Source organism: Pseudomonas sp. WPR_5_2, from assembly GCF_003634475.1.
GTDB classification, from domain to species: domain Bacteria; phylum Pseudomonadota; class Gammaproteobacteria; order Pseudomonadales; family Pseudomonadaceae; genus Aquipseudomonas; species Aquipseudomonas izuensis.
Map to the genome: position 1 here is coordinate 1354003 of NZ_RBLA01000001.1, position 190663 is coordinate 1544665.

Below are 190663 nucleotides of genomic sequence, written 5' to 3' on the forward strand. Positions count from 1 at the left end.
GAGCGAGCCTGCTCGCGATGGTCGTTAACGATGACGCGGGGTGCCTGATTCCCCGCGGCGATCTCAGGTTTTTCGCGAGCAGGCTCGCTCCTACAGGGATCCCTGGCGGCCAGATCAAACCCTGTAGGAGCGAGCCTGCTCGCGATGGTCGTTAACGATGACGCGGGGTGCCTGATTCCCCGCGGCGATCTCAGGTTTTTCGCGAGCAGGCTCGCTCCTACAGTGAAACGCGCTCAGCCAATAAGCCCGCGCCCACGACACTCAGAGATCGATCACCAACCGCTCGCCCCGTGCCCGGGAGACGCAGAGCATCAGGGTCTGCTGGGAGGCCTTTTCTTCGTCGGACAGGTACTGGTCGAAATGCTCCACCTCGCCTTCGAGGATGGCGGTCTCGCACGTACCGCAGACGCCTTCGCGGCACAGGCAGTCAACCTGGGCGGCCTTGACGTTTTCAATGGCCTGAATGATGGTCATGCCCTCTTCCACCCGCAGTTCGCGACCGGAACGGCCCAGCACCAGGGTGAAGGCGCCACCGCTGACAGGTGCGGCTGCGAACTGTTCGAAGTGCACGCGTGCGTCGGCAATGCCGGCTTTTTTCGCGCCTTCGATGACCGCGTCGATCAGCGGTTTCGGGCCGCAGACGTAGACGTGGGCGTCATCGGCCAGGCCGGCGAACAGCGCGGCGAGGTCCAGGCGACGCTCAAGGCTGTCAATGTAGAAGCTGACGTTTTGCCGATGCGGGCCGTCGGCCAGCTCGCCTTGAAACGCACCATGCTCCGGGCTGCGGAATGCGTAGTGCAATTCGTAAGGCACGCTAGCGCCTTGCAGTTCATGGAGCTGGGACAGGAACGGCGTGATCCCGATGCCTCCGGCGATCAACACGTGGCGACCGGCCGTTGGATCGAGCGCAAACAGATTGTTCGGGGTGGAAATGGTCAGCACGCTGCCGACTTCCACTTGCTGGTGCATGAACGCAGAGCCGCCCTTGGACTGCTCTTCCAGGCGCACGCCGACCTGATAGTGACTCAGGTCTCGCGGGTCGCTCATCAGCGAGTAGGCATTGCTGAATACCTGCCCCCGGGCACCTTTCATCTGCACGATCACATGGCTGCCGCCGGTGAACGCCGGCATCGGCTGGCCATCCTCGCGTGCGAGGGTAAAACGCTTGATCTGTGGTGTTGCCTGTTCCACGGCGGACACCCGCACGCTGAACATTTCGTATGTATTGGCCATGATTCACCTCAACTGCAACACGGGGCGGCAGCGGCCGCGCCGCCCCGGTAAAACCTCGCCGGGCTCAGACCGCCAGGCAGAGGTACTTGATTTCCAGATAGTCCTCGATGCCGTACTTGGAGCCTTCGCGCCCCAGGCCGGACTGCTTGATGCCACCAAACGGCGCGACCTCGTTGGAGATCAGCCCGGTGTTGACGCCCACCATGCCGTATTCCAGACGCTCGGCGACCTTGAACACCCGGGCGATGTCGCGGCTGTAGAAATACGCCGCCAGCCCGTAGAGCGTGTCGTTGGCCAAGGCAATCACTTCGTCATCGGAGGAGAAGCGCACCAGCGCGGCGACCGGGCCGAAGATTTCGTCCTGCAACAGGTCCATGCCCGGACGGATGCCGCCGAGCACAGTCGGCTCGAAGAAGTTGCCACCCAGCGCATGAGGCTTGCCGCCCAGCAGCAGTTCGGCGCCTTTGGCGGTGGCGTCGTCGATCAGGCCCTGCACCTTGGCCACGGCCTTGTCGGTGATCAGCGGGCCGATTTGCGTGCCCTGTGCCAAGCCATGACCGACGTCGAGCTCGCGTACACGCTCGACGAAGCGAGCGGTGAAACGCTCGTAAACGGCGTCATGCACGTAGAAGCGATTGACGCAGACGCAGGTTTGCCCGGCGTTGCGGTACTTGGCCACCAGCGCGCCTTCCACCGCCGCCTCGATGTCGGCGTCCTCGAAAACAATGAACGGCGCGTTGCCGCCCAATTCCAGGGACACTTTCTTGATGGTCTCGGCACATTGGCCCATCAGCAGGCGGCCGACCGGCGTGGAGCCGGTGAAGCTGAGCTTGCGTACCAGCGGGTGGCCGGTGAGCTGGGCGCCAATGGCCGGGGCATCGCCGGTCACCACGTTGATCACGCCTGCCGGCACGCCGGCGCGCTCGGCCAGCTCGACCAGCGCCAGGGCGGAGAATGGCGTCTCGTTGGCCGGTTTGATCACCAGTGTGCAACCGGCGGCCAGGGCCGGCGCGGCTTTGCGGGTGATCATCGCGGCCGGGAAGTTCCACGGGGTAATGGCCGCACAGACGCCGATACCCTGCTTGATCACCAGCAGGCGTTTGTCCGCCGCCGGGCTCGGAATCACATCACCGTAGATGCGCTTGCCTTCCTCGGCGAACCACTCGATGAACGACGCCGCGTAACGGATTTCGCCTAACGCTTCGTGCAGCGGCTTGCCCTGCTCGAAGGTCATCAGTTGCGCCAGGTCTTGTTCGTGTTCGAGCAGCAACTCGAACCAGCGGCGCAGGATTTGCGCGCGTTCCTTGGCGGTTTTGGCCCGCCAGCCTTCCAGCGCGGCGTCGGCAGCCTCGATGGCGCGCACCGCTTCGGCGCCGCCCATCAACGGCACGTGGCCCAGGTGTTCGCCATTGGCCGGGTCGTGAACGTCCACGCTGCGGCCGTTATCGGCGTCACACCAGCGCCCGTTTATGTAGGCCTGCTGGCGGAACAGGTTGCAATCATTGAGTTTCACGCAAGGTACTCCGCGAACGGCCGCAGGCCCCTGGGGCCTGCGGCGCGTGCTTTATCAGTCGAGGTGGGACACGGCGATCAGGTTGTGGAAGTGCGCGATACCGTGCTCGCTGATACCGCTGCGCTCTTTGTCCACCATGATCCGGCCCTGGCCGCGATAGCCGCGGGACTTGAGGCCCTTCTGCACGCTTTCCACAAGGCGCAGGTCTTCCGGACGGAACACTTCGCGGTACCAGTCGATCAACTTCTGCTGTTCCTCGGTGATGTCCTTGTTGAGGAAGTAGATGTCGTAGTGCTGCAGGGTGGTCTCGGCGTCGACCGGGAACTCGTAGATCACGGTCATGAAGTTGGCGCCCGGCGGCACGTTGAACATGGTGCACGGCCAGGCCCAGAAACCGGCGAAGGACGGATCGGTGACCGACTCGTCGACCTGGAACGATTGCTCCGACGACTTGGCGATGCCGTACTGCAAAGACCAATTGCCGTGCATGGTGTGGACGTACTGGCCGACGTCCACCGAGTCGGCAAAGCTTGGGTGCGCCGGACCGCAGTGGTAGCACTCCATGTAGTTGTCGACGATGGACTTCCAGTTGGCCGGCGTATCGCTGACGAAACGTGCCGCCAGCTGCAAGTCATCAATGACACCGCAGGCGCTGCGCATACGGGCTTCCAGGCCCGGCAATTGGTCTTCGACGCTACCGGCGTCAGGGTCCATGTTGACGAAGATGAAGCCGGCATATTCCTCGACGCGCAGTTGCACCAGGCTGAAGTCGCCTTTATCGAAGGCTTCGACCTGGTCGCAGTTGCGCACGTGGGTCAGTTCGCCGTCCAGCTTGAAGGTCCAGGCGTGGTACGGGCAGGCAATCACGTTCTTGGCCTTGCCGCTGCCTTCGAGCAATTGGTGGCCACGGTGCGGGCACACGTTGTAGAAGGCGCGCAGTACGCTGTCGCGGCCACGGATCACGATGATGCTTTCACCGATCACTTCACGGGTGATGTAGGCATTGTTTTCCGCGACTTCGCTGCGGTGCCCCAGGCAGATCCAGCTCTTGGCGAAGATCTTTTCCTTCTCGTGTTCGAAGACTGACGCACTGGTGTAGAAGTTGGCAGGAATGGTGAAAGCGCGCGCAGGATCGCTGCAGAAATCAGCGGGCAAACGTTCGAAATCAGTCATGGGTGTCTCCAGGCTCTCAATGACCTGCGCTGAACGCAGGACTTTAGTTATCAGTTAACTGCAACCCGATGGTTAACAAGACAGACAAAAAAAAGCCTATCGGTCGCGCTGTCTTCGGGCAGACGGCGCGACCCCAGGATCATCAGGCCACGGCCACCGGCTCAGCGCCGTGGGTTGCCGCAGGCTTGGCCACCGGTTGCTGCGCAGCCATGGCGGCGGCTTCCTCTTCGATGCGGTGCGCCGGCACGTGGCCGTAGTCCTGCAGCATCCACTTGAAGAAGCCGTAGACCTTGACCAGCAGAATCAGGGTGAAGGGGATGGCGGTCAGCACGACGGCGGTCTTCATGGTCGACAGCGATGCCTTGGCGAACAGCATGGCCAGTGGCACCAGGGTCAGCGTGATGCACCAGAACAGGCGATGGGTCGGCGAAGGGTCGTCGCCTTCCTTCAGGTTGCGGGTACTGGTGGCTGCCACGGCGTAGGCAGCTGCGTCCATGTGCGAGGCGCAGAACACCGCCATGATGAACAGGTACACGGCGAGGAACACCTTGCCCACCGGCAGCGACATGATCAGCGCTTGCACCGCGCTTTCACCGCCTTGTTCGGTGAGGATTTTCGGCACGTCGATGGCGCCGGTGATGAACTGGTGCATGCTGAAGCTTTCCAGCGCGCCAAAGAAGAACCAGCAACCGACGCTACCGCCCATCAACAGGGCGAACACCACTTCCTTGATCTGCCGACCGCGGGAAACCCGGGTCACGAACATGGCCACGCCTGGCGCGTAGGACACCCACCAGAGCCAGTAGAACACGGTCCAGTTGCGGGTGAATTCACCATCGCCGGCCGGATCGGTGAACAGGCTCATGTGCACGTAGTTCTGGATCATCAGGCCAATGCCATTGGCGGTGTTGTTGATGGCGAACTGCGTCGGACCGACCAGCAGCACCACGGCCGCGAACAGCAGTGCGCCGTAGCAGACGATCTTGCTGAGCTTCTGCAGGCCACCGTCGATGCCGATGTAGGAACTGAGGGAGAACAGCACGGCGATCAGGCCGATCACAGTCACTTGCAGGGTAAAGGTATCGGGAATCCCGACCAGGCCGGACAGGCCACGGGTCAGGGTCGACGCGGTCAGCGCCAGGGACACGGTCAACGCGCCCATCATGGTCAGCAGGAAGATCAGGTCGACGATGCGCCCGACCGGGCCTGTGGCCTTGAAGCCAGTGACCGCTTCGATGATGGAGGCCAGGTTGAGGCCGCTCTTCTTGCGCACATGGAAGTGATACGCCATCGCCAGCGACGCCAGGGCGTAGATCGACCACGCGCTGATGCCCCAGTGGAAGAACGAGTAACTGACGCTGTATTCCAGCGCTTCACGGGATTGCGCGGCGATGTTCAGGCCCGGCGTCTGATAGTAGTAAGCCCACTCCATCACGCCCCAGTAGAGGGTGGAGGAACCCATGCCGGCGCAGATGAACATGAACACCCACGTGGCGGTGGAGTATTCCGGCTTGCCGCTGCCGAGGCGGATGTTGCCGTATTTGCTGAAGGCGATGTAGAGCACAGCCAGCGAGCTGCCGAAGATCAGCATTTGCACGGCGGTGCCGAAAGTACGGGTGGAAAATTCGAACAACTGGTTCGCTGCTTTCTCCGCTTCGGAGGGGAATGCCGCGAGTCCGATTACCGTGAGCAGTACCGCAATCAAGCTCATGGTGATCAGGAACACATCGACCTTTTTATTCTTGTGGGACATCAGGCGTCTCCTGGGACGTTTTTTTTATTTAAATCTCGCATCCGACGCAGGCAGGCGACTCGGAAGGAAAGTGCAGCGTTAATACAGGTTGACGACTTCCCTTTCGTTAACCGTTGGTTAACAGCTACCCAACGGTTAACAGTTTGCAGATATTCAGCACGCAGCGCAAGAGCAGCGTGTCGGCTGAGCGCTTGCGCCAACAGTGGCGCAAGCGCTTCAGCGATCAGCCTCCGATGATTTCGGCAATGGCCTGACCGACCGCCTGGGTGGACAGCGAGCCACCCATGTCGCGGGTCACGGTGCCGTTGGCGATCACTTGCTCGATGGCCTTGAGGATCTCGTCGTGGGCGGCGCGATAGCGATCGTCGCCCTGGCCGAGGAACTCCAGCATCAGTGCGCCGGACCAGATCATGGCAATCGGGTTGGCAATGTTCTGGCCGAAGATGTCCGGTGCCGAGCCATGCACCGGCTCGAACAGCGACGGGAACTTGCGTTCCGGATTGAGGTTGGCCGACGGCGCGATGCCGATGGTGCCGGCGCAAGCCGGGCCGAGGTCGGAGAGAATGTCACCGAACAGGTTGGACGCCACCACCACATCAAAGCGTTCCGGCTGCAACACGAAACGCGCGCACAAGATATCGATGTGCTGCTTGTCCCAGGTGATGTCCGGATAATTGGCGGCCATGGCGGCGGTGCGCTCGTCCCAGTAAGGCATGCTCACGGCCATGCCGTTGGACTTGGTGGCCGAGGTCAGGCGCTTGCGCTCACGGGTCTGTGCCAGGTCGAAGGCGTACTTGAGGATGCGGTCGACGCCACGACGGGTGAACACCGATTCCTGCAGCACGAACTCGTTCTCGGTGCCCTCGAACATGCGGCCGCCGAGCGAGGAGTACTCGCCTTCGGTGTTCTCGCGGATCACCACGAAGTCGATGTCGCCCGGCTGCTTGCCGGCCAGCGGGCACGGTACGCCGGGGAACAGGCGCACCGGACGAATGTTCACGTACTGGTCAAAGTCGCGACGGAACTTCAGCAGCGAGCCCCACAGCGAAATGTGGTCGGGCACCTTGTCTGGCCAGCCCACGGCACCGAAGTACAGGGCATCGAAGCCCTTGAGCTGGTCGAACCAGTCATCGGGCATCATCTTGCCGTGTTCCAGGTAGTAGTCGCAGCTGGCCCACTCGAAGTGTTCGAACTCCAGTGCCAGGCCGAATTTGCGGGCCGCCGCCTGGACTACGCGTAGCCCTTCCGGCAGTACTTCCAGGCCAATACCGTCACCGGCAATCGCGGCGATTCTGAATGTCTTGTTCATGCTGGCACCCTTGTTGGATCAGAGGTTGGATGTGATGCCGGGCATGCTATAAGTTGACGACGCAAGTATAATCAGCGCAACTGTTGATACTTATTATCCGAACTGTGAACAATCTACCGAACCTGGAAGACCTCAACGTCTTCGTCCATGTCGCCCGTCGCTCCAGCTTCTCCAGCGCCGCCTCCGAACTGGGCATGTCCGCCGCCTTCATCAGCAAGCGCATTCGCCTGCTCGAGCAAAACCTCGGCGTGCGCCTGCTGCATCGCACCACCCGCCGGGTGTCGGTGAGTGACGATGGCGAGCGTATCTACCAGTGGGCCTTGCGCATCCTCGACTCGGTGCAGCGCATGGGCGATGACGTCAGTACGCTGCACCGCGAGCCCAGCGGACAGCTGCGTATCGCCAGCAGCCTGGGACTGGGCCGGCGCTTCGTCGCCCCTGCCCTCTCGGAACTGGCCGAGCGCTACCCGACACTCGACATCCGCCTCGATGTACAGGACCGCCTGATCGACCTGATTGACGAAGGCTTCGACCTCGACGTGCGGGTCGGCAACGAAATCGATCCGCACCTCATCGCCAAGCCGCTGGCGCGCAATCGCCGGGTACTCTGCGCCGCGCCGGCGTATCTGGAACGGCACGGCACACCGCGCACACTGGCGGAGCTGGCCACACATGATTGCCTGGTGATCAAGGAACGCGATCACCCCTTCGGGGTCTGGCACCTGCAAGGGCCGGAGGGTGAGGAACAGGTGAAAGTGACGGGCCCCCTGTCGTCCAATCATGGTGAAGTGGTGCACCAGTGGTGCATCGATGGCAGAGGCATCTTGCTGCGCTCGTGGTGGGACGTGTACGACAGCCTGGAGGACGGGCGCCTCGTGCAGGTATTGCCCGAGTATATTCAGCCGGCTGACATCTGGGCGGTGTACACCGCACCCCTGGCCACTTCGGCCAAGGTGCGGGTGGCGGTTGAATGCCTGCGGCAATACTTCGCCGAGCGTTACAGCCTCCCGGAAACCTGAATCAGCGGCGCCTGAAATCAATCAGCGCAGCCCCCATGCGTCCTGGCGGGATCAACGTCAGCGTTAGGCCGAGCGCTTAAAGTTCGCCGCTCTCTGGAAACTCATCCCGATAACACACCGGCGAGCTGGAGCCCTGGAATCGATCCAGCTCCTCTTCCAGCCATTGGGCGAGTACAACGGCAGGGTTTTGCAGCGGGTCATCCGCTGTGAACACCAGCGTCAACATGCCTGTTTGCGCGTAGTGCAAAAGTGCCCACCAATGCGCCGGCCGGGCGGCCAGTTCCCGGCGATAGGCTTGCGTGAACCCGGCGAAATCCAACTGCCCAGCGATGAACGCCTGGTGTAAATCAGCCGAGGGCGCGACGTCGGGCAGCCAGGCATCGGAAGGCATTGATGCCTTGAGGCAATCCTGCGGCCGCTGACGGTCCACCAGAACTCGCCGCCCGTCTTCCGGCGCGACAGGGTCGCAGACACGTTTGCACTGAATCATGATCGTTCACCCTTTCCACTCGCGCGGACTGACCCCGGTTTTGCGGCGAAACGCCCGGGCCAGGGCCGAAGGACTTTCGTAGCCGACTTCTTCGGCGATCAGGGCAATCGGCTTGCCTTCGCGCAAGCGTTTCTGTGCCAGGCTGATGCGCCAGCTCACCAGGTAATCCACCGGTGCCTGGCCGACCACGCGCTTGAAGTGTTCGGCGAAACTGGCCCGGGACATGTTGGCCAGGGCCGACAGCTGCGCCACGCTCCAGGCCTTGCCCGGTGCTTCGTGCATCTGGCTCAAGGGCCGCGCCAGACGCGGGTCGGCCAGCCCGGCCATCATCCCCGGCTGTTGGTTGCGCGTGCTCAGAATGTGCCGCAGCAACAGAATCACCAGCAGTTCGAACAAACGGTCCATCACGGCTTCACGCCCACAGGTGCCATCGAACGCCTCGTTGAACAACCACTCCAGGGTGCTGGCCAGGGTCGGGATTTCATCGAGTTTCAGTATCAGATATTCCGGCAACGCCGCCGCCAGGGCATTGCCCGAGCCGCCATCGAAACTCAGCGACGCACACACTAACTGCGTGGCGGAATCTTGCGTGGCGAACAAGCGATGACGGTACGGCCGGGGGAAAAAGATCAACGTCGGCTCGGTGAGGCGCAACTCGCGCTCATCGGCCAGTTTCAGCACGACCTCGCCGGCCTGCAGCAAATGCACATGACCGCACGCCTGGCTGCCGTCGAAGGCCGTCGTGCCGCAAAACGTACCGCTGTGAAAGGTGCCGGCGTTGACGCCGAAATGCGTGAGCAAGGTGGACAAGCGATCCATGGGCAGGCTCCCGGGCGCGGTTCTGGACGATCTGTCGCATATCGTCGACGATTTGCATCCAATTGACCAGTGCACCTCACTAGCATGAGCTCCGTACCCAGCGCCTGTCGCGCTTCAAATAACGGAGAATCACCATGACCCGCATTATCCCAGTCAGCCTGGAACACACCACCGACGCCACCCGCCCTTTGCTGGAAGGTGTGCAGAAGAAAATCGGTTTCCTGCCCAACGTATTCCGGGTACTGGCCCAGGCCCCCGCCGTGCTCGCTTCTTATCTGCAAAATTCGGCGGCACTGGGCAAGACCTCCCTGAGCGCCACGGAGAAGGAAGCAATCTTCCTCGCCACTTCGCAGGTCAATGGCTGCGACTACTGCCTGGCGGCGCACACACTGTTTGCCGGCAAGGCCGGGCTGTCCAGCCAGGAGATTCTCAGCGCCCGGCAAGGCCAACTCGACGCCTATGCCCTGCTCGCCCGACAGCTCACCGAAAGCCGTGGCCACCTGAGCGGCGAGCAGATTGCCGCCGCCCGCGCCGCCGGGATCAATGACGCCAAAATCATTGAAGTGATCGCCCACGTGGCTTCGCAGACGCTGACCAACTACCTGAACAACGTCGCCCTGACCGCTGTCGATTTTCCGGCCATCGACGCTTGATCAACGCCATGTTTTCTGTAGGAGCGAGCTTGCTCGCGATGAACCCGAGAACGCCGCGCTCATCCAGTCAGCACGCGTTATCGTTTACGACCATCGCGAGCAAGCTCGCTCCTACAGGGAATGCAAAATCAAAGGAGATTGCACATGAATACCGTGACCCTGTACACCACCGACACCTGCCCTTACTGCCGCAGCGCCAAATCGCTGCTGGCCAGCAAAGGGATCGCGATGCAAGAGATCAACATTCAGCGCGAACCCGGCAAACTCGAAGAAATGCTCGACCGCAGTGGACGACGCAGCGTGCCGCAGATTTTCATCGGCGACACGCACATCGGCGGCTTCGACGACCTGGCCAAACTGGATCGCCAGGGCGGGTTGATGTCGATGCTGGCTTGAGCCGAATTCGAACCATCCACCACCCCCTGTGGGAGCGGGCTTGCCCGCTCCCACAGGGGCGCTGTGTCGAGCACAAAATCAGTGCTTCACCTTTGATTCAGGTATTGGTCTTCAGCTTGGTCCACAACCGGGTGGTCAAGCGTGCGATGGAGGCCGGCAGATCTTCCACGGTGAACAATTTGTCCATCACCGTTTTCGGCGGGTAGATCGCCAGGTCCTGTTTCACCGCCGGCACCACATAGGCATCCGCTGCGCTGTTGGGATTGGCGTAGTGGATGCTGTTGCTGATGTTGGCGATCACTTGCGGCTGCAGCAGGTAATTCATGTAGGTGTAGCCGTTCTTCTCGTGGGGTGCGCTCTTGGGCATCACCACCATGTCAAACCACAGGGTGGAGCCTTCGTCCGGGATCGAGTAGGCAATGTCGATGCCGTTTTTTGCTTCCCTGGCGCTGGCCGCCGCCTGCACGATGTCGCCGTTGAAGCCGATCACCGCGCAGACGTTGCCGTTGGCCAGGTCGCTGATGTACTTGGAGGCGTGGAAGTACTGCACGTACGGACGGATCTTCAGCAGCGCCTGTTCGGCTTTCTTGTAATCGGCAGGCTCGTGGCTGTGGGGTGGCAATCCCAGGTAGTTGAGGGTGATCGGCAGGACCTGGGTCGGGTTGTCGATGATCGCCACGCCGCATTCGCTGAGCTTCTTGATGTTGGCTTCGTCGAAAAACAGGCTCCAGGAATGAGTGACATCAGTGTTGCCGAAGATCGCCTTGATCTTCTCGACGTTGTAGCCGATGCCCGCGGTGCCCCACATGTAGGGATAGCCGTACTGGTTGCCGGGGTCGTTGACCTCGAGCTTTTTCATCAGCGCCGGGTCCAGGTTGCTCCAGTTCGGCAACTGACTCTTGTCGAGTTTCTGGATGGCGCCGGCCTTGATCAGGCGCGACAGGAAATGGTTCGACGGACTGACCACGTCATACCCGGTGTTGCCCGTCATCAACTTCGACTCCAGCACTTCGTTGCTGTCGTGGATGTCGTAAGTGGCCTTGATCCCCGTTTCCTTGGTGAAGGTGGTCAGGGTGTCGTCGGCGATGTAGCCGTTCCAGTTGGAAATGTTCACGGTTTCGTCGGCGTTAGCGGCCGCGCAACAGGTCGACAGCAAGGCCACCAGGGAAATTGTATTGACGCGCATGTTCGATCACCTTCGTGCAGAAGTGCTTTTATTGTGGGTAACAGGTGGTGTTTCAGATTTCTGATTTGGCCCGGGCCGTCTCGATGCGCATGCGCAGCATGGCACCGATATCCAGCAGGGGCTTGGGTGGCAGCCAGCCGGGCCGGGCACGCTCCATGACCGACTGCAACAGGGGCGAGCTGCCGCCCGACGCCAGTTCCGCCAGTAGCCGTCCCCACAACGTGCCGCGTGCCACACCGGAGCCATTGCAGCCGGCCACGGCAAACACGCCCTCCTCGACCTTGGCGAAATACGCTTGCCCGGAGCGTGACGCGCTGAGGTGGCCCGTCCAGGTGTACTGGATGTCCTGCTCGCCCAACATCGGAAACCGGCGCTGCAAACCCAGTACATGGTGCTGGCGCCGCACCGCCAATTCACTGAGGGACAAGTCCCGTGCACGGTATTCGGCGGTGTTGCGGATCATCACCCGCCGATCCGGCGTCAGGCGCACCGTGGCGCCCAACGGCCGGGTCGACAGCACGCCCCAGGACTTCGGCGCGCCAATGGCTTGAAACTCCTCTTCGCTGAGCGGTCGGGTGAGGCTGGCACTGAGTTCCATCGCGAAGGTGCCGCTGTCGCTGATGCCCGAACGGGGAATGAAGGCGTTCAGGCAGACCAGCACTTGCTTGGCTTCAATGCAGCCATTGATGCCGCTGGCGCGTATCCGGCCATTGCCCATGCGCTGCAAACCGATGATCTCGGTGTTTTCGAACAACCTCACCTTTTCCGGCAGTGCATCGAGCAAACCCTTCACGTACTTCGCCGGTTGCAGCAAGGCGTTGCCATTGCCGCACCAGATCGCGGCTTTGTAATGCTCGGTGCCCAACTTCTGATGCAGTTGTTCACCTTGCAGAAACTGCGCGGAGGCACCGACGGCGCGAAGCGTCTGCAACTTGGCCTCGACATCGGTCAATTTGCGCGGGTCGCTGACGGCAAAGAAGTAACCCGATTCACGGAAATCGCATTCGATGCCATGCCGGGCGATGCGCTTGCGCACTTCATCGCTGGCGGCGCGGGAAATAGACGTGTCCACCTGGAAACCGGCGAACCCTGCTTTGCCTTGCAGCTCTGCGGCAGTCGGATGTTCGTGGGCCACGACGAATCCCGAATTACGCGCCGACGCCCCTTGCGCAGCGCGTTGCCTGTCGACGACCACGATGCGCGCCTGAGGATGCATTTCCGCGAGTGAGTGCGCGGCACACAGCCCGGTGATGCCAGCGCCGATGACCAGCCAATCGGCCTGTTGCGTACCGTTCAAGGACGCGCGCAGCGGAGAATCCCCGGCCTGTGCGATCCAGCCACATTTGTTTTCCATGCATCACCTCTTCGACTATCGTTGCGCGACCGCAAATCTGTATGCACTCATCGCATGAATGTTTTGAGATGACGGCGGCCATGGCTAGAATCTAAAGGCTCTTGCTCGATACAACCAACGTTAATAAATCATCCAGGTATTCTGAAAACGCATGGATAAAATTCGCCACGTGCCCTCGCTCCAGGGGTTGCAGGCGCTGGTCGAAGTCGCCGATTCGGGCAGCTTTACCCAGGCAGCGCAAACGCTGTGCCTGACCCAAAGCGCGGTGAGCCGCAAGATTCAGCAGCTGGAAGGTCACTTCGACGTCGCCCTGTTCGTCAGGAGCAGTCGCAGCCTGCGCCTGACACCCGAAGGCGAACAGGTGCTGGCCAGCGCGCGCAACATCCTCGAGCAACTGAAAACCCTCGAAGACCGCATCGCCCCGCAGAAGCGCCCGTTCCGCATTCGCATGCACGTGTCGCTGGCGGTGCGTTGGTTGTTGCCCAAACTGAGTGATTTCTATCGCCATCACCCGGAGGTTTCACTGGCTATCGAAACCGTGGCCACGGAGGTGGTGGAACCGGCCAGCGACAGCGATGCCTACATCCTCTACTTGCCTGAGCCGTCCGGTGCCCCGGATTGCCTGACCTTGTTCGAAGAAGCGCTGGTGCCGGTGTGTGCGCCCGGCCTGGCACTGGCGTCGCTGGAAGAACTGGCACGCTTTGCCCTGCTGCATCGCTCGGCGGACAAAAATGACTGGAAGCATTGGTTGGCCGCCAACGGCGGCAAGTCCCTGGAGGACTTTCGGCACATCCCTTTCAACCTCGACGAACTGGCTCTGGATGCCGCCGCGCGGGGACTGGGCGTGGCCATGACCGACATGACCCTGGCGGGCGAGTCAATCGAACGTGGCGTGCTGCACATCCCGTTCGGCCAGCCCTTGAAGACCCGCGGGATTTACTCGCTGTGCCTGCAACCTTCAGCGGCTTCGCATCCGGCGTGCGAGTTTGTTATGCAGTGGTTTGCCCAGCAAGCAAGTTAGATCCCACAACCTATGGGAGCGAGCCTGCTCGCGAATAAGCCTGCACATGCAACATTGATGTGACTGAGACACCGCTTTCGCGAGCAGGCTCGCTCCCACAGGAGTTGCGCGTAACCTCAACACTCAGTCGTCTTCATGCAACTTGATCCCCCGCGCATGCAGCAGATGCGGCACCACCAGCACCAGCAAAGTCAGGCCCATGAAAAACGCCGAGATCGGTTGCGTGACGAAGATCATCCAGTCGCCCTGGCTGATGGACAGGGCATTGCGCAGTTGTTTCTCGGCCATCGGCCCCAGCAACATGCCCACGATCACCGGTGCCACCGGGAAGTCGAAACGCCGCATCAGCACACCGGCCCAGCCAATGGCCAACATCAACAGCAAGTCGAAGGAAGAATGGCGCATGCCGTACACGCCGATGGTGGCAAACACCAGAATCCCGGCGTTCAGATACGGCCGGGGGATTTGCAGCAGCTTGACCCATAGCCCCACCAACGGCAGGTTCAGCACCAGCAGGATGACGTTGCCGATGTACAACGAGGCCACCAGCGTCCAGACCAGATCGGCGGAGGTCTCGAAGAGCATCGGCCCCGGTTGCAGGTTGTAGTTCTGGAACGCCGCCAACAGAATTGCCGCCGTGGCCGAGGTCGGAATGCCCAGGGTCAGCAACGGCACCAACGACCCGGTCGCGCTCGCATTGTTCGCCGCTTCCGGACCGGCGACGCCTTCGATGGCGCCCACGCCTTTATTGGCGGAAAACTCTTTCGGATACCGGCTGAGCTTGCGTTCGGTGGAATAGGACAGAAACGTCGGGATCTCCGCACCACCCGCCGGAATCGAGCCAAACGGAAAGCCGATCAGCGTGCCGCGTAACCAGGCGGGCACCGACCGTTTCCAGTCGGCCCGGGTCATCCACAACGAGGTCAGGCGATGCCGGCCCTCCGCTTGTTCCTGTTGATAGAGCAGGCTGTACAGCGCCTCCCCCACCGCAAACAACCCCACCGCCACCAGTACCACTTCGATGCCGTCCACCAGTTCCGGAACGCCCAGGGTGTAGCGAGCAATCCCCGAGGTTGAGTCCAGGCCGATCATGCCGATGGTCAGGCCGACTCCCAGCGACGCGAAACCGCGCAGCATCGAGGCGCCAAGCACCGCCGACACCGTGGTGAAGGACAGCACCAGGATCGCGAAGTACTCCGCCGGCCCGAAGTTAAGCGCCAGTCGGGCCACAACGGGGGCGAACAGGGTCAGCAGGATCGTCGCGATGGTGCCCGCCACAAAGGACCCAATGGCTGCCGTTGCCAAGGCAGGCCCTGCCCGGCCATTGCGCGCCATGAGGTTGCCTTCCAGGGCCGTGACCATGGAAGACGATTCGCCCGGTGTGTTGAGCAGGATCGAAGTGGTGGAACCGCCGAACTGCGCACCGTAATAGATCCCGGCGAACATGATCAGCGCCCCGGTGGGATCGACCTTGGCGGTGATCGGCAACAGCAACGCCACCGTCAGCGCCGGCCCGATGCCCGGCAACACACCGATGGCGGTGCCCAGCAGGCAGCCAATGAAACCCCACATCAGGTTGATCGGCGTCAGCGCCGAGGAAAAACCCGCCAACAGGCTTGAGAGAATGTCCACGCAGTCGATCTCCTTCGCCCTCAGATCCAGGCGTTGACCAGCGGCGGCAGGGAAACCCCCAGCCCGGCGTTGAACAGCCAGTAGATCGGCAAGGTCAAGGCAATGCCGATGGCCAGGTCCCGCAGCGGGTAACGGCTGCCGAAGCCCCGTGCGGAAAAGGCGAACAGCAGGCCGGCGGCCAGCACGAAACCGATCAGGTTGATCAGCAACGCCACGCCCACCAACCCGCCAGTTACCCAGGCCGCGCCGGATTTTCCGCCGGGGATCGCGCCGTTGCCGCCGTCCAGTTCGCGAAAACCACCGGTGAACGCCTGGTAACTCAGCACCAGGCCCACCACGGCGAGAAACCCGGCGACAACATAGGGGTAAACAAAAGCCGGCAGAATCACGAAGCCCATCTCGGGCGGAAAGCGGTACGCCCCCACGGCCAGCACGGCGCCGAGGGCGATCAGCCCGAGGCCAATCGCCAATTGTGTCGGTACGATTGCGCGCACCCCGGCCATCTCAAAGCAGCCCGACCTTGACCAGCATCGCCCGCAGGCGCACGTGTTCTTCATCGACGAACTTGCCGAACTCCTCACCGGTCAACACGCTCGGCGTCCAGGCATTGGTTTGAATGTTGTCCTGCCAGACCTTGCTGGTGTTGGCCGCCACGACAGCGTCAGTCACTTCTTTACGCTGCTCGGGCGTCAGGTTCGCTGCGCCGTAGACACCGCGCCAGTTGCCGATGATCACGTCGTAGCCGCTTTCCTTGAGGGTCGGTGCATCGATCCCCGGAACACGCTCGGGCGCACCGATGGCCAGCACACGGATCTGGCCGTTCTTGACGTATTGACCCAGCTCGGCATAGCCCCCGGTGAGCACCTTGATCTGGCCGCCCAGGGTCTGCGCGACAATTTCACCCCCGCCACCGGTGGCGATGTAATTGACCTTGTTGACCGGGACATCGAGTTTGCCAGCCAGCTCGGCGATGCCGATGTGGTCGATCGACCCCTTGGAGCCACCACCCCAGGTGATGCCGGTCGGATTGGCCTTGAAGTCCTTGATCAGGTCATCGAAGTTTTTGTAGGGCGACTCCTTGCGCACGGCAATCACGTTGTATTCGGTGAACAATCGGGCAATCGGCGTCACGTCCTTCAGGGTAATTTGCGGTTTGTTCTGTTCGATCCCCGCGACCATGATCGCGCCGACCACCAGCAGTGCATTCGGGTCACCCTTGGTGCTGTTGGCAAATTGCGCCAGCCCCAGGGTTCCACCCGCGCCCCCCTTGTTTTCAAACGTCACGGATTTGGCCACGTTGGCTTCGATCAAGGCCTTGCCCAACACTCGCGCAGTCTGGTCATAACCGCCACCCACGGAGCCGGGGGCCATGAACTTGACGGTGTCCAGTGCAAACGCGGGGGTGGTGAGTGCGGCAGCGGTCATGCCAACGGCCAGGTAGCGACTGAAGCGGCGGAACAAAGCGGACATGGTGTATCTCCCTGGATTGTTTTTATTGGTGCCGTCTGCCTGTCGAACAGGGGCGAATCCTGTTCGACGAACATCGGCCTGCGCATAAGCGTAGGACATGACTGCGTTTGTAGGAGCCGGCTGGCTGGCGATAGCGGTGAATCAGTCAACATTCATGGCACTGACACGCCGATATCGCCGGCAAGCCGGCTCCTGCAGTTCAAGCGTTGCGGGCACATCCGACCAATAAACCCTCGATGATGCGTGTCATGGCCTAACCTCATAGGCTGGGTGACTAACAACCTGTCGGGCACGCCTATGCGCAATGCATTGAAGTGGATGATTGTCGTGGTTCTCGCGCTGTTCGGACCGAGCGACGCAATGCTGTCGGCGGCGCCGATGTCGGGTGCACCTGCCATCAGTTTTGCCCGCGCATCAGTCACTATTCCCGACAGCGATCTGCAAGACCTGCTGCTTCGGCTCAATAGCCTCAAACAGCAGGTTTCCCAAGCCAGCAATTACGGCCAATTGGAAGCCCCGCAGGATCAGGTCCAGGCGCTGATCCAGGAAATTGCCCGGTTGTCGGCACTGCTGCTGCCCGAACAGGCTCAATTGCAGTCGCAACTGAGCGTGCTGGGGCCCGCACCGCTTGGCGAGGCTGCGTTGGAGAAGTCCGACATTACCCGTCAAAGGACTGCCCTCACCGAACAGAAAAATCAGGTCGACAACAAACTCAAAACACTGGATACCCTCAAAAACAGCGCCACCGAACTGCTGGCCCAGATTGCCGTCATCCGCCGCAGCCTGCTGGAAACCGAAGTGACCCAGCAGACCCACAGCATCCTCAATCCCTGGTTCTGGGAACCGCTGTTCAATCCGCCAGAGGACGACCGCCAACGCCTTAGTGCCTTCCTCCAACAGATGGGCGCTACGCTCGACGCAGCCTGGCAACCGGGCCAGCGCTTCTACACCAGCATCCTGCTCACGCTGTCCCTGCTCCTGTGGTTTGTCGGCCACAGGCTGACCGATCGAGGGCTGACCTGGCTGTGCATTCATCGCATGCCTGAAGGTCGGCTGCGACGCAGTGCCCTCGCGCTGGCTTCGGTGCTCGCCACGGTGCTGGCAGCGTGGTTTGCCTTGCAGTTGCTGTTTTATGCCCTGACGCGACACCTGCCGTTGACGCCACAACTGGTGGGGTTTTCCCAGGATTTCGAAAAGATCGTTTATACCTGCGTGCTGATCACCGGCCTGAGCCGCGCCCTGCTGTCGACGAAACATCCTTCATGGCGGCTGCCGGCCATCGCCGATCCAGTGGCCGTGGCAATGAAACCCTTCCCGATCCGCCTGGCCTGGGCGTTGCTGATTCTGGTGGCGGCGGCGCAAATGACCAATGCCACCGGCATGAGCGCCCAGGTCGTGATCTCGGTCAGGGGGTTTGCCGCGCTGGTCATTACCCTCATGATCGGCGGACTGCTGTTGCACGTCAGCAAAACCCGCCGGGCCCTGGCCGCGACCGGGGCTGCCCCAGAAGCGGGCACGACGCTGGCTGGCGTGATCTATGCCTTCGCCAGCATCGCCGTGGTGATTTCCCTGCTCGCCTTGCTGATTGGCTACGTGTCCCTGTCGCGCTTCATCACCTACGAACTCGTCTGGTTGTTCATCATTTTTTCCGGTTTCTATTTGCTGATCCAGCTATTGAGGGACGGCTGCGAATACCTGTTCTCACCCCGGCACTCCACCGGCAAGGCCCTGAAACAGCTGCTGGGGATTGGCGATGCGCGCCTGGACCAAATCTCGACCATTTTGTCTGGCGTCGGCCGGGCGATACTGTTTCTGATTGGTTTTATCACCCTGGTGGTAGGCGGTGTTGGATCGACGCTCGGACAATTGGCCTCCAATACATTGGCTATTCTCGGCGGCGAAGGCCTGCGAAAACTCAACATCGTCCCGGGCAACCTGCTGCATGGCGTGCTCTCCCTGATCATCGGCATTTACCTGATCCGCACGCTGCGCCGCTGGCTGGACAACGAGTTCCTGCCAAAAACCGAAATGGACCCCGGCATGTGTGCCTCCCTCAGCACACTGTTTTCCAATATCGGTTACATGCTGGTCATCCTGCTTGCGCTGTCATCGCTGGGCGTCCAGTGGACCAACCTGGCCTGGATCGTCAGCGCCCTGTCCGTGGGCATCGGTTTCGGCCTGCAGGAGATCGTCAAGAACTTCGTCTCCGGCCTGATCCTGCTGACCGAGCGCCCGGTGAAGGTCGGCGACCTGATCAGCATCAGCGGCGTCGAAGGGGATATCCGGCGCATCAATGTGCGCGCCACCGAAATACAACTGGCCGACCGCTCCATCGTCATCGTGCCCAACTCGCAACTGATCTCGCAGAACCTGCGCAACGTCACCCTCGGCGGCAGCGCCCAAGGGGTGGCGACACTCGAACTGATGTTCCCGCTGGACATCGACCCGGAACAAGTGCGCAACCTGCTGTACGACACTTATATCGAGCACGAATCCATCCTTGATAAACCGCCGCCATACGTGCGTTTCAGCCAGTTGAAACCCGAAGGCATCACCTTGACCATCACCGGGTATGTCAACAGCCCGCGTAACGTCGGGGCGATCAAGAGCGAGCTGTTGTTTGAGATTCTCAAGCGGTTGGGGGCTGCTGGTATTGAACTGGCGAAACCGCCGCCTGCGGCTTGAATTAGCGGATTTGGGTTGGTGTACATATCCGTTGCTTCGGTAGTGGCGGCTAATGGTTCCGCCCTTACGGCGGGTTACTTGGAAAAGCGCCAAGTAACCAAGCGCTCTTGCCCCACCACTCGGTGCCTCGCTTAGGCTCGGCATACCCTCTCTCCGGCCAGCGTGGTTTAACGGGGCGCCCAGATCAAAAGCCAATGCGAGGCGGCCTGACAGCCGACCTGACATTGGCAAATGCCCGTCATCCCCCTGTGGGAGCGAGCCTGCTCGCGAAGGACGTCAACGATTACGCGCCCTGTCTGGATGATCTCGTTGTCTGGACGCCCATCGCGAGCAAGCATTGCTCCCACAGGGGAACGAGAACATCCATGAAATCAGGTCGGCTGTCAGGCCGCCTCGCTTTGGCTGTTGATCTGGCTTTTGATCTTCTTGCCCCATCGAGAGGCCGAGTGGAGGTTCTGCGCAGTGGGCACCTCGGCAGGGATGCCGAGGTAGCCGCGCCCGGCCAAGGATGGCCGATCGCGGCGGGCCCACGGAGCAGGACCGGAGCGAGGGAATGCCGAGCCTGGGCGAGGCACCGAACGAAAGGGGCAAGAGCGCTTGGTTACTTGGCGCTCTTCCAAGTGACTCGCCGTAAGGGCGAAACCATAAGCCGCCGTTACCCAAGAAACGGATATGTACACCTAAAGCGTGATACACACTCACGCCCCAGGTGCCTAAAGCATCAATGCGCGATGCACACCGACTTCAGCTCGGTATAAGCCTCGATCACCGCACGCCCGAACTCACGGCCCATGCCCGACTGCTTGACGCCACCGAACGGCATCGCCGGGTCGAGCAGTACGTGGGCGTTGACCCACACGGTGCCGGCTTCGATGCGCGGCACCAGATTCATGGCTTTGCTCAGGTCGTTGGTCCACAGGCTGGCGGCCAGGCCGTAGCGGTTGTCGTTGGCCAGGGCGATCACCGCGTCTTCATCGTCGAACGGCATCACACCCAGCACCGGGCCGAACACTTCTTCACGGGCCACGGCCATGCTGTGGTCGATATCGGCGAGGATCGTTGGCTGCACGAAGAAACCGTTGCCTTCCAGCAACTCACCACCGGTCACCACCCGCGCGCCTTCGCGGCGAGCCAGTTCGATGTGCTTGAGTACGCTCTGTTGTTGCTTGCGCGATACCAGCGGGTTGATCGCCGCGTCGCAGTTCATACCGGCACCGATCGGCATGGCCGATACCGCTGCTGCCAAGGCTTCGACGAACTGGTCGTGGATCGAGCGGTGCACGTAGAAACGCGACGCCGCGGCACACACCTGACCGTTGTTCAGCAGGCCGCCAAGAATCGCCCCTTGCACGGCTTTTTCGATGTCGGCATCGGCGAGCACGATCATCGGGTTCTTGCCGCCCAGCTCCAGGGAGAAGCGCGTCATGTTTTCCATGCACGCCACGCCCACGCTCTTGCCCACGGCGGTGGAACCGGTGAAGGACACTTTGCTCACCAACGGGTGCGAGGTCAGCACGCCGCCAACGGAAGCGCCGCCACCAGTGACCACGTTGAACACGCCCGCCGGAATGCCCGCTTCCAGCGCCAGTTCCGCCAGGCGCATGGCGGTCAAAGGAGTTTCCATCGCTGGCTTGATGATCACCGTGCAACCGGTGGCCAGGGCTGGCATCAGCTTCCAGGCAGCGATCAGCAGCGGGAAGTTCCACGGCACGATGCCGACCACCACGCCGACCGGCTCACGCTTGGTGAACGCGGTGAATTTGGCGCCCGGCGGCAGCGGGATCGACACGTCGAAGGTCTGGCCTTCGATCTTCGTCGCCCAGCCGGACATGTAGCGCATGAACTCCACAGTAGCGTTCAGATCCAGCGCGCGGGCCATGTTGATCGACTTGCCCTGGCTCAGGGTTTCCAGCTGCGCCAGCTCTTCGGCGTGCTCTTCCACCAGGCGGGTGAAGTTGAGCAGGATGCGCTCGCGGTCGGCCGGACGCAGCGAAGACCAGACACCGGACTTGAAGGCTTTGTGCGAGGACTGCACCGCTTGTTCGACGATTGCCAACGGCGCATCGAGGGTTTCGCACAGGGTCTGGCCGGTGGCCGGGTTGACTACGGCAATGGTCTCGCCTTCGGCAAACACCCACTGACCATCGATAAAGCAGCCGTGACGGCGTTCGAGGAAGGCAGCCACCTGGGGCAGGATTTCAACGTTGCTCATAAATCACCTCTCATTCGTTCAAATGTAGGAGCCGGCTTGCTGGCGAAGGCATCTTTAAGGACGGCGCAAGACTCAGGGCCGCCATCGCTGGCAAGCCAGCTCCTACAGGGTTCGGTAGCCAGATATCCGGCTGCTTAGTGTTGTTCTTTGAGGTAGCACACGACCGCCTGACGATCGTCGGCGGACGCCAGGCCCATGTAGGGCATGTAGGTGCCAGGCACATAGGCCTGGGGTTGGGTGATCAGTTGCTCGATGTTCTCGGCCTGCCAGTCGATGTTTTTGCTGCGCATGGCCTGGGAGTAGTTGAAGCCTTCCAGCGAACCGGACTTGCGCCCCACTACACCCGCCAGGTTCGGCCCCATCATCCCGACCGCGCTTTTTGACACCGAATGGCAGACCCCACATTCGTTGGCGAACACTTCGGCGCCACGGCTCTGGACCGGCGCGCAATCGGCAGCGACAGCGGCCTGGGCCAGGGTGAAGGACAACAATCCCATGAGGGGCAAACGCAGGGCGGTAAACATAAGGAATGACCTTGAAAATCCACGCGCTCGTCACGCAGACGAACGCCAACACAGAAAGCGCCGGGGCAACGGAACCCCGGCAGGTTGGAAAGGATTGTCGGTGGTCGGGCAAGCGCAGGGTTTGCGCTGCGTGCCAGTTGTGTTGGCGGTTCTGCCAAATCGCTTATCAACACCTGTAGGAGCGAGCTCGCTCGCGATGGGCGTCAACGATTACGCGGGCATTCAGGACACCCGTGTTTTCGTTAACGTCCATCGCGAGCAGGCTCGCTCCTACAGTTCATCGTCTGCTTCTGGAATCAAGCCATAAAACAATAGAATTTCATCGAGTTCAGCCTTTGATAATTTTGAATTATTTAGTTCATTTATTGCCGACAACAAAGATGAAATTTGCGTTCGCGACACTTCGCGCCGCGAAACCACAAAACTATCAACAGGAAGATTGAGTATCTGAAACTTGTGTGAATATAACTTCATGACAGTCCTTTCCACGCCTGTTCTGCTCAATATCAGAACAACCATGTCGAACGGGGTTTGAATCCTTGCCCGCATCCCTGCAACGTGTAGCTCCAGGCGGGCAAGCGTTGATTTCCGACTCTTCGTCGTAGTTGAAAAAGCTGTCACGCAAAAAGTCATTCATCATTGCTGAATCCCCGTCAGTCAGGAAAGTGTCGCGCCTATGGTTATTATTTTTCGCACGAAGTTACAAGCATGCATTTTCAATGCGTAGGAAACTTCGCTCAACATTAATAGAGAGTTCGCACGGAAAAACAGGAAGTACTATTTACCAAAAACCGCAACACACGTTATTTGTAGACTCAGGCAACTGTAGGAAGCAGTAGGAACTTTCCTTCGCTGTCAAAAAAACGCTTTGTTCTAACAGGCGTCCTTCTAAACAAAAAACGACGAACGGTAATTTCAACGACACCACCATTCCCCTGTAGGAGCTGCAATCCGCCGCGGCAGAGGAGCCCGTCAATAGAAGCAGCAAAAACAGCCGTGCCCTCACTTCGCCACTCAATCTGGCATGCACAACCAACTTATTGGCAAACAGGAAAAAGGCCGAAAAATCCTTGGCCCTTAGTATCTAAAAAGACCGCAACCCTGCGCCTAAGAACAAGAACGGATGTCATGCCATGCTCAAGTCTCCCTTGCTTCGACTTTCCACGCTCGCGCTGATGATCAGTGCCGGGCAGGCCGGAGCTTATGAACTGTACTCAGACAGCGACACTCACCTGAACGCCACCCTGGAAGCGGTTTTCGGCATTTTCCATAGCCAGGAAAACTACGCGTTGTCGGGTCGTCTCGATGAAGGTTCGTCGTCGTGGCGCGAGGGTTACATCAAGTACGGCCTGGCTTTCGACAAGGGCCTTGGCGGTGTCGGCACCACCTATGGCGCGGCGAATCTGCTGAGCTCCGGCACCTGGGGCGATGGCGATGCCGCCGGTTTCAGCGACGGCACGGAACGCACCACCAAGTTCGAAGATGCCTACCTCGGCTGGCGTTCGGCCGACCTGTTCCCCGTGCTGGGCAGCGACGGCATCGACTTCTCGTTCGGCCGCCAGAACATCGTGGTCGGTGACGGTTTCCTGATCGATGGCGACGCGCTGAACATCGGCAAGGGCCTGGCCGACGGCGAATTCAACCGTGGCGGCGCCTACTGGCTGGCCGCGCGCAAGGCGTTCGACGAGACCGCCGTGTTGCACATTGGCGGCAAGCAAGGCTGGCGTGGCGACCTGATGTGGCTGAAATCCGACAACCGCGCCCAGGCCAAGACCGAGATGTACGTCGGTACGCTGGAGCACGTGTCGGACATCGGCACGGTCGGCCTGACCTACATCGACACCACCGACGTTGACGAGCAATTCGCCTCGCCGATCCAGCTTGAACGCGACGGCATGAAGACCTACAGCCTGCGCGCCACCGGCAATGCCGGGGTGAAGGACCTGTTCCTCTCCGGCGAATACGCCAAGCAGGACAAACCCCACACTTCTGACGAAGACGCCTGGTACCTGGAAGCCGGCTGGACCTTCTCCGACGTGGCTTGGGCACCGTATGCCAGCTACCGCTACAGCCGTTTCTCGGAAAACTACGACACCCTGTTCTACGGTTTCAGCCGTGGTTTCGGCACCTGGTTCCAAGGTGAAGTGGCCGGCAACTATGCCGGTCCGTTCAACAGCAACGCGCGCATCCAGCAAGTCAAGTTCACCGTCACGCCGCTGGAGAATCTGACCGTCGGTGCGATGTACTTCAACTTCGACACCATCGACCGCAACCTGGGCAATGCCGACGGACACGAAACGGACCTGTACGCCGAATGGCACGTCAACGACCACCTGAGCATCATGCCGCTGATCGGCCTGTTCCAGCCGGACAAGAGCGCCGACGAGGGTGGCACGCAGTTGGGCAACAACGACAAGAACCTCTACAGCCAGGTGATTTTCGCCACGACGTTCTAAGCCCCACACAATCCCTGTAGGAGCGAGCCTGCTCGCGAAAAACGTCCAGGCAACGCGGGCATCCAGACAGCCCGCGTTATCGTTGACGTCCATCGCGAGCAGGCTCGCTCCTACAGGGGTCGGGTTCGTTTCCCAGGAAAAAGGCATTTCCCATGCAGAAAAAATTTCTGACGATCCAGAGCAAGATCGCCCTGCTCGCCGGCCTCTGCCTGTTGTTGGTGGTGGGCCTGCTGATGGGGCTGTCACTCTACCAGACCCATCAAAGCAGCCGGCAAGTGGCCCAGGCCAGCAGTGAAATGCTCGCCGATGCAGCCAGGGAACACATGCAGGCGCTGGGCAAGGTGCAGGCGATGCAGGTGCAACGCACCTTCATGCAGACCCACGAATTCGGCCAGGGGTTATCGCGATACTTACTGTATCTGCGGCAACTCCAGCACCAGGGGACGCTGACCCGCCAACAACTGCGCCAGGAGCTGAGTACCCAGCTTCATCAGGCCCTGAACGACAAGCCCGACCTGCTCGGGCTTTACGTCATTTTTGAACCTGACGCGCTGGACGGTGCCGACGCGGGTTTCGCTGACAAGGCCGATCTGGGCAGCAACGAAAAGGGACGCTTCTCGCTGTACTGGGTGCAGAGCAAACCCGGTGAACTGCAAGCGGTGATCGGCGACGAGGGTCTGCTGGCCAATACCGAGCCGGGGCCGAGTGGCGCACCCTACAATTCGTTCTACACCTGCGCCCGCGACACCCGTCAGGCCTGCGTGCTGGAACCCTACTTCGACGAGGCGTCCGGCAGTCGCAAACTGGTGACCAGCGTTGCCTTCCCGCTGCTGGAAAACGGCAAGGTCATCGCCGTGGTCGGCCTCGACATCAACCTCGCCGCATTGCAAAAGAACAGCGAAACCAGTGCCCTGAAACTATTCGATGGCCACGGCCAGATCAGCATCGTCAGCCCCCATGGCGTGATTTCGGCCGACAGTCAGGACGTCAGCCGCCTCGGTCAGCCGATGAACAGCGCAGAAGTCATGGATGCCTTGCGTCAGGGCCAACCGAAAGTCTTTGTCGACCCGCAGCAGATCAAGGTCCTCGAACCCCTGGCACCGATTGCCGGCGCCGCGCCCTGGGGTGTGCTGGTGGGCGTGCCGCAGGAGGTGCTGCTGGCACCGGTCACCACCCTGCAAAAACAACTCGATGCCCAGGGCGCGCAAAGCACCGCGCTGGCCCTGCTGCTCGGCGGCGGCTCGGCCCTGCTCGGCCTGCTGTTGATCTGGTACACCGCGCAGCGCATCACCCGGCCGCTGCAAGTGCTGACGCGGGTCATGGAGGACATCTCCCTCGGCGAAGGCGATCTGACGCGGCGCCTGCAAGTGCAGTCCCGGGATGAAATCGGTCAGTTGGCCACGGCGTTCAACCGCTTTGTCGAGCGTATCCATCAGTCGATGCGCGAGGTGTCGTCGGCGGCGCTGGGCGTCAATCAGGGCGCTCGGCGCGTGCTGGACGCGTCCAATTCGTCGCTGAGCAATTTCGACGATCAATCCACCCGCACCAACAGCGTGGCCGCCGCGATCAACCAGTTGGGCGCCGCCGCCCAGGAAATCGCCCATAACGCTTCCGATGCCTCGCACCAGGCCTCCGCCGCACGACAACAGGCCGAAGACGGTCGTCAGGTGGTGCAGCGCACGATCGAAGTGATGAACGAACTGTCGGGAAAGATCCGTACATCGTGCGCCAACATCGAAGTGCTCAACGGCAAGACCGTGAACATCGGGCAAATCCTCGAGGTGATCAAGGGCATCTCCCAGCAGACCAACCTGCTGGCGCTCAACGCCGCCATCGAAGCGGCTCGCGCCGGTGAAGCCGGACGCGGATTTGCGGTGGTGGCCGACGAGGTGCGCAGCCTCGCTGGACGCACCCAGACCTCGGCGCTGGAGATCCAGCAGATGATCGAGGAGCTGCAAGTCGGCGCCCGGGATTCGGTCACCACCATGACCGAGAGCCAACAGCACAGCGAGGAAAGCGTCACCATCGCCAACCTCGCCGGCAGCCGCCTGGGCAGCGTGACCCAGCGCATCGGCGAGATCGACAACGTCAACCAGTCCGTCGCCGCCGCCACCGAGGAACAGACCGCCGTGGTCGAAGCCCTGAACGTCGACATCACCCAAATCAACACCCTCAACCAGCAAGGCGTGGAAAACCTGCAATCGACCTTGCGTGCCTGTACCGAGCTGGAACAACAGGCGGCGCGGTTGAATCAGTTGGTGGGGAGTTTTCGCATTTAAGATGGATGTCGCCTGAGCTGCCGCCATCGCGGCGGTGCGGCGATCCGACAAGCCTTGCTCCCACAGTTGATCTGCGTCGTACACAAATCCTGTGTTCACCAAAGATCCTCTGTGGGAGCAAGGCTTGCCCGCGATGAGGCCATCACATTCAACATCAATGGTGACTGATAGCCCACTCTCACAAGGGCCTTGCTGAACCCACTGAATCTGGCACCCACAACCAACCACATGGCATGCACGCAAACATGCCCCGCCGCACCCCGCGCGTAGTATCGAGACCAGCCCCCTTCAGTGGGCGCAAGCAACGCTCAACCCTCTCCATTTCTCACTAAAACAATAAATCGGCCTTCGGGTCGCGGGAGACTTCTGTGCTCAAGAAAAGTGCGCTGGGCTGGCCAAAGATTGCCGGCCTTGGAATTGCGTTGGTGGTGGCCGGGCAGTTTTCCGGCTGGAACTTCGGGCTGGCCGCTGGTGGCTGGATGAACATGCTGATCGCCACGTTGTTGATGGCGCTGCTGTGCGGTGGCCTGGCCTTGTGCGTGGCGGAATTGTCCACGGCGTTGCCCAGTGCGGGCGGCGTGTTTGTCTATGCGCAAAGTGCCTTCGGGCCGTTTGTGGGTTATCTGGTCGGGGTGGCTTGTGCGCTGGCCTTGACCATCGGCACCGGCGCGGCGGCGACCTTCATTTGTGCCTACACCGAATCGATCTTCGGCCTCGGCGGCTGGCCGGTGAAGATCGCCCTGTTTGCGGTGATCATCGGCATTCACCTGCGCGGTGTCGGTGAGGCCATGGGCCTGACGTTCATTGCCGGGGTGATTGCCGTGGTCGCCCTGCTGACCTTCGGCGTGGCCATGGCGCCGCATGTCGAGCTGGCCAATCTGCTGGTGTTGCCAGCCAATGTCGCCACGCCTGTCAGCCTCGGTGGCATCTTCGCCTGCGTGCCGTTCGCCATCTGGCTGTTCATCACCGTCGAGCAAACCGGCTCGGCGGCGGAAGAAGCGGACAACCCTGGCCGCACCATGCCACGCGGCATTCTCGCGGCCATCGGCACCTTGTTGGTCACCGCACTGGTCGTGATGGTGTGCGCACCGGGCGCCGGTGGTGTCGACCTGGTGGGCAGCGCAGGCGACCCGCTTTACGCGGCGATGTCCAGCAAAAGTGCCTTCGGTGAAGGCTCGTGGCTGGCCAAGGTGATTGGTTGCGGCGGTGTGTTTGGCCTGATCGCCACCTTCTTCTCCCTGGTCTACGCCGCCTCCCGTCAATTGTTCGCCATGGCCCGCGACGGTCTGTTCCCGCAATGGCTGGGCAAGACCGGCAAGCGTGACACACCCTACCCGGCGCTATTGCTGATCGGCGCCATCGGCCTGCCATTGTCCACCATCGACCCGGCCACGGTGATGCTCGCGGTCGTACTGCTGCTCAACGTTTGCTACCTGTTCATCTTCGGCGCGTACCTGCGCATCAAAAGCAGTCAGCCCGACCTGCACCGTCCATTCCGTCTGATTGGCGGCAAGCTGGTCGCCTGGCTGGGCCTGGCCCTGACGCTGGTGGTGGTCGCTGCTTGCTTCCAGCTTGATCTGACCATGCTGATCGCTCTCGGCGTGACCTTCACCCTGTGCATTTTCAACTTCCTGCTGCGCACTCGCCGCGCCCCTGTCATCGAGGTTCCAGACCATGCCTGACACTCTCCTGCAACGCCGCCATCGTGTACTCGGCAGCGCCTCGCCGCTGTTCTACGACAAGCCCCTGCACCTGGTGCGCGGTGACGGCGTATGGCTGTTCGACGTCGACGGTCGCCGCTATCTGGACGTCTACAACAACGTGCCCTGCGTCGGTCACTGCAACCCGCGCGTAGTGGAGGCGATGCATCGCCAGGCCACCACCCTGAACATCCACACCCGCTACCTGGACGAGCAGGTGGTGCGCTACGCCGAGCGCCTGACCGCGACCTTCGCCCAGCCGCTGGACACCGCGATGTTCACCTGCACTGGCACCGAGGCCAATGAACTGGCGCTGCGCCTGGCGCGTTTCGCCAGCGGCGGCACCGGGATCATCGTCAGCGACTACAACTATCACGGCAACTCGGCGTCCCTGGCCGAGGTCACCACCGCCCTGCCCTCGCCGGAGCCCTTTGCCGCCCACGCCCGCGCTGTGCCGATTCCGTGCCTGTACCGCGCACCTGCCGGCACCACTGAAGCGCAACTGGCCGAGGAATACGTAGCCAATATTGCTGCCGCGATTGCCTCGATGCAGGCCCAGGGCATTCGCCCCGCAGCGCTGCTGATCGATACCCTGTTCGCCAACGAAGGCCTGCCACGGGTGCCGGCCAGTTTCGTCGCCAAGGCCGCGGAGCTGATTCGCGCGGCGGGCGGCTTGTTCATCGCCGATGAAGTGCAGTCCGGTTTCGGCCGTACCGGCGATCACCTGTGGGGGCATCAGGCCCACGGCGTGACGCCGGACATCGTCACCCTCGGCAAACCCATGGGTAACGGCTATCCATTGGCCGGGCTGATCACCCACAAGGCGCTGGTCGAATCCTTCGGCCGCAACGCCATGTACTTCAACACGTTCGGCGGCTCGCCGGTGGCGGCTGCGGTAGGCATGGCGGTGCTGGACGAGATTGAACAAAAGCAGTTGTTGCAGAACGCGCAAAGCGTCGGCGCCTATGTGCAGCAGCGACTACAAGTGCTGGCCGGCAAACACTCGATCATCGGCGATGTGCGCGGCAAGGGCCTGTTCTTTGCCATGGAGCTGGTGCGCGATCACGCGAGCAAGGAACCCGCCGGGCTGGAAGCACGCAAGGTGGTCAACGACATGCGCGAGAACGGCGTGCTGATCAGCAAGATCGGCGCCGGCGACAACATTCTCAAGCTGCGCCCGCCGCTGGTGTTCGGCCTTGAACATGCCGACCTGTTCGTCGACACACTGGACCAGGCGCTGAGCGCCATTTGAGGATCCGCCATGACTGAATTCAATACGTTGAACCATGACCAGCAGGTCGCCCATCTGCACGATCTGGCGCGCCACGCCCTGCAACACTGGGACGGCGATTTTGCCGACATCGAACTGGTCAAGTTCCGCGAGAACGCGGTGTTCTCCGCCTGGCGCCACGACGGCCAGCGTGTAGCCCTGCGCATTCACCGCAATGGCTATCACTGCGAGGCGGCATTGCGCTCCGAGCTGCTATGGATGGAGGCGCTGGAAAGCGCCGGCATTACCGTGCCGCAGATCATCCGCGCCCAGGACCAGCGCCACCTGATCGAAGTGAGCCATGCCGACATCGGCGAACGCCATGTCGACATGCTCGCCTGGCTGCCGGGCGCCACCGCCGGCACCTCCGAGGCGGGCGTGCAGGCCGACACTGAAATCGATTTCCTGTTTGCCGAAGCCGGGGCGATTGCCGCGCGCATTCACCTGCATTCGGCCCACTGGCAGCAGCCGGACGAGTTTGTCCGGCATGCCTGGGATGAGGAAGGCCTGATCGGTGCCAATCCGTTCTGGGGGCGTTTCTGGGAGCTGGAGCAGTTGAGCGACGAGCAACGGGAGCTATTGCAACAGGCTCGACGCCAAGCACGGCAGGACTTGCGTCAATACGGCCGTCACCTGGGCAACTTCGGCATGATCCACGCCGACCTGGTGCCGGAAAACCTGCTGATCGAAGGCCCGTGCCTGCGTCTGATCGACTTTGACGACGCCGGTTTCGGCTGGCACATGTTCGAGCTGGCCACGGCGCTGTACTTCTGCCTGGATGATCCGCGCTACGAGCAAATCAAGACGGCGCTGATCGAGGGGTATCATGCGGTGAAGCCGTTGACCGAGGCGGATCGGCAGACGCTGGCGCTGTTTCTGCTGTTGCGTGGCACTACCTACCTGGGCTGGATTCATACCCGCCAGGGCACGCAGACAGCGATTGAGATGGCGCCGATGTTGATTGAGCGGGCTTGTGGTTTGGCTCGGGACTATCTGCAGGTCTGATAGAAAGCTATCGCGGGCAAGCCCGCTCCCACAGTGATCAGTGTCGTACACAAATTCTGTGTTCACTGAATATCCCTGTGGGAGCGGGCTTGCCCGCGATGAGGCCAGAATATTCAACATCTATGGCGGCTGATACACCGCCATCGCGAGCAGGCTCGCTCCCACAGGATCTCAGTCGGACACAGATTTTGTGTTCACTGAAAATCTACTGTAGGAGCGAGCCTGCTCGCGATGAACGATAACGCGATCTATCAGCAGTGCGCGCCCGCATGCTCCAGGCGATGGAACAACCGGTTGAAGTACACCAGGCTGTCACGCGGCTCCCACAGTGATCAGTGTCGTACACAAATTCTGTGTTCACTGAATATCCCTGTGGGAGCGGGCTTGCCCGCGATGAGGCCAGAATATTCAACATCTATGGCGGCTGATACACCGCCATCGCGAGCAAGCTCGCTCCCACAGGATCTCAGTCGGACACAGATTTTGTGCTCACTGAAAATCTACTGTAGGAGCGAGCCTGCTCGCGATGGACGATATCGCGGTCTAATCAAGCCGCACTGGCATGTTCCAGGCGATGGAACAACCGGTTGAAGTACACCAGGCTGTCACGCGGCTCCCACAGTGATCAGTGTCGTACACAAATTCTGTGTTCACTGAATATCCCTGTGGGAGCGGGCTTGCCCGCGATGAGGCCAGAATATTCAACATCTATGGCGGCTGATACACCGCCATCGCGAGCAAGCTCGCTCCCACAGGATCTCAGTCGGACACAGATTTTGTGCTCACTGAAAATCTACTGTAGGAGCGAGCCTGCTCGCGATGGACGATATCGCGGTCTAATCAAGCCGCACTGGCATGTTCCAGGCGATGGAACAACCGGTTGAAGTACACCAGGCTGTCACGCGGTTCGCGCACGCCGACCTTTTCCAGCTCCACGAACATCACCGAATGCGACCCCACTTCCTTGCACTCGCTGATCCGCCCTTCCAGCTGCACCAGGGCGTCGCGCAGCACCGGCACGTCGGCGGCGCCGTCGTCCCACAGGTCCCAGGCGAAGCGTTCGTCCATCGGCACCTTGGTCATGCCGGCGAAGTGGCGGGCCAGTTCTTCCTGTTCGCCGCACAGTACGTTGACGCACAGCCGGCCGTTGGTGCGGAACACGTCGTGGGTGGCGCTGTTGCGGTTGACGCACACCAGCACGGTGGGCGGAGAATCGGTCACCGAGCACACAGCGCTGGCGGTGATGCCGCAGCGACCGCCAGGGCCGTTGGTGGTGATGATATTCACCGCGGCCGGCAGTTGCGCCATGGCGTTGCGAAAGTCGATTTGCTGCTGGCTCAGGTCGGCCATGTCGATGCCCCTTCCTTCAGGAGGACCGTCTGTTTGCGGTCCGTAGGTGATGGAACAAGAGTACGGCCGGACACTCGACCCAGCCATTCTGACGATCACCACAACGAGCTAGGCTTTCCGCTAGTCGACTAGGTGGTTTCTTTATCGCAAGGGCCGATGACAGTGGGTATCCTGCTATCTGGCTCCAAAAAGATGAGCCGATGCGTGCCGCGCGTTCGCGCGCGATAACAATAATTAGAAATTCTCGTGGCAGCCCCTGATGCAAACCCGCAAACCGATTGTTTACATCGTTGACGACGACAAAGACCTGCGTACTTCGCTGGCCTGGCTGCTGGAGTCTGTCAGCGTGCAGGCGCAGTGCTTTGCCGGCGCCGAAGAGTTCCTCAGCCAGTACGACCCCAAGCAACCGGCCTGCCTGGTGCTGGACGTGCGCATGCCGGAAACCAGCGGTTTCCAGTTGCAGGAGATCCTCAACCAGCGTGGCAGCACCTTGCCGACCATTTTCGTCTCGGCCCATGGCGATATTCCAATGTCGGTGACGGCGATGAAGAACGGCGCGCTGGACTTCGTCGAGAAGCCCTACAACCCGCAGCAGATGATCGACCGCATCCAGGCCGCGCTGAAGGCCGCCGTGCACGCCCAGGCCGATCAGGAGCAGCGCCAGAACCTGCAAGGCAAGCTCGCCCTGCTGACCAGCCGCGAGCGCGAGGTGCTGATGCTGGTGATCGATGGCAAGGCCAGTAAGGTGATTGCCCGGGAGCTGAACATCAGCGTGAAAACCGTTGATGTGCACCGGACCAAGATCAAGGAAAAGATGGGTGTGAGCAGCATTGCGATGCTGGTGCGAGAGGTGCTGCACTTGCCGGGCGAGGAGCCGGTGCGGCATTGAGATAGGAGCTTACATCTTCAGGGATTTTGAGGCCGCCATCGCGGGCAAGCCCGCTCCCACAGGTATTGATGGTGTTCACAAACTCTGTGTACGAAACCGATCACTGTGGGAGCGGGCTTGCCCGCGATGAGGCCAGCATGATCAACATCAATTCTGGCTATAGCGCTTGCGATAGGCACCCGGCGACACGCCAAAGCGCGATTTGAACGCCGAGGAAAAGTAGCTGGAATCGGAAAAGCCCCAGGCGTAGCACAGCGCCGACAGCTTCTGCTCGACGTCCGAGCGGCGCAGGTTTTCCGCGCAGAAGTCCAGGCGCCGATGCTTGATGTACTGCGCCACCACCAGGCCGCGCTTGGAGAACATCCGGTACAGGCCGCGCACGGAAACCCCCACTTCCCGGGCAATCAGCTCGGGACACAGGTCTTCGTCGCTGAGGTGCGCGTCGATGAACGCTATGATCTTGCGAAACTGCCGCTCGTGGACATCGCCGTTGCTGTCGCGGGCGCTGACTCCGGGCAACAGCAGGCTGGCCAGGGCGTCGAGTACCGCCTCGCTTTCCTGCATGTCCAGACCTTCCTGTTGGCGAGTCTCAAGTACCAGTCGGTTGGCCATCGCCGCCAACGGGTTACTGGCGCCGATGCGCGTGGCGCAATTGACCGCCGTGAAGTGCGAACCACGTTCCACCACCTGACGCGGAAGGATCAGCGACAGCTGACGGGAATCGTGGTTGTAGGTCATGTCGCTGGGGCGGCTGGCGTCGATCAGGGCGATGTCGCCACAACCCAGTTGCGCACGGTTGTCGCCCTGCTCCAGCTGCGAACTGCCGCGCATCTGGAACACCGCGTAATAGTGGCCATCGCTGCTGATGCTGACGTCCTTGCTGGAGCGATACAGGTGCACGTGCGCCATGTCGACCACACTGAGTTTGATCGCGCCGCTGCGAAATTCCGCCAGCTCGCCATAAAAATCGGTGTCCAGTGCACGGGCATCGAAACGCCCGCAGGCCTGGTTAACCTGGCTCAACCAACTTTCGAACGCCTCATTGCGCACCGTCGATGCTGTAATCATGTCCGCAAAGCCTCACGTGTTTTTGTTGTTATTTTCCGGCCGCTTCGTCGAGCGGCTCGCTAAAAATCATTCTTACTCCAGCCATCACCTCCCTCGATGGCCGCCGGGCGCCCATTCAACAGGCTCCGGCGTCGGCTTTCCAGCCGTATAAACGCTTAGATGTCCAATACCAGACGAGCGGAAAGTGCCCGTGAAACGCAGGCGCAGATCTGCTTGTTGGACGCCTTTTCCTTGTTCGACAAGCAGTTGTCGCGGTGCTCCGGCACGCCGTCCAGCACCTCGACGATGCAGGTGCCGCAAATGCCTTCGCGGCACTCGGTGTCAATGTCGCAACCGTGTGCCTGCAGCACGTCAACCAGACTGGAATCGGCCGGAACGTGGAGCACCACCCCGGAGCTGGCCAGTTCCACTTCGAAACTGCCGGCCGGCGCACTATTGGCCGCAGGATCCGCCGCGAAATGCTCGAGGTGAATGGCGTCGTCCGAGCGGCTGCGCGCGGCCACTTCCACCACCTTGTTCATGAATGGCGCCGGGCCACAGGTATAGACGTGGGCGGCGCTGCCGGCACGGTCCAGGCACTCGCTCAGCGCGGCGTCCAGGTCGGCAGGCTCCACGCCGTAGTGGAACGCCACGTGGTCGGCAAAATTCGTTGCCAGCAGTTCGGTGAATGCGGCGTACTCGGCCGAACGGGCGAAGTAGTGCAGGCGATAGGGCTGGCCGCTTTCCGCCAGTCGATAGGCCATGCTCAGCAACGGCGTTACGCCAATGCCGGCGGCGAACAGCACGTGTTCGGTGGCCGTGTCATCGAGGCGGAACAGGTTGCGCGGCGCGCCCATCTCCAGCTCCATGCCCTCTTCCACCTGCTCATGCAGCGCTAGCGAGCCGCCGCGCGATTGCGCTTCCTTTTTCACCGCCACCAGATAGGCACGACGATCCTGTGGCGGGCTGCACAGGGAATATTGGCGGGTCACACCGGTCGGGCCCGTGAGGTCGACGTGGGCACCCGGCTCATAGGTGTCGAGCGGCTGGCCGTCACTGCGCACGAGGCGAAAGGAGCGGATATCCAGCGCTTCGTCGACGATCCTTTCGATCTTCACCTTCATCATTGCATCACCTGAATTCTGTTGTATTTGGGTCACCTCTGTAGGAGCTGGCTTGCCAGCGAAGACGGCCTCGAGCCTTGCTTCGCCCATCCGGACGCCTTCGCCGGCAAGCCGGCTCCTACAGGTGTTGCGTCGGCTGCTTTCAGCGCATGAACAGGCCGCCATTGATGTCCAGGCACGCGCCCGTGACGGAGGTGGCGTTTTCGGCGATCAGCAGCAAGACGCTGTCGGCGATGAACGCCGGATCGCCCAAGGTGCCCGCCGGGATCATCTTCAAAATCTGCTCCAGCCGCTCCGGAGCCACGGTTTCGCGTACCACCGGCAAGTCCAGCGGCCCCGGGGAGATGCTGTTGACCGTCACGCCTTGCGACGCCAGTTCACGGGCGAAGACCTTGGTCAGGGTCGCCACGCCGCCTTTGGCCGCCGCGTAATGCGCGCCGGTGGCGGTGCCGCCGTTCTGTCCGGCCAGCGAGGCGATGTTGACGATGCGCCCGAAGCCACGCTCGGCGAAGTGCGCGCCGAACACCTGGCAGGCCACGAAGGTGCCGCGCAGGTTGATGGCCATCGACTCGTCGAACTCTTCCGGCGTGATGTCCATCAGCGCCGCGACTTTCGACACGCCGGCGTTGTTCACCAGAATGTCGGTGCCGCCCCAGTGCGCGGCGAGCAGGTCGCGGGCTCGCTGGAAGTCGGCCTTGCTGCGCACATCCAGCTCAATGGCGACCGCAGTGGCGCCGCTGCCATCCAGCTCGGCGGCCAGTTGCCGTACGCCTTCGAGGCGCACATCGGCCAGCCCGACGCGATAACCCGCCGCGTGCAGACGACGGGCGATGCACTCGCCCAGTCCCCGAGAGGCACCCGTTACAAGGGCTACTCGACTCATGATGTTGCCCTCACAAAAGGAAGCCGAGCGCGCTCAGGCTGTCGGTGGAGTTGATCAGGCGCACCACTTTGCGCTCCAGGCTCGGTACGCCATCGGTGAAGCGAATGCGGTGGTTCAGGTCGGCCACGAACGGCGTGTGCACGCCGCGCTTGTAGGCGTACAGCAACTGCGCCGAGTTGACTTCGACGATGTCGCCAGCCGCTTCCACCAGGCGGAAACGCGAGACGCTGCGGATGGTTTTCGCCGCGTCCACCGCCGACGGCGAGTAGCCGGCGGTCAGGCGTTCGATGCGCAGGTCACGCATGCGCGCGTCGTCGTAGGCGTAGTTGAGGGTGGCCTCGAAGTCTTCGGTGTCCGGGTCGATCGGCACGATGTACTTGCCGCTTTCGCTCCACAGGGTCGCCCACTCGGCGTAGTTCTTGTGGTCCAGCAGCTCGGCTTCGCGCCAGATGAATTCGATGGCCTGGGCCAGCGGGCCGGAAAAACCGTTCAGGGTGTCGTGATTGCTCATTGGCTCATCATCCTTTTCCACATGTCGTAGGCACCGCGCATACCGCCTTCGTCGGTGGCATGGCTCACCTTGTCGCCGTTCTCGGCGGTGATTTCGCGGTTCAGGCCGCGGTTAACCAGGATTGGCGCGTCGACGCCGGCGTACGAGCCGCGCTGCACGCGGTCCCAGGCCTCGGCATCGTCCGGGCTGCCGAAACCGAACGGGCCCTGGAAGTGTTCGTGAATGCGCATGCGCTCGCGGTTGGCGATTTCCGGGCCGCCGTCCATGCCGAGGGCTACGTGACGGATTTCCGTCTCGGTGACCGACACCGGACGCAGCACGCGGAAGAACGACATCGACATGGCCACGTTGGGGAACAGGTTCAGGTTGAACCCGGCGCCATGCAGCGAACGCACGATGCGGCGCACTTGATCCGCTGGCATGGTTTTCGACAGTTCTTCGGTGACGTGAGCGAAACGCTCTTGCAGTTGTTCGGTGCCGTCGTCGTGATCGAGGTCGACGTGCTCAGGCACCATCACCATCACGCTGTGGCCGTTGCCCAGGGAGTGGGTCACGGCTTGCTCGTCGGTCATGAACGAAAGCATTTCCGAGGTTTCTTCATCCACCGACGACATGAACGACTTGTGCACGATCGGGAAGTGATAACCGTCGGTGGTGTTTTCCAGCTGGATCTTCCAATTGCCCTTGAAGCTGAACTTGTGTTCGCCCTGGGTCTTGATCGGGTAACCGGCGCCCTGCTTCATGAACAGGTCCATCCAGTGCTTGGCGCCGCCGAGGAAGTCTTCCAGCGGTTCGATGTCGTCGTTGTAGCTGGCGAAGATCATGCCGGCGTAGCTTTCGACGCGCAGGCTGGTCAGTGGCAGCTCGGATTTTTCCAGGATGCCTTCATAGCCGTCCGGGTACGGCAACGCGCGCAACTTGCCGTCCAGGCCGTAGGACCAGCTGTGGTACGGGCAAGTGAAACCGGTGGCGTTGCCCTTGTGCTTTTCGCACACGGTCGCGCCACGGTGGCGGCAACGGTTTTCCAGGACGTTGATGTTGTTCTTCTTGTCGCGCACGACAATCACCGGGCGACGACCGATGGTGGCGGTCTTGAAGTCGCCGCTGTTACGCACTTCGCTTTCGTGGGCAACCCACACCCAGGTGCGGTAGAAAATCTTGTCCAGCTCGGCTTCGAACAGCGCCGGGTCGTTGTACAGCGAGACGTCGACGCGGTCGTGCTGGACCAGGTCTTCGGGGCTTTTCGACGTTGCGATCAGCTGATATTCATGAGTGCTCATGCGGTTCTCCTCATGGCTTCTTTTTATGATTTCGTTGTAGAGCCTGGGCGTCAGCCGACCATGCTCTGTTGCAGTTGCGCACCAAAGGCGCAGACCACTTCGTCCTGTCCTTTACGGCCGACGATTTGCAGGCCGACTTTCAGCCCGCCGCAATCAATTTCCACCGGCACCGTCAGCGCCGGGTGGCCGCTCAAGTTGAAGGGCCGTACCAGCGGAGTCATGCCAGCCACGGCCTTGCTTGAACTGCGGGCTTCCACCAGCGTCGGTGGCAGGCTCGGCATCGTCGGCAGCAGCAGCACTTCAAACTGCTCCAGCGCGGCATCCACCTGTTGGCTGAAGCGCGTGCGGACCTGTTCGGCTTGTGCCAATTCGGCAGCGCTGGTACGGCTGGCTGCCAACAGGCGCAGCTCGACGTCCGCACCGATCAGGCCCTGGCCGGTGAGGTGGCCGAACGCGGCCCAGTTTTCAAAGTTGATCACCGTCAGGCCAGCGACGAACGCCGCTTCGAATTCACTCAACTGCACACCAGTGCGGCGCCAGCCGGCACGATCGGCGGCAGCGCCGAGGCACGCTTGCAAATGCGCGTCGCAGGCAACGTCGAGAAAGCCGACCGAAGCGTTGTTCGACGGCAAGCCCTGAGCCTGGAAACCGGGACAGATCACTTGCATCGCAGCGATCAGGTCATTCATGTCGGCCGCAAATGGCCCCACGCAATCGAGGCTGGATTCGGCCGGATGTGCACCTACTCGGCTGACGCGACCATAGGTCGGCTTCAACCCGGCAATGCCGCAGCAGGCGGCTGGCACCCGAACAGAACCACCCGTGTCAGAACCGATGGCGATGTCCGCCAGCCCCGCCGCGACGGCGGCGGCCGAACCGCTGGACGAACCGCCAGGCACCCGATCCGGTGCCTGCGGGTTGATCGGAGTGCCGGTCCAGTCGTTGATACCGGTGACGCCAAACGCCAGTTCGTGCATGTTGGTCTTGCCGACGATTTGCCAACCCGCTGCGAGGATCGCATCGACCACCTCAGCGTTGCGCAGGGCTGGTAAAGCACGGGCAAACGCCCGGCTGCCGGATTGGGTGGCGTGACCGGCGATGTCGATGGAATCCTTGATGGCGACGCGTTTGCCGCTACCACCGAGAAGAAATTCGCTGATGAAAGTACTCATGCGCGTGCCTCCAAGGTGGAAAGTTCCGTATTGAACAAGCGTTGCGTGCGGAAATGCGCGATCAGCCACACGCCATCGACACAACGAAAATCGATGTTCAGACGGGTGCCGAACAGTTCGCTGCGTTGATCCGCGTAGGTGGAAATCTGCTGCATGATCCACTGCCCCTGCGCTGTCTCGCCGTCGACCAGGATCGACTCGCTGGTGAGGTAATGCAGGTTCAGCTGGAAGTGATCCGACGGCGGCAGATAACCGCCGACGAAAGCGGCCACGGCCTCGCGTCCACGATGCTGACCGAAGGTCTGCGCGGTCTCGCGACCCACGCCTTCCCAGATCGCATCGACGCAGAACAACTCGGCCAGTTCGCTGACGTGAGTCGGCGCTCTTGGTACGTCGCAGAGGTCCATGTAGCGCGCCATCAGGCGGCGTACTGCACTTTCCCCTTCGAGCGTCGCCAGACGCTGGAGCAAGGCCTCGTTCATGGCTTACACCTTGGCCGCGTCTGGAATGGTCAGCGGGCGGCCGATGCGCGCTTCGACCTTGGCGTAGCGCCACAGGCTGTATTCGTTCACCGGCGTAGTGCGGAACAGGTTGCAGGCGTCGATCACCGACTGGTGGCAGTCGACGTCGGCCATGATGTACACGGTCCAGGGCGAGGTGGTGGACGGGCCGACCATCAGGCGGTCGTCATCCATCGCGCCGAGCACGGTGATACCGGGCATCGCACCGAGGTCGCCCATCATTTTGCTGAAGCCTTTCCACACGCTCAGGCCTTCGCCGGTGGGCAGGTCGAAAAAGTTCTGGGTGATGCCGATGCAGAAGACGACGCGCAGTGGTTCTTGAGTGGCTTGCGACATGGAGTTGATACCTTGCAAAAGTGACGGGAATTCAGATGTAGCCAGGGAACGGCGGCACGCCGAGGAACACCGAGCCGGCGCCGTCGTACAGCCCTTCGCTGAGGAAGGCGTGCTGGGTCACTACCATCGAGTCGCGCAGGTAGCGTTGCAGCGGATGACGCAGGTAGATGGCGGTGGTCCCGGCCAGGCTGTAGGCGCTCTGCACCACGGCGGCACCGGCCTGGGACACATGGATCGCCGACAGGCGCAGCAGACTGGTTTGCTCCGGCGTCACCGGGTTGCCCGCCAGAATCGAGTTCCACACCTGTTCGGTGGTGTTGTAGAAGAAGCCACGGGCGGCGCTGAGTTTGGCTTCAGCCTTGGCGATCTCGATGCGGACGTAGGCGCGGTCGGACAACTTTGGCGCACCGGTGATGCCCCCGCCGTTGGCCATGCGGCTGACTTCGTCGAGGGCGGCGCGGGCCAGGCCGAGGTTGACCACGGCCAGCACTTGCGCGGCGTAGGCAATCGATGGGTAACGGAACAGTGGCTCGTCGATGGTCGCGGCACCGCCACGGATGAAGGTCCAGCGCTCATCGATGTGTTTGTCGGTCACGCGCAGGTCATGGCTGCCGGTGCCCTTGAGGCCGACCACGTCCCAGTTCTCGACAATCTCCACCTGATCCGGGCGGAACACCGCAGTGCGAGGCTTGCCACCCGCCGCACCGATGCCGACACCGAGCAAGTCAGCGCCTTTGCAGCCGCTGGCGAACTTCCAGGTGCCATTGACCTGCCAACCACCGTCGACGGCTTCGGCCGGTTGCAACGGGAACAGGCCACCGGCGAATACCAGATCGGGGCTGTCGGCGTAGATTTCAGCCAGGGTTTCTGGCGGCAAAGCGGCGAGATAGACACCGGCGCTGCCGAAGCTGGCGACCCAGCCGGCGGAACCGTCGGCTTCGGAGATGCGCTCGATCATGTGCAGGAATTTCGCAGGCGCCAAGGCGTCGCCGCCGTAGCATTTCGGCGTGGCGGCGCGGTAGATGCCCACCTGCTTGAAGCGCTCGATCATGTCCCGTGGCACGTGGGAGACGCTGTCGAACTCATCGCGACGTTGGCGCACTTCATCCAGCACGTGCTGGAATGCCTGGCTGTCGACGACAGGCTCGTCAACGCCGATCAGGGCGTCTTGTTGCGCAACCGCTGAACGCAGCATGGGCTTTCTCCGTTTTGCTTATTGTTAGTGGGGTGACACTGCACCGCTGTCTCTGTAGGAGCGAGCCTGCTCGCGATGGTCGTCAACGATGACGGGGGAAACCTGACACCCCGTGGCGATCTCAGGTTTATCGCGAGCAGGCTCGCTCCTACAGGGGGTCGGCGTGGCTACCCTTGCATTGGGAGCCAGTGTAAAAACCGCACCCCGGCGCAACTATTGGTGCGTGCAGCCCCCCGGCTAAAGAAAACCCCTAGGCCGCCCCCGGTTACCTCTGAGCGCATCCCCGGGCGCGAGCCGGTATAAAACGCCATACTTGCGGTTTCACCGCTCACTCCCCCCTGCCGCCAAGGGCTGCGCGATGTACTTGCCTAAACAGAACGACTTTTTCACCCTGATCGAAGCCATGCCGCTGTGCATCATTCTTCACGATGCCCATAGCAAGGAGATTCTCTGGGCCAACGCCGCCGCGCTGTCGGCACTGGGGTTTACCCTCGAAGAACTGACGCCGCTCAAAGCCCCGGACATGACCCGCGATGCGCCCAAGTACCGGCGTTCGGTGGGTTTGCGCTGGCTGGAGGGTGCCGCGCGCACGGGCCAGCGTGCCATCGAGTGGTGCTACCGCTCCAAGCAAGGGGTGGAAATTCTTTCCGAGGCGGTCGCGACGCTGGTGCACCTGGAAGGTCGCGATGTGTTGATGGTGCAGTTCCGCGACATCTCCAGGGAGGACAAGGTCAAGCGCGACCTCAAGCGCTTCGAAAGCCGGCTCAAGGCGTTCATGCAGGACCTGGCCGAAGGTGTGGCGGTATTGGGTCCCGAGGGTGAAATACGGTTTATCAGCGACTCCGGCGCGCATCTGCTCAACAGCGATGTGCACAAGCTGATCGGCAAGAATTTTCTCGACTGGTGCGACGACGCTTCACACCAGCGCCTGCTTGCGCAACTGTCCCACGAGACGCCCGAGCACCTGCCGTTCAGCGTGCACTACAAAGTGCAGCGGCGTGATGGCGAGTGGCGCTGGCATGACGCGACCTGCCGATTCATCGAAATCGAAGATGACCTGATTGGCCACTTGTTACTGTTTCGCGACGTCACCGAGCAGGTGCAAGCCGAAGAGGCACGGCGGGTCAGCGAACAAAAAATCGAATACCTGGCACGCTACAACGCCATGGGCGAAATGGCCGTGGCCATTGCTCACGAACTCAGTCAGCCGTTGGCCGCTACCCGCAATTTCATCGAAGGCGCGTTGATTCGTTTGGGTAACGCGGCCGACTCCGATCAAGGCGTCGCCTGGGGCTTGCAGAACGCGGTCCGACAGATTGAGCACGCCTCGGTGATCATCAAGAGCGTGCGCGATTACGTGGTCAAGCTGGAGCAGAGCGAAGAGTTGATCGACCTCAATGAATTGCTGCGCGAAACCCGATATTTCATCAGCCTGCGGGCCGATCCGAGCCTGATACGGGTCGAAATCGTTCCGTCACCCGAGCCGCTGCGGGTGAGCTGTGAGAAGGTGTTGATCGGCCAGGTGATCCTCAACCTGGCCTTCAATGCGATCGAAGAAATGGCTGACCTGCCCCTCGAACGCCGCGTACTGCGCATCCAGGCCAGCGCTGAAAACGGCGTGGCGCTGGTGCGTATCGAGGACCGTGGGCGTGGGATCCAGGCCGAAGCACAGGAGAAGCTGTTCGATGGTTTCTTCTCGTCCAAGGTCAGCGGCAATGGCATTGGCCTGGCGTTGTGCAAGAACATCATTGGCCGGCATCGGGGTGATATCTGGGCGCAGAACCTGGATCCGAGCGGCGCTGTATTCACCTTCTCCCTTCCCCTCTCCTGACACCCCCCCCTGTAGGAGCGAGCTTGCTCGCGATGGTCGGCAACGATGACGCTGGAAGCCTGGCACCCCGTGGCGATCTCAGGTTCATCGCGAGCAAGCTCGCTCCTACAGTTTTCCCTCGCCATTTTGCTGCGGCATGACACTGGCACAGATACACAAACACTTGGCAGGCAGGGCAATTCCCGAGTTGGACGGGCGAGGCACTATTCACTGGTCAGAATCTGCCCACTCACCCGCGATCCGCGTTACCAACAATTCAGGAAGTTCCCCTTATGCGAACAAACAGGATCTCCGTACAGTCAGTGCTAGGCCTGAGCCTGCTTGTACTTGGCTTGAACAGTGCCCGTGCGGACCTGCCCGCCGACACTATCGGCCAGACCACCTTGGCATTCCCCGCTGAACCGCACCGGGCATTCGTCGTCGATGTCGAGTTCGACAGTTTCGTCGCCGGTCGCATCACCGTGGTCGACCCTGACCAGAAACGCGTGCTGGGTATGGTGCCGACCGGTTTTGCCGCGCCTTCGGCCCTGAGCCATGACAAGAAGACCATCTACGCCGCCGACATCTGGTACTCCCGTGGCACCCGCGGTACTCGCACCGACGTGCTCACCGCGTGGGACAGCTCGACCCTGTCGCCGGCCTGGGAAGTGCTGATCCCGAACAAGCGCGCCGAGTCCCTGACCCAGCGCTACGGCCTGAAGACCAGCGGCGATGACCGTTTTGTCTACGTCTACAACTTCACCCCGTCGACTTCGGTGACCGTGGTCGATACCCAGACCAAGGCCGTTGCCACGGAAATCGCGATTCCGGGTTGCGTGCTCAACTACCCGATCGGCAAGCGCAAGTTCGCCTCGCTGTGCGGCGACGGCAGCCTGCAAGTGGTGACCCTTAACGACGAAGGCAAGGAAACCGCGCGCAGCCGCACGCCGTTCTTCGACCCGAACGCGGAAAAACTGGTGGAGCGCGCGGTCAACGTCGGCGACACCTACTACTTCACCACCACTACCGGCACCGTGCGCGCCGTGGACTTCAGCGCCGATGCGCCGAAAATCCTGCCGAGCTGGTCGCTGGTGACCGACGAAGAGAAGAAGGCCGGTTGGGCACCGGGCGGCTGGCAGCTGATGGCCGTTGCGCCGAAGCTGAACCGCTTGTACGTGCTGATGCATGACGCTCACGAACCGATGAAGTGGGAAGACCCAAGCACTTTGATCTGGGCCTTCGACCTGAAGACCGGCAAGAAAATCGCCACCCTGGAAGCCCCGGCCCCGATCTGGAGCATGCAGGCCACCGGCGACGACAAACCCCTGTTGCTGGGCGCCGATGTCGAGGGCGGTTTGCAGATCTTCGATCTCAAGACCAACCAACACACCGGCGCCATGGCCAAGGTCGCGAAAACCGCGACTCAAGTCATGAGCTACTAAACGAGATTCGGCCATGCAATCAGATCCGATCTTCATCATTGCCAGCGCCATCGCCATCGCGGTGCTGCTGGCCAGTGCCGCGACTCACAAGGTGCGGGCGCCGGCGCGCTTTCGCAAACAACTTGGCGACTATCAGTTGCTGCCCGATGCGCTGGTGCGCCCGGTCGCCCGACTGATTCCGCTGCTGGAACTGGCCATTGCCTTCGCGTTGCTGGTGCCGGTCAGCCGGCACTGGGCGGCGTTGAGCGCCGCCAGCCTGTTGGCGCTGTATGGCGCCGCCATCGGCATCAACCTGTGGCGCGGTCGTCGCGACATCGACTGTGGCTGTGCAGGTCCCGACCAGGCGCAACCGCTGCGCCCGGTCCTGCTGCTGCGCAACAGCACGCTGGTGGCACTGGCGCTGGTGGCCAGCGTAGCACCGGCTGCCCGCGACATGAGTGCGTTCGATGCCTTCGTGACCCTGGCCTCCGCCGCCGTCACATTGCTCATCTACGCCGCGGCCGATGGCCTGCTGGCGAACTCCCCTCTTCTGCTCAAATTGATTGGTAGGTAATCAAAATGGAAGGCTTGATAGTTTCCAATGTTCTGCTCTGGGTATTGCTGGTGGCCGTGGCGTTCGTCGTCATGGGCCTGGTTCGTCAGATCGGCGTGCTTCATGGTCGCCTCGCCCCCGCCGGCGCGCTGATGATGGACAAAGGCGTGGCTGTCAACGAAGCCGCACCGCAAGTAACCGCTGCCGATCGTAATGGCCGCCCGGTGAACTTCGGCTATGCCGGTGAAAAATCGCAACTGCTGTTCTTCCTCTCGCCGACCTGCCCGATCTGCAAGTCGCTGCTGCCGGCGATCAAATCCATCGCCAAGGAACAGGCCGGCACCCTCGACGTGGTGTTTGTCAGCGATGGCGACATGGACGCCCAGCAAGCGCTGATCCGCGAACACAAACTGGAAGACGCCACCTACGTGGTCGGTCCGGAAGTGGGCATGACCTACCAGATCGGCAAGCTGCCGTACGCCGCCCTGATCGACAAGTCCGGCACCCTGCGCGCCAAAGGCCTGGTGAACTCCCGCGAGCACCTGGACAGCCTGTTTGAAGTGGAACACCTCAAGCACGCTACTTTGCAGCAGTACCTCAACGCTCAGCCGCAAGAGCATAACCCTCACAACCATGACCACAGCCACGGCCATAGCCACTGATAAGGCAGGGAGACCTTCATGAAACTGCTGGATCTGTTGTTCGAGCGCTCCTCGCGCCGTGTTGCCGATACCACTTCGCGCCGCAAACTGCTGGCACGCATGGGCTCGCTGATCGTTGCCGGTGCCGCTCTTCCCGTGCTGCTGCCGCTGGACCGTACCAGCAAGGCGCTGGCCGCCACTGACCCGAAAGCCGGCGACCCAGGCGATCCGAACACCTGCGACTACTGGCGCTACTGCTCCATCGACGGCTTTCTGTGCAGCTGCTGTGGCGGTTCGGTGACCTCCTGCCCACCGGGCACCGAGGCCTCGCAAGTGACCTGGATCGGCACCTGCCGCAACCCGGCCGACGGCAAGGACTACATCATTTCGTACAACGACTGCTGCGGTAAGCAAAGCTGCGCCCAGTGCGCCTGCACCCGTAACGACAGTGAAGAACCGGCCTACCGCCCGTTCAACAACAACGATGTGAACTGGTGCCTGGCCGCCAAATCGCACATCTACCACTGCACCGTTTCGATCATTCGTGGCGTGGCGGTTTAACGCGTTACTGCCGGTTGCTTCGGTAACCGGCATTTTTTCTTTTCTGTAGGAGCGAGCTCTGCTCGCGATGGACGCAAGGGCGCCGCGCTCATTCAGACGGGCCGCGTTATCGTTGACGACCATCGCGAGCAGAGCTCGCTCCTACAAAGGATCGCCAGCAGAGGTTTATATGCGTCGGTTGCTCTTCCTCGGCCTCATCTGCGTTTTGGCCACCCCGCTCGTCCACGCCCGGGCCATCCCCAATCCCAACCAGCACCACGCACCGGGAAACGAATCGCCGCAAACACCCATCGCACAGGCCAATTACAGCGTTGGGGTGAACTACCAGTTGCAATGCGCCGGCTGTCATTTGGGCGACGGCACGGGTTCGGCCGCCAATGACACACCACGGATGAAGGGCTTTGTCGGCAACTTCCTGAAAGTCCCCGGCGGTCGCGAATTCCTCGTGCGCGTGCCAGGCATGTCGCAATCGGCGCTGAATAACGCGCAACTGGCGGACTTGCTCAACTGGCTGATGCGCGAAGACGGCATGGCGGGCGCGAGCATGCCCGAGCATTACCAGCCTTACACCGCCGAAGAGATCACGGCGTTGCGTGCCACCACCATGCTCAACCTGCCCGGCACCCGTGCCGGGTTGATCAAGGAAATGCGCGCGCAAGGCATCGCCATCGACGACGGCATGAACTACTGAACGGCCGTCAGCCTGAGTTGGCGATACGCGTGCACCAGTTGTTCAAGGCTGAAGGCGCGATTTCGTCCGCTCGGGTTGGGCAGGACCCATACGGCCGCATTGCCGAAGGTTTTTGCCTGTAACCCCCACGCCACCTCTCGCTGCCCCGAGAGCGCCGAGTACGCCGCCTTGCCGAGAAACGCGACGCAGCGTGGCGCATAACGGGTGATCTTGCGTTCGAAATCCCCCGCCACCGCGATGAATTCATGCTGTGATAGCTGATCGGCCCGCGCCGTCGGTCGCTCGACCACGGCAGTCAAGCCACATTGATATTGCAGAATTGTCCGGTCATTTTCCGGACACAGCTCGATGGGCGTAAACCCGGCCAGATGCAGGGTGCGCCAGAAGCGATTGCCACGCCCGGCAAAATGATGGCCCTGAGCGGCAGCCATCACCCCAGGATTGATGCCACAAAAAATCACCGCCAGCTGTTCGGCCAGAATGTCTTCGAGTCCTTCGCTCACATCGACCTCAGCCGCCGCAGATCACATTGACCGCATTACGCGCGAGCTCGCTCAGTTCTTCACGCGGTTTGCCCGCCCGCGCACGGATCGAAATGCTGTGCAGCAGCGATGAGGCGAGTACGGCCAGCGCGCCAACGTCGACATCACCTTTCAACTCACCGGATTCGCTGGCCGTTCGCAGGCGCACTTCCAGATCGGCGTCGAGCCGGCTGAGCCGGTCTGACAGCACCTCGCGTATCTCAGGGTCCTCGACCGCCTCGGTGGTCGCCGTGCCGATGGCGAAGCAGCCACGCGGCTGGCCTTCGCCAGAGAAGTAGATCGACAACTGCCCCTCATACAAACGTATCAATGCTTCGCGCAATGGCAGGTCGTTATCCATCAGCGCGGCCTGCATATCGGCGGCGGCGATCTCCCAGTACTGCTCGAGCGCCTTGATGTACAGCGCATGTTTGTCGCCGAAAGCGGCGTAAAGGCTGGGGCGATTCATGCCCGCAGCGGTGGCGATGCTGTCCAGGGACGCGCCGGAATAGCCGGTGCTCCAGAACACATCGAGCGCTTGCAGCAGCGCGGTTTGCGGGTCGTAGGCGCGGGGCCGGCCGCGGCCTTTGCCCTCTGTAGCTTTATTTTGTGCCATGTCGTACAAAATCCTTGTGGAAGGGTGGGTACGGGGATATTCTTACACCATCGCACAAAATTAAGGAACCAGAAGTTCCTGAATTTCACGTTTGTTGAAGCGAAGCTCGAACCGGGTATTGCGGCGACGAAACAAGCGAGGCGGAGCAACCCTCCTCACCGCGCACGGGTTTGCTTTCTCACAGCAATTATTCGTTTTGAGGTGTATTCGTCATGACCAAACAGTTCGACATCCCGGCTTCGCAGACTTTCGAGCACCCTGAGCGGATCAAGAAGCCGTTCAAGGAAAAACTGCGCCCATGGCTGATGTTCGGCGTGCCTGCCCTCGCCGCCGTTATCGGCTACACCAAATACGTGGCGGGTGAACCCTTCGTCACCACCGACAACGCCTACGCCCGGGTGGCCAAGGCCTCGATCAACGCCAGGATTTCCGGGCAGGTCGTGGACATTGCGGTCGAGGACAATCAAAAGGTGCACAAGGGCGATGTGCTGTTTCGCATCGACCCCAAGCCGTTGCAGATCGCCATTGACCGTGCCCAGGCCCAGCTCAGCGTCGCGCGGTTGCGCATCGATGGCCTCAAGGCCAGCTACCGCCAGCAACAGGCGGAATTGCAATCGGCCAAAGAGTCCGCCGACTTCGATCAAAAGGAATTCGGACGCAAGAAAGCACTGGTGGCGACCGAGTTCGTGTCCCGTGCCATTTACGAGCGCTCGGAAACCGACATGAAGATTTCCCGGCAGCGCATCGCCTCGATCGAACAACAGATCGCCAGCACCGTAGTGGCCTTGAACGGCAACCCGAACATCGAAGCCGACAGCCACCCGACGGTGCGCGAGGCCAAGGCGCAGCTGGACGAGGCGCAGTTGTACCTCTCCTACGCCACGGTTTATGCACCGGCCGACGGCACCGTCGCCAAGGTCGACGATTTGCAGGTGGGCAACTACCTCAATAACGGCGCACCCGCCTTTGCGCTGATTTCCGATCACGAAATCTGGGTCGAGGCCAACTTCCGCGAAACCCAGGTCACACACATGCGTGCGGGCCAGGAAGCGACCATCAGCATCGACACCTACCCGGATCGCGTGTTCAAGGCCCACATCACCAGCATGAGCCCCGGTGCCGGCTCGGACTTCTCCCTGCTGCCGCCGGAAAACGCCACCGGCAACTGGGTGAAAGTGGTCCAGCGGGTACCGGTGCGTCTCGAACTGGATGACATGGACCCTGCCCTGCCGCTGTTCTCAGGCACCAGCGCCACCGTGAAAGTCGACACAGGCCACCGCACGCCGTGGTGGAGTCCGCTCAAATCGCTGTTGACCGCAGGTAACTAGTGATGAACGCCAACACAACTACAGATACAGGTGCCGCAGGCTCGCTCAGGTTCGCCGTTCTGTTGGCGACCTGGATGCAGTCGGCCAACCTGCCGCTGCCGAACGCGGTACTGCGGTTGATTCAAGGCTCGCTGTCGATGACCGACGACCAGGCCGGGTGGATCTTCACCGCGTACCTGGCCGCGAGCGCCATCACCCTGCCGATTGCCCAGTGGCTTGCCGCGCGTTTTGGCTTGAAGCGGGTGTATCAAGCTGCATTGGCCTTGTTCATGCTGGGCCTGGTGCTGGCCACGGTGTCCACGACGCCGCTGGAGTTCATCGGTGCCCGCATCATTCAAGGCCTGGCCGCCGGTGTGTTGGGGCCGCTGTCGATGGGGATTGCCCTGGAGACGCTGGCACCGGAAAAACGCATGAAATTCGGCGTCACCCTGACAGCGGCGGTGCTGCTGGGCATTGCCACCGGCCCGGCCATCGGTGGCTGGATCGCCGAGCATTTCGACTGGCGACCGATCTTCTACATCAGCTTGCCGCTGTCGGCCTACATCTTCATGGTGATTGCGCTGTTGCTGGCCGAGAAGAAAGCCGACAAGGCGCCGACCTACGACTTCTTTGGCTTCACCAGTTTCACAGTGGCGATGATCAGCCTGCAAATGTTGCTCGACCGTGGCGAACGCATGAACTGGTTCGACTCGCCGGAAATCTGGATCGAAGCGCTGGCCTGTGGACTGGGGCTGTATCTGTTCTTCGTCCACGTAATGACGCGAAACGTGCATTTCTTCAACAAGAGCCTGCTGCGCGATCGCAACTACGTGCTGTCGACGCTGATCTTCTTCGCCATCGGTTTCGTGCTGCTGTCGACCATGGCCCTGACCTCGCCGATGCTCGATGAAATCCTCGGCTACCCACCTGACACCACCGGCGCCCTGACCCTGCCGCGTGGCGCGGGCATGGTGGGCGCATTCCTGCTGACGATGCGTCTGCCGGAGCGTTTCGACCGCCGGTTGTTCGTGGCCATTGGCGTCGCCCTGGTGATCTATGCCAACTGGCTGATGCTCGGTTACTCACCGTTGATGGACTGGCCGCCGGTGGCGATTGCCGGCGCGCTCCAGGGGTTCGGTATCGGCATGTCGATGGCGGCGCTGGCCAAGGTCGCGTTCAGCACCCTGGCCCCCGCCCTGCGCCCGGAAGCCACCGGCCTTTATAACCTGTTGCGTGCCTATGGCAGCACCCTGGGCGTGGCGATTGTGCAGATCTACTTCTTCAACAACACCCAGGCGATGCATCAGGCACTGGGCGCCAATATCACGCCCTATCGCGGCGCGGCGTCGATGTCCTTGCCGGCTCTGGAGGGGATCAACCATTTGGTCACCCACCAGGCCGCGTTCATCGCGGTCATCGACCAGTTCAAGATTCTGATGGTGGCGATGCTCGTCGTGAGCCCGCTGGTTCTCTTTCTTCGCAAACCCGCTGCGACTAACTAGCTTCGTGGAGTGTGCCAAATGAAATCCAGTCATCTGTTCCAAACGCCATTCCCTACCAAGCTCAGTGCCCTGTCGGTGTTTGTGTTCCTCGCTGCCTGTACCGTCGGCCCGGACTTCAAAAGCCCTGACGACAGCACGTCACAGCACTATGACCAACAGGCCGAGCAACGCCTTGGCCAAAGCGGCGAGCAGCACATCCAGTTCGGCAGGCACATCACCGGCCAGTGGTGGTCGGCGTTTCGTTCGCCCAAGCTCGATCAGGTCGTGCGCCGTGCCATCGACGGCAACCTCGAACTGGTCGCCGCCGACGCCACCATCCGCCAGGCGTCCTCCTCCGTGGCCGCAGCCGAAGGCGCGCTGTATCCGCAGGTCGATTTCGGCGCCGCCGCCGGTCGTCAGCGAACGCACAACGCCAAGGATCCTGCGATCAACAACTTCTATGCAATCGGGCCACGGGTCGGTTTCGACCTGGATGTGTTCGGCGGCAACAAACGCCAGGTCGAAGAACAGCAAGCCTTTACCGATCTGCAAAAACGCCGTTATGACGCGGCGTACCTGAAGCTGACCAGCGATGTGGCCAGCCAGGCGTTGCTGGTGGCTTCGGCCAATGCGCAGATACAGGCCGTGGACAAACTGCTGGCCAACGACAGCAAAAACCTCGAACTGGTGCGTGCCGCGCATATCAATGGCACCACCACGCAGATCGACGTGTCGTTGGCCGAAACGCGACTGGCCCAGGACCGCACCCTGTTGCCGCCACTGGCCCAGCAGCGTGATGCAGCGAGCCATGCGCTGTCGATCCTGACCGGCAAAGGTCCGGCGGACTGGATCCCCCCGCCGTTCGACTTGGCCGACTTCACCTTGCCGGCCAATGTGCCTGTTAGCCTGCCCTCGGAGATGGCCCACTCCCGGCCGGACGTGCAGCAAGCCGAGGCCGAGCTGCATATCGCCAGCGCCGCCGTGGGCGTGGCAACCGCCAATCTCTATCCGAAGGTGACGCTGTCGGCGTCGCTGCTCCAGGCCGCTTCCGGCAATGGCGGCGCGGCGCTCTGGGGCTTCGCGGCGGGGATCACCGGGCCAATCTTCAACGGCGGCACGCTCAAGGCCGAACGTCAGGCTGCCGTCGAGGGTTACAACGCAACGCTGGCCGGCTACCAGCAGACCGTCATCAGCTCGTTCGGCCAGGTCGCCGACACATTGCAGGCCATCAACCATGACGCCGAGGAATTCCGGGCTCAGGAAGACGCATTGCGCGCTGCCGAGACCAGTTCGCGCCTGAACCAGCAGGCCTATGCCCAGGGTGAAAACAGCATCCTTCAGGTGCTGGAGGCTGAACGGGCTTATCAGCAGGCGTTGCTGGGCTACATCCGGGTGAAGACCTCACGGTATCTCGACACGGTGCAGTTGTTCGTGGCGCTGGGCGGGAATTCGGTCGGGGTGTTCGATCAACAAGTGGCCAGTCGCGAAACACGCAACCCATTGTAGGAGCGAGCCTGCTCGCGATGGACTCACGAGCGCCGCGTTCTTTCAGAGAACCCGCGTCATCGTTGACGACCATCGCGAGCAGAGCTCGCTGCTACAGAGGCTTTTCAGAACCTGAGTGGAATCCAGACATGTCCTACGAACCGATCTTCGATGAACTTGCCGATACCCGATTTACGCTGAACAACGGCTCGGGGAATTTGCCCGCCGTTGGCTTCGGCACGTTGTTCGAGAATCCTGCTGTGACCACCGAGGTGGTCACCCACGCACTGCAAAACGGCTACCGTCATTTCGATTGTGCCGAGCGTTTTCGCAATGAAGAACAGGTTGGCATTGCCCTGCACGCGTTTATCGAAGCGGGCAAGGCACGGCGCGAAGAGGTGTTCATCACCACCAAACTGTGGAACACCAACCATCGTCCGGAGCGGGTGTTGCCAGCCTTCGAGGCCAGTTGCCGACGCCTCCAGGTGGATTACATCGATTGCTACCTGATCCACACTCCGTTCGCCTTTCAACCCGGAGACGATCTGTACCCCCGGGACGTGTTCGGCCATGTCCTCTATGACTCGGGCGTGACGTTGATCGAAACCTGGCGTGCACTCGAAGGCCTGGTGGATGAAGGCTGCTGCCGGTCCATCGGCTTGTCCGACATCACTCTTGAGGCGCTGAAAAACATCGTGGCCGTGGCGCGGATCAAACCTGCCGTGGTGCAAATCGAATCCCACCCTTACCTGCCGGAATGGGAACTGCTCGATTTTTGCCGGCAGCACGGAATCATCGTCGTGGCCTTTGCCCCCCTCGGGCATGGCATGGCACCGAACGTGCTGGAAGAACCGGTGATCACCGGCATCGCCCGACGCTTGCAAAAGACCCCGGCACAAGTCGCCCTGGCCTGGTCGGTGCAACGCGGCGTGGCGTTCCTCACCACCTCGGCCACCCTGAGCCACATTCAGGAAAACCGGGACATTTCGACCTTGCCCCACCGCGCCATGCAGGAGATCCGCCAGGACATCAGCACCCGGGTGCGCTTCAACTCGGTGGTTGAAACCGGTGTCCCCGTATTCATTCCCCAGCAAAAGTGATACCTGAAACCGGAGCGGCTCTTTACACAGCCGCTCTTTTTTTGGCCTGGCGAATCATTGTGCCGGCCAACCCCTTATAATTTTTGACTGACCCACTGAGGTGACACCGATGGATGTTTTCCAGACCATGCGTTTTTTCATGGCGGTCGCCCAGAGCGGCAGCTTCACGGCCGCAGCCGATCTGCTGGACACCTCCACGACCAACGTGTCCAAAGCCGTGTCGAGCCTGGAGAGCAGACTGCAGACACGCCTGATCAACCGCACGACCCGGCGCCTGGCCTTGACCGAGGCGGGTGTACGCTATTTGCAGCGTTGCGAGAAAATTCTGGAGGAGGTGCGCGAAGCGGAAGAGGAAGCGGGTACGGCGCAGGTCAACCCTGTTGGCCGCTTGAAGATTCACGCAATGTCGGCCATCGGCAATCATTACGTGATCGATGCCATCGCCAGTTACCGAGAGACGCATCCCTCGGTCTTGTTCGATTTGACCCTGACCAATCGGCTGCCCGACCTGCTGGAAGAAGGCTATGACGTGTCGATCGTATTGGCGCGAGACCTGCCCGACTCTGGATTCGTCGCCCAGCGGCTCGGCATCACCTATAGCATTCTCTGTGCTTCGCCGACGTATCTTGAGAAACGCGGAATACCCGACACGCCGGGCTCGTTGGGTGCACATGATTGCCTGAGACTGGTGAACACCGTCATGCCGGCTGAACACTGGGTGTTCGAAGGGCCCGAAGGCATGGAGACTGTCAGCACCCCGGCATCGCCATTTCACGTCAACACCGCCGATGCCATGACCACCGCCATCACCCGTGGCATGGGGGTCGGGATTCAGCCACTCGCCTCTGCCGTTGCCGGCCTCAAGGCGGGAACGTTAGTGCGGGTACTGCCCGAGTATCATTTTGAAGAGCTGAATTTGTTTGCGATCTATCCGTCACGAAAATTCGTCGATGCAAAAATAAAAACCTGGGTGGAGTTTCTCAAGGACTACATTCCCGGGTTGCTGGCTGCCGATGAAAAAATCGCTCGTTCGTCATAAACCGTTCGGGATGGAGTGTCGACCCTCCACCGTCCGCACAGCACTCAACCGTTCGAACATCCGCTGCCCAGCACCTGATACTGCAGGACATGGCGTTGACCCCGAGAGTCTTCATAAGTCATTTGCGCCGGGACCGGCCCGCATTCGTTTGGTACATCGCTGACGGTAATGACCTTCTTGATGTCCAGGTTCGAGCCGTAGGTGTAGGTCTCGATCGGTGTTTTGTTGGTGGGTGCCTTGGCCTGGCTTTCTTCGGCAAAGGCTTGTGCGCCGATACAACTGAGCGCGAGAACAATCGCAATTTTTGAAATGTTCATGGTATTCACCGTCTCGTTGGAGTTTGGGCCTTGTGAACCGCTTGCGCAGGTTCATTCGGTAGAGACGATGCTAGGGGTTTGGGTCGGGGGTAAACAGCGCCGGGCGGGATAAACACTGTTGCCAAAACAAGGAGGAATGCAAGCTTCCGATCGTGCAGATGCGCCCAGTACAGATGTGGGAGCGAGCCTGCTCGCGAAAAGGGCATGCCAGTCAACATTGATGCTGAATGACACACCGCATTCGCGAGCAGGCTCGCTCCCACAAAAGGCACCATTACAGCTTTCGATCAATAAGCCTGTGCCGCAGTAAGCGAACCCGCCTTGACCACAACCGATTCACTCCCGCGATGCTCACCCTGCCCCGCCAATCCATCCAGCGCAGGTGTCCACGCCGGCACGCTCGGCATTTCCTTGCGCAAGCTATGAATCAGTGTGTACGACATCACCAGCAGCAACATGGCAATCGGCAACCCCGCCGCAATGCTCGCCATCTGAATGGCTTTCAACCCGCCGGCCAACAACAGCCCCGCCGCAATGGCCCCCTCCAGAATGCACCACAGCAACCTGATCCAGTTCGGCGGATTGGTGCTGCCCAATGCACACAAGGTGCACAACACCTGGGTTCCGGCGTCCGCCGTGGTGACAAAGTGCACACCGAGCAGGACGCAGACCAGAATCGAGAGTGCGGCGCCAATGGCTTTGCCATCGAGCGATTGCAGCAACGTGAACATGGCAGCGGTGGTTTCTTTCTTGGTGGCGAGAAGTACCGTGCCGCCTTCGAACTTCGGCTGCTCTTGAGTCACGCCTTGAGTCGCGACGGACGCCTGGTAAGCCTGTCGGTCAAGTTGTTCATTCTTCAGCGCCGCGCCACCGAATACGGACATCCACAGAATGGTCACCAGGGTCGGCACTACCAGCGCCCCGATCACCAGTTCGCGGATGGTGCGGCCCTTGGAGATGCGCGCAATGAACAACCCCACGAAAGGCCCCCAGGTCATCCACCACGGCCAGTAGAACGCGGTCCACCAGTTTTGCCATTCGGTGTCTTTCTGCGTGTCCATCCAGAAACTCAGGCCGACGATGTTTTGCACATAGTCGCCGGTAGACTCAAACATCAGATTGAGAATGTAGCGAGTCGGACCAATGGCAAGTACCGCCAACATCAATATGAAAGACAAATACATATTGAGGGTGGAGATACGCTTCATGCCTTTCGACAGTCCGGCAAGTAGCGAGATACAGGCCACAACACTGACAAACAGAATAATCGACAACTGCAACCCGACACTCACCGGAATACCGAATACCTGATGTAACCCGGTGTTGATCTGAACAACACCCAGCCCCAAAGACTGGGAAACACCGAAGGCGGTAATAACAACACCCATGATGTCGACAACATGCCCGATCCATCCATAAATACGGTCGCCAATCAACGGATACAGCAGCGAGCGCAGTGCCAGTGGCAAGCCTTTACGGTAGGCAAAATAAGCGAGGCTCAGGCCGATCATGGAGAAGATCGCCCACGGATGCAGACCCCAATGGAACAGCGTGATACGCATGGCCAGGGTAGCGGACTCATCCGTCAAACCCTTGGAGAACGGGTTGTCGGCGTAATGCAGCATGGGTTCGGCCACCGACCAGAAAATCAGGCCGATGCCCATCCCGGCACTGAACAGCATCGCAATCCATGAGGCGAAACTGAACTCGGGCCGGTCATGTTCGGCGCCCAGTTTAAGATTGCCGAAACGGCTGATGGAGATATAAAGCAGTACACCAAGCACGCCGCTGATCAGGGCGATGTAATACCACTTGAAGTTATGCAGGATAAACACCGAAGCCATTTCAAAGGCCTTGGATGCCTGTTCATCTTTAAAGGCACAAAACAGAACAAAGGTGACCACCGCCAATATGGAAGCGACTGTCACATTCGGATTCAAGCCTTTCAACATGCCGGATTGCGCACGCATTGTTTTCCCCTTTTGTTTTTGTTTAAGGGTGTAGTTACTGTTCCGCAGGATGTTTGCCGCCGGGTATCGAATGACACCAGAGCGCTTTATCCGCAGGTTATTCCGGACTATCTCGGTTTTGGCAGCATCGCCAAGATGATTGAAACCTGACCACCGCTCAAACCATTTTTAGTCACCGACTCATGAGAAAAACGCATTAATAAAACCAGCTGCAACCTTGTAGGAGCGAACTTGCTCGCGAAAAACGCCCAGACAACGCGGTCCTACAGACAGCCCTCGTTATCGTTAACGACCATCGCGAGCAAGCTCGCTCCTACAGCTGGCCATCCCGTTGGGTGTCACCGGGTGATGAAGCGGCGCATCCTTTTGCAGGTGCTTGCCGGTGATTTTTTTCTGACCCACGAACAGCGCAAGCATCAGTGCGCTGCCGGCGTAGAAAAAGTAGAAACTCGGGGCCCCGAGATATTCCATCAGCGCACCCGCGATCAACGGCCCGATACAGGCGCCGACGCCGAAGGTGATCAACAGCATGCCGGAGAGCGATACGCGCAACGGCGGCTCCATCTTGTCATTGGCCAGTGCCACCCCTAACGGATAAAGGCAGAACTGCAGGAAGCCGATGCCCGCGCCAAACCACAGCAAGGTGGCAAACGAAGGGGCTTGATCGAACGCCAGCGGCAGGCTGACGACGATCAGCAACACTGCCACGGCGCGGATCAGGCTGGCGCGGGGCAAGCGATCCGAGAGCCAGCCCAACGGCAACTGCGCCAACAACCCGGCACCGATGGTCAATGCCATGAACTGACCGACCTGCGCCGTGCCCAGCCCCTGCTTGCTGGCATAGATCGCGGCCAGTCCGTAGAAGCTTCCATTAATCATCCCGGACACCAGTATGGTCACCAGCGACTGCGGAATCCGCCGCAGAAACAATCGCAGGTCAATGGATGCCGCCGGCACCGCCGTGGGGTGCGCGCTTCGGGTCAGCGCCACCGGCACCGAACAGAGGGCGAACACCATGGCCACCGCGAGCAGCGCACGGATGCCCAACCCTTCATCGAGACTCAAGGCCAGTTGACCGAGCATCATGCCGACGTAACTGGCAACCATGTACAACGCCAGGACACCGCCGCGCTGCTCAGTCCTGGCCCGGTCGTTGAGCCAGCTCTCGATCACCATCAACTGGCACATCATCGCCAGCCCGACCAACGCCCGCAGCACCAGCCACAACGGCAGCGACATGCTGAACTCATGGGCCAATACCGCCGCGGCAATGACGCCGGCGCAGGCCGCATAGGTTCGAATGTGCCCGACCTGCGCGATCAGGCTGCGCCCGAGCCACCCGCCCAACACCATGCCCAAGGCATTGGCGGCCATCAACGCACCGCCCGCCGTTTCTGCCGCCCCCGATCCATTGAGGCGCAGTGCCAGCCAGGTCATCAGCAAGGTCGATCCCAGCTGCATCAGCAAGCTTGCCAAATAGAGCGCGCCGAACGTCTTCGTCAGTCCAAACACGGTGCTGATTCCCAAAAATGAGGAAGCGAAACCCGAGGCGTTCAGCCTCAGGTCGTAGGTTCAGGCCAAACCGTGGAGCGCTTTCCAGTTGCCCGGATGCACCACATAGCCGAACAACGCATGCCCGCCGTACACCAACTCGGTTCCTTCGGGAATCCACAGCAACTGGCCCGGCGTGACCTGGTACAGCTCATCGCCGACCTGCAATTCAAAGCAGCCTTCGATCACGAAAATCACTTCGTCATACAGCACCGTCCAGGCCACTTGCGCGCCTTCCCAGCGGGCAAAGCCGACGCCGATGTTCGGCGAGATTTCATTGCTCAGGGCCCGGGCCACATAGGCGGCGCCGGGGGGGCCGCCGCGCAAGTTGAAGTCCAGATCCTGGTGGTCGATGCGCAGCACGCGCTTTTTTTCCGGTGCACTCATAACTCGCTCCGGCTGTTCCACGCCGCCAGGTGAATGCGCGAACGCACACCGAGGCCGAGGAACGGTTCCGGCGGATTGAGCGACGGCATGCCGGTCGCCGCGCGAATGTCGTTCAACTGCTTGGAGTCGGCGCCCACCGCAAGATCCGCCAGCAAGGTGCCGGAAATCGTGCCCCAGGCCGCACCCACGCCGTTGTCGCAGGCGGACGCATGGACGCCTGGCTCCAGCTCACCGAAGAAGTTGGTGAAGTTACGTGAGATCGCATACACCCCGCCCCAGGTATGGCTGAACGGCACGTCGGCCAGTTGCGGGAACCGCGCCTTGAAGGCCTTGCGGTGCGACGCTCGAACCTTCAAGCGCATGCCGTCGCTGGTGCTGCGACCGTACTTGGGCACGTGCTTGTAGGTGTTGCGGATAATCAGCCGACGGTCCTGGGTCATGCGCACCGTCGTACCGGCGTGGTCCGCCGGGGTGAGGCCCCAGTCCAGTTGACCGCCGTAAGTGGCCAACTCGGCATCGGTCAGCGGACGGGTCCAGCTGGCGAAGGTCATCACCGGCAGCAGGCGGTTGCGCAGGTAGCCGAACTCCTGGGTGAAAATGCTGGTGCCCAACAACAGTTGCGGAGTGCGGATCACGCCGTTGCTGCCATGCAGAATCCAGCCGCCGCGACCGTCGCGCTCCAGGCGCTGGATCGGCGACTCTTGCAGCAACTCGACGTTGCCAGGCAAAGTGCGGGCCATTCCAGTCACTAGCGCCGCCGGCTGCATCAGGTAGCAACCCGGGGTGTAAATCGCGCCGCTGTAATGTGACGTGCCCAGCACGCCGGCCAGCTCTTTGGGATCAACCCGGCGAAAGGGCTCGCCCAGATCGCTCATCAGCCGTTCGAAGTGGTCCAGGTAAGCCAGGCCGCGCGGGCCGACCGCCCCTTGGTACTTGCCGGCATGTGACCACTGGCAATCGATGTCATGGCTTTGCACCAGGCCCTGCAACTGCGAAATGGCCGCACGGTTGAGCGACAGCAAGCGTTGCTTGTGCGCCGGGTCCGGATGTTCCAGCGCGAACTTGTGCGGCAGGTCAATCACAAACCCCGAGTTGCGCCCCGAGGCGCCATGGGCGACCCGTTGCGCGTCCACCAGAATGATCCGCGCTTCGGGGTGATGCTGGGCCAGGCGACGGGCTGCGGCCAGGCCGGCAAAGCCTGCCCCCACCACCGCGTAGTCGGCCCGCTGCTCGCCGGACAAGCGCTTGCACGCCGGTTGTTCGGGCAGGGCTGCGTACCAGCCGCAGCTCGCATCGTCATACGGCAAATTGATCGAATTTTTCATGATTGCGGCCTCAGGCGACAGCCTGCTGAGCGTTCTGACAGGACTGCAGCAATGCGCTGCGTTGCGTTTGTGCGTGGCGACCCAACAGCACGAAGCCATTGAGCCTGCCCTCGGCGTCATAGAACCCGGCGCTCAACCCGTCTGGCGTCGGCGTGCAGCGCCATTGCCCTTCACTGGCTATCGCCGGCGCCAACAGGCACAGCGGCGCGGCCGGTGTTTTCACCGTGACCGGCATCAGCGGGTAATCGACGGCGGTGGGCTGGCCGAGCAGGGTTTTGCTCAGTGCCTGGATGCCTTGGTTGATCGGCGCCAGATACGGCAACAACTGGCCGTCGATCTCAATGCAATCGCCCAGTGCGTAGATACCCGACACCGAGGTTTGCAGCTGAGCATTGACTTGGATGCCTCGGCCAACCGCGAGGCCCGCGCTCTCGGCCAAACTCAAATCCGGGCGCAGCCCGACCGCCGACAACACCAGGTCGGCCGCAAGAATTTGGCCGCCCGCGAGTTTCAATTGATAGCCCTGCCCGCTCGACTCGATGGCCTCCACGGTGTTCTGCAGGTGCCACTTCACACCCAACTCACCCAGCGCGTTTTGCAGCACCTGTCCGGCCTCGATGGGCAACAAGCGCTCCATCGGCCAACGGCCCAGACCGATGACATCCACGCTGAAACCGTTGTGCGCAAGGTCATTGGCAAACTCGCAACCGATCAGGCCATCGCCGAGAATGGCCACGCGTTGCACACCGGTCAGCCGCTCACGGAACCCGTGGTAATCCTGCAGGTTGTTGACGCTGAGCATCGCGGCCGTTTCACCTTCGATGGGCAGGCGAATAGGTTGCGCACCGCTGGCGAGCACCAGTTGGCCGTACTCCATTTCACCGAAACGGGTGCGCAGGCGTCGCTTGGAACTGTCGATGCCCAGCACTTTGCAGTGGGGATAAACGCGAATGTTCAGACGCTGTTCGATGGCCAGTGGTGATTCGCCGGACAATGCCTCGGCGCTCTTGCCCTGAGACAGTCCGATTGAAAGCGCGGGCTTGGAATACAGGTGCCCGGACTCCTGGGTCAGCACGCGGATCTCGACCTCGGCATCAGCCTTGCGCAGTGCCTGGGCCAAACCATAACCGGCATAACCACTGCCGATAATGACAATCGGCCCGCGCGGCAATGCAGCGACAACAGGCACCGCCAATGGCGGCGTGCTGACCGCCACAGCCGCTTCGGCATACTCACTGATATCGAGCATCTCGAAATCAGCCTTGCCGACGTGGCATTCCGGACAGATCCAGTCTTCGGGAACATCTTCCCAGCGCGTGCCGGCGAGGATCCCGTCCTCGGGCCAGCCCAGCGCCTCGTCATAAATCAGGCCGCAGACAATGCATAGCCAAGTCTTGAACATGCTGTTCACTCCCCAGCGATCCGGATTGCCACGTTTTTGGTGCGCACGTAGCTGTACAAGGCTTCCTGCCCCTTTTCCCGGCCGAAACCTGACAACCCGACGCCGCCAAACGGTGTTTCGATGCCACCGGCGTACCATTCGTTGACGAACACCTGGCCGGCTTTCAAGCGACGCGTGCAGCGCATGGCGCGGCTGATGTCCTGGGTAAACACCCCGGCCACCAGACCGAATTCGGTGCCGTTGGCGATGGCGATAGCCTCTTCTTCCGTATCGAACGACATGATCGCCAGCACTGGGCCAAACACTTCTTCCTGAGCGATGCACATCTGCGGCGTGACATCGCGGAACACGGTCGGACGCATGAAGTGCCCGGCTCGATCCGCGAAGGCTTCGCCGCCGGTCACCGCTATCGCGCCCTCTTCGATTGCGCGGCGGCACAAGGCCTCGATGCCCGCCAGTTGCCCGGCGCTGACCACCGGTGTGAGGTCGGCGTTTTCCTGGCCAGTGCCAACGCTGAGCCCTTCGGCCATAGCCACCACCGCCTCGACCACTTCTTCATAGATCTCGCGTTGCACCAACAGCCGCGACATCGCCGAACAGACCTGCCCGGCATTGAAGAAGATGCCCGACTTGACGCTGGCCAGCAGTTGCTCACGGTCGGCATCGGCGAAGGCAATCGCCGCCGATTTGCCGCCCAATTCCATTACGCCGGGAATCGCGTGCCGGGCGGCATCGCGCAGGATGGACTGGCCTGTTGGCACGGAGCCGGTGAACACGATCTGGTCGACATCACGATGGCTGACCAGATGCGAACCGACTTCGCGACCCCGACCGCAGATCAGATTGACCGCGCCCTGAGGCAAGCCGGCATTGGCGATGGCGCGGATCAGCACGCACATGCCCAGCGGTGAAAGCTCGGGGGACTTGATGACCACCGCGTTGCCCGCCGCCAGGGCTGGCGCCAGCGAGCGGGCACAGATCGACACCGGGAAGTTCCACGGCACGATCTGTGCCGAAACGCCCATCGGGTCGTACAAGGTAAAGTCCATGTACCCGTTGCCCAGCGGGATCGAAGTGCCCTCGATCTTGTCCGCCATGCCGGCGTAATACTCGAAGTAACGCGCCGCCTCGATGAACTCGTCCTTGGCATCGCTCAGGCGCTTGCCGTTTTCCTGGCACAACACCCAGGCACCTTCATCCGCCACGGCACGAATTTCTTCGGCGATGCGCAGCAACCAGGTGACCCGCTGCGCTGGACGCACCCGAGTCAACTCGCCGCTATCGGCGCAGCGACGGGCCGCCTGCACGGCGCGCTCGGCATCGGCCACGGTGGCCTGGGCGATGGTCGCCAACGGCTCGGCGGAGCCTGGGTTGTTCACTGTCAGACGCTGGACGCTATCGCTCCATTGCCCGTCGATATAGTTGAGCCAGTGAGAGGCTATCGGATACATGGCACTTCTCCTCAGGCCGACTGGGTGGTGGCGAGCAATTGACGTGCGGCCCACTGGTGGAAGAAGTGCGTCGGGATGTCCATTTCCGGGGAGAACGCGCCGCCCTTGTAGCCTGGGGAATGGCGACCTTTCTGCATGCCTTCGACCGAACTGATGTCTTCGGCGAACACTACTTTCCAGGATTCCAGGATGGCATCGCGGCAGGCGCTGAACGCTTCGCTGCTCGCCGCTTCATCGCCGACGTAGAACAGGCGCAGGTGCTCGATGGTGCGTCCCGGCGACACGGGTTCAAGTTGCATGGCGAAGGCGTGGTCGGCCTGGATGCCGAGCAGGACATTCGGGAAAAACGCGACGTATTCGGCATTGCGCAGACGGTCCAGCGGCCAGCTCGGGAATTTCGGCAAGTGAGTGCCGGCGACGTCCGACAAGTTGTAGGCGTAGCTGCCCTGACCCGAGAAGTGCTCGCCAACGATGATGTTGTAGTGGTCTTCCAGGCGCGAATAGGAGTTCAGGCTCGGGTGCACCCATGGCAGGTGATAGGCCTCGCAGTAGTTCTCTACTGCCAGCTTCCAGTTGCACTTGATGTCCAGGGTGGTGGCGTCATGGCCCGGGCGGCGGCTCAGCAGGCTCATGCCGTCTTCGCCCAGGAACTGGCTCCAGCGCGCAGTCAGCGGCGCGAGCATGTCTTCGAGTGGCTGTGCATCGCCGGACAGATTGATGAACACCATGTCCATCCAGATCGCACTGCGAATGGCTTTCAAGCCGTGTTTCTCACAGGCGAAACGCTCGTCCTTGTGCTGATCGATACCGCCTACGTGGGGCGTACCACGCAGCCCGCCATTGAGGTCGTAGGTCCAGGAGTGGTAAGGGCAGCGAATGACGCCTTGCACCTCACCCGCCTCCTCCACCAGCTTCATGCCGCGGTGGCTGCACACGTTATGGAACACCTGAACCACGCCTTCGCGGTTGCGCATCAGCAGCAGCGGCAGGCCCATGAAGTCGACTGGCTTGACCGAGCCGGCCTTGCCCAGATCACTGGCAAAACCAACGCAAGCCCAGGTCTTACCCATGACCTGATCGCGCTCGAGTTCGAAGTAACGTTGTTCGGTGTAAAACTCGTTGCTCAGGCCGGTGGCTTCATGAATCGGATTGAGCACGGTTTCGAGGTGATGCACTGGAATTTGTTGGAGGGTGGTCATTATTGTTTTCCCCTGCTGGGCACGGTGTGGATTGTTCGGCAGGCTTGCTGGCCAGGTCCGCTGGCGGCAAGTTTCGGAAAACGGGGGGGTGTCGACAAACGATATTTCGGGAGGGATTCATGACTTTTGATCATGAATATGGACATCTGCGGCCCGCCAACCTCTAGGAGCGAGCCTGCTCGCGATGGTCGTAAACGATAACGAGTGCTGTCTGAATGACCGCGTTGTCTGAGCGTTTTTCGCGAGCAGGCTCGCTCCTACAGGGGCGGGAGTTGTTTCATTAGCCAGCTGCGGAAGCGCTTTACGCTTTGGCGCATACCGCCACGGCCCAAGGGCTCCAGCAAACAAAACTGTGCATCGGTGCGCAATACCGCATCCAGCGGCCGCACCAGCGCGCCGCTCTGCAGGTAGTCATCGACCAGATTGGACCAGGCCAGCGCAACGCCCTGCCCGCTGATGGCCGACTGGATCAGCATCGAATAACTGTTGATGTTGATCCGGCGTTTCGGCTCGACGTTTTTCAATCCCTGGCTCTGGAGCCATTCGGACCAGCCAATCCAGTCGCGCTGCGGATCGTCGAGGACGAGCCATGTGCAGGCCGCCAGGTCGGCAGGCGTCGTCAAGGCAGGATGCTTGGCCAGGTAAGTCGGGCTGCACACCGGATAGACCTCTTCGGAAAACAATGGCGTGACCTGCATTTCCCGGGGTGGCGTACTGCAGTAATACAACGCCAGATCGCAATCCAGGCGCGAGAAATCCTTGACCTGATCATGGGCGATGATGCGCAGGTCGATCTCTTCGTTTTCACGTTGAAACTCGCTGACTTTGGGCAGCAGCCAGAGTGACGCCATCGCCGTGCTAGTGGCCACCGTCACTTGCTCGGCACCCTGCCAATGACGAATCTCACCCGTCGCCTGGGCCACTTGCAGCAAGGCGGTGCGGACCGTTTCGTAATATTGACTGGCCGCCGGACTCAGGTGAATCGTGCGGGTCGTGCGCTCGAATAAAACCTTACCCAGGTAGTCTTCGAGCAGGCGTACCTGGCGGCTGATTGCACCCTGGGTCACGTTCAGCTCTTGTGCGGCCAGGGTGAAACTCAAGTGGCGCGCTGCGGCTTCGAACGCGACCAGACTGTTGAGCGGTGGCAAAGGGTGAATTTTCATGCAGGCAAGGTCACGTCGTTGTTTTGGTTTTATCGCGGGAGTTTAGTCCTTGGCGTGGGGGGTGGACAGCGCCTACTTCAGACCCGCTCAGGGATTGGGTGTATATCCATTATTTGAGTGATGGCGACTTATGGTTCTGCCCTTACGGCGGGTCACTTTTGAAAGAGCCGGAATGCCGGCCCAGCCAAAAGTAACCAAAAGGCTCTTGCCCCACCACTCGGTGCCTCGCTCAGGCTCGGCATGCCCTCTCTCCGGCCAGCGTGGTTTAACGGGGCGCCTAACAGCCGACCTGACTTTTGACCTGCCTGTGATCCCCTGTGGGAGCGAGCCTGCTCGCGATGGACGTCAACGATAACGCGCCCTATCTGAATGACCGCATTGTCTGGACGTTTTTCGCGAGCAGGCTCGCTCCCACAATGGGATCGGAAACAGGTCCGAAATCAGGTCGGCTGTCAGGCCGCCTCGCTCTGCTTTGGCTTTTGATCTTCTTGCCCCATCGAGAGGCCGAGTGGAGGTTCTGCGCAGTGGGCAAACCGGCATGGATGCCGGTTTAGCCGCGCTGGGCCAAGGATGGCCCATCGCGGCGGGCCCACGGAGCAGGACCGGAGCGAGGGAATGCCGAGCCTAGGCGAGGCACCGAACGAAAGGGGCAAGAGCGCTTGGTTACTTGGGGCCGGGCGGCGTTCCGATTTCCAAGTAACTCGCCGTAAGGGCGAAACCGCCAGTGGCCGTTACCAAAGAAACGGATATGTACACCATCCCATGCTATGCCCGAGACGCCTCTTTTAGTTTCGCCATTAACGGACTAGCCACCACCGGCGCCACCTCAGGCTTCTCCTCCACAACCACCCCATTCAACGCCTTATGCATCTTCTCCGTATCCAGCGCCCCCACCCACTTGGCAATCGCCATGGTGCCCACGCCATTGCCGATGGTATTGGTAATCGCCCGCGCCTCCGACATGAACCGGTCGACCCCCAGCAACAACACCATCCCCGCCACCGGAATCGTCCCCAGGGACGACAAGGTAGCCGCCAGAATGATGAACCCGGAACCAGTGACACCCGCCGAGCCCTTGGAGGTGAACATCAACACCGCCAGCACGATCAACTGGTCGGTCAGGGTCAGCGGCGTGTTGGTCGCCTGGGCAATGAAGATCGCGGCGATGGTGTAGTAGATCGCTTGCCCGTCCGGGTTGAAGGTCAGGCCGGAGGGAATGATCATTCCGGCGACGGGTTTGGACACGCCGGCCTTTTCCATCTTGGAAATCATCTGCGGCAGTACCGATTCCGATGAGCTGGTGCCCAGCACGGTGAACAGTTCTTCCTTGATGAACTTGAGGAATTTCCACAGGCTGAAACCGCTGTAACGGCAGATCGGGCCAAGCACGAAGATCACGAACACCGCGCAGGTCAGGTACACACAGGCCATCAGCTTGCCCAGGGAGAACAGCGAGCCGAAGCCGTATTTGCCGATGGTGAACGCAATGGCGCCGAATGCGCCGATCGGGGCCAGGCGCATGACCATGTTGACGATGCGGAACATGCCCTGCATCAGGCTGTCCAGGGTATCCACGAAGGCTTTGCCGCGTGGGCCGACGTGGGCCAGGGCAATGCCCAGCAGTATGGAGAACAACAGGATCTGCAGGACATTGCCTTTGGCGAAGGCATCGACAATGGTGTCGGGGATGATGTTCATGATGAAGTCCATGAACGAGGCATGCTTCACCGCCGAGGTGTAGGTGGCCAGGCTGGAAGTATCCAGCGTGGCGACATCGATATTCATGCCGGCGCCGGGCTTGAACACATCGACCACCACCAGGCCGACCACCAGCGCCAGGGTCGACACCACTTCGAAATACAGCAGCGCGCGAAAGCCGACCCGGCCCAGTTCCTTCATGTTTTCCATGCGCGCGATGCCCGTGACCACGGTCAGGAAGATCACCGGCGCGAGGAGCATTTTGATCAGTTTGATGAACGCATCGCCCAAGGGTTTGAGTGCAGCGCCGGTTTCGGGAACGAAGACCCCGACGATGGCGCCGAGGATCACGGCGAGGAGCACTTGTACGTAGAGTTTGCCAAATATTCTTTTCATGACAGGGCCCTGATTTTTTATTGTTGTCAGGAAATGCCCGGGGGTCGGTACGGTTGATCTGCCCCGGGCGTTGTGCCGCAGTACTACTTTGAATCAGTGAAAAAAATCAGCGGTTGATCAGCGCAATCACCGCATCGGTGATCTGCCGCGTGGTGGCGTTACCGCCCAGATCCGGAGTGTGCAAACCGCTTTCGGTCACCGCTTCGATGGCCGACATCAGGTGTTTCGCGGCCGCAGCTTCACCCAGGTGTTCAAGCATCATGGCGGCGGTCCAGAAGGTTGCGATCGGGTTGGCTACACCTTTGCCGGTGATGTCGAAAGCCGAGCCGTGGATCGGTTCGAACATCGAGGGGAATTTTCGCGAAGGGTTGAGGTTGGCGGTCGGCGCGATGCCCAGGCTCCCGGACAGCGCAGCGGCCAGGTCCGAGAGGATGTCGGCGTGCAGGTTGGTGGCGACGATCACGTCCAGGGTCGACGGTTTGAGCACCATGCGCGTGGTCACGGCGTCCACCAGTTCCTTGTCGATCTTCACGTCCGGGAAGTCCTTGGCCACTTCGTAGAAAATTTCGTCCCACAGCACCATGCCGTGACGCTGGGCGTTGGACTTGGTAACCATGGTCAGGTGTTTGCGCGGGCGGCTCTGCGCCAGCTCAAAGGCGAAGCGGTGAATGCGTTCGACCCCGGCCCGGGTGAACACCGAGACTTCAGTGGCGACTTCTTCCGGCAGGCCTCGGTGCACGCGGCCACCATTACCGGAGTATTCGCCTTCGGAGTTTTCCCGCACCACCACCCAATCGATCTGGTCACCGTTGTGCAGCGGGCTTTTCACGCCCGGCAACACCCGGGCCGGACGCACGTTGGCGTACTGGTCGAAGCCCTGGCAGATCGGCAGGCGCAGGCCCCACAGTGAAATGTGGTCCGGCACATTGAGCGCACCGACAGCGCCGAAGAAGATCGCGTCGAAGGTTTTCAGTTCTTCCAGGCCCCCCTCGGGAATGTAGTAGCCGTTTTTCAGGTAGTTGTCGGAGTTCCAGTCGAAGTGTTTGAAATCCAGTTTGAAGCCGGATTTGTTAGACAGGGCCTGCAGCACCTCGACGCCTGCGGCGATCACTTCCACGCCGATACCGTCACCTGGCACTGCTGCGATTTTGTATGCGCTCATTGGTTGGCTCCACTCTCATCGATTTCTTGTTGTTCCCGTTGAACCGGACTGTTCAGGCGGGGTGTGAGCGGAGTATATGTAGTGAACAAATAGGTGTGAGTTACTCCAAATCACTACATAAATAACTTTGAGTTACGAATGAGCCAGACCCTGGATTTGTCGTTTTTCTACCTGCTGGCGAATAAAGGCAGCCTCGCGGCGACGGCCCGGGAGCTGGGCATCACGCCACCGGCGGTGAGCAAGCGCCTGACGGCGCTGGAAGCCCGGCTGGGCATTCGCCTGGTTAACCGCACCACACGCTCGATGAGCCTGACATCCGAAGGCGAGCTGTATTTCTCCCAGGCCGCGCGCATCCTCACGCAGATCAATGAGCTTGAGCAGTTGGTCAGCAGCAGCCGCGCGACGCCCAAGGGCCTGATTCGGGTCAATGCTTCGCTCGGCTTCGGCCGCCGCCACATCGGTCCTGCCCTGGCTGCGTTTTACGCGCAGTACCCCGAGGTGGAAATTCAGTTGGAAATCAGTGACCACCCACTGGACCTGGCCACCCACGGTTTCGACCTGGGCATCCGTTTCGGTACCCTGCCGGACGCCGCTTTTCACGCACGCAAGATCGCCTCCAACCGTCGCTTGTTGTGCGCCTCGCCACTGTATCTGGACAAGTACGGCACCCCGCAGAAACTGAGCGACCTGCAAAACCACAATTGCATTTTCATCCGCCAGAACGAGTCACCCTATGGTGTCTGGAGCTTCACCAACGGCGGGCACACGGACAACATCAAGGTGCATGGCGCCCTGGGCTGCAACGATGGTGAAGTGGCCCTGAACTGGGCATTGGAGGGATTCGGGATTCTGCTGCGGGCCGAATGGGACATCGCCCGCTATGTGCGCAGCGGTCGCCTGCGCCTGGTGCTGGAAGACCAGACGCCGACCCGCGCCGACGTGTATGCGGTGTACCCGCAACAATTGCATTTATCGGCGCGGGTACGCAGCCTGATCGACTTTCTGATCGAACGCTTCAAACATATCGATAACGTTGAGGACAGCTGAAGCGTTGGCCATTTCCCTATAGGAGCTGGCTTGCCGGATCGCCGCACCGCAGCGAAGGCAAAGTGTCAATCGACATAGGTATTGGCTGACACATTGCTTTCGCTGGCAAGCCAGCTCCTACAGGGCTACCGGCCTAGTGCGCGGCTGCATTTGTCCACTGCGGCACATCGAGGGTGTTCTGGCGCTTGGCTCGCTGAGTCAACGCCACCATCGCCAGGAAGCCCAGCACAATCAGCACCGGATACGCCATCAACAGTTCGGAGAGCGAATATTTCCAGGCCAGCGGGCGTCCGACACCGAGCATGGCGGCATACATCCAGGACACCGCCGACAACGAGCCACAAAACAGCGCCAGCATCCGGGCGCTGAATCCGAGTTCGAGCAAGGAGCCTGCCTTTTGCATGGCCGGCAACACCAAGCGGTGCAGCAGAATGCCGTTGTAGGTCAGCAGCGTGACAATGATCACCTTGGCGTGAAGCTTCGGATTCATGAAGTATTCCGTGCCCTTGCCCAGGTAATCGATGCCGATAATGGCGGCACCTGTCACCCATAGACCGATCAAAGCCACCACGACAGACCGCTGAAGACTTTCCATGTGTGCATGATCATGTTCAGTGAATGCCTTGCGTTTCAACAGATCCCTGACCATTGCAATATCACTGGTTAGTACTAAACCAATTGCCACACAACAGGCGACCAAATGAACGTAAACAACGCCAAGCCGCAAAAACTCCATGAATTCTTTATTTTCGATCAGGCTCATAATTGTATTTATCGCCACGGGTATTTTCTCCACCTTATTCGATAGTACAGATCGGCCAATCAACAGAGCACTTGTTGTAAACAACCCTGCACGACCTTGCTCATACAAGAAAACCAAACAATAGGTTAATTATCGAAATCCTATTGATCCGGCAAATGAATGGATGACAGCTTAGTTAGCACCCCTCAAATTTCAGGTAAAAAATCCCCATCTGCACTCACTGCATTTGAGGTTCTGGTTCCACTTCTTTTTGCACGTCAAGAGCAAGCCAATGGGTGACCTGCTGCAGAATCTGAGGGCTGCAGGCCCGAAATGTTCATTTCTCCAGCACATCACCGACAAGCGGTCACTGGCTGGAGGGCCAATGACTGCGGCGTTAACCGGGCAACTTTCCCGTCGAGGCCCATTCCAACTGAGCTGGTTGGCTTACATGATCCTTGTCATCGCCAATTGGATCCACTAGTTGCCTCGAAGATAAATAAACACGGAAACCAGCGAACCATTGTCATTTACACCCCAAGAACTAAAACAGTCATACTATTTTTAGCGTGCCGGACACCAAATGGAACTATCTTGTATACAAGTACAGACAACATTTCGCACGACAAACAGACTTCATCATTATGAGTCCTGCAAATAACTTAAATCAGAACACGTCCAGAAATGTTCACTCCCTGACTCTTGAATGTGTCCAGGTCTTGGCGACACTGCTTTGCAGACGGGTCGCCAGGACCTTTTTTATTTCAGCTCAGGCGAGCCTGACCACGACGTTGATGTTGTTGCGCGTGGCTTTGGAGTACGGGCAGTACTTGTGTCCGGTGTCGACGAGTTTCTGTGCGGTTTCGCGATCCAGTCCCGGCAGGCTGACGTTGAGTCGCGCCTGCAGCAGGTAGCCACCTTCATTGGTGCCCAGGTCGACTTCGGTGTCGACGGCCACATCCTTGGGCAGCGCAACTTTCAGCTCTTTGGCAGCGACGCCCATCGCGCCGATGAAACAGGCTGACCAACCGGCGGCGAACAGTTGCTCCGGATTGGTACCACCACCATTGGTGCCCGGGGACGAGAGTTTGATATCCAGAATCCCATCCGAGCTTCTGGATGCGCCATCGCGGCCACCCGTGGTGTGGGTTTTGGCGGTGTACAGTACTTTGTCGAGCTGGGTCATGATGATCTCCTGATTGAAATGGGGTTTATGCACGTTCAGGTAAATCAGAAAAACGGCCTTCAGGGTTGATGCCGGACACTCAATATAGACGTCGCTGCACAACCGGGAGCTTGATCCGACAAAGGTCACCTTCCACATCCGCCGGGGAAGCCCTGTAGGAGCTGGCTGCCAGCGAAAGCGGATTATCAGTCAACATTGATGTCGATGTTGGCGCCCTCTTCGCTGGCAAGCCAGCTCCTACAGGCTTTTAAAAACCTCATTTGCGCGCCAACTTGTACTTCACACAATCGTCATAAAAACTCTCCCGAACCGCCTCTGGCTTGATCCTGGTCGGGCTGTCATAAGTCTGCTCGGTAATGCCCATGGCCATCATCCGCATCCACGACTTGGCAAACTTGTAAGAATGGATTTTCTGCCGCGCAGCATAAAGAGAAACCCCGGCTAACTTGAGTTCCTGCGCCCTGGCAGCCGTCCCCGCGCCCCAACTGCACATATAACGCTCATTGGGCATCAGCTCCCTGGCCTGGGCAGACACTGCAAAACCCGCGACACCGACCGAGATCAGTACGACCCATACATTGCGCATTAGCTTCCCACCCTAACCACCTGAAATTGAAGCGATTCTGGCGATAAGCGAGCAATCCGGGGGCCAGTATAGTGCCTTATCGGTAAAACCCTGATCCCGATCATTAAACAAGAGTCATTTTCTTGCGACATTTCCATCCTTTGCTATAGCTAACAATCTCTTCTGCCAACTAATGAGGCCACGGAATGTCAGTCGCGAAGAAAATGAGTGTAGGGCAACTGACAATGTTGACTGCCGTCAACATGTTGGGCTCAGGCATTGTGCTACTACCGACGAAACTCGCGGAAGTTGGTGCAATTTCGATTCTTTCCTGGCTGGTGACGGCCACCGGCTCCCTCGCTCTGGCCTACGCCTTTGCGCGATGCGGGATGCTCAGCCGCAAGACCGGCGGCATGGGTGGTTATGCCGAATACACGTTCGGTAAAGCAGGTAACTACATCACCAACTACACCTACGGACTCTCGCTATTGATTGCCAACGTGGCGATTAGTATTACTGCGGTGGGTTATATCCAGGTTTTATTCGGGATAAAACTTGACTCCCTGCAAGTAGGTCTGGCGACCATCGCCTTGTTATGGATCACCACGTTCGCCAACTTTGGCGGCGCCCGCATTACCGGCCGGATCGGCGCGGTGACGGTCTGGGGTGTGATTGCACCGGTGGTGCTGGTCTCCACGGTTGGCTGGTTCTGGTTCGACAGCAGCGTTTATGCGGCAGGCTGGAACCCTCACGACAAGAGCTGGTTCGAAGCGGCGGGCGCCTCGGTGGCAATCACCCTATGGGCCTTCCTCGGCCTGGAATCGGCTTGCGCCAACACCGAGGCAGTGGAAAACCCCGAGCGCAACGTACCGATTGCCGTGCTGGGCGGCACCCTGGGGGCGGCGGTGATCTACATCGTCTCCACCAACGTTATCTTCGGTATCGTCGGCAACGAAGAACTGGTCGCCTCCACCGCACCTTTCGGCCTGGTGTTCGCCAAGATGTTCACCCCGTTCGTCGGTGACATCGTGATGGCGGCGATGGTACTCGCCTGCATCGGCTCGCTGCTCGGCTGGCAGTTCACTATTGCCCAGGTATACGCCAGCTCGGCGAACACCGGTTACTTCCTGCCAATCTTCGCCAAGGGCAACAAGGCCGGCACGCCGATCATCGGCATGCTGGTGCTGCTGGCGGCGCAAACCGCTCTGGCCCTGCTGACCATCAGCCCCGACCTGAGCAAGCAGTTCAATACCCTGGTCAACCTCGCGGTGGTCACCAACCTGGTGCCCTACATCCTCTCGATGGCCGCTTTGATGACCATGCAAAAGATTTCCAACGTGCCGGAAAGCAAGGCGATGGTCACCAACTTCATTGCCGTGATTGCGGCGGCCTACAGCTACCTGGCGCTGTACAGCTCGGGCGAGCAGGCGCTGATGCTCGGCGGCGTGGCGACCATCTTCGGCTACACGCTGTTCGGCTTCGTCAACAACCGCCTGATCCGCCTCGAAGCGCTCAACAACAGCGTACCGACGCAGACCGTCAGTGCGCAGCACCTCACAGCCGAGCCCGTGCCGGTCAACAGCCTGAACTAATTCTGGAGGTTAAATCATGACGGACTATAAACATTCCCTGGGCATGCTGGCGCTATTGGTCAGCAGTCCACCGGACAAACGAACGGTATTTGGTCGCGCCTTGGATCAACTGGTCCATGACGTAGAGGGGCGAGGCGTCGCCGTACTGGCTTCGGAAAGCCTCGGCGACGCCGGTTCGATCCTGCGTTCGGACCCTGCCGTTCAATGCGTGCTCATCAGTTGGGAAATGGACAAAAGCGAAGGTCACGCCGACTGCATCAAACTGCTGGTCAAGCTGCGCGAACGCAACACACGAGTACCGGTATTTCTGATCAGCGACCGCACCACCGCGTCGAGCATTCCATTGTTGGTCATGCAGCACGCCGACGACTTCATCTGGCTGCCCGAAGACACCTCTCGCTTCCTCAGCGGGCGCATTCTCGCGGCCATCGAACGCTATCGTCAGGCCGCCTTGCCACCGATGTTCGGCGCGCTGGTGAAGTTTGCCCGCACCTATGAATACTCATGGCACACCCCCGGCCACGCCGGCGGCACGGCGTTCCTGAAAAGCACGGCAGGACGGGCCTTCTACGAATTTTTCGGGGAAAACCTGTTGCGTTCCGACCTGTCGATCTCGGTCGGCGAACTCGGTTCGCTGCTCGACCACAGCGGCCCTATCGGCCAGGGCGAGCGTTATGCCGCCAAGGTCTTCGGTGCGCACCGCACGTACTACGTGACCAACGGTTCGTCGATGTCCAACCGCGTCATTCTGATGGCGAGTGTCACACGCAACCAGATCGCCCTGTGCGACCGCAATTGCCACAAGTCCGCCGAACATGCGATGACCCTGTCCGGCGCCATTCCGACTTACCTGGTACCGACCCGCAACCGCTACGGCATCATCGGCCCGATCCTGCCGCAAACCCTCAGCGCCGAAGGCGTTAAAGCCGCCATTGCCAACAACCCGCTGGTCAAGAAAGGCATCGACGCGACGCCGGTGCATGCGATCGTCACCAACTCCACCTACGACGGCCTGACCTACAACGTCACCCGCGTCGAAGAGCTGCTGGGCGAAAGCGTTGACCGTCTGCACTTCGACGAAGCCTGGTACGCTTACGCGCGTTTCAACCCGCTGTACAGTGGGCGCCACGCCATGCACGGCAACCCGGAGGACCATGACAAGTCCAAGCCGACCGTGTTCGCCACCCATTCGACGCACAAGTTGCTGGCCGCCCTGTCCCAGGCCTCGATGATCCACGTGCGCGACGGCCGCAACCCGATCGAGCACGCGCGCTTCAACGAATCGTTCATGATGCACGCCTCGACGTCGCCCAACTACGCGATCATGGCGTCCTGCGACGTCAGCTCGGCAATGATGGAAGCACCGAGCGGGCAGATCCTCACCAGCGAATCGATCGAAGAAGCCATCAGCTTCCGCCAGGTCCTTTCGCGCATGCACAACGAGATGCTGAGCAAGGACGACTGGTTCTTCACCTGCTGGCAGCCACCGACCGTACAGGTGGGCGCGGCCACCGTGCCGTTCCATGAGGTCGATCCGGCACAACTGAAAACCGATCCGAACTGCTGGGTCCTGCACCCCAATGCGGTATGGCACGGTTTCGGTGACATCGAAGATGGCTACTGCATGCTCGACCCGATCAAGGTCTCGGTGCTCAGCCCCGGCATGGGCGACGACGGCAACCTGCTGGCTTCAGGCATCCCCGCTTGCGTGGTCACGGCGTACCTGGGCCGTCAGGGGATCGTGGTCGAGAAAACCACCGACTTCACCATCCTGTTCCTGTTCTCCATCGGCATCACCAAAGGCAAGTGGGGCACGTTGCTCAACGCCTTGCTCGACTTCAAGCGTGATTACGACGACAACGCCGAGCTCGAACTCTGCCTGCCCGACCTGTACAACGCCCACCAGCAACGCTATGCCGGCATGGGCCTGAAGGATCTGGCCGACGAAATCTTCGCCGCCATGAAGAAACACAAGACCACCGCCAACATGGCCCAGGCGTTCGGCACCCTGCCAAAAGCCGAATTCAGCCCGGTGGAGGCCTACGAGAAACTGGTGCGCAACGACATCGAGCTGGTGACTTTGGAACAAGCCGCCGGCCGCCTCGCCGCCACCGGTATCGTGCCGTATCCACCGGGCATTCCATTGCTGATGCCGGGCGAGAATGCCGGGCCTGCGGACGGGGCGTTGCTGGCCTATCTCAAGGCGCTGGAAGCGTTCGACAGATCCTTCCCCGGCTTCACCCATGACACCCACGGGATCGAAGTCGAGAACGGGGTTTATCGGATGTTGGTACTGAAATAACAGGCCCACGCAAAACCAAAATGTGGGAGCGAGCCTGCTCGCGAAGGCGGAGTGTCAGTCACTGTATAGGTTGCCTGACACTCCGCTTTCGCGAGCAGGCTCGCTCCCACAAGGGATCTCCTTCCACTTTGGATCTCCCTTACACATTGTCACGCCATCAATCCAAAACCCTATGGGCAAACTCGATCACAGCGCTCTATGATTGAACCCCATGACAACCTCTGCTCCGATCCGCCAACCCTGCCCGCCCGGTGCCTGCGATTGCGGGCGTGACCCGTTGCTGGAAACACCGGGGGCGGACGTGCGCATCCTGTTTCTGACCCGCACCGAAGAAAAGCGCCTGATCGAGCGCCTGGAAAACCTGTCGAGTTTCCAGGATCTGGAACACCTGCAACGGCGGATGTTCGAGCAACTGGGCATCCGCGTCGACATCGTCCCGAGTGCAAACGAAGTGCGGACCATGCGCGGGATCGGCATTTACGTCGGCGACCTGCCGGGATTGTGCCGCAAAACCCGCGCATCGATCCCGGCCGCGATCCGCCGCGCCATGGAAAAGCGTCCGGAAATCGCCTACGAAGTGCTCAACGCCAACGACCTGTTGCGCGATGCATGAGACCCCCTGTGTCCCACAAGAAGATCAGCGGTCGTACGCACAGTGCAGCGCGCTGCTATGCCTTCTCATGGGAGTTTTTGCTGCACACCAGCCAGGACGGAACTGGAAACCGAGTGCGACCCTGGCCCCGGCGCCAACCAGGTACGCCAAGGAAATCAGGTGCCAATCCGCAACAGGAGGTGGCCGATGTTATTCATCGTCAACTGGACGCTCAGTTCGGCAAATCGCAACAGTGCGATCGAGCGTTTCCTCAAGACCGGTGGCGCGCCCCCCGCAGGCGTCAAATTGATCGGGCGCTGGTACGCCGTGGGTGGCGCGGCGGGTTTTGGCGTGGCAGAAGCCAGTGATCCGGCATTGATTCAGAAATGGGTGCTGGACTGGAGCGACCTCATGACCATGGACGTCCAGGTCGCGTTGACCGACGAGCAGATGGCGCCGCTACTGGCAGGCATTGTCGGCAAATAATCGCCATCGAGGCGGCGAGTGCCGCTCGCCGCCTCGTCACTTTTGTTCAAGACAGACTGTATAGCCCGTCCTGCCCCTCGCTCCCTTCAAATCCGCGTTGATCAACCTCTGGTGCATCGCCATTCGGCGTCGAAACGCGCCGCGCCGCAAGGCCTCAACAATCGACTTTAATCACTGAAATCCCTGTAAGCCTGGTGAATCAGATCACAAGGATGCACAGCATTCACTGGCTTTTTAACGATTAGAACCTACTCTCTTTTCGCGGGACACCACATTTGCGGAGCTGTGGGAAACGGCTCTGGAGTACTGACGCCATGCAGCCAAAGATAACTGCTCTGCCCGTCGTCACCCTGCTCGCCCTCTGCTGTCAGCAAACCTGGGCGGGCGGTATCTTGCTCTACGAAGTCGGCACCGACAACGTCGGCCTGGCCAACGCCGGTGCTGCGGCCCGGGCCCAGGGCCCATCGACCATTGCCAGCAACCCGGCGGGTATGAGTTACCTGCCGGGTACGCAGATCACCGCTGGCTTGCAGGTGCTCTACGGCGATCTGAAATTCGATCGCGACGAAGGCACCAACGTGGCGGGCAGCGGCAGTGGCAACGCCCTGGACCCGATACCCGGTGGCAGTTTTTTCATCAGCCATGCACTGGATGACCACTGGAGCGTCGGCTTCGGCCAATACGGTGACTTCGGCCTGGCGGTCAATTACGACAATGACTGGTCCGGGCGCTACTTCACGCAGAACTCCAGCCTGCTCGGTTTGTCATTGGTGCCGAGCGTGGCGTACCGCTTCAACGAACAATGGTCGGTGGGTGTCGGCATCAAGGCCATGTACGGCATGCTGCAAGCGCAGACCGCCATCGACCGCTCACCGTTCGGCTTCACCGACCGCGGTGACGGCCAGTTCAAATACAAGGACAAGGATTGGGGTTTCGGCGCCAATGTGGGGGTGATCTACGCCCCGCAACCCGGAACCCGCATTGGCCTGACCTACACCAGCAAAGTCGATCTGGAGTTCGAGGACGGCCTGGACATCAAGGGCGACGGCCCGTTGTTGCAGCGTCTCGATGGCACCAACACCCAACTTGATATAACCGTGCCGCAAACCGTCACCCTGAGCCTGTTCCAGCAACTGGACCGGCAGTGGGCCTTGCTCGCCTCGGTCAACTGGCAGGACTGGTCGGAATTCGGCGATATCGGCGTGCAGGTCGACACCACGGCCAATGATGCCCGCTCGACCACCATCGATGCGGGCTTCAAGGACACCTGGCACCTGTCGCTCGGCGCGCAATACCAGGCCACCCAACAACTGCTGTGGAATTTCGGCGTGGCCTACGACAGCAGTGCCGTTTCGGACAACAGGCGTTCGGTGATCGTGCCAATGGGCGAGTCCTGGCGCATTGCGACAGGAGCCACCTATGCTCTGAACAGGGACACCGACGTCAATGTCAGTTTGGCCATGATCTGGTTGGGCGACATGCCGGTGGACCAGACCAAGACTGTGTCAGGCAATCGGATTTCCGGTCAATTCGACGATGCCTGGATTCAAGCCGTGACCGGCAACATGACTTGGCGTTTCTGATTTTCCGCTAATGAAAAACGACCTGATCCAAGGAGCACACAGCACTATGAACCTGACCCGAAAATTGCTCATCGGCACCGCACTGACCGGGCTCCTGCTCGGTGGCTGCACCTCCAAAGTCACCGAACGGGAGCAGTACTCCGGCTTCCTGTCCAACTACAACAACCTGCAAGAAGTCTCCACGCCAAGCGGCGGTACCGCGATGCGCTGGGTGAGCCCGTCGTGGAACCCCAATGCGTACAACACCGTGGCGTTCAACAAACTGGAACTCTATCCGGCCCCCAAGCCCAATGAGCGGGTCAACCAGCAGACGCTTACTGACATTCAGAACTACATGTCCAATAAGGCCAAAGCCACGCTGGGACAGAAATACCGGGTCGTCAACAGCGCAAGCGCAGCACCGGCCGGCTCGAAAACCTTGATCATGCGCTCGGCTATCACCGGGGTCAGCGCCTCGAACGAAGGCATGAAATGGTATGAAGTGGTCCCCATCGCAGCCGTCGTTGGCGCGACTCAGGCCGCCACCGGTCACCGGGACCAGGACACTGAATTGTTTATCGAGGCCGAATTCATCGACGCGAAAAGCAACCAGACCGTGGCCAGGGTGGTGCGCAAGGTGTTTGGCAAGCAGTTGTCCAACGAAAGCCAGAAAGTCACCGCCCAGGATTTCAAAGCGGCGATCGACAAGTTGGATAGCGACCTTCGGGCGTTCATAAAGTAACGGGATTGGTTATCTGCTTTTCTGTAGGAGCGAGCTTACTCGCGAAAAACCCGAGGGCGCCGTTGGGCATCTGGTTTTACGCGTCAACGTTCACGACCATCGCGAGCAGAGCTCGCTCCTACAGGGACTGCGGATTGCAGTGAGGGTTATTTTTTCATTCCGACCCGACGCCGCATCTCCGCCGTGATCGTCTGCCGGGTTTTCTTCATCTCCGCCCAGGGTTCATCGCCCACTTCGGCCAGGCGTTCATGCACGTTGTGCACGTTCCACTGGTTACCCCCCTTGAGCTCCCCCACCTCCTCGCGAAAAATCGGCACCGAGACCGGCAACCCTTCCCGGGTGCGCACGGCGTAGGCACAGATGGTGGTCGCGCCCAGACCGTTGCGCAGGTAATCGATGAAGATCCGCCCTACCCGGTTCTTCGGCCCCGACACTGCGGAAAATCGCTCCGGCAGCAGCTTCGCCATGTGGCTGACAATCCCGTGACTGAAATCCTTGACCTCATCCCAGCCGAGCTTGCGGGTCAGCGGCACCACCAGGTGAATGCCCTTGCCGCCGCTGGTCTTGAGAAACGCCTTGAGCCCCAGTTCATCGAGCACAGTCAGGGTCAACTGCGTCGCTTCGACCATGCGTTTCCACGGCAGCGCCGGGTCCGGGTCGAGGTCGAGGACGAAGCGGTCGGGTTTGTCGAGGTTGTCCGAAGTAGCGTTCCAGGTGTGCAATTCCACGGTGCTCATCTGAACCGCGCCGACCAGCGCTTCGGCATTGTTGATCACCATCATCGGCTGCCCGGTGAGCTGCTGGTCGAGGGTGGTGATACCGGGGATGGACAGGCGCTCGGCGTTTTTCTGGAAAAACAACTCGCCGGCAATGCCATCTGGCGCACGCACCAGCGCCACCGGGCGATCCTTGAGCTGCGGCAAAATCCACTCGGCGACGCTGGCGTAATAGTGCGCCAGTTGCATTTTGGTGGTGCCGCTGCTGGCATCGATGACGCGGTCCGGGTGAGTGATGCGGACCTTGCCCTCGGCCAGGCCTTGTTGTGACGGTGCAGGCTCGGCTTTCTTTTGCGCGGCGGGTGACTTGGCGACGGCGGTTTTTTTCGCCGGGGCCGCTTTTTTTGCAGGGGCAGGTTTCGCAGAAGTCGCTTTCACGGCAGTCGGACGCTCCTCGGTAATGTCTTTGGCAGGCTTGTCGTCACGCAGGCCATGGAACACTGCATGTCGCACCGAGCCCTCCTTGGTCATTTCAGCAAAGGCCACTTCCGCCAGCAGGCTGGGCTTGAGCCAATGCACGCCCCTGAATTCGGCACCGCCGGGTGGATTGACCACCGCCGGTTTTTTCGTCTGCAAGGGTTTGAGTTGCTCATGAATGCTGCCCAGGGTGGCCTCGGTGAAGCCGGTGCCAACCTTGCCGGCGTAGCGCAACTCGCCACTGTCGCGATCATGCAAACCCAACAACAATGCACCGAAGGCACTGCGTGCCCCCTTGGGATCGGTGAAACCGACGATGACAAACTCCTGCCGATGTTTGCACTTGAGTTTGATCCAGTCGCTGCTGCGCCGGGACACGTAGGCCGAGCCCAGGCGCTTGCCGATCAGGCCTTCCATGCGCATCTGGCAGGCGCTGTTGAGCAGGGCCTCAGGGTCTTCGCTGAAGCTGTCGGAAAAGCGCAGCAACGGGTCTGTGCTGGTTTTGAGCACGGTCGCCAACGCCGCCCGGCGTTCTTCGACCGGCACTTCGCGCAGGTCCACGCCGTTGAGATAGGGCAAGTCGAACAGGTAGTAGAGGATGTTGCCACTGCGTCCGGCATCGAAAGCATTTTGCAGCGCCTGGAAGTCCGGCAGTCCCTGTTCGTCAACCACCACCATTTCACCGTCGAGCCAGGCCGATTCCAGCCCCAGGCCTTCCAGCGCCTTGGCCTGACCGGGCAGCTTGTGGGTCCAGTCGTGACCGTTGCGAGTGAAGAGCCTGACCTCTTCGTGGTCGATGCGCGCCATGATCCGGTAGCCGTCAAATTTGACTTCATAAGCCCACTCGCCGTCCGGGGCCTTTTCCACCAGTGTCGCCAGTTCCGGCTTGATCTGGTCCGGCAACCTGGCTTTGTGCGCGCCGGTGAGTGGCGCGGACGTTTCCCGGCGAACCGCGGTGGCCGGTTTTTTGATGGCCTTGGCGGGTTTGGGAACATTGGCGGGCCGGGCAGCCTTCGGTGTCCTGGCCACGATGCTGCGATCACTGAGCACGCTGTTCGGCTCGGCGGCGACCACGTCGTAATCGTCTTCGGCTCTGGCCGCCCCGTCCTGATGCTTGATCAGGAACCACTGCTCCTGCTTGCCCGGCATGTGCGTGCGCACCAGGTTCCACAAACCGGCGAGCTTCTCGCCTTGCAGTTCGAACTTGAGCCGGCCCTTGGCGTAGGCCTTGGCCGGGTCGTCCTGGGGGATCCATACACCACGGTCCCAGACAATCACATCGCCGGCGCCGTAATGCCCTTCGGGGATACTGCCCTCGAACGTGGCGTAGTCGATCGGATGGTCCTCGACGTGCACCGCCAGGCGCTTGACCCTGGGGTCCAGTGACGGTCCCTTGGGCACTGCCCAGCTCTTGAGCGCGCCGTCGAGCTCCAGGCGAAAGTCGTAGTGCAGGCGCGAAGCGTCGTGCTTCTGGATGCAAAACTGCAAGGCATGATCCCTGGCGTTCTTTTTGCCGGTTCGCTTGATGGCGGCCGGTTCTGATGTCGCCGAAAAATCGCGCTTGCGGTTGTAGTCGTCGAGGTCCTTGTTCATCGCTCACCTGCTGATCGCTGCAGGACGCGGATTCAGCGCGTCTCTCCCTCAGCAGAGCGAGCCGTGCGCGTAAAAATTCCATCGACGGTGAATGTGCCCGGACAGACGGCCCGGTGGCGTGGCGTCCGGCGGTTGCTCAAGGGCCTACAATCAGCGGGTGCCGCTTCATCCCCGGAGAGCAGTCATGCGCACCACTCACGTCATCGAAGCCCCCCCGCCACCCTACAACGTCGTTGGCGAAGCGATCACGGTCCTGGCCGGCGGGGATCTGAGCAAACCCTTTGAAATGCACATTCAGGTGGGCGTGCAAGGTGGCGGCCCGCCACCGCACTTCCATCCGTGGGACGAGGCGTTTTACGTGGTGGAAGGCGAGGTCGAAGTGACTGTCGAAGGCAAATCCACCACCGTCCCGGCCGGGGGTTACGTGCATATTCCTGCCGGAACGATTCATGCCTACAAGAACATCAGTAGCTCTGCAAAGATGATCGGCGTGGTCTCCGATCCACGCGGCGGGCAGTTCTTTGCGGCGATGGACCGGTTCAAGGTGCCTGAGGACTTGCCGAAGATATTCGAGGTGGCCGAGCGATATGGAGTTACCTTCCTGGTGCCGAAACCAGCAGGTTGACCGCGTTATCGTTCATCGCGGGCAAGCCCGCTCCCACAGGATCTGTGGCGCCATGGGTACCTGTGGGAGCGGGCTTGCCCGCGATAGCGGACTGACAGCCGACTTAAACTTCAGGCAGTCCCGCCCCTCGCCTGCTGCTCCAGATGCACCTGCAAATCCGGATCAATATTCAGCGCCGCTGCCAGCTCATCCAGATAGTTGCGCTCGGCATCCTGCTGATCGTCCACCAGCATCACGCTGGCCAGGTACATCTCGGCGGCCATGCCGGGATCGGTGGCCGATTGCGCCACCTCGGCAGGGTCGAGCGGCTTGGCGACTTCATCGTCGAGCCACTGCTGCAATTGCGGATCGTCGGTATGACGGCCGATTTCGGTGCTGATCATCTGCTTCTCGGCCGGGTCGATCCGGCCATCGGCCTTGGCCGCCGCGATCAGTGCCCGCAGGATTGCATGGCTGTGCTCCTCGACTTCCGGTCCGGCCAACAGATCCACCGTACGTGGCGCCTGTTGCGGCGCCTGCTGCGGCTGCGCGGCCTGGCTGCGCTGCCAGGCCTGATACGCCTGGAACGCCATCATTCCCAGTGAAGCGAGCGCGGCATAATTGGTGCCACTACCCGAACGCGCTTGCGGCGAACCGCCCATCGGCGAGCCACCGCCCAGCAGACCACCGAGCAATCCGCCCAGGCCGCCCAATCCACCGCCACCGGCACTGGCACCCCCTCCGCCGCCGCCCATCAGGCCGCCGAGCAGTCCACCCAGGTCGCCGAGCCCACCCGACGCGCCACCGCCGTCCTGTCGCGGCATGGCACCCTGGCCGCCCCGCAGTAACTGTTCAAGCAGATCGCTGGTGTTCATGACGGCATCCTCATCGAGGGAAGTGATCCAGACAGACAACAATAGTCCTCGCCGGTAAATGTGCTACCACCGTTTGGCCGACGTGCCCCCCGGCACAGTGTTGTGGATATTTGCGGGGTATTTTTTGGCGGCGCAGCTAAGATTCATAGGTGGTGAACCTTATTCCCGGATACCCGGTCGATACCTGCAACCCGACCCGGTTTGCCGCCGCCCTCGATGCTGAGGACGATGACTGGCTTGCTTCACTTTCTGGAGAACGCCCCCGTGATTTCGACTCTACACATCGCCAGGCTCAAAGCGTGGGGAGCCCATGGTTTTACCGCTACCGGTGTGGTCACCGCTTTCCTTGCAACCCTCGCCCTGCTCGATAACCAACCGACCCATTGCCTGCTGTGGCTGGGCGTGGCCTTGATCGTCGACGGACTGGACGGCGCGTTGGCGCGCAAGGTCAATGTGCAGTCGGTGCTGCCGAGCTTCGACGGCTCGATCCTCGACCTGGTCATCGACTACCTGACGTATGTATTCATCCCGGCGCTGTTCATCTATCGCTATATTCCGTTGCCGGACTACACGCTGCTGCTGACCGTGTCGCTGATCCTGGTGTCGTCGCTGTTCTGCTTCTGCAACGTCAATATGAAAAGCAAGGACAACTACTTCCAGGGCTTTCCCGCCGCGTGGAATGTGGTTGCCCTGTGCCTGTACATCATCGCGCCGTCGCCGTGGATCACCTTCCTGACGGTGATCGGCCTGGCCCTGCTGACACTGACCCGGATGAAATTTTTGCACCCGTTCCGTGTGCGCCGTTTCATGCCGATCAACATTGCCGTCACGGCCATCTGGTTGCTGTGCAGCCTGTCGCTGGTGATCAACCACCCGGTGATCAACCCGCTGGTCATGGGGCTGTGGTTGCTGATGTCGGCTTACTTCCTGGGCATCTGCTTCTGGCGCACCGCGCTGGAGTGGTTCGACGGATCAAGGCTTAAGTAACGCCATGCCTATCCATATCGTGCGCCTGGGCTCACCGCGCCAACCCCACGAAGGCTTGCGCCTGGGCACGGTGCGCCGCCCACCCCGTGGCGTACCGAAAGCCGAGTTCGCCACGCGGGACTTCTACGATGTGTGGCAGCCGCTGCTGTCGCCCAGCGCGGAGCTGGTTGCTGAAGCACTGGCAGCTCAGGATGCCAAGGCCTGGACTGTGTTCGTGCGCAAGTTCAAGGCGGAAATGAAGCAGCCGGCGGCCAGCCAGATGCTGGACCTGCTGGCTGCCCTCTCCCATCACACCTCCCTTGCCATGGGCTGCTATTGCGCGGAAGAAGCCCATTGTCATCGGTCGATACTGCGCGAGTTGCTGGAGGCGCGGGGCGCGGAGGTTATTTAACTCACTCAAACACACCAAATATCCCCTGTAGGAGCGAGCCTGCTCGCGAAGGCGGTGTGTCAGTCAAAGAACATATTGAATGTGATGGCCTCTTCGCGAGCAGGCTCGCTCCCACAGGGGCTTTGTGTACATGACATAAGTGCCGATGATCGCCCCCCGCAGGCGCCAGGCGCCGATCATGGTAAATATTCAGAGGTTGAAGTCAGGCCGAACGCCCCCCGGGAGGTTTGTCATGTCCGAGCAATCACGCTTCATGCTGGTGGCTTCGCCGCTGATGGAACACAGCCCCGCCTTCGACCGGGCGGCGGCGCTGGCCAGGGCTGAAGACGCGGCGCTGCACATCGTGGCGTTCGATTATCTGGAAGGTCTGGCCACCGCCGGCATGGTCAACGAAACGGCGCTGGAACAGATGCGCCTGGGCTACGTCGATCGCCACCGCCAGTGGCTCGAGGACCAGGCCCGGCCCCTGCGCAAAATCGGCGTGCACATCACCACCGAGGTGGCGTGGGTGGACAACCCGCTGGAGGAGATTCTGATCCATCTCAAGGAACAGCCGATGGACGTGCTGATCAAGGCGCTGGAGCACCAATCGCTGCTGTCGCGGCTGATCTTCACCCCGCTGGATGTGCATCTGCTGCGCGAGTGTCCGGTGCCTTTACACTTCGTCAGCCACGCGATCAATGCCCTGCCCCGCAAGGTGGTTGCGGCGGTCGACCCCTTCCATCGCGATGACCACTACAAAAGCTTCAATGACCGCATCCTGCACGAAGCCTCGAAACTGGCCAGTGCCTGCAATGCCGAGCTCGATGTGGTCTACGCCTATGACCTTTCGTCCATCAGTTCGGACGAATTCGGTTTCGACAACGGCTCGGCATTTTTCTCCTCGACCAAGCACAAGACCCTGTATGACGATCAACTGGAAGCCTTCAACGAACTGGCCGAACGCAATGGCATCGCCCAGGCACAGCGACACATGATCATGGGCAACCCGGCCAGGGTCCTGACCCGCTATGCCGATGCCTATGACATCGACGTGATCGTCATGGGTCGCCTCGGCCATCGCGGCATGGGGCGGATGATCGGCAGCACGGTGGAGCACCTGCTGTACAAAATGCCCTGCAGTGTCTGGGTGGTGTACACCGAGCGGCTGGATGAATAACAAGGCTGGACCAGACACCGCCCCTGTGGGAGCGAGCCTGCTCGCGAAGGCAGCGTGTCAGTCACATCATCTCTGACTGATAGACCGTCTTCGCGAGCAGGCTCGCTCCCACAAGGGGACTCTGTGTTGTCAGGTTAGCGCCGTGTGATCACCACCTCCAGGTATTCACTGGGCACCACCAGCGACCGATCCCCCGCCCGGTTCGAGCGGTTGAGCAGTTCGGTCAGGTCATTTTCCAGGGCCTTGGCGCCGTCCGCCGGCAGCGCCGCGAACGCCTTGTGCAGCGGCCCGTACCAACTGCGGAACGTGTCGATGAAATGCCCGGCGTTGCGATAGCGGAAGGTGAAGGTCTTGCGCGCCACCTGGACCAGGAAGTTGCGCTCGTCGAAGTGGGTGTGCAACCAGGCTTCGGTGCCCCACTGTGACGGCGGTTGCGCACCGGGAGGTGGCGGCATGTGCTTGCCCAGGGTCTTGAACATCTGGCCGACGAAACCTTCCGGGGTCCAGTTGGCCAGGCCGATCCGCCCTCCCGGCCGACAGACCCGCGCCAGCTCCGCGGCCGCCTTGGGCTGGTCCGGCGTAAACATCACGCCGAAAGTCGAAAGCACGGCATCGAAACTGGCATCCTCAAAGGGCAGCGCTTCGGCATCGGCCACTTGAAATATGACGTTCAGGCGTTCAGCCCTCGCGCGGTCTTCACCGCGTTCGAGCAGCGCCGCCACATAGTCGGTCGAGGTGACAAGGCAGCCCCGGCGTGCAGCGGCCAGTGTCGCGTTACCATTGCCGGCAGCGACATCCAGCACCTGCTCATCGCACAGCAGGTCGCAGGCCTCGGCCAGTTGTTCGCCGACGATCTGCAGGGTGGTGCCGATCACGGCGTAATCGCCACTGGCCCAGGCGGCCATTTGACGGTTTTTCAGGGCAACAAGATCAATGGGTGTACTCATGAATTCCGCTCCGATTCGGGTTGGAACACAGCCCGGCTTATTCTGCCGTGGTCGGATCGATGATCGCCGTGACTTGGGAAATGCGATTGGCCGGGAAACCGCTCTGCCTGGCGTGCTCCTTGATCTGCTCTTCGCTCGGCGCGATGTACACGCAGTACAGCTTGTCACCGGTGACATAACTCTGCAGCCACTGCACCTCCGGCAACTCGCGCAAGGTCCTGCAGGACTTTTGCGAAGCGGCCTTCAAATCCCTTTCTGACAGTGTTCCAGCACCGGGTATCTCACGTTCAATAACGAACTTGGGCATGGCAACCTCTCATTCTTGTTCTGGAAGACAGGGCCGGCAGTGACCCTGCAGGCAAACTATCGCTCTGGCGCGCGGCGGCGTCCTGCCCGATCGTCGGCCAACCCTGTCCGATCGTCCGGAGGTTTCATGCTTCGCTGCCAGGGGGGCACAATCAGGCTCACCACCCTCAGTCCCTTCACGGGAAAACGCTATGGACGCCCTGTCTCAGACCCTTCGCGTCGTCCGTCTGGTCGGCGCCATTTTCATCAACGCCAGGTTCACCGCGCCCTGGTGTTACCAATCACCGAGTGCCGACACTGCCGCACCGTTTCTGGAACCGAACGCCGAACGGGTGGTGATCTTTCACTTGATCACCGAGGGCGAGTGTTACGTCGAACTGGGGGACGACCCACCGCTGCTGCTGACCGCCGGCGATGTCGTGGTGTTCCCCCAGGGCGATGCCCATCGCATGAGCTCCTGCCCCGGCTTGACCCCGGCCAGCGGGGCGCGGCTGGACAAAGTCCTGGCGCGGCGGCCACGACAGTTGAGCTATGGCGGTGGCGGCGCGGTGACCCGTCTGGTGTGTGGCTACCTGGCCTGCGATACACGTTTGGCGGGTATGTTGCTGACGGGATTGCCAGCGGTGGTACGGGTCAACGTGCGCGGCTCGGCCGCCGGTATCTGGCTGGAATCTTCCGTGCATTACGCCCTTGCCGAAGCTCGCTCGCCGAGGCCTGGCGGCGAAGGTGTGCTGGCGAAACTGGCCGAGGTGTTGTTCATCGAGGTGCTGCGCCTGTACATGCACGAGCACGGCAAGGGCCGCACCGGCTGGCTGGCGGGTGTGAGCGACCGGATCGTCGGCGCCGCCCTCAATGCCTTGCACAAAAAGCCCTGCCACAGCTGGACGCTGGATGAACTGGCGCGCACTGCCGGCACTTCCAGGTCCGTGTTGGCCGAGCGCTTTCAACAATTGGTGGGGGTTTCGCCGATGCAGTACCTGACGCAATGGCGGATGCTGCTGGCGGCCAATCTGTTACGCAGCAGCAACAGTTCCCTGATCCGCATTGCCGAAGAAGTGGGCTATCAGACCGACACGGCGTTCAGTCGGGCCTTTCGGCGCGAGTATGGAACACCGCCGGCGGCGTGGCGGCGTACCCAGGCGGCGTCCACGCATTAAGCCCCACGTCGACCTGTAGGAGCTGGCTTGCCAGCGAAGACGGCGTGTCGGTCACATCAATATTGACTGGCACTCCGCTTTCGCTGGCAAGCCTGCTCCTACATAGCGTGTCGTGTTGCGGCTTTACGCGGCTGGAGCGCCAGCCTTCGCCTCCTCCAGCAACTGCTGGATCACCTGCTCCTGAGTGTCATAACTCCCTTCGCCGAAGTGGGTGTAACGCACCTGGCCCTTGGCGTCGATGATGTAGTGTGCGGGCCAGTACTGGTTGTCGAAGTTGCGCCAGATGGCGTAGTTGTTATCGATCGCCACCGGGTAGGTGATGCCGTATTCCTTCACCTTGTCCCTGACGTTGTCGATGATGCGTTCAAACCCGTATTCAGGGGTGTGCACGCCGATCACCACCAGGCCATCCTTCTCGTATTTCTTTGCCCAGTCCTTCACGTAAGGCAGGGTGTGCTTGCAGTTGATGCAGTCGAAGGTCCAGAAGTCCACCAGCACCACTTTGCCTTTGAGCGATTGATTGGTCAGTGCCGGCGAGTTGAGCCACTCCACGGCGCCGGACAGCGACGGCATGGCGCCCTGGGCGTTGTCCATGGACTCGGCCTTGACCTTGCTGACGAAGTAATCGACCACTTTCGGCACGGTTTCCAGCACGCCTTTCTCGACCTTGCCGACACCTTCCGAGGACGTGTTGGCCAGCAGCACGTTGTCGGCACCGGTGGCAATCACGGCCGCACCGGCCAGCACCGCGACACCGGCGCCACGACGCAGCCAGCCCGTCACCGGAATCGACGGTTTCAAGCGATTGACCAGGCCGCGGCCAGCGAAGATCAGGATGCCCAGGGACAGCGCACTGCCCAGACCGTAGGCCACCAGCAACAGACTGGTGCCGGCGTTTGCGCCTTGCAGCATGGCACTGGTGAGGATCACCCCGAGGATCGGTCCGGCACACGGTGCCCAGAGCAGGCCGGTGGCGACGCCGATCATCAGCGAACCCAGCGGACCAGAGACTTTGCGGCTGTTCGGGTCGAGGCGATTGCCCAGCAGGACGAAAGGATGTGCCAGCCAGTCGCCGACCCGGGCGGAAATCAGCGACAGGGCGAACAGCACCATCACGATCAGGGCCACATGCCGGCCGGCGTTGCTGGCCTTTATCACCCACTCGCTGCTGACCACGGCCAGGCTGGAGACCAGGGCAAACGTCAGGGCCATGCCGCCGAGGGTGAGCAGGATCGATGAGCGCTTGCGGTCGGCACCGGCGAACAGGAACGGCACGACCGGGAGGATGCAGGGGCTGAGGACGGTCAATATGCCGCCCAGGAAAGCGATGAGAAACATGGGATCACCTTTGAAACTGTTGGGAGGCATTCACCAGACAACCCCTGTGGGAGCGAGCCTGCTCGCGAAAGCGGTCTGACTGTCACATCGATGTCGACTGACACTCAGCCTTCGCGAGCAGGCTCGCTCCCACAGTGGATTGTGGGTGTCGATAGAACCGTGTTCGGAACTCAGGCGCTTTGTTCATCCAGCCATTTGCCTTGGGACGTACGGCTGGACCCGTTCTCCGCCAGGAGGGCATCGGCGCTCTGCTTCGCCACCGGCGCCAGTTGGAAACAGGTGCTGCTGCCGCAAGCGCTTTGTTCGACAGCGGCATTGGCATGGGCTGCCGCACCGGCAACGGAGAAAGCAATGGCGGTCAAGAATCGGCTGACGTTGTTCATGGTGTTGTTCCTCGCTTCAAATGGGATGGGCAATGGGTGATCGCTGGACTCAGTTGTCCGCGTTGCAGCTGTCAGAAATCTTGCGGTAGTCCAGGACCTGGGTTTTGTTGTGGGAGTCCAGGTAGGTCAGCTGCGCATCGACCACACCGCAGGAAGGCGAAGCGTCCTGTTTCAGCGACACCACTTTCTTGATGTCCAGTTGCGTGCCGTAGGTGTAGGTTTTGGCGCTGACATCGGCTTCGGCACGGGCCGACAAGGTGCAGATGTTCAGAGCGGCAAACAGGCAGGCGGCGTAGATGGCTTTGGTGTTCATGGCGGTTTCCTCAAGGTTTTAACAAGTTGGGCCGAGGCGATTTGGGTTTGCCTCGATGGAACCTATTAAAAGCGCGTGAGGTATCCCGTATGTGTCGGGAACTGGCGCGTGTAAATCGGTACGTATCAGAACCGGGCCGGGATACAGAGAGATACAAACCCCCTGGAAAAACGCGTTTTTGCGTCTGTGTGTATCCCCCGGGAAGCCAGATACACTGCAATACAAACGCCTGCGGGCGAGCGAGCCAAGGCTCGATAGACTGTGCGACATCCCCCGTTGATAGAGGCAAGTCCCCATGGAACACGTCGATCACATTCTCATCGTTGACGATGACCGCGAGATCCGGGAACTGGTGGGCAACTACCTTAAGAAGAACGGCTTGCGCACCACAGTCGTGGCGGATGGCCGGCAAATGCGCACCTTCCTCGAGTCCACCCCGGTGGACCTGATCGTGCTGGACATCATGATGCCGGGCGACGATGGCCTGATGCTCTGCCGCGAACTGCGCGCCGGCAAACACAAGGCCACTCCGGTGCTGATGCTCACCGCGCGCAACGATGAAACAGACCGCATCATCGGCCTGGAAATGGGCGCCGACGATTACCTGGTCAAGCCATTCGCCGCCCGTGAACTGCTGGCTCGCATCAACGCCGTCCTGCGTCGCACGCGGATGCTGCCACCGAACCTGGTGGTGACCGAGAGCAGTCGGCTGCTGGCCTTCGGGCGCTGGCAGCTGGACACATCCGCCCGGCACCTGCTCGACGGCGACGGCACCATGGTCGCCCTCAGCGGTGCCGAATACCGTTTGCTGCGGGTGTTCCTCGATCATCCGCAGCGGGTGCTCAATCGCGATCAGTTGCTCAACCTGACCCAGGGCCGCGACGCCGACCTGTTCGATCGCTCCATCGACCTGCTGGTGAGCCGCCTGCGCCAGCGCCTGCTGGACGATGCCCGCGAACCGGCCTACATCAAGACCGTGCGCAGCGAGGGCTACGTGTTCTCCCTGCCAGTGGAAATCGTGGGGGCGCCAGCATGAGCCTCTCGATGCACTGGCCCCGCACCCTGGCTTCGCGGTTGTCACTGATCTTCCTGATCGGCCTGATCCTGGCCCAGGCACTGTCCTTTGGTGCGCAGTACTACGAGCGTTACGAAAGCGCGAAGAACACCATGCTCGGGAACCTGGAAACCGACGTCTCGACGTCCATCGCCATTCTTGACCGCTTGCCTGTCGAGGAACGTGCCGGTTGGCTCAAACAACTGGACCGGCGCAATTATCGCTATCTGCTGGATGACGGCTCGCCGGGCACCTCCATGGACATGGACATGCCCGAAGCGCCTATTGCGGTGAGCTCTATCAAGGACGCCATCGGCATGGATTACCCGATGACCGTGACCGACATTCCCGGTCCGCAAAAACGCTTTCAGGTCCACCTGAAACTGTCGGACGGCAGCCCGGTGACCATCGATGTGCGGCCTTCGATGCAGCCGCTGTCGCCCTGGCTGCCCTTTGTGTTGCTCGGGCAACTGGCTTTGATGATCGCCTGCACCTGGCTGGCCGTGCGCATCGCCATCCGTCCCCTCACCCGCCTCGCCGAAGCCGTGGACACCCTCGACCCCAACACCCACCCGGTGCTGCTGGACGAAAAAGGCCCGACCGAAGTGGCCCACGCGGCCAAGGCCTTCAATGCCATGCAGGCACGCATCGCGGCCTACCTGAAAGAACGCATGCAATTGCTGGCGGCAATCTCCCACGACCTGCAAACGCCAATCACCCGGATGAAACTGCGCGCCGAATTCATGGATGATTCCGTGGAGAAGGACAAACTGTGGAACGACCTGGGCGAGATGGAACACCTGGTGCGCGAAGGCGTGGCCTATGCCCGCAGCGTCCATGGCGCCACCGAAGAAAGTCGCCGTACCGACCTGGACTCGTTCCTCGATAGCCTGGTGTTCGATTATCAGGACATGGGCAAGGAAGTTCAGCTGAGCGGCAAAAGCACCACCGTTATCGACACCCGCCCCCATGCGTTGCGGCGGGTGCTGGTGAACCTGACGGATAACGCGCTGAAATTCGCCGGTGCGGCGGAGTTGCTCGTAGAGAAAAAGGCCGATGGCAGCGTGTCGGTGAAAGTCATGGACCGTGGTCCGGGCATTGCCGAAGAGGAACTGGCCCTGGTCATGGAGCCGTTCTACCGCGTGGAGAATTCGCGTAACCGCAGTACCGGCGGCACCGGTCTGGGCCTGGCGATTGCGCAGCAACTGGCGTTGGCGATCGGGGGATCGCTGACCTTGAGCAATCGCGAGGGTGGCGGGTTGTGCGCCGAGCTCAAATTGCACGGATAAAAGAAACGGTGGGAGCGAGCCTGCTCGCGAAGAGGCCAGCACAGTCAACATTTTTGCTGTCTGACACTGCGCCTTCGCAAGCAGGCTCGCTCCACTGGGGACGGTGGCGGTTAAGCAAGTCCCGCCACTAAATAACGAACCGTGCCACCAACCCATTCAGATTCACCGCCAGCCCCGACAATTCATGGCTGGCAACGCTGGTCTGGTTGGCACCGGCCGCAGATTGACTGGCGAGGTCGCGAATGTTCACCAGGTTGCGGTCGACTTCACGGGACACCTGGGCCTGTTCCTCCGATGCACTGGCGATCACCAGGTTACGCTCGTTGATCAGGTGGATCGACTGGGTGATCTGCTCCAGGGCCACGCCGGCGGCGCGGGCCAATTCCAGGGTGCTCTGGGTGCGTTGATTGCTTTGCTGCATCGACGCGACAGCTTCACCGGTACCGTTCTGAATGCCGGCGACCATCTTCTCGATTTCCTGGGTCGATTGTGCCGTACGGTGGGCCAGCGCCCTCACCTCATCGGCGACCACGGCAAAACCGCGTCCGGCTTCACCGGCACGGGCGGCTTCGATCGCGGCGTTCAACGCCAGCAGGTTGGTTTGCTCGGCGATGGCGCGGATCACGTCCAACACCTTGCCAATGTCGCGCCCCTGGGCTGCCAGGCCTTCGATCATCAGCGAGGTATTGTGCACGTCGTGGGTCATGGTCTGGATCGCGTCGACGGTTTCCACCACACGATCACGGCCTTCGCGGGCGGCCTGGGTCGACTGGTTCGACGCTTCGGACGTCGATACCGCATTGCGCGCCACTTCTTCCACGGCGGCAGTCATTTCGTTGACGGCAGTGGCAGCCTGTTCAATCTCGTTGTTCTGTTGTTGCAGCCCCCGGGAGGCGTCCTGGGTCACCGCGCTGAGTTCTTCGGCGGCGGCACCCAGTTGCGAGGCGGAACCGGCGATCTGTTCGATGGTTTTGCGAAGGCTGGCCTGCATGTTCGACAAAGCACCGAGCAACCGCGCCGGCTCGTCCTGGCCATCGACCTCGATGACTTTGCTCAAATTACCATCGGCGATGGTTTGTGCCGCCAGCAACGCCCGGTTCAGCGGTGTAACAATGCTGCGAGTCAGCAACAAGGCCAACAATACGGTCATCACCGCGGCCATCACCGCCACGACGATGATGCCGGTGACAGCGGTGTTGTATTGCTCGCCCGACTCTGTCAGCGCAGCCTTTGAATAAGCGGTATTGAGCGCAACCAGTTTATTGAGTTGCTCACCCATCTGATCGGTACCGTCCTTGATTCGCGAGTTGATCAGGCTGCGCATTTCATCGAGCTTGTTCTGGCTCGACAGCTCCATCATCTGGCTCTGGGCCTGCATGTAGTTGTCGAGGGTGGCGGTGAATGTCTTGTACAGCGCGGCTTCTTCCGGCTGGGCGGGCAAAGCGGCGTAGCTTGCCTGGGCATTGCGCAGATTATTGTTCAGGACGGTGATACGAGCCTGCGCCTCCTGCAATGCGGCCGGCTCACGGTTGACCAGGATGCGGAACGAAAGAATGCGCATGCGCAGGACGTTTTCCGTCATGTTGCCAAGAAAGCCGACACTGGGCAGTTGCGTCGAGCCCATATCGATTGATGCCTGGCGGATGATCGACATGCGATTGACGGCAAACACCCCCAGCACGATGACCAACAGGGCAATAAAGGCAAACCCCAGAAAAGCTCTAGGCGCGATGTTCAGGTTACGCAGAGACATAGGATGATTCTCGGATGGTTGAGGCGACGAGCATCCTTGCCGAGATCACTGAAAGGCTGGCGTGGGCACACAGTTTTTCAGTCTGGCGCCACTGTTGTAATTGGTTTGTGCGCGCCTGTGAGTTGTATCGGCCAGTCTTGAATTTTTTTGCGGGGATCGAGCAAATAAATTTCAACGACTTACAGGCGTTTCATGGATGCAACAGATGGGACGAGCGTACAGATTCGTCTGCCGGAACATCACGCGCCAGTGCCTTGTAGGAAGCGTCTGGCATCAATCTGTTTTTTCCATTGCTAGCATTGCACCCGGCGGATTTAAAACCTGATAAGCCGCTTTTTGCATATACGCTTACTGAAACCCGGCAATGGAATACCGATAAATGGATGACAACAGAAGGCCGATCAAGGCGCGCTCTGCGGGCTGGGCCAAACGCATCACCGACCTGCTGGTCAAACGCGACATTTCACCCAACCAGATCTCCGTCGCCAGCGTGTTCTTTGCGCTGGCGGGCGCGATTGCGCTGAATATCGACAACGGTGTGATCGGCTCGATCTGCTGCGCCGTCGGTATTCAATTGCGCCTGCTGTGCAATCTCTTCGACGGCATGGTGGCCATCGAGGGCGGCAAGCAATCGGACATCGGCAGCCTCTATAACGAATTCCCCGACCGTATCGCCGACAGCCTGCTGATCGTGGGGCTCGGCTATGCCGTCGCGCAGCCGGGCCTTGGCTGGTTTGCCGCCCTTGCCGCTGCATTGACGGCGTATGTCCGGGTGTTCGGTGGTTCGATCGGCCTGAAACAGAGCTTCATGGGGCCTATGGCCAAGCAGCATCGGATGGCGTTGATGACCGCGGGGCTGTTACTGAACGCCATCGAGGCCCACGTGTACGGCACGCACTATCTGCTGTTGTTGACACTGATCGTCATCGCCATCGGCGCCGCTGCAACCTGCGTCACCCGAACCCTGGCGATCGCCCGGCAACTGAAGGAGTCCGGCCATGTGGATCAGTAATGCCCTGATCGCGGTGCTTCGATTGCTGATCGGCGTCACCGCCCGCTGGGAAGGCCCGCCCGACCTGAGCCGGCAACGCATTTACTACGCCAACCACACCAGCCACATGGACACCCTGGCAATCATCGCAGCCCTGCCCCCTGAAGCCCGGGTCAATGTGAAGCCGGTCGCCGCCGCCGACTACTGGGGCAAGAACCGGTTTCTCTCGTACATCTCCCGGCAAGGGCTCAACGCGGTCCTGATCGAGCGCAATCCGGCGCCGGGGACCAATGTACTGGAGCCGATTTTCGATGTGGTGCGGGCCGGTTGTTCGATCATCATTTTCCCCGAAGGCACGCGCTCGACCCAGGCCCTGCCAGGGGCATTCAAATCCGGACTGTATCGCCTGGGCGAGTCCTTTCCCGATGTCGACCTGGTGCCCATCTACCTGGAAAACCTCCATCGCTCCATGCCCAAGGGCAAGCACGTCCCGCTGCCGATTCTCTGCACGATCCGCATCGGCAATCCGCTGCAAAGGATTGAGGGCGAGGACAAACAGGTGTTCCTGGAGCGGGCGCGTGACGCCATCGTGAGGCTGTCGAAATGAGTCTTGAGCAAAAATTCCTGTGGTTCTTTGCCGCCATCGCCTGTTTGTTGGCAGTAGCGTCAATGGTCGGTCGGGTGCTGGCCAAACGGGCCACGACCGAAAGCTCGATCGCCACCATCGAAAACCTCAACCAGCGGGTGAACGCCTGGTGGGGAATGGTCATCATCTTTTTCGTGTCCTGGTGGCTGGGACCGAATGCGACGGTGGTGCTGTTCGGTTTCATTTCCCTGTTCGCCCTCAGGGAATTCATCACCTTGACGCCCACCACGCTGGGCGATCACAACGCGCTGTTTTCGGCGTTCTTCATCCTGATACCCCTGCAGTATCTGCTGATCGGTACCCATTGGTACTCGATGTTCACCTTGTTGATACCGGTGTATGCCTTCCTGCTGCTGCCGGCGATTGCGGTGTTGAGCCAGGACACCGATGCCTTTCTGGAAAGAACCTCGAAGATCCAGTGGGGCGTGATGATCTGCATCTACTGCATCAGCCACGCGCCCGCCCTACTGCTGCTGGATCTGCGCGGCTTCACCGGGCAGAACGCGTTGCTGCTGTTCTACCTGGTGTTCGTCGTGCAGATGAGTGATGTGTTGCAGTACGTTTTCGGCAAGCTGTTCGGCAAGCACAAGGTCGCGCCCTTGGTGAGCCCGTCGAAAACCGTGGAAGGCCTGGTGGGGGGCGGGCTGTCCGCCACGTTGATCGGTGGCTGCATGTTCTGGATGACGCCGTTCAGTTTCTGGCAGTCATTGGTGATGTCTTTGGTGATCGTGGTGATGGGCTTTCTCGGAGGCCTGGTCATGTCGGCGATCAAGCGCAGCCTGAGCGCCAAGGACTGGGGCACGATGATCAAGGGGCACGGCGGCATGCTCGACCGAATGGACTCGATTTGTTTTGCCGCGCCAATCTTCTTTCACCTGACGCGGTATTTTTTCTCCACTTGAATTGACGGCAAATCCCCCTGTGGGAGCGAGCCTGTTCGCGAAAGCAATTTGACAGACGCATTGATGTTGAATGTGCCGACGTCTTCGCGAGCAGGCTCGCTCCCACAGGAAATGCGTTCACTCAGCAAATCGTACCCACTACCCCTTCCCCCTGCATCTGCCGCAACAACGCCAAGCCGTTATCAAAGAATTCCTGCGACCCGCTTTTCCCCGCCTCCACCGCCAACCCTTGCAGCTGCGCCCGCCCGCTCAACCCGGGAAACTCTTCAAGGCGTTGCAACAACCGCCATGCCAATGGACTCAGCCCGGAAAACTTCACACTCCAGTCTTCGGCCCGACGCACCAACAGCAATGTCGGATGCTCCGGTGCAGTGTCCGGCTGGTAATCCGGTCCGACCAACTGTACGGGCCAGGTATAGGCCAACGGCCAGGCCAATGGCGAAACCTGCAACGGGCGATCCAGTAGCGAATCCACATCGCCGGTTGCCAACAGCTCGGCTTCGGATTGCTGCAAGGCCATTTCCACCCATTCATAGTGCGCCAGCTCCACCATGAAGGGTGGCCACGAACCATCGGCCAACGCCATCGGTTCAGAGGCGAGAAACTCGACGAACTCCTCGGCGATTTCACCAAATTTCGGGGTATGGGCGCGGTAGTCGCGCAGGAAGATCCGCACCAGCGTCCGCCAGCGCTCTTCACCAAGAATTTTCACCAGCACCGGAAAGGTGCCGCTGATCAGCGACGACAGGTTGTTGAACACCAGTTCGCGGTAAACCCGCGCCCGTGCCGGGTCCATTTCGGGTGGTGGCGCGCAGTGGTCGGGGTCGCGCAGGTACAGGCCCATGTTGCTCTGTTGATCAAACAGCGAGCGCTTGGCCACGGTTCACCTCCTCAGTCTGCAACCGGCGAATGGTCTGTAATTCGGCGACCAGTTCGGAGAACGCCGGAAAGTTGAAATCCCGCTCCAGCAAGGTCGGCTGCGCGCCGAACCGGGCGTAGGCCTGCGCCAGCAACGACCACACCGCCGGTTTGACCGAGGCGCCATGGGTGTCGATTTTCAGGGTGTCGGACTCATCGAAGTGCCCGGCGATGTGCATGGCCACCACACGGTCCGCATCGATGCCGGCCAGGAAAGTACGCGGATCAAAACCGTGGTTGATCGAGTTGACGTACACGTTGTTGACGTCCAGCAACAGGTCGCAATCGGCTTCGCGCAGGACGGCATTGGTGAAGGTCACCTCGTCCATGTCCTGCTGTGGCGCGGCGTAGTAGGAAACGTTTTCCACCGCCAGGCGCCGACCGAGAATGTCCTGGGACTGACGGATGCGCGCGGCGACGTGGTGCACCGCTTCTTCGGTAAAAGGCAGCGGCAACAGGTCGTAAAGGTGACCGTCATCGCTGCAATAGCTCAGATGCTCGCTGTACAGCGGCACGTTGTAGTGATCGAGGAACACCCGCACCTCTTGCAGAAACCCGACGTCCAGCGGCGAGGGTCCGCCCAGGGACAGGGACAAGCCGTGGCAGGACAACGGATAGCGCTCGGCCAGGGCCCGCAGCGCCGCGCCATGGGCGCCACCGATGCCGATCCAGTTCTCCGGCGCGACTTCCAGAAAATCGAAATGGCCAGCCGGGGCGGCCTGGAGGTCCTTCATCAAACCGCGACGCAAGCCGAGCCCGGCGCTGGCCTTGGGGTATGGGGTGGGAGTCTGCATGGTGTCGATCTCAAGGGTTGTCAGAACGTGTTCACAGTTAACCGAAGTGGTGTATCGGCTCTGTGTTGCGCGTCGACAGAAAACCGCAGGACTTGTATCGCCAACGGGTCTGTACACATTGAGGTACAAACCCGTTATCCGGCGTTACGCCAGGTCGTACTTCTCACGCACCAGATGACCGATGCCCATGCGATCCAGCACCGGCATCGGGCACAGGAAGGTCACCCGCACGGTGCCCGGCAGGCGGCTGATATCGATGGAACCGGTGATGGTGGCGCGGTTGAGCACTTCGTCATACGGCAGGCCGGTGACATCGGCGGCGCGGGTCAAGCCGTTCTCCACCGCCAGGTTGAGGTTTTCCCCGCTGCCGATGAAGGTGATCGGGCCACTTTGCTCGATTTCGTGCTGACCCCAACGCTCGCCCAGTGCGCGGACATTGGCCCGTTGTTCGGCGTTCATGGGGCGCGCCATCGGCGGCAGATCGTCGAGGTTTTGCAGGAGGATCGGCCCTTCCAGGGTCAGGTTTTTCACCACCTGCACCACCACTTCGGTTTCCCCGGAACAATCGGTGGCATGCCCGGCGATCTCGCCGTTGCCCTGCTGGGCGTGCATGTCGCCCATGTACACACCCGCTCCCGGCACTTTCACCGGGCAGATCAGCACGCAGCCTTCGCGGATCGAGTTGGTGTCCATGTGCCCGTCGGTCTTGGCCGCGTGCAACTCTTCGCGGGTCATGCCGAAACGGTGCGGGGCGTTGATCAGGTACTGGCCGAAATCGGCACAGTTGTGCGAGTCGGGCAAGTCGCGGGAAGGCATCGTGCCGATGTTGCCGAGGAACGGCCGCATGTGCGCGGCGACACCGGGGATATCGGCGCGGGCCAGGGACAGGATCGAATGCTGCGCGGCGAATTCCGGCAGCGCCGACATCTCGGACGCCTTGCCGGCCAGTCGGTTGGCGATGTCCTGGTTGACCGTCAAGCTGACCTGATTCTGCGCATCGAACACGATCACATAGCCGTGGCTGAAACGGAACGCGCTGACCTCGGCGCCACAGTGGTTGCAGCGAATCGCTTCTGCGCCGATGCCTTCGACGTGGCTTGCCGGATGCTCGGTGCCACACTTGGAGCAAAACTTGGAAACGAACGGGTCGCCGTTGTAGCGCCCCTCGACGAAGCTCATAACGCCGGACGAGGTGGCCAGGGAGGTGACGCGCATGCTCTTGATCTTGATCGCGACGGCATCGCCAATTTCCGCACCGGCGATGGCCACCGGTTGCGTCACTTCATGGCCGCCTTCGAAGGCCGGGGTGATCATCGGCCCCCAACAGCCCGGCGGCGTCCCGGTGATCAGGGTACCGCCGTCGGCCAATGGGCCGAGCATCGGCTGGCTGGGGCCGATGATGCCGTTGGTGTAGTGATCGACCCGAAGGCGATTGACAGGTTCGGATTTATTGTCGATTTCAGGCTGGAGCATGGTCATTGTTATCCCCTTGACGGTGTGGAGGGTGCCAGACGGCCTTCACAGTTCATCGCAGGTTTGTATCTGGTCTGTGTTCGGCGGTGGTCGGGAATTGAGGGGGACTGTATCGGGAGGCCGGTTAGACACACTGGGATACATGGGCTCCTGCCGCCGAACCCTGTGGGAGCAAGGCTTGCCCGCGATGGCGGTGTATCAGTTGGAAAGATGTTGTCTGACACACCGCCATCGCGGGCAAGCCTTGCTCCCACAGAGACTCTCGTCGCCTCGGTTAACAGTGCACACCTTGCGAACTAAACTTAATGCACCCAGGACGCGCAAACGTCCTGCCCATTCCCGCGACCACCGCCCAGGGGCGAATGCCTCGACAAACAATGCCTCTGGACCCTGATCCTCTTGAAGGAGCACACGTGATGGACGAGGCCAGACTCAACGATTTCATGGGCAAACTGGTGAATGACATGGGGGGCGCGGCAATGCTCGCCAACGTCATTCTCGGCGAGGAGCTCGGCCTGTACCGGGCCATGGCCGACAGCCAGCCGATCAGCCCGGAAACACTCGCCGACAAGACCGGCTGCAATCCCCGCCTGGTGCGCGAATGGCTCAGCGCCCACGCGGCCTCCGGCTACATGGAGCACACCGACGGCCAGTTCCGCCTGCCCGAAGAACAAGCCCTGGCCCTGGCCATCGAAGACTCACCGGTCTATATCGCAGGGGGTATCGGGGTGGTCGCGTCGTTTTTCCATGACAAGGACAAACTGGTCAAAGCCATGCGCGGCAACGGCGCCCTGCCCTGGGGTGATCACCATCCGTGCATGTTCAGTGGCACGGAGCGGTTCTTCCGACCCGGCTACAAGGCGCACCTGATCGCCGAATGGCTGCCGGCCCTCGACGGCGTGGTGGCCAAACTGGAGGCCGGGGCCAAAGTGGCAGACATCGGCTGCGGCCATGGCGCTTCGACGGTGATCATGGCCCAGGCCTATCCGGATTCGCGGTTCGTCGGTTTCGACTACCACGCGCCATCGGTCACCGTCGCCACCCAACGCGCCGAAGAAGGCGGCGTGTCTGGCCGGGCACGGTTCTTCCAGGGCACGGCAAAGAGCTACCCCGGCAACGACTATGACCTGGTCTGCTACTTCGACTGCCTGCACGACATGGGCGACCCGGTAGGCGCGGCCAAACATGCCTACGAGTCGTTGAAGCCGGACGGCACAGTGTTGCTGGTGGAACCGTTCGCCCATGACTCGCTGGACGAAAACATCACCCCGGTCGGCCGGTTGTTCTACGCTGCATCAACCTTCATTTGCACGCCAAACTCGCTGTCCCAGGAGGTGGGCCTCGGCCTCGGCGCCCAGGCGGGCGAGGCACGGTTGCGCAAAGTGTTCACCGAGGCCGGGTTCTCGAGTTTCCGTCGGGCCACCGAAACTCCGTTCAACCTGATTCTCGAAGCCCGCAAATAAATAGGGCCCCCTGTAGGAGCTGGCTTGCCAGCGAAGGCGGAGCATCTGTCGATAATGGATCGACTGGACGATTGCCTTCGCTGGCAAGCCAGCTCCTACAAAAGCGTCTACCGGAGTGTTGAAGATGCTCGACAACCTGCTCCACAACCAGCTCGATCGCCTCCAGCAACTCATGGCCGACGAGCCGTTCGTGGTCCTGACCGGTGCCGGTATCAGCACCCCGTCGGGCATTCCGGACTATCGCGACAACCAGGGCGTGCGGCGTGGGCGGCAGCCGATGATGTATCAGGAGTTTCTTTCGGCGCCCGAATCCCGTCGGCGCTATTGGGCGCGGGCGATGCTCGGCTGGCCGCGAGTGCGCCAGGCGCAGCCGAACGTGGCCCACGACACCCTGGCCCGCCTGCAGAGCACCCGGCGAATCAGCGGCTTGATCACGCAGAACGTCGACACCTTGCACGACCAGGCCGGCAGCCATGACGTGATCGAACTCCACGGCAGCCTGCACCGGGTGTTGTGCCTGGATTGCAGACAGCGCAGCGGGCGCGATTCGATCCAGCACCTGATGGAAGCGCAAAACCCCTATCTGGCCGGTGTGGACGCGGTGCAGGCCCCGGACGGCGACACCCTACTGGACGCCGCTTTCGAAGCGCGCTTCCAGGTGCCGCATTGTCCCCATTGCGCGGGTGCGCGGATGAAGCCGGACGTGGTGTTTTTCGGCGAAAACGTCGCCCGTGAAACTGCGGCCAAAGCCATGGCGGCGGTGGAAAAGGCAGCGGGGTTGCTGGTGGTGGGGTCGTCGCTGATGGCGTACTCGGCCTTTCGACTGTGCCGGGCGGTGGTGGATCAGGGCAAGCCGTTGCTGGCGATCAACCTGGGCAAGACCCGGGCCGATGAGATGCTGGATTTGAAGATAGAGGGGTCGTGTGAGCAGCTGTTGCCTCTATTGGCGCACCGCCTTTCACTCGGTTCAACCTAAAACCCTGTGGGAGCGGGCTTGCCCGCGATGAGGCCGGTAAATCCAGCATATTTGTGGACTGAACCACCGCCATCGCGGGCAAGCCCGCTCCCACAGGGATGGTGGTCAGTGCCCGACTACCTTTCGGCCAAGATTTTCTTCTTTGAGCACATCAAACAACGCCTGCGCCGCCGCCGACAGCTCTCCCCCGGGCAGGGTCAGCACACCGACAGCCCGCTCCACCACCGGGTGGCTCAAGGTGATGCAATGCGCGCCCAGTTCGCGCATTTGCCCGGCGCACAAGGCGGGCACGGCGCTGACGCCCAAACCGCTGGCGACCATGCGCCCGACGGTCGCCAATTGATGGCTTTCAAACTCTACCGGTAACTTCATGCCCCTGGCCTGCAAATGCTCTTCCAGCATCACCCGTACCGTCGACGGTCGTTGCAAGGTGATGAACGGTTCCTTGAGCAAGGTCTGCCAGTCGATTTGATCCAGCTCGACCAGTGGCGAGCCATGGGGCACCACCGCCACGAACCGGTCCATGTACAACGGGGTGAACTGCAACGAGGAGCTCTGGGTCGGCTCAAACGCCACCCCCAGTTCCACCTGGCGGTCACGGACCATTTCCAGCACCTGTTCGTTGATCACATCGTTGACCGTGACGTTGACTTTCGGATAGCGGGCGCGGAAGGTCTTGAGCATCGGCGGCAGCAGGTTGCCGGCAAACGATGGCATGGCCGCCAGGGTCACACGACCGCGCTGGAGGGTGAAACGCTGGCGTAGCTCATCCTCGGCATTGTCCCAGTCGGCGATCAGGCGGCGCGCCAGGGGCACCAGGGATTCGCCCTCGGCAGTCAGCGCCACGTTGCGGGTGTTGCGGGTGAACAACCGTCCACCCAGGCCTTCTTCCAGCGCCTTGATGGTCAGGCTCAAGGCCGATTGCGACAGGTGCAGGCGCTCGCAGGCCACGGCGAAACTCAGGCTCTGGGCCACGGCCAGGAAGGCGCGGATCTGCTTGATGGTCATGGTCGCTTCGCTCCAGATATAAGCTACAAGCTTTAAGCTGCAAGTTGAAAAGCAGTGATTTGTTGAGTTTTATGAATTAATCGACATTAAAAATCAACTTAACAAATGAATACTCCGGCGCGACACTCCATCCATACGGCTAGCCAGCCGCCCACAAAGAATAAAAGAGGTGCATATGGCAGGTTTCGACAAGCGCGTGAGTTCCTACGAGGAAGCTCTGGCAGGTCTTGAAGACGGCATGACCGTGATCGCTGGCGGCTTCGGCCTGTGCGGCATCCCGGAAAACCTGATCGCCGAGATCAAGCGCAAAGGCACTCGCGACCTCACCGTGGTTTCCAACAACTGCGGCGTCGACGGTTTCGGCCTCGGCGTGCTGCTGACAGATCGCCAGATCAGCAAAGTAGTCGCGTCCTACGTCGGCGAGAACAAGCTGTTCGAAGAGCAACTGCTCAAGGGCGAAATCGAAGTCATCCTGACCCCCCAAGGCACTCTCGCCGAAAAAATGCGCGCCGGCGGCGCCGGTATCCCGGCCTTCTTCACTGCCACCGGTGTCGGTACTCCAGTCGCCGAAGGCAAGGAAGTGCGCGAATTCCATGGCCGCAAGTACCTGATGGAAGAATCCATCACCGGCGACTTCGCCATCGTCAAAGGCTGGAAAGCCGACCATTTCGGTAACGTCATCTACCGTCACACCGCCCAGAACTTCAACCCGCTGGCCGCCACTGCCGGCAAGATCACCGTGGTCGAAGTCGAAGAAATCGTCGAACCCGGCGAGCTGGACCCGGCGCAGATCCACACCCCTGGCATCTACGTCGACCGGATCATCTGCGGCACGTTCGAGAAGCGCATCGAACAGCGCACCGTGCGTAAGTGATCCCCTGCCCCCGGACCGAATGAAGGAATAACAACAATGGCACTTTCCCGCGAACAAATGGCTCAACGCGTCGCCCGCGAAATGCAGGACGGCTACTACGTGAACCTGGGCATCGGCATTCCGACCCTGGTCGCCAACTACATCCCCGAAGGCATGGAAGTCATGCTGCAGTCGGAAAACGGCCTGCTCGGCATGGGTCCTTTTCCTACTGAAGAAACCATCGATGCCGACATGATCAACGCCGGCAAGCAAACCGTGACCGCGCGTATCGGCGCGTCGATCTTCTCCTCGGCCGAGTCCTTCGCGATGATCCGCGGTGGTCATGTCGACCTGACCGTACTGGGTGCCTTCGAAGTCGACGTGCAAGGCAACATCGCCTCGTGGATGATCCCCGGCAAGCTGGTCAAGGGCATGGGCGGTGCCATGGACCTGGTGGCCGGCGCAGACAACATCATCGTGATCATGACCCACGCGTCCAAGGACGGTGAGTCCAAGCTCCTGTCCCAATGCAGCCTGCCGCTGACCGGCGCCGGGTGCATCAAGCGCGTACTGACCGACCTGGCCTACCTGGAAATCGAAAACGGCGCGTTCATTCTCAAAGAACGCGCACCGGGTGTCAGCGTCGAAGAGATCGTCGCCAAAACCGCCGGTAAACTGATCGTCCCGGACCACGTTCCGGAAATGCAGTTCACTGCCCAGTGAGGAATCATTCCATGCAAGAAGTCGTCATTGTTGCCGCCACGCGCACCGCGATCGGCAGTTTCCAGGGTGGCCTGGCCAATGTTTCTGCTGTTGACCTCGGCGCGGCGGTGATCCGTCAGCTGCTGGCGCAAACCGGCCTGGATCCCGCGCAAGTCGATGAAGTGATCATGGGCCAGGTGTTGACCGCCGGCGCCGGGCAAAACCCTGCGCGCCAGGCTTCCATCAAGGCCGGCCTGCCCTTCGCGGTCCCTGCCATGACCTTGAACAAGGTCTGCGGCTCGGGCTTGAAAGCCCTGCACCTGGCTACCCAGGCGATTCGCTGTGGCGATGCCGATGTGATCATCGCCGGTGGCCAGGAAAGCATGAGCCTGGCCAACTACGTGATCCCCGGTGCCCGCACCGGCCTGCGCATGGGTCACTCGCAAATCGTCGACACCATGATCAGCGACGGCCTGTGGGACGCATTCAACGATTACCACATGGGCATCACCGCCGAGAACCTGGCGGAGAAGTACGGCATCAGCCGTGAACAGCAGGACGCCTTCGCCGCCGCCTCGCAGCAGAAAGCCACGGCCGCTATTGAAGCCGGGCGTTTTGTCGATGAGATCACGCCGATCCTGATCCCGCAGCGCAAGGGCGATCCGCTGTCCTTCGCCACCGACGAGCAGCCACGGGCCGGCACCACCGCCGAATCCCTGGGCAAGCTCAAATCTGCCTTCAAGAAGGACGGTTCGGTGACCGCCGGTAATGCTTCGTCGCTGAACGACGGTGCCGCCGCCGTGATCCTGATGAGCGCGGAAAAAGCCAAGGCCCTGGGCCTGCCAGTACTGGCCAGGATCGCCGCTTACGCGAACGCCGGCGTGGACCCGGCGATCATGGGCATCGGCCCGGTATCGGCCACCCGCCGCTGCCTGGACAAGGCCGGCTGGTCCATCGATCAGCTTGAGCTGGTTGAGGCCAACGAAGCGTTCGCCGCCCAATCCCTGGCCGTGGCCAAGGACCTGGAATGGGACCTGGACAAGGTCAACGTCAACGGCGGCGCCATCGCCCTCGGTCACCCGATCGGTGCCTCGGGCTGCCGTGTGCTGGTAACCCTGCTGCATGAAATGATCAAGCGTGACGCCAAGAAAGGCCTCGCCACCCTGTGCATCGGCGGTGGTCAGGGCGTGGCTTTGGCGATCGAGCGGGCGTAAAGCGTTCAACAGACTGCGCGGGGACCCACGAAGAACCGTCGCAGTCTGAAAAAACACCCGGTGCGACTTACGTTGCACCGGGTTCTTTTTTTCTGCACTTTCAGGTAGACCGCGTTATCGTTCTTCGCGAGCAGGCTCGCTCCCACAGGAGTATGCGTTTCAAACTGTGGGAGCGAGCCTGCTCGCGAAGAGGCCGGCCCATTCACCCGAAAAGCTGCAGGATCAACCAACCATTCGCCCCACTGATCACCCCAAACAACCCCCAGGCCAACACCCGCGTCGGCAGCCGATTCACAAACGGTCCCATCAGTGCCTGATCATTGGTCATGCGAATCAGCGGATACAGCGCAAACGGCAACTGCAGGCTCAGCACCACCTGACTCAGCACCAACAGCTTTCCCACCGCCTCGTCTCCCATCAGCCACACGCCAATGAACGCCGGGATCAATGCCAGCCCACGGGTGATCAGACGCCGTTGCCAGCAAGGAATCCGCAGGTTGAGGAAACCCTCCATGATCACCTGGCCGGCGATGGTGCCGGTGAAGGTCGAACTCTGCCCCGACGCCAGCAGCGCGACGCCGAACAGCACACTGGCCAATGCCCCGCCCACCAGTGGGTCGAGCAAGTGATAGGCGTCCTGAATGTCCACCACATCGGTATGCCCGCTCTGGTGAAACGCCGCGGCAGCGAGGATCAGGATCGCCGCGTTGACCAGCAGCGCCAGGGCCAGGGAGCCGATGGTGTCGATGCGCGCCAGCTTGACCGCGTCCTGTTTGCTGGCCACGTCCTTGCCGATCAGCCGTGTTTGCACGATGGAAGTGTGCAGGTACAGGTTATGCGGCATCACCGTCGCGCCGAGAATGCCGATGGCCAGGTACAGTGGCGCGGCGTCGGCAAGAGCGGAAAGTGAGGGTTTGAAGCCTTGGGCAACGTCCGGCCAATAAGGTTTGATCAACAGCAGCTCGACAAAAAAACACACGCCAATGGTGCCCACCAGCACCAGCATGATGGCTTCCAGGCGGCGGAAGCCACGGTTCTGCAGGGCCAGCACCAGCAACGTGTCGAACGCCGTGAGGCCGATGCCGAACGTCAGCGAACAACCGAGCAACAAATGAAACGCCAAGGCGCAACCGAGCACTTCGGCAAGGTCCGTGGCGATGATCGAGATTTCCGCCAGCGCCCACTGAGTGTGCGCTGTTCGTGTGCCGTAGCGCTCTCGGCACAGCTGCGCCAGGTCACGCCCGGTGGCGATGCCGAGCCGCGAACACAGGCACTGCACCACCATCCCCGCCAGGCTCGCCAGCAGCACCACGAACAGCAGGCTGTAGCCAAACCGCGACCCTGCCTCGATCGCGGTCGCCCAGTTGCCCGGGTCCATGTAGCCGATGGACACCAGCAAACCGGGGCCGGCAAAGCGCAAAACACGTTTGAAAAACGACGCGCCGGGATCAACGGCAACGGTACCCGCCACTTCCGGCGGGCAAAACGGCGCGGTGCCGACTTTGGGCAAACTGAATTTCACGCGATGGTCCGTCAACAGGTGGGAGGCGCCCAGATTAGACGGTTCAGCCCATGCGCAACACCCTGTGTAGGAGCTGGCATGCCAGCGAACGCCATTTTACGTTCAAGGACGATGTTGGGTGGACCGCCGTCTTCGCTGCGGTGCGACGATTGGACAAGCCAGCGCCTACAGGATGCGTGTTTTGTATACAACATTTGCGCACATGTAGAGCAATCCGTCCTCCGCGATGCTAACGTTGCCGCTTGACACAGATTGGAGATGTGCCCGTGCTGATGCTCAAACTGCTGATAATCCCAGGATTCCTGCTGCTGATTTCCCTGGCCGGCAAGCGCTGGGGGCCGAGCGTGGCGGGTTGGTTGTCGGGATTGCCGGTAGTGGTCGGGCCGATTCTGTTCTTCCTCGCCATCGAACAGGGTGAACGGTTCGCCGCGCAATCGGCGTTGGCGGCGCTGTCGGCCATGTTTGCGATGATCGCCTTCTGCGTGACCTACGCCCAGGTCGCGCAACGGGCGAATTGGCCGCTGGCCCTGGCGATTTCGCTGTCGGTATGGGGCGTGGTCGCGGTGCTGCTGTCGTTGATCCCGCCGTCGCTGCTGTTTTCGGTGATGGCTGCTGCAACGGCCCTATTGGCCGCCCCCTACCTGTTCCCGTCGGTGCGGCCGACCATTTCAGGCCCTGCGCCGAAGTCCGACAAACTGCTGCTGCGCATGATGGCCGGCGCCCTGCTGACCCTGGCCGTTACTTTGCTCGCCAGCACCGTCGGCGACCGCTGGAGCGGGTTGCTCGCGGTGTTCCCGGTGCTGGGCAGTGTGATGGCAGTGTTCTCCCATCAAACCCGTGGCCCGGCGTTTACCGCGGCCCTGCTGCGGGCGACCGCCACCGGCATGTATTCGTTCTCGGCGTTCTGCCTGGTATTGGCGCTGGCGTTGCCAGGGATGGGGATGAGCGCGTTTGCCCTCGGCGTGGCGGTATCGGTGGCGATGCTGGGCGTGACCAGACACCTGCTGGCGCGGCCCGTCGCTGCAGTGACGGCGGACGCTGGACGAACCGCGATCAAGCGCTAAGCTGCATCAGGTCATCGGGCAAGGAAGTCGCCCGTTCCACGACTGAAGGAACAGACATGGCCACGTCTCGCGTCCGTAGTGCCCACTCCGCCACCGCGGTTGGTGTGATCGCCATATTCCTCTGGTCCTGCCTGGCGTTATTGACCACCCTCACCGAAGGCCTGCCCCCGTTTGAAGTACTGACCCTGAGTTTCGGCGTGGCGTTTGTCGCCAGCCTGGTCATCCTGGGTCGAAACGGCATCAGCGGATTCAACAGCTGGCGCCAACCCTGGGCGGTATGGGCAACGGGGTTTGTCGGCATCTTCGTTTACCACGCGCTGTACTTTTTCGCCCTCAAGGCCGCGCCGGCGGCCGAAGCCAGCCTGATCAACTACCTGTGGCCGCTGTTGCTGGTGCTGCTTTCGACCTGCGCCGCCGCAGAGAGGCTGCACAAGCGCCAAGTGCTCGGCGCCCTGCTGGGCCTGGCAGGCACAGCCTTCATCATGCAGCAACGCGACTCAGGCACCGGCGGCGCCATGCCGATCCCCGGCTACCTCGCAGCGTTTGGCTGTGCCCTGATCTGGGCCGGATATTCGGTGTTCAACCGTCGGTTCAAGGAAGTACCGAGCAGCATCATCGGGGGCATCTGCGGTATGTCTGCCGTGGGCGGACTGATCTGTCATCTGGCTTTCGAAACCACCGTATGGCCCGACGCGAATCAGTGGGCCGCGATTGTCGTGCTCGGTCTGGGCCCGGCGGGGCTGGCGTTTTTTGCCTGGGACCACGCCACCAAACACGGCAGCCTCGCCACTCTGGGCGCGCTGTCTTACCTGGCACCGCTGATTTCCACCCTGCTGCTGATCGTCGTCGGGCGCAGCCATGCCAGCCCGGTCCTGATGATTCCAGCGCTGCTGATTATTGCCGGTGCGGTGATTGCCACCACACGGGCAACGGCGAAAGCGCCTGCAACACCTTCGATGGTTTCGCACGAATAGCCCAACAACTCCGTACGTCAATCGAACAGGTTTCGCCCACTATCAGCCTCAGTTCCTAACCCCTGTTGACTGAGGCCTACACCATGAAATTCTTTTTCCACCCTTCGCCGAACCCGATGAAAGTCGCCCTGTTGCTCGAAGAATTGCAAACGCCCTACGAGCTGATCGGCGTCGATACCTTCAAGGGCGAACAACACCTGCCAGCCTTTCTGGCAATCAATCCGAACGCCAAGGTGCCTGCGCTGGTCGATGGCGATGCCACGGTCTTCGACTCCCAGGCGATCCTGTTGCACCTGGCGCAAAAGCATCAACGCTTCCTGCCGACCAGCAGTGCCGGCAATGCCGAACTGCTGTCGTGGCTGATGTTCATCGCCACCGGCCTGTCGCCGTTCTCAGGCCAGGCCGTACACTTCCTGCACCACGCGCCGGAAGACCTGCCCTACGCGAAAAACCGCTACTTCAAGGAAGTCGAACGCCACTATCGCGTACTCGACCAGCGCCTGGCCGAGCATCAATACCTGGCCGGCGACAGCTACAGCATTGCCGACATGGCGCTCTGGGGCTGGGCCAACTACGCGCCGTATATCCTCGGTGAAAACGGGCTGGCGGCCTACCCGAACGTCAAGCGCCTGTTCGATGAAATAAGCGCCCGCCCGGCCGCCCAACGCGCGCTCGGCCTGAAGGAGAAACTGGTGCTGAAGGCGGAATTCGACGAAGAAACCCGCCGCAACCTGTTTCCGCAAAACCAGGCGCAGTAAGCCATTCCCGACCGTCGAAGGTGATGAAATGAGTGATCAAGTCGCGTTTATCGTTTACCTGCCGGCCAAACCGGAACGTTTCGCCGAAACGAGGGAACGGCTGCTGGAGGTGGTCCACCAGATGTCCGCCGAGCCGGACTTCGTCAACACCTGGGTGCACCAACTTCAAGACGACCCGAACACCCTGGTGCTCTACGAAACCTGGAACTGCAGCAAGGAAGACTTCATCGCTCGTCACTTGAGCAAGCCGTATCGCCAGGAATACGAGCGGTTACTGCCGCAGTTGCTGGCCAGCGAGCGGCGGATCGAGTTTCTGGAGGTGATCGAGAGCTATCCGGTGCGGCGCGAAGCCTAAGCGTATTGCATTGTTTGACGTTACCGGGGCGACCGTCCGTTAGCCCACACTGGAACCTGCCACAACCTCCATGGGATGATCGCGCCCCCCACCGCGCGACCATCCCTGGAGATTCACTGATGTCACTGTTTAGTAAAAAAGCCGTTGTCCTGCTGCTGGCGGCGGTTGCCACTTTGGGGGCTTTGAATGCGCAGGCCGCCAAGGCCACGGCTCCGACCAAGGAGGCGGCATCGACCCAGAAGGTCTCGATGCTCGGCGGCAAATTCACGTTCACCTTGCCCAAGGGCTTCGTCGCCAACCCGCTGCCGACCAGCCCCACCGGCGCGAGCGGCACCATGTACGCCAACGAAACCACCAAGACCGTGATCATTGCGGCTGAAAACAGCCTGCCGGAAGGCACCCAGGTCAAGGACAACGACGGCGCGTTTCTCGATGGCACCGCCGCCGACTTCGACGCGGCGCAACGCAAGGCCCTGCCGGACTACAACAAGCTCAGCGAAAAAAGCCTGACCCTGAAAACTACCGGGCTGGGTGTGCGTCAGGTCGACAGCACCGCGACCCAGGGTGGTGGCATGACCCTCAATACCACGCTGATGGCAGCGTCCGGCGGACGCATGACTGTGATTCAGGTCATTTCCCGCCCCGGCGACATGGCGGCCCACGAGACGCTGATCAAGCAGATCGTCAGCGGCAAATAAACCTCAGGGGTTGAGTCGCTGTAGCCAGGCGCTCAGGTCCTGCATTTCTTCGGCACTGATGTTATGGCCGACACCCTGGTAGGCGTGAAATTCGGGTTCGAGTGACACGCTCTGCAACAGGCTGTTGGCCTCGGTGCCGTCGCTGTACGGCAGACGCTTGTCCGCCGTGCCATGACCGATGAATATCGCCAGCGACTGGCGTTTTTCATCCGGTTTCAGCTCGGACCGCAACACCGGCAGAATCCGCCCGCTCAATGCGGCGATCCCGCCTACCGCCTCGGGGTGCCGCAGGGCGACTTCATAGGACATGATCGCGCCCTGGCTGAATCCCACCAGAAACACCCTGGCCGGTTCGGTGTGATATTTCTTCGCCGCCTGTGCGACGAAATCCAGCAGCAACTGGCCGCTGGTCTTCAGATCATCGGTCTCGCCGTTGTAGGCACCTTCGCCCTTTTTGCGAAACCACTGGTAGCTGCCCTCTTCCATCACCATCGGCGCGCGGACCGACAGGTAGGTGTATTGCGCGGGCAACTCATCCTTGATGCCGAACAGATCCTGCTCGTTACTGCCGTAGCCGTGAAGGAAAATCACCAGGGGCTGATCGCGGGAATCGAGGTTGGCCTGCTCCAGGTACTTGAGCGGCAGGTCGGTTTGCAGCGGGGTTTGAGCGTGGACAGCGGCGGATGCCAGCAGCGTGAGCAGAGCGAGAAACTTCAACATAAGCCTTCCTTCACAGTGCGCAGGATTCGGGGCAAAGCCTAACATTTCTTCCCATCATCTCATGCACTTCTGTGGGAGCTGCCTTGCCAGCGATAGCGCCCTCAAGGACCTCATCGCTGGCAAGCCAGCTCCTACAGATGAATCGGATCAGTCGTTGATCAGCTTACCCACCCGAATCGGCTCACGTCCCGCCACCTTCGCCTGCCAGGTCCCCGGTTGCGTATAGCGCCCGCGATCAATGGCAAACAGCACACCACTGGTCCCCGCCCGCACGGTGGTGACTTTGTCGTTCAGCGGGTCGACCACTTCGAACAGTGCATCGCCCTTCTCCACCCACTCACCGGCCTCACGCAGAAAACTGACCACCCCGTGATGTGGCGCGAACAGGTATTCGGTGCCTTCGAACGGCATGCCTTCACAGCAATCATTCGGCGCCGCCGGCCAGGTGCCATTGATGAAACCCTGCTCGGCGAGAAAGCCCAGAATTGCCTCGCAATTGGCTTGGGCCTGGTCCACACGGGTGTCGCCCATGCTGCCCAGCTCCAGGGTTGTCGCCAGGTTGGCCGGTGGAATCGCCGCGTCGGGAAACGCTCTTGCCAGGCGCAACCACGGCGAGGAACAAGATTCGTCGAAGGAGCTGCCGCCGGAATCTTCACACAGCAACGCCACGCCGGCCTTCAAGCGCGCCGCCAGCGATTGCCACTGCGGCCAGTGCTGCGGTAATGCGTAAATGTGGATGGCCGCATCGAAGTCGCAATGCAGATCGAGGGTGATATCGGCATCACAGGCATGGCGTAACAACAAGCGATGCATCGCTTCCAGTTGCGAAGCCGGAGCCGGCAAGCCATCGAGCACCTGGCCCATGGCCTGGCGGATCAGCGCGATATTGGCCTGCGCGTCGCTGCCCAGGCGATCACCGATCAACGCTGCCACCGGGGCACTGAGTTCGACGAACGCGCGGTTGAAGTTCTTGCCGCTGCCCAATTCGAAGCGGCCCATGTGGCTGCCTTGCAAGTGCTGATCGAGACCGATGGGGTTGGCCACCGGCACCAGTTCGATCACACCCTGCAACTGGCCCTGACTTTCCAGCTCGGACAAACGCTTCTTCAGTTCCCAGGCCGTGCGCATGCCCGGCAGCTCATCGGCGTGCAGGCTGGCCTGGATGTAGACCTTGCGAGTGCCATTGCCATAACGGAACACACTGAGGGTGCGTTCGGTTCCGAGGTGGCTCCAGGGTAGTGGATGGACGATGCGTTGCATGGGGGGGAACTCCTGAAGTTTTGAACGGCGAGATCACCTGTGGGAGCGAGCCTGCTCGCGAAAGCGGTATAACAGGTGACATCATTGCTGAATGTCAAACCGCATTCGCGAGCAGGCTCGCTCCCACAGGGTTCTCTTCTGAAATTGAAAGCATAAAAAAAATGGCAGCCGCGTCAACGGCTGCCATTTTTTAAACGGTTCGATTACTCGCCGTAAACGTCAAACTTGAAGTACTTGTCCTGCACTTGCTTGTACTTGCCGTTGGCACGAATTTCGGTGATGGCCTTGTTGAATTGCTCGGCCAGGACGGTATCGCCCTTACGCACAGCGATACCGGCACCGCCGCCGAAGTATTTCGGATCGTTGTACTCAGGACCCACGAAAGCGAAGCCTTTACCCGCGTCGGTCTTCAGGAAACCGTCGTCGAGGTTGACCGAGTCGGCCAGCAGCGCATCGACGCGACCGGAGACCATGTCCAGGTTGGCTTCCTGCTGGGAGCCGTAACGCACCAGTTGAATACCGGCCGGTACCAGCACTTCGGTGGCGAAGCGGTCATGAGTACTGGCGCGCAGCACACCGACCTTCTTGCCCTTGAGCTCGGTCAGCGGGTCCTTGATGTCGGTGCCTTCCTTCATCACGAAGCGCGCCGGGGTGTGGTAGTACTTGATGGTGAAATCGACGTTCTTCTTGCGGTCGTCGGTGATGGTCATGGACGACAGGATGGCGTCGATTTTCTTGACCTTCAGTGCCGGGATCAGGCCGTCGAATTCCTGCTCGACCCACGTGCACTTCACTTTCATCTGCTCGCACAGCGCGTCGCCGATATCGACGTCGAAACCGGTGAGTTTGCCATCAGGGGTTTTCATCGAGAATGGCGGGTAACCGGCTTCGATACCGATGCGGATCGGCTTGGCGTCTTCGGCCACGGCGGTCAGGGACAACATCGACAGTGCCAGGGCACCGAACATCACTAGCTTCTTCATTTATAACTCCTGTGTGCGGAGGCTTTATAAGCATCTTATATAGACAGCTTCGATAGGCAGCTTTCGGTCGTTCGCTTGTGGCGGGCAAGACCGAAGTGGCCGGCAGTCTAGAGTGGCTTGGGCGGTGGCACAAGATTTCGGCAGCGGTCCGACTGAAGAGTCTTGCTGGCGACGAGCCCTTTTTTACGGCACATTGACCGCCAGACCGCCCATTCAAGAGAAGCGTGATGTCCGAGTTGAATCTGATCCAGCACCACCCCGCCGAGGGCCCGGGCGCCATCGCTGAGTGGGCCACCTCCCGAGGGGTGACACTGAACGTCTTTCGCGCTGACCTCGATCAGTTGCCAGCGGTGAGCTCGGCACCAGCGATTCTGCTGGGCGGCCCCTATGAATCCAACGCCGGACCGGCATGGCTCGAAGCCGAACGCCAATGGCTGGCCGCCAGCCTGAAGCAGGATGCCCCCGTGTTCGCCATCTGCCTGGGAGCGCAGTTGCTGGCCCTGGCCCTGGGTGGCAATGTGCGGCGCATGGAACGCACCGAAACCGGATGGACCACCGTTAACTTCAGCGACGGTCAGTGTTTGAGCGTGCTGGAATGGCACGAAGACGCCATTGACCTGCCGCCGAATGCGCAATTGCTGGCCAGCAGCGAACAGTGTGCGCAACAGATGTACCGCGTCGGGCCGAACCGGATGGGCTTGCAGTTTCATCCAGAGTGGAATGCCGAGTCGGTGGCGCTGCTGAACCGGCATTTTGCCGAGGAGTCGCCGTTGCCTCGGGACCCGCAGGACAGCGCCGCCCATGCCGCCGTTTTTGACTGGTTGCAGGCGACGTTGGATGCGTGGTGGCGCGCGGTTTAAATGGAGGAGCCGGCTTGCTGGCGATGGCTGCGTATCAGACGCTGCATTGTCGACTGGACTGCCGTCTTCGCCAGCAAGCCGGCTCCTGCATGAGTGATTTCAGCATTCGCAACTGACAACGATATTGGCTGGCCTCTGCACCGCAACACTCAACTCAAACCCCTCATCCAGCCACCCGGTCACCCCACCGATCATCTCCTTGACCGGGTAACCCAGCGCCGCCAGTTTCACCGCCGCCTTGTTTGCGCCGTTGCAGTGCGGACCCGCGCAATAGACCACGAACAGGCTGGTTTTCGGGTAGGCCGCCAGACCTTCAGCCGTGAGTAACCGCCCCGGAATATTGATCGCACCCGGTACATGCCCACGCTCGAACGCCAATGGGCCACGCACGTCCACCAGGACGAAATCGATTTCACCGGCCTGCTGGCTGCCGTGAACGTCGGAACAATCGGTTTCGAATGTCAGGCGGTGGCTGAAGTGCATCAGGGCGATGGCCGACGGGGCGGCAGGAATTTCGCGGACCAGGCTGGTCATGGGCAGGACTCCAGGGTGTCATTGGGTGTGAGCAGACTTTATCCGCCTGCCACTTGCCGCTACAGTGGCGCACAAGACACTCACCGGGAATTTTCCGCCAAATGCAGCCTGCCCCTGGATTGGTCGCCATTCTGGCCTACGACGGCCTCTGTACGTTCGAGTTCGGCATCGCCGTGGAAATCTTCGGTCTGGCGCGGCCGGAATTCGATTTTCCCTGGTACGAACATCAAATTGTCGCCGTCGATCAGGGACCGATGCGCGCCATGGGTGGCATCCAGGTATTGGCCGATGGTGGCCTGGAACTGCTCGGGCACGCCCGCACCATCATCATTCCCGGCTGGCGCGACCGCAACGCTGCAGTACCCGAGGCGTTGCTTGCAGCGCTGCGCCAGGCCCATACCCGTGGCGCGCGGTTATTGTCGATCTGCTCGGGGGTGTTCGTATTGGCGGCTACCGGCTTGCTCGATGGTCACGGGGCTACCACTCATTGGCGCTACACCACGGAGCTGGCCGAGCGCTTTCCGGACATTGTGGTGGACCCGGACGTGTTGTATGTCGACTCGGGCCAATTGATCACCTCGGCCGGCAGCGCAGCCGGCATCGATGCCTGCCTGCACCTGGTGGCACGGGATTTCGGCACGCAGGTGGCCAATGCCGTGGCGCGGCGACTGGTGATGTCGCCGCAACGCACCGGTGGCCAGGCGCAATTCATTCCCACGCCGGTCAGTCCTACACCGCGCAGCGATCTTTCCCGCGTCATGCAGTGGGCACGCGAGCGGCTGCATGAACCGCTTGAGGTGCGCGACCTGGCGAGTGAAGCGGCCATGAGTGAACGCACATTCCTGCGGCGCTTCACCGAAGCCAGCGGCCAGTCGCCCAAGACATGGTTGCAACACGAACGCCTGGGCCGCGCCCGTGAACTGCTGGAAAGCACGAATCAAAACACCGAGCAAATTGCCCAGCGTTGTGGCTATCGTTCCGTGGAAAGCTTTCGGGTGGCGTTTCGCAGCGTGGTGGGCGTGCCGCCGTCGGTGTATCGGGAGCGGTTTGGGCGCGGGGTCAAAGTCATTTCCTGAGGTGACCGGTCAGGCCCCATCGCGAGCAGGCTCGCTCCCACATTTGAAATGCATTTCCCTGTGGGAGCGAGCCTGCTCGCGATGACTTCAGCCCAAACAACCTACCTCTCAGGGCTTGCGCAACAGATAGGTATCCATGATCCAGCCATTGGCCAACCGCGCCGCCTTGCGCACCCGCTCGATCTCATCCGCCACATCCTTGAGCTTGCCGCTGATCAGGATTTCATCCGGCGTCCCCAGGTAGGCCCCCCAATAAATCTCGGTATCCTGATCCGCCACCTGATGGTAGGCGTCCTGCGCATCGAGCATCACCACCAGGCTGTCCGCATCGCTCACCTGCCCCGCCGCCAGTCGCCGGCCCGTGGTGATCTCGACCGAGCGGCCAATCTGATTGAGCGGCACCTTGTGCTGCGCCGCCAGCGCCTGGACGCTGGTGATGCCGGGGATCACCTCGAACTCGAACGCACAGGCGCCGCTGGCCAGGATCGACTGCAGGATGCGAAGGGTGCTGTCGTACAACGCCGGGTCGCCCCACACCAGGAAAGCGCCACACTGGTCGTCAGACATTTGCTCGTTGATCAGTTGCTCAAAGGTGCGCTGCTTGGCCAGGTTCAGATCATCGACACTGGACCTGTAGTCCACATCGCCTCGTTCGCGCTCCGGACTTTTGGCCTCGACAAAGCGGTAATCACGATCGGTAATGTAGCGTTCGCAGATATCCCGGCGCAGGTCGATCAGCTTGTCCTTGCTCTGGCCCTTGTCCATGAGGAAAAACACGTCGACCCGATTCAGCGCCTTCACCGCCTGCATCGTGATGTAGTCGGGATTGCCGGCGCCGATGCCGATGACCAGGAGTTTTTTCATCAAAGCGTTCCTTCGGGCTCACCGCCCGGCAAGCGCAGCCGCCAGCACCCGGTGAACCTCAGTTCGATGGCTGACAACGGCTCGACATCAATCAGGTTGAACGCCGAACCTTGCAACACGGTTGTCAGCGCGGCGCGGATGATAAACGGATGAGTCACGGCGACGACATGACCGGGTGTCGCCTGCAGCGTCTTCAGCCACGCCGCCACCCGCTCGACCACCTGCGCCACTGATTCGCCACCATGGGGCGCCGAGTCCGGGTCGGCAATCCAGCGCTCGAGCCCTTCGGGCTCGTTTTTTTGCAGGTCGCTGATGCGTACACCGTTCCAGCGCCCGAAATCGCAGTCCCTGAGTGCCTCGACAATTTCCACGCGATCGCCGAACAGCCCGGCAGTTTGCCGGGTCCGCAGTTCTGGAGCGCACATCAGCCTCGGCGAACCCTTGAATCGGGCACTGCGCGACCCCCTTGCCGATTGCCAATCCATTTCCAATGGCTCATTTGTAGGAAAACGCGCCAATTTTTGTGCGACGGTTCGAGCGTGGCACATCAGGGTCAAACGGGTCGCCTGCACGAAAAGTCTCTCTGTCGATGGCAAGGAAAAACGGCGTCTCGCCGTGCAATATTGCGCAATTGTGCCGTAACCGGGCTAACCGGGTGTGTTTCGTTTCAGCCAATGATACGGGTTCGGTCAGGCATTTCATCGCACAACAACAAACCATCTCCGACATCCCTATAGGCCATGCCCTACAAGACCGATCGACATCTGCGTAGCCTTCTGCCGATGCGGCTCCGCAGCCTGATCGGGTGTTCAGAACGGCGCGAAAATTAACTAGACATAGAGCGCGCCTTAACTAAATACTGCTTTCAACGGATTACCAACACCCCATCCAGCAGGAGCCCGGATGCCCTCATTCAATGACCCGATCGCCGATCCCGGTCTGGACCAGATGCCGTCCGAATACAACGCCATACGCACCTTGATGCCCCCTTTGCGATTGCAGGGTTCGGGCCGGTTGCCACGTGTGGCCCTGTACCCAAACGAGTGACAAAAAAAGAGCGGAGCCTGACAAGGCGACCGCCGTTTCAACGCGTGGAAACCGACAGTGATAGTCAGGCCCGGTACCAGTCACCGGGCCCTTTGATACAGGAGTGCATCCATGCTGGTCTTGCGTCCAGTGCTATTAACCGACCTGCCCCAATTGCAGCGACTTGCCCGCGAAAGCCTGGTGGGTGTCACGTCCCTGCCGGACGACAGCGAACGCCTTCGCGATAGAATTCTCGATTCCTGCACTTCGTTCGAACAAGACGTGCAAAGTGCCGGCCCCGAGAACTACTTCTTCGTGCTGGAAGACCTGGCGACCCGGCGTCTGGTGGGCTGCTCGGAAATCCTTGCCACTGCCGGCTTCAGCGAACCGTTCTACAGCCTGCGCAATCGCGATTTCAATAGTGCCTCCCGGGAGCTGAACATCGAGCACGGCGTACCGGCGCTGTCGCTGTGCCATGACCTCAGCGGCCATACTTTGCTGCGCGGTTTTCATATCGATGCAGCGCTGGAGCGCACAGCGTTCTCGGAACTCTTGTCACGGGCTCGCCTGCTATTCATTGCCGCCCACGCCCGGCGCTTTTCCGACGTAGTGATTACCGAGATCGTCGGCTACAGCAATGATGAAGGCCATTCGCCGTTCTGGGATGCCGTAGGCAAGCACTTCTTCGACCTGCCCTACGTCGAGGCAGAACGGCTTTGCGGCCTGGAAAGCCGGACGTTTCTCGCCGAATTGATGCCGCAGTACCCGATCTACGTACCGATGCTGCCCCAGGCCGCGCAAGACTGCATCGGCCGAATCCATCCCGATGGCCAGGAAGCCTTCGATATCCTGGAGCGCGAGGGGTTCGAAACCAACAGCTATGTCGACCTGTTCGATGGCGGCCCGACGCTGATTGCACGCACCGGTGGCATCCGTTCCATTGCCCGCAGTCACACCGCTTTGGTCCGACCCGGCCCAGTCAACGACGCCCGCGGCCGCTACCTGGTGAGCAATGACTCGTTGGAAAACTATCGCGCCATCGTCGCCGACCTGGACTTCATCGCCGGACAACCCCTGACCCTGGACGCCGATATGTGCGCAGCGCTGAAGATCAGGGAACACAGCCCTGTCCGGCTGATAGCACTGTGAATCCAAGCCGCCCCGGTATCCAACGCCAGCGCCCGAACCGGCGTGAACGAGGAGCTTCAACATGATTGTCCGTCCGGTGCAGGTCACCGACCTGCCCGTTTTGCTCGCACTGGTCCGGCAGGCGGGCCGCGGATTGAGCAGCCTGCCGGCCAACGAGGAGCGCCTGAGCCATCGCCTGCGCTGGGCGAAACGGACATTTGCGCAACAGGTCGAACGCGCCGATGCCGACTACCTGTTCGTGCTTGAAGACGACGAACAGCAAGTGATAGGCGTAAGCGCTCTGACGGGGGCCGTCGGCCTGCGCGAACCCTGGTACAACTACCGGGTCGGGCTGACGGTCAACTCATCAGCGGACCTGGGCATCCGGCGGCACATTCCGACCCTGTTCCTGAACAATGAAATGACGGGACAATCGGAACTCTGCTCATTGTTCCTGCGCCCCGATCAACGCCTGGGCGGTCACGGCCGCCTGCTCTCCCTGGGTCGCCTGTTGTTTGTAGCGGAGTTCCCGCACCTGTTCAGCGACAAACTCATCGCCGAACTGCGCGGCAGTGCCGATGAGCAAGGGTGTTCACCTTTCTGGGACAGCGTGGGCCGCCACTTTTTCAAAATGGACTTCAGCCATGCCGATCACTTGTCGTGGCTGGGCAACAAGTCGTTCATCGCCGAGCTGATGCCACGCCAACCGCTTTACACCTGCCTGCTCACCGAACAGGCCCAGGCCGTAATCGGCAAGCCTCACGCGAACAGCGAGCCGGCGCTGAAAATCCTGTCCGCCGAAGGTTTTGCCCACCAGGGTTACATCGACATTTTCGACGCCGGGCCAGTCATCGAGGCCCCGGTGCCCGACATCCGTACCGTGCGCGACAGTCAATTGCTGGCGCTGACCATCGGCACCCCGGACGACGAGGCACCGATGTGGCTGATCCACAACCGGCGCCTGGAAAACTGCCGCATCACCACCGCCCCGGCGCGAAAGGTGGGCGATAGCCTGATGGTCGACCGTCTCACCGCCAAACGCCTGCAACTGCAACCCGGTGATTCGGTGCGCGGCGTATTGTTACTCAACCAACAAGCGCGAGCCGTGGCGGCGTAATCGCGTTAAAAGGCAGCAATCACGTTAAATTCGTCATCATTCCTAACATGCACCCGTGATAGCCTCTAACACTTTCGGCGTTGACACTTTTGCTCAAGCCCTTCCATTTCCATTGGTGGAACTCATATGTCCAGGCTGTCTCATCAAGATTTGCGCCGCAATTTTCGCCAACTGCTCGCTTCCAACACCTGCTATCACACCGCATCGGTCTTCGACCCGATGTCGGCACGGATCGCCGCCGACCTGGGGTTCGAGGTGGGCATCCTGGGTGGTTCGGTCGCGTCATTGCAGGTGCTGGGCGCCCCTGACTTTGCCTTGATCACCCTCAGCGAGTTCGCCGAGCAGGCTACCCGCATCGGCCGTGTCGCCCAGTTGCCGGTGATAGCCGACGCCGACCATGGCTACGGCAACGCACTGAATGTCATGCGCACTATCGTCGAACTCGAACGGGCCGGCGTGGCGGCCCTGACTATCGAAGACACCTTGCTGCCGGCGCAATTCGGCCGAAAGTCCACCGACCTGATCACGGTCGCCGAAGGTGTGGGCAAAATTCGCGCGGCACTGGAAGCCCGGTGTGATCGGGAAATGGCAATCATTGCCCGTACCCATGCGGGAATTCTGCCGGTCCAGGAAATCATCAGCCGAACCCGGCAATACCAGGCCGCTGGCGCAGACGGCATTTGCATGGTGGGCGTGAAGGACTTCGATCATCTGGAACAGATTGCCGAGCACCTGAGCGTACCGCTGATGCTGGTGACCTACGGCAACCCGGCGCTGCGCGACGACAAACGCCTGGCCGAACTGGGCGTTCGCGTCACTATCGACGGCCACGGTGCCTACTTCGCCGCGATCAAGGCGACCTACGACAGCCTGCGCGAACAGCGTCAGATCTTTACCCAGGCCTCGGACCTGAGCGCGACCGAACTGACACATACCTATACCCAGCCGGAGGAATACATCCGTTGGGCAGAGGAGTTCATGAGCGTCAAGGAGTGATGGGCAGCAGGTATTACATCGGCGCCTGACACTACGCCTTCGCGAGCTGGCTCGCTCCCACAATGGTACGGCGTACACCGATCTACCGTGGGAGCGAGCCTGCTCGCGAAGGTGTCAGTCATTACACCGCTAAACCGTAGCCCTGAACCCCTCCTCCCGCTGTAACGCCCTCGCCTGAATCACATCCAGCACCGCGCAGCCTTCGCGCATGAGCAAATGCACGGCGCGCGTCACCCGCGTCAGATCACAATTGGAAATGTCTTTGAGATTGAGGCTGGACAACGTGTCCGCCAGATCACGAACCACCGTGAAACGGTGCATGGCGCAAGCGGCCATGTCACTGAGTTCTTTGTGGGTGTTGATGAAGAGCACCGGGTGGGTGGCGTCGTAAGTGTCGATGGGGAGGTAACGGGGCATGACTTGGTCGAACATACATGTAACTCCAGGTTGAGCTACCACCACTCGCGGCCAAGCGAAGTTAAGGTGGCAGCCGTGTGCGGGTTGGCCGACCGGTACCTGAAAAACCGGCACACCCGAAGATGTCCCGCGCACAGCCGCCATAAAACCTGCAGCACTGTGACGTTTCAGATACCGACCGGCCAAGGTCGTTCGCGGTATTTTCCGCGAGCCCGAACTATAGGAGTCGATGCCGAAACGCGGCAACAGGGTACGTTGTAGGAAACGTCTTGAAAAGTTGTGCGCCGATTATCGATCATTCCTACGCTCTGGCTCTGGCTCTGGCTTTTGATCTTGATCCACCCGCCCCTTCGGGAGGCTGAGTGGAGGTGTTCATCCGGGGAGTGGCGCGCAGCGCCGTTCGACGCAGTCGAACACGCTGCATGTAGGTGCAGCGAAGCCAACCGGAGGGCAGTGTCCCCGGATGGATACCGGAGCGAAGGAACCCCGAGCCTTGGCGAGGGGCCGGACGCCGGGGCGAGCCTTTTTGGGTACTTTTTTGGCGTTTGAAAAAAGTGCCTCGCCGTAAGGGCGAAACCATAAGCGGCCGTTACCGCAGAAATGGATATGTACTCAGTCAGCAAAAGATAGGTCGGCTGTCAGGCCGCCTTCGCGAGCAGGCTCGCTCCCACAAAGGATTGGGTGCATCCGCAAAAGACAGGTCGGCTGTCAGGCCGCCTTCGCGAGCAGGCTCGCTCCCACAAGGGATTGGGTACATCCGCGAGAGACAGGTCGGCTATCAGGCCGCCTTCGCTGGCAAGCCAGCTCCCACAGGGATCGTGGTACATCCGCGAGAGACAGGTCGGCTGTCAGGCCGCCTTCGCTGGCAAGCCAGCTCCCACAGAGATCGTGGTACATCCGCGAGAGTCAAGTCGGCTGTCAGGCCGCCTTCGCGAGCAGGCTCGCTCCCACAAGGAATGCAGTAACCGTCAGACCGGGTCGAGCAGTTCGCGATGTGATCGACCATCGCCGCAGCAGATAACACGATTACGCCCGGTAGTCTTGGCTTCGTACAGCGCCTGATCGGCATCGTTCAGCCACAGGGTGGCATCGGTGTGACTTGGGTTGAAGGCCGCCAGGCCGATACTCAGGCTGACATTCAGCGCCGGGGTTTGCTCGTAACCCAAGGTGGCGAATCGATCACGCAGGGCTTCCATGACAGCCGCGGCGCTGCTCAGCGGCAGGTCCGGGAGGATCACGCAAAACTCGTCGCCGCCGTAACGGCCGGCGACATCGGTGGCCCGCAGGTTCTGCATGAGCATTTTGCTCAGATGCCGCAACACCATGTCACCGGCGACGTGACCGTAGGTGTCGTTGATGCTTTTGAAATGATCGATGTCGATCAGGGCAATCGCCCCACCCTGCTGCTGGCGCTGGCAGCGCTGGAACTCGACTTCCAGCTGGTCCTTCCAGGCACCGTGATTGAGCAGACCGGTGAGGCTGTCGGTGCGGCTCAGGGCCAGTAATTCACGCTTCTGCCGGCCGAGGGCATGGGCCTGGCGAAAGCAGATCAAACCCAGCGCCAACGGATAAAAACACATCAAGGGCAAGCTGGCGTATAGCTGAAGTTGGCTGGTTTCAGGGATGAAGAACGGGAAGAAAATCAGCCATCCGGCGAGCATGCCGAGAATCTGCGCGACGGTGCCCGCCAGGAGAAAACGCAAACCACCGATGGCCACGTTGTTCATTGCCATCATGGACAGGGTGGTGGCGCTGGGCAGCGGATTGAAGTGCATGGCGACGACCCAGAAACCGCCCATGAAGGCGTCTACCAGCAAATTACGGTGCTCGGCATGGTAAGGCGTCGTGGACCGGCGTGCCCATTGGTAGGCCAGGTGCGGCCAGAGCAAGCCGTTGAACAGCATCAAGCCCCAGAGCCAGGGCGCCGGGTTCAACGGGTACATCGCCACGCTCACGCACAACAAGCCCAAGACCAGACCGAGGGTGCGCGATGTGTAGAGCCTCCTGGCCAACGAAAGTCCTTTTCCTCCCATATTTCCCATTGGGACCTCTGCACCACAGGACGGAACCTGATCTCACGGGGATAACAGGTGTGCTCGAAGTCTATCAGGGTAACGTTAAATAGCCATCACCGGCGGGCAGCGTGAATTCCGCAATATCCGGCTGTCTGGGTATCTGTAGGAGCGAGCTTGCTCGCGAAAAACGCCCTGACAACGCGGTCATTCAGACAGAGCGCGTTATCGTTGACCTCCATCGCGAGCAAGCTCGCTCCTACAAGATCAAAGGCAATGGCCCGCCGTTTGGCTATACATGAAGATAGGGTTGGACCCATAACGACAAACAGGAGGCCCATGCAGACCTTCCAGGTGTTGATCATCGGCAGCGGCTTTGGCGGGCAGTGTGCAGCGGTCAATTTGCTCAAGGCCGGCATCACTGACTTTCGCCTGCTGGAACGGCGGGACTTCTTCGGTGGCACCTGGTGCCAGAACACCTATCCCGGCGCGGCGGTCGACGTGCCCTCGCCGCTCTACTCACTGTCCTTCGCCCCTTACCGCTGGACACAGATGTTCGCCGAACAGGCCGAACTGCATCGCTACACCCGATATGTGGTGGAACGCTTCGGCCTGCGCGACCGGGTGGAACTGCAAGCCAATGTCGAATGCGTGGAATGGGACAATGCCGCCAAACGCTGGGCAGTGCACACCACCAAAGGCACGTTTCACGCCCAGTTCCTGATCAATGCCACCGGGCCCCTGAGTCAACCGGTGGTGCCGCACTTCAAGGGACAGGAACGCTTTCAAGGCAAGAGCTTTCACACCAATGACTGGGACCATTCCTACGATTACCGGCAAAAGCGCGTGGCCATCGTCGGCAGTGGCGCCAGTGCAGCGCAGGTCATTCCGGCGATTGCACCGCATGTCGGGCACCTGCATGTGTTCCAGCGCACGCCACATTGGGTGTTGCCCCGGCCGGACCGCAGCTTTGGCCGCTTCCAGCGTTGGCTGCTCGGGCTCAAGCCAGCCTACAAGCTGCTGCGCTGGATGATCTACTGGCAATTCGAAACCCGGGTGATTGCCTTCAAATACTCGAAACCGGCGGTGCGCATGGTCCAGCTTCAAGCCCTGCGCTTCATCAAGCGCCAGGTACCGGACGCCGAATTGCGGCGAAAACTGACGCCGGACTACACCATCGGCTGCAAACGGATCATTTTGTCGAGCACGCTGTACCCGGCACTGGCGCGCCATAACGTCACGCTGCACAGCCGCGAACAGGGTATCGCCGAGATCGACGAAACCGGCATCGTCATGCAGGACGGCCAGCACATCGACCTCGACCTGATCGTCTGGTCCACCGGATACGACGCAACCGACGGAGTGATTTCCTACCCCGTCACCGGCAAAAACGGCACGCAACTGCGAAACGTCTGGGCCGAGTATCCCCGAGCCTACCTCGGCACCAGCCTGCCGGACTTTCCCAACCTGTTTATCGTCACCGGCCCGAACACCGGCATTGGCCACACGTCGGCGCTGTTCATCATCGAATCGCAGATGAACTACATCCTCGACTGCATTCGCACGTTAAAAGCACAAGGTTTGCGCAGCATCGAAGTACGCCCCGAGGCAGAACGTACCTACACTGAAATGATCCATAGAGAAATGGAGCGCACGGTGTGGAAGTCCGGAGGCTGCCACAGTTGGTATCAAAGCAAGAGCGGTCATGTGATTGCCATATTTCCGGGGTTCAGTTTCAGCTTTCACCGCATGACCCGAGCCCTGAAACCCGCCGATCACATATTGTCCTGATCCTTCAGAAGGAAGACGCCTGATGCTTTTACTGGTTGTCGCTATCGCGGTTTTCGCGGCCTGGAGCTGGTTGAGCTACCCGGCCATCGGGTATTGGCTGTACGACTTGAGCGTGGCCGCCGAGGCCAGGTTGTACAAGTTGCACAAGATTGTCGTGCCCATCACCGAAATGACCGTCTCGACCTGGCAAGGCGGGCCTTACGAGGCCTCCAGCAATGTGTTGATGCTTCACGGCTACAGCGCGGATAAAAATATCTGGCTGCGTTTTGCCCGGTACTTTGTCGGCAACTACCGGGTGATCATCCCCGACATCGCCGGCCATGGCGAAACCGGCTTCAAGGCCGGTGGCGGCTATGACATCCCGTTGCAGGCCAAGCGCATGATCCAGTTGCTGGATGTCTGCGGGGTCGAGAAGGTCCATGTGATCGGCAATTCGATGGGCGGCTACATCGCGGCCTGGCTGGCGGCCAATTACCCGGAACGGATTGTCTCGGTCGCCCTGTTTGACCCGGCGGGCGTCGCCTCGCCCGAGCCCAGTGATCTGGAACACCATTTGTTCCGCGGTCACAACCCGTTCCTGATCAACTCGCGGGAAGAGTTCAAATACTTTTATGCCATGACCATGGCCGATCCCCCGTGGGTGCCACGGGTGGTACTGGACGCCATCGCCCATCGCTATGAACAGTCGCGCGACGAACTGGAAGAAATCTTCCGCGATTTTCGCGCCAGCCCGCCGATGGAACCAAAACTGCCGGCAATCAAGGCCCCGGCGCTGTTGTTGTGGGGGCGCAAGGATCGCTTGATCGATGTCAGCAGCGTCGCCATCTGGAGCAAAGGCATTGCCGATTTGCGAGTGGAAATCTGGGAAGGCATCGGCCACATGCCAATGGTCGAGGCGCCCGCCGGTTCGGCACGCCTGTATCGGGAGTTTTTGGCATCGCTGCGTTCGGAGAGCCCCCAGGATCAACGACTGCACTGAAGATGCAGTCCTTTGCAGAATGAAGTTCGTCAGAAACTTCGTTTGTCGGCGCCGCTGAAGGCTGCGATCTTTTCTCCCATCCTTCACGTCACCGCGCCAGGAACCCTGTTCATGAATCACCCGAGCTTCGTCAGCCCCGACCTGATCCGCCAACGCTTCTCCAAAGCGATGTCCGACATGTACCGCGAAGAAGTGCCACTGTACGGCGCGTTGATGGAGCTGGTGGAACAGACCAACCGTCATGTGCTCGACAGCGATCCGCAAGTAGCCCGACAGTTGAACAGCACCGGCGAAATCGAGCGCCTGGACCTTGAACGCCATGGCGCCATCCGCGTCGGCACCGCGGCTGAACTGGCGACCCTCGCCCGCCTGTTCGCGGTGATGGGCATGCAGCCGGTGGGTTATTACGACCTGACCCCGGCCGGGGTACCGGTGCATTCCACGGCGTTTCGCGCAGTGCATGAAGCGTCGTTGCAGGTCAGCCCGTTCCGCGTGTTCACCTCACTGTTGCGCCTGGAACTGATCGAAGACCTGGAACTGCGGGCGTTTGCCCAGTCGGTGCTGGACAAGCGGTCGATCTTCACCCCTGCCGCGCTGAAACTCATTGACCACGCCGAAACCCAGGGCGGTCTCACCGACCAGGAGGCCGGGGAATTCGTCGAACAGGCGCTGGAAACCTTCCGCTGGCACCACAGCGCCACGGTCACCGCCGAACAATACCGGACGCTCAGCGCACAGCATCGGCTGATTGCCGATGTCGTGGCGTTCAAAGGCCCGCACATCAACCACCTGACACCCCGCACCCTGGACATCGACATCGTCCAGGCACAGATGCCGGTTCATGGCATCACCCCCAAGGCGGTGATCGAAGGCCCACCCCGCCGCCAGTGCCCGATCCTGCTGCGCCAGACCAGCTTCAAGGCACTCGACGAGCCGGTCGCTTTCACCGACCAGACCGAGTCCCGCGGCAGCCACAGTGCCCGCTTCGGCGAGATCGAACAACGCGGCGCCGCCCTCACCCCCAAAGGCCGGGCGTTGTATGACCGCTTGCTCAATGCCGCCCGGGACGAACTCAAGGACTTCCCCAACGAAGCCAACGCCGCGCGCTACAACGCGTTGATGGTGCAGCACTTCAGCGAATTTCCCGACACATACGAGGGCATGCGCCAACAGGAACTGGCGTACTTTCGCTACTTCGTGACGGAAAAAGGCCTGGCGGCGGCCGAGCTGAAAACCTTGCCCCTGGAAGCGCTGGTCAGCAGCGGCTATCTGCGGGTTGAACCCTTGGTGTACGAAGACTTCCTGCCGGTCAGCGCGGCGGGAATCTTCCAGTCAAACCTGGGGGACGCCGCGCAAACCCGCTATGGCGTGCATTCCAACCAGCAAGCCTTCGAAAAGGCGCTGGGACGGCCGACCATTGATGAATTGGGGCTGTATGCAGAAACCCAGCGGCGGTCGATCGAGCAGTGTTTTGCCGCACTGACGGACTAACGCGGACCTGTGGGAGCACGGCTTGCCGGCGATGGCGACCTCACGTACGCCATCGCCGACAAGCCGTGCTCCCACAGGGTTTGTGATTACTTCAACTTCGCCAACAAGGCTTCCGCCGCCGCCTGCGACGACGCCGGATTCTGCCCGGTCAACAACAGGCCATCGGTGAGCACGTAGCTCGCCCAATCAGGCCCTTTGGAAAAAATCCCGCCCTTGGCCTTGAGCTCGTCCTCCACCAGAAACGGCACGACATTGGTCAGCTGCACCGCTTCTTCTTCGCTGTTGGTGAATCCGGTGACCTTCTTGCCCTTGACCAACGGCTGGCCATTCACGTCCTTGGCATGACGCAATACTCCGGGGGCATGGCAAACGGTCGCAACCGGTTTACCGGCGTTGTAGAACGATTCGATCAGGGCGATCGAATGCTTGTCTTCGGCGAGGTCCCAGAGCGGGCCATGCCCACCGGGATAGAAGACCGCATCGTAATCACCGGCCTTCACGGAACTGAGCAGGACGGTCGAGGCCAACGCGGACTGGGCAGCAGGATCCTTGCGAAAACGCTCGGTAGCCTCGGTTTGAAAATCGGGCTCGTCGCTTTTCGGGTCCAGCGGTGGCTGGCCGCCCTTGGGCGAAGCCAGGGTCAACTGCACGCCGGCATCCTTGAAGGCGTAATACGGTGCCGCGAATTCCTCCAGCCAGAAGCCGGTTTTCTTGCCGGTGTTACCCAATTGATCGTGGGACGTTAAAACCATCAGGATTTTCATGTCGTCTTCACTCCATCTCAGGGGTTAGCGGGGGTGGCCTATTGCCGTGATGCGCAAGAAGCTGCGCGTTGATCCTGGCGTAAGACCCTGGTGCGAGGTTGATCGTTCGGTCGCAAAGGCCTTTCACCAGGTGCGCAAGCCGATGCCACGTGCTGCGCAACTTTGCGCGCGAATATCGGGTGATCCTGGGGTAGCACCTTGCCGGGAAATGCTCGACCCGTTGATTTGTGGGGCTTCGTAGCTTGTGGCACGGACCTTGTTAACCGTCAGGCCCCCGCCAGGCACAACTGCCTTTCGGGAGTCTCACTTAACTCTAGCAAGGAGAGCATCCATGGCTACCCCCGCGTACATGTCCGTCACCGGCGAGAAACAAGGTCTGATCACAGCCGGCGCGTATACAGCCGACTCCGTCGGAAATACCTATCAGGAGGGTCACGAAGACGAGGTAATGGTTCAGGGCTTTAGCCATGAAGTCACCATCCCGCGTGATCCGCAGTCTGGCCAGCCAACCGGGCAACGCATCCATAAAGCAGTGGTAATCACCAAAGTATTCGACAAGGCCTCACCACTGCTGCTGGCGGCACTGACTTCCGGCGAACGCATGAAGACTGTCGAAATCAAGTGGTATCGCGGCTCGGCTCATGGCACTCAAGAGCACTACTACACCACCAAACTTGAAGACGCGATCATCGTTGACATCAAGGACTATATGCACAACTGCCAGGACCCGGCGAACTCACACTTCACCCACTTGCAAGATGTACATTTCACTTATCGCAAAATTACCTGGACTCACGAAGTGGCCGGAACTTCGGGCTCCGATGATTGGCGCACCCCGATCGCGGGCTAATTTTTTTCGACATTTTATATCGGCCAGCATTGCTGGCCGATTGTATTTTTTAAGGTAAAAAAGGCGGGATCCATCATTTGAAAAGTGTTCGCCCAGTGCAGTGGCCTCGGCAATCCATGCACTGGTAAAGAGCCGTAACACTGGGCGAACGAGGTGTATTTTAATTGAAGTCAATGAATATGTCCGCGTCTGAAAACATGAAATTTGCGGATACATTTTTATAACATGTTAGCTTGAATATTATTCTTGCAGACCGATAGAACTCACCAGTTCGTCCATAAAAAAGTGATTATTCCTATACAAGAAGCTGTACAGGAACAATCAACAACAGTGCTGGCACTCAACTTCCGCGTTTGCTGGTCACGGTCAGTATGTCGGTGTAGGTCACATAAACGCTCTGTCCAACTTTCAGTTCCTTCAACTTGGCCTGAACTTCCGGACGTTCTACATCCACGGTTTTGGACTGTCCTTTCGGGTTCTCAAAGGTCACCCGATTGTTCTTCACATCAATGCCGGTGATTTTCAGCTGCACCTTCACCTGGCGATAGGCTTCCCCCCCTGGGTTGGCACTGCCCGGGGCGGCACGAACTTCGCCAGTGCGCTCAGTGCTGCCTGGCAAGCCCTTGTCGACATCGGTATCGAGGTAGGCCGCCACGGCGCGGGTGACTTTGATATCGACCTGATCGCCGGGTTTCAGTTTGTCGAGGTTTTTGGCCTTTTCGGTCAATTGCACAGTGGCCTGACGACCTTCCGGCCCCTCAAGGACGACTTGATGGTTGGCCGCATCCACCGAAACGACTTTGGTGGAGATCTGATCGGCTTCCACGACAGCGGACAGCGGAATATCGGCGGCAACGACGCTGAAGCTGGCCGCAGACAGCAAGGTAGCGAGGGTAATGGCTTTGGTCAGTGCGTGACGTTTCATAGGCTGAACGTTCCCTGTGATTGATGGCAACGAACGGCGCTCAATTGCGATCAAGCGCCGACCGTGCCGATGAGCATAGACGCTGATCAGGAACGCTTCGCAGTTTCTTGTGCCGTCGATTCTCCGCTGGCCGTGCCGTTGCCGCTTTCTTTGCGCCGGGTCGGGTCGGTGGGGCGCAAGGCGTCATTGTCACGCTCAACCTCTCCGGGTGGCCGTGGCTCGTCGGGGTGTTTCGTATCTGGCGTGGGTTTCATGGCTGCGTTCCTCAGCTTTCGGGATCGTCGACTTCCCGGGCCACGTTGATGGCCGGTGAATCCATATGGGATTGCTCCGCCCTGGCCTTCAGGTCCTGCCATTGTTCAAGGTCAATGGCGCCCTGCCCCAACAGGTCATCGGCCAGATCCAGTAGCTGCTGGTAATGAGCGTCGGGGGACTGTTGCCAGTAAGCCTCGTCTTCGAACAGGCGCTGCCACGCATCGAGGTCGGGCGGTGTGAGGTCTTCGCGCATGGCAGGCTCCGGTCAAAGGGCTTCTGGATTTTTGAGGCCGGCGCGCTGTCGAGAGTTCCGACTCAATAACCGGTCATTTCCAGATACCCCTGCCCGCCATGGCTGCCGCTCAACTGCACCGGGCCTTCCCAATAGGGAATGCGCAAATCCATCCAGGCCTTGGGATTGAGCGCGCTGATGACGATGTCCAGGTGCTTGCCGGGAATCAGGATCGACCAGCGTACGGGCATCGAGCGCCCGGCAACGCGGGTGGTGTCTTGCGGGATGAGGCGGATGTCGGCGCCGTGCAGTAACTGGGTCTGGCCTTGGGCGTCGATCCACGTACCGGTGAGGTAAGGTTCACCGTCCTTTTGCCGCATTCGATAGAGCATCACCTGCTCGCCGCTGTCCAGGTGCAGGGAAAACCAGTCCCAACCGGTCTGGCTGGCGGTCAATGGTTGGCTGCTCCATTCGCGGTCGAGCCATGCGGGTCCACTGACCTGATACGGCTTGCCGTCGATCTCCAGCAGGCCGCTGGCCCGGAAAAACGGCTGGCTGTAGTAATACGACGCCTGGCCTTGTTCGGATTTCTGACTGAAGCCCTTGTCCCCTTGCAGCACCAACGGCCGATTCGACGTCAGCCGCAGTTGATAACTGAACGCCTTGTCGCGGGCAGTCAGTTGCACGTCGGCCAGCGGGTCGGCGTCACTCGACTGACTGCTCAAACGCCAGTCGTCGATCCATGCATTGAACGGCGCCAGGCTGACACCGGCCTGGCCGACGCCACCACGGGCGTAGCGTTCGGCAGCGTGATGCACCGTCGCCGACGTCACCGCCGCGTGACCGAGCCAAACCACCTGATTTTCCCAACCGGCCACTTCAGGGGTGGCTTTCAAGGCACTGCGAAACAGCGTCCACTGCGCACCGAATTCATGGCCCTGTTCGTCCTTGAGGTTGGCGGTGACGTACCACCATTCGATGCGAAACCCGTCGTGGGGGCCGTGATCTGCCGGAAAACCGAACACCCGACCGGGCACCACCGGCGTGAACGCAGACGCTTGATTGCCCATCCCCGCAAAGCCTTTTTCCACGGGCACCGATTGATCGCAGCCACTCAATAGCAAGGTCAGCAGCACGCCGGCGAACTTAATCCTCATGGGCAAACGTCCTCAATAAGTCCGCCGGCTGCGTGCGATACAACGCGTACAACGGCCACGCCGAGGCCAGCAACGTCGCCACCAGCGCCAATCCCATCAACTGCAGCAATTGCAGCGGAAATACCCGCAAGGGTAGGCGCCAACCGAAGGCCTGCACATTGATCACCGTGTCCAGGCACCACGCCAACGCTATGCCCAGCGGCAATGCCAGCACCAGCGTCAACAGCGCCAGCAACCAGGTTTGCCCGAGGTTGAGCAGCATCAGTTGCCGGCGCGTCACGCCCATCGCCCACAGCGGCGCCAGTTGCCCGAGACGGCTCTGGCTTTGGGTCAGCAGGCTGATGAACAGCGCCACCCCGGCCACGCAGAGGGTCAGGCTGTTGAGTGCGGCGGTGGCGGCAAAGGTGCGTTCGAACACTTGCGTGGACCACCCCTTGAGTCGGGCCTGATCGACGATGCGGCTGTCCTCCAGGGCGAAACGCTCTTGCAGTGCCTTCACGAACGAGGGAATCGAAGCCGGTTCGATGCGCAGGTTGAAGCGACTCGGCGTCAATTGCGGCCAGCCGCGCAGCAAATGGTTGACGTTGACCAGCACGTGCCCCTTCGGATTGCCGTAATCGGCATAGATCCCGACGATGCGCGGCGACCATGGGCCATTGGGCGTGGGAATCGTCAGGTGATCGCCCAATCGTACTTTCAGGCGCCGGGCCAGTTGTTCGCTGAGCATCAATGCATCGTCCGTGGCCAGGCGCTCCCAGGGCGTGTCGCCCAGCGCTTCCAGCAGCGGCCAGTGCTGGCGATAGGTCGGATGATCGATGACGCCGAAGACGTCCGTGGGCCACCCTTGCAGCTGGATCGACACCTGCCAGCTGGGCAGCACCGCCGTGATTGGCGGTTGTTGCTTGAGCCAGGTGAGCAGCTCCCGGGCCTGCGCGGGGTTTTGCGGATTGAGGTAAAGCTCGGCGGTCAGCCGTTGTTCGAGCCAATGGCTGAAGGTCTGGCGAAAACCGGCGGTCATGCTGCCGGCGCCGATGTTGGCTGCGAGTGCCAACAGCAGCGCCATCAACGCCAGGCTCAGGGCGGGCAGTTGCTGGCGGCAATCGGCGACAAACCATTGGCCGAGCACCGAACGGCTGCGAGGGAGCAGCCCGTTGAGCACGGTGTTGAGTACCACCGGCAGCGCCAGTGCCGCGCCCAGTAACAGCGTGGCCATCAATACGAAACCGCTGGCCAGGCTGTCTCCGCCAAGCAAGGCCAGCAACGCGATTGCCAAGGCCAGCGCCGCCACCCCACCCTGACGGCGCAACCAGCGTGCGTGGGCCTGATGCCAGGCTTGGGGGTCGGCCAGGGCCAGCAGCGGCAAGCGCGCCGCCCGCCACAAACTGTTGGCGCCGGCGAACAAGGCGCCCAGCAGGCTCAGGCCGATGCCGCTGAACCACCACAGCGGGCTCAGGCTCAATTGCCCCGCCACTTCGGCACCATACAAACCACGCAGGCTGGCGGCGACATCCGGCAGCAGCACGCTGGCCAACAGGTAGCCACTCACCACACCGGCCACGCCACCGATCAAGGCCAACACACCCAATTCGACAGCGAGGCAGGCGATCAGCATCCGCGCGCTCACCCCACAGGCGCGCAGTGTTCGGAGCAAGCCTCGACGCTGTTCCAGTGCCAGTCCGATGGCCGCATGCACAATGAACAGGCCAACCACGAACGATAGAAATCCCAAGGCATCGAGATTCAGATGAAAGCTCTCGGTCAGGCGTGCCAGATTGTTTTCTTCGCCACTGCTCTTGAACTGCAATTGCCCCTTGAACGGCTCGGGCAGCGTCGCGGTGAAACCCTTGGGCAGCAGCAGGCGCGATACCTGATCCGGTAAACCGAGAATCCGCTGGGCAAACCCGATGTCCACCAGCAACACACCCGGTGCCATGTCCGCCTGTACATGCAACGGCGGCAATGCCTGTCCGTTCACCGCCAGCGGACGATCGCCCTCCGTCAGCCCCAAGGCTTGCAAGGTCTGCGGCGAAATCCAGGTGCTGCCCGGCGGGGTGAAAAACGCGACCACCTGCTCCATGGCCAATGCCTGTCCGGCCACGGAGCCGCCCGCCGGCAGCGACACCGGCTCGATGCCCATCAGTTGCAGACGCTGATCCTCATGGCCCTCGAGCGTCAGTCGTCCCTGCACCACCGGTGACACCGGCCAACCGGCACGGCGCAGGTCAACGAACCATTGCTGCGGGAAGGTTGCGCCAGTGGGCGTGCCGAGGCTGGCCTGGGGTTCGCCGCCAATCAATTGACTGGCCCGGGCATAGCTGTCCCGCGCCTGACTGTTCAGCGCCTGCACGCCGGTCAGCAGACTGGTGGCCAGCCACAAGCCGGTCAGCACGCTGAAGAACTGCACCGGGTGTTGCCGCCAGTGACTGAGCAGCGCCCGCAGGGTTTCGCGAAAAATGCGCACTTCAGCGCCCGTCCACACCGGCCAGGCGACCACCGTGCAACACCACTTTTTCCGCCAGCCGCGCCGCGACGCTGGGGCTATGAGTCACCATCAACAGGGTCGTGGGGCTGTCATCGAGCAGTTCCAGCAACAGTTTCAGCACCTCTGCGCTGGTGGCTTCATCGAGACTGCCGGTGGGTTCGTCGGCCAGCAGCAGTTTCGGTTGCGAGGCCAGGGCCCGACCCAGCGCCACCCGTTGCTGCTGGCCACCGGAGAGTTGCTCCGGGTAACGTCGCAGCAGATCGGCCAATCCCAGGCGTTGCACCAAATGCGCCTGCCAGCGCGGATCATGACGCCCGGCAAGCCGCGCCTGAAACGCCAGGTTGTCCTCCACCCGCAAGCTGCCGATCAGGTTGAACTGCTGGAACACCAGGCCGATTTCCGTGCGCCGCCAGTTCGCCAACTGCCCTTCGTTCATGCGCTCCAGCCGTTGTTCACCGCTGCGGATGCTGCCACGATCCACCTTGTCCAGCCCGGCGATCAGGTGCAGCAAAGTGCTTTTGCCACTGCCCGACTCCCCCATCAGCGCCAGGCTGCTGCCGGGCTTGAGGCTCAGGTCGACGCCTTGCAGCACCGGCAACGGGCCTTGTGGGGTAGCGTAGCTTTTGAAGACGCCCTGGACTTCAAGCATGGAGGGGGGCTCATTGAAAACCGTGAGCCTAGGATAGCGGACGCAAATGCGACCGCGTTATCGTTCTTCGCGAGCAGGCTCGCTCCCACATTTGTCCTGAGTATTCAGTTCCAATGTGGGAGCTAGCCGGCTCGCGAAGAGGCCCGATCAGACGACCAGAATCTCACTGCCCCACTGCCACACTGGCAGGCGCCTGCGACGGCGTGACAATGCTCTTCAAATCAATATGCTTCCACTCAGGCTTGGCCCCGAGCCGCGCATTGAACCGATAGTTGAACGTGAAATCATCGGCCGTCGGCACGCTCAGCGGTTTGCCATACACCGCCTCCACCCCCGCCAGGTCGTACCCCATCAACTGCAACAGGGTGGGGAAGATGTTGTAGTGGCTGGAACGATCCTTGTTGCCGGCCAGTGCAGCCTGCCAGTCCAGGGTCCTCAATCCGCTGCCCTGAATCACCACCAGCGGTACCAATCCCTCCTCTTCCACCGGGTCACCACCGCAATGGGTGTTCAATCCGGGATTGCCCCGTTCATGCAGGTCCTGGCCGTGGTCCGAGGTGTAGATCAGCAAGGCGTTGCTCAGATTTGCCTGGGCAAAGATCCGTGAAAAAAATTCCCCGACGTTCCACAACAGCGTGTTCTTGTAAGCATTGCGGTACAGCACCCAATCGTCCGGCTGCCCATTGAAACCCTTACGCTCGCCCGTGTCCGAGACTTCGACGAACTGCCCCCGAGGCAGCGTCGGACGATAGGCCATGAACCCGTCCGGGTATTTGTCATGCACCGGAAAGTGCGCCCCGACCTTGTTGATCACCACCAACTGCGGTTTGTCGTCATTGAGCAGTTCGATCAACTTGGCCGCCGCCGCCATATCGCGGTCGCGCACGCTGGTCTGGTCGAATTGCACGAACTCATCGATGTCCTTTTTCTCGGTCGCACTCATCAGGTTCTGCAAATTGCCGCCGGTGCGCTGCGCATCGATGTAGACCGTGCCCAGACCGGCCTTTTTCGCGTACTGCCAGATCGACGGCAGTGTGCTGTTGATTCGCACATAGTCGGCGCGGGTGCCGCCGTAACGCAGGGTGACGTTGGTATCGACGCTGCAATTGGCGATGGAGGCGGCGTAGCCATAATTGAAGATTTCAACGCCCTGGTGCGGTTCCTTGAGCGTGCTGTGCACGCCGAACGGAGCGTTGATGTCCAGGTAATTGCCGGAAATGCTCTCGTCGATGATCAACACAATGTCGTGACCCACCGGTTGCTCGACGCGCGCCAGGCTCACAGGCTCGCGGGGCCCGACGGTGTTGTGCAGAGACTCGTAGGCGAACAGGTTCAGGTAAGCCAGTGGCGTATACATGAATGGCAAACCCCGCGCGCCCTCCCCGGCACGCACGAACAATACCGCACTGAGCAACAACACCCCCAACAGCGGCGCCGCCACCAACCACGCGCCCGGCACCGGCATCCGCCGACGCGGCTTGAGCCCGATGCCGATCAACAGCAGCAAGCCACCGAGCACGCCGCTGATGATTGCACCACGGTATTGGTACAGCGCTTCTTCGATGAAGCCGCCGGAATACACCAGCGAGACAAAACTGCTGTAGGTCAGGTAGTCGGCGGTGACCCGCGAATACACATCAAAGAATACCGCCGAGCAAAACATCGCCAAAGCGAATAGATGACGAATCAGGGTCTGTCGAATGTACGCCGTCATGAACAAGGCAACTGTCAAAACGACGAACATGCCGGCAAACAGCACCAGTGGAAAACTGAATCCGATCGCACTGATACGACCAAAGTAATAGTCGTAATGGGTAATCAAATAGACAGCTATCAGAATTTCTTTGAGGTATTGATTCATTGTTTTGACGCCAGTTATCCACCACGGCGGCCAAAAGGTTGCCGGCCGTTTTTTGACACTAGCACCGGGCCATCGAAGCGCAAGAAACGTCAAAAATCAGCGGAAAGCGTCAAAAAAAAATCGTCTCAATTCTGACACACTAAAGGGCCTACAGCCCTTGTATTTCAAGCCTTAAGACCGTTTATCGCTTTCTTGAAAATCTAAACGTTCCCCAAAAATTGGGGTAAAGCCAGCAGGGCCGAGCCTTTGATGGCAAATGGCCCCCCAGAAGTGGGGGTGTCTTAGCTCTCTTACATGTCAGTTTGCTGACACGGTTTGCCAAGGCTGGGCTATACCCCTTTTGACAGTCCCATTTTTGATCTCTCCACCGTATTACGAGGCACGCCAATATGGACGTGAGCGTATTGGGTACGGGCTACCTTGGCCTGATACAAGCAGCGGCACTGACCGATGTCGGACATCGCGTCTTATGTGTCGACATCGCCCCGAACAAGATCAAGCAGTTAAACGTCGTGTCCGAGGCGCCGCGCCCATGAAGATACTCGTAACCGGAGCCGCCGGATTCATAGGTGCCCATTGCGTGCTGCGGCTGTTGCGCGATGGGCACCAGGTGGTCGGGCTGGATAACTTCAACGACTACTACGACCCGCAACTGAAGCACGATCGCGTGCGTTGGGTGCAGGAGCAGGTCGGCCATTTCCAGCTCGCAACGATTGACCTGGCCGATGCCTCGGCCATCGACACCCTGTTTGCCCAGGAAAAACCCGAGGTGGTGATCAACCTCGCGGCCCAGGCCGGCGTGCGTTACTCCCTAAAGAATCCCCGTGCCTACCTCGACAGCAATCTGAGCGGTTTTCTCAACGTCCTCGAAAGCTGCCGCCACCACCCGGTCAAGCATCTGATCTTCGCCTCCTCCAGCTCGGTCTACGGCGCCAACCAGCACACGCCCTACTCGGTGCAGGACGGCGTCAATCACCCGCTATCGCTGTACGCCGCGACCAAGAAAGCCAATGAACTGATGGCCCACAGCTACAGCCACCTGTTCGGCATCCCCTGCACCGGGCTGCGTTTTTTCACCGTGTACGGGCCCTGGGGTCGGCCGGACATGTCGCCAATCCAGTTCGCCCGGGCAATCAGCGAAGGCACGCCACTGAAGTTGTTCAACTACGGCGAGCACCAGCGCGACTTCACCTACATCGACGACATCATCGAAAGCATCGCCCGGCTGATCGAGCGGCCACCACAAGCCAATGCCCAATGGGACCGTGAACAACCGGACCCGGCCAGCAGCATGGCGCCATGGCGGATCTACAACATCGGTGGCCAGCACCCGGTGGAGCTCAAGGACTATTTGGCGCTGCTGGAAAAACACCTGGGGCAAAAAGCCCTGGTCGAGTTGCTGCCCCTGCAACCCGGCGACGTACTCAACACCTGCGCCGATGCCAGCGATCTGGCCCGCGCCACCGGTTTCCAGCCCCGTATCGAGCTGGATGAGGGACTCGGCCGTTTCATCGCCTGGTTCCGCGACTACTACCCACTGCCCATCGCCCACGCGCCGCTCGCGGCTGAACTACAGCGGAGGACTGCTCAATGACTGGACATGAAAAAGGTGTGCCGATCGAAATGCTGCGCCGTGACAAGCGCCTGGACCCCGAACACCGAATGCGCCTCGATGCGGCGATCCACATGCAGGGTCGCGGCTGGGTGACGGGCCGTGACGGGGGGCGGCCCTGGACGCTGTCGCGCACCAACCGCGTACTCGCCTGCCTTGGAGCACTGGTGATCCTGGTGCTGATTTCCCCGGTGCTGCTGGGCCTGGCACTGGCGATCAAGTTCACCAGCCCGGGGCCGGTGATGTTCGTGCAGAAACGCACCGGCTACCGTGGCCGCATGTTCGGCATGTACAAGTTCCGCACCATGGTGGCCAACGCCGAGGAACTCAAGGAATCGCTGCGTCACCTGAACAAGCACGGGGCCGACGCCATCGATTTCAAGATCGACAAGGATCCGCGCATCACCGGCATCGGCGGCTTCCTGCGCCGCACCAGCCTCGACGAGTTGCCGAACCTGATCAATGTCGTGACCGGCGACATGCGCCTGGTCGGTCCCAGGCCGACTTCGTTCAACGCCTATCGCTACAAGGACAATCACCTCGCACGCCTGAGCATCTACCCCGGCATGACCGGCCTCTGGCAGATCTCCGGACGCAGCAATATCGACTTCGACCAGCGCGTTGAGTTGGACCTCAGCTACATCGCCGAGCAGAGCCTGCTGCTTGATTTGAAGATCCTGTTGAAAACCCCTTTCAAAGTATTCAGCGGCCACGGAGCAAGCTAATGGACGGTTCAACTGCAAAGAGTCTCAGCATCGCCAACCCCAGCGAGACCAACCTGGCCTCCACCGTGCTCGACCAGGATCTGCGCATCCTGTTTCTGACCGCCGCGAACCCCGGCGCGGGCACCACCACCAGCACCCTGGTGCTGGCCAGTCAGCTGGCGCAAATGAGCAGCGGCCAGGTGTTGCTGGTGGACGCCAGCCAGTCGTCGAGCAACCTCACACAACAGCTTGGCTTGTCCAAGGAGCGCGGTTTGCGCGACCTGTTGTTCAACACGCAGAGCCCGCCCCTGTTGCAGGACTGCGTGGTGGACGTGTCGAGCCTGCCCTTTCACATCCTGCCCAACGGCCGGCACGCCCGGGGCAACGAGCACCTCACGCCAGAACGCCTGGGGCCGCTGCTCCATGAACTCGGCAGTCGCTATCGCTTCGTGGTGATTGACGGCGACGCGGTGTATTCAGCCGCCGACACGCTGGTCATCAGCACCCAGGTGGACGGCGTGATCATGGTCGTGCGCGCCGAAGACACCCGCTGGGAAGTGGCCCAGGCCGCGGTGCAGCGCCTGACCCAGGCCGGGGCGAAACTGGTCGGCAGCGTGTTCAACCGACGCAAGTACTACATGCCCAAGTGGCTCTACAAGAACCTGTAAGCAACCGCAAAAAGGATGACGCCATGAACGCCAAGATGCTTGTCCTGCTGTTGCTGCCGCTTGCAGGTTGCTCCAGCACTTCGGAAACCCAGAACATGCCGGTGAATATCCTCACCGCCACCCCGGCCAACGCCCAGGCCACCGACATGCCCAAGGTCGAACAGACCTTGCGTCCGCAGGATGTACTGGACGTGATCTTCCACATCAGCACCACCGGCTCGGATGCCTATCGCATTCAGTCCGGTGACCAGATCGGCCTGAACTTCACCGCCGCCAGCCAGCTCAACGGCAATCAACTGGTGCTGCCCGATGGCACGATTGAACTGCCTGGCGCCAACACCTCGGTAAAAATCGCCGGGTTGACCAGCGAACAGGCGCGTCAGGAAATCCAGCGTGCCTACCAACGCAAACAACTGTTCCAGCCCAACCGCAATCAGTTGTCCGTGCAGGTCATCAGCCCACTGAGCAATGAGTCGAACCTCAAAAGCGCGCTGAACCACCCGGCCACCGGTATGAGCCGGGAGATCACGGTGGGCACCGACGGCTATGCCAGTTTCCCGGAAATCGGCGCCGTGCCGTTGCAGGGCATGACCGTCAATCAACTGGAAACCTTCCTCAATCAGAAGTACGCGCAACTGCCCGGTCGGATGACCGTCGACGTGCTGCTCAAGTCCACCGCGGGCAACGAGATCTATGTGCTTGGCGAAGTCGGCCAGCCGGGCTCCTACCCGATCCGCCGCCCGGTCTCGGTGCTTGAGGCCCTGACCCTGGCCCGCGGCTCCAACGTCAAGGCGCGCCTGGACTCGGTGGTGATCATGCGGCGCAACGGCAACCAGGTTCAGGCCCGGCGCTATGACGTGGAAAAAGCCCTGGCCGGCGATGCCTCGCAGATTGCCTACCTGCAACCGGACGACATGCTCTACGTGCCCAAGACCAAACTGGCCAGCGCCGGTGACCTCGCGCGGCAACTGGCGGACGTAGTGCTGTTCCAGGGTGTGGGCTTCAGCTTCGGCTACCGCGTCGACAACAAAGACAGCAACAACAACAACTGACTCTCAGGTGACCTGACATGAATCCAAAGGAAAACTACCTGCACGAGTTCTTCAGGATCTTCTTCGCCAACAAGCAAATGGTGAAGCGCGTATTCCTGGTCTTTGCGGTGATCGCGCTGGTCTTGCCATTGATGCTCAAACAGAGCTTCGATATCACCGCCCAGGTGATCGTGCAGTCGAAAAAACTCTCACAGGGCGACGCCACCACGTCGCTGAACCAGGAAAACGCGACCTTCATTCCGCCGTCGCTGGCCGACATGGAAACCGAGAGCAATATCCTGCGCTCGCCGGCGTTGATCCGTCAGACCATCAGCGAACAGCGGGCCAAGGGTGAGTACACCCTGCCTCCCCGCCTGCTCAACAAACTGGTGACCCAGCCACTCAAGAAATATGTCAGCACGCCGTTGCGCGAGCACGTCATCAACCCGCTGAAGTCTGCATTGGGCATGGAAACCGATCCGGTGCGCGACACCGAGCTCGACGACTTGACCCAACTAGCCGTCGACAGCATGAAGATCGAAACCCTGCCGGGCTCCAACGTGATCTCGATCATCTACAGCTTCCCCGACCCGGCCCAGGGCACCAAGTTTGTCGCGGCGCTGCTGCAAAACTACCTGGTCAGCCGTCAGGCGCTGCAATCGATCGACCTGCCGCAGAGCTTCTATGAAACCAAGAAAACCCAGTATCAAGTGCGCCTCAACGGCCTAGAAGCCAACCGGCAGACACTGCTCGGAGCGATCGGCGCGTCCGATCCCAAGGAAGAAATCACCTTCCGCCTCAACGCGATCAACACTGAGGAGCAAGCGCTCAACCTGTACCGCGATCGCCTGCTGCAAAGCCAACGCTGGCTCGACTACCTGAAAACCAGCCTGGCCGCCGCCAAGGACTCCAAGCTCAATGACTACACCTTCCCCTACACCTTCACCACCACCGTGGACAACGTCGCCTTCGAAGATCGCGAGATCAAACAGATGGGTGAGGCGCTGACCACCCAGGTCAGTCGCTACATGAACGACCTGGCGATCTTCCAGCCAGGCAGTGAACCGATGTTGCTGACCCGCGAGCAAATCGCCCGCACCCGCCAGCAGTTCCTCAAGGTGGTGAGCAACCGGATTCAGGAACGCACCAACGACCTGGCGATTGTCAGCTCGGTGATCGACCAGAAGACCGCGCGCATCGCCGAGTTCAAGAACCGCATCCATCAGTTGCAGGAAACCCAGAGCAAGCTGCGGCAACTGGACACCGAGATCGATGCCCTGCACGCGGCGTTCTCCACCTACGCCCAGCGCTTCGCCGAAAGCAGCACCACCCGTTCGCTGGACAACGACCTGTCCAACGCCAGGGTCCTGAGCCCGCCGTTCGAACCCACCGAAGCGGCGTTTCCCAAACCGCTGCTGATCATTCCGTTCGGGCTGTTCACCGGGTTGCTGTTGGCGATTGCCCTGGTCTACGTGCGTGAGTTCTTCGATCATCGCTTCAAGCATCCGGCGCAAATCACCCATGAACTGGGCCTGCCGGTCCTGCTGGTGATCAACGATCAGAACGTGGAGCCGATCAACCCGCACAGCAACTGGGGCGTACCACGCTTCGTGCATTGGGTGCGCAATTGAACGCGCCCCTGCCCTCTCAACAAAGCAGGCCATCACTGCCGATCATTCATTTGCTCAGCAGTGGCGGGTTCTACGGGGCCGAGCGGATGTTGCTCGACCACTGCCTGGCGACGCCGGGGCAGCATCAGGTGCTGTTTCTCGATGCCCCTTACGAGCTGCTCACGCGGTTTCGCGAGGCCGGGGTGGACTGCCGCAACTGCACGGGGCTGGGGGCATTGCTGGCGCATTTGCGCCAGCGGCGGGCCGAGCGGCCGCTGATCAACACGCACAATTTCAAGGGCCTGGTGTTCGGTTGGGTCGGCGCAACCTTGTTGCGCCTGCCGCTGGTGATTACCCAACACGGCTTCACACCGCGCAGTCGCAAGCAAAAGTTCTATACGTGGTTGAGCCTGCAACTGTGCCGCACGGCGTCGGTGAACCGGGTGGTGTGCGTCGCCGAAAGCATTGCCACGCTGTGCCGCCAGGCCAGTGTGCGGGCAGAGAAACTGCAAGTGATCCCCAACGGCCTGCCGGCCAGCCAGGATCTGCAACCGCAGGCTGCGCAACACCCGCGTTGGCTGGCCGGCTACGTCGGGCGCCTGAGCAGCGAAAAGGGTCCGGACCTGTTTCTCGATGCCCTGATTCCGCTGTGCCAACAGTCCCCGCAACTGGACGCCGTGATGCTCGGCGACGGCCCGGAACGGGACAATCTGTTGGCGCGAATCAACGCCGCCGGGTTGCAGGAGCGCATCTCGCTGCCGGGTTATCAGACCGACATGCGCCCGTGGTGGCGCCAACTCGACGCGCTGGTGATCAGCTCGCGCACCGAGGGCACGCCGATGATTCTGCTCGAAGCCATGCAGGCCGGCGTGCCGGTGGTGGCGTTTGGCGTCGGCGGAATTCCCGATGTGCTGGAGGATCGGCACAACGGCCTGCTGGCGCCCCCCACCGACAGCGCCGCCCTCGCCCGGCAGCTCGACAGCCTGCTGTGTGACCCGGCCCTGGCGCGTGACCTGATCGACAACGCAAGACGTACGCAACTGGATCGCTACGACCTCAAGGCCCTGGCCGAACGCTGGTCGCAGCTTTATATCCATACCGCACGGGAGGCACGCGCGTGATTATTCCTCTGTCGGTGATCAGCCTCCTGGGGCTGGTGTGTCTGATTCTGCTGGCCAGTCCCTGGCCGTTCCTGGCGCCTGGCGCCGTGTTGGGGCTGGTCGGTCTGGCGGTGTTGTATCGACGCCCGGCCTGGGGTCTGTTGGGGATCGCCGCGCTGGTGCCACTCGAAGGTCTGTTCAAGGACAGCATGCTGACCGGATCGAAACTCCTCGGTGCCGCACTGGCACTGATCCTGACCTTGCAACTGGCCCTGCAACAACTGCCGCCCGATCGCTTGCGCAGCAACCTGTGGCGGTTTCTGACGGGGTTCATGGTGCTGTACTTTCTGAGCATGCTGCTGACTGAAGACTTGGGCATGTCCCTGGGTCACCTGCGCGAACTGAGTGTCGGGCTGGTGCTGTTCGTGATCACCTTGCTGATCGGTCGCGAACTGAACCTGATGATGTTCTGCCGGCTGGTAACCCTCAGCGTGACGCTGACCTGCATCCTCGCGATGTTCTCCACCAAGTTTCAGGATCAAGGCCGCGCCTCCGGTCTGCTGGAAGACCCGAACGGCTTTGCGATGCTGATCGCCTTTGCCTTTCCGCTGGCACTGCTGCTGGCGCTCAAGAGCCCGAACCTGATGTACAGGCTGTTCTGGATCGGTTGCAGCGTTATGCTGCTGGGCGGCATGACCAAGACCCAATCCCGTTCCGGGCTGGTGGTGTTGTTCCTCAGCCTGATCATTGGCCTCTACCATTACCGCGCCCACCTGCCGCGCATTCGTCCGCGTCATCTGGGGTTTGCCATGCTCGGGGGGGCCATCCTGATTCCCCTGGCGATCTATTTGATGCCGCCCGGCTACGTCGCGCGTATCCAGTCATTGAGTGTCTTGAGTGCCGGCGCCAGCGGTCACACCGACGAATCCCTCGGACGCCGTGCTTCGTACATCGTGGTCGGCAGCCAGATGATCCGCGAGAATCCGCTGCTCGGCTCCGGCCCCGGAACCTTCCCGCTGCACTACGCGACCACCGGCTACGCCAAGGCCTTCTCGGCCAACCGCAAGATCGGCGACTTGTACCGCCGCGCTCACAACACCTATCTGGAAATCTTCAGCGAAATCGGGATCCCGGCGGGGTTGCTGTTTGTCGGCCTGCTCGGCATGGGCCTGCTCAATATGCATCGCGCCCGCAGTGCCTGGTTGAAGCGCCACGAATGGGAGCAAGCCGACCTGATCACACACTTGGGCATGGGCATGCTGTCGCTGACCCTGTTCTTGATGTTCCTCAGTGCACCGAACCAAAAGTACGTATGGATCATGCTCGCCATGACCAGCGTGCTGCGTCTGAAAGCTGAAGAAAGTCCCGTCATGGAGGCCAAGGCATGAGCCGCATCAGTATTGTCATTCCAATGTACAACGAGGCCCGGCACATCGCCCGGACCCTGCTGGCTGCGCAACGCGCCGCCAACGCCGCGGGTCTGGAAAGCGAGTTGATCGTGGTCGACAACGGTTCCCTGGATCAGGGCGCGCAGATTGCCCGGCAGTTCGGCGCCCAGGTACTGGAGGTTCCCGGCGTGCTGATCGGTGCCTTGCGCAATCGCGGGGCGGACGTCGCCACCGGCGAATGGCTGGCCTTCATCGACGCCGACGTCGAGATGCCCGAGGGCTGGCTGACCCACCTGCTGAAAGTGGAGGCTGCCGGCCTCGGCGACGTCTTCAGCCTGGACCTGCATACCCCCGCGCAAGCGCCCTGGTACGCCACGGCCTGGCAGCGGCGGACCTTGCGCCCCTCCCGTCACACCGTACAAAGCGTGGACTGGCTGCCCAGCGCCAACCTGCTGATGCGCCGCGCGTGGTTCGACACCGTCGGCGGCTTCAATGAAACGTTGCGCACCGGCGAGGATAAGGATTTCACCCTGCGCCAGACCGCCAAGGGCGCACGCTTGATGTCGATCAATGAAAACACCGCCCTGCACTGGGGCTACGAAATGAACTGGCACGAATGGCTGGGCAAGGAAATGTGGCGCCAGGGCAGTCACTTGCAACTGCTGCGCACCCACGGCCTGACCCTGCGCTTGCTGCGCTTTCCGCTGCTCTCGCTGTGCGCCTGGCTACTGGACTTGATGGCGATCTCGGCACTGTTCAACGGTTTTCCTCACCACGCGCTGCTCATGGCGTTGCTAACCACGGTACCGGCGCTGGTATTGAGCGTGCGTCAGAGCATCAAGCACCGAAACCCGTGCCTGACCGTGCAGCTCTGGGGCCTGCACTGGGTGCGCCTGCACCTGGCCGGCGCGGCGTTCATCCTCAGCCTTTGTCGTTGGAAAGCCAGGAGGCCTGCCCGTGGCTGAATTCATTTTCTGGTTGTGCCTGTTGCTGCCGGTGTACGCCTATCTGGGTTACCCACTTCTGCTAACGATTGCCGGGCCGTTTTTTCCCAGGCACAGGCCTGCGCCCCTGCCTGCGCAACGGGTCAGCGTGGTCGTTGCCGCGCACAACGAGCAACGCAATATCGAGAACAAACTGAACAATCTGCTGGCCCAGGACTATCACGCCGCCAGCTTGCAGATCATCGTCGCCAGCGACGGCTCCACTGATCAGACCGTGGCCCTGGCGCGCCGCTTCGACGACCCGCGCATCGAGGTGCTCGACCTGCCGCGCCAGGGCAAGAACAGTGTGCTCAACGCCGCTGTCAGCCGCTGCACAGGCGATATCCTGGTGTTTACCGATGCCGACGTTCACTGGCTCGACGGCACCTTGCAGCGGCTGCTGGAGCCGTTTGCCGACCCTGAGGTCGGTGGTACCGTCGGCAACATGAACATTCCCGTCCCAGGCTCAGGCCTGAGCCTGGGCGAAAGCCTGTACCGCCGTTACGAAGACTGGCTGCGCCGGGTGGAAAGCCGCACCGGCTGCACGGTCTCGGCCGACGGTGCCCTGCAGGCGTTGCGCCGCGAGCTGTATCAACCGATTCCCGCACTGGTCAACGACGATTTCTTTATCAACACCTGCGCACCGGTGACGGGCAAGCGCGTCGTCTATGTCGACGATGCCAAGGTGCTCGATCAGGGCGTGGACGAGGCCCACCGCCAGTTCAGTCGCCGTCAGCGCGTCACCGTCGGCGGCCTGATCAGCCTGGCGGCCCGGCGTGAGCTGCTCAACCCGCTGCGCCATGGCCTGTACGCCATCGCGTTGATCAGCCACAAGCTGATCCGCCGGCTGGCGCCGGTGCTGTTGCTGCCCTTGCTGCTGGCCAACCTCTGGCTGCTCGATGAGCATGGCTTTTACCGCCTGACCCTGGCCGCCCAGGCGCTCGGTTACGCTTTCGCCGTGGCCGGCCTGCTGGACGTGCGTCACCGCTTGCCCAAACCGTTTCGCCTCGCCGCGTTCGTACTGGTGACCCTGGCCGGCATGACCGTCGGCCTGTGGCAGTTCTTGCGCGGGCACAGCTACAACCAATGGAATCCCGACCAGACTCGATGAGGTCACGTGCCATGGCGATCAAACAATTATTAAAACGCACCAGCGGCTGGCTCTACCTCAATTCCCCGGTCGGACGCCAGCAACTGCATGGTGCCGGCGTGATCCTGATGCTGCATCGGGTGCTGTCCAACGACAGCGCCGCCGACCTGCCCCATCGCAATGAACTGTGCGTCGGTCCCAAGGCTTTTGAACACCTGCTGGTCTGGCTGAAAAAGCATTTCGACTGCGTGTCGCTGATGGATATTCTGCAACCGGGGAGCCTGCGCTCGGAGCGGCCGAAAGTCACGCTGACCTTCGACGATGGCTGGCGTGACAACGCCGTGAACGCGTTTCCCCTGCTGAAAAAATACCAGGTGCCGGCGAGCATTTTCCTGTCCACCGATTTCATCGGCAGCCGCCAGCGCTTCTGGTGGGAAAGCATTGGCGAAACCCTGTGGAACAGCCATGGGGAAAAGGCCCGCATGCACTTGATCGAATGCCTGCACCAATTGGGCCGGCCGCTGCCGGTGCTGTGCGATAACCCGGATGCACAGCGTCGCAGCCTAGCGCTGCTGCACTTTCTGCAACAGCTGAAAACCTTGTCCCCCGTGGATCTCAATCGCCTGACCGACGAGTGCCCGCAGGAATCCTTGCCACAGGCGCTGGATTGGCATCAGGTGCGCTCGCTCGAAGCCTCCGGCCTGGTGCGCTTCGGCCCCCACGGTGCCAGCCACGCGATCCTCACCGGCCTCGAGGATCAACGGCTTGACGAAGAACTCAGCCGCAGTCGCCAGACCCTGTTGAATAGCTGCAACCGACCGCTGCCGGTGTACTGCTACCCCAATGGCGACAACGACGCGCGGGTGCGCCAGCACGTGGCAGACCACAACTTCCCCTTTGCCCTGGGCACCGGCACCGGGATTTATCGCGGCACCGCCGATCCGCTGGCCTTGCCTCGGTTCGGGGTCAGCCAGCGCACTGCACGCAATCCGGAACTACTGTCCTGGCGCATCTACCGTGGGGCCCGCCCATGAGAAGCGGCAGCTACCTCAAGCACCTGGCCCTGAGCATGGGCACCAAACTGGCGATGATCGCCCTGCGCCTGCTGCGCAACGTGCTGCTGGCGCGGATTCTCGGGCCGAGCGAACGCGGCCTGTTTGCCCTGCTCAGCACCCTGCCGGATCTGATCAGCGCCGCCACCAGTGGCGGGCTGAATTCGGCGGTGGGTTATCAGGCGGCCAAGCAACGGCCGATGGGGTTGCTGCTGAGTCAGGTGCTGGTGTTCGGTTGCCTGCTGGCCGGTTTGCTGACCTTGCTGGTGGTGGCGCTGACCCGTGAGTTCGGCAGCGAACTGGACATCACCACGCAACTGGGTTTGCTGGCCTGGCTGTTGTTGCTGGCGGTGCCACTGACCGTGCTCAAGAGCGGGCTGCTGACATTGCACAATGCCTCAGGCGGCGTGGTGGCGTTCAATGCCCTGCGCCTGATTGAATCGCTGATCCCGCTGTTGCTGTTTCTGGCCTTGTTCTGGATGTGGAAAAGCGCCGCCCTGGAAGCGGCGCTGATCAGTTGGCTGGCCGGCATCAGCCTGGTGGTGCTGGTGGGCTGGTTGTGGCTCAAGCGCGATCAGCCGCTGACCTTGCAATGGGACCGCACCAGTCAGAACGAGTTGCTGCGCTACAGCGCCCGCAGCCATCCGGACCTGCTGTTCCAGCAAGTGATCCTGCGTTCCGATTACCTGTTTATCGGCGCCCTGCTCGGCAGTACCGCGCTGGGTCATTACGCCATGGCCAGCGCTGCCGCCGAGTTGCTGTTGATCGTCCCGGAAGCGGTGACGACGCCGCTGATGAAACGCCTGCTGCAACAGGAAGAAGGCATCGACAAGGTCACGCCACTGGCCCTGCGCCTGACGGCCACGGTGATGCTCGGCGCGTGCCTGACCATGGCGCTGATCGGCGAGTGGCTGATCGTCACCTTGTTCGGCGTCGCCTATCAGCCTGCCTACCCGGCCTTGCTGGCGCTGCTGCCGGGCCTGCTGGGGCTGTGCTACGCGAGCATCCTGCGCCTGGACTTGCTGGGCAAAAACCGTCCCGGCACGATTTCGCTGTTGATGGGCCTCAGTGCCTTGCTCAACCTTGCACTGAACCTGTTGTTGATTCCGGCCTACGGCATCGTTGGCGCGGCGGCGGCATCGTCCATCGCCTACGTGGCGGTGACCCTGGCGATGCTGGTGATGTATTGCCGGTTGAGCGGTGTGCCGGTCTGGCAAACCCTGATCATCCTGCCCAGCGATGTCGCACCGATGCTGCAGATGCTGCAACGGAGGTCGGCTTGAAACGCCTCGTCCTCTTGTTGAGCCTGGGCCTGTCGCTCGACACCTGGGCGGCGTCCATGCGTTGGGCCGACATCCGCGACGGCAGCCTGTACCTGCAAGCGGATCGCCCTGACACGGTGACGGTCCGTTGGACACCGGCGTGGCAAGCGGACGCCAACGAAGAACGGCTGTACCTGCTCGATGGCCAGGGCAAGCTTGAGGGCGAACGCCTGATTGCCGCCAGTGAATTGAGCGGCACTCAGAGCTGGCCATTGGCGCCGGGCGCCACCAGCTATCAGCTGGAAATTCCGGGCTATAGCTTCCGCCGCTACAAGGTCGAACACGACGAGCGCACGGTGGCCCTGTTCGCTCCGGCCAAGGTGCATTTCAGCACCGAAGTCCGCGACGGCGATGAGTTGTTTTTCAAGGTTGCGGCGGGGGAACACGCGGTGCTGGCCGGCAAGTTCCATGGTGGCGTCAGTGCCTTGCAAGCGCAGCGCGTGGGCGACGGCAAGCAGGTATCGGTGGCCCTGAAACCGTATCGCGCCTATTGGCAATTCGATCAGGTCGAGTTGCCCGTCACCAAGGACGAACAGGTCTGGCGCCTGCGCTTGCAGGGCAGTGGCAAAGCCGCGTTCTGGCTGGACGGCACCGCCAATTTGTTCGCGCAGAACCCACGGCAGCTCAAACCGCTGCGCGAAGACAACGGCCAAACCCACCTGACCTTGCACGACAAGGTCCTGGGCAACACGCCGAACCTGGGCATCGCCCTGCCCTACGTGATGCCGCCGACCTCCAGCTACGCCGTACTCGATGCGCTCAAGCCGCAGGCGGCCAGCTATTACAGTTTCGTCGACATCACCGCGCAACGGCCGCACTACGAAGACGGGTTCCGCCAGTTGTATCAGGAGCGCTTCGGCATCACCCAGGACATCACGCTACTGGCCGGCAGCCATCGCGTGTCTGATCTGCGCGCCGACACCATGAGCAACGCCGGCCTGGACGCCTGGCTCGCCGCGACCCGCACCCTGGGGGGCAAAGGTACCCATTACATCGCTTTCGCCGATGAGCCGAACCTCAACTATCCGGACTATGCCGACTACCAGAGCCTCTTCGACAGCATGGCCCGGCAGGTGCGCAGCAACCCCGACAACGCCAAGGCCGGCGTGCGCATCGCCATGCCCGCCAGTTCACGGCTGGTGAACGGCCCGTTCGCCGACAACGCCGCCGACAAGCGCGGCATCGACTGGGCCAGACGCTTGCTGGCGCAATCGGGCGACAAGATCGATGCCCTGGCCTGGCACGAATGGATGGTCCGCGACCTGCTGGCGACCCGGGTCTATCGCGACAGTGTGCGGCGTGCCGCCGACCTGGTGGGGCTCGATGCCAACGGCCGGCCACGCAAGGCCTTACTGCTGGATCAGACCAACATGTCCCCGGGTTCCGACCTCAGCCCTTACGATCAAGAAACCCACTTCGCCTCGTTGTGGTGGGCCTCGGTGGTCATCAACGCGTCCCAGGACGGTTTGCTGGAGATGCTCAACTGGTTCCAGGCGGCCGACGAGCCTGAGTGGCCCAAGGGCATGCTGCGCGTGCTGGGCGACGACCATTTCGAACTCAAACCCGTCGGCCTCGCTCATCAGTTCATCCAGCAGCATTGGCTGCAAAACGTGCTGTACATGGAAAACGACGCCTTCGAAGTCGATGTGCTGGCCATGGCCAACGACACCAACCGCAGCCTGCTGGGGGTCAACAAGGGCTCGCGCTTGCAGCGAATCGACCTGTCCGGGGCACACTGCCCGCTATTCAATGGATCACTGCGTTATTTCGGTGCCGACAACCGCAGCCGCGACGCGCCGTTTAGCTGCAACGACGGTCGCGTGAGCTTCGAGCTGCCAGGGCAAACCCTGTTCGCCCTGGCCTGGAGCACCTCGTGACCGTCGCTCGACCGTTTGGCCGCACAGGCATTTCGCCGTGCACTGGATCACTCCATTTACGGGTCGCCCCCGTCAGGAGCCAACACCATGAGTGCTATTCAAAAAGTCAGTGAACACATCCGACAAAAAGGTCTGCGGGCCACCTTGAAAAAAGCCTGGAAGCACTACGTGTTTTCCCATCAGGAACTGTTGTGGATGGAGCGCGACCTGGTCAGCCCCGTGCCACCGCATAAACTCAAGCCTTACCCGCCATTGCAGGTTGTCGCCATCACCCCACACAACACCGGGGCCTTTGCCCGCTACTTCGGTGATCGCGTGGACACCATGGCCGAGCTCGCTGGCGAAGGGCATACCGGGCAGATGCATCTGGACGACCAGGGGGACGCCGTGGCGTTCATCTGGGGCGCCTCGCGCAACTACCACGACCGTCACTACTACGGTTGCTGGTTCCCGGTGAAGGAAGGCGAGTTCTTCGAATTCGGTGGTGAACTGAGCCGGGGCTACTGGGGCACGAAACTGTCGATGGACCTGCAAACGGAGCTGTGGAAAGCCATGCTCGCCCAGGGCTGCAACAAGGTGGTGGACGTGTGTGAATGGCACAACATCCCGGCCCTGAAGCTGCACATACGCACCGGATATACGGAACAGGGCCGAATCATGAACGTGTATGAACTGTTTGGCCGCTGGCGCTTTTACCGCGAAACCCGCTACACCGGCTCGCGCCTGGATACCTTGCGCAAACCGGAACGTTCTCCCGCAGCAACGTCGGTGGCCTGATCCCATGACAGTGCGATTTGAATGGCGTACTTCGCTGTGCGCCGCAGACTTTCCCGCGGCGGCCTATGAAGCGCTGCGTCTGCGAGTCATGGACCACACGCCGTTCAATGCACTGGCCTGGATGTCTGCGTCGGAACAGGCACTGACGGCCGGCGAACGCTTGCACGTTCTGCTCGGCTGGCAGGGGCCGGAACTGGTCCTGTGCCTGCCCTTGGTGGCCTCCATCGAGCGGTTCGGCGGACTGCCGTTTCGGGTCCTGCACCACCTGGGGTATCCCCTCGCCGACCGCCTCGCGCTACTCGCCTGCCTCGACACGGCGGACATGCGCCAGGCGTTGATCGAGATTCGCCGTCGACTGCCCCATGCCCTGCTGCAACTCAATGAATTGTGTGAACCGCCAGACGCCAGCGCCCTGGGCGGATGGATGAACCAAAGCTCCACCAGTGAGCGACGCCTCGCTTGTCGCGTACCGGTGCACCTGATCAGTGAGGCCGATAGTCAGGAAGTCTCCGGCGATCCGCGTTACAAACTGCGTCGGGCGCGCAAACGGATTGCCGCCTGCGGTGCGCAAGTGCGGCGCATCACCCCCGACGCGACAACCATGGGTCCGTTGCTCAAGACCCTCGGCGAAGTTGAAGCCGTCAGCTGGAAAGGCGATGAAGGCGTGGGCATTTTTGCCGATGACCGCCGCCGCCAATGGATGGACCGGGCCTTCACCGCCCTCGCCGCCCGGAACCTGGTGCGTGTGGTGGTGCTGGAACTGGACGGGCGCTGCATCAGCTACCGCCTGGGCTTGCTGGAACAGGGCCGGCTGTACGACTACAACCTGGCCTTCCTGCCGCAGTACGCCGACCTGGGCAGCGGTCGGGTGCTGCTCGAAGAGTGGATTCGCTGGGGCCTGGACGACCACTGGCGCTGGATCGACGCCTCACGGGTCAGCCTGGAAAACTCCAGTCATCAACTGCATGAACGCATGACCGGGCAAATGGAACACTGGCGCTGGAGCTTCTACTCCTGGCGTCCGGGCGGCCTGGCCCTGGGGCTCGCCCTGCGGGTCTGGCAACGTTTCAAACCGTTTTTGCAGCAATGGCGGGCCCGGCGCGCGGCAGCGGCCGACACACCTGCCCCCGTCGCAGCGCCTGCGCCTGTATCCGGGCCCAAGCCGCCTGCCGCCACCGATAGACTCATGGAGGGTAAACATGCCACGCCAAGTCATAGTCAACGCTGACGATTTCGGCCTCAGTGCCTGTGAAAACGCGGTGATACTGGGGGCTTTCCAGGCCGGGATCATCAGTTCCGCCACCGCCATGGCCAACATGCCGGCCTTCGAAGCGGCCTGCGCCCTCGCTCAGCATCCCTTGCTGGCGGGGCGCATCGGCCTGCACTTCAACCTCACCTATGGCCGGCCGTTGAGCAGGCGCATTCTCACGCGCCGGACCTTCTGCGACAGCGCCGGGGTGTTCGACCTCAACCTGTCCCGGACCCGCCTCTGGCTCGGTCGTCAGGACCGTCTTGCGGTGGAGGAGGAACTCGAAGCCCAATGGCAACGCTGCGTGGATAACGGCGTGCGACCCAGCCATCTGGATTCCCATCAACACGTACACAACATCTGGCCCGTCGGCGAAATCGTCGCACGCTTCGCCGCCCGCCAGGGCGTTCCCGTGAGGCTGGCGCGCAACCTGGGGCAAAACCTGAGCCTGCCCAAGCGCCTGTTCAAGGACTTGCTCAATCATCGTCTGAACAGCCTGGCCGGCGCTTCCGCCGACTATGTGTGTACCCCGGTGGATCTGCGCAACGCAGCGCCACCCAGTGACGGCTTGCTGGAGATCGTCGCCCACCCCAATCAGCTCGGTGCCGATTTTGGCGATGCCTATCTGGATCAGGGCGAGTCGTTGAGTGCGCTGCTGGAGCAGCGGTTGCCGGGGGTGCCGAGGGTTGCCTACAGCGCTGCGGGCAGCGCTTTCGGTCATCACGCAGAGACGGTGATGGAATAGTGCCGCGGCCACCTGGCGTTTCCCTCGGAATGCCCACCGGACACCCTCGGAGCACGGCTTTTTGACGCCTGAAAACTGTGTCAAGACTGAAACACAAATTGAAACAAATTGCTGGCAGCAGCGCCCAGATGCCGCGTCCAGCGTGATCTATACCCATCAGTACCTTCACCCCCAGCATGGCCAATCCTGGCCAAGGAGGGCTTCATGACCCTGATCGATAAACTCCGCGAACGCATCAAACAAAAAGGCTTGAGCCGCACGTTCGGCACACTGTGGAAACGCTATGTGTTCTTCCACTGGGAGTTGCTGTGGATGGAGCGCGACCTGTTCAGCCCGGTCCCGCCGCACAAGCTGCGACCCTACGCCGGCGTACGTCAGGTGACCATCACCCCGGAAAACGCCACGGCGTTCGCCAGGCACTTCGGTGATCGCGTACAGACCATGGCCGAACTGGCAGCCGAAGGCCACACCGGGCACATGTACCTGGATGAGGACGGTCATGCCGTGGCGTTCATCTGGGGCAGCACTCGCGACTACCACGACCGTCACTACTACGGCTGCAATTTTCCGGTAAGACCCGGTGAGTTCTTCGAGTTCGGCGGAGAAATGACGCGGGCCTACTTCGGCAGCAGCCTGTCGGTGGACGTGCAGGTCAACCTGTGGGAAGCGATGGCGGCACAAGAGTGCTACAAGGTGGTGGACGTCTGCGAAACCCACAACATCCCGGCCCTGAAACTGCACATCCGCATGGGCTATCACGAACAGGGACGGGTTAGCCACGTCTACGGCCTGTTCGGCCGCTGGCGCTTCTTCCGCGAAACCCGCTACACCGGCTCACGCCTGGAACCGCTGCGCAAACCGGGACGGCCGGTGGTGACGTCCGCGGCGCAGGCGTAAGGACTGTACCTGACAGACCGCGTTGGCACCTTCGCGAGCAGGCTCGCTCCCACAGAAGATCTACATAGGCACCGATCAAATGTGAGAGCGAGCCTGCTCGCGAAAGCGGTGGTTCAGTCAACATCAATGCTCAATGCAACACTGCCATCGCGAGCAAGCTTTGCTCCTACAGATGCAAGACTAACAACACCCTGCTCAACCCTTCACCGCGACCAACGTAAAACACATCGGCAACTGCGCCTCCTGCTGTTGGTAACGGTCATACAGTTCTTCGCGGTTGGAATGCGGGTGTTCCTTGAAATGGCGGATGTTCAACCCCGCCGCGAGGGTGCCGGTGAAAATGGCGCCCAGGGTGTGGACGAACCAATACGACGGCGCGGCCTGTTGTTCGACCTTGCCCTCGTAGACAATCGGCTCGGTTTGCACAAAAGGCTCACTACGAAAGTACGAGCTGGCCAGGGCGTAGGGGTCGGCGGCTTCGGGATCGAACATTTCCAGAAACGGATGGGTTTCATACACCACCAGCGCCCCACCCGGCTTCAATGTCTGCGCCACATGGCGCAGGAATTCGCCGATGTCCGGCATCCAGTTCAATACACCAATGGTAATCAGCGCCACGTCGAAGCGGCCCTGCAACTCAAGTGGCAAATGGTGAATGTCGGCCTCGATGAACTCGGGCCCATGGGGCGAGCGTGACGCCAGCTCCCGCGCCTGTTCTAGAAACGCCGCGGACTGGTCGACACCGACCACATGCCGGGCGCCCAGGGCAAACAGGGACAGGCTTTCGCGACCATTGTTGCAACCCAGCTGCACCACGTCTTTGCCATGGACGCCGAGTTCTGTCAGCACAGTGGTCAGGGTGTCATCCAGGCATGAAAAATCCGCGTGGGCCACAGCGTTCAAGAGCACCCGCCAGTCGGGGCTGTCCTTGTGATGGCGGGCGGAGTCGTTCCAGGCATCGCGGTTGCTGGCGATGGCTTTTTCTTTTGTCGGCATTTCCATTGCACATGTCCCTATCGAATGGTTCGACCCACGACTGTAGCAGCTGGCGACGCCCACGGCCCCTGTAGGAGCTGGCTTGCCAGCGAAAGCGGTTTATCTGGCGACATCAATGCAAGTTGAATGACCGTCTTCGCTGGCAAGCCAGCTCCCACAGGGGATTGGGGACATCCGCGAAAGCCAGGTCGGCTGTCAGGCCGCCTTCACTGCGGTGCGGCGATCCGACAAGCCAGCTCATACAGGGAGCGCTATAGTTAATGGCCTTGGGGATATGCACGAAAACCGATGTCACAGGTGCTGCCATGAACAAGACCGAACAGACGCTGTTGCTTGCCCTTTGCCTGACCGCCGCCACCTGTGCACAAGCGCAGGACACCCCGATGCAGACCGAGCAGTCGAGCAGTGAATTCAGCTATTACGGGGCCGACCAACCCTTCGCCCACCCTGCTCCCCCCTCGCTGAGCACCGTGCCGCCGGGCTCATACATTCCGACATCACCCCAGACATTCATCCCGGTGTCGAGCGAGCACGTGTTTTACGACTCCCGGTTGCCGACGGTGGCCGATGCCACCGTTCGGGTATTCATTCGCACCTACGATGAGGAGCACGGTGTCTACGTGAACCAGGAAGTCTTCGACCCGACGTGCATGCGGGCTTGCCTAAGCAGCCCAGGCCCGGCGCTGTTGGGCTCGCAGCTGTAGGAGCAAAGCTTGCTCGCGATAGCGCCGTGTCAGGCAACAGGTGTTTTATTGAACGATCGCCATCGCGAGCAAGCTTTGCTCCTACAGAAAAGTGCATCTTTCTGCCTACCACTGGCGTTTGTCCGGGCGCGCAAGGCCGAGTTTTTCTATCCGGTAACGCAGCATGTCGCGGCTCAGGCCCAGCAGCCGTGCGGACTTGGTGACGTTCCAGTCGGTCTTGTCGAGCATCTTGCGCACCATGTCGCGCTCGACTTCCGGCAGGTTCATCGACTCGGTGCCGCTGTAGACCGGACGCGGGTCGCCGTTTGGCGCCTCGTGCTGAAACAGCGGCGGCTCATCCACCAGGCTCATGCAGACGTTCAACTGATGGGCGGCGATGACGTCGTGTTGCGCCAGCAGCACGGTCTGCTCCAGCATGTTGCGCAACTCACGCACGTTGCCCGGCCAGCTGTAGTTGAGCAGCAACTCTTCGGCCTGATCGCTGAAGCGCAGGTGCGGTTTGCCATAACGCTTGCCATGGGCCGCCAGGAAGTGCCGGGCCAGCAACAGGATGTCTTCGCCGCGGGCATACAGGCGTGGCACCTTGATCGAGATGATGCGCAGGCGGAAAAACAGGTCACGGCGGAATTTGCCCTGCTGGACCATTTGTTCGAGGTTGCAGTTGGTGGCGCTGATCACCCGCAGATCGACCTTGCGCTCCTTGACTGCGCCGACCCGGCGGATCGTCCGGTCCTCCAGCAGCTTGAGCAATTTGGCCTGCAGGATCAGGTCCATTTCCCCCACTTCGTCAAGAAACAACGTGCCACCGTCGGCCGCTTCCACCAGCCCCACGCGACGGTCCTTGGCGTCGGTGAAGGCGCCCTTCTCGTGACCGAACAACTCCGACTCCACCAGGTTGGCCGGAATCGAAGCACAGTTGAATTCGATGAACGGCCCCTTCGCGCGCGGGCCGTCGAAATGCAGGGCACGGGCCACCAGTTCCTTGCCGGTGCCGGTCTCGCCTTCCACCAACACCGGCGGCAGATCGGTATTGGCCATCCGGCGCTCGGCGTCGAGCAATTGGGCAATGGTGCCTTTGAGGTAAACCATCGGCGCCGATTCGCCGATCAGCGCCTGCACCCCGGACTTCTGCGCTTCGCGTTCCTGATAGAACGACAGCGTGCGCTCCATCCGATCGGCGGCCAGGGCCTTGTCCAGCAGCAGCTTGAGCTCCGGCAGCGCAACCGGTTTGGTCACGTAGTGGAAAGCGCCTTCTTTCATCGCCACCACGGCGTCCTCGACGTTGCCGTAGCCGGTCATCATGATCACTTTCAGATCCGGCGCGCTGATGCGCAGCTTTTGGATCAGGTCATGACCACTCATGCCCGGCAACGAATTGTCGGTCAGCACCACATCGGGAACGAAAGCCCTCAATTGCTCCAGTGCGTCTTCAGCCGAGTGGCAGACGGTCACCTCGAAGTCCTTGCGCTCCAGGTAGGTCTGGATATTCTCGGCGAGGAGTTCATCATCCTCGACCAGCAGAATGCTGTGTTCCATATTCCCCTCCCGTTGCCACTTTAAAATTCAGACAAACGCGGGTTCCTTCCTGCTCCTGGCTGGTCAGTTCGACCGAGCCTTCGAAACGCTCCATTATTCTTTTGACCAGAGCCAGGCCCACGCCCAGCCCCCCTTGTTTGGTGGTAAAGAACGGCTTGAAGACCATTTGCTGTTGCTGCTTGCTCATGCCCTTGCCGGTATCGTTGAGAATCATGCTCACCTGCCCGGGGGCGGGTGTTTCAATATCGATACTCAACACACCGCCCGTAGGCATGGCTTCCAGGGCATTGGCGAACAGGCTATTGAGAATTTGCGTTAGCAGCATCTGTTGGCTGACGACCGGTGGAACGTTTTTGGGCGTGAAGCGCACCTCAACGTTCGAGCGTTTGATCAACGGTTCGAAAGCCCCCAGGGTGTCGTCGATGGTCAGCACCAGATCGACGTCTTCATGATCGTCATTCACCGGCCGCAACGACACCAGCAACTCGCGCACCCAGCGCGACATGCGATCGACCTGGCTGATGATGTCGCCGATGTTTTTCTGCGCGGTCTGGCTGGCGATTTCCTGGGCCAGTTCGGCGCTGGAACGGATATTGGCCAGCGGGTTGCGCAGGCTGTGGGCAACGGCTGAAGACATCTCCCCCAAGGCGACGAAGGTTTCATTGGCGACCAGTTGTTTTTGCTGGCTCTGCAACAGCATCGCCGCCCGCCGCACGATCCAGAACAACCCCAGGTAGATCATCGCCCCGCCCAGCAGGGTCGCCAGCCAGATCGCCTTGAACCCGCGCTGGATGCGTTCCACCAGGTCCACCGGTTCCTTGTAGATTTCCACCATGGCGATCACTTTGCTTCTATCGGCATTGAACATCGGGATGTAGTTCTCGACGAACAGATATTGCGGTTCACGCAGCAAGCGTTGCTCAGGCTTTTCTTCATCAATTTCGTGGTAGCTGGTGGACACCGGTTCCTTCATTTCGAAGGACTCGTCCAGTTCCTCGTCGTCCTTGATGCGCACGCCGATCAACTCAGGGTTGGTCGACCAGACCACGGTACGATCGAGGGCGTATACGGTGGCCAGCAGAATGTCCGGCAGGTGCTCTACATGATCGAGGAACTCGCTGCGAGCGTTGGCACGGGCCGCCGGGGACACATCGGGGTCGGCGTTGTCCTGGCGCGGATCAAGCATCTCGCCCATGGTCCGCTTGGGGTCGATCCGGGCATGGCGAATTTCCGCATCGCCGATGGCCTGAATGAACTGCGCGGTCAGCATCGAATCGCGCTTGATGCTCTCCTCCACTACAAAACGCGTGGAAATGTAGCCCAGCCCCAGCGCCACGGCGGCGATGATGAAAAAACTCGCCAGCGAAAACCAGCGCACCAGGTTGAACGGTGGCCGCCAATCCTTGCCTTGCGCTGCCGGTGTCGTGTGCGCAGCGGTTTTTTGTTCTTTTAGTATCTGCATGGGGACCGTCCTGATTGCTGGTCTTCAAGCCTTTTCAGCCGCGTTTCGGATCAGTGTAGGTGGCATTGATAACAACGACGGAGCATTGAAGGTATTTCGCCACTATTCAACCTCAGTCTGTACCTTGGAGCTGCCGGGTGCAGCGATTGCGTGATGGTGTTCGGGCTCTTCGTTACCGGCGGCCAACGCGTTGGCCGGCGGATGCTGGCGATCGGTTTCCGCTTGTAGAAAATCGATGATCGACTGCGCCGAATGCTCATCCATGCGCAGGTTGGGCATCGGGATTTTGCTGAAGCGTTCGAACAGCTCCATGGCAATCGGGTCTTTTTCCGCAAGCATGCGGTCCGGCTCACGAATCCAGCGGTTGAGCCAGGCGGGATCGCGTTGTCGGGTCACGCCGATCAGGTCCGGGCCGATGCTGCGCAGGCCGATGCCTTGCCCGTCCAGCGGGCCGAGGCTGTGGCACGACGCGCAACGGGTACGAAACAGTTCTTCGCCATTGCTGGGCGGACGGATTTCGGGGGCATTGGCATAGCTTTCGCCAGCGCTCGGTTGTTTCCAGTTATGCAAGGTGTTGGCCAGTTGATCGGCCAGAATCCACGGGTTCTCGAAGGGTGAAGCTTTCATCCAGCGCCCCGTTTGCTGGTTGCCGACGATCAGGCTCAGGTTGTGGTCCTTGCTGCGACCGTTGTCGACGCCTTCGATGAACAACCCGAGCTTTTGCCGCAACTCGGTGACATCGGCAAATTCCCCGGTGAGGAATTGCCAGCCCGGCCCGACCTGGAATCGCTGCGAATAAGCCTTGAGCACGGCGGGGGTATCGCTCAAGGGGTCGATGCTGATGGAGTAGAAAAAGATGTCCTTGCCGACCCGGTCGCCGAGCAATTTCTGCACCTGGCGCAGGCGCGCGGTTTCCAGCGGGCAAGAGTCGCTGCATGAGGTGAAGATGAAGTTGATCACCACCACCTTGCCCTTGATCAGGTCATCGAAAAAACGCACCTGCCGACCGTCCTGGTCGGTCAGCAGAGTGTTGGGGAAATAGTCGCCACCCCACGGGGTGGCGGATTCAGTGTCGGCTGCTTTCTCGGCAATTGCGGTTGCAATTGCCTCTACCGAGGTGGGTGCGGGTGCGGGTGTGGGTGTCGACGGTGCCTGGTTGGCGACCAGCAGCTGGCTGGCCAGCAAACCGGTGACCAATATCAGCACCAGGTGCATTCCCAAGGCGCGTGAGCGCGGTGTATTCAACTTCATGTCGACACCCTCCCGGTTCATTTCTTGACCGCTACTTTTGGCCCCATGCCGTCGCCGGTACGGAAGGTTGGCAGTGCGGCAGAGTTCACGTAGCGCACGCCATCCCAGCTCGGCAGCGGTGTCGGCATCAACTGGAATTGACCCGGCTTCTCAATGTCCCAACGCAGCAGCATCGAGTTATCTTCGTGCTGGGTGTTGTGACAGTGCTCCATGTAGGTCCCGGCGAACTCACGGAAGTTGATCGCCATTTCCACATTGTCCAGGCCATCGCTTTCCGAGCCGATGCGGTACACGTCCTTGCGTGCCCATTTTTCCCATTCCGGTGGTGCCTTGCCGCCACGACTGAGGATGATCCCCTCCTCGAAGTGCACGTGTACCGGGTGACTCCAGCCGCTGCCGCCGAGCCTGATGTTCCACACCTCCAGGGTGCCGAAGCCACTGCTGCCGGCATCGGTAGGACCGTTTTTCAACTGGGTGGCCGCGTTCAGGCGACGAGGGTCCATGTGGTAGCCGAAGCCGCCATCGGTCTTGACCGTCCAAGGGGCTTCATCGGTGCCGTCGGAACGGCCGAAGATGAAGCTGCGGTGACGGGCATTGGCCAGCAGCGCCATGTCGGCAGGGTTGTCACGATGGATTTTCAGCGGGATCATCACCAGGCCTGCAGCCTTGCCCGGTTTGGCCGGCTCGTACAACGCCGGGTCCATGGCCAGGTCCTGACCGGTGTAGGCCTTGACGTTGAGCTGCAACACCTTGCCCACCGCCGGGTCGCCCCTGTCCCACTGCGGTCCCTTGCTCGTTTGTTTGATCACCGCCAGGTACTTCTCGGACAGCACGTCGGCCAGCGGGATAGGCTCTTTCGGGCCTTTGCCGTTGTCGTGGGCCAGCAGGTTGACGAAGAAAATCTTGTCCCCCGGCTTGATGCCGTTTTTCGCGAAGTTGACGATGATGTCGAAACGCTCGGCAATGCCCTGGGTTGGCAGGATCGCGTTGTGGTTCTGTTTGTCGCCATCGCCGTCCAGGTCCATGGTGCCGTCGAACGGCACGCTGTGTTCCATGATGTTGCCGTCGTTGGCGATCATATGGAACGGCACCCGGGCATAGGACACACCTGACCCTTTTGGTCCCTGGAACTCGCCACTGGTGCCCTTGATTTCACGCACGAGCGCAAATTTGTAGTAACGCGACACCGAGCCGTTGAGCATGCGGAACCGATAGCTGCGGGCCCGTACATCCAGGGTCGGTTTCCAACCCCAGTTGACCACCACCTGGTCACCGAGGAAGCCGTCGGTGTTGAACGGGTTGAACCACAGCTGACCGTTCTGATCCCACGCCTTGTCGGCGAACAACAGGTTGACGTCGTAGTCGCGGTTACCCCAAGGCAAGGCGCTGCCGCTGGGGAAACGCAGGTTGACGCCGTCGTTCACCGACTCGTTGCCACGGTCCAGGGCGCTGTAGTAATTCATCATCGCCGCGTTGCCCTTGTAGACGTTCTGCGCGGTGAAATCGAGCATGTGGTCGTGGAACCAGTGGGTGCTCATGGTTTCGCGCCAGTCGCCGCGAATCTTGATCGTGCCATGGTCGCAAGTCTTCAGACCCGGGCTCATGTCATTGGTCCACAGGGTTTCGCCCGGCGAGCACGGGAACGCCGCACGCGGATCTTCAGCCTTGGTGTTGATGGTGTCGTAACCGGCCAGCTGGATCGGCCAGCGGTAGTCGTAATACTGCCCGGGGAAGAAAAACGCGTTGGCATAACCATCGCTTTCCGCTGGCGCGTGACCGTTGTGTTCATGGGTGGTGATGGTGTGCAGGCCAAACCCCATGTTGGCCGACGGGTCGATAGGCAGGCCGTTGTAATGGCGCATGAGCACCGGCTGACCGTAACGCACCATCAACAGTTTGGGCGGCAGTGTGCCGTCGAAGGTCCACACCGAGTTGTGTTTCTGCACCGGCATCAGCGGATGCAGACGCGGCTCGACGCCCTTGGCGGTGCCATCCGTTGCCTGTATTCCCGCGACGTTGTGATAGAGACCACCGGGGCCGAACTCACCCACGGCGTAGTGGTGCATCTGCCGATTGTCACGCAAGCCGCCGTTGGTCCGTATACCGGTCTGCACGGTCTTGTAGGCGTTCTGCGGGTAGAACTCGTTCCAGCGCTGATGGGACCAACCTTTTCCTGGTGGACGGCCTTCGGCGGAAGAGCCGATGTGGCGGTTGAGGAATTGCTCGATCTGCGCCTGCCATGGGTTGCGGTCAACCGAGTTGGAATACTGGCTGGGGAACGGTGTCAAGCCGGGTTGGCGCAAGAAGGTATCGAGTGCCAGGCTTGGCGGCGCACTGCGCGCAGCACTGGTGGGGTCCTGTTGTGGCAGCGGGCCGATTGCCGGGGCAGGAAACGGCAAGGGCGCTGCCGGCGTGGTGGGGTCGAGTTTTTCCGGTCCGAATTCCTCGAACAGCAGCATTTGCTGGGTGAATGGCTGAGCGCCGAACAAAGGGCTGGGCTTGCCATTGGTGGGGTAGTTGAAACTGGTCTGTTGTGCCGGCGGAAGCTGGTTTTCTACCCGCGTCTCGTCGCGGTTGCCTTTGACGCCATCAGGCAAATCGAAGGCATCCTGGTTGGCCTCCGGCATGCTCAGGATGGCGTTTAGCGCCGCCGGCTCGTCGGCTGGTTCGTTCTGGTAAGCCGAAGGATCGGACGGTTCTGGCTGTCGCTCGTCGTCGATCGGGCTCGCACGCAACATCCCTGTGCTTATTGTCATTGCTAGGGCGACGCTCAAAGGCGTCAATAACCACTTGAAGGGATACCGCGCTTTTCTGTCCATCACCAGCCGCCTCGTGTGTGTGAAGGGGGTGATGGTGGTTTTGCAATTCTCTCGCCAGATTTGTAACTGTTTTATACAAAAGAATTAATACCCGCCAAAACAATGGCTTATCAACATCAATGTGCCATGACCGGGAGAAAACGACTGGGGAATGACACCCGCTAGCGGGGAAAGTTCGCCCCCATTTTCAGGGGCCTCAGACAGCGGCCTGTGCCCGTGCTGTGTACACGCGATCCTTTGTAGGAGCTGGCTCGTCGGATCGCTGCACCGCAGCGAAGGCGGTGGGTCAGGAAGAACGCTTTCGCTGGCAAGCCAGCTCCTACAGGGGGTACGCGTATCCTTGCTTCAGGGAACCAACCTGAACAACAAACGGACACGGGTGCCCTCGCCTTCACGGCTGTCGAGGGTCACCGCGCCGCCGAAACGCTCCATGATCCGCTTGACCAGAACCAGCCCGACACCGAGCCCACCCTGCTTGGTGGTGAAAAATGGCCGGAACGCCATATTGCGTTGCTCTTCGCTCATGCCTTTGCCGGTGTCGCTGACCACCACGCTGACGTCATGGGAATGGGACCGCTCCAGGGTGATGGCCAGGGTACCGTCTTCGTCCATGGCCTCCAGCGCATTGGCCAGCAAACTGTTGAGGATTTGCGTCAGCTGCACCTGCTGGCTCATCACCATGGGTGTCTCTTTGGGTTCGAATACCACCCTCACCCGGGCCTTGGCGATCTGTTGTTCGAAGGCCATCAGGCTGTCATACAAAGCCGCCACCAGATTGACCGGCTCGGCATCGTCATTGAGCGGCCTCAGGGATTGCAGCAACTCCCGTACCCAGGTCGACATGCGATCGACCTGGTTAATGATGTCCTTGATGTTCTTGTGCGCCGGGCCACTGTCAAACTCCAGCGCCAGTTCGGCGCTTGAGCGAATGGTCGCCAAAGGATTGCGCAGACTGTGGGCCACCGCCGAAGACATCTCGCCCAGGGCAACGAAGGTCTCATTGGTGATCAGTTGCTTTTGCTGCGTCGCCAGCAAAATCGCCGCACGGCGCACGATCCAGTACAACCCGAAATAAATCAGGCCGCCGCCCAGGGCCGTGGCCAGCCAGATCATCACCAGGCCACGCTCCATGCGGCTGATCAGGTCCTTGGGTTCCTTGTAGATCTCGACCATTGCCGTGACGGTCTTGCCGTCGGCGTCAAACAGCGGAATGTAGTTCTCGATGAAGATGTATTCCGGTGGGGTGACGAACTTCTGCTCCATGCGCGACTTGTCCACATCGTGGTAACTGGCCGACACCGGCGTCTTATTAAGGAAGGCTCGATCGAGGTCCTCGTCGGCATGGATGGTGGTGCCCATCAACGCCGGGTTGGTCGACCAGATCACCATGCGGTCGGGGGCATAAATGTTGGCGAGGATCACGTCCGGCAAGTGTTCGATGTGGTCGAGGAACTCGCCACGGACATCGGCTCGTGCCTGCGGATCGACGTCGGGAAAGTCCCGGTCCTTGCGTGGATCCAGCATCTCGCCCATGGTCCGCACATTGGGAATCGACACATGGCGTACTTCGGCCGAGGCAATCGCCTGAATGAACTGCGACGTCAGCAGTGCATCGCGCTGCACGCTTTCGGTAATCACGAACTTGGTCGACACCGAACCCAACGCCACCGCCACGGTGCCGATCACCGCCATGCTGATGAGCGAAAACCAGCGCAGCAGATTGAACGGCTGTTTGCGCGTGCTCAAGCGAATATCGCCCTTGTCGGATTCAAGCGTTCTTGCCAGCGTGGTCATGTAGGTATTGTCCCGGACTGCCCCTATAGGTTTATAGCCCAGTGCTAGCCGTTTGCCCGATTGTGGGTGCCTTTCTCCCCACTTTCCCCACCCTGTCCTGCTGCCCCCATCCACCCCCAAACCTGGGGAAAGAGGCCCATTAGTACTAGTGGGGGAAGCGGCTCCCTTTGCCTGGTGAACGCCTGTATACCGGGCCTCTCACGGCCAATTTTGCTTATTGGCATGGGAGTTGCCGAAGTCCTGCCAACTGACCCATATCCAAGGGGCAGGTACTTTGATAGAGGGATTACTCATGCACCCTTTACTGTCCAAGACCGCGACCGTCCTGGTCGTGACCGCTCTGGCCCAAGGCGTTGCGCAGGCTGCACTGTTTGCTGTAGACAAGGGACCCTACCTGCCAACCACTGGTAACTTCGCTTCCTGGTATCAGGACACCCATGGTCGAACCCTCGACCTGTGCCTGTCCAAGGCTGTCAGTTCCAGGGTTCCAAGCGCTCCGGGCGCTCCAACCTACATGTGCAATTTGCTGCCAAACCCCGGCATTTTCGATGACACCCAACCCGTCGTTTTCCCGGGCAATTTTCCCGATGAAGCGTTCTGGTTCTCCGGCGACGGATCCATCGTCGACGCCGCCCGAGGTATCGACCTGACCTATGTCAGCGCCCTCGAGGCCGCCTTCAGCGGAGGCGACCCGCTCGAAGGCGACCAGATCAGTTTCGCCCGTATCCGTATTCGGGTCGACGTGCCCACCGCCGGCACCTACACCATCACCCACCCCTACGGCGTCGACATATTCGACGTTCCCGCCGGAGGGAAGCGCGCGATCAACATGACCCGGGACATCGGCATCGGCGCGCCGAAAACCTACGACGGCGCGCTAAAGGGTGACGTCGGTCCCTTCCTGCGCAGCCTCAGCGGCCCTTACACCGAGACCAACCCGGTCACCGGTCAGGCCGAGCAATTCGTTGGCGACCCGAACCTTTCAGAAGCCTTTACCGGCAGCCCGTTCAACACCAACTACATCCGCATCGAAGGGCCTAACGGGCTGGACTTGCGCACGACGGTGATGGCCATTTCCGGCAAGTTGTCGACGGTGGTGCGCCCCACGCCGATGATCACCGAGCGCAGCACTTACTCGCGCAAGGCAGGCACAAGTGCGCCGGTGGCCCAGCAGGACGTGTTCGTCATGGCCCCGCCACTGCCAGCCACCGTGACGCTGGACAGCAACAACCCTGCGCTGAGCCTGACCGAAGCTGACAGCACAGGCCACTGGTACGCCCAGTCGGCAACCAACCCGACGTTACCGAGCACCCTGCAGGTGACCGCCGACAACCACCTGGCCATCCCCAGCAGTACGCCGACAACGTTGCCTTCGCCGTTGACCGACCTGGTGGTGATCTCACGTGCCGAGTACAGCCTGAGCTCCGGAAAAATCACCGTTGAGGCTTCGACCAGCGATGAAACATCGCCACCGGTACTCACCGCCACCACCGGCTCGGGTGCCCTGATCGGCGCCCTCAGCGGCGGCGCGGTGCAGACCTTGTCCACCGGAATTTCACCGATTCCTCCGGCCAAGGTCCAGGTGACGTCATCCAATGGCGGCAGCGATACCGAAGAAGTGGTCATCGTGCAATGAACACTCACATGACCAGATCCTCATCAGGAGGCATCATGAATAAATTGCCACGCCTGGCGCTCAACGCCCTGGGACTGACTCTATCGCTGTCCGGCAGTGCTTTCGCGCAATTGGCTGCCGTCGACCCCGGCCCCTATACCTTTGCTACGGGTAAATTCCCGATCTGGTATCAGGACAAAAATCAGCTGTCGATGGAACTGTGCCAGTCCCGGGCCACCAGCTCGCGAGTGGGAGCCACCACACCACCGGCCTACATGTGCACCCTGCTGCCGACCCCGGGCATTTTCGACGACACCCTGCCGATGGTGTTCCCGGATAACTGGCCAGACGAAGCTTTCTGGTTCCTTGCCGAAACCAACATCCCCAACAACGCCGCCGGTTATGGAATGGACGCCTACGTGGCCGGTATTGAAGCGGCATTCGCCGGTGGCAATCCGCTCGATGGCGATCAAATCAGTTTTGCGCGGATTCGCATGCGGATTAACGTGCCCGTCGCCGGGACCTACACCATCACCCACCCCTATGGCGTGGAGACGGTGAACGTCACGACACCCGGTCGTCGCGCCATCAACATCACCCGGGACATCGGCATCGGTGCGCAGGGGAATTTCAGCGGGGCATTGAACGGTGCCATCGGGCCATTCCTGCGCAGCATCAGGGGCCCCTACACCGAAATGAACCCGGACACCGGCGCTATCGAAACCTTTGTCGGCGACCCGAACCTCACCGAACAGGTCTCCGGCAGCCCCAATAACACCAACTTTGTGCGCATCCAGGGTCCGGCCGGGACCATCGAGACCAACCTGTTCACCGTGGCAGGTAAAGTCCTCGACAGCCGTGCGCAAACACAGGTGGACCTCAGCCGTGCAACCTACCGGCGTACTGCCTCGGGTACCGGTACCGGCGTCAGTACCCAGGTCGAAGTCTTCGGCAAAGCGAGCAACAGCTCGAAGTTGTGCTTCCGTGAAACCGTCGCCCTGGTACCCGCCACACCGCCTACGCCATGCCTGATCAACATGCGGGGTGATAACAACGGCCTGTTTTTTGAGCAGCATCAGATCGATGGCCCCGTGCCTGCGGTGGTGGTGCTCACCGCCACCAATCCGGCCGGAACCACCCGCCCGACCTCTGTATCGAGCAAACTCACCGACCTGGTGAAAGTCCAGACCGCTCGCTACAACTGGAGCAATCACAGCCTGCTGATCGAAGCCACGTCCACCGATGAAGTGGTCGTGCCAGACATGGTTGCCCAGGGTTACGGACGCCTGACAAAAGCCGGGACACTGCAAAGCCTGACCGTCTCCGATCTGAAGCAGCCTCCGGCCAGTGTCACCGTCAAGTCCGCGGCGGGCGGCAGTGATACCGAGACGGTCGTAGTGGTTGGGTCTGCGCCGGATACCGGTGAGAACCAGGCGCCGATCGCCCGTGCCGACTCCGCCAGTACCAGCATCGGGGTGCCGATCATCCTCAACCTGCTGGCCAACGACACCGATCCGGACGGCAACACGCCACTGACCATCACCGCGTTGACTCCAGCGATCGGCGGGGGCACCGTGGCGCTGAATGGTACGTCAGCGGTCGTCTACACCCCACCAACGACGGGCAACGGTCCGTTGACCGTGACTTTCACCTACAAGGCTCAAGACGCCAAGGGCCTGGCCTCGACCACCCCGGCGACGGTGACCATCACCGTGGCGGGTAACAAGGCTCCGACGGCGGTGGCTGACAGCGTCACGACCCTGGGTGTGGCCATTCCAATCAGTGTGCTGGCCAACGACACCGATCCGGAAGGCAACTTGCCGCTGACGGTCAGCAGCTTCACACCGCCAACTCGCGGCACTGTCACCCTTAGCCCTGATAACACCGTCCTGACCTACACCCCACCGGCTTCGGTCACCACGGCCTTCACCACGACCTTCACCTACTTCGCCCGGGACAGCCTCGGTGCTGTGTCGGTGTCGCCGGCCACGGTCACGGTGCAAGTCTCGCCGAAGCCAGCCGCGGAAACCTTCGCGGTGACCACGGCCACGGTGTCGGCCCGCTCCAACAACCGCTTCACCTGGGACTTTGCGGGCACCTCGTCGGTGACCACCGGCAACACCATCACCATCCAGGTCACCACCCCGACCGGGCTGCAAACCCTGGGCACTACCACAGTGCCGGTGACCGGTCGCTGGAGGTTCACGGCGAACAACCTCACCACGGTGGTTCCATCGACTAACCCGACCGCCACCATCACCTCGTCCCAAGGCACCGTGCGCACAGTGCAAGTGATCTCGAACTGAGCCCTCGCCCCATTCACTCGGTGAGTGAATGGGGCGAGCCTCTCGTGAAAAGGAAGACACCATGAAAACGCCGACCACCGCCCTGCTCTGCCTGCTCCTGCTTTGCAGCAGCACAGGCGTGCGTGCCGACGACTTGATGGAAAACGATGACCTGGCGCCTGCCGCCGACCTGGGCGAGCTGCCACCACCGGTGGGCCAGCATGCACTGATCGACCAGAACGGCCTGGCCAACATCGCGCTGTTGCAACAGAACGGCCAATCGCTGCTCGGCGAGATCGTGCAGTCCGGCAGCAATCAGGAAGCCTACATCCTGCAACAAGGCAGCGACCTGATGGCCTTGATCAACCAGCAAGGTTCCGGCAATGCCGCGTCCATCACCCAGACCGGCAGCCACAACCGCGCGCAGATATCCCAGAACGGCAACAACAACGACGCCAACATCGTCCAGGCCGGCACGGGGCAGCAAAGTGCTGTGACCCAGGCAGGAAATGGAATGAGCGTATCGGTCACTCAATTTCGCTAAAGCACTGCACCCTTTGGAGGTTCCATCATGTTCAAACTTGCGCCCCTTACCGCCGCCATGCTGGTCATTGTCAGCGCCCAGGCGATGGCCGACGACAGCGTGTCCAGCCAAAACCAGAGCGGTGACGCCAACATTGCCGATGTGAAGCAAAACGCGGCACCGTTCAGTACCATCACCCAACTGCAACTGGGCCAGGGCAACAACGCAGCAGCCGTGCAAGACACGGCCACCACCACCATTACCCAGACCCAGACCGGCGACTACAACGCCGGCTACGCCGAGCAGCTGTACGAAGACGGCAGCACCATCACCCAGGACCAGGTCGGCAGCTACAACACCAGCCATGCCAGCCAGTCGATCGGTGTGGGTGCCAGCGAAGCCTTGCAACAACAGCAAGGCAGCGGCAACTTCTCGTTCGTCTATCAGGACAGCCAGGACGGCACTTCCGGCAGGACTTACCAGTACGGTGACGGCAACGAAGCCAACATCGAACAGATCCAGCTCGGCACGGCCAATAACGCGGTGATCATCCAGTACGGCACCACCAACTACGCCACCGCCGAACAAATCGGCCAGATGGCCGGCCAGATCGACATCAACCAGGCCGGCACCAGCAACTATGCCTACGGCGACCAGCGCTACAGTGAAGGCGGCACCCAGGCCATCAACCAATATGGCGACGGCAACGGCTCCGAAGTCTGGCAAGACACCCAACTCACCAGCCAGGTCACCATCAACCAGTACGGCAACACCAACGAAACCATCGTCGACCAGAGCTTCGGTGAAAACAACGTGGCCAATGTGCTGCAAGTCGGCGACCTCAACGCCATCTACGCCGACCAGTTCGAATCCCTCAATTCCCTCGTCACGCTCTATCAACAGGGCAACGGCAACGTGCACTTCACCTACCAGAGCGGCGACAGCCAGGTCATCAACGCCACCTCGGTGGGTAACGACAACAAGGTCTACGCCAGCAACTGGAAAGGCCCGCAACTGGGCGGTCAATTCGGCTACAACCAGCTCGCCACCGTCAAACAGAACGGCGACGGCAACGTCGCCAGCTTCAAACAGGATGGCGTCGGCCAAGTCATGACCACCAACCAGACTGGCTACGGCAACAAAACCACGATCAGCCAGGCCGATTCCTATAACGAGCTGTACTTCGACCAAAACGGCACCGACAACATCCTGATCGCCGACCAGCGCGGCACCACCAACCTGGCACAGGGCACCACCAACGGCACAGGCAACAGTACCGAGTTCAACCAGGAAGGCACCGGCAACCAGGCGTACACCACGCAGCTGTGGGGCGACGACAACATGATCACCGTCAAGCAGGCTGACACCATGAACGTGGCCTACGTCACCCAGGGCGGCACCGGCAACATCGCCAATGTGGACCAGAGCGGCATGACCCAGACCGCCACCATTCAACAGACCGGCAACTACAACCAGGCAACCGTGATGCAACAATAATTGTGTGGCATGAAAAAAACCGCGGCTCTTGGGGGAGGGTCGCGGTTTTTTTATGGCTGTACATATAGCTCTTTGTAGGAGCTGCCGAAGGCTGCTCCTACAGGTCAACCTTGTGGATCGAGGTTATCCAAAGCCCGATTCACCGCCAGATCCGCCAGCATGATCACCTGCTGGATACCCAGCAATGTGCTGCGCTGCGGGCCGTCCAGAAAGGTGGCCAGATCGCTGGTCATGACACTGGCGGAGGCCAGGGATTCGCAGGCGTGGGCGAGCAGGTCTTCGGTGCGGATGTTTGGGGCGATATGAAAGAGGGTGCTGGGGTTGTGGGGGGTGGGGGTTTCGGTTGGGGATTCGGGGGGATTGGGGGTGGGCTTGGGCATGGTGAAGCTCCTTGATCATCAGTGGAGCCGCCAAACATCGCTGCTAAACGAAGAGGTGGCGACTGTACGCGGGTTAGCAGACCAGGGATCAAGGAACCCGGCGCACCGAAGTGCCCCACGCACAGTCACCATAACGGGGTGACACTGGCGCGCCTTGATAGTTACCGAGCTGCTAAACCCGATCGCTGAATTGACAGCGACACGGAAACGATAGAGACCAAGGTCAAGGCAAACAAGCCGGCGGATTCTGGCGTAGTTGTAGGCAGCGACGCAAGGCGATGTAGCCTTGCTCCGAGTCCTAAGAAATTTCCTGCAACCACAAACCCCCGTGGCGAGCGAGCTTGCTCGCGCTGGGGCGCGAAGCGGCCCCGAAATCAGGCGATACGGTTTGACCAGACACACCGCGTTCAATGGATTTACGACTGATGCGCAGCCGAACGGGAGCGAGCAGGCTCGCTCACATGGGGATCAGGTGAAGCCGCGAATGTCAGGTCGGCTCGTAGGCCGCCTTCGCTGGCAAGCCAGCTCCTACAGTTTGGTCCGGAGTACATCCACAAAAACCAGGTCGGCTGTCAGGCCGCCTCGTTTTGGCTTTTGATCTTCTTGCACCCTCGAGAGGCCGAGTGCAGGTTCTGCGCAGTGGGCAACCCGGCATGGATGCCGGGTTAGCCGCGCCCGGCCAGGGATGGCCGATCGCGGCGGGCCCACGGAGCAGGACCGGAGCGAGGGAATGCCGAGCCTGGGCGAGGCACCGAACGAAAGGGGCAAGAGCCCTTGGTTACTTGGGGCTTTTCCAAGTGACCCGCTGTAAGAGCGGAACCATAGGTGGCCGTTGCCGCAGGAATGGATATGTATGCGGTCACCAACATTCAGGTCGGCTCGCAGGCCGTCTTCGCTGCGATGCGGCGACCCGACAAGCCAGCTCCCACAGGGGATGGGTGCGCCCGCAAAAGTCAGGTCAGCTCGTAGGCCGTCTTCGCTGGCAAGCCAGCTCCTACAGTTGAACCGGGTACATCCGTGAAAGTCAGGTCGGCTTGTAGGCCCCCTTCGCTGGCAAGCCAGCTCCTACAAGTTGAACCGGGTACATCCGTGAAAGTCAGGTTGGCTCGCAGGCCGTCTTCGCTGCGATGCGGCGACCCGACAAGCCAGCTCCTACAGAAGCGGACCGTGCGCAGCAACAAGAACCAGGTCGACCCGAAGGCCGCCTCGTTCACTGATCTTCACCCTCAGGCGTCACCTTGTTCTGCGTCAGGTAACGATCCAGCGTCGCATCAGCCACGGGCGTGTTATCCCCGGCCACCTGCCACAAATGCCGCTCGATCCCCTGCGCCAGCATATGCCCCACCGCCGCCTCGATCGCCGACAGCACACACAACTGCGCCGGTTCGTTGGTGGTGTAGCCGGCCTCGGCTTCCAGCAGCTTCTTGAACTCGATGAATTTGAACACCCCGGCACTGCGGGCCACGGAGTAGATGGTCTTGCTGGTCATCACGTTGGCCAGTACCTGCCCGCTGCGCACATCAACCGCCCGCAGGTTGACCGTGACCTGGTCCACCCGATATTCACGAGAGATGTCGATGCCCAGGTAGCGTGCCCCTTCCCCGCCGCTCTTGACGTTGGTGTCGTAGGCGATGATCCCGCCCTCGAGCATCATGTTCGCCGCTTGCAGCGGTGGCAGTTCAGCCTGGATGTTCACCGGGGTGTTCGGCTTCTTTTGCGAGGCGCGGATGATCTTGCGTTCGGTCAGCAGGTTCTGCAGCCCCTCGCGCTCCAGCACCACGAACCAGCCGCTGGCCTGCAAGGCGTCCATCAACATGCTCGCCGCGCCCTGGGTGACGCTGGTGGAAAACGAACTGGCCGGGGTCGGCTTGTACTGTCCGGTCTGGTCACGGAAGCCGTACACCACGGCCATCAACCGGCCCTTGGGCCGTGGCATGTTGATCAGGTCATAGTAGGTCGAGGCCCTGGGGGTCAGGGTCGGGATTTTCGGGTCTTGCTCGGCCGGCAATGGCTCGTGCAGTGCACACCCTTGTAATGCCGCCAACATCAGCCCTAGCGCTATTATTTTTTTCATGTCCTTAACTCCCCGTCCCAAATCCCTATTAATTCAGGCCATTGACCTTGATTTCCGAAAGCTCGCCTGTCGCCCGGTCAGTCACTTCAATCGTCAACTGCCCTGAGTCGTCGACGACGTTGACGATAAATGCGTCCGTGGACAGGCTTCCGGTGTTGCCGGTAGAAATGTTGTCCATCAATTGCCCCAGCAACCGCGATTGCAACTGCGCGGTGAAGCGGTCCAGGGCCGAAGTCCCGGCCGCCGAGGTGCGGTTTTTCAAATCCGGGTCGTCGAAGTCGTTTTGCGCCTGGGCGTTGTTGAGCAGCCAGGTGCCGTTCAACGGGTTGCCGCCGAACGAGGGGTTGATGGGCGTGTAGACCAGTTCCGTGGCCTGGACCAGTGCACAGCTTCCAAGCCCCAGCAAGCACCAGCTCGCATGCTGCAAAAACGTTTTCGTTTTCATAGTTCGTCCCTCTCAAGGTCCGTGGTGTCCTGTAACAAGGTCTCCAGCTTGCGCTGGGTAATCTGCCCGCGTACCCAGTCGGCGGCGTTATAGGCGTCGTCCTTGAGGTCCACGGTGTTCGGCGGCAGGAAGCGCCGATAAACCAAGTGTTGTTGATACTCCACGGTCACCAGGCTGCCCCAGCGAGCCGAAGGTCGTTCGCGTACCACCAGGTTGAAATCCATCGGGCTGGTGGCGCGCAGGCGTTCACTGAATGAGTAATAAAAGTCATGGCCGATATGCGAGATCGTGTCGTCGATGATGAAACCCAGCATCTCGTCCTCCTCGCCCGCAGAGGCCATGCCGGTGCTCAACACCAGGATCAGCGCCACACAGAAGCGGTTCATGGCTGCAACGCCTGAGGTGCCGTGGACTGAGCTTTCACCGGCCCCGACGCGCCGTCGGTAAAGGCCTTCTCGGCGACGAACTGCCAGTCCTTGTAGCTGGCCATGCCGTTGAAGTCAGACCACTGGGTGGGAAAATTCGTCTGTTTCAGCGGCTTGTCCGTGGACGCACTGCTGATACCGGTGATGCGTCCGTCGAAGCCGCGCATCAGGAACCATTCGCCATTGCCCATCGGGTCTGGATAGAGCTGGCGGATATGGTGCCTGGCGCTGGGAAACCGCTCGTCCTGCAACAGGTCGGCGAGGTCTTTCGGGTACTGGGCCAGGCCTGGCGAACTGCGGTAGTAGCTGCGCAGTGCCTGGGCGTACTGGGTGCCGACCCACAGCAACTGGCGTTCGCGGTCACGCCGTGCGGCGGTCGCCCACAATTCGCCGGCACTGGCCAGGGCCATGCCCATCATCATGATCAGGAACAGCACACCCAGGTAGGTGAAACCGTCCTCTGCAGCAGGCCTACCACTCGGAATAAAGGCTGCCATCACGCGCCCTCCCTGTGGCACCACTCTTGATATCGGCCACCCCACCGGCCACGCCGTCAGGCGGCGCCACCATGACCCAGGTGTCCTTGCGCTCGGCGATCGGGTCCATCGGCGAGTTGCGCAGGTAACGCAGCTCGACCAGTTGGTCGAGGGAGTCGGGGTAGCGCCCGGTGTCGCCGTAGTAGTGGTCCAGCGCTTCGCGCATCGCCGACAGGCTCTGGCGCAAGGTGGTCTCTTTCGAGGCCTCCAGGCTGTTGAAATAACGTGGCAAGGCGATGGTCATCAGGGTCGCGATGATTGCCATGACCACCATCAGTTCCAGCAGGGTAAAACCCTTTTCCCGACGCATATGCTCACCACTCCCGGTAGGCGATGCCGTTGAGGCCCTTGCCACGGGCCTTGGAGTAGACGTCAAAGACGTCCTGGCCATCCCGTGGGTTCTCAGCCGAACTGTCATAAGCACGCAAGCCCCAGCCACCTTCGTCGTCACGCTTGACCGCCGCCAGCGGGTCGTGGGGAATGCGTCGCAGGAAGTAGAACTTCGCACCCTTGGCACTGCGTACATCACGCACGCCATCGACCAGCACTTTCAGGTTGGGCGGGTAGCCGTTGCTGTCGAGCGTCTTCTCGATGTAGCCCGCATCGAAGGCCCGTTTGTAGGCGTCGATGGCATCGCGGATCTGGTACAGCGCGGTGCGCAGATCCTGCTCTTTGCCCCGGCGCACCACGGTCTCGGTCAGCGGCGCGGCCATGCCGGCCAACAGGCCGATCAGGGCCAGCGTCACCACGACTTCGATCAAGGTAAAACCGCGTTGCGAGGCGTTCATGATCAAGGCTTCCCGACGCTGACTTGCACGTTGGTTGCGGTGACTGGCCGACCGATAGGCTCAGCCTGCACCGAAGGCTTAGCCTGTACCAAAGACTTAGCCTGTACCGAAGACAGAGGTTGTTCCGGAGACTCAGGTTGGGTCGGCGTTTCCAGCCGGCGGTCCGGCGCCTGAATGTGCATGCTGGTTTCGGTGCCGGTGGGGAATTCCATGTCCGACGGGCTCTGGTACGGCAGGTTGCGCACGATCCGTGGCGTGATCGACAGCACCAGTTCGGATTTGCTGACGTCATCCTTGTTGCTGCCGAACAGGCGACCCAGGCCGGGAATGTCGCCCAGGCCAGGAATCTTGTTGCCGGTGGCGCCATGGTCGTTACGCATCAGCCCGGCCAGGATCTGGGTTTCGCCATCATGCAAACGCAGGGTGGTCTGGGCGTTGCGGGTGTCGACCTGAACCGGAATCGTGCCTTGGCGCGTCGGTTCCAGCGGCGTGGCGTTACTGACCTCCAGGGCGACCTTGATCGCCACTTCATTGTTCAGGTGCACGGTTGGCTGCACCTCCAGTTTCAGACCGACATCGAGGTATGTCACGCTTTCGGTGATCACCGGTCCCTGGGTCGACGGCACCGAGGTGGCGCTGATGATCGGCACGCGCTGACCGATGTGGATACGCGCCTGTTCGCGGTTGCTCACCCGGATCACCGGGCTGGCCAGGGTGTTGATGTCCTTGTCCTGGGCATTGATCTTGGCCTGTGGCGACGGCGAGATGGTGATCCGGCTTGAGTTGATGCCCTTGAGCTGATCGAGAATGCTCACCGCCGAACCGTCGCTGTTGACCACGCCAAAGGTGTTCGGCCATTGCAGGCCCAGGTCGAGAATGCGCTGGGTGGCGACCTCCATCACTTCCACTTCCAGCACCACTTCCGGGTTGGACTGGTCTTGCGATTGCAGGAGTTTTTCGGCCATGCGCACCGCGTCGCCGGTGTCGCGCATGGTCAGGGTGTTAAGGCGTTCATCGACGAACACATCGCGGGTCTTGAGCATGGTCTTGACCATGTTCAGCGCGGTGTTGGCATCGATGCTGGTCAGGTAGAAGGTGCGCATCACCAGCTCCTGATAGTCCTTGAGTTTCTGTGGCGTGTCCGGGTAGATCAGCAGGGTGTTTTCGTTCACCACTTTCTGATGCAGCTGGTTCTGTTGCAGCAGCAGTTCCACGGCGTCTTCGATGCGCACGTCACGCACGAAGATGGTGGCTTTCATGTCCGGGCGCAGGTCCTTGTCGAAGATGAAGTTCAACCCGGCGACCTGGGACAGCACTTCGAAGATGGTCTTGAGGTTGGCGTCGCGAAACTCCAGGGTGACCGGTTTGTCCAGGCGGGTGCGCAGTTGTGGATAAGGCACCACGTTGCGGCTCTGCACCAGGCGGATGTCACCTTGCAACGCCAGGGCGCCTTCATTGTTCGGGTCCAGTTCGAGGATCTGTTTGACCTGACGATCGGCGCCGTAGATGTCGCCACGACGCAGGTCGCCACGGGCCAGTTCGAGTTTTTCATCCAGGTTGCGCATGTGCTCGAGCTGGCGCAGCGCGTCCTGGGCCCGGCGGTTGTTCGGTTCGATGGTCAACACCCGGCCGTACGCCATGCGGGCCGAAGCGAAATCGCGCTGGGCACGGTCCATGTCGCCCTGGGTCAACAGCGTGGTCACCGCACGGGCACGGTTACTGTTCAGTGCCAGGTGCAACTCAGTATCTCGAGGGTTTTGCCGCAACCCCTCCTCGATCCGCGCCAGACCGGCTTCGTACTGACCCGACTCCATCAGTTCCGACGCTTCATCCCTGGCAACCTGCGAAGAACTGCACGCGACCAGCCCGGCACACAGACCAATGCTCAACAGCAAACGGGATTTGTTCATTGCTCGCTCCCCACAGACAGAGTCTGGGACAAATGCAGAGGCAAATAGACGAGGCTCAGTTCCAGATCGGAAATCCCCTCGATCTTCCATGTTTCGTCGATCACATCCCCTTTGCGCACGACGTAGATTTTCTCGCCGTTCTGCAAAAACACTTGCAGGTCGGTGCGGTCATCCATCTTGCCAATGAACTGGAAAGGCATTGGCGGTGCAGTGGGGACCTGCACCACGGGAGCTACGTTGACAGCTTGTTCGGTGACGCTGGCCAGGGTCGGTGCGGCCTTCCAGCTGCGGGCGGCGAACAGGTCGCCGGCCGGGCTCAAATCCTTGATTTGCGCTGCCGCCTCGGCGGCCTTGGCGGCCGGCAATGCACCACGGACCTTGTCTTTGGCAGGCGTGGCCACCGCGGCCACGTCGACCCCGGTGTCATCGGCCTGTTTGAAATATTCGGGCAACCAGGTCAGCGCCGCGGCCACACCGAGGAACGCCACCCATCCCACTGCGCGTTTGTTGTTCATCATGACCTCGACAGGTAAAGGGTCATGCGGATCCGCCCGTTCAGGTCGGTGTCGGCGATCTTCTTGCGCTGAAACTCCACGTCCTCCACCACCACTGCCGGCAACTGGCGGAGCAAGGCGTGCAGGAAGCGCCGCAGTTGCGGGTAGCTGCCCCGCACCGGCAGCAGAATCTGATAACGGGCCAGGTGGGTCTTGGGATCGACCCCCAGCGAGTACTCGCCACGTGCCAGGGTGATGTGCTCCAGGGCGGCCAATGCGTAGATCTTGTCGATGGCCACTGTCGCCTGGGGCTGCGACGGCAACTTGCTGCGGAAATCATCGAGCTGACGTTGCGGCACCACCGGGGCGGCCACCGTGCCGTCCTCAACCTTGGCCAGGTACTCGCTGGCTTCGCGGGTCTGCTGGCTCAGGTTCTGCAACGATTGCCAGTCCGGCAACAGCCCGGCCAGGCCCCAGGTCAACGCCAGCATCAGCAGGGCCAGCCCCGCCAGGCCAGGCACGCCCAGGCGTTGCAGGTACTCGTGGACGATCAATCTAGGGATTTGCATCGCCAATCTCCCAGGTAGCCGACAAGTTGAACCGGACAGGTTGCTCCGGCACGTTGGCAACGATTTCGTGGCTCAGCAGCGACACGTCGGACAACTCGTCAGTGGCTTCGAGGCGCTGGTGAAAATCGAGCATGGCCTCCAGGTCCCGCGCCTCGGCGCTGATCCGCACCTGGCCCTTGCGGGCGTCCGGGGTCAGGGTCAGCAAGGCGATGTTCTCGCGGGGCATGGCTTCGAGGGTGGCGAACAGCCGCTCCCAGGGCCGGCGCAATTGCTGCGACACCTTGCGCATCTCGGCCAGGTTCTGCGCCTGCTCGCGGGTTTCCGCCGGGGTCAGGCTGACCTTGGTGCCGGTGTCACCGGTGAGGACGCGCTGGGTGGTTTGCAGATGACCTTGCTGTTGCTCGGCCTCCACACTGAGGTGTTGCTGGATCACCACGCAGGTCAGCGCCAGCACCACGCCACCGGCCAACAGGCTCCAGCCCAGCGGGGTCGAGCGGTGACGAGGTTGAAAGTCGAGCATCAAGGCGCGCATGTCAGGCCACCGCCCGGGACATGACGTACAGGCAATCGCGTACGTCTGTCCGGTCCTCTTCCAGGGTTCGCAGGTGCACACCGGGTACATCAGGGTGCGAGTCGATGCGCGCCGGGGCGTGCAGGTAAACGTTCAGCGGCCGTTCGCTGGTGGAGGCCTGCAATTGGCTTTCGCGACCGATCAGCGCGGTCAGCGCGGCATCGCTGTCGCTGCTGCCCACCGAGCGCACCGCCGTCCAGCGCCCTTCACGGGCCAGCAGCAACACGCTGCGCACCGGCTCGGCAACCACGAACAGGAAGTCCCCGGCGTCGAAGCTCCTGTCGAAATGATTGAACGCCGCCATCAGGTACGGCTGCACCGAACGCAGGCGCAGGCCCCGACCGCTGACCAGGGTGCGCAGGCGCTCCAGCAGGTCTTGCGGCAGCGCCGTGGCGATCCGGTCGTAGCCGGCGGGTTCAGCCGAGAGCACCAGGCTCCAGGGTTGGCTCGGGGCGCCGTAGAGGTCTTCGAAGCACAGCTGGGCAAAACCGAGCAGTTCGTCAGGGCTGCCGATCTGGTCGCTCCAGGGCACCAGGCAGAAACGGCTGAAGTGGCCAGAGATCACCACGGTCAGTTCCGAACCGGCGCGGGCATGTTCGCCGAGCAGGCGGTCGAGGGTTTCCAGGGCGACGGTCCAGGCAAGGAAACCTTCATCGATGAAGCCGACGCTGCCCAGCCACAGGGTTTGACTGCCCTGGCGCTGGCCGAGGCCGACACCACTGGCGCCGAGGACGGCGACATAACGCTCACGAGATAAAAGTGACACGATTGATCTCCTCGAGAGTGGTCCGGCCTTGTTGCACCAGTTCCAGCGCGGATTCGCGCAGCAGGCGCAAGCCACGCTTGCAGGCGTGGGCCTTGATTTTCGAAATGGGTTGGCGCTCGACGATCATTTGCCGCAGTTCATCGTCCAGGTGCAGCAACTCGGCAATCGCGCTGCGTCCCCGGTAGCCGGTACCCCGGCAATGGCCGCAACCCTTGCCATGGACGAAGCGGTAATGCGCGACCTGTTGCGGATCGAGCCCCGAGGCTTCCAGCTCCTCTTCGCCAGGGGTGTAGGGGGCGCTGCAACTGGCGCAGACCAGTCGAATCAGACGCTGGGCCAGCACGGCATTGAGCGCGGAGACCAGGCTGTAGGGGTCGATTTCCATCTGGGTGAAGCGGCCGATCACATCGAACACGTTGTTGGCGTGGATGGTGGTGAACACCAGGTGGCCGGTGAGTGCCGATTGCACGGCGATTTGCGCGGTATCGGGGTCACGGATTTCACCGACCATGATCTTGTCCGGGTCGTGACGCAGGATCGAACGCAGGCCGCGGGCGAACGTCAGGCCTTTCTTCTCGTTGACGGGAATTTGCAGCACGCCCGGCAACTGATATTCCACCGGGTCTTCAATGGTGATGATCTTGTCCACGCCGTGGTTGATCTCGGTGATCATCGCGTACAGCGTGGTGGTCTTGCCGCTGCCGGTGGGGCCGGTGACCAGCACCATGCCGTAGGGTTCGGCGGCCAGGCGGCGCAGTTGGCGCAGGGTTTCCTCTTCAAAGCCCAGGGCCTGTAACTGCACGCCGCAAACCTTGTCGGCCAGGTCCTGTTTGTCGAGCACCCGCAGCACCGCATCTTCGCCAAAAATGCTCGGCATGATCGACACCCGGAAGTCGATCTGCCGACCGCTGATGCCGATCTTGAAGCGGCCATCCTGGGGCACGCGTTTTTCGCCGATGTCCAGTTCGGCCATGACCTTGACCCGGGAAATCACCTGCTCGGCGAACTCGCTGCCCTGGATCTTGCTGATGTTGTTCAGCACGCCATCGATGCGGTACTTGATCACCAGGCCGCTGCCGGTGGTGCCCAGGTGAATATCGCTGGCATGCATTTTCAGGGCGTCGTAGAGGGTCGAGTTGACCAGCTTGACCACCACGCTGGAGTCTTCGCTGATGCTGGTCAGGGACAGGCTTTGCAGGGTATCGATCTCAGTACTGCCGTCGGCCTGGGCGTTGAGCGACTCCACGGCGTGGAAGCTCTCTTCGTGGCGCGCCAGGTAGGCTTTCAGGTCGTCGGCGTGCACCAGGTAAAGCGGTGCGCCGTGCAGGCAATCGTCGATCCAGGCCAGGCGGGCAGTGTCGAAGGGGTCGGCAAATACGCCAATCACCTCATCGTTGTGCCGCAGCAGGGTGAATTCGCGCTTGAGGCATTGGGCCAGGGTGACCCGGTCGAACACCGGGGTGGCTTGAAACAGGCTGTCGGTGTCGAGCACCGGATAATGCAGGGTAGTGCCGAGGCACTGGATGAAGGGCATGGGGGCCAGATCGCACAGCTCCCCGAGGGCTTGCAGGACTCGCTCGCCGGAACTGGCGGCCAAGGAACGGGCCTGGGCCAATTGCTCACTGGAAAACCGGGTCGGTACACATTCGAGCGGCACTGCATCGACGACAAGGGATAGACGGTCCATGGCTTGCTCTCCAACGCCCGGGGCTTTGAGCCCTGTCGGCGCGGCGAGCAATTGCGGCGGGTGCCGGAACGTCTTGTCGCGCCACTACTCCCCGGTGAGCAATTGTTCGTCGTCTGGCGCCCTGGCGGCCGAATTTTTTCGGCGATCGGCAAGCACCCAACTACCGTCGTACAACTGCAGCGGGAAACTTTCGGTCCTGCTCTGGCGTCGTTCGACGAATCCTTCGGATGTGTTCATGCCTGTCTTGGGTTCGCGCTGCATCCCCAGAAGATCAAGAATTGCACGGGCCAGTTCCGCCAATGGAAACGGTTTGAACAGGATATGGCTGACTCCCAGTTGCCGGGCCCGCTCGCAAACCTCTGCGGTTGGGTGCCCTGTGATCAGCACAAAATGACAGCTCCTGTTCTGGCGGACGGCATCGAGCACCTCAAAGCCTTCTATATCCGGCAAGCGGTAATCGAACACCATCACATCGGGGGCAAATCTTTCGGCTTCATCGATGCCTTCTGCCCCGTTATGAGCAATCCGGACTTCCAGCCCTTGCACCTGCAGATAATCCTGGAGGTTTTTGGCAAGCAGCTGTTCGTCTTCGACAACCAGTATTTTGTTTAACAAGGTGGACTCCTTGAAACCGCAGGGCCGAATACCGAACCTGGCGGAGTGCGCGCCTTACAAGGTCTAACGCACACTTCATGCCAGGCTGAGCGCCGGTCGTTTTATCGCTTCATGTCCTTGAATTTAAAAACAATGCCTTTTCGTCCACGTAACCCACCCCCCAAAAGCGGGGAAAACCGAACGGGTGTGCATTGAACCTTTTCCCCACTGTTGGGGAACCGCTCAATCGTCGTCGATCCGTTCGATCCGATTGCTGGAACGCAGCTGTGCCAGAACCTGCAGACGAGCTTTGACCTGTTTCTGTCGGGCAAGGTAAGCCCGAACCATGTCAAGTCCTTGCTCCTCTGTGACATCCGCTGCCTCCATTCGGTTCTGTAAATAGATCAAGTGCCAGCCAACCGCCGTACGTACCGGTTCACTGACAGCTCCCGGTGCCAGGGCAAAGGCTGCCGCCTCGAACTCGGGCTGCATGCGCCCGCGGGGAAAGTAGCCCAGATCGCCACCCTGGCTGGCCGATGCGTCTTCGGATTCGCTGCGGGCGACACTGGCGAAGTCTGCCCCTTCAGCAATCCTCTTGCGCATTGCCTCCAATCGTAGTCTCGCGGATGTAACAGTGGAAGCATCCGCACCCTGAGGCACCTTGATCAGGATATGCCTGACCTGTATTTCCTCGGGCCGGATCATCTGGGCGCGGTACTCTTCGAAAAAAGCATGGACCTGTTGCTCGTCCGGTTCACTGACCCTGGTCAGTTCGCTGAACATTTTCTGCGCCGCCAGGTCCCGGCGGGTGTACTCGATATAAGCGGCCTCATCGAAACCGGCATCCTCCAGGCGCCGGGCGAACACCTGCGCGCCGCCCATGGCCTGACGCGTCTGGTCCACCTGGCTCTGCACCGTGGCATCACTGATCACCACCCCGCGCCTGACCGCTTCCTGCCAGAGCAATTCCTTGTCGATCAAGGCGTCCAGCGCAGCCTTGCGCAACTGTTTGTACGCGCTGGGACTGCGGATGCTGGCGACCGCCCGGCCCTGATCCTCCAGGTACTCGGCAAAATAGCGCTCCAGGCGCAACTGCGAAATTTCCTCGCCATTGACCCGGGCCGCGACCTGGCCATTGCTGCAAAACGCCGCAGGCACCCACAACGTCAACAGGATCAGCACAGTGTTGAGTTTCATGTTCGGCCTCCGGTCAGGGCATCGCGGCAATGGGTTTGTAAGGGGCAACCAGATAGAAACGCTGGTCGGACAGGTCCACCGTGACCACATGGGCGCCGTTGAGGCCCAGGCGGCGACCCGGTCCGAAACTGATCAGCGGGGTCAGTCCGGTATCGAAGTCATGCAGGCCCTCCAGGGCGCTGACCAGCTTTTCGCGGCTGGCGTCGCGCCCGGCCCTTTTCATGCCTTCGCTGAACAACATCATCGAACTGAACGCGCCGACCTGCAGGACCGCATGCTCGCCACCGAGCTTCTGCTGTTCACGCAATTGGGTCAGGGCCAGCCGCCCGCCCGGCGTCCAGTCGCCGGGCACGAACGGATAGGCCAGGAACACCCGCCGGGAAAAGGCGCTGGGCATCTGCAACAAATCGCCTGCCACCTGATTCGACGCGGCGAACAGGTAGGGCACCTGACCCGCCGTCTGCAAGCGTTCGGCCAGGCGGCTGAACCCGCTGCTGTTGCCCAGATAGAACACCGAGCGCGAGCCCAGCGGCAATTCGTCCGGCGCCGACGGCCAGAGTTGCAGGCGCACTTTCTGCCAGGCGTTGTCTTGCAGGTACTGGGCGAGGTTCTCCGCGGCCTGCCGTTGGCCGGGCTCGTCCGAGTAGGTGATCAGCGTGGGCCCTTGCAACACCCGCAGACTGGTGGCGGCGTAATCGGCCAAGGCAATCATTTGCTCACGCAACCCCGGCAGCGGTTCGAAAATCTGCCGGCTGACCTGGGCCGGGCCTTGCAATGACAGTGGCCCGATCAACGGCACACCGGCCTGTTCCAGGCGCGGTGCCAGTTCCGCCTCGAGGGCCGGTGCCAGCGGAGCGATCAGGGCGAACACCTGTTCCTGTTCGATCAGTTGATTCAACGCCTGCACGGCACTGGCACGATCGGGCCCCGGGTCGAGGATGGTCAGGTGCAACTGCCGGCCATGAATCCCGCCCGCCTTATTGATGCGTGCGATGCAGCCTTTGAGCACCGCCGCCACTGTGGCGCCCTCCTCGCTCAACGCGCCCGTGGCCGGCAGCAAGGTGCCCAGGTGCAGGCTGTCGGGGCTCAGGCCCGGATCGCGGTCCTCGGCCAGACGCTTGAGGTAGGCCGTGAGGTTGCGCTGATCGTTCATCGACAGCACAAACCGCGGCATCGCCGGGTCGAGACGATTGTTGCCGGGGTCGCGCCCCTCCTGCACCGCCCTGGCCAATGTGCTTTCGGTATACGCCGGATACTTGCGCCCATTGATCTGCTGCTGGCCATAGGTGCTGGTGAGCCGCGACCAGGTCAATTCCGGCGGCCGCACCCCGCCCTCGGGACGCCCCAGGCCATCGATGCCATGGCAATTGGCACACGGCAGGCTGGTCGCCGGCAGCACCATGTCCGCCGCCCCGACCCGGGCCATGATCGGCTCACCGCTGGCCGACACACCCTCGCGGTACAGCCGTTTGCCGGCGCTTTCGCCGGGAGACAGCGGTAGCGCCCGGGCGGTCAGGCTCACGCTTGCGAGGAGGAGCAGGCCGAGGATGAGGGCGTTTTTCATGACGCGCACTCAGCGACCGGCCACAGGCATTGTCAGCAACTGCAAGCGCTGGGCAATGGCGGCGGCCGGGGCATCGGGGCGGATTTTACTCCAGCGCTTGTTGGCCACGTCGCCAACGATCAACTGCGTGGAGTGCTGCTCGGGGGTCGGCACGATCTGGCCGATACGGCCCAGGACCAGATCCATTTGCGCCTTGTCGCCGGTAAGAAAAAGCCAGTGGGGGCCATCGACGCCCTGCTTCAAGGTGTAAGCCTTGAGTACCGCTGGAGTATCCCGCAGCGGATCACTGGTAAGGGAGATAAAGGTGACGCCATCCGCCTTGTCGCCCAGCACTTCACGCACTTGCTTGAGTTTCTGGGTGATCAACGGGCAGGCATCGTTGCAACTGGTGTAAATCACATTGAGCAGCACCACGCGGTTCTGTAGTGCGTCGCTGTAGAAGCGCAGGGTATTGCCGTTCTGGTCCTGCAACGGGGTGTCGGTGAACCAGGTTTTGGCATCGTGGGTACCGCTGGCCGGTTGTTGTACAGACGCCGCAGGCATCCCGGACGCCGCCGGCGCTTCAGCGGCAGCCGGCACCGTTTGCCCATGCCCTTCATGGGAAAACGCCAGGAAGCTGATCACGCAGAAGCACATGGTCAGGAGGATCAAGGCGAGCGCTTTCATGGCTGATGCTCCATGGCAATGGCAGTGTGTTTGGCGTGGGCGTTGCGCTCGCCGCTGAGTTTCTCCACTTCACGGCTGAGCACGGCCGGGTCGGTGAAACCGTAGTAACGCGTCCAGTGGCGGCTGTTGCCGTCACCCACCAGGATCAAGGGTTGATGGTTTTTGAAATCGCCGCTGAAGCTGCCCAGGCCCTTGAGGGTTTCGTTGACCGACTGCGGGGAGCCGGTGAGCCAGCTCCAGCCCGGACCGTTCTGGAAGGTACGCGCGTAATCGTTCAGGCGTTTGGCGTCGTCGCGCTGCGGGTCGATGCTGATCGACACCAGCTGCACTTCAGTACCGACCCGTGCCCCCAGCTGCTTTTGCACCTTGCCCATGATCGACGACACCACCGGGCAGACCGTGGTGCAACTGGTGTAGATGAAGCTCATGACCACGATCTTGTTTTGCACCAGGTCCTTTTCCAGGCGCACGGTCTTGCCGTTCTGGTCCACCAGTGCCACGTCGGCGAACTTGACCTGGGCAGTCTCCGAACTGGTGCTTTTCGCCGCTCGGGTGTGGCCGGCGTGCTCATCTGCCGAGTGAGCCAGGGCCTGGCCGACACCAACGGCCAGCAGGCAGAGCGTCAGCAGTCCACGATGTGCAAATCGGTTCATGTCGATGTCCTCTCAATGAGTTTCGCCGGGCAACACCCGAACGCTGGCAAACGTCTGGTCGTCGAAGGTCGCGCCCAGGGATGCCGCACGCACGTGCAGATACCAGGCGCCTGTCTGGTCGAGGGTGACCGGGGCTTCATAAACCCCGTTGCCGACATCCCGTGCCGCCACCCGTTGAGACCGTGAACTCGGCGCCAGGAAGTAGCGCACCTGCACGTCCTTGACGCCGCTGAGTCGGGCCTTTTGCTTGCCCTGGACGATGCGCAAGCGCACCACGTACGGGCTACCCAGCGCGACGGTGGAGTGGTCGAGCATGAACTCCACTTTCGGCACACCGGCGTGTTGCACGGTGTTCTTGCTCGCTTCGACCACGGTGCTGAAGCAATGGATGATGTTCGGTTGATTGAGCAGGAACGCCACGTCGAAACGCCCTGCCGGCGGCAGTTTGATCCGTGCGCTGTACAGGCCCGGCTCGACCTCGCGCAGGCTGCGGTCGATGACCAGCGCCGCCCGCGCCACTTGCCCGCGATTGGGATAGCCGGACATCGGTGCGTTCATGCCTTCGGCATAGAAGTAGGTGGTGTTGTCCACCGGGTTGACCACGAACACCGCATTGTCGTCCCGTGACACCGCCAGGCTCGACGCCAGCGGCAAGTCGCCGGCCAGGCGTGGTGGCTGGGTACCCGCCTCGAATCCCTGGCTGATCGGCTGGCGGCCTTCCCCCAGCGACGACAGGTTGATCATGGTCACCTTGGACGACGCCAGGCCACGAACATAGGCATAGGCCTTGGTGAACACCACTTGATAGGGTTCGGCGGACACGTCCAGTTCATGGATCAGCGAATCGGTGGCGGCGTCTATCACCGAGGCCCGGTTTTCCAGGGTGTTGAGCACGATGCCGAAACGGCCGTCGGCGCTGAAGCCCATCGGGCCCAGCCCCTGTTTCATCTTGATCACCCGCCGCACCGACTGGCTCGCGGCATCGACCACGGTGACGGTGCCGTCCTTGCCGTCGGCCACGTACACGGCGCCTGATAGCGGCGAGTACACCACCGACAGCGGGTGCGAGCCGGTCTTGAGTTGTTTGATCAGGGTCAGGCTGGCGATATCGATGATGCTCAGGGTGCCATCGTCGCGGTTGCTGACAAAGGCAAAACGGCTGTCCTTGCTGAAGGCGATTTCGTGGTGCCCGCCGCCCGTGGCCAGGTGCTTGAGGGTTTTCAGGCTGGTGGTGTCGATCACGGTGACCCCGGACTGCTCCGCGGCCTTGGCATTGTTGCCGACCCACAGCAAGCGTTCGTCCGGTTGCAAGGCCACCCGCACCGGGTTGCTGCCGGCCGCCACCGAGTCCAGCTGTTTGAATTGTTCGCTGTCGATCACCGCGACTTCGCCTGCCGCCGGCATCGACACAAAGACCCGCTTGTTGTCCCGCGGCGTCACCCAGTCCATCGGCGGTTGCTTGAGGTCGATCCGGGTCAGGGTGCTGGTGATCCCGCCCACCGACACCGAGGGATCGACCACCGAGACGCTGGCATCGCGGTTCATCACCAGCAGGAAGTAGCTGTTGAGGTCGAGCAGCGGGCGCGCGCCGATACTCGATTTAAGGAACACGCCGACCCGGGATTTGCAGCTCTGTTCGCGCCCCTGGGCCTGGTCGGCGGCCACGGTTTCCGGGTCGAGCCAGGCACCCGGGGCAACGCCTGCCAGCGGTTGGCCTGAAGCCTTGTCAGTGACACGGAACCGCACATCGGCGAATTCGCCTTCACGCAGCACGCCATCTTCGGCCAGTGCCCGCATGTCGAGCACCACGGACACGCCATCACGTTCCAGGGTCTGGCCGGTCCAGGTGTCGGGCAGCGTCACCTCGCTGAGCATGACCGGGGGCGACGTGCGCGATACCCCCAGCCAGATCAGCGCCACCCCGATAACCAGGGCACAACTGGCGAATGTGATGGTCCTGTTCATGCCACTTCTCCCCTTTACCAGATCTGTGCCTGCCTCAAAACCGTGGTGCTCCCATCGCGGGCAAGCCTTGCTCCCACAACCGCACGGCCAATCTCGACCCTGTGGGAGCAAAGCTTGCTCGCGATGGCGTCAGCAGCCACACCGCAAAACCAAGGCGCTCCCATCGCGGGCAAGCCTTGCTCCCACG

General features: G+C 61.1%; 174 protein-coding genes and 5 pseudogenes. 82 read left to right on the top strand and 97 right to left on the bottom strand.

Features of this window, described 5'->3' with window-relative positions:
* Positions 1 to 261: 261 nt before the first annotated feature.
* The 5 genes from BJ917_RS05915 to BJ917_RS05935 form a co-directional block, all read right to left on the bottom strand.
* On the bottom strand, positions 262 to 1233 hold the full coding sequence (locus BJ917_RS05915; protein WP_121102579.1) for a PDR/VanB family oxidoreductase: 972 nt from the start codon (positions 1231 to 1233) through the stop codon (positions 262 to 264).
* Positions 1234 to 1297: 64 nt separating this feature from the next.
* Positions 1298 to 2746: an NAD-dependent succinate-semialdehyde dehydrogenase gene (locus BJ917_RS05920; RefSeq protein WP_121102581.1), complete on the bottom strand. Its 1449-nt coding sequence runs from the start codon at positions 2744 to 2746 to the stop codon at positions 1298 to 1300.
* Between the two features lie 54 nt (positions 2747 to 2800).
* A complete protein-coding gene (locus BJ917_RS05925; RefSeq protein WP_096512242.1) occupies positions 2801 to 3919 on the bottom strand; it encodes an aromatic ring-hydroxylating dioxygenase subunit alpha in 1119 nt (372 codons plus the stop codon).
* 142 nt (positions 3920 to 4061) lie between these two features.
* Entirely contained in the window at positions 4062 to 5672 is a 1611-nt protein-coding gene (locus BJ917_RS05930) for a BCCT family transporter (RefSeq protein ID WP_096512243.1), read from the bottom strand.
* Positions 5673 to 5895: 223 nt separating this feature from the next.
* On the bottom strand, positions 5896 to 6981 hold the full coding sequence (locus tag BJ917_RS05935; RefSeq protein ID WP_096512244.1) for a tartrate dehydrogenase: 1086 nt from the start codon (positions 6979 to 6981) through the stop codon (positions 5896 to 5898).
* Positions 6982 to 7085: 104 nt separating this feature from the next.
* Between BJ917_RS05935 and BJ917_RS05940 the strand changes: the two genes are divergently transcribed.
* Positions 7086 to 8000 carry a LysR substrate-binding domain-containing protein gene (locus BJ917_RS05940; protein WP_121102583.1) on the top strand — a complete coding sequence of 305 codons (915 nt, stop codon included), beginning with the start codon at positions 7086 to 7088 and terminating at the stop codon, positions 7998 to 8000.
* 76 nt (positions 8001 to 8076) lie between these two features.
* Here the strand turns inward: BJ917_RS05940 and BJ917_RS05945 are convergent, their stop codons facing one another.
* On the bottom strand, positions 8077 to 8490 hold the full coding sequence (locus tag BJ917_RS05945; protein ID WP_121102585.1) for a DUF488 domain-containing protein: 414 nt from the start codon (positions 8488 to 8490) through the stop codon (positions 8077 to 8079).
* Between the two features lie 6 nt (positions 8491 to 8496).
* Positions 8497 to 9309, bottom strand: coding sequence for an AraC family transcriptional regulator (locus BJ917_RS05950; RefSeq protein WP_096512247.1), 813 nt, complete (start codon positions 9307 to 9309; stop codon positions 8497 to 8499).
* Between the two features lie 134 nt (positions 9310 to 9443).
* On the opposite strand from BJ917_RS05950, the gene BJ917_RS05955 reads away from it, so the two are divergent.
* A complete protein-coding gene (locus BJ917_RS05955) occupies positions 9444 to 9962 on the top strand; it encodes a carboxymuconolactone decarboxylase family protein (protein WP_121102587.1) in 519 nt (172 codons plus the stop codon).
* 144 nt (positions 9963 to 10106) lie between these two features.
* Positions 10107 to 10358 carry a glutaredoxin 3 gene (gene grxC / locus BJ917_RS05960; protein WP_096512249.1) on the top strand — a complete coding sequence of 84 codons (252 nt, stop codon included), beginning with the start codon at positions 10107 to 10109 and terminating at the stop codon, positions 10356 to 10358.
* 97 nt (positions 10359 to 10455) lie between these two features.
* On the opposite strand, the gene BJ917_RS05965 is transcribed toward grxC, so the two are convergent.
* Together BJ917_RS05965 and BJ917_RS05970 are read right to left on the bottom strand one after the other, a co-directional pair.
* On the bottom strand, positions 10456 to 11544 hold the full coding sequence (locus tag BJ917_RS05965) for a polyamine ABC transporter substrate-binding protein (RefSeq protein ID WP_096512250.1): 1089 nt from the start codon (positions 11542 to 11544) through the stop codon (positions 10456 to 10458).
* A gap of 52 nt (positions 11545 to 11596) precedes the next feature.
* Entirely contained in the window at positions 11597 to 12898 is a 1302-nt protein-coding gene (locus tag BJ917_RS05970; protein ID WP_121102589.1) for an FAD-binding oxidoreductase, read from the bottom strand.
* A gap of 151 nt (positions 12899 to 13049) precedes the next feature.
* Here BJ917_RS05970 and BJ917_RS05975 point away from each other — a divergent pair, with 151 nt between their 5' ends.
* Positions 13050 to 13919 carry a LysR family transcriptional regulator gene (locus BJ917_RS05975; protein ID WP_121102590.1) on the top strand — a complete coding sequence of 290 codons (870 nt, stop codon included), beginning with the start codon at positions 13050 to 13052 and terminating at the stop codon, positions 13917 to 13919.
* 123 nt (positions 13920 to 14042) lie between these two features.
* Here the strand turns inward: BJ917_RS05975 and BJ917_RS05980 are convergent, their stop codons facing one another.
* Genes BJ917_RS05980 through BJ917_RS05990 form a run of 3 tightly spaced genes read right to left on the bottom strand, consistent with a single transcriptional unit; the run spans position 14043 to position 17021 of the window.
* A complete protein-coding gene (locus BJ917_RS05980) occupies positions 14043 to 15551 on the bottom strand; it encodes a tripartite tricarboxylate transporter permease (RefSeq protein WP_096512253.1) in 1509 nt (502 codons plus the stop codon).
* A 20-nt stretch (positions 15552 to 15571) separates the two neighbouring features.
* The gene (locus BJ917_RS05985; protein ID WP_121102592.1) at positions 15572 to 16054 is read right to left on the bottom strand and encodes a tripartite tricarboxylate transporter TctB family protein; all 483 of its coding nucleotides are present in this window, start codon (positions 16052 to 16054) and stop codon (positions 15572 to 15574) included.
* Position 16055: 1 nt separating this feature from the next.
* Entirely contained in the window at positions 16056 to 17021 is a 966-nt protein-coding gene (locus tag BJ917_RS05990; protein WP_121102593.1) for a tripartite tricarboxylate transporter substrate binding protein, read from the bottom strand.
* A 297-nt stretch (positions 17022 to 17318) separates the two neighbouring features.
* Here BJ917_RS05990 and BJ917_RS05995 point away from each other — a divergent pair, with 297 nt between their 5' ends.
* Complete coding sequence (locus BJ917_RS05995; protein ID WP_096512256.1) at positions 17319 to 19706, top strand: DUF3772 domain-containing protein; 2388 nt, start codon at positions 17319 to 17321, stop codon at positions 19704 to 19706.
* A gap of 721 nt (positions 19707 to 20427) precedes the next feature.
* On the opposite strand, the gene BJ917_RS06000 is transcribed toward BJ917_RS05995, so the two are convergent.
* From BJ917_RS06000 to BJ917_RS31715, 3 genes are all read right to left on the bottom strand, one after another.
* On the bottom strand, positions 20428 to 21918 hold the full coding sequence (locus tag BJ917_RS06000; protein ID WP_096512257.1) for an aldehyde dehydrogenase family protein: 1491 nt from the start codon (positions 21916 to 21918) through the stop codon (positions 20428 to 20430).
* A gap of 134 nt (positions 21919 to 22052) precedes the next feature.
* The gene (locus tag BJ917_RS06005; RefSeq protein WP_121102595.1) at positions 22053 to 22442 is read right to left on the bottom strand and encodes a cytochrome c family protein; all 390 of its coding nucleotides are present in this window, start codon (positions 22440 to 22442) and stop codon (positions 22053 to 22055) included.
* Positions 22443 to 22712: 270 nt separating this feature from the next.
* Complete coding sequence (locus BJ917_RS31715; RefSeq protein WP_147432549.1) at positions 22713 to 23063, bottom strand: hypothetical protein; 351 nt, start codon at positions 23061 to 23063, stop codon at positions 22713 to 22715.
* Between the two features lie 512 nt (positions 23064 to 23575).
* Between BJ917_RS31715 and BJ917_RS06010 the strand changes: the two genes are divergently transcribed.
* From BJ917_RS06010 to BJ917_RS06030, 6 genes and pseudogenes are all read left to right on the top strand, one after another.
* The gene (locus BJ917_RS06010) at positions 23576 to 24898 is read left to right on the top strand and encodes a hypothetical protein (RefSeq protein WP_121102597.1); all 1323 of its coding nucleotides are present in this window, start codon (positions 23576 to 23578) and stop codon (positions 24896 to 24898) included.
* Between the two features lie 371 nt (positions 24899 to 25269).
* Positions 25270 to 26322: pseudogene (locus tag BJ917_RS32625) on the top strand (HAMP domain-containing protein); the annotation flags it as partial.
* Between the two features lie 255 nt (positions 26323 to 26577).
* Positions 26578 to 27177 (top strand): annotated as a pseudogene (locus BJ917_RS32630) (methyl-accepting chemotaxis protein); the annotation flags it as partial.
* 368 nt (positions 27178 to 27545) lie between these two features.
* Complete coding sequence (locus BJ917_RS06020; RefSeq protein ID WP_121102601.1) at positions 27546 to 28859, top strand: amino acid permease; 1314 nt, start codon at positions 27546 to 27548, stop codon at positions 28857 to 28859.
* Positions 28852 to 30129, top strand: coding sequence for an aspartate aminotransferase family protein (locus BJ917_RS06025; protein ID WP_096512267.1), 1278 nt, complete (start codon positions 28852 to 28854; stop codon positions 30127 to 30129). Before BJ917_RS06020 ends, BJ917_RS06025 begins: the two co-directional genes overlap by 8 nt.
* A 9-nt stretch (positions 30130 to 30138) precedes the next feature.
* Positions 30139 to 31152, top strand: coding sequence for a phosphotransferase enzyme family protein (locus BJ917_RS06030; protein ID WP_121102603.1), 1014 nt, complete (start codon positions 30139 to 30141; stop codon positions 31150 to 31152).
* Between the two features lie 251 nt (positions 31153 to 31403).
* Here the strand turns inward: BJ917_RS06030 and BJ917_RS32525 are convergent.
* Positions 31404 to 31475 (bottom strand): annotated as a pseudogene (locus tag BJ917_RS32525) (4-hydroxyphenylacetate 3-monooxygenase reductase subunit); the annotation flags it as partial.
* 517 nt (positions 31476 to 31992) lie between these two features.
* The gene (gene hpaC / locus BJ917_RS06045; protein ID WP_121102605.1) at positions 31993 to 32502 is read right to left on the bottom strand and encodes a 4-hydroxyphenylacetate 3-monooxygenase, reductase component; all 510 of its coding nucleotides are present in this window, start codon (positions 32500 to 32502) and stop codon (positions 31993 to 31995) included.
* 259 nt (positions 32503 to 32761) lie between these two features.
* Here hpaC and BJ917_RS06050 point away from each other — a divergent pair, with 259 nt between their 5' ends.
* Positions 32762 to 33391: a response regulator transcription factor gene (locus tag BJ917_RS06050; protein WP_121102607.1), complete on the top strand. Its 630-nt coding sequence runs from the start codon at positions 32762 to 32764 to the stop codon at positions 33389 to 33391.
* Between the two features lie 147 nt (positions 33392 to 33538).
* Here BJ917_RS06050 and feaR read toward each other — a convergent pair whose 3' ends face one another.
* The 9 genes from feaR to BJ917_RS06100 form a co-directional block, all read right to left on the bottom strand.
* Positions 33539 to 34459, bottom strand: coding sequence for a transcriptional regulator FeaR (feaR, locus tag BJ917_RS06055; RefSeq protein WP_096512271.1), 921 nt, complete (start codon positions 34457 to 34459; stop codon positions 33539 to 33541).
* A 155-nt stretch (positions 34460 to 34614) separates the two neighbouring features.
* On the bottom strand, positions 34615 to 35565 hold the full coding sequence (locus BJ917_RS06060) for a PDR/VanB family oxidoreductase (protein WP_096512272.1): 951 nt from the start codon (positions 35563 to 35565) through the stop codon (positions 34615 to 34617).
* A gap of 139 nt (positions 35566 to 35704) precedes the next feature.
* Entirely contained in the window at positions 35705 to 36445 is a 741-nt protein-coding gene (locus tag BJ917_RS06070) for an SDR family NAD(P)-dependent oxidoreductase (RefSeq protein ID WP_096512273.1), read from the bottom strand.
* 10 nt (positions 36446 to 36455) lie between these two features.
* The gene (locus BJ917_RS06075; protein ID WP_096512274.1) at positions 36456 to 36956 is read right to left on the bottom strand and encodes an aromatic-ring-hydroxylating dioxygenase subunit beta; all 501 of its coding nucleotides are present in this window, start codon (positions 36954 to 36956) and stop codon (positions 36456 to 36458) included.
* The gene (locus tag BJ917_RS06080) at positions 36953 to 38236 is read right to left on the bottom strand and encodes a Rieske 2Fe-2S domain-containing protein (protein WP_121102609.1); all 1284 of its coding nucleotides are present in this window, start codon (positions 38234 to 38236) and stop codon (positions 36953 to 36955) included. Before BJ917_RS06080 ends, BJ917_RS06075 begins: the two co-directional genes overlap by 4 nt.
* 50 nt (positions 38237 to 38286) lie before the next feature.
* Positions 38287 to 39408 (bottom strand): amidase, encoded by a 1122-nt coding sequence (locus tag BJ917_RS06085; RefSeq protein WP_096512276.1) that lies wholly within the window; start codon positions 39406 to 39408, stop codon positions 38287 to 38289.
* Positions 39405 to 39890, bottom strand: a complete 486-nt coding sequence (locus BJ917_RS06090) for a nuclear transport factor 2 family protein (RefSeq protein WP_096512277.1) — start codon at positions 39888 to 39890, stop codon at positions 39405 to 39407. Before BJ917_RS06090 ends, BJ917_RS06085 begins: the two co-directional genes overlap by 4 nt.
* A 3-nt stretch (positions 39891 to 39893) precedes the next feature.
* Positions 39894 to 40265: a hypothetical protein gene (locus BJ917_RS06095; RefSeq protein ID WP_096512278.1), complete on the bottom strand. Its 372-nt coding sequence runs from the start codon at positions 40263 to 40265 to the stop codon at positions 39894 to 39896.
* Between the two features lie 31 nt (positions 40266 to 40296).
* Positions 40297 to 41460, bottom strand: coding sequence for an acyl-CoA dehydrogenase family protein (locus tag BJ917_RS06100; RefSeq protein WP_121102611.1), 1164 nt, complete (start codon positions 41458 to 41460; stop codon positions 40297 to 40299).
* A gap of 358 nt (positions 41461 to 41818) precedes the next feature.
* Between BJ917_RS06100 and BJ917_RS06110 the strand changes: the two genes are divergently transcribed.
* The 6 genes from BJ917_RS06110 (at position 41819) to BJ917_RS06135 (ending at position 47137) form a co-directional block, all read left to right on the top strand.
* Complete coding sequence (locus BJ917_RS06110; RefSeq protein ID WP_096512281.1) at positions 41819 to 43291, top strand: sensor histidine kinase; 1473 nt, start codon at positions 41819 to 41821, stop codon at positions 43289 to 43291.
* A gap of 272 nt (positions 43292 to 43563) precedes the next feature.
* The gene (locus BJ917_RS06115) at positions 43564 to 44712 is read left to right on the top strand and encodes an amine dehydrogenase large subunit (protein ID WP_096512282.1); all 1149 of its coding nucleotides are present in this window, start codon (positions 43564 to 43566) and stop codon (positions 44710 to 44712) included.
* Positions 44713 to 44725: 13 nt separating this feature from the next.
* Positions 44726 to 45265 (top strand): MauE/DoxX family redox-associated membrane protein, encoded by a 540-nt coding sequence (locus BJ917_RS06120; RefSeq protein ID WP_096512283.1) that lies wholly within the window; start codon positions 44726 to 44728, stop codon positions 45263 to 45265.
* Between the two features lie 5 nt (positions 45266 to 45270).
* Positions 45271 to 45906, top strand: a complete 636-nt coding sequence (gene mauD / locus BJ917_RS06125) for a methylamine dehydrogenase accessory protein MauD (protein WP_096512284.1) — start codon at positions 45271 to 45273, stop codon at positions 45904 to 45906.
* 18 nt (positions 45907 to 45924) lie between these two features.
* Positions 45925 to 46446: a methylamine dehydrogenase light chain gene (locus BJ917_RS06130; protein ID WP_096512285.1), complete on the top strand. Its 522-nt coding sequence runs from the start codon at positions 45925 to 45927 to the stop codon at positions 46444 to 46446.
* A 169-nt stretch (positions 46447 to 46615) separates the two neighbouring features.
* Positions 46616 to 47137 carry a cytochrome C gene (locus tag BJ917_RS06135; RefSeq protein WP_096512286.1) on the top strand — a complete coding sequence of 174 codons (522 nt, stop codon included), beginning with the start codon at positions 46616 to 46618 and terminating at the stop codon, positions 47135 to 47137.
* Here the strand turns inward: BJ917_RS06135 and mug are convergent.
* Both mug and BJ917_RS06145 read right to left on the bottom strand, forming a co-directional pair.
* Positions 47131 to 47640, bottom strand: coding sequence for a G/U mismatch-specific DNA glycosylase (gene mug / locus BJ917_RS06140; RefSeq protein WP_121102615.1), 510 nt, complete (start codon positions 47638 to 47640; stop codon positions 47131 to 47133). The two genes, BJ917_RS06135 and mug, sit on opposite strands and share 7 nt — an antisense overlap.
* 7 nt (positions 47641 to 47647) lie before the next feature.
* Complete coding sequence (locus BJ917_RS06145) at positions 47648 to 48274, bottom strand: TetR/AcrR family transcriptional regulator (protein WP_096512288.1); 627 nt, start codon at positions 48272 to 48274, stop codon at positions 47648 to 47650.
* Between the two features lie 212 nt (positions 48275 to 48486).
* On the opposite strand from BJ917_RS06145, the gene BJ917_RS06150 reads away from it, so the two are divergent.
* The 5 genes from BJ917_RS06150 to BJ917_RS06170 all read left to right on the top strand — a co-directional run bounded on the left by BJ917_RS06150 (position 48487) and on the right by BJ917_RS06170 (position 54686).
* Positions 48487 to 49602: an HlyD family secretion protein gene (locus tag BJ917_RS06150; protein ID WP_121102618.1), complete on the top strand. Its 1116-nt coding sequence runs from the start codon at positions 48487 to 48489 to the stop codon at positions 49600 to 49602.
* A 2-nt stretch (positions 49603 to 49604) separates the two neighbouring features.
* Positions 49605 to 51083 carry a DHA2 family efflux MFS transporter permease subunit gene (locus tag BJ917_RS06155; RefSeq protein WP_096512290.1) on the top strand — a complete coding sequence of 493 codons (1479 nt, stop codon included), beginning with the start codon at positions 49605 to 49607 and terminating at the stop codon, positions 51081 to 51083.
* Between the two features lie 18 nt (positions 51084 to 51101).
* On the top strand, positions 51102 to 52568 hold the full coding sequence (locus BJ917_RS06160; protein ID WP_121102620.1) for an efflux transporter outer membrane subunit: 1467 nt from the start codon (positions 51102 to 51104) through the stop codon (positions 52566 to 52568).
* A 128-nt stretch (positions 52569 to 52696) separates the two neighbouring features.
* A complete protein-coding gene (locus tag BJ917_RS06165) occupies positions 52697 to 53647 on the top strand; it encodes an aldo/keto reductase (RefSeq protein WP_121102622.1) in 951 nt (316 codons plus the stop codon).
* Positions 53648 to 53756: 109 nt separating this feature from the next.
* A complete protein-coding gene (locus BJ917_RS06170) occupies positions 53757 to 54686 on the top strand; it encodes a LysR family transcriptional regulator (RefSeq protein WP_096512293.1) in 930 nt (309 codons plus the stop codon).
* Positions 54687 to 54730: 44 nt separating this feature from the next.
* Here BJ917_RS06170 and BJ917_RS06175 read toward each other — a convergent pair whose 3' ends face one another.
* The 12 genes and pseudogenes from BJ917_RS06175 to BJ917_RS06235 all read right to left on the bottom strand — a co-directional run bounded on the left by BJ917_RS06175 (position 54731) and on the right by BJ917_RS06235 (position 68707).
* A complete protein-coding gene (locus BJ917_RS06175) occupies positions 54731 to 55003 on the bottom strand; it encodes a DUF2790 domain-containing protein (protein ID WP_177435561.1) in 273 nt (90 codons plus the stop codon).
* A 287-nt stretch (positions 55004 to 55290) separates the two neighbouring features.
* The gene (locus BJ917_RS06180; protein WP_256658511.1) at positions 55291 to 56973 is read right to left on the bottom strand and encodes a BCCT family transporter; all 1683 of its coding nucleotides are present in this window, start codon (positions 56971 to 56973) and stop codon (positions 55291 to 55293) included.
* A gap of 285 nt (positions 56974 to 57258) precedes the next feature.
* The gene (locus BJ917_RS06185; RefSeq protein WP_177435562.1) at positions 57259 to 58485 is read right to left on the bottom strand and encodes an MFS transporter; all 1227 of its coding nucleotides are present in this window, start codon (positions 58483 to 58485) and stop codon (positions 57259 to 57261) included.
* Positions 58486 to 58545: 60 nt separating this feature from the next.
* Entirely contained in the window at positions 58546 to 58911 is a 366-nt protein-coding gene (locus BJ917_RS06190) for an ethanolamine utilization protein EutQ (RefSeq protein ID WP_096512294.1), read from the bottom strand.
* Positions 58908 to 60236, bottom strand: coding sequence for an FAD-binding oxidoreductase (locus BJ917_RS06195; protein ID WP_121102624.1), 1329 nt, complete (start codon positions 60234 to 60236; stop codon positions 58908 to 58910). The genes BJ917_RS06190 and BJ917_RS06195 overlap by 4 nt, the downstream gene beginning before the upstream one ends.
* Before the next feature lie 10 nt (positions 60237 to 60246).
* Positions 60247 to 61485, bottom strand: a complete 1239-nt coding sequence (locus BJ917_RS06200; RefSeq protein ID WP_256658531.1) for an FAD-dependent oxidoreductase — start codon at positions 61483 to 61485, stop codon at positions 60247 to 60249.
* Positions 61474 to 61638: pseudogene (locus BJ917_RS32235) on the bottom strand (rubredoxin); the annotation flags it as partial. The gene BJ917_RS06200 and the pseudogene BJ917_RS32235, both read right to left, overlap by 12 nt.
* Before the next feature lie 5 nt (positions 61639 to 61643).
* Positions 61644 to 63089, bottom strand: coding sequence for an aldehyde dehydrogenase family protein (locus BJ917_RS06205; RefSeq protein ID WP_121102626.1), 1446 nt, complete (start codon positions 63087 to 63089; stop codon positions 61644 to 61646).
* 11 nt (positions 63090 to 63100) lie between these two features.
* Positions 63101 to 64288, bottom strand: a complete 1188-nt coding sequence (locus tag BJ917_RS06210) for an aromatic ring-hydroxylating dioxygenase subunit alpha (protein ID WP_172901619.1) — start codon at positions 64286 to 64288, stop codon at positions 63101 to 63103.
* 257 nt (positions 64289 to 64545) lie between these two features.
* Positions 64546 to 65451 (bottom strand): LysR substrate-binding domain-containing protein, encoded by a 906-nt coding sequence (locus BJ917_RS06215; RefSeq protein ID WP_096512297.1) that lies wholly within the window; start codon positions 65449 to 65451, stop codon positions 64546 to 64548.
* Between the two features lie 765 nt (positions 65452 to 66216).
* Positions 66217 to 67545, bottom strand: coding sequence for a dicarboxylate/amino acid:cation symporter (locus BJ917_RS06230; protein ID WP_121102631.1), 1329 nt, complete (start codon positions 67543 to 67545; stop codon positions 66217 to 66219).
* Between the two features lie 106 nt (positions 67546 to 67651).
* Positions 67652 to 68707 carry a tartrate dehydrogenase gene (locus BJ917_RS06235; protein WP_096512300.1) on the bottom strand — a complete coding sequence of 352 codons (1056 nt, stop codon included), beginning with the start codon at positions 68705 to 68707 and terminating at the stop codon, positions 67652 to 67654.
* Positions 68708 to 68845: 138 nt separating this feature from the next.
* Between BJ917_RS06235 and BJ917_RS06240 the strand changes: the two genes are divergently transcribed.
* The gene (locus tag BJ917_RS06240) at positions 68846 to 69754 is read left to right on the top strand and encodes a LysR family transcriptional regulator (RefSeq protein WP_096512301.1); all 909 of its coding nucleotides are present in this window, start codon (positions 68846 to 68848) and stop codon (positions 69752 to 69754) included.
* Between the two features lie 133 nt (positions 69755 to 69887).
* Here the strand turns inward: BJ917_RS06240 and BJ917_RS06245 are convergent, their stop codons facing one another.
* The 3 genes from BJ917_RS06245 to BJ917_RS06260 form a co-directional block, all read right to left on the bottom strand.
* The gene (locus BJ917_RS06245; protein ID WP_096512302.1) at positions 69888 to 70535 is read right to left on the bottom strand and encodes a hypothetical protein; all 648 of its coding nucleotides are present in this window, start codon (positions 70533 to 70535) and stop codon (positions 69888 to 69890) included.
* A gap of 730 nt (positions 70536 to 71265) precedes the next feature.
* Positions 71266 to 71682: an organic hydroperoxide resistance protein gene (locus BJ917_RS06255; RefSeq protein ID WP_096515480.1), complete on the bottom strand. Its 417-nt coding sequence runs from the start codon at positions 71680 to 71682 to the stop codon at positions 71266 to 71268.
* A gap of 256 nt (positions 71683 to 71938) precedes the next feature.
* Positions 71939 to 72268 carry a hypothetical protein gene (locus BJ917_RS06260; RefSeq protein ID WP_096512304.1) on the bottom strand — a complete coding sequence of 110 codons (330 nt, stop codon included), beginning with the start codon at positions 72266 to 72268 and terminating at the stop codon, positions 71939 to 71941.
* A gap of 185 nt (positions 72269 to 72453) precedes the next feature.
* Between BJ917_RS06260 and potE the strand changes: the two genes are divergently transcribed.
* The 6 genes from potE to BJ917_RS06295 all read left to right on the top strand — a co-directional run bounded on the left by potE (position 72454) and on the right by BJ917_RS06295 (position 79523).
* Positions 72454 to 73839 carry a putrescine-ornithine antiporter gene (gene potE / locus BJ917_RS06265; protein WP_121102633.1) on the top strand — a complete coding sequence of 462 codons (1386 nt, stop codon included), beginning with the start codon at positions 72454 to 72456 and terminating at the stop codon, positions 73837 to 73839.
* A 16-nt stretch (positions 73840 to 73855) separates the two neighbouring features.
* Complete coding sequence (locus BJ917_RS06270) at positions 73856 to 76141, top strand: Orn/Lys/Arg decarboxylase N-terminal domain-containing protein (protein ID WP_121102635.1); 2286 nt, start codon at positions 73856 to 73858, stop codon at positions 76139 to 76141.
* A 211-nt stretch (positions 76142 to 76352) separates the two neighbouring features.
* The gene (locus tag BJ917_RS06280; protein WP_096512307.1) at positions 76353 to 76754 is read left to right on the top strand and encodes a hypothetical protein; all 402 of its coding nucleotides are present in this window, start codon (positions 76353 to 76355) and stop codon (positions 76752 to 76754) included.
* Between the two features lie 186 nt (positions 76755 to 76940).
* Positions 76941 to 77219, top strand: coding sequence for a DUF3303 domain-containing protein (locus tag BJ917_RS06285; protein WP_096512308.1), 279 nt, complete (start codon positions 76941 to 76943; stop codon positions 77217 to 77219).
* A gap of 314 nt (positions 77220 to 77533) precedes the next feature.
* On the top strand, positions 77534 to 78802 hold the full coding sequence (locus BJ917_RS06290; RefSeq protein WP_121102639.1) for an OmpP1/FadL family transporter: 1269 nt from the start codon (positions 77534 to 77536) through the stop codon (positions 78800 to 78802).
* Between the two features lie 46 nt (positions 78803 to 78848).
* Positions 78849 to 79523, top strand: a complete 675-nt coding sequence (locus BJ917_RS06295) for a DUF3313 domain-containing protein (protein WP_096512310.1) — start codon at positions 78849 to 78851, stop codon at positions 79521 to 79523.
* 146 nt (positions 79524 to 79669) lie between these two features.
* Here the strand turns inward: BJ917_RS06295 and ligD are convergent, their stop codons facing one another.
* Positions 79670 to 82309, bottom strand: a complete 2640-nt coding sequence (gene ligD, locus BJ917_RS06300; RefSeq protein ID WP_096512311.1) for a DNA ligase D — start codon at positions 82307 to 82309, stop codon at positions 79670 to 79672.
* Between the two features lie 184 nt (positions 82310 to 82493).
* Between ligD and BJ917_RS06305 the strand changes: the two genes are divergently transcribed.
* Positions 82494 to 82934, top strand: coding sequence for a cupin domain-containing protein (locus BJ917_RS06305; protein ID WP_121102641.1), 441 nt, complete (start codon positions 82494 to 82496; stop codon positions 82932 to 82934).
* Between the two features lie 110 nt (positions 82935 to 83044).
* Here the strand turns inward: BJ917_RS06305 and BJ917_RS06310 are convergent, their stop codons facing one another.
* The gene (locus BJ917_RS06310; protein WP_121102643.1) at positions 83045 to 83788 is read right to left on the bottom strand and encodes a tellurite resistance TerB family protein; all 744 of its coding nucleotides are present in this window, start codon (positions 83786 to 83788) and stop codon (positions 83045 to 83047) included.
* 264 nt (positions 83789 to 84052) lie between these two features.
* Here BJ917_RS06310 and pcsA point away from each other — a divergent pair, with 264 nt between their 5' ends.
* The 3 genes from pcsA to BJ917_RS06330 all read left to right on the top strand — a co-directional run bounded on the left by pcsA (position 84053) and on the right by BJ917_RS06330 (position 86325).
* Positions 84053 to 84775 (top strand): phosphatidylcholine synthase, encoded by a 723-nt coding sequence (pcsA, locus tag BJ917_RS06315; protein WP_096512314.1) that lies wholly within the window; start codon positions 84053 to 84055, stop codon positions 84773 to 84775.
* Between the two features lie 4 nt (positions 84776 to 84779).
* Positions 84780 to 85166: a DUF488 domain-containing protein gene (locus BJ917_RS06320; protein ID WP_121102645.1), complete on the top strand. Its 387-nt coding sequence runs from the start codon at positions 84780 to 84782 to the stop codon at positions 85164 to 85166.
* 232 nt (positions 85167 to 85398) lie between these two features.
* Positions 85399 to 86325, top strand: coding sequence for a universal stress protein (locus tag BJ917_RS06330; protein ID WP_121102649.1), 927 nt, complete (start codon positions 85399 to 85401; stop codon positions 86323 to 86325).
* Between the two features lie 134 nt (positions 86326 to 86459).
* Here BJ917_RS06330 and BJ917_RS06335 read toward each other — a convergent pair whose 3' ends face one another.
* Together BJ917_RS06335 and BJ917_RS06340 are read right to left on the bottom strand one after the other, a co-directional pair.
* A complete protein-coding gene (locus tag BJ917_RS06335) occupies positions 86460 to 87272 on the bottom strand; it encodes a class I SAM-dependent methyltransferase (RefSeq protein ID WP_096512318.1) in 813 nt (270 codons plus the stop codon).
* A 37-nt stretch (positions 87273 to 87309) separates the two neighbouring features.
* The gene (locus BJ917_RS06340) at positions 87310 to 87579 is read right to left on the bottom strand and encodes a DUF4242 domain-containing protein (RefSeq protein WP_096512319.1); all 270 of its coding nucleotides are present in this window, start codon (positions 87577 to 87579) and stop codon (positions 87310 to 87312) included.
* A 190-nt stretch (positions 87580 to 87769) separates the two neighbouring features.
* Between BJ917_RS06340 and BJ917_RS06345 the strand changes: the two genes are divergently transcribed.
* A complete protein-coding gene (locus BJ917_RS06345; RefSeq protein WP_096512320.1) occupies positions 87770 to 88735 on the top strand; it encodes an AraC family transcriptional regulator in 966 nt (321 codons plus the stop codon).
* Positions 88736 to 88858: 123 nt separating this feature from the next.
* Here the strand turns inward: BJ917_RS06345 and BJ917_RS06350 are convergent, their stop codons facing one another.
* The 3 genes from BJ917_RS06350 to BJ917_RS06360 all read right to left on the bottom strand — a co-directional run bounded on the left by BJ917_RS06350 (position 88859) and on the right by BJ917_RS06360 (position 90769).
* Positions 88859 to 90073: a cytochrome c biogenesis protein DipZ gene (locus BJ917_RS06350; RefSeq protein ID WP_121102651.1), complete on the bottom strand. Its 1215-nt coding sequence runs from the start codon at positions 90071 to 90073 to the stop codon at positions 88859 to 88861.
* A gap of 170 nt (positions 90074 to 90243) precedes the next feature.
* Positions 90244 to 90456 (bottom strand): hypothetical protein, encoded by a 213-nt coding sequence (locus BJ917_RS06355; RefSeq protein ID WP_096512322.1) that lies wholly within the window; start codon positions 90454 to 90456, stop codon positions 90244 to 90246.
* Between the two features lie 49 nt (positions 90457 to 90505).
* The gene (locus BJ917_RS06360; RefSeq protein ID WP_096512323.1) at positions 90506 to 90769 is read right to left on the bottom strand and encodes a DUF2790 domain-containing protein; all 264 of its coding nucleotides are present in this window, start codon (positions 90767 to 90769) and stop codon (positions 90506 to 90508) included.
* Between the two features lie 295 nt (positions 90770 to 91064).
* On the opposite strand from BJ917_RS06360, the gene BJ917_RS06365 reads away from it, so the two are divergent.
* Together BJ917_RS06365 and BJ917_RS06370 are read left to right on the top strand one after the other, a co-directional pair.
* The gene (locus BJ917_RS06365) at positions 91065 to 91805 is read left to right on the top strand and encodes a response regulator (RefSeq protein WP_096512324.1); all 741 of its coding nucleotides are present in this window, start codon (positions 91065 to 91067) and stop codon (positions 91803 to 91805) included.
* Positions 91802 to 93112 (top strand): ATP-binding protein, encoded by a 1311-nt coding sequence (locus tag BJ917_RS06370; RefSeq protein WP_096512325.1) that lies wholly within the window; start codon positions 91802 to 91804, stop codon positions 93110 to 93112. Before BJ917_RS06365 ends, BJ917_RS06370 begins: the two co-directional genes overlap by 4 nt.
* A gap of 127 nt (positions 93113 to 93239) precedes the next feature.
* Here the strand turns inward: BJ917_RS06370 and BJ917_RS06375 are convergent, their stop codons facing one another.
* The gene (locus BJ917_RS06375) at positions 93240 to 94865 is read right to left on the bottom strand and encodes a methyl-accepting chemotaxis protein (protein WP_096512326.1); all 1626 of its coding nucleotides are present in this window, start codon (positions 94863 to 94865) and stop codon (positions 93240 to 93242) included.
* Between the two features lie 379 nt (positions 94866 to 95244).
* On the opposite strand from BJ917_RS06375, the gene BJ917_RS06380 reads away from it, so the two are divergent.
* The 3 genes from BJ917_RS06380 to BJ917_RS06390 are packed head-to-tail and all read left to right on the top strand — an operon-like array spanning position 95245 to position 97404.
* Positions 95245 to 95877, top strand: a complete 633-nt coding sequence (locus tag BJ917_RS06380; protein ID WP_121102653.1) for a CDP-alcohol phosphatidyltransferase family protein — start codon at positions 95245 to 95247, stop codon at positions 95875 to 95877.
* Positions 95864 to 96463: a 1-acyl-sn-glycerol-3-phosphate acyltransferase gene (locus tag BJ917_RS06385; RefSeq protein ID WP_121102655.1), complete on the top strand. Its 600-nt coding sequence runs from the start codon at positions 95864 to 95866 to the stop codon at positions 96461 to 96463. The genes BJ917_RS06380 and BJ917_RS06385 overlap by 14 nt, the downstream gene beginning before the upstream one ends.
* Positions 96460 to 97404: a phosphatidate cytidylyltransferase gene (locus BJ917_RS06390; RefSeq protein ID WP_096512329.1), complete on the top strand. Its 945-nt coding sequence runs from the start codon at positions 96460 to 96462 to the stop codon at positions 97402 to 97404. The genes BJ917_RS06385 and BJ917_RS06390 overlap by 4 nt, the downstream gene beginning before the upstream one ends.
* A gap of 121 nt (positions 97405 to 97525) precedes the next feature.
* Here BJ917_RS06390 and BJ917_RS06395 read toward each other — a convergent pair whose 3' ends face one another.
* The 3 genes from BJ917_RS06395 to BJ917_RS06405 all read right to left on the bottom strand — a co-directional run bounded on the left by BJ917_RS06395 (position 97526) and on the right by BJ917_RS06405 (position 100595).
* Positions 97526 to 98284, bottom strand: coding sequence for a DUF2063 domain-containing protein (locus BJ917_RS06395; RefSeq protein WP_121102657.1), 759 nt, complete (start codon positions 98282 to 98284; stop codon positions 97526 to 97528).
* Positions 98262 to 99116: a DUF692 domain-containing protein gene (locus BJ917_RS06400; protein ID WP_096512331.1), complete on the bottom strand. Its 855-nt coding sequence runs from the start codon at positions 99114 to 99116 to the stop codon at positions 98262 to 98264. The genes BJ917_RS06395 and BJ917_RS06400 overlap by 23 nt, the downstream gene beginning before the upstream one ends.
* A gap of 144 nt (positions 99117 to 99260) precedes the next feature.
* Positions 99261 to 100595, bottom strand: a complete 1335-nt coding sequence (locus BJ917_RS06405) for an acetamidase/formamidase family protein (protein ID WP_096512332.1) — start codon at positions 100593 to 100595, stop codon at positions 99261 to 99263.
* Positions 100596 to 101005: 410 nt separating this feature from the next.
* On the opposite strand from BJ917_RS06405, the gene BJ917_RS06410 reads away from it, so the two are divergent.
* Together BJ917_RS06410 and BJ917_RS06415 are read left to right on the top strand one after the other, a co-directional pair.
* Positions 101006 to 102052 (top strand): class I SAM-dependent methyltransferase, encoded by a 1047-nt coding sequence (locus BJ917_RS06410; protein WP_096512333.1) that lies wholly within the window; start codon positions 101006 to 101008, stop codon positions 102050 to 102052.
* A gap of 124 nt (positions 102053 to 102176) precedes the next feature.
* Positions 102177 to 103028 (top strand): NAD-dependent protein deacetylase, encoded by an 852-nt coding sequence (locus BJ917_RS06415; RefSeq protein WP_121102659.1) that lies wholly within the window; start codon positions 102177 to 102179, stop codon positions 103026 to 103028.
* Between the two features lie 105 nt (positions 103029 to 103133).
* Here the strand turns inward: BJ917_RS06415 and BJ917_RS06425 are convergent, their stop codons facing one another.
* Entirely contained in the window at positions 103134 to 104036 is a 903-nt protein-coding gene (locus tag BJ917_RS06425) for a LysR family transcriptional regulator (protein ID WP_121102661.1), read from the bottom strand.
* Between the two features lie 175 nt (positions 104037 to 104211).
* On the opposite strand from BJ917_RS06425, the gene BJ917_RS06430 reads away from it, so the two are divergent.
* Genes BJ917_RS06430 through BJ917_RS06440 form a run of 3 tightly spaced genes read left to right on the top strand, consistent with a single transcriptional unit; the run spans position 104212 to position 106805 of the window.
* Positions 104212 to 104910, top strand: a complete 699-nt coding sequence (locus BJ917_RS06430) for a CoA transferase subunit A (protein ID WP_007975747.1) — start codon at positions 104212 to 104214, stop codon at positions 104908 to 104910.
* A 36-nt stretch (positions 104911 to 104946) separates the two neighbouring features.
* A complete protein-coding gene (locus BJ917_RS06435; protein WP_096512336.1) occupies positions 104947 to 105612 on the top strand; it encodes a CoA transferase subunit B in 666 nt (221 codons plus the stop codon).
* Positions 105613 to 105623: 11 nt separating this feature from the next.
* On the top strand, positions 105624 to 106805 hold the full coding sequence (locus tag BJ917_RS06440; protein ID WP_121102663.1) for an acetyl-CoA C-acetyltransferase: 1182 nt from the start codon (positions 105624 to 105626) through the stop codon (positions 106803 to 106805).
* Between the two features lie 202 nt (positions 106806 to 107007).
* Here BJ917_RS06440 and BJ917_RS06445 read toward each other — a convergent pair whose 3' ends face one another.
* Entirely contained in the window at positions 107008 to 108327 is a 1320-nt protein-coding gene (locus BJ917_RS06445) for an Nramp family divalent metal transporter (RefSeq protein ID WP_121102665.1), read from the bottom strand.
* Positions 108328 to 108593: 266 nt separating this feature from the next.
* On the opposite strand from BJ917_RS06445, the gene BJ917_RS06450 reads away from it, so the two are divergent.
* The 5 genes from BJ917_RS06450 (at position 108594) to BJ917_RS06470 (ending at position 112176) form a co-directional block, all read left to right on the top strand.
* Positions 108594 to 109391, top strand: coding sequence for a hypothetical protein (locus BJ917_RS06450; RefSeq protein ID WP_121102667.1), 798 nt, complete (start codon positions 108594 to 108596; stop codon positions 109389 to 109391).
* Positions 109392 to 109447: 56 nt separating this feature from the next.
* Positions 109448 to 110365 (top strand): DMT family transporter, encoded by a 918-nt coding sequence (locus BJ917_RS06455; RefSeq protein WP_096512340.1) that lies wholly within the window; start codon positions 109448 to 109450, stop codon positions 110363 to 110365.
* Positions 110366 to 110448: 83 nt separating this feature from the next.
* Positions 110449 to 111123, top strand: coding sequence for a glutathione S-transferase family protein (locus BJ917_RS06460; RefSeq protein WP_096512341.1), 675 nt, complete (start codon positions 110449 to 110451; stop codon positions 111121 to 111123).
* Positions 111124 to 111151: 28 nt separating this feature from the next.
* A complete protein-coding gene (locus tag BJ917_RS06465; RefSeq protein WP_121102669.1) occupies positions 111152 to 111478 on the top strand; it encodes a putative quinol monooxygenase in 327 nt (108 codons plus the stop codon).
* Positions 111479 to 111597: 119 nt separating this feature from the next.
* Positions 111598 to 112176, top strand: coding sequence for a hypothetical protein (locus BJ917_RS06470; RefSeq protein ID WP_121102672.1), 579 nt, complete (start codon positions 111598 to 111600; stop codon positions 112174 to 112176).
* Positions 112177 to 112179: 3 nt separating this feature from the next.
* Here BJ917_RS06470 and BJ917_RS06475 read toward each other — a convergent pair whose 3' ends face one another.
* The 3 genes from BJ917_RS06475 to BJ917_RS06485 form a co-directional block, all read right to left on the bottom strand.
* Positions 112180 to 112896 carry an alpha/beta hydrolase gene (locus BJ917_RS06475; RefSeq protein WP_121102674.1) on the bottom strand — a complete coding sequence of 239 codons (717 nt, stop codon included), beginning with the start codon at positions 112894 to 112896 and terminating at the stop codon, positions 112180 to 112182.
* Positions 112897 to 113043: 147 nt separating this feature from the next.
* Entirely contained in the window at positions 113044 to 114156 is a 1113-nt protein-coding gene (locus BJ917_RS06480) for a succinylglutamate desuccinylase/aspartoacylase family protein (protein WP_121102676.1), read from the bottom strand.
* A 203-nt stretch (positions 114157 to 114359) separates the two neighbouring features.
* Positions 114360 to 115139, bottom strand: coding sequence for an ABC transporter substrate-binding protein (locus BJ917_RS06485; RefSeq protein WP_096512346.1), 780 nt, complete (start codon positions 115137 to 115139; stop codon positions 114360 to 114362).
* Between the two features lie 227 nt (positions 115140 to 115366).
* Here BJ917_RS06485 and BJ917_RS06490 point away from each other — a divergent pair, with 227 nt between their 5' ends.
* The gene (locus BJ917_RS06490) at positions 115367 to 115999 is read left to right on the top strand and encodes a type 1 glutamine amidotransferase (RefSeq protein ID WP_096512347.1); all 633 of its coding nucleotides are present in this window, start codon (positions 115367 to 115369) and stop codon (positions 115997 to 115999) included.
* A 99-nt stretch (positions 116000 to 116098) separates the two neighbouring features.
* Here the strand turns inward: BJ917_RS06490 and BJ917_RS06495 are convergent, their stop codons facing one another.
* Positions 116099 to 116533 carry a rhodanese-like domain-containing protein gene (locus BJ917_RS06495; RefSeq protein WP_121102678.1) on the bottom strand — a complete coding sequence of 145 codons (435 nt, stop codon included), beginning with the start codon at positions 116531 to 116533 and terminating at the stop codon, positions 116099 to 116101.
* A gap of 101 nt (positions 116534 to 116634) precedes the next feature.
* Between BJ917_RS06495 and ftrA the strand changes: the two genes are divergently transcribed.
* Positions 116635 to 117609, top strand: a complete 975-nt coding sequence (gene ftrA / locus BJ917_RS06500) for a transcriptional regulator FtrA (RefSeq protein WP_096512349.1) — start codon at positions 116635 to 116637, stop codon at positions 117607 to 117609.
* 108 nt (positions 117610 to 117717) lie between these two features.
* Here ftrA and cobF read toward each other — a convergent pair whose 3' ends face one another.
* Both cobF and BJ917_RS06510 read right to left on the bottom strand, forming a co-directional pair.
* Positions 117718 to 118473 (bottom strand): precorrin-6A synthase (deacetylating), encoded by a 756-nt coding sequence (cobF, locus tag BJ917_RS06505; RefSeq protein ID WP_121102680.1) that lies wholly within the window; start codon positions 118471 to 118473, stop codon positions 117718 to 117720.
* Positions 118473 to 119045 (bottom strand): histidine phosphatase family protein, encoded by a 573-nt coding sequence (locus BJ917_RS06510; RefSeq protein ID WP_121102682.1) that lies wholly within the window; start codon positions 119043 to 119045, stop codon positions 118473 to 118475. The genes cobF and BJ917_RS06510 overlap by 1 nt, the downstream gene beginning before the upstream one ends.
* Positions 119046 to 119376: 331 nt before the next feature.
* On the opposite strand from BJ917_RS06510, the gene BJ917_RS31865 reads away from it, so the two are divergent.
* The 4 genes from BJ917_RS31865 to BJ917_RS06525 all read left to right on the top strand — a co-directional run bounded on the left by BJ917_RS31865 (position 119377) and on the right by BJ917_RS06525 (position 122740).
* Positions 119377 to 119520 carry a hypothetical protein gene (locus BJ917_RS31865; RefSeq protein WP_157755726.1) on the top strand — a complete coding sequence of 48 codons (144 nt, stop codon included), beginning with the start codon at positions 119377 to 119379 and terminating at the stop codon, positions 119518 to 119520.
* 111 nt (positions 119521 to 119631) lie between these two features.
* A complete protein-coding gene (locus BJ917_RS06515) occupies positions 119632 to 120648 on the top strand; it encodes an arginine N-succinyltransferase (protein WP_121102684.1) in 1017 nt (338 codons plus the stop codon).
* 61 nt (positions 120649 to 120709) lie between these two features.
* The gene (gene astA / locus BJ917_RS06520) at positions 120710 to 121744 is read left to right on the top strand and encodes an arginine N-succinyltransferase (RefSeq protein ID WP_121102686.1); all 1035 of its coding nucleotides are present in this window, start codon (positions 120710 to 120712) and stop codon (positions 121742 to 121744) included.
* A 126-nt stretch (positions 121745 to 121870) separates the two neighbouring features.
* Complete coding sequence (locus BJ917_RS06525; RefSeq protein ID WP_096512354.1) at positions 121871 to 122740, top strand: oxaloacetate decarboxylase; 870 nt, start codon at positions 121871 to 121873, stop codon at positions 122738 to 122740.
* A 129-nt stretch (positions 122741 to 122869) separates the two neighbouring features.
* On the opposite strand, the gene BJ917_RS06530 is transcribed toward BJ917_RS06525, so the two are convergent.
* Together BJ917_RS06530 and BJ917_RS06540 are read right to left on the bottom strand one after the other, a co-directional pair.
* Positions 122870 to 123172, bottom strand: coding sequence for a hypothetical protein (locus tag BJ917_RS06530; protein WP_121102688.1), 303 nt, complete (start codon positions 123170 to 123172; stop codon positions 122870 to 122872).
* A gap of 953 nt (positions 123173 to 124125) precedes the next feature.
* Positions 124126 to 125199: a diguanylate cyclase gene (locus BJ917_RS06540; RefSeq protein ID WP_096512357.1), complete on the bottom strand. Its 1074-nt coding sequence runs from the start codon at positions 125197 to 125199 to the stop codon at positions 124126 to 124128.
* A 309-nt stretch (positions 125200 to 125508) separates the two neighbouring features.
* Between BJ917_RS06540 and BJ917_RS06550 the strand changes: the two genes are divergently transcribed.
* From BJ917_RS06550 to BJ917_RS06560, 3 genes are all read left to right on the top strand, one after another.
* Positions 125509 to 126960: an NAD(P)/FAD-dependent oxidoreductase gene (locus BJ917_RS06550; protein WP_121102692.1), complete on the top strand. Its 1452-nt coding sequence runs from the start codon at positions 125509 to 125511 to the stop codon at positions 126958 to 126960.
* A gap of 22 nt (positions 126961 to 126982) precedes the next feature.
* A complete protein-coding gene (locus BJ917_RS06555) occupies positions 126983 to 127939 on the top strand; it encodes an alpha/beta fold hydrolase (RefSeq protein WP_096512360.1) in 957 nt (318 codons plus the stop codon).
* Positions 127940 to 128050: 111 nt separating this feature from the next.
* Entirely contained in the window at positions 128051 to 129430 is a 1380-nt protein-coding gene (locus tag BJ917_RS06560; protein ID WP_121102694.1) for a VOC family protein, read from the top strand.
* An 86-nt stretch (positions 129431 to 129516) separates the two neighbouring features.
* Here BJ917_RS06560 and BJ917_RS06565 read toward each other — a convergent pair whose 3' ends face one another.
* Positions 129517 to 130194 carry a type 1 glutamine amidotransferase domain-containing protein gene (locus tag BJ917_RS06565; RefSeq protein WP_096512362.1) on the bottom strand — a complete coding sequence of 226 codons (678 nt, stop codon included), beginning with the start codon at positions 130192 to 130194 and terminating at the stop codon, positions 129517 to 129519.
* 331 nt (positions 130195 to 130525) lie between these two features.
* On the opposite strand from BJ917_RS06565, the gene BJ917_RS06570 reads away from it, so the two are divergent.
* Complete coding sequence (locus BJ917_RS06570; protein ID WP_096512363.1) at positions 130526 to 131044, top strand: Hcp family type VI secretion system effector; 519 nt, start codon at positions 130526 to 130528, stop codon at positions 131042 to 131044.
* Positions 131045 to 131384: 340 nt separating this feature from the next.
* Here the strand turns inward: BJ917_RS06570 and BJ917_RS06575 are convergent, their stop codons facing one another.
* The 7 genes from BJ917_RS06575 to BJ917_RS06600 all read right to left on the bottom strand — a co-directional run bounded on the left by BJ917_RS06575 (position 131385) and on the right by BJ917_RS06600 (position 138605).
* On the bottom strand, positions 131385 to 131969 hold the full coding sequence (locus BJ917_RS06575; protein WP_096512364.1) for a hypothetical protein: 585 nt from the start codon (positions 131967 to 131969) through the stop codon (positions 131385 to 131387).
* 86 nt (positions 131970 to 132055) lie between these two features.
* Positions 132056 to 132223, bottom strand: coding sequence for a hypothetical protein (locus tag BJ917_RS31975; RefSeq protein WP_177435563.1), 168 nt, complete (start codon positions 132221 to 132223; stop codon positions 132056 to 132058).
* Positions 132224 to 132234: 11 nt separating this feature from the next.
* The gene (locus BJ917_RS06580) at positions 132235 to 132477 is read right to left on the bottom strand and encodes a hypothetical protein (RefSeq protein WP_096512365.1); all 243 of its coding nucleotides are present in this window, start codon (positions 132475 to 132477) and stop codon (positions 132235 to 132237) included.
* A 62-nt stretch (positions 132478 to 132539) separates the two neighbouring features.
* The gene (locus BJ917_RS06585; RefSeq protein ID WP_096512366.1) at positions 132540 to 133613 is read right to left on the bottom strand and encodes a lipocalin-like domain-containing protein; all 1074 of its coding nucleotides are present in this window, start codon (positions 133611 to 133613) and stop codon (positions 132540 to 132542) included.
* Positions 133603 to 136074 carry an ABC transporter permease gene (locus BJ917_RS06590; RefSeq protein WP_121103105.1) on the bottom strand — a complete coding sequence of 824 codons (2472 nt, stop codon included), beginning with the start codon at positions 136072 to 136074 and terminating at the stop codon, positions 133603 to 133605. Before BJ917_RS06590 ends, BJ917_RS06585 begins: the two co-directional genes overlap by 11 nt.
* A 1-nt stretch (position 136075) precedes the next feature.
* A complete protein-coding gene (locus BJ917_RS06595; protein ID WP_121102696.1) occupies positions 136076 to 136744 on the bottom strand; it encodes an ABC transporter ATP-binding protein in 669 nt (222 codons plus the stop codon).
* Positions 136745 to 136907: 163 nt separating this feature from the next.
* Complete coding sequence (locus tag BJ917_RS06600; protein ID WP_121102699.1) at positions 136908 to 138605, bottom strand: sulfatase-like hydrolase/transferase; 1698 nt, start codon at positions 138603 to 138605, stop codon at positions 136908 to 136910.
* Between the two features lie 389 nt (positions 138606 to 138994).
* On the opposite strand from BJ917_RS06600, the pseudogene BJ917_RS06605 reads away from it, so the two are divergent.
* The 17 genes and pseudogenes from BJ917_RS06605 to BJ917_RS06685 form a co-directional block, all read left to right on the top strand.
* Positions 138995 to 139111, top strand: a pseudogene (locus tag BJ917_RS06605) (hypothetical protein); the annotation flags it as partial.
* 26 nt (positions 139112 to 139137) lie between these two features.
* Positions 139138 to 140199, top strand: a complete 1062-nt coding sequence (locus BJ917_RS06610; protein ID WP_121102701.1) for an NAD-dependent epimerase — start codon at positions 139138 to 139140, stop codon at positions 140197 to 140199.
* Complete coding sequence (locus BJ917_RS06615) at positions 140196 to 140942, top strand: sugar transferase (protein ID WP_096512370.1); 747 nt, start codon at positions 140196 to 140198, stop codon at positions 140940 to 140942. The genes BJ917_RS06610 and BJ917_RS06615 overlap by 4 nt, the downstream gene beginning before the upstream one ends.
* Complete coding sequence (locus tag BJ917_RS06620) at positions 140942 to 141589, top strand: CpsD/CapB family tyrosine-protein kinase (protein WP_096512371.1); 648 nt, start codon at positions 140942 to 140944, stop codon at positions 141587 to 141589. The genes BJ917_RS06615 and BJ917_RS06620 overlap by 1 nt, the downstream gene beginning before the upstream one ends.
* 23 nt (positions 141590 to 141612) lie before the next feature.
* Positions 141613 to 142641 carry a polysaccharide biosynthesis/export family protein gene (locus BJ917_RS06625; RefSeq protein WP_096512372.1) on the top strand — a complete coding sequence of 343 codons (1029 nt, stop codon included), beginning with the start codon at positions 141613 to 141615 and terminating at the stop codon, positions 142639 to 142641.
* Positions 142642 to 142658: 17 nt separating this feature from the next.
* Positions 142659 to 144251, top strand: a complete 1593-nt coding sequence (locus BJ917_RS06630; RefSeq protein WP_096512373.1) for a Wzz/FepE/Etk N-terminal domain-containing protein — start codon at positions 142659 to 142661, stop codon at positions 144249 to 144251.
* Positions 144236 to 145351, top strand: a complete 1116-nt coding sequence (locus BJ917_RS06635) for a glycosyltransferase family 4 protein (RefSeq protein WP_254007512.1) — start codon at positions 144236 to 144238, stop codon at positions 145349 to 145351. The genes BJ917_RS06630 and BJ917_RS06635 overlap by 16 nt, the downstream gene beginning before the upstream one ends.
* Positions 145348 to 146718, top strand: coding sequence for an O-antigen ligase (locus BJ917_RS06640; RefSeq protein ID WP_096512375.1), 1371 nt, complete (start codon positions 145348 to 145350; stop codon positions 146716 to 146718). The genes BJ917_RS06635 and BJ917_RS06640 overlap by 4 nt, the downstream gene beginning before the upstream one ends.
* Positions 146715 to 147683, top strand: coding sequence for a glycosyltransferase (locus BJ917_RS06645; protein ID WP_121102703.1), 969 nt, complete (start codon positions 146715 to 146717; stop codon positions 147681 to 147683). Before BJ917_RS06640 ends, BJ917_RS06645 begins: the two co-directional genes overlap by 4 nt.
* Complete coding sequence (locus tag BJ917_RS06650) at positions 147676 to 148812, top strand: glycosyltransferase family 2 protein (RefSeq protein WP_096512377.1); 1137 nt, start codon at positions 147676 to 147678, stop codon at positions 148810 to 148812. The genes BJ917_RS06645 and BJ917_RS06650 overlap by 8 nt, the downstream gene beginning before the upstream one ends.
* Positions 148813 to 148823: 11 nt before the next feature.
* A complete protein-coding gene (locus BJ917_RS06655) occupies positions 148824 to 149825 on the top strand; it encodes a polysaccharide deacetylase family protein (protein ID WP_121102705.1) in 1002 nt (333 codons plus the stop codon).
* The gene (locus tag BJ917_RS06660; RefSeq protein ID WP_121102707.1) at positions 149822 to 151126 is read left to right on the top strand and encodes a lipopolysaccharide biosynthesis protein; all 1305 of its coding nucleotides are present in this window, start codon (positions 149822 to 149824) and stop codon (positions 151124 to 151126) included. The genes BJ917_RS06655 and BJ917_RS06660 overlap by 4 nt, the downstream gene beginning before the upstream one ends.
* On the top strand, positions 151123 to 153042 hold the full coding sequence (locus BJ917_RS06665; protein ID WP_096512380.1) for a hypothetical protein: 1920 nt from the start codon (positions 151123 to 151125) through the stop codon (positions 153040 to 153042). The genes BJ917_RS06660 and BJ917_RS06665 overlap by 4 nt, the downstream gene beginning before the upstream one ends.
* Positions 153043 to 153129: 87 nt before the next feature.
* Complete coding sequence (locus BJ917_RS06670) at positions 153130 to 153819, top strand: N-acetyltransferase (protein ID WP_121102709.1); 690 nt, start codon at positions 153130 to 153132, stop codon at positions 153817 to 153819.
* 4 nt (positions 153820 to 153823) lie between these two features.
* Positions 153824 to 155047 carry a GNAT family N-acetyltransferase gene (locus BJ917_RS06675; RefSeq protein ID WP_121102711.1) on the top strand — a complete coding sequence of 408 codons (1224 nt, stop codon included), beginning with the start codon at positions 153824 to 153826 and terminating at the stop codon, positions 155045 to 155047.
* Positions 155019 to 155813, top strand: coding sequence for a ChbG/HpnK family deacetylase (locus tag BJ917_RS06680; RefSeq protein ID WP_096512383.1), 795 nt, complete (start codon positions 155019 to 155021; stop codon positions 155811 to 155813). Before BJ917_RS06675 ends, BJ917_RS06680 begins: the two co-directional genes overlap by 29 nt.
* A gap of 204 nt (positions 155814 to 156017) precedes the next feature.
* A complete protein-coding gene (locus tag BJ917_RS06685) occupies positions 156018 to 156710 on the top strand; it encodes an N-acetyltransferase (RefSeq protein WP_121102713.1) in 693 nt (230 codons plus the stop codon).
* A gap of 195 nt (positions 156711 to 156905) precedes the next feature.
* Here the strand turns inward: BJ917_RS06685 and BJ917_RS06690 are convergent, their stop codons facing one another.
* Positions 156906 to 157712 (bottom strand): bifunctional 2-polyprenyl-6-hydroxyphenol methylase/3-demethylubiquinol 3-O-methyltransferase UbiG, encoded by an 807-nt coding sequence (locus tag BJ917_RS06690; RefSeq protein ID WP_121102715.1) that lies wholly within the window; start codon positions 157710 to 157712, stop codon positions 156906 to 156908.
* A 299-nt stretch (positions 157713 to 158011) separates the two neighbouring features.
* Between BJ917_RS06690 and BJ917_RS06695 the strand changes: the two genes are divergently transcribed.
* Positions 158012 to 158410 (top strand): hypothetical protein, encoded by a 399-nt coding sequence (locus BJ917_RS06695; RefSeq protein WP_121102717.1) that lies wholly within the window; start codon positions 158012 to 158014, stop codon positions 158408 to 158410.
* A 105-nt stretch (positions 158411 to 158515) separates the two neighbouring features.
* On the opposite strand, the gene BJ917_RS06700 is transcribed toward BJ917_RS06695, so the two are convergent.
* The 5 genes from BJ917_RS06700 to BJ917_RS06720 all read right to left on the bottom strand — a co-directional run bounded on the left by BJ917_RS06700 (position 158516) and on the right by BJ917_RS06720 (position 167272).
* A complete protein-coding gene (locus tag BJ917_RS06700; RefSeq protein WP_121102719.1) occupies positions 158516 to 159946 on the bottom strand; it encodes a sigma-54 dependent transcriptional regulator in 1431 nt (476 codons plus the stop codon).
* Positions 159915 to 161408, bottom strand: coding sequence for a sensor histidine kinase (locus BJ917_RS06705; protein WP_096512388.1), 1494 nt, complete (start codon positions 161406 to 161408; stop codon positions 159915 to 159917). Before BJ917_RS06705 ends, BJ917_RS06700 begins: the two co-directional genes overlap by 32 nt.
* A gap of 102 nt (positions 161409 to 161510) precedes the next feature.
* Complete coding sequence (locus BJ917_RS06710) at positions 161511 to 162659, bottom strand: SCO family protein (RefSeq protein WP_256658514.1); 1149 nt, start codon at positions 162657 to 162659, stop codon at positions 161511 to 161513.
* Positions 162660 to 162676: 17 nt separating this feature from the next.
* Entirely contained in the window at positions 162677 to 165478 is a 2802-nt protein-coding gene (locus BJ917_RS06715; protein WP_096512390.1) for a multicopper oxidase domain-containing protein, read from the bottom strand.
* A 345-nt stretch (positions 165479 to 165823) separates the two neighbouring features.
* Positions 165824 to 167272 carry an ATP-binding protein gene (locus tag BJ917_RS06720; RefSeq protein WP_096512391.1) on the bottom strand — a complete coding sequence of 483 codons (1449 nt, stop codon included), beginning with the start codon at positions 167270 to 167272 and terminating at the stop codon, positions 165824 to 165826.
* 292 nt (positions 167273 to 167564) lie between these two features.
* On the opposite strand from BJ917_RS06720, the gene BJ917_RS06725 reads away from it, so the two are divergent.
* From BJ917_RS06725 to BJ917_RS06740, 4 genes are all read left to right on the top strand, one after another.
* Complete coding sequence (locus BJ917_RS06725; RefSeq protein WP_096512392.1) at positions 167565 to 168908, top strand: hypothetical protein; 1344 nt, start codon at positions 167565 to 167567, stop codon at positions 168906 to 168908.
* Between the two features lie 35 nt (positions 168909 to 168943).
* On the top strand, positions 168944 to 171193 hold the full coding sequence (locus tag BJ917_RS06730; RefSeq protein ID WP_121102723.1) for an Ig-like domain-containing protein: 2250 nt from the start codon (positions 168944 to 168946) through the stop codon (positions 171191 to 171193).
* A gap of 61 nt (positions 171194 to 171254) precedes the next feature.
* Positions 171255 to 171716 (top strand): curlin, encoded by a 462-nt coding sequence (locus BJ917_RS06735; protein WP_096512394.1) that lies wholly within the window; start codon positions 171255 to 171257, stop codon positions 171714 to 171716.
* Between the two features lie 27 nt (positions 171717 to 171743).
* Complete coding sequence (locus BJ917_RS06740) at positions 171744 to 173192, top strand: curlin (RefSeq protein WP_121102725.1); 1449 nt, start codon at positions 171744 to 171746, stop codon at positions 173190 to 173192.
* A 104-nt stretch (positions 173193 to 173296) separates the two neighbouring features.
* Here the strand turns inward: BJ917_RS06740 and BJ917_RS06745 are convergent, their stop codons facing one another.
* From BJ917_RS06745 to BJ917_RS06835, 19 genes are all read right to left on the bottom strand, one after another.
* Positions 173297 to 173572: a DUF6124 family protein gene (locus BJ917_RS06745; RefSeq protein ID WP_121102727.1), complete on the bottom strand. Its 276-nt coding sequence runs from the start codon at positions 173570 to 173572 to the stop codon at positions 173297 to 173299.
* Positions 173573 to 174782: 1210 nt separating this feature from the next.
* Positions 174783 to 175646 carry a CsgG/HfaB family protein gene (locus BJ917_RS06750; RefSeq protein WP_096512397.1) on the bottom strand — a complete coding sequence of 288 codons (864 nt, stop codon included), beginning with the start codon at positions 175644 to 175646 and terminating at the stop codon, positions 174783 to 174785.
* 28 nt (positions 175647 to 175674) lie between these two features.
* The gene (locus tag BJ917_RS06755) at positions 175675 to 176091 is read right to left on the bottom strand and encodes a curli assembly protein CsgF (RefSeq protein WP_121102729.1); all 417 of its coding nucleotides are present in this window, start codon (positions 176089 to 176091) and stop codon (positions 175675 to 175677) included.
* Positions 176088 to 176477 (bottom strand): curli production assembly/transport protein CsgE, encoded by a 390-nt coding sequence (gene csgE / locus BJ917_RS06760; protein WP_121102731.1) that lies wholly within the window; start codon positions 176475 to 176477, stop codon positions 176088 to 176090. The genes BJ917_RS06755 and csgE overlap by 4 nt, the downstream gene beginning before the upstream one ends.
* Positions 176474 to 177013 carry a type II secretion system protein gene (locus BJ917_RS06765; protein ID WP_096512400.1) on the bottom strand — a complete coding sequence of 180 codons (540 nt, stop codon included), beginning with the start codon at positions 177011 to 177013 and terminating at the stop codon, positions 176474 to 176476. Before BJ917_RS06765 ends, csgE begins: the two co-directional genes overlap by 4 nt.
* Positions 176988 to 177362 (bottom strand): type II secretion system protein, encoded by a 375-nt coding sequence (locus BJ917_RS06770; RefSeq protein ID WP_096512401.1) that lies wholly within the window; start codon positions 177360 to 177362, stop codon positions 176988 to 176990. The genes BJ917_RS06765 and BJ917_RS06770 overlap by 26 nt, the downstream gene beginning before the upstream one ends.
* A gap of 4 nt (positions 177363 to 177366) precedes the next feature.
* A complete protein-coding gene (locus tag BJ917_RS06775; protein ID WP_096512402.1) occupies positions 177367 to 177840 on the bottom strand; it encodes a type II secretion system protein in 474 nt (157 codons plus the stop codon).
* A gap of 2 nt (positions 177841 to 177842) precedes the next feature.
* Positions 177843 to 179750 (bottom strand): secretin N-terminal domain-containing protein, encoded by a 1908-nt coding sequence (locus BJ917_RS06780; protein WP_121102734.1) that lies wholly within the window; start codon positions 179748 to 179750, stop codon positions 177843 to 177845.
* Positions 179747 to 180265: a hypothetical protein gene (locus tag BJ917_RS06785; protein WP_096512404.1), complete on the bottom strand. Its 519-nt coding sequence runs from the start codon at positions 180263 to 180265 to the stop codon at positions 179747 to 179749. Before BJ917_RS06785 ends, BJ917_RS06780 begins: the two co-directional genes overlap by 4 nt.
* Positions 180265 to 180813, bottom strand: a complete 549-nt coding sequence (locus BJ917_RS06790; RefSeq protein ID WP_096512405.1) for a GspMb/PilO family protein — start codon at positions 180811 to 180813, stop codon at positions 180265 to 180267. The genes BJ917_RS06785 and BJ917_RS06790 overlap by 1 nt, the downstream gene beginning before the upstream one ends.
* Positions 180800 to 181345 (bottom strand): pilus assembly protein, encoded by a 546-nt coding sequence (locus BJ917_RS06795; RefSeq protein WP_096512406.1) that lies wholly within the window; start codon positions 181343 to 181345, stop codon positions 180800 to 180802. Before BJ917_RS06795 ends, BJ917_RS06790 begins: the two co-directional genes overlap by 14 nt.
* Position 181346: 1 nt before the next feature.
* Positions 181347 to 182150: a hypothetical protein gene (locus BJ917_RS06800; RefSeq protein ID WP_121102736.1), complete on the bottom strand. Its 804-nt coding sequence runs from the start codon at positions 182148 to 182150 to the stop codon at positions 181347 to 181349.
* Positions 182131 to 183837, bottom strand: coding sequence for a GspE/PulE family protein (locus BJ917_RS06805; protein ID WP_121102738.1), 1707 nt, complete (start codon positions 183835 to 183837; stop codon positions 182131 to 182133). Before BJ917_RS06805 ends, BJ917_RS06800 begins: the two co-directional genes overlap by 20 nt.
* Before the next feature lie 84 nt (positions 183838 to 183921).
* Entirely contained in the window at positions 183922 to 184452 is a 531-nt protein-coding gene (locus tag BJ917_RS06810; RefSeq protein WP_096512409.1) for a response regulator, read from the bottom strand.
* 222 nt (positions 184453 to 184674) lie between these two features.
* Positions 184675 to 185628 (bottom strand): peptidylprolyl isomerase, encoded by a 954-nt coding sequence (locus BJ917_RS06815; protein ID WP_096512410.1) that lies wholly within the window; start codon positions 185626 to 185628, stop codon positions 184675 to 184677.
* Between the two features lie 13 nt (positions 185629 to 185641).
* On the bottom strand, positions 185642 to 187192 hold the full coding sequence (locus tag BJ917_RS06820; RefSeq protein WP_096512411.1) for an ABC transporter substrate-binding protein: 1551 nt from the start codon (positions 187190 to 187192) through the stop codon (positions 185642 to 185644).
* A 9-nt stretch (positions 187193 to 187201) separates the two neighbouring features.
* Positions 187202 to 187858 (bottom strand): SCO family protein, encoded by a 657-nt coding sequence (locus BJ917_RS06825; RefSeq protein WP_096512412.1) that lies wholly within the window; start codon positions 187856 to 187858, stop codon positions 187202 to 187204.
* Entirely contained in the window at positions 187855 to 188511 is a 657-nt protein-coding gene (locus BJ917_RS06830) for an SCO family protein (protein ID WP_121102740.1), read from the bottom strand. The genes BJ917_RS06825 and BJ917_RS06830 overlap by 4 nt, the downstream gene beginning before the upstream one ends.
* 12 nt (positions 188512 to 188523) lie before the next feature.
* Positions 188524 to 190476, bottom strand: coding sequence for a cytochrome D1 domain-containing protein (locus BJ917_RS06835; RefSeq protein ID WP_096512414.1), 1953 nt, complete (start codon positions 190474 to 190476; stop codon positions 188524 to 188526).
* Between the last annotated feature and the right edge of the window lie 187 nt (positions 190477 to 190663).

What these genes read in the sequence shown, in the direction of transcription:
- BJ917_RS05915 (WP_121102579.1), bottom strand. Translation starts at nt 1,233, where the DNA reads ATGGCCAATACATACGAAATGTTCAGCGTGCGGGTGTCCGCCGTGGAA.
- BJ917_RS05925 (WP_096512242.1), bottom strand. Translation starts at nt 3,919, where the DNA reads ATGACTGATTTCGAACGTTTGCCCGCTGATTTCTGCAGCGATCCTGCG.
- BJ917_RS05930 (WP_096512243.1), bottom strand. Translation starts at nt 5,672, where the DNA reads ATGTCCCACAAGAATAAAAAGGTCGATGTGTTCCTGATCACCATGAGC.
- BJ917_RS05935 (WP_096512244.1), bottom strand. Translation starts at nt 6,981, where the DNA reads ATGAACAAGACATTCAGAATCGCCGCGATTGCCGGTGACGGTATTGGC.
- BJ917_RS05945 (WP_121102585.1), bottom strand. Translation starts at nt 8,490, where the DNA reads ATGATTCAGTGCAAACGTGTCTGCGACCCTGTCGCGCCGGAAGACGGG.
- BJ917_RS05950 (WP_096512247.1), bottom strand. Translation starts at nt 9,309, where the DNA reads ATGGATCGCTTGTCCACCTTGCTCACGCATTTCGGCGTCAACGCCGGC.
- BJ917_RS05955 (WP_121102587.1), top strand. Translation starts at nt 9,444, where the DNA reads ATGACCCGCATTATCCCAGTCAGCCTGGAACACACCACCGACGCCACC.
- grxC (WP_096512249.1), top strand. Translation starts at nt 10,107, where the DNA reads ATGAATACCGTGACCCTGTACACCACCGACACCTGCCCTTACTGCCGC.
- BJ917_RS05965 (WP_096512250.1), bottom strand. Translation starts at nt 11,544, where the DNA reads ATGCGCGTCAATACAATTTCCCTGGTGGCCTTGCTGTCGACCTGTTGC.
- BJ917_RS05970 (WP_121102589.1), bottom strand. Translation starts at nt 12,898, where the DNA reads ATGGAAAACAAATGTGGCTGGATCGCACAGGCCGGGGATTCTCCGCTG.
- BJ917_RS05975 (WP_121102590.1), top strand. Translation starts at nt 13,050, where the DNA reads ATGGATAAAATTCGCCACGTGCCCTCGCTCCAGGGGTTGCAGGCGCTG.
- BJ917_RS05985 (WP_121102592.1), bottom strand. Translation starts at nt 16,054, where the DNA reads ATGGCCGGGGTGCGCGCAATCGTACCGACACAATTGGCGATTGGCCTC.
- BJ917_RS05990 (WP_121102593.1), bottom strand. Translation starts at nt 17,021, where the DNA reads ATGTCCGCTTTGTTCCGCCGCTTCAGTCGCTACCTGGCCGTTGGCATG.
- BJ917_RS05995 (WP_096512256.1), top strand. Translation starts at nt 17,319, where the DNA reads ATGCGCAATGCATTGAAGTGGATGATTGTCGTGGTTCTCGCGCTGTTC.
- BJ917_RS06000 (WP_096512257.1), bottom strand. Translation starts at nt 21,918, where the DNA reads ATGAGCAACGTTGAAATCCTGCCCCAGGTGGCTGCCTTCCTCGAACGC.
- BJ917_RS06005 (WP_121102595.1), bottom strand. Translation starts at nt 22,442, where the DNA reads ATGTTTACCGCCCTGCGTTTGCCCCTCATGGGATTGTTGTCCTTCACC.
- BJ917_RS06010 (WP_121102597.1), top strand. Translation starts at nt 23,576, where the DNA reads ATGCTCAAGTCTCCCTTGCTTCGACTTTCCACGCTCGCGCTGATGATC.
- BJ917_RS06025 (WP_096512267.1), top strand. Translation starts at nt 28,852, where the DNA reads ATGCCTGACACTCTCCTGCAACGCCGCCATCGTGTACTCGGCAGCGCC.
- BJ917_RS06030 (WP_121102603.1), top strand. Translation starts at nt 30,139, where the DNA reads ATGACTGAATTCAATACGTTGAACCATGACCAGCAGGTCGCCCATCTG.
- hpaC (WP_121102605.1), bottom strand. Translation starts at nt 32,502, where the DNA reads ATGGCCGACCTGAGCCAGCAGCAAATCGACTTTCGCAACGCCATGGCG.
- BJ917_RS06050 (WP_121102607.1), top strand. Translation starts at nt 32,762, where the DNA reads ATGCAAACCCGCAAACCGATTGTTTACATCGTTGACGACGACAAAGAC.
- feaR (WP_096512271.1), bottom strand. Translation starts at nt 34,459, where the DNA reads ATGATTACAGCATCGACGGTGCGCAATGAGGCGTTCGAAAGTTGGTTG.
- BJ917_RS06060 (WP_096512272.1), bottom strand. Translation starts at nt 35,565, where the DNA reads ATGATGAAGGTGAAGATCGAAAGGATCGTCGACGAAGCGCTGGATATC.
- BJ917_RS06070 (WP_096512273.1), bottom strand. Translation starts at nt 36,445, where the DNA reads ATGAGTCGAGTAGCCCTTGTAACGGGTGCCTCTCGGGGACTGGGCGAG.
- BJ917_RS06075 (WP_096512274.1), bottom strand. Translation starts at nt 36,956, where the DNA reads ATGAGCAATCACGACACCCTGAACGGTTTTTCCGGCCCGCTGGCCCAG.
- BJ917_RS06080 (WP_121102609.1), bottom strand. Translation starts at nt 38,236, where the DNA reads ATGAGCACTCATGAATATCAGCTGATCGCAACGTCGAAAAGCCCCGAA.
- BJ917_RS06085 (WP_096512276.1), bottom strand. Translation starts at nt 39,408, where the DNA reads ATGAGTACTTTCATCAGCGAATTTCTTCTCGGTGGTAGCGGCAAACGC.
- BJ917_RS06090 (WP_096512277.1), bottom strand. Translation starts at nt 39,890, where the DNA reads ATGAACGAGGCCTTGCTCCAGCGTCTGGCGACGCTCGAAGGGGAAAGT.
- BJ917_RS06095 (WP_096512278.1), bottom strand. Translation starts at nt 40,265, where the DNA reads ATGTCGCAAGCCACTCAAGAACCACTGCGCGTCGTCTTCTGCATCGGC.
- BJ917_RS06100 (WP_121102611.1), bottom strand. Translation starts at nt 41,460, where the DNA reads ATGCTGCGTTCAGCGGTTGCGCAACAAGACGCCCTGATCGGCGTTGAC.
- BJ917_RS06110 (WP_096512281.1), top strand. Translation starts at nt 41,819, where the DNA reads ATGTACTTGCCTAAACAGAACGACTTTTTCACCCTGATCGAAGCCATG.
- BJ917_RS06115 (WP_096512282.1), top strand. Translation starts at nt 43,564, where the DNA reads ATGCGAACAAACAGGATCTCCGTACAGTCAGTGCTAGGCCTGAGCCTG.
- BJ917_RS06120 (WP_096512283.1), top strand. Translation starts at nt 44,726, where the DNA reads ATGCAATCAGATCCGATCTTCATCATTGCCAGCGCCATCGCCATCGCG.
- mauD (WP_096512284.1), top strand. Translation starts at nt 45,271, where the DNA reads ATGGAAGGCTTGATAGTTTCCAATGTTCTGCTCTGGGTATTGCTGGTG.
- BJ917_RS06130 (WP_096512285.1), top strand. Translation starts at nt 45,925, where the DNA reads ATGAAACTGCTGGATCTGTTGTTCGAGCGCTCCTCGCGCCGTGTTGCC.
- BJ917_RS06135 (WP_096512286.1), top strand. Translation starts at nt 46,616, where the DNA reads ATGCGTCGGTTGCTCTTCCTCGGCCTCATCTGCGTTTTGGCCACCCCG.
- BJ917_RS06145 (WP_096512288.1), bottom strand. Translation starts at nt 48,274, where the DNA reads ATGGCACAAAATAAAGCTACAGAGGGCAAAGGCCGCGGCCGGCCCCGC.
- BJ917_RS06150 (WP_121102618.1), top strand. Translation starts at nt 48,487, where the DNA reads ATGACCAAACAGTTCGACATCCCGGCTTCGCAGACTTTCGAGCACCCT.
- BJ917_RS06155 (WP_096512290.1), top strand. Translation starts at nt 49,605, where the DNA reads ATGAACGCCAACACAACTACAGATACAGGTGCCGCAGGCTCGCTCAGG.
- BJ917_RS06160 (WP_121102620.1), top strand. Translation starts at nt 51,102, where the DNA reads ATGAAATCCAGTCATCTGTTCCAAACGCCATTCCCTACCAAGCTCAGT.
- BJ917_RS06165 (WP_121102622.1), top strand. Translation starts at nt 52,697, where the DNA reads ATGTCCTACGAACCGATCTTCGATGAACTTGCCGATACCCGATTTACG.
- BJ917_RS06170 (WP_096512293.1), top strand. Translation starts at nt 53,757, where the DNA reads ATGGATGTTTTCCAGACCATGCGTTTTTTCATGGCGGTCGCCCAGAGC.
- BJ917_RS06175 (WP_177435561.1), bottom strand. Translation starts at nt 55,003, where the DNA reads ATGAACATTTCAAAAATTGCGATTGTTCTCGCGCTCAGTTGTATCGGC.
- BJ917_RS06180 (WP_256658511.1), bottom strand. Translation starts at nt 56,973, where the DNA reads ATGCGTGCGCAATCCGGCATGTTGAAAGGCTTGAATCCGAATGTGACA.
- BJ917_RS06190 (WP_096512294.1), bottom strand. Translation starts at nt 58,911, where the DNA reads ATGAGTGCACCGGAAAAAAAGCGCGTGCTGCGCATCGACCACCAGGAT.
- BJ917_RS06195 (WP_121102624.1), bottom strand. Translation starts at nt 60,236, where the DNA reads ATGAAAAATTCGATCAATTTGCCGTATGACGATGCGAGCTGCGGCTGG.
- BJ917_RS06200 (WP_256658531.1), bottom strand. Translation starts at nt 61,485, where the DNA reads ATGCTCGATATCAGTGAGTATGCCGAAGCGGCTGTGGCGGTCAGCACG.
- BJ917_RS06205 (WP_121102626.1), bottom strand. Translation starts at nt 63,089, where the DNA reads ATGTATCCGATAGCCTCTCACTGGCTCAACTATATCGACGGGCAATGG.
- BJ917_RS06210 (WP_172901619.1), bottom strand. Translation starts at nt 64,288, where the DNA reads ATGACCACCCTCCAACAAATTCCAGTGCATCACCTCGAAACCGTGCTC.
- BJ917_RS06215 (WP_096512297.1), bottom strand. Translation starts at nt 65,451, where the DNA reads ATGAAAATTCACCCTTTGCCACCGCTCAACAGTCTGGTCGCGTTCGAA.
- BJ917_RS06230 (WP_121102631.1), bottom strand. Translation starts at nt 67,545, where the DNA reads ATGAAAAGAATATTTGGCAAACTCTACGTACAAGTGCTCCTCGCCGTG.
- BJ917_RS06235 (WP_096512300.1), bottom strand. Translation starts at nt 68,707, where the DNA reads ATGAGCGCATACAAAATCGCAGCAGTGCCAGGTGACGGTATCGGCGTG.
- BJ917_RS06240 (WP_096512301.1), top strand. Translation starts at nt 68,846, where the DNA reads ATGAGCCAGACCCTGGATTTGTCGTTTTTCTACCTGCTGGCGAATAAA.
- BJ917_RS06255 (WP_096515480.1), bottom strand. Translation starts at nt 71,682, where the DNA reads ATGACCCAGCTCGACAAAGTACTGTACACCGCCAAAACCCACACCACG.
- BJ917_RS06260 (WP_096512304.1), bottom strand. Translation starts at nt 72,268, where the DNA reads ATGCGCAATGTATGGGTCGTACTGATCTCGGTCGGTGTCGCGGGTTTT.
- potE (WP_121102633.1), top strand. Translation starts at nt 72,454, where the DNA reads ATGTCAGTCGCGAAGAAAATGAGTGTAGGGCAACTGACAATGTTGACT.
- BJ917_RS06270 (WP_121102635.1), top strand. Translation starts at nt 73,856, where the DNA reads ATGACGGACTATAAACATTCCCTGGGCATGCTGGCGCTATTGGTCAGC.
- BJ917_RS06280 (WP_096512307.1), top strand. Translation starts at nt 76,353, where the DNA reads ATGACAACCTCTGCTCCGATCCGCCAACCCTGCCCGCCCGGTGCCTGC.
- BJ917_RS06285 (WP_096512308.1), top strand. Translation starts at nt 76,941, where the DNA reads ATGTTATTCATCGTCAACTGGACGCTCAGTTCGGCAAATCGCAACAGT.
- BJ917_RS06290 (WP_121102639.1), top strand. Translation starts at nt 77,534, where the DNA reads ATGCAGCCAAAGATAACTGCTCTGCCCGTCGTCACCCTGCTCGCCCTC.
- BJ917_RS06295 (WP_096512310.1), top strand. Translation starts at nt 78,849, where the DNA reads ATGAACCTGACCCGAAAATTGCTCATCGGCACCGCACTGACCGGGCTC.
- ligD (WP_096512311.1), bottom strand. Translation starts at nt 82,309, where the DNA reads ATGAACAAGGACCTCGACGACTACAACCGCAAGCGCGATTTTTCGGCG.
- BJ917_RS06305 (WP_121102641.1), top strand. Translation starts at nt 82,494, where the DNA reads ATGCGCACCACTCACGTCATCGAAGCCCCCCCGCCACCCTACAACGTC.
- BJ917_RS06310 (WP_121102643.1), bottom strand. Translation starts at nt 83,788, where the DNA reads ATGAACACCAGCGATCTGCTTGAACAGTTACTGCGGGGCGGCCAGGGT.
- BJ917_RS06320 (WP_121102645.1), top strand. Translation starts at nt 84,780, where the DNA reads ATGCCTATCCATATCGTGCGCCTGGGCTCACCGCGCCAACCCCACGAA.
- BJ917_RS06330 (WP_121102649.1), top strand. Translation starts at nt 85,399, where the DNA reads ATGTCCGAGCAATCACGCTTCATGCTGGTGGCTTCGCCGCTGATGGAA.
- BJ917_RS06335 (WP_096512318.1), bottom strand. Translation starts at nt 87,272, where the DNA reads ATGAGTACACCCATTGATCTTGTTGCCCTGAAAAACCGTCAAATGGCC.
- BJ917_RS06340 (WP_096512319.1), bottom strand. Translation starts at nt 87,579, where the DNA reads ATGCCCAAGTTCGTTATTGAACGTGAGATACCCGGTGCTGGAACACTG.
- BJ917_RS06345 (WP_096512320.1), top strand. Translation starts at nt 87,770, where the DNA reads ATGGACGCCCTGTCTCAGACCCTTCGCGTCGTCCGTCTGGTCGGCGCC.
- BJ917_RS06350 (WP_121102651.1), bottom strand. Translation starts at nt 90,073, where the DNA reads ATGTTTCTCATCGCTTTCCTGGGCGGCATATTGACCGTCCTCAGCCCC.
- BJ917_RS06355 (WP_096512322.1), bottom strand. Translation starts at nt 90,456, where the DNA reads ATGAACAACGTCAGCCGATTCTTGACCGCCATTGCTTTCTCCGTTGCC.
- BJ917_RS06360 (WP_096512323.1), bottom strand. Translation starts at nt 90,769, where the DNA reads ATGAACACCAAAGCCATCTACGCCGCCTGCCTGTTTGCCGCTCTGAAC.
- BJ917_RS06365 (WP_096512324.1), top strand. Translation starts at nt 91,065, where the DNA reads ATGGAACACGTCGATCACATTCTCATCGTTGACGATGACCGCGAGATC.
- BJ917_RS06370 (WP_096512325.1), top strand. Translation starts at nt 91,802, where the DNA reads ATGAGCCTCTCGATGCACTGGCCCCGCACCCTGGCTTCGCGGTTGTCA.
- BJ917_RS06375 (WP_096512326.1), bottom strand. Translation starts at nt 94,865, where the DNA reads ATGTCTCTGCGTAACCTGAACATCGCGCCTAGAGCTTTTCTGGGGTTT.
- BJ917_RS06380 (WP_121102653.1), top strand. Translation starts at nt 95,245, where the DNA reads ATGGATGACAACAGAAGGCCGATCAAGGCGCGCTCTGCGGGCTGGGCC.
- BJ917_RS06385 (WP_121102655.1), top strand. Translation starts at nt 95,864, where the DNA reads ATGTGGATCAGTAATGCCCTGATCGCGGTGCTTCGATTGCTGATCGGC.
- BJ917_RS06390 (WP_096512329.1), top strand. Translation starts at nt 96,460, where the DNA reads ATGAGTCTTGAGCAAAAATTCCTGTGGTTCTTTGCCGCCATCGCCTGT.
- BJ917_RS06400 (WP_096512331.1), bottom strand. Translation starts at nt 99,116, where the DNA reads ATGCAGACTCCCACCCCATACCCCAAGGCCAGCGCCGGGCTCGGCTTG.
- BJ917_RS06405 (WP_096512332.1), bottom strand. Translation starts at nt 100,595, where the DNA reads ATGACCATGCTCCAGCCTGAAATCGACAATAAATCCGAACCTGTCAAT.
- BJ917_RS06410 (WP_096512333.1), top strand. Translation starts at nt 101,006, where the DNA reads ATGGACGAGGCCAGACTCAACGATTTCATGGGCAAACTGGTGAATGAC.
- BJ917_RS06415 (WP_121102659.1), top strand. Translation starts at nt 102,177, where the DNA reads ATGCTCGACAACCTGCTCCACAACCAGCTCGATCGCCTCCAGCAACTC.
- BJ917_RS06425 (WP_121102661.1), bottom strand. Translation starts at nt 104,036, where the DNA reads ATGACCATCAAGCAGATCCGCGCCTTCCTGGCCGTGGCCCAGAGCCTG.
- BJ917_RS06430 (WP_007975747.1), top strand. Translation starts at nt 104,212, where the DNA reads ATGGCAGGTTTCGACAAGCGCGTGAGTTCCTACGAGGAAGCTCTGGCA.
- BJ917_RS06435 (WP_096512336.1), top strand. Translation starts at nt 104,947, where the DNA reads ATGGCACTTTCCCGCGAACAAATGGCTCAACGCGTCGCCCGCGAAATG.
- BJ917_RS06440 (WP_121102663.1), top strand. Translation starts at nt 105,624, where the DNA reads ATGCAAGAAGTCGTCATTGTTGCCGCCACGCGCACCGCGATCGGCAGT.
- BJ917_RS06455 (WP_096512340.1), top strand. Translation starts at nt 109,448, where the DNA reads ATGGCCACGTCTCGCGTCCGTAGTGCCCACTCCGCCACCGCGGTTGGT.
- BJ917_RS06460 (WP_096512341.1), top strand. Translation starts at nt 110,449, where the DNA reads ATGAAATTCTTTTTCCACCCTTCGCCGAACCCGATGAAAGTCGCCCTG.
- BJ917_RS06465 (WP_121102669.1), top strand. Translation starts at nt 111,152, where the DNA reads ATGAGTGATCAAGTCGCGTTTATCGTTTACCTGCCGGCCAAACCGGAA.
- BJ917_RS06470 (WP_121102672.1), top strand. Translation starts at nt 111,598, where the DNA reads ATGTCACTGTTTAGTAAAAAAGCCGTTGTCCTGCTGCTGGCGGCGGTT.
- BJ917_RS06475 (WP_121102674.1), bottom strand. Translation starts at nt 112,896, where the DNA reads ATGTTGAAGTTTCTCGCTCTGCTCACGCTGCTGGCATCCGCCGCTGTC.
- BJ917_RS06480 (WP_121102676.1), bottom strand. Translation starts at nt 114,156, where the DNA reads ATGCAACGCATCGTCCATCCACTACCCTGGAGCCACCTCGGAACCGAA.
- BJ917_RS06485 (WP_096512346.1), bottom strand. Translation starts at nt 115,139, where the DNA reads ATGAAGAAGCTAGTGATGTTCGGTGCCCTGGCACTGTCGATGTTGTCC.
- BJ917_RS06490 (WP_096512347.1), top strand. Translation starts at nt 115,367, where the DNA reads ATGTCCGAGTTGAATCTGATCCAGCACCACCCCGCCGAGGGCCCGGGC.
- BJ917_RS06495 (WP_121102678.1), bottom strand. Translation starts at nt 116,533, where the DNA reads ATGACCAGCCTGGTCCGCGAAATTCCTGCCGCCCCGTCGGCCATCGCC.
- ftrA (WP_096512349.1), top strand. Translation starts at nt 116,635, where the DNA reads ATGCAGCCTGCCCCTGGATTGGTCGCCATTCTGGCCTACGACGGCCTC.
- cobF (WP_121102680.1), bottom strand. Translation starts at nt 118,473, where the DNA reads ATGAAAAAACTCCTGGTCATCGGCATCGGCGCCGGCAATCCCGACTAC.
- BJ917_RS31865 (WP_157755726.1), top strand. Translation starts at nt 119,377, where the DNA reads ATGCCCTCATTCAATGACCCGATCGCCGATCCCGGTCTGGACCAGATG.
- BJ917_RS06515 (WP_121102684.1), top strand. Translation starts at nt 119,632, where the DNA reads ATGCTGGTCTTGCGTCCAGTGCTATTAACCGACCTGCCCCAATTGCAG.
- astA (WP_121102686.1), top strand. Translation starts at nt 120,710, where the DNA reads ATGATTGTCCGTCCGGTGCAGGTCACCGACCTGCCCGTTTTGCTCGCA.
- BJ917_RS06525 (WP_096512354.1), top strand. Translation starts at nt 121,871, where the DNA reads ATGTCCAGGCTGTCTCATCAAGATTTGCGCCGCAATTTTCGCCAACTG.
- BJ917_RS06530 (WP_121102688.1), bottom strand. Translation starts at nt 123,172, where the DNA reads ATGTTCGACCAAGTCATGCCCCGTTACCTCCCCATCGACACTTACGAC.
- BJ917_RS06540 (WP_096512357.1), bottom strand. Translation starts at nt 125,199, where the DNA reads ATGGGAAATATGGGAGGAAAAGGACTTTCGTTGGCCAGGAGGCTCTAC.
- BJ917_RS06550 (WP_121102692.1), top strand. Translation starts at nt 125,509, where the DNA reads ATGCAGACCTTCCAGGTGTTGATCATCGGCAGCGGCTTTGGCGGGCAG.
- BJ917_RS06555 (WP_096512360.1), top strand. Translation starts at nt 126,983, where the DNA reads ATGCTTTTACTGGTTGTCGCTATCGCGGTTTTCGCGGCCTGGAGCTGG.
- BJ917_RS06560 (WP_121102694.1), top strand. Translation starts at nt 128,051, where the DNA reads ATGAATCACCCGAGCTTCGTCAGCCCCGACCTGATCCGCCAACGCTTC.
- BJ917_RS06565 (WP_096512362.1), bottom strand. Translation starts at nt 130,194, where the DNA reads ATGAAAATCCTGATGGTTTTAACGTCCCACGATCAATTGGGTAACACC.
- BJ917_RS06570 (WP_096512363.1), top strand. Translation starts at nt 130,526, where the DNA reads ATGGCTACCCCCGCGTACATGTCCGTCACCGGCGAGAAACAAGGTCTG.
- BJ917_RS06575 (WP_096512364.1), bottom strand. Translation starts at nt 131,969, where the DNA reads ATGAAACGTCACGCACTGACCAAAGCCATTACCCTCGCTACCTTGCTG.
- BJ917_RS31975 (WP_177435563.1), bottom strand. Translation starts at nt 132,223, where the DNA reads ATGAAACCCACGCCAGATACGAAACACCCCGACGAGCCACGGCCACCC.
- BJ917_RS06580 (WP_096512365.1), bottom strand. Translation starts at nt 132,477, where the DNA reads ATGCGCGAAGACCTCACACCGCCCGACCTCGATGCGTGGCAGCGCCTG.
- BJ917_RS06585 (WP_096512366.1), bottom strand. Translation starts at nt 133,613, where the DNA reads ATGAGGATTAAGTTCGCCGGCGTGCTGCTGACCTTGCTATTGAGTGGC.
- BJ917_RS06595 (WP_121102696.1), bottom strand. Translation starts at nt 136,744, where the DNA reads ATGCTTGAAGTCCAGGGCGTCTTCAAAAGCTACGCTACCCCACAAGGC.
- BJ917_RS06600 (WP_121102699.1), bottom strand. Translation starts at nt 138,605, where the DNA reads ATGAATCAATACCTCAAAGAAATTCTGATAGCTGTCTATTTGATTACC.
- BJ917_RS06610 (WP_121102701.1), top strand. Translation starts at nt 139,138, where the DNA reads ATGAAGATACTCGTAACCGGAGCCGCCGGATTCATAGGTGCCCATTGC.
- BJ917_RS06615 (WP_096512370.1), top strand. Translation starts at nt 140,196, where the DNA reads ATGACTGGACATGAAAAAGGTGTGCCGATCGAAATGCTGCGCCGTGAC.
- BJ917_RS06620 (WP_096512371.1), top strand. Translation starts at nt 140,942, where the DNA reads ATGGACGGTTCAACTGCAAAGAGTCTCAGCATCGCCAACCCCAGCGAG.
- BJ917_RS06625 (WP_096512372.1), top strand. Translation starts at nt 141,613, where the DNA reads ATGAACGCCAAGATGCTTGTCCTGCTGTTGCTGCCGCTTGCAGGTTGC.
- BJ917_RS06630 (WP_096512373.1), top strand. Translation starts at nt 142,659, where the DNA reads ATGAATCCAAAGGAAAACTACCTGCACGAGTTCTTCAGGATCTTCTTC.
- BJ917_RS06645 (WP_121102703.1), top strand. Translation starts at nt 146,715, where the DNA reads ATGAGCCGCATCAGTATTGTCATTCCAATGTACAACGAGGCCCGGCAC.
- BJ917_RS06655 (WP_121102705.1), top strand. Translation starts at nt 148,824, where the DNA reads ATGGCGATCAAACAATTATTAAAACGCACCAGCGGCTGGCTCTACCTC.
- BJ917_RS06660 (WP_121102707.1), top strand. Translation starts at nt 149,822, where the DNA reads ATGAGAAGCGGCAGCTACCTCAAGCACCTGGCCCTGAGCATGGGCACC.
- BJ917_RS06670 (WP_121102709.1), top strand. Translation starts at nt 153,130, where the DNA reads ATGAGTGCTATTCAAAAAGTCAGTGAACACATCCGACAAAAAGGTCTG.
- BJ917_RS06675 (WP_121102711.1), top strand. Translation starts at nt 153,824, where the DNA reads ATGACAGTGCGATTTGAATGGCGTACTTCGCTGTGCGCCGCAGACTTT.
- BJ917_RS06680 (WP_096512383.1), top strand. Translation starts at nt 155,019, where the DNA reads ATGCCACGCCAAGTCATAGTCAACGCTGACGATTTCGGCCTCAGTGCC.
- BJ917_RS06685 (WP_121102713.1), top strand. Translation starts at nt 156,018, where the DNA reads ATGACCCTGATCGATAAACTCCGCGAACGCATCAAACAAAAAGGCTTG.
- BJ917_RS06690 (WP_121102715.1), bottom strand. Translation starts at nt 157,712, where the DNA reads ATGGAAATGCCGACAAAAGAAAAAGCCATCGCCAGCAACCGCGATGCC.
- BJ917_RS06695 (WP_121102717.1), top strand. Translation starts at nt 158,012, where the DNA reads ATGAACAAGACCGAACAGACGCTGTTGCTTGCCCTTTGCCTGACCGCC.
- BJ917_RS06700 (WP_121102719.1), bottom strand. Translation starts at nt 159,946, where the DNA reads ATGGAACACAGCATTCTGCTGGTCGAGGATGATGAACTCCTCGCCGAG.
- BJ917_RS06705 (WP_096512388.1), bottom strand. Translation starts at nt 161,408, where the DNA reads ATGCAGATACTAAAAGAACAAAAAACCGCTGCGCACACGACACCGGCA.
- BJ917_RS06710 (WP_256658514.1), bottom strand. Translation starts at nt 162,659, where the DNA reads ATGAAGTTGAATACACCGCGCTCACGCGCCTTGGGAATGCACCTGGTG.
- BJ917_RS06715 (WP_096512390.1), bottom strand. Translation starts at nt 165,478, where the DNA reads ATGGACAGAAAAGCGCGGTATCCCTTCAAGTGGTTATTGACGCCTTTG.
- BJ917_RS06720 (WP_096512391.1), bottom strand. Translation starts at nt 167,272, where the DNA reads ATGACCACGCTGGCAAGAACGCTTGAATCCGACAAGGGCGATATTCGC.
- BJ917_RS06725 (WP_096512392.1), top strand. Translation starts at nt 167,565, where the DNA reads ATGCACCCTTTACTGTCCAAGACCGCGACCGTCCTGGTCGTGACCGCT.
- BJ917_RS06730 (WP_121102723.1), top strand. Translation starts at nt 168,944, where the DNA reads ATGAATAAATTGCCACGCCTGGCGCTCAACGCCCTGGGACTGACTCTA.
- BJ917_RS06735 (WP_096512394.1), top strand. Translation starts at nt 171,255, where the DNA reads ATGAAAACGCCGACCACCGCCCTGCTCTGCCTGCTCCTGCTTTGCAGC.
- BJ917_RS06740 (WP_121102725.1), top strand. Translation starts at nt 171,744, where the DNA reads ATGTTCAAACTTGCGCCCCTTACCGCCGCCATGCTGGTCATTGTCAGC.
- BJ917_RS06745 (WP_121102727.1), bottom strand. Translation starts at nt 173,572, where the DNA reads ATGCCCAAGCCCACCCCCAATCCCCCCGAATCCCCAACCGAAACCCCC.
- BJ917_RS06750 (WP_096512397.1), bottom strand. Translation starts at nt 175,646, where the DNA reads ATGAAAAAAATAATAGCGCTAGGGCTGATGTTGGCGGCATTACAAGGG.
- BJ917_RS06755 (WP_121102729.1), bottom strand. Translation starts at nt 176,091, where the DNA reads ATGAAAACGAAAACGTTTTTGCAGCATGCGAGCTGGTGCTTGCTGGGG.
- csgE (WP_121102731.1), bottom strand. Translation starts at nt 176,477, where the DNA reads ATGAACCGCTTCTGTGTGGCGCTGATCCTGGTGTTGAGCACCGGCATG.
- BJ917_RS06765 (WP_096512400.1), bottom strand. Translation starts at nt 177,013, where the DNA reads ATGGCAGCCTTTATTCCGAGTGGTAGGCCTGCTGCAGAGGACGGTTTC.
- BJ917_RS06770 (WP_096512401.1), bottom strand. Translation starts at nt 177,362, where the DNA reads ATGCGTCGGGAAAAGGGTTTTACCCTGCTGGAACTGATGGTGGTCATG.
- BJ917_RS06775 (WP_096512402.1), bottom strand. Translation starts at nt 177,840, where the DNA reads ATGAACGCCTCGCAACGCGGTTTTACCTTGATCGAAGTCGTGGTGACG.
- BJ917_RS06780 (WP_121102734.1), bottom strand. Translation starts at nt 179,750, where the DNA reads ATGAACAAATCCCGTTTGCTGTTGAGCATTGGTCTGTGTGCCGGGCTG.
- BJ917_RS06785 (WP_096512404.1), bottom strand. Translation starts at nt 180,265, where the DNA reads ATGAACAACAAACGCGCAGTGGGATGGGTGGCGTTCCTCGGTGTGGCC.
- BJ917_RS06790 (WP_096512405.1), bottom strand. Translation starts at nt 180,813, where the DNA reads ATGCAAATCCCTAGATTGATCGTCCACGAGTACCTGCAACGCCTGGGC.
- BJ917_RS06795 (WP_096512406.1), bottom strand. Translation starts at nt 181,345, where the DNA reads ATGCGCGCCTTGATGCTCGACTTTCAACCTCGTCACCGCTCGACCCCG.
- BJ917_RS06805 (WP_121102738.1), bottom strand. Translation starts at nt 183,837, where the DNA reads ATGGACCGTCTATCCCTTGTCGTCGATGCAGTGCCGCTCGAATGTGTA.
- BJ917_RS06815 (WP_096512410.1), bottom strand. Translation starts at nt 185,628, where the DNA reads ATGAAACTCAACACTGTGCTGATCCTGTTGACGTTGTGGGTGCCTGCG.
- BJ917_RS06820 (WP_096512411.1), bottom strand. Translation starts at nt 187,192, where the DNA reads ATGAAAAACGCCCTCATCCTCGGCCTGCTCCTCCTCGCAAGCGTGAGC.
- BJ917_RS06825 (WP_096512412.1), bottom strand. Translation starts at nt 187,858, where the DNA reads ATGAAAGCGCTCGCCTTGATCCTCCTGACCATGTGCTTCTGCGTGATC.
- BJ917_RS06830 (WP_121102740.1), bottom strand. Translation starts at nt 188,511, where the DNA reads ATGAACCGATTTGCACATCGTGGACTGCTGACGCTCTGCCTGCTGGCC.
- BJ917_RS06835 (WP_096512414.1), bottom strand. Translation starts at nt 190,476, where the DNA reads ATGAACAGGACCATCACATTCGCCAGTTGTGCCCTGGTTATCGGGGTG.